At 49.6% G+C, this 230,686-nt stretch carries 227 protein-coding genes, 5 tRNA genes and 7 pseudogenes (1 of these 239 cut by a window edge); 92 read left to right on the top strand and 147 right to left on the bottom strand.

All coding sequences use genetic code 11. The features are described 5' to 3' along the window. From LK436_RS01855 to LK436_RS01810, 10 genes are all read left to right on the top strand, one after another. Positions 1–1,258: the 3' portion of a type IA DNA topoisomerase gene (locus LK436_RS01855; protein WP_044930428.1), read on the top strand. It extends 842 nt beyond the left edge of the window; the window shows 1,258 of its 2,100 coding nt (coding positions 843–2,100); its start codon lies off the left edge, out of view; its stop codon occupies positions 1,256–1,258. After that, positions 1,255–1,536 (top strand): hypothetical protein, encoded by a 282-nt coding sequence (locus tag LK436_RS01850; protein WP_008394583.1) that lies wholly within the window; start codon positions 1,255–1,257, stop codon positions 1,534–1,536. Before LK436_RS01855 ends, LK436_RS01850 begins: the two co-directional genes overlap by 4 nt. Before the next feature lie 2 nt (positions 1,537–1,538). Continuing rightward, positions 1,539–4,832, top strand: coding sequence for an LPD16 domain-containing protein (locus LK436_RS01845; protein ID WP_008394581.1), 3,294 nt, complete (start codon positions 1,539–1,541; stop codon positions 4,830–4,832). Between the two features lies 1 nt (position 4,833). Then, positions 4,834–5,049, top strand: coding sequence for a transposon-transfer assisting family protein (locus LK436_RS01840; RefSeq protein WP_008394580.1), 216 nt, complete (start codon positions 4,834–4,836; stop codon positions 5,047–5,049). Between the two features lie 849 nt (positions 5,050–5,898). Then, positions 5,899–6,255: a TnpV protein gene (locus LK436_RS01835; RefSeq protein ID WP_083794702.1), complete on the top strand. Its 357-nt coding sequence runs from the start codon at positions 5,899–5,901 to the stop codon at positions 6,253–6,255. Positions 6,256–6,965: 710 nt separating this feature from the next. Beyond that, positions 6,966–14,048 carry an SNF2-related protein gene (locus LK436_RS01830; protein ID WP_416207816.1) on the top strand — a complete coding sequence of 2,361 codons (7,083 nt, stop codon included), beginning with the start codon at positions 6,966–6,968 and terminating at the stop codon, positions 14,046–14,048. A 1-nt stretch (position 14,049) separates the two neighbouring features. Continuing rightward, positions 14,050–14,856 (top strand): DUF3849 domain-containing protein, encoded by an 807-nt coding sequence (locus LK436_RS01825; protein ID WP_044930269.1) that lies wholly within the window; start codon positions 14,050–14,052, stop codon positions 14,854–14,856. Further along, a complete protein-coding gene (locus LK436_RS01820) occupies positions 14,853–15,197 on the top strand; it encodes a plasmid mobilization protein (protein ID WP_008394577.1) in 345 nt (114 codons plus the stop codon). Before LK436_RS01825 ends, LK436_RS01820 begins: the two co-directional genes overlap by 4 nt. Positions 15,198–15,349: 152 nt before the next feature. Further along, a complete protein-coding gene (locus LK436_RS01815; protein ID WP_008394575.1) occupies positions 15,350–15,655 on the top strand; it encodes a hypothetical protein in 306 nt (101 codons plus the stop codon). Then, positions 15,652–15,963 carry a CD1845 family protein gene (locus tag LK436_RS01810; protein ID WP_008394574.1) on the top strand — a complete coding sequence of 104 codons (312 nt, stop codon included), beginning with the start codon at positions 15,652–15,654 and terminating at the stop codon, positions 15,961–15,963. The genes LK436_RS01815 and LK436_RS01810 overlap by 4 nt, the downstream gene beginning before the upstream one ends. 35 nt (positions 15,964–15,998) lie before the next feature. On the opposite strand, the gene LK436_RS01805 is transcribed toward LK436_RS01810, so the two are convergent. Beyond that, positions 15,999–16,238: a helix-turn-helix domain-containing protein gene (locus LK436_RS01805; protein WP_008394573.1), complete on the bottom strand. Its 240-nt coding sequence runs from the start codon at positions 16,236–16,238 to the stop codon at positions 15,999–16,001. Positions 16,239–16,358: 120 nt separating this feature from the next. Between LK436_RS01805 and LK436_RS01800 the strand changes: the two genes are divergently transcribed. From LK436_RS01800 to LK436_RS01780, 5 genes are all read left to right on the top strand, one after another. Continuing rightward, positions 16,359–16,796, top strand: a complete 438-nt coding sequence (locus LK436_RS01800; protein WP_008394572.1) for a hypothetical protein — start codon at positions 16,359–16,361, stop codon at positions 16,794–16,796. Positions 16,797–16,920: 124 nt separating this feature from the next. After that, positions 16,921–17,514 carry a type IV toxin-antitoxin system AbiEi family antitoxin domain-containing protein gene (locus tag LK436_RS01795; RefSeq protein ID WP_044930268.1) on the top strand — a complete coding sequence of 198 codons (594 nt, stop codon included), beginning with the start codon at positions 16,921–16,923 and terminating at the stop codon, positions 17,512–17,514. Continuing rightward, positions 17,511–18,350, top strand: coding sequence for a nucleotidyl transferase AbiEii/AbiGii toxin family protein (locus LK436_RS01790; protein WP_008394570.1), 840 nt, complete (start codon positions 17,511–17,513; stop codon positions 18,348–18,350). The genes LK436_RS01795 and LK436_RS01790 overlap by 4 nt, the downstream gene beginning before the upstream one ends. Positions 18,351–18,361: 11 nt before the next feature. After that, a complete protein-coding gene (locus LK436_RS01785; protein WP_008394569.1) occupies positions 18,362–18,670 on the top strand; it encodes a hypothetical protein in 309 nt (102 codons plus the stop codon). A 56-nt stretch (positions 18,671–18,726) separates the two neighbouring features. After that, on the top strand, positions 18,727–20,142 hold the full coding sequence (locus LK436_RS01780) for a relaxase/mobilization nuclease domain-containing protein (RefSeq protein ID WP_044930267.1): 1,416 nt from the start codon (positions 18,727–18,729) through the stop codon (positions 20,140–20,142). A 190-nt stretch (positions 20,143–20,332) separates the two neighbouring features. On the opposite strand, the gene LK436_RS01775 is transcribed toward LK436_RS01780, so the two are convergent. Then, on the bottom strand, positions 20,333–20,779 hold the full coding sequence (locus LK436_RS01775) for a MerR family transcriptional regulator (protein ID WP_008394566.1): 447 nt from the start codon (positions 20,777–20,779) through the stop codon (positions 20,333–20,335). Positions 20,780–20,914: 135 nt separating this feature from the next. On the opposite strand from LK436_RS01775, the gene LK436_RS01770 reads away from it, so the two are divergent. The 14 genes from LK436_RS01770 to LK436_RS01705 all read left to right on the top strand — a co-directional run bounded on the left by LK436_RS01770 (position 20,915) and on the right by LK436_RS01705 (position 31,692). Further along, a complete protein-coding gene (locus LK436_RS01770; RefSeq protein WP_008394564.1) occupies positions 20,915–21,781 on the top strand; it encodes an aldo/keto reductase in 867 nt (288 codons plus the stop codon). A gap of 21 nt (positions 21,782–21,802) precedes the next feature. After that, positions 21,803–22,531: a dihydrofolate reductase family protein gene (locus LK436_RS01765; RefSeq protein ID WP_044930266.1), complete on the top strand. Its 729-nt coding sequence runs from the start codon at positions 21,803–21,805 to the stop codon at positions 22,529–22,531. Between the two features lie 23 nt (positions 22,532–22,554). Further along, positions 22,555–22,965 carry a cupin domain-containing protein gene (locus LK436_RS01760; RefSeq protein ID WP_044930265.1) on the top strand — a complete coding sequence of 137 codons (411 nt, stop codon included), beginning with the start codon at positions 22,555–22,557 and terminating at the stop codon, positions 22,963–22,965. A 22-nt stretch (positions 22,966–22,987) separates the two neighbouring features. Next, positions 22,988–23,329: a carboxymuconolactone decarboxylase family protein gene (locus LK436_RS01755; protein ID WP_008394560.1), complete on the top strand. Its 342-nt coding sequence runs from the start codon at positions 22,988–22,990 to the stop codon at positions 23,327–23,329. Positions 23,330–23,333: 4 nt separating this feature from the next. Then, entirely contained in the window at positions 23,334–24,167 is an 834-nt protein-coding gene (locus LK436_RS01750) for an SDR family oxidoreductase (protein WP_044930427.1), read from the top strand. A gap of 68 nt (positions 24,168–24,235) precedes the next feature. Continuing rightward, the gene (locus tag LK436_RS01745; protein WP_008394558.1) at positions 24,236–25,135 is read left to right on the top strand and encodes a LysR family transcriptional regulator; all 900 of its coding nucleotides are present in this window, start codon (positions 24,236–24,238) and stop codon (positions 25,133–25,135) included. Between the two features lie 164 nt (positions 25,136–25,299). Beyond that, positions 25,300–26,289: an aldo/keto reductase gene (locus LK436_RS01740; RefSeq protein ID WP_008394555.1), complete on the top strand. Its 990-nt coding sequence runs from the start codon at positions 25,300–25,302 to the stop codon at positions 26,287–26,289. Between the two features lie 20 nt (positions 26,290–26,309). Continuing rightward, positions 26,310–26,825, top strand: a complete 516-nt coding sequence (locus tag LK436_RS01735; protein WP_008394553.1) for a flavodoxin — start codon at positions 26,310–26,312, stop codon at positions 26,823–26,825. 29 nt (positions 26,826–26,854) lie between these two features. Continuing rightward, on the top strand, positions 26,855–27,706 hold the full coding sequence (locus LK436_RS01730; RefSeq protein WP_008394552.1) for an aldo/keto reductase: 852 nt from the start codon (positions 26,855–26,857) through the stop codon (positions 27,704–27,706). Positions 27,707–27,710: 4 nt separating this feature from the next. Further along, entirely contained in the window at positions 27,711–28,742 is a 1,032-nt protein-coding gene (locus LK436_RS01725) for an alpha/beta hydrolase (RefSeq protein ID WP_008394551.1), read from the top strand. Between the two features lie 6 nt (positions 28,743–28,748). Then, positions 28,749–29,918, top strand: a complete 1,170-nt coding sequence (locus tag LK436_RS01720) for an iron-containing alcohol dehydrogenase (protein ID WP_008394550.1) — start codon at positions 28,749–28,751, stop codon at positions 29,916–29,918. A gap of 12 nt (positions 29,919–29,930) precedes the next feature. Then, a complete protein-coding gene (locus tag LK436_RS01715) occupies positions 29,931–30,650 on the top strand; it encodes a flavodoxin (protein ID WP_008394549.1) in 720 nt (239 codons plus the stop codon). A gap of 19 nt (positions 30,651–30,669) precedes the next feature. Next, on the top strand, positions 30,670–31,209 hold the full coding sequence (locus tag LK436_RS01710) for a flavodoxin family protein (protein WP_008394548.1): 540 nt from the start codon (positions 30,670–30,672) through the stop codon (positions 31,207–31,209). 126 nt (positions 31,210–31,335) lie between these two features. Further along, positions 31,336–31,692, top strand: coding sequence for a winged helix-turn-helix domain-containing protein (locus LK436_RS01705; protein WP_008394547.1), 357 nt, complete (start codon positions 31,336–31,338; stop codon positions 31,690–31,692). 152 nt (positions 31,693–31,844) lie between these two features. On the opposite strand, the gene LK436_RS01700 is transcribed toward LK436_RS01705, so the two are convergent. Further along, on the bottom strand, positions 31,845–32,216 hold the full coding sequence (locus tag LK436_RS01700) for a helix-turn-helix domain-containing protein (protein ID WP_008394546.1): 372 nt from the start codon (positions 32,214–32,216) through the stop codon (positions 31,845–31,847). A 484-nt stretch (positions 32,217–32,700) separates the two neighbouring features. Here LK436_RS01700 and LK436_RS01695 point away from each other — a divergent pair, with 484 nt between their 5' ends. The 6 genes from LK436_RS01695 to LK436_RS01670 all read left to right on the top strand — a co-directional run bounded on the left by LK436_RS01695 (position 32,701) and on the right by LK436_RS01670 (position 36,682). After that, the gene (locus tag LK436_RS01695; RefSeq protein WP_008394545.1) at positions 32,701–33,171 is read left to right on the top strand and encodes a hypothetical protein; all 471 of its coding nucleotides are present in this window, start codon (positions 32,701–32,703) and stop codon (positions 33,169–33,171) included. A gap of 491 nt (positions 33,172–33,662) precedes the next feature. Then, positions 33,663–34,055, top strand: a complete 393-nt coding sequence (locus tag LK436_RS01690) for a type II toxin-antitoxin system PemK/MazF family toxin (protein ID WP_008394544.1) — start codon at positions 33,663–33,665, stop codon at positions 34,053–34,055. Positions 34,056–34,073: 18 nt separating this feature from the next. Beyond that, positions 34,074–34,304: a helix-turn-helix domain-containing protein gene (locus LK436_RS01685; protein ID WP_008394543.1), complete on the top strand. Its 231-nt coding sequence runs from the start codon at positions 34,074–34,076 to the stop codon at positions 34,302–34,304. A 108-nt stretch (positions 34,305–34,412) separates the two neighbouring features. Beyond that, positions 34,413–34,646 carry a helix-turn-helix domain-containing protein gene (locus tag LK436_RS01680; RefSeq protein ID WP_008394542.1) on the top strand — a complete coding sequence of 78 codons (234 nt, stop codon included), beginning with the start codon at positions 34,413–34,415 and terminating at the stop codon, positions 34,644–34,646. Continuing rightward, on the top strand, positions 34,639–35,292 hold the full coding sequence (locus tag LK436_RS01675; RefSeq protein ID WP_008394541.1) for a helix-turn-helix domain-containing protein: 654 nt from the start codon (positions 34,639–34,641) through the stop codon (positions 35,290–35,292). Before LK436_RS01680 ends, LK436_RS01675 begins: the two co-directional genes overlap by 8 nt. Further along, complete coding sequence (locus LK436_RS01670) at positions 35,276–36,682, top strand: site-specific integrase (protein WP_044930263.1); 1,407 nt, start codon at positions 35,276–35,278, stop codon at positions 36,680–36,682. The genes LK436_RS01675 and LK436_RS01670 overlap by 17 nt, the downstream gene beginning before the upstream one ends. Positions 36,683–37,161: 479 nt before the next feature. Here the strand turns inward: LK436_RS01670 and LK436_RS01665 are convergent, their stop codons facing one another. The 10 genes from LK436_RS01665 to LK436_RS01620 all read right to left on the bottom strand — a co-directional run bounded on the left by LK436_RS01665 (position 37,162) and on the right by LK436_RS01620 (position 47,696). Beyond that, the gene (locus tag LK436_RS01665; RefSeq protein ID WP_008394539.1) at positions 37,162–38,562 is read right to left on the bottom strand and encodes a site-specific integrase; all 1,401 of its coding nucleotides are present in this window, start codon (positions 38,560–38,562) and stop codon (positions 37,162–37,164) included. A gap of 19 nt (positions 38,563–38,581) precedes the next feature. Continuing rightward, a complete protein-coding gene (locus tag LK436_RS01660; RefSeq protein WP_008394538.1) occupies positions 38,582–38,788 on the bottom strand; it encodes a helix-turn-helix domain-containing protein in 207 nt (68 codons plus the stop codon). A 741-nt stretch (positions 38,789–39,529) separates the two neighbouring features. Then, the gene (locus LK436_RS01655; protein WP_044930262.1) at positions 39,530–39,955 is read right to left on the bottom strand and encodes an RNA polymerase sigma factor; all 426 of its coding nucleotides are present in this window, start codon (positions 39,953–39,955) and stop codon (positions 39,530–39,532) included. A gap of 514 nt (positions 39,956–40,469) precedes the next feature. Next, the gene (locus LK436_RS01650; RefSeq protein WP_008394533.1) at positions 40,470–40,958 is read right to left on the bottom strand and encodes a winged helix-turn-helix domain-containing protein; all 489 of its coding nucleotides are present in this window, start codon (positions 40,956–40,958) and stop codon (positions 40,470–40,472) included. Positions 40,959–40,990: 32 nt separating this feature from the next. After that, the gene (locus LK436_RS01645) at positions 40,991–41,353 is read right to left on the bottom strand and encodes a metal-dependent transcriptional regulator (RefSeq protein ID WP_008394532.1); all 363 of its coding nucleotides are present in this window, start codon (positions 41,351–41,353) and stop codon (positions 40,991–40,993) included. A gap of 11 nt (positions 41,354–41,364) precedes the next feature. Further along, positions 41,365–43,101 (bottom strand): ABC transporter ATP-binding protein, encoded by a 1,737-nt coding sequence (locus LK436_RS01640; protein ID WP_008394531.1) that lies wholly within the window; start codon positions 43,099–43,101, stop codon positions 41,365–41,367. Between the two features lie 14 nt (positions 43,102–43,115). Then, the gene (locus tag LK436_RS01635) at positions 43,116–44,861 is read right to left on the bottom strand and encodes an ABC transporter ATP-binding protein (RefSeq protein WP_008394530.1); all 1,746 of its coding nucleotides are present in this window, start codon (positions 44,859–44,861) and stop codon (positions 43,116–43,118) included. Then, complete coding sequence (locus tag LK436_RS01630) at positions 44,858–46,372, bottom strand: ABC transporter ATP-binding protein (RefSeq protein ID WP_044930261.1); 1,515 nt, start codon at positions 46,370–46,372, stop codon at positions 44,858–44,860. Before LK436_RS01630 ends, LK436_RS01635 begins: the two co-directional genes overlap by 4 nt. Before the next feature lie 5 nt (positions 46,373–46,377). Further along, positions 46,378–47,115: an energy-coupling factor transporter transmembrane component T gene (locus LK436_RS01625; protein WP_008394528.1), complete on the bottom strand. Its 738-nt coding sequence runs from the start codon at positions 47,113–47,115 to the stop codon at positions 46,378–46,380. Next, the gene (locus tag LK436_RS01620; protein WP_044930260.1) at positions 47,115–47,696 is read right to left on the bottom strand and encodes an MptD family putative ECF transporter S component; all 582 of its coding nucleotides are present in this window, start codon (positions 47,694–47,696) and stop codon (positions 47,115–47,117) included. Before LK436_RS01620 ends, LK436_RS01625 begins: the two co-directional genes overlap by 1 nt. Positions 47,697–47,891: 195 nt before the next feature. On the opposite strand from LK436_RS01620, the gene LK436_RS01615 reads away from it, so the two are divergent. Further along, positions 47,892–48,884, top strand: coding sequence for a helix-turn-helix transcriptional regulator (locus tag LK436_RS01615; protein WP_008394525.1), 993 nt, complete (start codon positions 47,892–47,894; stop codon positions 48,882–48,884). A gap of 231 nt (positions 48,885–49,115) precedes the next feature. On the opposite strand, the gene LK436_RS18415 is transcribed toward LK436_RS01615, so the two are convergent. From LK436_RS18415 to LK436_RS01420, 39 genes and pseudogenes are all read right to left on the bottom strand, one after another. After that, positions 49,116–49,625 carry a winged helix-turn-helix domain-containing protein gene (locus tag LK436_RS18415; protein ID WP_008394524.1) on the bottom strand — a complete coding sequence of 170 codons (510 nt, stop codon included), beginning with the start codon at positions 49,623–49,625 and terminating at the stop codon, positions 49,116–49,118. Positions 49,626–49,687: 62 nt separating this feature from the next. Beyond that, positions 49,688–50,110 (bottom strand): hypothetical protein, encoded by a 423-nt coding sequence (locus LK436_RS01605; protein WP_008394523.1) that lies wholly within the window; start codon positions 50,108–50,110, stop codon positions 49,688–49,690. Then, on the bottom strand, positions 50,107–50,811 hold the full coding sequence (locus LK436_RS01600; RefSeq protein WP_008394522.1) for an ABC transporter ATP-binding protein: 705 nt from the start codon (positions 50,809–50,811) through the stop codon (positions 50,107–50,109). The genes LK436_RS01605 and LK436_RS01600 overlap by 4 nt, the downstream gene beginning before the upstream one ends. A 40-nt stretch (positions 50,812–50,851) precedes the next feature. Next, entirely contained in the window at positions 50,852–52,129 is a 1,278-nt protein-coding gene (locus LK436_RS01595; RefSeq protein ID WP_147594739.1) for an ABC transporter permease, read from the bottom strand. Positions 52,130–52,145: 16 nt separating this feature from the next. Then, positions 52,146–53,420, bottom strand: coding sequence for an ABC transporter permease (locus tag LK436_RS01590; protein ID WP_008394518.1), 1,275 nt, complete (start codon positions 53,418–53,420; stop codon positions 52,146–52,148). 15 nt (positions 53,421–53,435) lie between these two features. Next, positions 53,436–54,773 carry an ABC transporter permease gene (locus LK436_RS01585; RefSeq protein WP_008394517.1) on the bottom strand — a complete coding sequence of 446 codons (1,338 nt, stop codon included), beginning with the start codon at positions 54,771–54,773 and terminating at the stop codon, positions 53,436–53,438. 284 nt (positions 54,774–55,057) lie between these two features. Then, positions 55,058–55,597 carry a DUF3795 domain-containing protein gene (locus LK436_RS01580; RefSeq protein ID WP_044930258.1) on the bottom strand — a complete coding sequence of 180 codons (540 nt, stop codon included), beginning with the start codon at positions 55,595–55,597 and terminating at the stop codon, positions 55,058–55,060. 212 nt (positions 55,598–55,809) lie between these two features. Continuing rightward, positions 55,810–57,186 (bottom strand): sensor histidine kinase, encoded by a 1,377-nt coding sequence (locus tag LK436_RS01575; protein ID WP_207635798.1) that lies wholly within the window; start codon positions 57,184–57,186, stop codon positions 55,810–55,812. Beyond that, on the bottom strand, positions 57,170–57,844 hold the full coding sequence (locus LK436_RS01570; RefSeq protein WP_008394513.1) for a response regulator transcription factor: 675 nt from the start codon (positions 57,842–57,844) through the stop codon (positions 57,170–57,172). The genes LK436_RS01575 and LK436_RS01570 overlap by 17 nt, the downstream gene beginning before the upstream one ends. 89 nt (positions 57,845–57,933) lie before the next feature. Continuing rightward, positions 57,934–59,325, bottom strand: a complete 1,392-nt coding sequence (locus tag LK436_RS01565; RefSeq protein WP_008394512.1) for a relaxase/mobilization nuclease domain-containing protein — start codon at positions 59,323–59,325, stop codon at positions 57,934–57,936. 98 nt (positions 59,326–59,423) lie between these two features. Beyond that, entirely contained in the window at positions 59,424–60,068 is a 645-nt protein-coding gene (locus tag LK436_RS01560) for an ABC-2 transporter permease (protein ID WP_008394510.1), read from the bottom strand. Continuing rightward, the gene (locus LK436_RS01555; RefSeq protein ID WP_044930257.1) at positions 60,065–60,925 is read right to left on the bottom strand and encodes an ABC transporter ATP-binding protein; all 861 of its coding nucleotides are present in this window, start codon (positions 60,923–60,925) and stop codon (positions 60,065–60,067) included. Before LK436_RS01555 ends, LK436_RS01560 begins: the two co-directional genes overlap by 4 nt. Before the next feature lies 1 nt (position 60,926). Beyond that, the gene (locus LK436_RS01550; protein WP_008394508.1) at positions 60,927–61,301 is read right to left on the bottom strand and encodes a GntR family transcriptional regulator; all 375 of its coding nucleotides are present in this window, start codon (positions 61,299–61,301) and stop codon (positions 60,927–60,929) included. 101 nt (positions 61,302–61,402) lie between these two features. Next, positions 61,403–61,588: pseudogene (locus tag LK436_RS01545) on the bottom strand (relaxase); the annotation flags it as partial. Positions 61,589–61,681: 93 nt separating this feature from the next. After that, on the bottom strand, positions 61,682–62,083 hold the full coding sequence (locus tag LK436_RS01540) for a hypothetical protein (protein WP_008394506.1): 402 nt from the start codon (positions 62,081–62,083) through the stop codon (positions 61,682–61,684). Between the two features lie 91 nt (positions 62,084–62,174). After that, on the bottom strand, positions 62,175–62,519 hold the full coding sequence (locus LK436_RS01535; protein ID WP_008394505.1) for a plasmid mobilization protein: 345 nt from the start codon (positions 62,517–62,519) through the stop codon (positions 62,175–62,177). Next, positions 62,516–63,220 carry a hypothetical protein gene (locus LK436_RS01530; RefSeq protein WP_049931620.1) on the bottom strand — a complete coding sequence of 235 codons (705 nt, stop codon included), beginning with the start codon at positions 63,218–63,220 and terminating at the stop codon, positions 62,516–62,518. The genes LK436_RS01535 and LK436_RS01530 overlap by 4 nt, the downstream gene beginning before the upstream one ends. A 3-nt stretch (positions 63,221–63,223) precedes the next feature. After that, positions 63,224–64,150: a DUF4316 domain-containing protein gene (locus tag LK436_RS01525; protein WP_008394503.1), complete on the bottom strand. Its 927-nt coding sequence runs from the start codon at positions 64,148–64,150 to the stop codon at positions 63,224–63,226. A 12-nt stretch (positions 64,151–64,162) separates the two neighbouring features. Next, positions 64,163–64,795, bottom strand: coding sequence for a hypothetical protein (locus LK436_RS01520; RefSeq protein ID WP_044930419.1), 633 nt, complete (start codon positions 64,793–64,795; stop codon positions 64,163–64,165). A 136-nt stretch (positions 64,796–64,931) separates the two neighbouring features. Beyond that, on the bottom strand, positions 64,932–65,225 hold the full coding sequence (locus LK436_RS01515) for a hypothetical protein (RefSeq protein WP_008394501.1): 294 nt from the start codon (positions 65,223–65,225) through the stop codon (positions 64,932–64,934). 46 nt (positions 65,226–65,271) lie between these two features. Beyond that, complete coding sequence (locus tag LK436_RS01510; protein ID WP_008394500.1) at positions 65,272–66,111, bottom strand: hypothetical protein; 840 nt, start codon at positions 66,109–66,111, stop codon at positions 65,272–65,274. Between the two features lie 158 nt (positions 66,112–66,269). After that, complete coding sequence (locus LK436_RS01505) at positions 66,270–66,644, bottom strand: cysteine-rich VLP protein (RefSeq protein ID WP_008394499.1); 375 nt, start codon at positions 66,642–66,644, stop codon at positions 66,270–66,272. Next, positions 66,641–67,333: pseudogene (locus LK436_RS01500) on the bottom strand (DNA topoisomerase); the annotation flags it as partial. The pseudogene LK436_RS01500 and the gene LK436_RS01505, both read right to left, overlap by 4 nt. Before the next feature lie 41 nt (positions 67,334–67,374). Further along, complete coding sequence (locus LK436_RS01495) at positions 67,375–67,572, bottom strand: hypothetical protein (RefSeq protein ID WP_003864557.1); 198 nt, start codon at positions 67,570–67,572, stop codon at positions 67,375–67,377. A gap of 248 nt (positions 67,573–67,820) precedes the next feature. After that, the gene (locus LK436_RS01490) at positions 67,821–69,197 is read right to left on the bottom strand and encodes a virulence-associated E family protein (protein WP_044930255.1); all 1,377 of its coding nucleotides are present in this window, start codon (positions 69,195–69,197) and stop codon (positions 67,821–67,823) included. After that, positions 69,109–69,747: a CHC2 zinc finger domain-containing protein gene (locus LK436_RS01485; protein WP_003864559.1), complete on the bottom strand. Its 639-nt coding sequence runs from the start codon at positions 69,745–69,747 to the stop codon at positions 69,109–69,111. The genes LK436_RS01490 and LK436_RS01485 overlap by 89 nt, the downstream gene beginning before the upstream one ends. 197 nt (positions 69,748–69,944) lie before the next feature. After that, positions 69,945–70,415: a hypothetical protein gene (locus LK436_RS01480; RefSeq protein WP_008394496.1), complete on the bottom strand. Its 471-nt coding sequence runs from the start codon at positions 70,413–70,415 to the stop codon at positions 69,945–69,947. 273 nt (positions 70,416–70,688) lie between these two features. Beyond that, a complete protein-coding gene (locus LK436_RS01475; RefSeq protein ID WP_008394495.1) occupies positions 70,689–71,198 on the bottom strand; it encodes a DUF5104 domain-containing protein in 510 nt (169 codons plus the stop codon). 167 nt (positions 71,199–71,365) lie between these two features. Beyond that, complete coding sequence (locus LK436_RS01470; RefSeq protein ID WP_008394494.1) at positions 71,366–72,901, bottom strand: hypothetical protein; 1,536 nt, start codon at positions 72,899–72,901, stop codon at positions 71,366–71,368. An 84-nt stretch (positions 72,902–72,985) separates the two neighbouring features. Continuing rightward, on the bottom strand, positions 72,986–73,735 hold the full coding sequence (locus LK436_RS01465) for a hypothetical protein (RefSeq protein ID WP_005930799.1): 750 nt from the start codon (positions 73,733–73,735) through the stop codon (positions 72,986–72,988). A 287-nt stretch (positions 73,736–74,022) separates the two neighbouring features. Next, a complete protein-coding gene (locus LK436_RS01460; RefSeq protein ID WP_044930254.1) occupies positions 74,023–74,592 on the bottom strand; it encodes a DUF6560 family protein in 570 nt (189 codons plus the stop codon). Between the two features lie 264 nt (positions 74,593–74,856). Next, complete coding sequence (locus LK436_RS01455; RefSeq protein WP_005930793.1) at positions 74,857–75,147, bottom strand: hypothetical protein; 291 nt, start codon at positions 75,145–75,147, stop codon at positions 74,857–74,859. After that, a complete protein-coding gene (locus tag LK436_RS01450) occupies positions 75,125–75,373 on the bottom strand; it encodes a hypothetical protein (protein ID WP_005930789.1) in 249 nt (82 codons plus the stop codon). Before LK436_RS01450 ends, LK436_RS01455 begins: the two co-directional genes overlap by 23 nt. Before the next feature lie 109 nt (positions 75,374–75,482). Then, positions 75,483–75,866: a TnpV protein gene (locus LK436_RS01445; protein ID WP_005930786.1), complete on the bottom strand. Its 384-nt coding sequence runs from the start codon at positions 75,864–75,866 to the stop codon at positions 75,483–75,485. Then, positions 75,863–77,785 carry a recombinase family protein gene (locus LK436_RS01440; protein WP_005930780.1) on the bottom strand — a complete coding sequence of 641 codons (1,923 nt, stop codon included), beginning with the start codon at positions 77,783–77,785 and terminating at the stop codon, positions 75,863–75,865. Before LK436_RS01440 ends, LK436_RS01445 begins: the two co-directional genes overlap by 4 nt. Continuing rightward, positions 77,782–79,260: a DNA topoisomerase gene (locus LK436_RS01435; RefSeq protein ID WP_008394491.1), complete on the bottom strand. Its 1,479-nt coding sequence runs from the start codon at positions 79,258–79,260 to the stop codon at positions 77,782–77,784. Before LK436_RS01435 ends, LK436_RS01440 begins: the two co-directional genes overlap by 4 nt. Beyond that, complete coding sequence (locus LK436_RS01430; protein WP_008394490.1) at positions 79,257–79,400, bottom strand: DUF3789 domain-containing protein; 144 nt, start codon at positions 79,398–79,400, stop codon at positions 79,257–79,259. The genes LK436_RS01435 and LK436_RS01430 overlap by 4 nt, the downstream gene beginning before the upstream one ends. 144 nt (positions 79,401–79,544) lie before the next feature. After that, positions 79,545–79,979, bottom strand: coding sequence for a GNAT family N-acetyltransferase (locus LK436_RS01425; RefSeq protein ID WP_049931611.1), 435 nt, complete (start codon positions 79,977–79,979; stop codon positions 79,545–79,547). 67 nt (positions 79,980–80,046) lie between these two features. Beyond that, positions 80,047–80,574: an SLOG family protein gene (locus tag LK436_RS01420; RefSeq protein ID WP_008394488.1), complete on the bottom strand. Its 528-nt coding sequence runs from the start codon at positions 80,572–80,574 to the stop codon at positions 80,047–80,049. Between the two features lie 153 nt (positions 80,575–80,727). On the opposite strand from LK436_RS01420, the gene LK436_RS01415 reads away from it, so the two are divergent. Next, positions 80,728–81,042 (top strand): helix-turn-helix domain-containing protein, encoded by a 315-nt coding sequence (locus LK436_RS01415; RefSeq protein ID WP_044930415.1) that lies wholly within the window; start codon positions 80,728–80,730, stop codon positions 81,040–81,042. Between the two features lie 182 nt (positions 81,043–81,224). On the opposite strand, the gene LK436_RS01410 is transcribed toward LK436_RS01415, so the two are convergent. From LK436_RS01410 to LK436_RS01335, 16 genes and pseudogenes are all read right to left on the bottom strand, one after another. After that, positions 81,225–81,638 (bottom strand): dUTP diphosphatase, encoded by a 414-nt coding sequence (locus tag LK436_RS01410; RefSeq protein WP_008394486.1) that lies wholly within the window; start codon positions 81,636–81,638, stop codon positions 81,225–81,227. Continuing rightward, positions 81,635–82,402 (bottom strand): FAD-dependent thymidylate synthase, encoded by a 768-nt coding sequence (locus LK436_RS01405; protein WP_044930251.1) that lies wholly within the window; start codon positions 82,400–82,402, stop codon positions 81,635–81,637. The genes LK436_RS01410 and LK436_RS01405 overlap by 4 nt, the downstream gene beginning before the upstream one ends. Then, complete coding sequence (locus LK436_RS01400; RefSeq protein ID WP_008394483.1) at positions 82,389–82,715, bottom strand: hypothetical protein; 327 nt, start codon at positions 82,713–82,715, stop codon at positions 82,389–82,391. The genes LK436_RS01405 and LK436_RS01400 overlap by 14 nt, the downstream gene beginning before the upstream one ends. Positions 82,716–82,728: 13 nt before the next feature. Continuing rightward, positions 82,729–83,211 (bottom strand): hypothetical protein, encoded by a 483-nt coding sequence (locus LK436_RS01395; protein ID WP_044930250.1) that lies wholly within the window; start codon positions 83,209–83,211, stop codon positions 82,729–82,731. Positions 83,212–83,280: 69 nt separating this feature from the next. Further along, positions 83,281–88,257, bottom strand: coding sequence for a class B sortase (gene srtB / locus LK436_RS01390; protein ID WP_008394479.1), 4,977 nt, complete (start codon positions 88,255–88,257; stop codon positions 83,281–83,283). Positions 88,258–88,293: 36 nt separating this feature from the next. After that, positions 88,294–89,466 (bottom strand): DUF4366 domain-containing protein, encoded by a 1,173-nt coding sequence (locus LK436_RS01385; RefSeq protein WP_008394477.1) that lies wholly within the window; start codon positions 89,464–89,466, stop codon positions 88,294–88,296. Next, positions 89,456–89,713, bottom strand: a complete 258-nt coding sequence (locus LK436_RS01380) for a DUF4315 family protein (RefSeq protein WP_008394475.1) — start codon at positions 89,711–89,713, stop codon at positions 89,456–89,458. Before LK436_RS01380 ends, LK436_RS01385 begins: the two co-directional genes overlap by 11 nt. 17 nt (positions 89,714–89,730) lie before the next feature. Beyond that, positions 89,731–92,247 carry a M23 family metallopeptidase gene (locus LK436_RS01375; protein WP_008394473.1) on the bottom strand — a complete coding sequence of 839 codons (2,517 nt, stop codon included), beginning with the start codon at positions 92,245–92,247 and terminating at the stop codon, positions 89,731–89,733. A 33-nt stretch (positions 92,248–92,280) separates the two neighbouring features. Continuing rightward, positions 92,281–94,758: a VirB4-like conjugal transfer ATPase, CD1110 family gene (locus LK436_RS01370; RefSeq protein WP_008394472.1), complete on the bottom strand. Its 2,478-nt coding sequence runs from the start codon at positions 94,756–94,758 to the stop codon at positions 92,281–92,283. Then, positions 94,661–95,092: a PrgI family protein gene (locus LK436_RS01365; RefSeq protein ID WP_044930412.1), complete on the bottom strand. Its 432-nt coding sequence runs from the start codon at positions 95,090–95,092 to the stop codon at positions 94,661–94,663. The genes LK436_RS01370 and LK436_RS01365 overlap by 98 nt, the downstream gene beginning before the upstream one ends. Before the next feature lie 102 nt (positions 95,093–95,194). Continuing rightward, positions 95,195–95,938 carry a hypothetical protein gene (locus LK436_RS01360; RefSeq protein ID WP_227910147.1) on the bottom strand — a complete coding sequence of 248 codons (744 nt, stop codon included), beginning with the start codon at positions 95,936–95,938 and terminating at the stop codon, positions 95,195–95,197. Between the two features lie 2 nt (positions 95,939–95,940). Further along, positions 95,941–96,504 (bottom strand): MT-A70 family methyltransferase, encoded by a 564-nt coding sequence (locus LK436_RS01355; protein WP_008394469.1) that lies wholly within the window; start codon positions 96,502–96,504, stop codon positions 95,941–95,943. Further along, a complete protein-coding gene (locus tag LK436_RS01350; protein WP_008394467.1) occupies positions 96,504–96,953 on the bottom strand; it encodes a SpoVG family protein in 450 nt (149 codons plus the stop codon). The genes LK436_RS01355 and LK436_RS01350 overlap by 1 nt, the downstream gene beginning before the upstream one ends. Before the next feature lie 31 nt (positions 96,954–96,984). Continuing rightward, positions 96,985–97,848 (bottom strand): VirB6/TrbL-like conjugal transfer protein, CD1112 family, encoded by an 864-nt coding sequence (locus tag LK436_RS01345; RefSeq protein ID WP_008394466.1) that lies wholly within the window; start codon positions 97,846–97,848, stop codon positions 96,985–96,987. 6 nt (positions 97,849–97,854) lie between these two features. Continuing rightward, positions 97,855–97,944, bottom strand: a pseudogene (locus LK436_RS18485) (Maff2 family mobile element protein); the annotation flags it as partial. A 90-nt stretch (positions 97,945–98,034) separates the two neighbouring features. Further along, positions 98,035–99,558 carry a recombinase family protein gene (locus tag LK436_RS01335; RefSeq protein ID WP_083794699.1) on the bottom strand — a complete coding sequence of 508 codons (1,524 nt, stop codon included), beginning with the start codon at positions 99,556–99,558 and terminating at the stop codon, positions 98,035–98,037. Positions 99,559–100,157: 599 nt separating this feature from the next. Here LK436_RS01335 and LK436_RS01330 point away from each other — a divergent pair. Continuing rightward, positions 100,158–100,874 (top strand): leucine-rich repeat protein, encoded by a 717-nt coding sequence (locus LK436_RS01330; protein ID WP_008394460.1) that lies wholly within the window; start codon positions 100,158–100,160, stop codon positions 100,872–100,874. A gap of 242 nt (positions 100,875–101,116) precedes the next feature. On the opposite strand, the gene mobQ is transcribed toward LK436_RS01330, so the two are convergent. From mobQ to LK436_RS01295, 7 genes are all read right to left on the bottom strand, one after another. Continuing rightward, a complete protein-coding gene (gene mobQ / locus LK436_RS01325; protein ID WP_008394457.1) occupies positions 101,117–102,811 on the bottom strand; it encodes a MobQ family relaxase in 1,695 nt (564 codons plus the stop codon). A gap of 353 nt (positions 102,812–103,164) precedes the next feature. Beyond that, positions 103,165–103,371: a DUF3847 domain-containing protein gene (locus LK436_RS01320; RefSeq protein ID WP_008394456.1), complete on the bottom strand. Its 207-nt coding sequence runs from the start codon at positions 103,369–103,371 to the stop codon at positions 103,165–103,167. A gap of 14 nt (positions 103,372–103,385) precedes the next feature. Beyond that, the gene (locus LK436_RS01315; RefSeq protein WP_008394454.1) at positions 103,386–103,601 is read right to left on the bottom strand and encodes a DUF6471 domain-containing protein; all 216 of its coding nucleotides are present in this window, start codon (positions 103,599–103,601) and stop codon (positions 103,386–103,388) included. Between the two features lie 526 nt (positions 103,602–104,127). Then, positions 104,128–105,429, bottom strand: coding sequence for a DNA primase family protein (locus tag LK436_RS01310; RefSeq protein ID WP_044930247.1), 1,302 nt, complete (start codon positions 105,427–105,429; stop codon positions 104,128–104,130). Next, the gene (locus tag LK436_RS01305; RefSeq protein ID WP_008394451.1) at positions 105,401–106,030 is read right to left on the bottom strand and encodes a CHC2 zinc finger domain-containing protein; all 630 of its coding nucleotides are present in this window, start codon (positions 106,028–106,030) and stop codon (positions 105,401–105,403) included. Before LK436_RS01305 ends, LK436_RS01310 begins: the two co-directional genes overlap by 29 nt. 69 nt (positions 106,031–106,099) lie before the next feature. Continuing rightward, on the bottom strand, positions 106,100–108,142 hold the full coding sequence (locus tag LK436_RS01300; protein WP_008394450.1) for a recombinase family protein: 2,043 nt from the start codon (positions 108,140–108,142) through the stop codon (positions 106,100–106,102). Further along, entirely contained in the window at positions 108,139–108,348 is a 210-nt protein-coding gene (locus tag LK436_RS01295; protein WP_044930409.1) for a transposon-encoded TnpW family protein, read from the bottom strand. The genes LK436_RS01300 and LK436_RS01295 overlap by 4 nt, the downstream gene beginning before the upstream one ends. A gap of 248 nt (positions 108,349–108,596) precedes the next feature. Here LK436_RS01295 and LK436_RS01290 point away from each other — a divergent pair, with 248 nt between their 5' ends. Genes LK436_RS01290 through LK436_RS01280 form a run of 3 tightly spaced genes read left to right on the top strand, consistent with a single transcriptional unit; the run spans position 108,597 to position 111,527 of the window. After that, positions 108,597–109,529: a hypothetical protein gene (locus LK436_RS01290; protein WP_044930407.1), complete on the top strand. Its 933-nt coding sequence runs from the start codon at positions 108,597–108,599 to the stop codon at positions 109,527–109,529. A gap of 56 nt (positions 109,530–109,585) precedes the next feature. Next, positions 109,586–110,506 carry a hypothetical protein gene (locus tag LK436_RS01285; protein WP_008394444.1) on the top strand — a complete coding sequence of 307 codons (921 nt, stop codon included), beginning with the start codon at positions 109,586–109,588 and terminating at the stop codon, positions 110,504–110,506. Next, positions 110,499–111,527, top strand: a complete 1,029-nt coding sequence (locus tag LK436_RS01280; protein ID WP_008394443.1) for a virulence RhuM family protein — start codon at positions 110,499–110,501, stop codon at positions 111,525–111,527. Before LK436_RS01285 ends, LK436_RS01280 begins: the two co-directional genes overlap by 8 nt. Before the next feature lie 225 nt (positions 111,528–111,752). Here LK436_RS01280 and LK436_RS01275 read toward each other — a convergent pair whose 3' ends face one another. The 31 genes and pseudogenes from LK436_RS01275 to LK436_RS01125 form a co-directional block, all read right to left on the bottom strand. Then, entirely contained in the window at positions 111,753–112,124 is a 372-nt protein-coding gene (locus LK436_RS01275) for a TnpV protein (protein ID WP_008394440.1), read from the bottom strand. Positions 112,125–112,476: 352 nt separating this feature from the next. Further along, on the bottom strand, positions 112,477–112,665 hold the full coding sequence (locus LK436_RS01270) for a transposon-encoded TnpW family protein (protein ID WP_002569233.1): 189 nt from the start codon (positions 112,663–112,665) through the stop codon (positions 112,477–112,479). After that, positions 112,662–113,516 (bottom strand): ATP-binding protein, encoded by an 855-nt coding sequence (locus LK436_RS01265; protein WP_008394429.1) that lies wholly within the window; start codon positions 113,514–113,516, stop codon positions 112,662–112,664. The genes LK436_RS01270 and LK436_RS01265 overlap by 4 nt, the downstream gene beginning before the upstream one ends. Then, on the bottom strand, positions 113,513–114,262 hold the full coding sequence (locus LK436_RS01260; protein WP_008394427.1) for a phage replisome organizer N-terminal domain-containing protein: 750 nt from the start codon (positions 114,260–114,262) through the stop codon (positions 113,513–113,515). The genes LK436_RS01265 and LK436_RS01260 overlap by 4 nt, the downstream gene beginning before the upstream one ends. After that, the gene (locus tag LK436_RS01255; RefSeq protein ID WP_039891482.1) at positions 114,252–114,464 is read right to left on the bottom strand and encodes a hypothetical protein; all 213 of its coding nucleotides are present in this window, start codon (positions 114,462–114,464) and stop codon (positions 114,252–114,254) included. Before LK436_RS01255 ends, LK436_RS01260 begins: the two co-directional genes overlap by 11 nt. Positions 114,465–114,649: 185 nt before the next feature. Continuing rightward, the gene (locus LK436_RS01250; RefSeq protein WP_154251100.1) at positions 114,650–116,272 is read right to left on the bottom strand and encodes a relaxase/mobilization nuclease domain-containing protein; all 1,623 of its coding nucleotides are present in this window, start codon (positions 116,270–116,272) and stop codon (positions 114,650–114,652) included. Beyond that, entirely contained in the window at positions 116,244–116,642 is a 399-nt protein-coding gene (locus LK436_RS01245; protein ID WP_002569238.1) for a plasmid mobilization protein, read from the bottom strand. The genes LK436_RS01250 and LK436_RS01245 overlap by 29 nt, the downstream gene beginning before the upstream one ends. Before the next feature lie 567 nt (positions 116,643–117,209). Then, the gene (locus tag LK436_RS01240) at positions 117,210–117,755 is read right to left on the bottom strand and encodes a hypothetical protein (protein ID WP_006857810.1); all 546 of its coding nucleotides are present in this window, start codon (positions 117,753–117,755) and stop codon (positions 117,210–117,212) included. Further along, positions 117,752–118,399, bottom strand: coding sequence for a YfkD family protein (locus tag LK436_RS01235; protein ID WP_006857809.1), 648 nt, complete (start codon positions 118,397–118,399; stop codon positions 117,752–117,754). Before LK436_RS01235 ends, LK436_RS01240 begins: the two co-directional genes overlap by 4 nt. 200 nt (positions 118,400–118,599) lie before the next feature. Then, positions 118,600–118,728: pseudogene (locus LK436_RS01230) on the bottom strand (Maff2 family mobile element protein); the annotation flags it as partial. A gap of 244 nt (positions 118,729–118,972) precedes the next feature. Next, complete coding sequence (locus LK436_RS01225) at positions 118,973–120,826, bottom strand: VirD4-like conjugal transfer protein, CD1115 family (RefSeq protein ID WP_008394647.1); 1,854 nt, start codon at positions 120,824–120,826, stop codon at positions 118,973–118,975. Further along, the gene (locus tag LK436_RS01220; protein WP_008394649.1) at positions 120,823–121,293 is read right to left on the bottom strand and encodes a PcfB family protein; all 471 of its coding nucleotides are present in this window, start codon (positions 121,291–121,293) and stop codon (positions 120,823–120,825) included. The genes LK436_RS01225 and LK436_RS01220 overlap by 4 nt, the downstream gene beginning before the upstream one ends. A 38-nt stretch (positions 121,294–121,331) precedes the next feature. Next, positions 121,332–122,138, bottom strand: a complete 807-nt coding sequence (locus LK436_RS01215; protein ID WP_008394650.1) for a hypothetical protein — start codon at positions 122,136–122,138, stop codon at positions 121,332–121,334. Positions 122,139–122,152: 14 nt separating this feature from the next. Beyond that, positions 122,153–122,578 carry a DUF3846 domain-containing protein gene (locus tag LK436_RS01210; protein ID WP_008394651.1) on the bottom strand — a complete coding sequence of 142 codons (426 nt, stop codon included), beginning with the start codon at positions 122,576–122,578 and terminating at the stop codon, positions 122,153–122,155. Beyond that, a complete protein-coding gene (locus LK436_RS01205) occupies positions 122,575–123,381 on the bottom strand; it encodes a hypothetical protein (protein WP_044930432.1) in 807 nt (268 codons plus the stop codon). Before LK436_RS01205 ends, LK436_RS01210 begins: the two co-directional genes overlap by 4 nt. 13 nt (positions 123,382–123,394) lie before the next feature. After that, positions 123,395–125,464 carry an LPD1 domain-containing protein gene (locus LK436_RS01200; RefSeq protein WP_008394657.1) on the bottom strand — a complete coding sequence of 690 codons (2,070 nt, stop codon included), beginning with the start codon at positions 125,462–125,464 and terminating at the stop codon, positions 123,395–123,397. A 245-nt stretch (positions 125,465–125,709) separates the two neighbouring features. Next, a complete protein-coding gene (locus LK436_RS01195) occupies positions 125,710–126,486 on the bottom strand; it encodes a DUF6674 family protein (RefSeq protein ID WP_008394660.1) in 777 nt (258 codons plus the stop codon). Next, complete coding sequence (locus LK436_RS01190) at positions 126,449–126,769, bottom strand: helix-turn-helix domain-containing protein (RefSeq protein ID WP_008394662.1); 321 nt, start codon at positions 126,767–126,769, stop codon at positions 126,449–126,451. The genes LK436_RS01195 and LK436_RS01190 overlap by 38 nt, the downstream gene beginning before the upstream one ends. Further along, positions 126,766–127,761, bottom strand: coding sequence for a toprim domain-containing protein (locus LK436_RS01185; protein WP_044930273.1), 996 nt, complete (start codon positions 127,759–127,761; stop codon positions 126,766–126,768). The genes LK436_RS01190 and LK436_RS01185 overlap by 4 nt, the downstream gene beginning before the upstream one ends. Positions 127,762–127,837: 76 nt before the next feature. After that, positions 127,838–128,740 (bottom strand): DUF6017 domain-containing protein, encoded by a 903-nt coding sequence (locus LK436_RS01180; RefSeq protein WP_008394665.1) that lies wholly within the window; start codon positions 128,738–128,740, stop codon positions 127,838–127,840. A 41-nt stretch (positions 128,741–128,781) separates the two neighbouring features. Further along, the gene (locus LK436_RS01175) at positions 128,782–129,300 is read right to left on the bottom strand and encodes a DUF5720 family protein (RefSeq protein WP_044930275.1); all 519 of its coding nucleotides are present in this window, start codon (positions 129,298–129,300) and stop codon (positions 128,782–128,784) included. Positions 129,301–129,380: 80 nt separating this feature from the next. Further along, positions 129,381–129,566 carry a helix-turn-helix domain-containing protein gene (locus tag LK436_RS01170; protein WP_044930277.1) on the bottom strand — a complete coding sequence of 62 codons (186 nt, stop codon included), beginning with the start codon at positions 129,564–129,566 and terminating at the stop codon, positions 129,381–129,383. A 492-nt stretch (positions 129,567–130,058) separates the two neighbouring features. Then, positions 130,059–131,453, bottom strand: coding sequence for a tyrosine-type recombinase/integrase (locus LK436_RS01165; protein WP_008394670.1), 1,395 nt, complete (start codon positions 131,451–131,453; stop codon positions 130,059–130,061). Next, positions 131,428–131,682, bottom strand: coding sequence for a helix-turn-helix domain-containing protein (locus tag LK436_RS01160; protein ID WP_015544617.1), 255 nt, complete (start codon positions 131,680–131,682; stop codon positions 131,428–131,430). The genes LK436_RS01165 and LK436_RS01160 overlap by 26 nt, the downstream gene beginning before the upstream one ends. Positions 131,683–131,852: 170 nt before the next feature. Beyond that, the gene (locus LK436_RS01155) at positions 131,853–132,638 is read right to left on the bottom strand and encodes a DUF6551 family protein (protein ID WP_008394672.1); all 786 of its coding nucleotides are present in this window, start codon (positions 132,636–132,638) and stop codon (positions 131,853–131,855) included. Continuing rightward, on the bottom strand, positions 132,635–133,645 hold the full coding sequence (locus LK436_RS01150) for a hypothetical protein (RefSeq protein WP_008394674.1): 1,011 nt from the start codon (positions 133,643–133,645) through the stop codon (positions 132,635–132,637). The genes LK436_RS01155 and LK436_RS01150 overlap by 4 nt, the downstream gene beginning before the upstream one ends. 4 nt (positions 133,646–133,649) lie before the next feature. Continuing rightward, complete coding sequence (locus LK436_RS01145; protein ID WP_008394675.1) at positions 133,650–133,850, bottom strand: hypothetical protein; 201 nt, start codon at positions 133,848–133,850, stop codon at positions 133,650–133,652. After that, positions 133,847–134,224 carry a type II toxin-antitoxin system PemK/MazF family toxin gene (locus tag LK436_RS01140; protein WP_008394676.1) on the bottom strand — a complete coding sequence of 126 codons (378 nt, stop codon included), beginning with the start codon at positions 134,222–134,224 and terminating at the stop codon, positions 133,847–133,849. The genes LK436_RS01145 and LK436_RS01140 overlap by 4 nt, the downstream gene beginning before the upstream one ends. Positions 134,225–134,703: 479 nt before the next feature. Then, the gene (locus LK436_RS01135) at positions 134,704–134,997 is read right to left on the bottom strand and encodes a helix-turn-helix domain-containing protein (RefSeq protein ID WP_008394679.1); all 294 of its coding nucleotides are present in this window, start codon (positions 134,995–134,997) and stop codon (positions 134,704–134,706) included. A gap of 624 nt (positions 134,998–135,621) precedes the next feature. Beyond that, on the bottom strand, positions 135,622–135,816 hold the full coding sequence (locus LK436_RS01130; protein WP_008394682.1) for a hypothetical protein: 195 nt from the start codon (positions 135,814–135,816) through the stop codon (positions 135,622–135,624). Between the two features lie 42 nt (positions 135,817–135,858). Continuing rightward, positions 135,859–136,473: a LexA family protein gene (locus tag LK436_RS01125; RefSeq protein ID WP_044930281.1), complete on the bottom strand. Its 615-nt coding sequence runs from the start codon at positions 136,471–136,473 to the stop codon at positions 135,859–135,861. A gap of 203 nt (positions 136,474–136,676) precedes the next feature. Between LK436_RS01125 and LK436_RS01120 the strand changes: the two are divergent. The 10 genes and pseudogenes from LK436_RS01120 to LK436_RS01075 form a co-directional block, all read left to right on the top strand. Then, positions 136,677–137,096: pseudogene (locus tag LK436_RS01120) on the top strand (ornithine carbamoyltransferase); the annotation flags it as partial. 218 nt (positions 137,097–137,314) lie between these two features. Then, positions 137,315–137,980 (top strand): L-serine ammonia-lyase, iron-sulfur-dependent subunit beta, encoded by a 666-nt coding sequence (gene sdaAB, locus LK436_RS01115; RefSeq protein ID WP_008394686.1) that lies wholly within the window; start codon positions 137,315–137,317, stop codon positions 137,978–137,980. Further along, the gene (gene sdaAA / locus LK436_RS01110) at positions 137,980–138,852 is read left to right on the top strand and encodes an L-serine ammonia-lyase, iron-sulfur-dependent, subunit alpha (protein ID WP_008394688.1); all 873 of its coding nucleotides are present in this window, start codon (positions 137,980–137,982) and stop codon (positions 138,850–138,852) included. Before sdaAB ends, sdaAA begins: the two co-directional genes overlap by 1 nt. 92 nt (positions 138,853–138,944) lie before the next feature. Beyond that, entirely contained in the window at positions 138,945–140,045 is a 1,101-nt protein-coding gene (locus LK436_RS01105) for an ABC transporter substrate-binding protein (protein ID WP_008394689.1), read from the top strand. A gap of 71 nt (positions 140,046–140,116) precedes the next feature. Then, entirely contained in the window at positions 140,117–140,962 is an 846-nt protein-coding gene (locus tag LK436_RS01100) for an ABC transporter permease (protein ID WP_008394690.1), read from the top strand. Continuing rightward, on the top strand, positions 140,962–141,768 hold the full coding sequence (locus tag LK436_RS01095) for an ABC transporter permease (RefSeq protein ID WP_008394693.1): 807 nt from the start codon (positions 140,962–140,964) through the stop codon (positions 141,766–141,768). The genes LK436_RS01100 and LK436_RS01095 overlap by 1 nt, the downstream gene beginning before the upstream one ends. A 5-nt stretch (positions 141,769–141,773) precedes the next feature. Then, complete coding sequence (locus LK436_RS01090) at positions 141,774–142,778, top strand: ABC transporter ATP-binding protein (RefSeq protein WP_008394695.1); 1,005 nt, start codon at positions 141,774–141,776, stop codon at positions 142,776–142,778. A 24-nt stretch (positions 142,779–142,802) separates the two neighbouring features. Beyond that, the gene (locus tag LK436_RS01085; RefSeq protein ID WP_008394697.1) at positions 142,803–143,798 is read left to right on the top strand and encodes a PHP domain-containing protein; all 996 of its coding nucleotides are present in this window, start codon (positions 142,803–142,805) and stop codon (positions 143,796–143,798) included. A gap of 64 nt (positions 143,799–143,862) precedes the next feature. Beyond that, positions 143,863–144,405, top strand: coding sequence for a TetR/AcrR family transcriptional regulator C-terminal domain-containing protein (locus tag LK436_RS01080; RefSeq protein WP_008394698.1), 543 nt, complete (start codon positions 143,863–143,865; stop codon positions 144,403–144,405). Positions 144,406–144,520: 115 nt separating this feature from the next. Continuing rightward, positions 144,521–146,149 carry an IS1182 family transposase gene (locus tag LK436_RS01075; RefSeq protein WP_008394701.1) on the top strand — a complete coding sequence of 543 codons (1,629 nt, stop codon included), beginning with the start codon at positions 144,521–144,523 and terminating at the stop codon, positions 146,147–146,149. A gap of 175 nt (positions 146,150–146,324) precedes the next feature. Here LK436_RS01075 and LK436_RS18410 read toward each other — a convergent pair. The 21 genes and pseudogenes from LK436_RS18410 to LK436_RS00965 form a co-directional block, all read right to left on the bottom strand. Next, positions 146,325–147,202, bottom strand: a pseudogene (locus tag LK436_RS18410) (helix-turn-helix transcriptional regulator). 190 nt (positions 147,203–147,392) lie between these two features. Next, complete coding sequence (locus LK436_RS01060) at positions 147,393–148,256, bottom strand: CbrC family protein (RefSeq protein ID WP_008394708.1); 864 nt, start codon at positions 148,254–148,256, stop codon at positions 147,393–147,395. Positions 148,257–148,272: 16 nt separating this feature from the next. Further along, positions 148,273–152,703, bottom strand: a complete 4,431-nt coding sequence (locus LK436_RS01055; protein ID WP_044930284.1) for a suppressor of fused domain protein — start codon at positions 152,701–152,703, stop codon at positions 148,273–148,275. 41 nt (positions 152,704–152,744) lie between these two features. Continuing rightward, the gene (locus LK436_RS01050; protein ID WP_005928002.1) at positions 152,745–153,314 is read right to left on the bottom strand and encodes a hypothetical protein; all 570 of its coding nucleotides are present in this window, start codon (positions 153,312–153,314) and stop codon (positions 152,745–152,747) included. Positions 153,315–153,328: 14 nt separating this feature from the next. After that, positions 153,329–154,288 (bottom strand): NTF2 fold immunity protein, encoded by a 960-nt coding sequence (locus LK436_RS01045; protein ID WP_008394713.1) that lies wholly within the window; start codon positions 154,286–154,288, stop codon positions 153,329–153,331. A gap of 57 nt (positions 154,289–154,345) precedes the next feature. Next, complete coding sequence (locus LK436_RS01040; RefSeq protein ID WP_006354168.1) at positions 154,346–154,594, bottom strand: hypothetical protein; 249 nt, start codon at positions 154,592–154,594, stop codon at positions 154,346–154,348. Positions 154,595–154,696: 102 nt separating this feature from the next. After that, complete coding sequence (locus tag LK436_RS01035) at positions 154,697–155,434, bottom strand: SMI1/KNR4 family protein (protein WP_008394714.1); 738 nt, start codon at positions 155,432–155,434, stop codon at positions 154,697–154,699. Between the two features lie 5 nt (positions 155,435–155,439). Continuing rightward, positions 155,440–156,444 (bottom strand): hypothetical protein, encoded by a 1,005-nt coding sequence (locus tag LK436_RS01030; RefSeq protein ID WP_008394715.1) that lies wholly within the window; start codon positions 156,442–156,444, stop codon positions 155,440–155,442. Between the two features lie 11 nt (positions 156,445–156,455). Next, positions 156,456–158,888 carry a DUF6892 domain-containing protein gene (locus LK436_RS01025; RefSeq protein ID WP_008394716.1) on the bottom strand — a complete coding sequence of 811 codons (2,433 nt, stop codon included), beginning with the start codon at positions 158,886–158,888 and terminating at the stop codon, positions 156,456–156,458. Positions 158,889–158,910: 22 nt separating this feature from the next. Beyond that, the gene (locus LK436_RS01020; protein WP_008394717.1) at positions 158,911–159,366 is read right to left on the bottom strand and encodes a hypothetical protein; all 456 of its coding nucleotides are present in this window, start codon (positions 159,364–159,366) and stop codon (positions 158,911–158,913) included. A 24-nt stretch (positions 159,367–159,390) separates the two neighbouring features. Further along, positions 159,391–160,146 carry a hypothetical protein gene (locus tag LK436_RS01015; RefSeq protein WP_015544605.1) on the bottom strand — a complete coding sequence of 252 codons (756 nt, stop codon included), beginning with the start codon at positions 160,144–160,146 and terminating at the stop codon, positions 159,391–159,393. 21 nt (positions 160,147–160,167) lie between these two features. After that, positions 160,168–160,824, bottom strand: coding sequence for a suppressor of fused domain protein (locus LK436_RS01010; RefSeq protein ID WP_008394719.1), 657 nt, complete (start codon positions 160,822–160,824; stop codon positions 160,168–160,170). A gap of 84 nt (positions 160,825–160,908) precedes the next feature. Beyond that, positions 160,909–161,742, bottom strand: coding sequence for a hypothetical protein (locus LK436_RS01005; RefSeq protein WP_008394720.1), 834 nt, complete (start codon positions 161,740–161,742; stop codon positions 160,909–160,911). Between the two features lie 17 nt (positions 161,743–161,759). Beyond that, a complete protein-coding gene (locus LK436_RS01000) occupies positions 161,760–162,161 on the bottom strand; it encodes a hypothetical protein (protein WP_008394721.1) in 402 nt (133 codons plus the stop codon). 13 nt (positions 162,162–162,174) lie between these two features. Then, complete coding sequence (locus tag LK436_RS00995; RefSeq protein WP_044930290.1) at positions 162,175–163,266, bottom strand: ankyrin repeat domain-containing protein; 1,092 nt, start codon at positions 163,264–163,266, stop codon at positions 162,175–162,177. An 18-nt stretch (positions 163,267–163,284) separates the two neighbouring features. After that, on the bottom strand, positions 163,285–164,667 hold the full coding sequence (locus LK436_RS00990; protein WP_008394723.1) for a DUF6138 family protein: 1,383 nt from the start codon (positions 164,665–164,667) through the stop codon (positions 163,285–163,287). Continuing rightward, complete coding sequence (locus LK436_RS00985) at positions 164,664–166,133, bottom strand: DUF6138 family protein (protein ID WP_166460492.1); 1,470 nt, start codon at positions 166,131–166,133, stop codon at positions 164,664–164,666. Before LK436_RS00985 ends, LK436_RS00990 begins: the two co-directional genes overlap by 4 nt. A 189-nt stretch (positions 166,134–166,322) precedes the next feature. Continuing rightward, positions 166,323–166,940, bottom strand: coding sequence for a TetR/AcrR family transcriptional regulator (locus tag LK436_RS00980; RefSeq protein WP_020225646.1), 618 nt, complete (start codon positions 166,938–166,940; stop codon positions 166,323–166,325). 254 nt (positions 166,941–167,194) lie between these two features. Further along, positions 167,195–168,515: pseudogene (locus LK436_RS00975) on the bottom strand (relaxase/mobilization nuclease domain-containing protein). A gap of 31 nt (positions 168,516–168,546) precedes the next feature. After that, positions 168,547–168,984, bottom strand: coding sequence for a hypothetical protein (locus LK436_RS00970; protein ID WP_008394730.1), 438 nt, complete (start codon positions 168,982–168,984; stop codon positions 168,547–168,549). A 394-nt stretch (positions 168,985–169,378) separates the two neighbouring features. Further along, the gene (locus LK436_RS00965) at positions 169,379–169,690 is read right to left on the bottom strand and encodes a CD1845 family protein (RefSeq protein ID WP_008394732.1); all 312 of its coding nucleotides are present in this window, start codon (positions 169,688–169,690) and stop codon (positions 169,379–169,381) included. Here LK436_RS00965 and LK436_RS00960 point away from each other — a divergent pair. After that, positions 169,586–170,299, top strand: coding sequence for an MFS transporter (locus LK436_RS00960; protein WP_373132916.1), 714 nt, complete (start codon positions 169,586–169,588; stop codon positions 170,297–170,299). The two genes, LK436_RS00965 and LK436_RS00960, sit on opposite strands and share 105 nt — an antisense overlap. A gap of 325 nt (positions 170,300–170,624) precedes the next feature. Here LK436_RS00960 and LK436_RS00955 read toward each other — a convergent pair whose 3' ends face one another. Then, positions 170,625–172,358: an ABC transporter ATP-binding protein gene (locus tag LK436_RS00955; RefSeq protein WP_015572852.1), complete on the bottom strand. Its 1,734-nt coding sequence runs from the start codon at positions 172,356–172,358 to the stop codon at positions 170,625–170,627. A 202-nt stretch (positions 172,359–172,560) separates the two neighbouring features. Between LK436_RS00955 and LK436_RS00950 the strand changes: the two genes are divergently transcribed. Continuing rightward, positions 172,561–173,940 carry a transposase gene (locus LK436_RS00950; RefSeq protein ID WP_008394736.1) on the top strand — a complete coding sequence of 460 codons (1,380 nt, stop codon included), beginning with the start codon at positions 172,561–172,563 and terminating at the stop codon, positions 173,938–173,940. 1,170 nt (positions 173,941–175,110) lie between these two features. Next, on the top strand, positions 175,111–176,154 hold the full coding sequence (locus LK436_RS00945; RefSeq protein ID WP_015572853.1) for a 3'-5' exonuclease: 1,044 nt from the start codon (positions 175,111–175,113) through the stop codon (positions 176,152–176,154). 289 nt (positions 176,155–176,443) lie between these two features. On the opposite strand, the gene LK436_RS00940 is transcribed toward LK436_RS00945, so the two are convergent. Both LK436_RS00940 and LK436_RS00935 read right to left on the bottom strand, forming a co-directional pair. After that, on the bottom strand, positions 176,444–178,153 hold the full coding sequence (locus LK436_RS00940; protein WP_008397696.1) for a D-alanyl-D-alanine carboxypeptidase family protein: 1,710 nt from the start codon (positions 178,151–178,153) through the stop codon (positions 176,444–176,446). Between the two features lie 140 nt (positions 178,154–178,293). After that, positions 178,294–179,022, bottom strand: coding sequence for a TIGR01906 family membrane protein (locus tag LK436_RS00935; protein WP_021966034.1), 729 nt, complete (start codon positions 179,020–179,022; stop codon positions 178,294–178,296). 477 nt (positions 179,023–179,499) lie between these two features. On the opposite strand from LK436_RS00935, the gene LK436_RS00930 reads away from it, so the two are divergent. Together LK436_RS00930 and LK436_RS00925 are read left to right on the top strand one after the other, a co-directional pair. After that, entirely contained in the window at positions 179,500–180,180 is a 681-nt protein-coding gene (locus LK436_RS00930) for an HAD family hydrolase (RefSeq protein ID WP_008397702.1), read from the top strand. 183 nt (positions 180,181–180,363) lie between these two features. Further along, on the top strand, positions 180,364–180,666 hold the full coding sequence (locus LK436_RS00925) for a hypothetical protein (protein ID WP_015544308.1): 303 nt from the start codon (positions 180,364–180,366) through the stop codon (positions 180,664–180,666). Between the two features lie 180 nt (positions 180,667–180,846). Here the strand turns inward: LK436_RS00925 and LK436_RS00920 are convergent, their stop codons facing one another. After that, positions 180,847–181,767 (bottom strand): SH3 domain-containing protein, encoded by a 921-nt coding sequence (locus tag LK436_RS00920; protein ID WP_008397706.1) that lies wholly within the window; start codon positions 181,765–181,767, stop codon positions 180,847–180,849. A gap of 366 nt (positions 181,768–182,133) precedes the next feature. Here LK436_RS00920 and trmB point away from each other — a divergent pair, with 366 nt between their 5' ends. From trmB to LK436_RS00900, 4 genes are all read left to right on the top strand, one after another. Further along, complete coding sequence (gene trmB / locus LK436_RS00915) at positions 182,134–182,775, top strand: tRNA (guanosine(46)-N7)-methyltransferase TrmB (protein ID WP_021966028.1); 642 nt, start codon at positions 182,134–182,136, stop codon at positions 182,773–182,775. A gap of 96 nt (positions 182,776–182,871) precedes the next feature. Then, positions 182,872–183,033, top strand: a complete 162-nt coding sequence (locus LK436_RS00910) for a hypothetical protein (protein WP_021966027.1) — start codon at positions 182,872–182,874, stop codon at positions 183,031–183,033. A 254-nt stretch (positions 183,034–183,287) separates the two neighbouring features. Beyond that, positions 183,288–183,360: transfer RNA gene (locus LK436_RS00905), tRNA-Lys, on the top strand. A 39-nt stretch (positions 183,361–183,399) separates the two neighbouring features. Continuing rightward, a tRNA-Lys gene (locus tag LK436_RS00900) sits at positions 183,400–183,472 on the top strand. Between the two features lie 170 nt (positions 183,473–183,642). Here LK436_RS00900 and LK436_RS00895 read toward each other — a convergent pair. The 7 genes from LK436_RS00895 to LK436_RS00865 all read right to left on the bottom strand — a co-directional run bounded on the left by LK436_RS00895 (position 183,643) and on the right by LK436_RS00865 (position 188,782). Next, positions 183,643–184,701, bottom strand: a complete 1,059-nt coding sequence (locus LK436_RS00895) for a type IV pilus twitching motility protein PilT (RefSeq protein ID WP_008397713.1) — start codon at positions 184,699–184,701, stop codon at positions 183,643–183,645. Between the two features lie 27 nt (positions 184,702–184,728). Further along, positions 184,729–185,196, bottom strand: a complete 468-nt coding sequence (locus LK436_RS00890; protein ID WP_008397715.1) for a Uro-adherence factor A — start codon at positions 185,194–185,196, stop codon at positions 184,729–184,731. Next, positions 185,193–185,696, bottom strand: a complete 504-nt coding sequence (locus LK436_RS00885) for a hypothetical protein (protein WP_008397716.1) — start codon at positions 185,694–185,696, stop codon at positions 185,193–185,195. Before LK436_RS00885 ends, LK436_RS00890 begins: the two co-directional genes overlap by 4 nt. 11 nt (positions 185,697–185,707) lie before the next feature. Then, positions 185,708–186,313: a DUF4860 domain-containing protein gene (locus LK436_RS00880; protein ID WP_008397717.1), complete on the bottom strand. Its 606-nt coding sequence runs from the start codon at positions 186,311–186,313 to the stop codon at positions 185,708–185,710. Next, complete coding sequence (locus tag LK436_RS00875) at positions 186,307–186,660, bottom strand: hypothetical protein (RefSeq protein ID WP_008397725.1); 354 nt, start codon at positions 186,658–186,660, stop codon at positions 186,307–186,309. The genes LK436_RS00880 and LK436_RS00875 overlap by 7 nt, the downstream gene beginning before the upstream one ends. A gap of 133 nt (positions 186,661–186,793) precedes the next feature. Continuing rightward, positions 186,794–187,840 (bottom strand): type II secretion system F family protein, encoded by a 1,047-nt coding sequence (locus LK436_RS00870; protein WP_044931291.1) that lies wholly within the window; start codon positions 187,838–187,840, stop codon positions 186,794–186,796. 33 nt (positions 187,841–187,873) lie between these two features. Next, the gene (locus LK436_RS00865) at positions 187,874–188,782 is read right to left on the bottom strand and encodes a transglutaminase-like domain-containing protein (protein ID WP_008397727.1); all 909 of its coding nucleotides are present in this window, start codon (positions 188,780–188,782) and stop codon (positions 187,874–187,876) included. A gap of 388 nt (positions 188,783–189,170) precedes the next feature. Here LK436_RS00865 and LK436_RS00860 point away from each other — a divergent pair, with 388 nt between their 5' ends. Next, on the top strand, positions 189,171–190,568 hold the full coding sequence (locus LK436_RS00860) for an MATE family efflux transporter (RefSeq protein WP_008397729.1): 1,398 nt from the start codon (positions 189,171–189,173) through the stop codon (positions 190,566–190,568). 1 nt (position 190,569) lies between these two features. On the opposite strand, the gene LK436_RS00855 is transcribed toward LK436_RS00860, so the two are convergent. Together LK436_RS00855 and LK436_RS00850 are read right to left on the bottom strand one after the other, a co-directional pair. Beyond that, complete coding sequence (locus LK436_RS00855; RefSeq protein WP_044931292.1) at positions 190,570–192,963, bottom strand: sensor histidine kinase; 2,394 nt, start codon at positions 192,961–192,963, stop codon at positions 190,570–190,572. Between the two features lie 6 nt (positions 192,964–192,969). Then, entirely contained in the window at positions 192,970–193,665 is a 696-nt protein-coding gene (locus LK436_RS00850; RefSeq protein WP_044931293.1) for a response regulator transcription factor, read from the bottom strand. 579 nt (positions 193,666–194,244) lie between these two features. On the opposite strand from LK436_RS00850, the gene LK436_RS00845 reads away from it, so the two are divergent. From LK436_RS00845 to LK436_RS00785, 13 genes are all read left to right on the top strand, one after another. Beyond that, a complete protein-coding gene (locus tag LK436_RS00845) occupies positions 194,245–195,210 on the top strand; it encodes a beta-ketoacyl-ACP synthase III (protein ID WP_008397733.1) in 966 nt (321 codons plus the stop codon). Positions 195,211–195,380: 170 nt separating this feature from the next. Continuing rightward, positions 195,381–195,614, top strand: coding sequence for an acyl carrier protein (gene acpP, locus LK436_RS00840; protein WP_008397736.1), 234 nt, complete (start codon positions 195,381–195,383; stop codon positions 195,612–195,614). Continuing rightward, a complete protein-coding gene (gene fabK, locus LK436_RS00835) occupies positions 195,614–196,537 on the top strand; it encodes an enoyl-[acyl-carrier-protein] reductase FabK (RefSeq protein WP_008397737.1) in 924 nt (307 codons plus the stop codon). Before acpP ends, fabK begins: the two co-directional genes overlap by 1 nt. Positions 196,538–196,703: 166 nt before the next feature. Continuing rightward, positions 196,704–197,621, top strand: a complete 918-nt coding sequence (gene fabD, locus LK436_RS00830; RefSeq protein ID WP_008397738.1) for an ACP S-malonyltransferase — start codon at positions 196,704–196,706, stop codon at positions 197,619–197,621. Between the two features lie 95 nt (positions 197,622–197,716). Further along, complete coding sequence (gene fabG, locus LK436_RS00825) at positions 197,717–198,460, top strand: 3-oxoacyl-[acyl-carrier-protein] reductase (protein ID WP_008397739.1); 744 nt, start codon at positions 197,717–197,719, stop codon at positions 198,458–198,460. Between the two features lie 51 nt (positions 198,461–198,511). Next, a complete protein-coding gene (fabF, locus tag LK436_RS00820) occupies positions 198,512–199,750 on the top strand; it encodes a beta-ketoacyl-ACP synthase II (protein WP_008397740.1) in 1,239 nt (412 codons plus the stop codon). An 18-nt stretch (positions 199,751–199,768) separates the two neighbouring features. Then, positions 199,769–200,284 (top strand): acetyl-CoA carboxylase biotin carboxyl carrier protein, encoded by a 516-nt coding sequence (gene accB, locus LK436_RS00815; protein ID WP_008397741.1) that lies wholly within the window; start codon positions 199,769–199,771, stop codon positions 200,282–200,284. Between the two features lie 59 nt (positions 200,285–200,343). After that, positions 200,344–200,766 carry a 3-hydroxyacyl-ACP dehydratase FabZ gene (gene fabZ, locus LK436_RS00810; protein WP_008397742.1) on the top strand — a complete coding sequence of 141 codons (423 nt, stop codon included), beginning with the start codon at positions 200,344–200,346 and terminating at the stop codon, positions 200,764–200,766. Between the two features lie 9 nt (positions 200,767–200,775). Further along, a complete protein-coding gene (locus LK436_RS00805) occupies positions 200,776–202,128 on the top strand; it encodes an acetyl-CoA carboxylase biotin carboxylase subunit (protein ID WP_044931296.1) in 1,353 nt (450 codons plus the stop codon). A 92-nt stretch (positions 202,129–202,220) separates the two neighbouring features. After that, positions 202,221–204,104, top strand: a complete 1,884-nt coding sequence (locus tag LK436_RS00800) for an acetyl-CoA carboxylase carboxyl transferase subunit (RefSeq protein ID WP_008397748.1) — start codon at positions 202,221–202,223, stop codon at positions 204,102–204,104. A gap of 31 nt (positions 204,105–204,135) precedes the next feature. After that, on the top strand, positions 204,136–205,236 hold the full coding sequence (locus LK436_RS00795; RefSeq protein ID WP_008397749.1) for an NAD(P)H-dependent flavin oxidoreductase: 1,101 nt from the start codon (positions 204,136–204,138) through the stop codon (positions 205,234–205,236). Positions 205,237–205,314: 78 nt separating this feature from the next. Beyond that, a complete protein-coding gene (locus LK436_RS00790; RefSeq protein ID WP_021966256.1) occupies positions 205,315–205,944 on the top strand; it encodes a hypothetical protein in 630 nt (209 codons plus the stop codon). A gap of 204 nt (positions 205,945–206,148) precedes the next feature. After that, complete coding sequence (locus LK436_RS00785) at positions 206,149–207,240, top strand: TIGR00300 family protein (RefSeq protein WP_021966255.1); 1,092 nt, start codon at positions 206,149–206,151, stop codon at positions 207,238–207,240. A gap of 29 nt (positions 207,241–207,269) precedes the next feature. Here LK436_RS00785 and LK436_RS00780 read toward each other — a convergent pair whose 3' ends face one another. After that, entirely contained in the window at positions 207,270–207,626 is a 357-nt protein-coding gene (locus LK436_RS00780) for an arsenate reductase family protein (protein ID WP_008397754.1), read from the bottom strand. Between the two features lie 540 nt (positions 207,627–208,166). On the opposite strand from LK436_RS00780, the gene LK436_RS00775 reads away from it, so the two are divergent. The 3 genes from LK436_RS00775 to LK436_RS00765 all read left to right on the top strand — a co-directional run bounded on the left by LK436_RS00775 (position 208,167) and on the right by LK436_RS00765 (position 210,119). Beyond that, a complete protein-coding gene (locus LK436_RS00775) occupies positions 208,167–208,694 on the top strand; it encodes a spore maturation protein (protein WP_015572875.1) in 528 nt (175 codons plus the stop codon). 190 nt (positions 208,695–208,884) lie between these two features. Beyond that, positions 208,885–209,325, top strand: coding sequence for a MarR family winged helix-turn-helix transcriptional regulator (locus LK436_RS00770; protein WP_021966254.1), 441 nt, complete (start codon positions 208,885–208,887; stop codon positions 209,323–209,325). Between the two features lie 146 nt (positions 209,326–209,471). Then, a complete protein-coding gene (locus tag LK436_RS00765; RefSeq protein WP_008397760.1) occupies positions 209,472–210,119 on the top strand; it encodes a GerMN domain-containing protein in 648 nt (215 codons plus the stop codon). Positions 210,120–210,400: 281 nt separating this feature from the next. Here the strand turns inward: LK436_RS00765 and LK436_RS18345 are convergent, their stop codons facing one another. The 3 genes from LK436_RS18345 to LK436_RS00755 all read right to left on the bottom strand — a co-directional run bounded on the left by LK436_RS18345 (position 210,401) and on the right by LK436_RS00755 (position 212,953). Then, positions 210,401–210,526 carry a hypothetical protein gene (locus LK436_RS18345; protein ID WP_008397761.1) on the bottom strand — a complete coding sequence of 42 codons (126 nt, stop codon included), beginning with the start codon at positions 210,524–210,526 and terminating at the stop codon, positions 210,401–210,403. Then, the gene (locus tag LK436_RS00760; RefSeq protein WP_008397762.1) at positions 210,520–211,260 is read right to left on the bottom strand and encodes a hypothetical protein; all 741 of its coding nucleotides are present in this window, start codon (positions 211,258–211,260) and stop codon (positions 210,520–210,522) included. Before LK436_RS00760 ends, LK436_RS18345 begins: the two co-directional genes overlap by 7 nt. Positions 211,261–212,098: 838 nt before the next feature. After that, positions 212,099–212,953 carry a MerR family transcriptional regulator gene (locus tag LK436_RS00755; protein WP_008397763.1) on the bottom strand — a complete coding sequence of 285 codons (855 nt, stop codon included), beginning with the start codon at positions 212,951–212,953 and terminating at the stop codon, positions 212,099–212,101. A gap of 159 nt (positions 212,954–213,112) precedes the next feature. On the opposite strand from LK436_RS00755, the gene LK436_RS00750 reads away from it, so the two are divergent. Then, positions 213,113–213,802 carry a YitT family protein gene (locus LK436_RS00750; RefSeq protein ID WP_008397764.1) on the top strand — a complete coding sequence of 230 codons (690 nt, stop codon included), beginning with the start codon at positions 213,113–213,115 and terminating at the stop codon, positions 213,800–213,802. A gap of 235 nt (positions 213,803–214,037) precedes the next feature. On the opposite strand, the gene LK436_RS00745 is transcribed toward LK436_RS00750, so the two are convergent. Next, on the bottom strand, positions 214,038–215,915 hold the full coding sequence (locus LK436_RS00745) for a DUF885 domain-containing protein (RefSeq protein ID WP_044931299.1): 1,878 nt from the start codon (positions 215,913–215,915) through the stop codon (positions 214,038–214,040). Between the two features lie 251 nt (positions 215,916–216,166). After that, entirely contained in the window at positions 216,167–216,997 is an 831-nt protein-coding gene (locus LK436_RS00740; RefSeq protein WP_008397769.1) for a PepSY domain-containing protein, read from the bottom strand. Positions 216,998–217,398: 401 nt separating this feature from the next. Here LK436_RS00740 and LK436_RS00735 point away from each other — a divergent pair, with 401 nt between their 5' ends. From LK436_RS00735 to LK436_RS00670, 14 genes are all read left to right on the top strand, one after another. Further along, positions 217,399–218,055 carry a GntR family transcriptional regulator gene (locus tag LK436_RS00735; protein ID WP_008397773.1) on the top strand — a complete coding sequence of 219 codons (657 nt, stop codon included), beginning with the start codon at positions 217,399–217,401 and terminating at the stop codon, positions 218,053–218,055. Positions 218,056–218,404: 349 nt separating this feature from the next. Beyond that, positions 218,405–219,193 carry a carbon-nitrogen family hydrolase gene (locus LK436_RS00730; protein ID WP_008397774.1) on the top strand — a complete coding sequence of 263 codons (789 nt, stop codon included), beginning with the start codon at positions 218,405–218,407 and terminating at the stop codon, positions 219,191–219,193. 61 nt (positions 219,194–219,254) lie between these two features. Beyond that, positions 219,255–219,947, top strand: coding sequence for a DUF2848 family protein (locus LK436_RS00725; RefSeq protein WP_227910145.1), 693 nt, complete (start codon positions 219,255–219,257; stop codon positions 219,945–219,947). Then, complete coding sequence (dctP, locus tag LK436_RS00720; RefSeq protein ID WP_008397776.1) at positions 219,947–220,999, top strand: TRAP transporter substrate-binding protein DctP; 1,053 nt, start codon at positions 219,947–219,949, stop codon at positions 220,997–220,999. Before LK436_RS00725 ends, dctP begins: the two co-directional genes overlap by 1 nt. Continuing rightward, the gene (locus tag LK436_RS00715) at positions 220,992–221,465 is read left to right on the top strand and encodes a TRAP transporter small permease (protein ID WP_015544644.1); all 474 of its coding nucleotides are present in this window, start codon (positions 220,992–220,994) and stop codon (positions 221,463–221,465) included. The genes dctP and LK436_RS00715 overlap by 8 nt, the downstream gene beginning before the upstream one ends. Beyond that, positions 221,462–222,730, top strand: a complete 1,269-nt coding sequence (locus LK436_RS00710; RefSeq protein ID WP_008397778.1) for a TRAP transporter large permease — start codon at positions 221,462–221,464, stop codon at positions 222,728–222,730. The genes LK436_RS00715 and LK436_RS00710 overlap by 4 nt, the downstream gene beginning before the upstream one ends. A gap of 508 nt (positions 222,731–223,238) precedes the next feature. Continuing rightward, positions 223,239–225,224 (top strand): methionine--tRNA ligase, encoded by a 1,986-nt coding sequence (gene metG / locus LK436_RS00705; RefSeq protein ID WP_008397782.1) that lies wholly within the window; start codon positions 223,239–223,241, stop codon positions 225,222–225,224. Between the two features lie 435 nt (positions 225,225–225,659). Further along, positions 225,660–225,887: a hypothetical protein gene (locus LK436_RS00700; protein WP_015544645.1), complete on the top strand. Its 228-nt coding sequence runs from the start codon at positions 225,660–225,662 to the stop codon at positions 225,885–225,887. Next, positions 225,884–226,753: an EcsC family protein gene (locus LK436_RS00695; protein WP_008397786.1), complete on the top strand. Its 870-nt coding sequence runs from the start codon at positions 225,884–225,886 to the stop codon at positions 226,751–226,753. Before LK436_RS00700 ends, LK436_RS00695 begins: the two co-directional genes overlap by 4 nt. 117 nt (positions 226,754–226,870) lie before the next feature. Next, positions 226,871–227,653 carry a TatD family hydrolase gene (locus LK436_RS00690; protein WP_008397787.1) on the top strand — a complete coding sequence of 261 codons (783 nt, stop codon included), beginning with the start codon at positions 226,871–226,873 and terminating at the stop codon, positions 227,651–227,653. A gap of 157 nt (positions 227,654–227,810) precedes the next feature. After that, a complete protein-coding gene (gene rsmA / locus LK436_RS00685) occupies positions 227,811–228,743 on the top strand; it encodes a 16S rRNA (adenine(1518)-N(6)/adenine(1519)-N(6))-dimethyltransferase RsmA (protein ID WP_008397789.1) in 933 nt (310 codons plus the stop codon). 232 nt (positions 228,744–228,975) lie between these two features. Continuing rightward, positions 228,976–229,048, top strand: a tRNA-Phe gene (locus LK436_RS00680). Between the two features lie 13 nt (positions 229,049–229,061). After that, positions 229,062–229,132 (top strand) — tRNA-Gly (locus LK436_RS00675). Between the two features lie 256 nt (positions 229,133–229,388). Beyond that, positions 229,389–229,460, top strand: a tRNA-Gly gene (locus tag LK436_RS00670). A gap of 255 nt (positions 229,461–229,715) precedes the next feature. On the opposite strand, the gene LK436_RS00665 is transcribed toward LK436_RS00670, so the two are convergent. Continuing rightward, positions 229,716–230,282 carry a GrpB family protein gene (locus tag LK436_RS00665; protein WP_044931393.1) on the bottom strand — a complete coding sequence of 189 codons (567 nt, stop codon included), beginning with the start codon at positions 230,280–230,282 and terminating at the stop codon, positions 229,716–229,718. Positions 230,283–230,686: the final 404 nt, after the last annotated feature.

The following is a 230,686-nucleotide window of genomic DNA, read 5'->3' as shown; positions in this document are numbered from 1 at the left end:
CGCCCAGCAAACCCTGGACTACCTGCAAAACCTCTATGAAAAGAAGCTCTGCACCTATCCCCGAACAGACAGCCGCTATCTGACGAGCGATATGGCTGAAAGCCTGCCGGTGCTGGTCAATCTGGTTGCCAAGGCTATGCCGTTTCGGAAAGGGATCGCCATTTCCTGCGATGCGGCCCAGGTCATCAACGACAAAAAAGTGACCGACCACCATGCGGTAATCCCCACCCGCAACATCCAGGGCGCGGACCTGTCCGGTCTGCCGGTGGGTGAACGGATGATCCTGGAGTTGGTGTCCCAGCGCCTGCTGTGCGCGGTGGCGGAACCGCATACTTACTCAGAAACTGCTGTCACCGTGGAGTGTGCCGGTGCGGAGTTTACCGCCAAGGGAAAAACCGTGCAGCGCCCCGGCTGGCGGGTGCTGGACGCTGCCTACCGTGCTACGCTGAAAAATACGGAGCCGGACCAGGAAACCGAGGACAAGACCCTGCCGGAACTGTCTGAAGGTCAGACTTTGCCCCTTTCCGGTTCTGCCGTCAAGGAGGGCAAAACCAGCCCGCCCAAACATTTTACCGAGGATACCTTGCTCTCTGCGATGGAGACCGCTGGGAAAGACGATATGCCGGAGGACGCCGAGCGCAAGGGCCTGGGAACCCCGGCCACCCGCGCCGGTATTCTGGAAAAGCTGGTGTCCACCGGCTTTTTGGAGCGCAAAAAGAGCAAGAAAACCGTGCAGCTTATGCCGTCCAAGGATGCAGTGTCCCTTATCACCGTCCTGCCGGAGCAGCTGCAATCGCCCCTGCTGACCGCTGAGTGGGAGTTCCGGCTGGGCGAGATCGAACGCGGCGAGCTGTCCCCGGAGGATTTTATGGCCGGAATCAGCGCCATGCTCCGGGAGTTGGTGGGAGCTTATCAGGTCATCAAGGGAACTGAGTACCTGTTCACGCCGCCCCGCGAAGTGGTGGGCAAATGCCCCCGCTGCGGCGGTGATGTGGCGGAACTGCAAAAGGGCTTTTTCTGCCAGAATGAGGGCTGTAAATTCGCCATCTGGAAAAACAACAAGTGGTGGGAATTGAAGCGCAAACAGCCCACCAAGACCATCGTGACGGCGCTGCTCAAGGAAGGCCGCGCTCATGTGACCGGCCTGTACTCCGAGAAAACCGGCAAGACCTACGACGCCACCGTGGTGCTGGAGGACGATGGGCGGTACGCCAACTTCAAGCTGGAATTTGACCGGCAGAAAGGCGGTGCCAAATGAAGCTGACCCCAATCGAACAGGAAACCATTCTCCTCTACAACCAGGCCGAAGCCACCGCCGATGTGGAGACCTGCGACCCCAAGCTGCTGGAAAAACTGAATCGGCTGGCAGAGAAATACCCGGAACAGATTCAGAAAACAGGAGAACGCCGCTTTCTGGTTCCCAAACGCTGCGTGTCGGTCCGGGAGCCGTACAGCGCGGAGCGCCGCAAGGCTGCCAGCGAACGGGCCAAGGCTGCCGGGTATAAGCCGCCTGTCAGAAAAGCAGGCAGTGAGTAAATATGGTCAATCTTTTTGAAACGGTCAAGCAATCCGTTCCGATCAAAGAGGCCGCGCAAATGTATGGGATTGAAGTCAAAAGGGGTGGCATGGCCTGCTGTCCCTTTCACGATGACAAACATCCCAGCATGAAGCTGAATGAGGACTACTTCTATTGCTTTGGCTGCGGAGCCACCGGCGATGTGATTGAACTGACCGCCCGGCTCTACAACCTGTTCCCAAAAGAAGCAGCCGAGAAGCTGGCCCAGGATTTTGGCCTCATCTATGACAGCCAGGCCCCTCCCCGAAGATACTATGTCCGGCAGAAATCCGAGGCGCAGAAATTTAAGGAGAGCCGAGACCATGCCTTTCGGGTTCTGGCGGACTACTTCCATCTGCTCAGAAAGTGGGAAGCCAATTACACACCCAAAACACCGGAGGAAACCATGCACCCCCGTTTTTTGGAGGCGGTGCAGCAAAAGGATTATGTGGGCTATCTGCTGGACTTTTTTCTGGAGGAAAGCCCGGAGGAACAAAAGCTGTGGATCGCTGAACATCAATCAGAGATTGCCAATTTGGAAAGGAGAGTGAAAATCATGGCTGATAAGCCCACCAACCGGGAACGGTTGCAGGAAATCACAGCGGGCATCGAGCAGGGTATCAAGGAACTGTTTGAGAGCGAAAAATATATGCGCTACCTGTCCGTCATGTCCAAGTTTCACCGTTATTCGGTGAACAACACCATGCTTATCTATATGCAGCGCCCGGACGCCACCCTGGTGGCAGGGTTCAACAAGTGGAAAAACCAGTTTGAGCGCCATGTGAAAAAGGGCGAGCATGGCATTACCATTATCGCGCCCACCCCCTATAAGAAGAAAATCGAGGAAATGAAACGCGACCCGGACACCAAGGCCCCCATCCTGGACGCAGACGGCAAGGCGGTCATGGAAGAAAAGGAAATCGAGATCCCCATGTTCCGCCCGGTCAAGGTGTTTGATGTGAGCCAGACGGACGGCAAGCCCCTGCCGGAGCTGGCTTCTTCCCTGTCCGGTACGGTGCCGCACTATGAGGCGTTTCTGGAGGCGGTGCGGCGCTCTGCCCCGGTTCCTATCGAGTTTGAGCCGATGGCTGACAACATGGACGGATATTTTTCCTCCGACCAGCAGCGCATCGCCATCCGTCCGGGGATGAGCGAGGTACAGACCGTTTCTGCCGCCGTTCACGAGGTTGCACACAGCAAGCTCCACGACCCGAAGAATTACGAAGCAGAGCCGACCTGGAAGATTGTCATGGTAAGTGAGGGCGGCATCAAGCACGATTATCGCCTGGATTTTGCCACTGAAGCGGAAGCAGAACAGGCTGCCGCCGAGGATGGCTGGCGCTATGTGGACGAGAATCGGTTCGAGTGGCGGCTGGAGGTGGAGGAAGATCTGACGGCAGTAAAGCAGGCTGTCAAGAACCGCAATACCGAGGAAGTGGAGGCCGAGAGCATTTCCTATGCGGTCTGCCAGTATTTTGGTATCCAGACCGGCGCAAACAGTTTTGGGTATATCGCCACCTGGAGCAAGGACAAGGACCTGAAAGAATTAAAAGCCAGTTTGGAGACCATCAACAAGACCTCCTGCGAGCTGATTAACGACATGGAACGCCATTATAAGGAAATCTGCAAGGAGCGCGGCATTGACCTGACCGCACCGAAAAAAGAAACTGTTCCGGTGGTTCTGCCGCCAGTAAGAGAACAGGCAGAGTCCTTTGCACAGGAGTATGTCTTGTATGCACAGGCGGTTCATCCTGAAACCCTTTCGGAAACGGAGGTTCAGGCGCGGATTGCCCAATACACGGATAAAATCCTGCGCCATGACATTGCGGATATGGTCCTCTTTTTGGAAGAACAGAAACAGACAAAATGGGAACAGGATGAAGAAGTGGAGATGAATTTGGACAGTGGCGCTGCCCTGGATGCCGAGAACAGCGATTTTTGGGACCCGGAACACCTTTCCGCGCAGCTTGCCTCTCTCTATCGCACAGAATATCAGGAGGTTTCCGACAATGCGGAACATTCCCCGCAGGAACCGGCGGAACCCTCCGAGGCCCTGTTTCTTCTGAACGACGCCACCTATCTCCATATTCAGCCATGCGATACCGGCTGGGACTACACCCTCTATGACAAAGAAACCATGAAAGAACTGGACGGCGGCCAGCTGGATGAACCGGAGCTGTCCCGTTCTGCGGCTGTCCGGCAGATTTGCGAAGGGCTGGAACTGGAAAACCCGTCGATTCAGGAGGCACCGCTGTCCATGATCGAGACCTTACAGGACGCCGCCTGTCAGCAAATGCAGGAACAGGTCAGCCAGCAGGCCGAAGATTTTGCGGCTCCTTCCACTCAACTGCCCGACGCACAGGAACAGGCGCTGGATGAGTACCCCATGCCGGACCCGGCACTGACCCAGGACGTTCTGGAGAAATGCGGCTACCTGGACAACGACCTTCTGCCCCTCTCCAAAGAACGGGCGTATGAGCTGATGGAGCGTGACCTAACTGTTTACATTGTCCAGGAGGGCAAAAACCCGGAAATGGCCTTTGATACCGCCGACTTGGACGCCCATGACGGCCTCTTTGCCGTGTCCCGCGAGGAATGGGAGGAAAGTTCAGAGTTTGGGGAGATTGTCAAGGACCGTATGAACCATCAGGAGGAACGGGAGCAGGCGTTTCTCTCCCATGAGGGCGACTGTTTTGCCATTTATCAGGTGAAGCACACCGATGAACTGCGGGATATTCGATATGAGGGTCTGGAATGGCTCAAGTCCATCGGGCAGACGGTGCAGCGTGAAAACTATGAATTGGTTTACACCGCCCCATTACAGCCCTGTGATCTGAAAGGCGATACCACCGAACAGCTCTTTTACCGTTTCAACAATGAACATCCTGCCGATTATCGGCATCCGTCCATGAGCGTCAGCGACATCGTTGCCATCAAGCGGGACGGCAAGGTATCCTGTCATTACTGCGACAGCTTCGGCTTTGAGCAGGTTCCCGGATTTCTGCCGGACAATCCGCTGAAGAACGCGGAAATGGCGGTGGAGGATGATTACGGCATGATCGACGGAATCATCAACAACGGCCCCAAGGAGCCGACGGTGGCCCAGCTGGAACAGCAGGCCCGCAGCGGCCAGCCGATCTCCCTCATGGATTTGGCTGCCGCCGCCCACCGGGAGGAACGGGAAAAGAAAAAGTCCGTCATGGAGCAGCTGAAAAGCCAACCCAGGACGGAACACAAAAAGGCAGCGCCCAAAAAGAGCGCGGAAAGGGAGATTTAATATGGGAAACTTCACTTTTGAGGAAATGAACCTGATGTGCATTTACAACACCGGCAGCCGCACCGGGCTGATGGAAGCCCTAACCGAGATGCGCGGCGAACTTTCGCCGGAGGAAACGGAGCTGCGGGAACTGACGGACAGCGCCCTTATGAAGCTCCGAACCATGAGCGACGATGCGTTTGCCCAGCTGGAACTGTACCCGGATTTTGACGAATAAGCACTTCATAAACACCCAACGGGGCGGCCTTTTGCGCCGCCCCGTTTCCATTCAACACGAAGGGAGGACAAAACACCATGCCGAGTAATGCAGAATTTTACCGCCAGATGGCCGAAAAGGTAACGACCCAGCTCACCAGCAGCTGGCAGGAGTGGGCGGGCTTTCTCACCACCGCCGCCCGGTTATACAAATACCCGTTCCATGAACAGCTGATGATCTATGCTCAACGCCCGGACGCCACCGCCTGTGCGGAGTATGACCTATGGAACAAAAAAATGGGCCGGTATGTACGCCGTGGTTCCAAGGGCATCGCTTTGGTGGACGATTCCGGCGACAAACTTCATCTGCGCTATGTGTTCGATATTTCTGATACCGGAACCCGCGAACATTCCCGCACCCCCTGGCTATGGAAGATGGAGGAACCGTATCAGGAGCCTGTGTCTGCCATGCTGGAACGCACCTATGAGGTCAGCGGCGAGGACCTTGCCCAGCAGCTGGAGGCGGTGGCTCACAAGCTGGCAGGCGAATACTGGACCGAGCATCGTCAGGACTTTCTCTATATCGTTGACGATTCCTTTTTAGAAGAATATGATGAATTTAACATCGAAGCACAGTTTAAGGCAGCCGCCACCGTCAGCATCACCTATGCACTGATGTCCCGCTGCGGATTGGAGCCGGAACGCTATTTTTCCCACGAGGATTTTATGGCGATTTTTGACTTCAACACTCCTGCCACCATTGGGGCGCTGGGAACTGCGGTCAGCCAGATTAACCAGCAGGTGCTGCGGCAGATTGGCGTCACCATCCGAAACTATGAGCATGAGGCTATTCAAGAAAGGAGCAATCAACATGAAGAATCCTATGACCTACATCCAGAACGGAGATTATCAGATTCCCAACCTGAAACTGAGCGAACAGCCGGAGAAGCCCCTGGGCAAGTACGGCAGGATGCGGAAAGCGTATCTGAAGGAACACCGGCCCATCCTCTACAACCAGCTTCTGATGAGCGAGAAGCTGTACCCGCACCTCATCGAGATCGACGAGACCACACAGAGCCGTCTGGAACAGCTGATGCCCCAGCTGGCAGCGGCAGCGGGCGCGACGGAGCAGCTGAAAGCCAGCGACCCGATGAAGTGGGTGGGCCTGATGAACACCTGCAAGGCTCAGGCCGAGGAAATCCTGATGGCGGAACTTATCAACAGCTGAGTTTCTTCCTTTCCGAAAACGAACAAATCCGAATCATCGACGAAGCAGAGAATGTGAAAACATCCTCTGCTTTTTCTTTTGCCCAGGCTGACATCGACCATGTGCTGCGGCTGGGCGGTAATACGGACCGCCAGCGGGAACGCATTGTGGCGGCCTTTGAGAAGCAGAAGTCCACTGCCGAGATCGCAAGCACCCTGAAAAATCTGTATCACGGCGGCAACGGGATCGGCAGCGTCACCGCATGGTATGCCGAGGACGGTATCCGTCTTTCGCGTGGCAAGTCTGCCCGTTACGACAAGTCCGCCCAGACTATTTCCTGGGAGAGCGCCGCCGAGCGTATCGGTCAGCTTTTACAGGACGGTCAGTTTGTCTCCAATGTAGAACTGACCGAAGCGGCAGGCTATGAGCGCTCCCTCCTTGCAGAAAAGTTTTGGAACCTGTACCACGATTTCAGCGACGAAGCCAGAGATTCCGGGTATCTTGCCTGTCTGTCCGGTATTCAGAGAACCGGGTTCCCGGAAGAAACCGCATGGCTTGCCGAGCAGTTGAACCGCCCGGAGTTTCGCCAGACCCTTTCAGAAGAATACGCCGCCTTCTGGACGGCCTACCAGCAGGATCGGGATTTGCTGCGGTTCCACTACCACAAGCCCAGAGAGATTTGGGAAAGCCTGCAAGACCTGTCCCTTCCCCGCAGGACTTTTTCTTCTGAAATGCAGGATGTTCCATCGGTCAAGCAGTTCATCACCGAGGACGAGATCGACGCAGCCATGACCAGAGGAAGCAGTTTTGAGGGCGGTAAAGGCCGGATTTTCACCTTTTTCCAGGAACCCCATACAGACAAAGAAAAGGTGAATTTTCTCAAACATGAGTATGGTATTGGCGGCCACTCCCACGCCCTATCCGGCGCTGGGGGCAGCTGGGAAGATCACGACGGAAAAGGTCTGCGTTATAAAAAGGCTGGCTGCCCGGATGTGCATTTCACATGGGAGAAAGCTGCAAAGCGGATTACCGATCTAATCCAAAAGGGACGCTATCTCACCGAACAGGAACAGGCGCAGTATGACAAAATTCAGGCAGAAAAGGCCCTGGCCGAAGAAAATGCGATACAAGCTCAGCAGCCGGACCCGGTGATATGGGAATACAACGGGGTCAAGGAGCGTCACCCGGATGACCTGATTCTATATCAGATGGGCGATTTCTTCGAGATTTACGGCGAGGACGCCAAGGAAGCCGCTGCGGAACTGGACCTCAACCTCACGACCCGCGCCATCCCCGGCGGTGGCCGCGTGGAAATGTGCGGCTTTCCGGCAAACCGGCTGGAACAGGCTGTGGAACAGCTGCGGGATCAGCATGATGTGACTATTTCCGCTGTCCCGGAGGGTGGTCAGGAGCGTCAGGAATATTCCATGACCTCTGTTGACCATGAAGCCGAACAGGACATCAATGCCCATGAAGCGGAGTTTGGTGCCGACGGAACCAGGGTGTTCCAGACTGCGGAGCTGGCACCGGCCAAACCGACCCTCCGCGAATTGCATGAGCAGTACAAGCCCATTGTTCTTGACGCTGTTATGGAGGATGTGCCATACCGTAACGCCTGCGGTCACAGCGACCATGAAAATGCCGTGATCGAGGGTAACGCCGCCATCCGCCGTGCGGTTCTGGGCGCTGGCAACATGGAGCTGCTCCGGCTATATTCGGATATGCCGGAGTTTAGGCAACGCCTGCATCGGGAAGTCATCAACGAGAGTTACCCACGGCTCCATGAAATGCTGCGCCCTCTCTCGCAGGATGACATTGACGATGCCATCTGTGCATGGAACGGCAATCTTCAGAGCAAGCACGCCGTTGTCCGTTATATGGAGCAGCACGGACGGGAGAAAGACACCGCCGCATGGCTTGCCCATGAGTATAGCGGCAACGACAGCAAAAACCTGTTTGTCATCCGTGCCGGCAGTCCTGAAGGAATCGAACTGCCCTGGTCCAAGGTACAGCGCCGGATTGCCCAGCTTATCAAGGAGGATCGGTTCTACACCGAAGCGGAGCAGGACCGATTTGACAACATTGACCCCATCGCCATTCGAGAGGCCCTGGCTGAGCGCGGCATTGTGAACGGCCAGCTGGTGGACCCGGAAAAGCTGGACAGCTCCCCGTTCATTCAGCGGGTCATGGCGGAGGCGTCGGAGATCGCCGCTGACGAGACCGAGGCTGAGCGCACCCTTTCTGGTGAGGAATTGCAGCAGAAGCTGGACTTCCTGAACAGTGTGAAGGACCAGACCTCGCTGCCCGCCTATTTGAGCCTGAACGATGAACAGCGCCGGATCGTGGATGCCATCGCTGCGGCAGGATATATGTACGACACCTATTCCCCGGAACGGCAGGAAATTCGGTTCTCCGATCCTGATGGGACGGACTATCCCGTTGAGTTTCAGACCTGGGAGCAGGCATACGAGTGGATTGACAGCGTTCAATTCCGAGATGACCCCGAACTGCGGGATAAGGTGCAGGCCATCCTCCATCCTGGTCCCGTGACCCAGACCGATCTGGAGTACGCCCGGCAGAACCTCATTCCCGGAGAAACCACCTTTGCGCTGGACGGGCGCACCTTCCAGGTGAGCAAGCTGGAGCTGGACATCGGGCGGGTGGAACTGCAAGATGTAACTTTTGCAAACGCCACGGGCTTTCCCATCTTCCGGGTGGAGCCGATTTCGGTCATTCGCCAGCATCTGGAGCAAGAGCCGGAACCTGCACGGCCCAGCTTTACTACCGAGCCGGTGGCCGTCTATCCGGGCGACAAGAATCATCTGCCCTATGATGTAGCCATCCAGACCCTGCGTACCAATGAGCCGGAGCCAGAACCGTCCCGGCAGCCCGCGCCGGAGAACTTCCGCATTACGGATGACAACCTGGGTGCAGGCGGCCCGAAGGAAAAATTCTGGCGCAACATCAAGGCCATCGCCACGCTGAAACAGATCGAGCAGGAGAACCGCCACGCCACCCCGGAGGAACAGCACCTTCTCTCGCAGTATGTGGGCTGGGGCGGTCTAGCCGATGCCTTTGACCCGGAGAAGCCTGCATGGGCTGCGGAGTATGCCCAGCTGAAGGAACTGCTGACCCCGGAGGAATACGCCGCCGCCAGAGGTTCCACCCTCAACGCCCACTACACCAGCCCCACAGTGATCCGGGCCATCTATGAGGCCGTGGGCCGCATGGGATTTGAGACCGGGAACATCCTGGAGCCGTCTTGTGGCGTGGGCAACTTCTTCGGGATGCTGCCGGAGGAAATGCGAAACAGCCGTCTGTACGGCGTGGAGCTGGACACGGTTTCCGGGCGGATCGCCCAGCAGCTCTACCCCAAGGCCAACATCACTGTGGCCGGATTTGAGACCACTGACAGGCGGGACTTCTATGACCTTGCTGTCGGCAATGTTCCATTCGGTCAGTATCAGGTCAACGACAAAGCCTACAACAAGCTGGGCTTCAACATCCACAACTACTTTTTCGCCAAGGCGTTGGACCAAGTGCGTCCCGGCGGCGTGGTGGCCTTTGTTACCAGCCGCTATACGATGGATGCCAAGGATTCCGCCGTGCGCCGGTATCTTGCCCAGCGCGCCGAGCTGTTGGGGGCCATCCGTCTGCCCAATGACGCTTTCAAAAAGAACGCCGGTACGGAGGTCGTTTCGGACATCATTTTCCTGCAAAAGAGAGATCGGCCTCTGGATATTTCGCCGGAATGGACACAGACCGGCCAGACCGAGGACGGCTTTGCTATCAATCGCTACTTCCTGGACCATCCGGAGATGGTGCTGGGCCGCCCCACCGCTGAAAGCACCCAATACGGGAAACAGGACTACACGGTGATTCCTATTGAGGGGCTGGAACTGGCCGAGCAGCTGCACGATGCCGTGAAATACATTTGCGGCACTTATCAGGAGGCCGAGCTGCCGGAACTGGGCGAGGGAGAAGCCATCGACACCTCCATCCCCGCTGACCCCAATGTGAAAAACTACTCCTATACCGTGGTGGACGGCGCTGTGTACTTCCGGGAGAACAGCCGCATGGTGCGCCCGGAATTGAACGCCACCGCTGAAGCCCGTGTGAAAGGGCTGGTGGGACTGCGGGACTGTGTGCAGGAACTCATTGACCTTGAAATGGACGCTGCCACACCGGACAGCGCCATCCGGGAGAAACAGGCCGAGTTAAACCGGCTTTATGACAATTTCTCCGCCAAGTATGGGCTTATCAATGACCGGGCGAACCGGCTGGCCTTTTCCGACGATTCTTCCTACTATTTGCTCTGCGCACTGGAAGTCATTGACGAGGACGGCAGGCTGGAGCGCAAGGCGGATATGTTCACCAAGCGTACCATCCAGCCCCATGAGGCTGTGACCTCTGTGGATACTGCCAGCGAAGCCCTGGCCGTCTCCATTTCCGAAAAAGCCTGCGTGGATATGGCGTATATGGCGGAGCTGGCTGGTAAATCCCCGGAGGAACTGGCCGCTGAGCTGCAAGGCGTGATTTTCCGGGTGCCGGGACAGCTGGAACCGGACGGCACATCCCGTTATGTGACCGCCGATGAATACCTGTCTGGCAATGTGCGGCGCAAGCTACGGCAGGCACAGCGGGCAGCCCAGCAGGACCCCTCCTTTGCGGTCAATGTGGAAGCCCTCACCGCTGCCCAGCCCAAGGACCTAGATGCGTCGGAAATCGAGGTGCGTTTGGGCGCGACCTGGATTGACAAAGAGTACATCCAGCAGTTTATGTACGAAACCTTTGATACCCCGTTTTATATGCAGCGGAATATCCAGGTCAACTACACCCCGTTTACGGCGGAGTGGCAGATCACCGGCAAAAACAGCGTATCGGAAAACAATGTGGCGGCCTATACCACTTATGGAACCAGACGCGCCAACGCCTACAAGATTCTGGAGGAGTCCCTAAACCTGCGGGATGTCCGTATCTACGACACCATAGAGGACCCGGACGGCAAGGAGCGCCGGGTGCTGAATGCCAAAGAGACCACCCTGGCCGCCCAAAAGCAGCAGGCCATCCGGGACGCTTTCCGCGATTGGATTTGGAAAGACCCGGAGCGCCGTCAGGCTCTGGTGCATCAGTACAACGAGGAAATGAACAGCACAAGACCCCGCGAATACGACGGGTCACACATCACCTTTGGCGGTATGAACCCAGCTATCACCCTGCGGGACCACCAGCTGGGAGCTATCGCCCACATCCTCTACGGCGGGAATACGCTGTTGGCCCATGAGGTAGGCGCGGGCAAGACCTTTGAAATGGTAGCCGCCGCGATGGAAGCCAAACGCCTGGGGCTGTGCCAGAAATCTCTGTTTGCAGTTCCCAACCACCTGACCGAGCAGTGGGCATCGGAGTTTCTGAGGCTCTATCCCTCTGCCAATATTCTTGTCACCACCAAAAAAGACTTTGAGACCCACAACCGCAAGAAGTTCTGCGCTCGGATCGCCACCGGCGACTATGATGCCATCATCATGGGACACAGCCAGTTCGAGAAAATCCCCATCAGCCGGGAGCGTCAGGAACGGCTCCTCTATGAGCAGATCGACGAGATCACCGAGGGTATTGCCGAGGTGGAGGCCAGCGGCGGCGAGCATTTTACCGTTAAGCAGCTGGAGCGCACCCGAAAATCTCTGGAAGCCAGATTGGAAAAATTGCAGGCGGAGAGCCGTAAGGACGATGTGGTGACATTCGAGCAGCTGGGTGTGGACCGGCTGTTTGTGGACGAAGCACATTCGTACAAGAACTTGTTTTTATACACCAAGATGCGGAATGTGGCGGGCTTATCCACCTCGGACGCGCAGAAATCTTCCGATATGTTCGCCAAGTGCCGCTATATGGATGAACTGACCGGCAGCCGGGGCGTGGTCTTTGCCACCGGGACCCCGGTCAGCAACTCCATGACCGAGCTTTACACCATGCAGCGGTATCTCCAGTATGACCGCCTGCAAGAATTGAACATGACCCACTTCGACTGCTGGGCCAGCCGCTTCGGGGAGACCGTGACCGCTTTGGAACTGGCCCCGGAGGGAACCGGCTACCGGGCGCGCACCCGATTCTCCAAGTTTTTCAACCTGCCGGAGCTGATGAACCTGTTCAAAGAGGTGGCGGACATCAAGACCGCCGACCAGCTGAACCTGCCCACGCCGGAGGTGGAATACCACAACATCGTGGCCCAGCCTACCGAACACCAGAAAGAAATGGTGAAAGTTCTGTCCGAGCGCGCTTCCCAGGTCCACGACGGTTCTGTGGACCCAAGAGTGGACAATATGCTCAAAATCACCGGCGATGGCCGCAAGCTGGGGCTGGACCAGCGCATTATCAACCAGCTTCTGCCGGACGAACCGGGAACCAAGGTCAATCAGTGCGTGGACAATATCATGCAGATCTGGCGGGATGGGGACGCGGATAAGTTGACCCAGCTGGTGTTCTGCGATATTTCCACGCCCCAGGCGGCTCCACCCCAAAAGGCGGCGAAGCAGCTGGATAATCCTACCCTGCACGCGCTGGAAGATGCTATCCCGCTGGACAAGCCGGAGCCTGCCTTTACCATCTATGAGGACATCCGGCAAAAACTCATCGCCCAGGGGATGCCTGCCAACCAGATTGCCTTTATCCACGAAGCCAACACGGAGGTGCGGAAAAAAGAACTGTTTGCCAAGGTACGGACCGGGCAGGTGCGTGTTCTGCTGGGCAGCACCTCTAAAATGGGCGCTGGCACCAATGTGCAGGACCGCCTTGTGGCCCTCCATGACCTGGATTGTCCGTGGCGTCCGGGAGACCTTGCCCAGCGCAAGGGCCGCATCGAGCGCCAGGGCAACAAAAACCCTCTGGTCCATGTGTACCGCTATGTCACCGAGGGAACTTTTGATGCCTATTTATGGCAGACGGTGGAGAACAAGCAGAAATTCATCAGCCAGATCATGACCAGCAAAAGCCCGGTGCGCTCCTGTGATGATGTGGACGAAACGGCGCTGTCCTTTGCTGAGATCAAGGCCCTGTGCGCCGGAGACCCCCGTATCAAGGAGCGCATGGATTTGGATGTGGAGGTTGCCCGTCTGAAGCTGATGAAGGCCGACCACCAGAGCAAGCAGTACCGTCTGGAGGACCAGCTGCTGAAATACTTCCCCCAGGAAATCGAAAACAACAAGGGCTATATCAAAGGTTTCGAGAAAGATTTGGAGACACTTGCCGCCCATCCACACCCGGAGGATGGCTTTGCCGGGATGGAGGTGCGGGGCGATGTGCTGACGGATAAGGAAAACGCCGGAGCCGCCCTGCTGGACGCCTGCAAGGAGGTCAAGGATTCTGAGCCGGTGCGAATCGGCAGCTATCGGGGCTTTGCCATGTCGGTGGAATTTCAAGCGTGGAAACAGGAATATACGCTCCTGCTGAAAGGGGAAATGACCCACCGGGCGACCCTGGGCACAGACCCGCGCGGCAATCTCACCCGCATCGACAACGCCCTGGCACAAATGCCCCAGCGTCTGGAGGCCGTCCAAAATCAGCTGAACAACCTTTACCAGCAACAGGCCGCCGCCAAGGAGGAATTGAGCAAGCCATTCCTGTATGAAGATGATTTGCAGATTAAAACGGCCCGTCTGGTGGAACTGGATACCTTGCTGAACATCGGGGACAAAGGACATACCGCCCCGGAGACCGTGATGGCCAAGAGTGCGCGGCCCTCGGTGCTGGACAGCCTGAAACGCCCGGTGCCACCCCGCAGCCCTGAAAAGAAACCGAAGCAACATGAGGAGGTGCGATAACATGAACCCCAACGATCTGAATACGGCCCTCCATGAGAAGATGGCCGCTGAACAGGACCAATACCGGGACTGGCTGAAAAGCCAGCCTCCGGCAGAGGTTCTGGACCACGCCTATGAGTACACCGTCCGGGAGGACATTGTGATGGCGATGGAGGAACTGGAACTGAGCGACGCCCAGGCCCAGGCGCTTTTGGATTCCCCCACGCCGCTGGCGGATGTGTACCGCTATTTTGAAAAACTGGAAACCGGCTACATGGATGTGATCCGGGACAGCATTGAGAACCGTGCCGATGATGTGTGCAGGGCGCAGGAAGAATTACGAACTGCCCCTCTCTATCCCCATTCTGCCGCCTATGCGTCCGAGCATGGAGAGATGGCACAGTATAACCGTTCTTATCAGGCAAACAGCGCCTGCAAAGAAGCCATTGAACAGGCTATCAGCGCTCACTATGCAGAGAACCGGCTGGATACGGAGGCGGCGGTCAAAGATGTGCTGGAAAAGTTCGGGACGGAACGGGTACAGTTTATTCTTGCCAACACCATCCAGCACAAGAACCATGACGGGCGTATCTCTCAGGACAATAAAGCCTGGGCGAAAACCATTCCCATGCCGGAGGACAGCGGCGCTTCCCGCCACTGTGCCTATCTGGTTGTGGATGGGGTCAATCCCGGTCTGACCGATCTGTTTACCAGGCAGGCCAGAAAAACCATGCAGGAACAGCAGAAAAGCTCTGTCCTGCAAAAGCTCAGGCAGGAATCGCCTGCCCGCAAGCCTGCCGTCCCGAAGAAACGGGAGCCGGAGCGATGAGCAGCCCCAGGCGCAAGCGGGATGTACCGGTCCTGTTTTGGGTTTCCGCTGCGGAGATGGATGCGATCCAGAAGAAAATGGCGCAGTTTGGGACAAAAAACCTGAGCGCCTATCTGCGGAAAATGGCTGTGGACGGCTATGTGGTGCAGCTGGATTTGCCGGAACTGAAAGAACTGGTGTCTCTCATGCGCTATTCCAGCAATAACCTAAACCAGCTGACCCGCAAGGTGCATGAAACCGGACGGGTTTACGATGCCGACCTGGAGGATATATCCCAGCGGCAGGAACAGCTATGGGAGGGGGTTAAGGAGATACTGGCCCAGCTCTCTAAACTGTCATAACCAGAACATTTACCCCATCTGCGGAGGGAGGAACGGCGTTTCTTCGCCGCGCCTTCCTCCGCTTTTTCTTTTTGCCCGTATCCTTGTCTTTTGGCTGCACCGGCAGGATAATATGAGTAGAAAATAGATTGCTGCAAAGGAGTTGAGGATAGATGAAAACCTTTGAAAAAGTGCTGGAGATCTTTCGGGATTATCTGGACTGTGATCTAGAGGAAGAAGTTCTCCCTTGCAGGAATGGGTATCTCCGCGTAACCTGGAATGGAGATTCCCGTTATTGTGTGGACGGACTTCTCAGCAGGACGCCGGATGAACTGTTTGAGGTGCTGCTTTCCGATTACAGCAGCTACGAGGTGATGAAGCGGACCAAAGGATGCCGGGAAGTAACGGAAGAAGATGAAAGGCAGGCAGAAATTCTCTGCCAGAGTTTTCGGGAACAATGGGAGGAGGAAGAATCATGAAGGCAATCGGGTTTATGCTGAAATTGCTGTTGAAGATTTTGGTGGCTCCGGTAATTCTGGCACTGACTTTATTTGTTTGGCTCTGTGCGGGGCTGGTGTATCTCTCCGGCTTGGTGCTGGGGCTTATCAGCACCTTCTTCGCCTTTTGTGGAGTGTTTATGTTGATTGTTGGTCCTCGTCAAAATGGGATCATCGCTCTGATATTAGCTTTTCTGATTTCTCCCTTTGGCTTGCCGATGGCTGCCATCTGGCTGCTGGGCAAGGTGCAGGACTTGAAATTTGCCATTCAAGATAGGGTGTATGGATAATATAAAAAACCTCCGACAAATTTCGTCGGAGGTTTTTATGGTTCCAGATTATCTTCCTGAAAAAGCGGCGATGCAAAAAAGGTATCTATCCCAATCCCCATTCCTTGGCACATCTCGTGAATGATTCGGAGTTTAACAGAATCATACGAGCAGTTGATGACATTTCCGATAGTAGATTTGGGAACGCCGCTTTTCATATACAGCTGATACTGTGTCATATTTCTTTCATCCAGTAATTCTAAAAGGCGTTTGCTTACCGCCTCGTTTAGCTTCATCTCATTCACCGCCCCTGTGACTATACTATATTTAGTATATGGGCAGTTTTGCTAAAATTAGTCCCTGTATCTGTACTAATCAAGTTGTTTGCAGTATGATGGTAATAGGGGTGCCATCGTATGAATGTAACATTTTGTGGCCATTCACAAATTACAAAAACAGATGATATTGCGGATTGGCTTCGCACAGTAACACAAAACCTGATTGAGCAAGGAGCAACAACTTTTTTTCTTGGAGGCTACGGGGAGTTTGACGGTTTGGCAGCATCCATTGTGCGGGAGCAAAAGAAAAAGTACCCACAAATTGAGCTGGTTCTTGTCCTGGCCTATCTCAACACCGGGAAAGACACTTCCGGTTACGACAGCACAGTGTACCCGCCGCTGGAAAATGTGCCGCGCCGTTTTGCGATTTCTCATAGGAACCGCTGGATGGTAGAATCCGCTGATGTAGTGGTGGCCTATGTCCTTCATGATTGGGGCGGTGCTGCCGCAACACTGCGGTGTGCCAAACAGAAAAAGAAACAGATTATTTTATATTGTGACGAAATAGGCAGCTGAGGTTGCCTATTCATATTTCCTAAACTGTTGAATGTTAAGCTGTCAGTAAAATTATGCCGAATTTTCATCACTTTACTTTTGGACTAATATCACTTATAATATTAGTGTGAAAGGAAGTGGTACGGTGGGACAATTTGAACAGCTGGATCAGTTGCTGGAAATACAGGATGGAATGCTGCGAACAGCTCAAGTAGTATCTGCTGGTATTTCCAAGCCTGTTTTTTATGATTATGTGCGTTCACGGAAATTGGATCGAGTTGCACATGGAATTTATCTTTCCAGGGATGCTTGGGTAGATGCCATGTATTTACTTCATATACGAGTTGAACAGGCAGTGTTTTCCCATGATACGGCCTTGTTTTTTCATGATTTGACAGATCGTGAACCAATGGAATATACCGTTACCGTTAAAACAGGCTACAATCCTACGAAACTAAAAGCTGAAGGTGTGCAGGTGTTTACCATTAAAGCAGAATTGCATGAGGTGGGTCTGACAACGGCTCAAACACCTTTTGGACATACGGTTCCTGTCTATGATATGGAGCGCACCATCTGCGATCTGCTCCGCAGCCGGAACAGCATGGAGATGCAGACTTTTCAAGGTGCGTTAAAGATGTATGCCAGAAGAAAAGATAAAGACCTGCGGACTTTGATGCGGTATGCCGGTATGTTCCGGGTAGAAAAACTGTTGCGGCAGTATTTGGAGGTGCTTTTATGATAAAAACAGCAAGGCAGCTAAAAGATTTGATTCGCAATCTCTCAAAGAAAAAATCAGCGGATGCCCAGCTCTTGATGCGAAACTATATGATGGAGCGTTTTCTGGAACGCATCTCCCTTTCTGAATATCGTGACAAATTTATTCTGAAAGGTGGTATGCTGGTAGCGGCTATGGTTGGTCTGGATGCCCGTTCCACGATGGACTTGGACGCTACTGTAAAAGGAGCCAACGTCAATGTGGAGGACATAGAGAATCTGATTTCCGCTATTGTGAGTGTCCCGCTTGACGATGGCGTAAAATTCCAGCTGAAAAGCATTTCAGAGATTATGGATGAGGCGGAATATCCGGGTATTCGCGTGAATATGACCACAACATTTGACGGTGTGGTAACACCTTTGAAGATCGACATTTCCACAGGAGATGCCATTACCCCCAGGGAGGTCCGATACTCTTTCAAGCTGATGCTGGAAGATCGCTCCATTGATATTTGGGCGTACAATCTGGAAACGGTTCTGGCCGAAAAGCTGGAAACGATCATTACCAGAACCACCACCAACACCCGCATGAGAGACTTCTATGACATTTATATTCTGGAACAGCTGCATGGGAACACATTGGACCCACAGATTCTCCATGATGCGCTGCGGGCCACTGCCCACAAACGCGGGACAGAACAACATCTTGCAGAAGCTGCCGAAGTTTTTGAAGAAGTGGAAAATAGTCCGGTGATGCAGAAACTTTGGGAATCGTACCGTAAAAAATTTTCCTATGCGGCAGATTTGGAGTGGAACATCATCATGGGGGCGGTCCGCAGTTTATATGCGCTCAGTGAATAGAAATCGAGCCTATGAAGAAGCATGGACATTATTGTAAAGTCTGCGGAGAATATAAGGCTAACGAAAAATTTTCCGGCAAAGGTCATGCGGCGCATATCTGTAAATCCTGTGCTTCTTTGCCACCGGAGAAGCAAGCGGAGCAAATGACGGTAAACCGCTTACGGAATCTCCCTTGGCGGTTATCAAAGGAGCAGATTTCCTGGCTGAAAAACCGAATGAAAGATAAGCGCCCGGAAGTTCGTGCGCTGGCAAAAGAACAATACGAGATGAGGTTTCCTCCGAAGCGGTTAGAGGACATCGAGGACGATTTTATAGAATAGCAAAAGCGGTCTGCACCATGCAGGCCGTTTCTTTTTTAGAAAGGAGGTTCTTCCCTATGGCAACCACACGCATCATGCCACTGCATACTGGCAAGGGCCGCACCGAGAGCCAAGCGGTCAGCGACATTATCGACTATGTGGCAAATCCGCAAAAGACCGACAACGGAAAATGGATTACCGGCTATGGCTGTGACAGCCGGACCGCCGATGCCGAGTTCCTGTTGGCAAAGCGGCAGTACCTAGCCGCTACCGGGCGGGTGCGCGGTGCGGACGATGTGATCGCCTACCATGTGCGCCAGTCCTTCAAGCCCGGTGAGATCACGCCGGAGGAAGCCAACCGCCTGGGCATGGAATTTGCCAAACGGTTTACCAAGGGCAACCACGCCTTTGTAGTCTGTACCCACACAGACAAATCGCACATCCATAATCACATCATCTGGTCGGCGGTCAATACAGATTGTGACCGGAAGTTCCGCAACTTTTGGGGCAGCACGAAAGCCGTCCGGCGCTTGAGCGACACCCTCTGCATTGAGAACGGGCTGTCCATTGTGGAGGACCCCAAGCCCCACGGAAAAAGCTACAACAAGTGGCTGGGCGAACAGGCCAAGCCCTCCCATCGGGAGCAGCTGCGGGTGATGATTGACCGGGCGCTGGAGCAAAAACCCGCAGACTTTGACGCGCTGCTAAAGCTGCTTTCGGAAATGGGCTGTGAGGTATCCCGGCGCGGGAAGGCCATCCGGCTCAAAGCGCCCGGCTGGAAGAATGTAGTCCGCATGGATGACAAGCTGGGGGCCGGGTACAGTGAAGCGGAAATTCGTGCGGTGCTGGCCGGAGAAAAACAGCATACGCCCCGTAAAAAATCCGCCGTGCAGCCGGAGCCTCCCAAGGTCAATCTGCTGGTTGACATTCAGGCAAAATTACAGGCTGGGAAAGGCGCTGGGTACACACGCTGGGCCAAGGTTTTTAACCTGAAGCAAATGGCGCAGACCGTAAACTTTCTCACCGAACATCAGCTGCTGGACTATGGGGAGCTGGCAGAAAAAGCGGCGGCAGCCACCGCCCACCACAACGAGTTGTCGGCACAGATCAAGGCGGCGGAGAAGCGCATGGCGGAGATCGCCGTCCTGCGGACCCATATCGTCAACTATGCCAAGACCCGCGAGATTTATGTCGCCTACCGAAAGGCCGGTTATTCCCGGAAATTCCGGGATGAGCATGAGGAAGAAATCCTGCTTCATCAGGCGGCAAAAAACGCCTTTGACGAGATGGGTGTGATGAAGCTGCCCAAGGTCAAGGACCTGCAAGCCGAGTATGCCAAACTGCTGGAGGAAAAGAAGAAAACCTACGCCGAGTACCGGCGCTCCCGCGAGGAAATGCGGGAACTTTTGACCGCCAAGGCCAATGTAGACCGGTTGCTGAAAATGGACGAGGAGCAGAAAAAAGAACAGGAAAAAGACCATGACCAGCGGTGAGCCGGTCATGGTCCAAAGCGTCCAACGGACGCGCAGCCGCAGAATGAAATTCTGCGTTCAAGGGGGCTTGGGGGCGCTACCCTCAACAAGCAAAGCGGAGGGGGAAATCACGGCAGGATTTTTCACTCTGCGGGCCGAGTGTATTAACACCGGCATTGCTTGCCACTTTCTTGTACTTGTAAAAATTCCGCTAAGACCTACTCATATTTTCTTTCACACAGAGAAATTCTTCTGGAATATCCTGTAGGCCCATATTTTGATGTACCGCACAGGTTCCGGCTTTTTTCGCAGTTTCATAATACCAGTGCTTATAATCCAAAACAGAAAGAGTTTCCTGCATCTGTGCGATTTGTGCGAGAACAAGTTCTCTTTGCCTGTCGATTAAATTCAAACGCTGTTCTATGGTGGAATCTCCCTCCATGCACCAGTCAATAAACTTTTTAATATCTTTGATCACCATGCCGGATTTTTTGAGACATTCAATAATGGAAAGCCACTCCAAATCAGAATCCTTGAACATTCGGATACCGCCGCCGGAACGCTCCACAAATGGCAAAAGCCCTTCTTTGTCGTAATACCGCAGCGTGGATGGTGACAGGTTCATTTTTTTTGCCATTTCTCCAATCGTATATAACATTTTCTACCTCCGAAACTCGCTTCTTTTTGTCAGAAAAGGTATTGACTTAAAGTTCACTTTAAGTGCTATGATTTAATAGAAGTATAGAAATTGTAGCACGCAAACAGAAAGAATGCAAGAAGGAAGGAATATCACATGGTAAAAGAAGAAATGTATGTGCTGTCCAACGGTCTGTCTATTCCCAAGCTGGGGTTTGGCACATGGTTTATAGAGGATGCCAATGCTGCACAGGCGGTCCGGGATGCGGTAGGTGCAGGGTATCGCCATATTGATACTGCACAAGCGTATGGAAATGAGCGCGGTGTCGGAGAAGGGGTTAACACCTGCGGCCTGTCGCGTCAGGAAATTTTTGTGACCACCAAGCTGGCGGCGGAGATCAAAACCTATGAGGAGGCAGTTGAAGCGATTGATGCTTCTCTGGAGAAGATGGGACTGGATTATATCGACCTGATGCTGATTCACAGCCCTCAGCCCTGGACACAGTTTCGGGAAGATGTCCGCAGCTTTGACGAGGGCAACCGGCAGGCATGGAAAGCGATGGAGGACGCCTATCATGCGGGAAAATTAAAAGCTATTGGCGTATCTAATTTTGAAAAAGAGGATCTGGAAAACCTCCTTTCCACCTGCACGGTAAAGCCGATGGTCAATCAACTTCTGGTTCATATCAGCAACACCCCGGCAGAGCTGATCGCCTACAATCAGGCAAATGAAATTTTGGTCGAAGCCTACTCCCCCATCGGACACGGCGAAGTGCTGAAGAATCCCAAAATTCAGGCAATGGCAGAAAAATATGGTGTGTCTGCCGCAAGGCTCTGTATCCGTTATACTCTTCAACTTGGGCTACTTCCCCTGCCAAAGACAGAAAAGAAAGATCACATGGCAGATAATGCAGATGTGGATTTTGTGATCTCTGAAGAAGATATGCAGATATTGACGAACATAGAGCAGATCAAAGACTACGGAGAGTTTGGTGTATTCCCTGTTTATGGCGGTAAACTGTAACAGAGAAAGGAGCAAAACAAGATGAACAGACCTTATATTTTCTGTCACATGATGACCTCTCTGGATGGGAAAATCATGGGCAATTATATGGATACCCCGGAGGGGGAAGCGGCAGGAGAAGTATTTTACAACATTGCCTTCGGAAAAAATCCGTACTATAAACATCAGGGGTGGCTTTCAGGCCGTGTTACCACAGATGATAATTTTACATTTTATGAAAAGCCGGAGATTAGAGAAAACGAAACGGATGTACCGGATGGAGATTTTGTGGCAGAACCGGGTGCGGGAATGTACTATGTTTCTGTTGATCCGTCTGGAAAGCTGGGTTGGAAAAGCAGTGTTCTGACCTATCAGGATACCACCGCCCATGTACTGGAGGTCCTAACAGAAAAGGCCAGCACCGCTTATCGGGCATTTCTGCGCAGGCTTGGCATCTCTTACATCATTGCAGGAGCAGAGGATTTGGACTATGAGATTGCAATGAGAAAGCTGAAAGAGCTGTTCGGCATCGAAACGCTGATGCTGGGTGGCGGAGGTGTCCTGAACTGGTCCTTTATGCAGGCGGGAATGTGTGACGAGGTGAGCATTGTGATGACTGCGGCGGCAGACGGCTCTTCCGAAACGCCTGCACTGTTTGAAACGCGGGGAGGTCTGGCATCGGATTCCCCGGTACGGTTCCAGCTGGAACATCTGGAAATAAAAGAAGGCAGCAGTGTATGGCTGCGTTACAAAGTAAAAATGGAAAAATAAGAACAGCAGGAGGTTTTGATAAAATGGACGAAAAAAATATCAGCGTTTTTCCCACGGGAGAGAAAAACGAAGCGTTTGGTAAATATTTTATAGGGCAGAGTTATCTGAATATGCTGACTACGGAAGGCGTGGCAATCGGAAATGTGACCTTTGAGCCGGGCTGCCGGAACAACTGGCATATCCACCATGCAAAAAGCGGCGGCGGGCAGATCCTTCTTTGCACCGCAGGCCGGGGATATTATCAGGAATGGGGGCAGCCTGCAAGAGAGCTGCATCCCGGAGATGTGGTGGTCATTCCTGCCGAAGTCAAGCATTGGCATGGTGCAGCCTCGGACTCCTGGTTTGCACATCTGGCAGTGGAGGTTCCGGGAACTGAGTGCAAAAATGAATGGTGTGAACCAGTTTCCGACGTAGAGTATGAAACGTTGAAATAAATCAAAAAGGAGACGGACGAATATGGCAGTAAAACAAATCGCAGGCAGGGATGCGCTTGGAGAATTTGCCCCCAAATTTGCGGAACTCAACGATGATGTGCTGTTCGGAGAAGTGTGGAGCCGGGAACAGCAGCTTTCCTTGCGGGATCGCAGTATTGTTACAGTAGTATCCCTGATGGCACAAGGGTTGGTGGACAGTTCTTTTCGATACCATCTGGAAACGGCAAAGAAAAACGGTGTTACCAAAGAGGAAATGGCGGAAATTTTAACCCATGCGGCTTTCTATGCCGGTTGGCCCAAAGCATGGGCGGCATTTCGTATGGCAAAGGAAGTTTACGCAAATGAGGAAAAGTTGGGAAGGTGAGACTATGAAAAAAGAAGTAATGCTTTTAACTGGAGCCGGTCAAATTGGCATGGCGATTGCCAGGCGGATCGGATATGGAATGAAAATCATCGCTGGCGATAAAAAGATAGAAAATGCTGAAAATATTGCGAATACTATGAATCAGGCTGGCTACGATGTAGAAGCAATGGAAATGGATTTGTCTAACAGAGAATCTATCCTGAATATGATTGGAAAAGCACAACAGTATGGCGAGATCAAGATGATGGTCAATGCGGCGGGAGTATCCCCAAGCCAAGCCCCGATTGAAGCGATTTTGAGGGTGGATTTGTATGGAACAGCCGTGTTGCTAGAAGAAGTAGGAAAGGTAATCGCACCGGGCGGTGCGGGCGTAACAATCTCCAGCCAGTCAGGAAAACGGATGCCTCAGTTGACTGTTGAGCAGGATCGACTATTGGCCTGTACGCCCACGGAGGAGCTTTTAGCGTTAGATATACTTCAACCGGAGAAAATCAAAGACACGCTCCATGCCTATCAAATGGCAAAACGGTGTAACGAAAAGCGTGTGATGGCAGAGGCAGTAAAATGGGGAGAACGAGGTGCAAGACTAAATTCCATTTCTCCCGGTATTATCGTGACACCTCTTGCACTGGATGAATTGAATGGTCCGCGCGGTGATTTTTATAAAAATATGTTTGCAAAATGTCCGGCAGGCCGTCCCGGAACAGCGGATGAAGTTGCCAATGTAGCGGAACTTTTGATGAGTAATAAGGGAGCCTTTATCACTGGGGCAGACTTTATGTGTGACGGAGGCGCTACTGCAAGCTATTATTACGGACCATTACAACCGACGGTCTGAATGGTTTTCCCTTTTGACTGGTTTTTATGATAAAATAAGAGCAAAGAAGGAAAGGCGGTGAGGACTTTGTGTATAACCATCAATTAGATACATTTATTCAAGTAGCTGATGCCGGAAGCTTTTCAAAAGCAGCCGAGATACTGTTCATATCTCCAACAGCAGTTATGAAGCAGATCAATCTGCTGGAGGAACGCTTAGAGGTGCGTTTGTTTGACCGCACGCCACGCGGGTTGATTCTTACGAACGCCGGAAAATCCTATTACCAGGACGCAAAATATATGATCCAGTATGCCAAAGATGCTCAGGTGCGCGCCCAAAATGCCATGCAGAGTAATCGGAACATGATTCGGCTGGGGAGCTCTTTGATGACACCCTGCCGGTTTTTGATGGAAATGTGGCCTCAGATCCACAAGGTATCGCCTGGATTGAAATTTGAGATTGTCAACTTTGAAAATACGCCCGAGAATGCCAGAGAGATTTTGAAAAACCTGGGACAAAATATAGATGTAGTAGCTGGGATTTTTGATGAAACCATGTTGAATCTGCGAAATTGTGCCGCATTGGAACTGATGCGCGTTCCTATCTGCTGTGCGCTATCTATCTACCATCCGCTGGCCCATAAAAAGAGATTGATCATTGAAGATCTGTACGGACAAAAGCTGATGCTGATGAAGCGGAACTGGAGTAAATATACCGACCAGCTGCGGGATGATCTGTGGGAGCATCATCCAAAAGTTCAAATTGAAGATTTTTCTTTTTACAATTTGGAGGCATTTAATCGTTGTGAGCATGAAAATGCGCTTCTGATGGCTGTTCCTCAATGGGAGAATGTCCATCCGCTTCTAAAAGTTATACCAGTAGATTGGAAACATGAAATTCCTTTTGGGCTGCTCCATTCTCCAACTCCCTCAAAAGAGGTGACTGAATTTCTAAACGCAGTAGCAACCGTCTGCCGTTTGGAATCTTAAGTAAATATTTTTTTGGAAACACCTGCAAAATTTTTGCAGGTGTTTTTAGCTATAACCTTAGACTTGATACTGATAAACGAATCGGAACTTCTGATTGTTCCCCAATCAATTTATAATAAAAGTATAAAAACATATCCAGAAATTAAAAAAAGGAGCGTTTATAAATGGAAAAAAGAAGATTAGGCAACAGTGAACTTTATGTGAATCCTGTTGGTTTGGGCTGCATGGGATTTAGCCATGCTTCTGGTGATCCTACTGATCCCGACACCGCCGTAAATACTTTGCGGCAGGCTTATGAAATGGGCTATGACTTCTTCGATACCGCAGAAGCCTATACCGGCGTATTTCCAGACGGCAGTATCTCTTACAATGAGGAACTGGTGGGCAAGGCACTTCACGGTGTACGGGACAAAGTAATCATCGCCACCAAGATGGGCGTTGGGCATAACGACGACCGCTCATTGCGGTTGGACAGCAGCCCGGAAACCATCCGCAAAAGCGTGGAGGGCAGCTTAAGAAAATTGGGGACGGATTATATTGACCTTTATTACCAGCATCGGATTGATCCTAAAGTGGAACCGGAAGTGGTAGCCGAAACGATGGCTCAGCTGATAAAGGAAGGCAAGATTCGATACTGGGGTATCTCGGAAACGACTGATGAATATCTGCGCCGTGCCCATGCAGTCTGTCCGGTGACCGCTATTGAAAACCGCTATTCCATGATGGCACGCTGGCATGAGAGTATCTTCCCTGCCTGCGAAGAATTGAATGTGGCTTATGTGGCCTTTTCTCCGATGGCAAATGGATTCCTGACTGGGAAATATACTCCTTCCACCAAGTTTGAAGGCAGCCAGGATTACCGTGCCAGTATGCCGCAGTACACAGAAGCGGGGTATGAGAAAGCTAAGGTATTGCTGTCATTACTGACCACTATGGCAGAAGAAAAACACGCCACTATGGGGCAGCTTTCTTTGGCATGGATGATCTGCAAAAAGCCTTATATCATTCCGATTCCCGGTTCACGAAAGCCGGAACGGCTGCGTGAGAATTTTGAAGCAGGCAATATCCAGCTGACGCAGGAGGAAGTCACTGTGATTGATACGAAATTGGAAACTATGGATTTTGAAGTCTTTGGTGGGCATAGCGCCAAATAAATCATTAAGGAGAGATAAAATTGGAACATATTTTAACAGTTTATTATTCCCGCAAAGGAGAGAATTACTTTGGTGGAAGTATCCGTAGTATTGCCAAGGGGAACACCGCCTATGCAGCAGAATTTATTCAGAACGCAGTTGGCGGAGACCTGTTTGAAATTGACACAGTGAAGTCTTATTCCGCCAACTATAACGCCTGCACAGAGGAAGCACAATCCGAATTACAGGCCAATGCACGACCGGAACTGAAAGCATATTTGGATAACCTGGATGGCTACGATACTATTTTTGTGGGTTATCCCAACTGGTGGGGAACCTGTCCTATGGCTGTATTTACCTTTTTAGAACATTATGACTTGACTGGCAAACGGATCATTCCTTTCTGCACCAATGAAGGAAGCGGTATGGGTAATAGTGAACGCGACCTGAAACGTACTTGTGCCGGTGCAATAGTGGAAAAAGGGTTGGCAATTACAGGAAGTGAGGCAGCAGGTTCAGAAAGAAAAGTTGCGGCTTGGGCAAAAAAGATGATTTGAGTAGTACAAAAAATTAGGAGGAAGATCAGATGAAGAAAATTACACTGAATGACGGACATCAAATCCCTGCTGTGGGATTTGGAGTATTTATGGTTGAGAACGGAGGACCGACTTATGAAGCAGTCCTTACGGCCTTGAAAGCAGGTTATCGTCATATCGACACGGCAGCCGCCTATTTCAATGAGGAAGATGTGGGAAAAGCTGTTCGGGACAGTGGCATCCCTCGTGACGAGATTTTTGTTACCAGTAAACTTTGGCTGCAAGATCACGGCTATGAGGGCGCAAAACGGGGCATTGCTCGTTCTCTGAGAAAGTTGGGCCTGGACTACATCGATCTGTACCTGATCCACCAGCCTTATGGTGATGTACCGGGGGCGTGGAAAGCATTAGAAGAAGCTAAGGTGGAAGGAACGCTGCGTTCCATCGGCGTAAGTAATATGACGCCGAATATCTGGAATCAATTCGTTCCGCAATTTGACACGAAACCCGCAGTCAATCAGGTGGAGTTCCATCCCTTCTTTCAGCAGAAGGAGCTGCGTGAACTGGTAGCTAAGGACGGAACAGTGTTGGAAGCATGGTCTCCTTTGGGCCACGGCAATTCTGAACTGCTCACTAACCCTGTGATTGGTGCTCTGGCAGAAAAGTATCACAGAAACGCAGGTCAGATTATTCTCCGCTTTGAGGTACAGGAGGGTGTTATCGTGCTGCCGAAATCTGTCACCCCTGAGCGCATTGCCGGTAATCTGGACCTTTTTGATTTTGAATTGACCGCAGATGAGATGGAGACGCTGCGTGCATTGGACACTGGCAAGGGTTCTCACAACCCGGATGCGGATGGCGTATCAGACAGGCTTCTGGCAGCTTTCCGGATTGAGGATTGAGGGAATGTTTACCGACCGAGGGATACTGAGGATTGGGATAAAAGCCATTTTGATTGCCGGTATCCTTGTATTACTGATGGTTTTATTCGGATGTGGAGAGCAGGAAATGAAACAGGTTGATAACGAGACAATCCTGTCTGCTATCAGTAGTGATGAGGAAAAGGTTACTTTTGATGTGACTACTCCGATTGCTGATGTCATTTCTGCTCCGGCATTTGGAGATTATGGAAACTTACTTTTCCCTGTTGACAATGGATATACCAGCGGAGACACATTGGGAGAGCTTCAGCTCACCTGGTACAACTACATAAACCCACAAACAACGGTGGAAATCATCAATACCTTATACGACCGGGCTTGTGCAGGGGAAACCATTTTTTACGATATTTATTCAGAGGAAGAAAAAGCGGCTGATCCTGACAAGGAGAACACAGGCTTGTTCTTTTTCAAGGGAGAGCCTGGAGAAAAATTTGCTGTTTGTAACGCAGGCGGCGGCTTTGCCTATGTGGGAGCCATGCAGGACAGCTTTCCCCATGCACTGGAATTATCGAAAAAGGGGTACAATGCTTTTGCGTTGATTTATCGGCCTGGCGCCCAGACTGCCTGTGAAGATTTAGCAAGGGCGATTACTTTCATTTTTGACCATGCAGAGGAACTGGAAGTGGACACTGGTTGCTATTCTCTTTGGGGCGGCTCTGCGGGGGCACGGATGGCAGCCTGGTTGGGGTCCTATGGTCCTGCTGCATTTGGCGGCGACAAACTGCCCCGCCCCGGAACAGTTATTATGCAATACACCAGCCATAGTGAATATGCAGAGAACGATCCGCCTACCTATGCTTGTGTAGGAGAACAGGATTGGATTGCAAACTGGCACACAATGCAGAGACGTTTGGATGCCATGAACGCTCTGGGAATTGATACAGAGTTCCATCATTACCCCGGACTACCTCATGGGTTTGGTATTGGGACAGGAACAGTTGCAGAGGGGTGGCTTGACGAGGCGGTTGCCTTTTGGGAAAAGCAAATGGAGGAATAAACACAGATGAACAACTTTATTTTTGAAAATTCTACGAAGGCTATCTTAGGACAGGGATGCGTGAAAGAATATCTGAGCTGTTTTGCCAGCAAGTACGGTCCCAATGTGATGCTGGCCTATGGAGGTGGCTCCATTAAGCATAACGGTGTGTACGATGAAATCACTGCTATTCTGATAAATGCTGGAAAAAATGTAGTGGAGTTCGGCGGTATCATGCCAAATCCTACTTATGCTAAAGTGCTGGAGGGAGCTGAATTAGCTAGGAAAAATCACATTGATCTTATCCTGGGTGTAGGCGGCGGAAGTGTGATGGACTGCTGCAAGGCAATCTCTTTGGCAGCTGTTTACAATGGAGATGTATGGAAGGATTATTGGGCATCTCTGGGTGTGATTGATTTTGAACCTCTGCCCTTGGGCGTAGTGGTTACTGCATCCGGCACCGGCAGTGAGATGAACGGCGGCGCGGTCATTACCAACGAGGCACTGAAAATTAAGTCAGGGCGTGATTATCCCAAGTGTAATCCCAAATTTGCCTTGATGGACCCCGTCTATACTTTCTCGGTTCCCAAGTTTCAGATGGTATCCGGTGGTTTCGACACGTTGAGTCACATTATGGAGATTTATTTCAGCGAGCCGAATGAAGAAAATGTGTCTGATGATGTGGCAGAGGCTCTGATGCGTGGTGTGATCCGCGATCTTCGGGCTGCGGTCAAAAACCCAAAAGACTATACTGCGCGAAGCAATTTGATGTGGGAAGCTACAATGGCTGAGAACCGTATCATCAAGTTGGGAAAAAGAACGGATTTCCAATGTCACATGATGGAACATCAGTTAGGCGCTTATACCGATTGTAACCACGGTGCAGGGCTGGCAGTTCTACATCCGGGTTATTACCGGCATATCTGTGAGGCGGGAAAAGAAAAATTTGCCCGTTTTGCTATTCGCGTTTGGGGTATTGACCCCATTGGCAAAACAGAAAGTGAACTGGCACTTGCCGGTGTGGATGCGCTGGCAGCGTTTATTCGAGAACTGGGGCTACCTACTACTTTGAGGGAGTTGGGATTGGAAAATCAAGATACACTAAAAGAGATTGCTGATTCCTGTGCCATTGTGTCCGGCAGCTATAAGAAAATGACGCCGGAAGAAATCCTGGAAATTTTTAATGAATGTTTTTGAGGAGGAAAATAGATGAAAAAGATCAGCTCGTTTATATTAACCGTGGTATTGCTGTTGAGCCTTGTGGCCTGCGGCACAAAACCATCAGCCAGCAATACGCCTGTGTCAGAGAACGGTTCTTCTCAGCAGGAGAAACCTGTATCTTCAGAAAACTCGGATGCCACAGAAGCTGAAAATATAAATCGTTCGTTAGTGGTTTATTTTTCTTTGCCGGAAACGGATGAGCCTGACAATATGACGGATGAGGAAGAAAACAGTACGGTTGTAATCGACGGTGAGGTGTTAGGCAACACACAGTATATGGCATATATCATTCAAGAGCAGACCGGGGCAGATATTTTCCGCATTGAAGCAGAAGAGCCTTATCCTCTGGACCACGATACACTGGTGGATCAGGCTGCGGAAGAACAGGATCAACAAGTCCGTCCTGCGATTGCGTCACAAGTGGACAATATGGAAAACTATGATGTGATCTATTTGGGCTATCCGAACTGGTGGGGTGATATGCCTATGATCCTCTATACCTTCTTAGAGGAATACGATTTATCTGGCAAGACTATCATCCCCTTTAATACTCACGGCGGCAGCGGTTTTTCCAATACGATTGACACAATCCGTGAACTGGAACCGGACGCTGCTGTATTGGAGGGCCTGACCATTTCTCGAAACCAAATTCAGGATGCTGAGCAGGAAATTGTGGCTTGGGTGCAGGAAGTACAAGATCAGATATAACGACAAGGAGAAAAGCAATATGAGTAAAAATGTTTTGATTTTATCAGGTAGCCCACGAAAGAGCGGGAATTCCGACTTGCTTTGCGACGAATTTATGCGCGGTGCGCAGGATGCTGGAAACATGGTAGAGAAAATATTTATTCGCAGCAAAAAGATTGCCCCCTGCAATGCCTGTTATTATTGCAAGAAAAGTAGTGGAAAGTGTGCCGTTTATGACGACATGGGCGAGATTTTGGACAAAATGCAGGCCGCAGATGTAATTGTTATGGCAAGTCCAGTCTATTTCTATTCTATTGATGCCCAAATGAAGGCACTTATTGACCGTTCTGTGGCTCGGTGGACAGACATCCCGGACAAAGAGTTCTACTACATTATGACCGCTGCTGAAGATAGCGATACTGTTATGGACTGTACGCTGGAGTGCTTTCGTGGTTTTGCAGCTTGCCTAAATGGAGCAAAAGAGATGGGATATATTGAAGCGAAAGGTATCTATGAGGCTGGAGCAGTAAAAGACACTCGATATATGAGAGATGCTTATATGATGGGAAAGAACATATAAGTGGCAATCAAAGTCTATTTTCCTAAATGATAAAACCAATGTGCAGTGAGGTGAGGTAATATAAGAAAAATTGAAATCATTGCCCGTATTACGGAGGAGTCGGGAAACACAGTAGAAAATTCTTTGATGGTCTGGCAGGATCATGGGCAATGGCATGAATATCCTCTCACTTCTTCCATATTGTCCTATCCAGGTTTAGAAATCAGATTGAATCAACGACGGGTGCTTCGAGATGGGAAAGATGTTTCTTTATCAAAGTATGAGTATGGCGTCTTAGTATTTTTAGCACAACATCCCGGCTGGCTGTGCAGTAAAGAGCAAATCTTTCAAAGTGTGTGGCATGAGGATAGTGAGAGCTGCCTGACAGCAATCACCAATACTATAAGTAGAATCCGTCAGAAAATTGAGCCAGATAAGGACCATCCTATTTACATACAAACCGTCTCCAGCTTAGGATATATTTTTGCTGCCAAACCGTTATAAAAAACAGTCATGGTGTTTCGCCATGACTGTTTTTGTTGAGAAAAGTCGAAAAATTAGTGTGCAATTAAAGCGTTTTTACAGAGAAATACGATTGTGTTCTGTTACGATGAACAAGAAAAGCTGGCAAAACAGAAATTTCCGGTTTACCAGCTTTACTCAGAATCTTCAGATGTAGGTTGTTCCGTGTGATGACGTTCCAGGAATTGATCTGACATAAATTCCGCTGTACGGAGTAAAATCTGGCGCTCTTCCTCCGTACAAGACAGGTATTTCCCGATGAAACGCTCAAGTTCAATGTCCTGCTCTGACATATCTGGATGAAATAACAGGTTGGCAGATATGCCAAGGCTCTTAACAAGGGCATCGAGGCATTCATAAGACGGGTTTACAAGTCCATACTCAATGTTTTGGATATGCCGAAGCCCCATCCCGGATCGATCTGCCAGTTCCTGTTGGGTCAAACCACATCGCTTTCTCGCATCACGCACACACTGACCTAAATACAAAAAGTCGCTATCCTGCATTATCAATCACCTCAAGTATATTCTATCGTGCGTATTTTTGCTGTTGAATCCCTTGATAATGCGTATCTATATGCGATTATAGGCCGTTAAAAGCTGAATAAAAAACCTTGTTATGTGCCATATAAAAAAACGGCATCTATAACAAGGCTGATCTTTATGCTCCGTCATAGCTGCTGTAGAGGAGGCAGTTATGATAGGAGCTTTTTTGATTTGGATTAAGTTTGGCAGTTCCGGTGGCTTGTCAAAAAAAGCCGCTGGCATCAACAAATTATTTGTGGCGCATGGAACGCATTATCAACCGTTCTAAATAGTGCGTATCATACATATTGCCTATGTGCCTGTAACTGCACCAGTTGGTCTTGGGGACCCACTGGTGTTTTTGTTTGCCATTTTTTAAGAAAGTCCCCTGCGTTATGCCATTGCCGATCTCCGCCGCCTTTCGATTCACTCGTCAACCGCCTGTGAATCGAAACGGAGGTAAGCTATGGGATTTCATTATGGAATCGAAAAACGAAAATTTGATAAAGAATGGGAGCAGCTGGAGCAGGAGTACCGCACCGCTGGTATGAACGAAGAACAGATTGCCGCCATGAAGGAATATGATTGGGCTTGGTTTTGCAGCCAAAGGATTTTTGGGAACCGGACCCAGGCACTGCCAACTGAACAGTATGAGGATGATAGCGAACAATCCAGCCTGTTCCAAAAATTTGATTCTCTTTCCTCTCGCTGGGATACTGGAGATATTGACCATACACGATATGGCTGGTTGTCGGCTGTGGAGGATGAAAAGTTATTCCAGCGGCTTTGTAAATTGCCGCCGGAAGATTTGGAATTGCTGACCTTGCTGCTTGTGGATGGATACCGGCAGACGGATGTGGCGCATCTTTGGAGTTGTTCCCGAAGTGCCATTACTCAAAAGCTCAAAAAAATAAAAAAATATTTGAAAAACGCTTAACAAATGGCCTTTCTCAACGCCTACGCATTGAAGGGACCTATCTTCTTTTGGTCCTTCTTTGCAGCTTGACAACTGAATAGATGGCATTTCCGGTACATAACCCATGTACGAGCGAATCAGGTGCGCCGCGAAGATGGACAGCCCCAGGAGGTGATGAACAGGACTGTTCCGAGCGATCTACGTCAGTCTGATACCCGAAAGCGGCATTTCGGAGCGCGGTGACTGCATGGGGGCTTAAAGATACTTCCTCACGGCCTCCTAAAGACTTGGGGGGAACCCTGCGGCGCACGAGTAAAACGACGCTGCGGAGTTATGACAGCCGCGCCAGCGGAGACCGGGAATGTCCCCTCTCATTCGGGGCGCGTGGCAAATAGAATGAGAACACATATTTTTCGAAAGGCAGCTGTATGAAATCTTTGTTCAGCTATGGCAGTGCAATTCTCTCATACAGCTGCTTTTACATAGGTCCGGTTTGAAAGGAGGCCGAAACCATGAGGAGATATTTGCGAGGTGAGATGTACTATGCAAATCTTGATCCTGTTTTCGGATCGGAGCAATCCGGTTTTCGTCCTGTCCTGATTATTCAAAATGATATTGGAAATCGGTATAGTCCTACGGTTATTGTAGCGCCGATTACAACAGGCACAAAAACGAAGCTGCCTACCCATTGTTATCTGTATGAAGGCGGAGAAAAAACGGCGTCATCGATTGTGCTTTTAGAGCAGCTGCGGACATTGGACAAGCGCCGATTAAAGAGGTACATCGGAAAACTGAAAAAATCCTCTATGAATGAGGTCGATAGAGCTTTGGCGATCAGTGTAGGGCTGTCAAAGCTCTTATGTTATAAAAAAGATCATTCGGAGCAAAACGATGCTCTGAAATAACCAAAGGGAGGTTGTTTTATGTTTGAAGAAAAAATCGCTGAGATGAACCGTCAAACAGAGGCGATGCAGGTTCAATGCACCTCTGAGAAACGAACTTATACGGTTGATGAAATCCAGGACATTCTTGGAATCAGTCAGCCAACAGCTTATGCGCTGATCAAGAAGAATCTTTTTCACAGTATCCGCATTGGACGAAACATCCGGGTATCGAAGGCCAGCTTTGACGCTTGGCTGGACAATCAAATCTAATTTGTCAAGGATACCGCGAGGGTAATCGACAACATGGATTATACGGTTTTTATCCCTTACAATATAGACATAACAGCTGTTATCCTATTTTGAAAGGAGACCATATCCATGAGTAATTTGACGATTGCCTTGAAGCCGGAGCAGGTGGGCGTTCCCGATCAGAAACGCACCTATACTGTCCCGGAGATTCAGGATATTTTAGACATCAGCCGTCCTACAGCTTATGCGCTGATTAAGAAAAACTATTTTCGCAGTATTCGGGTCGGCGGCCAGATTCGGATTTCTAAAAAGAGTTTTGATGAATGGCTGGACCACGGGAATGGGGGTGATGCGTATGAGTAACCTCACCCCTTCCCCCAAAAGCAAGACCAGTATTTCCGTCAGAGAAATGCGCCAAATCTTAGGGTTAAAGAAAGTAGAAGCCTATTGGCTGGTTCACCAGAACCGATTTCGGACCATTACGGCTGCTGGCAGAATGAGGATTATGCTGGACAGCTTTGAAGAATGGTATGCCGGACAGTTTCACTATAAAAAAGTAAACGGTGAAGCTCCCGGCTCCAAGTGGGAGAAAACCACGATGTCTATTCGGGAAACCGCCTCCCTTTTAGGGATGCAGGACGCCACACTGTATGACCTGTTGAAAAAGAAGCCATTCCAGGTAATTCATGTGGATAATAAGTCCCGGATTGACCGCGCAAGTTTTTGGGCGTGGTATGAATCTCAGGCTTTTTACCGCACAGTAGCAGACCAGCAAGCCGACAGCCAGAAATTCGGAGAAACCCTTACAATGCCAGAAGTAGCGCGCATATTGGGGATTCACCGGAACAATGTTTACTATTTAGTTCAGAAAGGATGCTTTGAGACAATTCAGACGCCCCGCACCAAACTGATTCGCAAAGACAGTTTTGATCGCTGGTATGAGGGTCAGAACAAATACCGGATTGTTTCAGCTGTTGATGGAGGTGATAAAGATGGCATCCATTGTTAAGAGAAAAAGCAAGTATTCTGTGGTTTATAACTGCATAGACGAAAACGGTGTGAAGCGCCAGCGGTGGGAAACATTTGCATCTCAAGCTGAAGCGAAAAAGAGAAAGGCTCAAATTGAGTATCAGCAAAGCACCGGAACCTTTATCGCACCGACAGCCAAGACGATCCGGGAACTTTTGGAGGAATATATCAACATTTATGGGGTAAATACCTGGGCGTTATCCACTTATGAGAGCAGACGCGCTTTGATTGATAACTACATCAATCCGATTATTGGCGATATGCAACTGGAACAGGCTACGCCGCGAGTGATGGACCAATATTACCGGAATCTGTTGACCGTAAAATCAAAGCCCCGTCCTTACCAATCATCCCGGAATGAATATCTTTCTCCGAGAACCGTGAAAGAAATACATAAAATCCTGCGGAACGCTTTTAACCAGGCTGTGAAGTGGGAAATGATCTCCAGGAATCCTGTGCTGAATGCTACACTTCCGAAGTGTGAAGCAAAGCCGAGAGAAATCTGGACTGCGGACACTTTATTCCATGCGTTGGAACTGTGTGACGATGATAATTTATCATTGGCGTTGAATCTGGCATTTTCCTGTTCACTCCGTATGGGAGAAATGCTCGCACTTACCTGGGACTGCATTGACATTTCAGCCGAGAGTATTTCTCAGGATTGCGCCAGCATCTTCGTCAACAAAGAATTACAGCGAGTACAAAAACAATCGCTGGAAATGCTGGATGGGAAAGGCGTGATAAAAGTTTTTCCGTCCATCCTGGTGTCCAAACATACGGCTCTTGTTCTGAAAGAGCCAAAAACCAAGACCAGTATTCGGAAAGTATTTCTTCCCAAAACCGTTGCGGAAATGCTGCTGAAACGACAAGCAGAGCAGAATGAATTGAAGGAGCTTTTTGGGGATGAATACACGGACTATGGTTTGATATTCTGTTCCCCAATGGGAACGCCCATTGAAGGACAGGTAATCAACCGGGCGCTGAACAAGCTGATTGAGGACAATGGATTGCCCAAGGTAGTTTTCCACAGCCTCCGCCACAGCAGTATTACCTATAAGCTGAAACTAAACGGCGGTGACATGAAATCCGTGCAGGGCGATTCAGGACACGCCCAGTTAAAGATGGTGGCAGATGTTTACTCTCACATTATCGACGAGGACAGGCGGATCAATGCCAAGCGCTTTGAAGATGCCTTTTATTCAGGGCATAAAACGGAGGATGAATTGGACGGGCTTCATGTTCGCTCCATTGAGCAGGCAGCAACCGAGAACAGCGAATCACAGAAAGACCCGGATCAGGAACTTCTCTTACGGCTTCTCAAAAATCCAGAGATGGCAACGCTCCTGAAAACGCTGGCAAAATCATTATAACAAACACAAAAGCAAGGTTTGGTTCACTTAGCCACCTTGCTTTTTCCTTGTCTTAGCTTTATAATATTTTACAGTGTAACAATCAACTTTTCCCGGTGGTTTAGCTAATCGCTTGCCAATCAGAGGGCAAAAAAAGAGGTTATTTCAGCTATAAAACCCTTTGGAATCGCTGTGAATAAAACAGGCGAAAAGCCTACGAATACTTGGGTTTCCTTGTGTTTGGTTACGAAGCAATTAGCAGACTGGGGCGAACTCCTAAGCGTGGGGTCGGAGGTTCAAATCCTCTCTGGGACGCCAAAAACTCCGCCGAAAGTCTTGATTTATCAAGGTTTTCGGCGTTTCTTGTTTATCCGAACCTTTGTCTCTAAAACCATCATACCGCATATAAGGTGATTTGTTTGTTTATGAGTTACAATGAATATTTTGCTAATTGGACTCGAACAAAAATCTCGTCCTTGCTAACAAAAATGGGCTTTTTGCTAATTCGCTTTCAACCCCTGATTTTGCTGCCCAATCAGTGCCGCCAGTGTTTGTGCCAGCTCCGGAGATTTTTGAAGCTGTTCAATCAGTGCGGAGAGGTCTAAGGTTGGTGCCGCTGGCTGTTCCTGCGGAGGCTGCACATTTTTCAGATCCCTGTTGATCGCATAGAAAGCGTTCTCAAACTTCTGAGCGTTCACCTTGCGATCTTCGTCCAGGATATGTGCATATACCTTCGTAATCATATCAATCTCTGCATGGCCTGTATCGCCCTGTGTGGCCTTCAGGTCCCCGTGGTTGAGCTTCAGCTTGTAAGTAGTGCTGGAATGTCTGAGAGAGTGAAATACCACGTTAGGCAGCCCAGCCTTCTCTTTCAGGATTGAAAACTCTTTCTCGATGATCCGATTTTCACACGGCCTGCCGTTAGGCAGAGCAACTACCAAATCAAAGTCCTGGTATTCATCACCGAGAAATGATTTCAATTCCTCCTGCGCTTTTCTCCACTCACGAAGGATATAGGCCAGGGTTTTAGGAAGCCAGACCTTGCGTATACTGGAATCCGTTTTCGGCTTTTTCAGGATCAGCCGAGTGCTGGTATTAGGCATGAGCGGGGTGAAAATGTAATAAATATCTTTTTCACCAAGCATTTCAATCGCCTGTTTTGAGGCCCGTGTCAACTCTGCGTCAATGTAGATATAGGCATTGTCAGCCATGATGTGTTCGTCCTCAATGAAAACATTCTTCCACCGCAGACCAAGGATTTCTCCCATACGCAGAGAGCAGGCAAACGCGAGATTCATAGCGATATACAGCTTATTATCAGTGCATTGGTCCAATGCAATCCGAATCGTATCTGCGTTCCAAATATCCCGCTTCTTGTACTCCGTCTTAGGAAGCACGGTGTTTTCAAAAGGATTTTTACCGACCAATTCCCAGCGAACAGCTTGTTTAAAAGCGCATCGAAGCAATTTAATAATTTTTTCAATCGTTTGGTTCGTGACAAACTCCGTTCGCGCTTTGCGGTTCTTCCTGGAAACAGAAGGCGTCTTTTGAAGGGTCTGAATGTACTTATCCACGACACGGGGATTGATTGCCTGCACTTCCAAATCGCCGATAATCGGATTGATATAGTTGGCAATCAGGGCCGTCTGGCTGTCATACATGGAAACGCCCCATTTCTTTGCCCCATAAGTGGAAACAAAATCATAGAGAAAATCAGATAACTTCTGATTGTTCGGAGGAAGAAACGTACCGTTGTTTTGCTGGTTTTCAATCTCCGCTTTCCGTTTCAGGGCTTCTTTATGGGTATGCCATGTTTCCCATTTCTGCTTGGTATTTCCGTTTTCGTCAGTATAATTATAAACAACAGAATATGCTTTTTTACGTTTGATGATGGATGCCATATACGATCTTCCTTTCCGGTTAGAGGACTAAAGCATCTAACCATTCGTCAAATGATTTTTTGGAAATTCGTATGGCATTACCAACTCGAACGGTCTTGAAATGCCCCTCTTTTACAAGGTTATAAGCAGAAGTACGGCCGATATTCAGCATAGCGGCCACATCTTCAACTGTGTAGGTCCTTGACTTTGGGGTATCTCTTTGCGTACATTTTGCAGCCTGATCCATTTGTCCTCCTTTCCGCAGCCGACAAAATGTATTATGACTTCCACCATTATTATAACGCTCTGGTTCCCACTTGTCCGCTGCTAATCAAAAAAATTTGCGATTTATCCATGATAAATTTTTCAGTCAAAATCACATGAATAAGGCCGGACACACGAAAAGAGCGGCCCGGCCTCATGGTATCTGATTTCGATTTTATAAGAATCCATGCCGCTGCTCGAAAATCAAAACAACGGCATGGATGTTTTCTTAGTAGCTTGCCGTATTTGCCACGCCCCCCGGCAGGCCCTTTTCCGGGCCGGGGATGCCACAGGCTGCGGCCAGCTTTACCGCATCATAGCCCTGCTTGTGCCGTCGCTTCGCCAGAGCTAACGAACACAGAAGGGACTCCCCCCAAGTCTTTGACGGGTCGTGAGAAAGTATCATTATACCCTGTATCAGTCATCGCGTCTGGCCTGCCACAGCCAGATCAATAGATAGCGTAGATCGCTCGGACGGCTGGGCTTCATCACCTCCTTAAAGCCGCCTGTCATCGCGCCGCTCCATTTGCCGCTCGGAATACAGGGAAAGTACCTATGGCACCGTATATGCAGTTTTCAAGGTCCAGATGAAGGGCTGGGAGCTTGTCTGCATATACAGGTGGGTGTGGCACCGTTGAAGGTTCTCACTCACCGAAATGGCATTGTCCCAAAAAATTGTCCTTCTATAAGTCGTGACATTTTCAGGGGTACATTTATAGGGGGTTTAGAAATTTTCTTCTAAAATTTTTTCCAGACGCCGAAGTCCGCGCCGAATACTTTCATGGACAGCATGGAGAGAAACACCTTCCATCTTGGCAATATCCATCAGGGTAATGCCGAGAATATAGTGAGCGTACACACGCTGGCGTTGTTTCTCTGGCAATGAAGAAATCGCCTGGTACAGCCGTTCTTCCTCCAGGTGCCTTTCTACGATCTCCTGCAGCGTTGGGGTAAAAAGAACAGCTTCGCGTTCAATATCATCCCCATAATCAAGAGAAAAGAATGCCTTATGCCGGTATGTACGGCGGCGATATGCCACTTCTTTCCGCTGATATTCTACCAGCACATCCACAACCTCATCGGGCAGGCTGATAAACAGATCCGTTTTATATATTTCCGGGTAAAATTCCCGCAGATTGATTTCTTTCATGGTAATCCTCCAATTTCGATTTTTGAGTGGGTTAATGGGCAAATCGAAATCAGAGGGGCGGTGATCTACACCGTACAGGTCCGGCGGCAGGCTTGTCCTGCGCTTTATCTGTAAAAAAGAGCGCCCACCGTACAGCGGTAAGCTGCGCCTGTCGTATTCCGTCACTATCTGACGGAGCAGAATGGAAAATGCAAAATCCTGTCGAATGGAAAAACCCCGCAATCCATCGCAGGATTACGGGGTTTGAATCTCTTTTATATGACCGGCTATGTCGAGGCCGGTATTCTGACCTCGGCAGCATTTTCCATGCCCTCCTTTAGTGAAGGAGAGCAGAGTTACCTATTATGTCCACCTCCCTCATTTTGGGGCATTATATAGGGATAAATGCTATAATTCTTCCAGAAGTGTCATGGTTTTACTGAATTTAATCAACAATATATGACAAAATCAGGCATTATCCACACAGCAGAAAAAGCGAAAATTTAAGGATGCGGCAGGGAATACCGCACCCTTTCTATATTTCAAATTTGTAGCCTACACCATAGACGCTTTTTACATAATCCGGCAAGTCGGGGGCAACCCGGAGTTTCTTTCGCAGGTTGCTTATGTGGTTGTTGATTGCTTTCCGGGAATAGTAGGAATAATCCTCATGCCATACCAGATCCAGGAGCATTTCATAAGTGAACACCCGCTTTGGGTTCAGTATGAGCAAAGCGAAGATTTCAAATTCCTTGACCGTCAGCGGAATTACCTGGCTCCGCACGGTAACAAGGCGCTGCTCCAAGCAGAAATACAAATCACCTTCCCGGATTTCCGTCAATGACTGATCTGCCTGCGGAGGGATAAAATACTGGCCTCGAAGAAGTGTTAAGTATGGGACATCAGCCGGAATATTGCCAGCCTCATAGTCACGAACAAACTGAGCCAGCTCCTTCTTTTGGTTGGGAGAAAGCAGGGTAAACAGTTTTTCGCCTATCTGTCTGCCAGAATTTCTTAAATCCAATACGGCTAATTTCCCATGTCATCACCACCTCCTTAGTCCTCTAAAGCATCTTTCAGTTTTTGAAAGGATTCCTGGCTAATAACGTGTTCAATCCGGCAGGCATCGGCCTCCGCAGTTTTTGGGTCAACGCCTGCGGCGATAAGCTGCTCGGTAAAGAAGCAATGGCGCTCATAGATTTTTTCGGCAACCTCGCGGCCCACATCGGTCAGATGGAGAAAGTGATCTTCGTCCATTGTGAGAAAGCCGCCGTCCCGCAAGGTAGCCACCGCATGGCACACGCTGGGCTTTGACACCTCCATGTGCCGGGCCACATCTACGGAGCGTACCATACCGAGTTTCTTTTGGAGAACAAGGATGGTTTCCAGGTAGTCCTCCCCGGACGCATGAAGTTTCATCTGAACCTCCTTTACTGAGCCAGTTTCCAGCCTATGGCCTCCTGTCTGGCCAATACAAAGTCGGCATATAGGCCCTTCTGCCGGATCAGCTCTGCATGAGTGCCGCGCTGGACGATATGGGCATTGTCTAACACAAGGATTTGGTCGGCGTTCCGAACGGTTTTCAGCCGGTGGGCAATCATAATGATGGTCTTGTCATGGGTCAACGCCTCAATAGCCCGCTGCAATTCATCCTCATTCTCCGGGTCAACGCTGCTTGTTGCCTCGTCCAAAATGATGACGGGCGCATTTTTCAGCATGGCGCGGGCGATGGAAATACGCTGTTTCTCACCGCCGGACAAAGTGCCGCCGCCCTCGCCAATCACAGTATCATAACCCTCCGGCAGAGCGGAAATAAAGTCATGGCAGCAAGCCTTTTTCGCCGCCTCAACCACCTGCTCATGGGTGGCGTCCGGGCAGCCAAACTTGATATTGTTCTCAATCGTATCTGCAAAGAGGTACACGCTCTGAAACACCATCGAGATATTCTTCATCAGGCTGTCCAGTTTGAAATCCCGCACATCCGTACCGCCTATGGTAATCTTCCCGGCGTTCACATCCCAAAAGCGGGCAATCAGGTTGCACATCGTTGTCTTACCCGCCCCGGAAGGGCCGACAATGGCCGTAGTCGTTTTTTCGGGAATGGTAAAGCTAACCTGATCCAATATCTTGCGGTCTGCGTAGGAAAAATCCACCTTGTCAAACACGATCTCGCTGGACTTCGGCGTAATGTCAGTGCCTTTCTCGTCCATTATCGGCGTGTCATCAATGGAGTTTGCCGTATCCATCGAGGCCACCAGCATTTGAAGCAGAGAAGCCATGTTCCCGGCGTTTTCCAAATCGTTGAACACCATGAAAGAAGCGATTACCAAAATCAGGCCGTAGGCCAGCGGCAGAGAGCCATCCAGCCAGAACCAGACCGAGGCCAGCAACAGCAGGACGCTGAACACCCGGACAACCACTTGCTTGATAGCGTCATAGGGAACGCTGGCTTTTGTCAGTTTCAGGTTATCCCGGCAGCTTGCCTGTATAGCGTTTCCAATGGATTGTGTGCTGTCCCGTTCAAGGCCAAATGCTTTGACAATCCCCATGCCCTGAATGTACTCCAACACGGACTCCACAAGGGACTCCTGCGTGTGCTGGCGTACCGAGCTTAGGGCCGCAGACTTGCGGAGGGCCAGTTCTGCCGCCGCAAGATAAAGCAGGACACCGACAGCAGCCACAAGCCCAATCCGCCAGTCGAATATCAGCAGGACAATGACAAGAGCCACCGAGTTGAAAAAACCGCCCAGCACTGACACCAGGACACGGGCTGCTGAGTTCTCTACATCACCTAAAGTTGTTGTGACAATGGCGGTAATATTCCCGATACTATTCTTGTTGAAGTAGCCCATCGGGATGTAGCGCAACCGATCTCCGATGTGGATACGCTTTTCCGCCACCATGCAATAGCCGGTTTCCGTCTGCTCCATCGTGGAAAAATAGGTCGTGATGATACGCCCGATGAGGGATACCGCCATAATTCCCAACGAGATCCAGACAATACTTCCGTCCCGGTTGTCAGATACCAGCGCACCAATCACTACAAAGAGGGCGGCAAACTGCATGGCTGAAAACAGCCCGGACAGAAATGCAAACAACAGGGATTTTTTCAAAAGCCCCTTTTTGCTTCCTGCAAAAGCAAAGATTTTTTTCAATGTTCCATACATCTGACAACACCCCCTTACATCTGGTCTTTCGCGCCGATATGCGCCTGCCACATATCCCGGTAGAGGGGGCAGGTTTCCAGCAGTTTCTCATGCGTACCCTGTGCGTGGACGGTTCCATCCTTCACAACAACGATGTTGTCCGCGCCAACAATGGTAGACAGTCGGTGTGCAATCACAATCAGGGTCTTGCCGACAGTTAAAGCGGAAATGGCTTTCTGTACCAGCGCCTCGTTCTCGGGGTCAATGTAGGCTGTTGCCTCGTCTAAAATGACAACCGGCGCATTTTTCAGCATGGCGCGGGCGATGGCAATACGCTGGCGCTCCCCGCCGGAAAGGTGGGAACCGGCGCTGCCGACAATCGTATCATAGCCATTGTCCAGCTTGCGGATAAAGGTATCGCAACCGCTTTGTTTGGCGGCCTGTTCTACCTCCGCGTTTGTGGCGCTGGGCTTTCCCATACGGATGTTTTCCCTGATACTGCGGTTAAAAAGATAGTTGTCCTGGGACACATAGGAAATCTGGTCTGAAATTTCGGACAGCGGAATATCTTTCAATTCATAACCTCCGAGGGTAATGCTGCCGGATGTAACATCCCAATACCCGGCAATCAGTTTTGCCACCGTGGATTTACCGGAGCCGGACGGCCCCACAAGGGCGGTCATGGTTCCGGGGCGAATGGCAAGGTTCACATCATGCAAAACCTCTGTTGTCCCGTCATAGGAAAAAGACACAGACCTAAGAGAAATGCCGGTGTCTGCCAGCTTGACCGGTGTATCCTTATGGTTCAGTTCTTCAGCGTTCAAAAGCTGGCTGATTTCTTCCACATTTGTCCCCAATACGGCCAAATCGTCCGTAAAGGTAAAGGCCGCGATAATCGGCCCAATCAGTCCCAGCGAGAAAATTACGATAGACAGGAAAGTGGAAAGTTCCAGGCTACCGGAGAGCCAAAACGCGAAGCCGCAAGGCAGCACACAGATCAGCACCGAGGGCAAAATGGCGTTGTAGGCGCTCATGGTTTTCTGGTTTTCCCGCATCCAGTCCACATAGTAGTTGGCGTTATAATTGACCGCGTCAGAATATTTTTTGTAGGAACCGGCGGACTGGCTGAACGCCTTTACCACCTCAACCCCGCCGATGTACTCTACAATGGCATTTGCCATCTGCTTTCCCGCTTTAACTGCGCCCTCCCATTTGTCGGGATAATTCTTCATACCGGCAGACATGACAGCAAGGCCCACTACCAGCGTAACAAGGGACAGGAGCGCCATGCGCCAGTCCGCGACGAATAGATATACAACAATCACCAAAGGCACCAGCACATTTGCAGTCATTTCCGGGATCAGGTGCGCGAAGGTCGATTCCATGCCTTCTACCCGGTCAACAATCGTCGTTTTATACTGGCCGGACGGAGTATCTAAAATCGTCCCCATCGGGACACGGGCCAGTTTAGTGGTGATATTCTCCCGTAAATCGCGCAGTGTGTAATAGGTCGCTGTGTGGGAAATCGTTGTAGAAAGGCAGGAAAACAGCACCTTTCCAAAGTAACCACACAATGCAATAATGCCAGCGGTCACATATCGGGAAAAGTTCTGCTCCCCAGACAACATCATCGTGACAATATGCGCCACACAGAAATAGGGCACCATCTGGCAGGCCACGCCTAATACCGCAAGGATAATGCTGCCGATGAATTTCCCGTGATAGGGTTTGCCCCATCCCCATAAGACACCTATGGGTGATTCTTTCTTTTCCTCCTTCATTCTGTGGACACCTCCTTCTCCATATCATTCAGGAAAAACTTTAGCAGCCGGTTTCGGCCATCGTTGTTCTCTATGGAATAACTTTCCTGAATTTGCCCGTTTTCTAAGTGAAGGACATAATTACAGCACCGTAAAATAAATTCTGGGTCATGGGTCACTACAAGCGCAGTTCTCCCGGTATCTGCCACTTGATTGACAACACTGGCAACCTGCCTCATGTGAAAAAGGTCAAGGCCGCTTGTTGGCTCATCGAATAAAATCAGAGGGCGTTCCGAAGCAATCGCAGAGGCAACTGCCACACGCTGCTTTTGGCCGCCGGACAGCCCCATCGGGTGGCAGTCCTCATAAGGCAGCAAGTCCATCTCCTTTAAGATTTCTCTTGCCCTTTGCTTATCCTCGGTTCCCATACTGAGCAGAATTTCATCCAGAACACTTTCGGTAAAAAGCTGATGGTTTGCATCCTGCATAACCATATAGCAGAGTTTCAATCGTTCTTTCCTGGAATAAATCTTGCTCCGATCCTGCACTGTCCCCTTGAAGTGCTTTTCCAATCCGCAGAGGCACCGGGCAAAGGTGGATTTTCCCGCACCGTTATGTCCGATAATAGCTGTGGCGCTGCCGGATGGGAAAGTAGTTTCCGTTATATGCAAGGTTTCCGGCTCATGCTTATAGGCAAAGGACACATTTTTTATCGTCCAAACCGCCTCATTTATTCGCTGCGGCGGCCCTTCAACTCCTGAAAGCCCTGCAAGTTCAAGAGGCCGAAGCCCCATTTCCTCTCGCTGTTTTGCTGACAGGCGGCAAAACTCCTCCGCTGTATAATCTCCTTCAATTTCTCCGTCTTTCAGATACAGAACGCGGTCAAAGAGGCCAGACAGATAGTATAGCCGGTGTTCAGAGATGATGATGGTCTTTCCTTGCGATTTCAAAGCAAAGAGAAGCTGCCGAAAATCAGCGATAGCGTATGTGTCAAGGTTGGATGATGGTTCATCCAGCACATAAACATCCGGGTCAATCGCTGCTGCCGATCCGCAGGCAATTTTTTGCTTTTCACCGCCGGACAAAGAAAAAATACTTCTATCAAGCAACGGCTCCAACTTTAGCTGTGCAGCTACACGCTTTACCCGGTCACGCACAATATCTTCCGGCATCCCGTGGTTTTCCGGGCCGAAAGCCAGTTCGCTGGTCGTATCCACATTGAAAAATTGAGAACGCGGATTTTGAAATACAGAACCGACTTTTAGAGAAATATCAAACAGTGACAGGTCGCGAGTATCCTTTCCATCCAGATAGACGGAGCCGGTATAAGTCCCCTCATGGTAATGAGGAATAAGGCCGTTGAACAGACGGGTCATCGTTGTTTTCCCGCAGCCGGAAGTTCCGCAAAGCAGGACAAAAGAACCGTCCTCAATGGTGCAAGAAATATGTTTTAAAGCGCCTTCGGCCTGCTTTTCACTGTCAGGCAAACCGCTCGCTGGATAGGAAAATGACACATCTTGACATTCAATCACTTCCTTCACCCCCTTGCGGCAAGCACATAGATTTGCGCTGCAAATGCTCCCAGACAGATCAGCAGAAAAATAACATCCTGCACATGAAAGCCCAGCTTACAGATATTCGTACGCTTTACCGGGCCACCCAATCCCCGCGTAAGGGCTGCCTGGGACAGTTCCTCTCCGATTTTTACGGAGCAGATCATCATAGGAACAATCCGATATTCTAAAATCGCGCTGGCTTTTCCACCACCAAAGCGGACGCCACGCATCCGCATGGCGTCCCCAATGGCGCTCCATTCTTCTGCAACCGTGGGAAAGAAGCGAAACATCACAGACATGGGAATGGTGATCTGCTGCGGCAGGTGGAGCCGTTCCATCGCCGCAACAAATTCACTGACCGTAGTTGTCGTTACCACGAAATATCCCATGACCACGCTGGGTGTGAACCGCAGCAAGATACCAACGACGGCTACCGCGATGTAGTTTGCTACGCCGGTCAGTCGGGACAGGCCGAACATTTCCAAGCACAGACTTCCCCCGAAAATCAGGATATAGAGAACAGCGCCTTTCCATTTTCTGGCCGCTGCCAAAAGCAGCAGAGGGATCGCCGCCAGCACGATGATGTAATACTGCATGATACCTTCATACGAACCGCCTAAAATAAAGACAGCTATGGTAATCAGTACCGCCAGTTTTGTCCGGGGGTCTAATAAAATTCCGCTATTGTTTTTTTGACTTGCAAGAAGTTCGCGGCTCATTACACAATTCCCGCCCGCTCAAAATGCTTTTTGAAAATCTTTCGTCCAATCAGGCCGCCGACAAGACCGCTGACGAAAGCAGCAATAAGCAGTACCGGCAAAATCCAGTCGGGCATATAAGCCATGAGTGTGTCGGCATATTCCTGGCCGTAACCGGGGAGCAGGTTCTGGTAGTAAGCGTCACGCGTCACAACGATGGGAATAAACGCCCCGATGACCCACATGGAAAAAACGCCGTGGATCAGCACTTCACGCTTGGCGTTCTTGTAGTCACAGGCTTTCATCATAAAATCGGAAATCAGCCCGAAGATCAGCCCGGTAGGGATGCACCACCAGCCCATGCCGGTCAGCAGCATAATGATGCCGAGCAGCACTCCGCAGATGGTAAGCATACCGAATTTCTTGATTTTGGAGAAGAACAACATCATCGGAATACCGCCCACAAGCGGCACGATTACGCTGATAAGCGGAATGAAAATCGGGATAAAGCCGATAGACGCCGCCGCGAAAATGACGATAAAATAAATCGCCGTGAAAATACCGATGTTGATGAGATCCTTTCCTTGCAATTTGTTGTTCATTGCGAAACCTCCTAACATGATTGCTTTCTCGGTTAGACCTCGCTAACCAACTCTAATGGTAGCACATATTCGATTATGCTTCTATGCACATATCGGTATTTTAGGCCCGTATAGCAAGGAGTTTTTCCGTTTGGCCGGAATACCCATTGACCGGGAATTTTTGCGCCGGTATAATAATATCAACGATTTTGCGTGATGAAAGGGGCGAAGCAGTTGCGTGATATGATATACAGCATTTTGGAAAACAGCAATTCCGTTTCAGGTGTGACTTTGAAAAACAGTCCAAATAGCAGCGAACTACTATTAGATCAGGCAAATGGTAAAGGGCGCATGACATTCCATACGCTCTTTCCGGGCCTGACATTAGCTTTTATTTTTGTAAATGCTCCTGTGTGGCCGGAGTCAGAAGCCAACTCAGAGTTAAGGCCATTATTGATAAACTATTGTATTTCCGGCAGAAGTGAACTGCTTCTCGATGATGGCTCATACATTTACCTAAAGGAAAACGACTTTTGTATCAGTGGGCAGACAGCGCAGAAAGAGTACATCTTTCCCACACGGCAATATCAGGGCATAAAAATATACTTTGACCTTTCGCTCCTATTACAGTCCTGCGGCGAATTGATGAAATCTTTTTCGATTGATCTCATGCGCTTGGAAGAAAACTATTGCGCGAACCATAAAACATATATCAACGAAGCGGACAGCGAACTGGAAAATATATTTCAAAAACTCTGGCGGCTTTCGGAAAGACCGTCTGCCTTCCATTTGCAAATCTATACGCTTGAACTTATCCACCGGCTTCTCAACATGGAAATCCGGCCTCCGAAAACCTGCGGCTTCTACACGGAAACGCAAGTGGAGCTTGCAAAAAGGACAGCAAAAATTCTGTCAGATGACCTTCGCCAGCACATCCCTGTAAGGCAGATTGCAGAACGCTTTTCGGTCAGTGAAACCAGCCTGAAAAATTATTTTAGAGGCGTATATGGTCAAAATATATCTACTTGGCTGCGAGAAATCCGCATGAATGAAGCCGCCAGACTTCTCTCTGCCACAAAGCGTCCGATTGCCGAAATATCAGAGCAGGTTGGCTACTCCAATCAGGGGAAATTTGCAGCCGTATTCAAAAGACAGTTTGGACTATCGCCGCTGGAATACAGGCGTTCAAAGAATTTGGAAAACAGGTAGCTACTTTGGGAAAGCAGTGCGAAAATACGGGGTACGAGAAATTGGCAAGCAATGCAAACATATACATGTTTTGCGATTTTGGCCGGATTGCACCGGCCAAAATGCTTGTTGAGGGATAGCCCCCAAGCCCCCAAGATCGCCACCTTCGGTGACGGCCACGCGTCCTGTGGACGCTAAAAAATCTTCAAAAAGAAAGCTGCAGAGTTGTTAATTGCTCTGCAGCTTCCTTTTTCATATATCGAATTTATAGCCTACACCGTACACGCTTTTTACATAGTCCGGCAGATCCGGAGCAATTCTGATTTTCTTTCGCAGGTTGCTTATATGGTTGTTAATTGCTTTCCGAGAATAGTAGGTGTAGTCCTCATGCCATACTAAATCCAGAAGCATTTCATAGGTGAATACCCGTTTTGGATTTTGTATAAGTAAGGCAAAAATTTCAAACTCCTTAACTGTCAGCGGAATTATCTGGCCTCGGACAGTAACAAGGCGCTGCTCCAAGCAGAAATATAAATCGCCTTCTTGAATTTCCGTCATTGGCTGATCCGATTGCTTGGAAATGGAATACTGACCATAAAAGGCAGGATAGCATGGCGAGAGGACACTATCAGATTCAGAATTTTTGCTTTCTGAAATAAAATGCTCCAGATCTTTTTGCTGTGTTCTTGTGAGAAGGGCAAAAAGTTTCCTGCCTATTTTTTCACCGGACTCTGATAAATCGAATACTGCAAAATTTCCCACACTATCACCCCCTCAATGTCGATAAAAAAGAATCTGTGCTATTCTACTTTACAGTCGATTTATTATTCTCCCTTTTCCCGAAATCCCCAAGCCTCAAAATCTGTATCGTCCTCCTCCGGCTCCACTTCCTCGGCATAATCGGAACCGGTGGCCTCTACCGGGGGATTGAGCATATAGGGAGTAACCTGTACCGGCACTTCGCTCTGAATCGCCAGCACCCTACGGGCAGCCTTGCCGCAAAACACCATGGCACCGGCAAGGGCGAAATACTGCACACAGCTTGTAAGATAAAGATTCACAATAGCCAGTTCATTTCCCTGCACAGGGACGCCCTGCTCAAGCTGCCGGGAGATATTTTGATGGCAGGCCACCAGAGAGACAAAGGCTGTAATCAGCAGCACCGCCGCAAGAGCATAAAAAACTGCGGAAAGGATCGTTCCCTTTTTCGAGGGTTTCGTGATTGGATTGCTGTCTATCTCCATCATTTTGCCCTCCTTTCACTGCGGGGAGCGTTGTTTCTGCGGGATTGGGGCTGGGCGGCTCCGTCCTGAACGCGCTCCAGCACCTGCAGCTCACCCTTTTTCAGCCGGAACACCACATCGGCCTGCTTCGCCAGCTCATTGGAGTGGGTAACGACCACCACGCACTTGTTCATCTTGTGGGCGCTCTCTTTGAGAATATCCGTGATGTCCTGGGCGGTGTCCTCGTCCAGATTGCCGGTAGGCTCATCGGCCAGGATCACCGGGGCCTCGCTTGCCAGGGCACGGGCGATAGCCACCCGCTGCTGCTGGCCGCCGGAGAGTTTCAGCACATTGCGCTTCGATTCCTCTTTCGTAAGCCCCAGCCGCTCCAAAATGGGCAGCGGCGGCAGCTTGGAAGTCAGCGACACATTCTCCGTAGGAGTCAAGTAGTCAATGAGGTTATACGCCTGGAAGATAAACGCCACATGGTTTTTCCGATGGTCGGAAAGCCCCGTCTTGGCAATGTCCTGCCCATCGAAGTAGATTTGACCGCTGCCGGGGCTGTCCAGGCCGCCGATCAAGGAGAGCAGGGTGGTTTTGCCACAGCCGGAAGGCCCCAGGATGGCGTAGAGTTTACCCTGTTCCATTTCGGCATTGACGCCTTTTAAGACTTTCTTTTTATTATCGTAGGAATATCCCACTTGTTTGATTTCCATGATACTCATAGTGATTACCTCATTTCGTTATTTTAGGGGGTGGATGGTCTTATTCCATCTGCGACAAAATCTGCTTGGGCTTTAACCGCATGGTCGAGATACTGGACACCAGCACCGCCGCCACCAGCAGAACGCCGCCCACGATAGCCACCAGTATGAAATGCTCCGGCGTGACGATGACATTCTCCGCCGCTTTGCCGAACAGCGTACCCAGGGCGCCGGCAACCTGCTTGCTCGATAGGTACGCCAGTGGGAAGGCCACCACTGCAATCAGCAGGGTTTCCAGCACATATTGGAGAATGACCGCAGGCTTGGCAATACCTACCGCCAGCAAAATCCCGGTTTCTCTTTTGCGGCTGCGGATGGACATGGAGAGAATGAGAATTATCAAAACCATGCTCACAGCAGTAATGACAATAATCAGCGTCGTAACCAAAGCGGTTGTGTCAGAGAGAGAACTTGAAATGTTCTGATACACTTCATCGTTGGCTATAACAATAAAGTTGTTCCAGTTGATAGAAGAAATGCTCTGTACTTCGTTTATCACGCTCTCTAACTGTGCTGCGTCAGTTACATAGAAATCTACCTCTTGAATTTTGTTGCCATCACCATAATTTACACACATTGCCTCCATCGCAGCTTTGCTACAAAAGGCATAGTTGGAAAAATCCCACATGGTAGACGCATCATACATTGTGGCCTCATCGTTCTTGTCAGCCACTACTTCAAAAATCCCCACAATTTCCATATCCACTTCGGGATCATCGGTATAAGGGTCATTGATTCCAACAACTTTGCTGCCGACTTCCAGTCCATTCTGTTCGGCACGTTCCCGGCTGATGATAAGGCCATTGGTCATATCCTCTGTGATATGGGACCCTTCAACCAATTCAAATCGTCCTGATACGAATAAATCGTTATACTCCGTATTGATAGAGCCATAGGTATAAAAACTGTTGGTGTAGCCCGTTGTAACCACGCTGTCGCCCGTTTCCTTGAAGTAATAAGGCATGGAAACAATCGAGGCATCATATCCGGCAATCCCGTCTACTGAGGCAATCTCCTGAAGCATTTCATCTGAAATAAATTCCTGAGTGCTATATGAGCCGCCATTGCCGCTTGTCCAACCTCCGGTAGATAGGTTTCGTTCCACGGTAAAACTGGTTCCCGTCACACCCCGCAGTTCCTCAGCCTGTTCCTCCTGGGCGTCGGCAATCGCCAGCCCGGAAAGCACCAGGGTGGTAATAGCCAGGAGCAGGAAGAACACCAACAGCGTCTTTTTCCATTTCCGTGCGCTGTATAAAATTGCTCGTATCCCTAAATTCATATTGCCTGTGCCTCCTTTACTCCATCTGCGACAAAATCTGCTTGGGCTTCAACCGCATGGTTGAGATACTGGACACCAGCACTGCCGCAACCAGCAGGATACTGCCCACGATAGCCACCAGCAGGAAATGCTCTGGCGTGACGATGACATTCTCGGCTGCCTTGCCGAACAGCGTCCCCAGGGTGCCAGCCACCTGTTTGCTGGAGAGGTAGGCCAGCGGGAAGGCCACCACTGCGATCAGCAGGGTTTCCAACACATACTGGAGAATCACCGCAGGCTTGGCAATCCCCACCGCCAGCAAAATCCCGGTTTCCCGTTTCCGGCTGCGGATGGACATGGAGAGGATCAGGATAATCAGCACCATGCTCACAGCAGTAATGATGACAATCATCGTAGTAATTAAAGTGTTGGTATCCGATAAAGCAGAGGAAATATTCTGATATACTTCATCGTTGGCTGTGATAATAAAGTTGTCCCAGTTAATTGAAGAAATATTTTTCACTTCTTCTATGATATTGTTCAGCTCAGCGGCATCCGAAACATAGAAATCCGCTTCGCGTGTTTTATTGCCATCTTCATAATTCACAGCCATTGCCTTCATAGCGTCAATACTACAAAAGGCATAGTCAGTATAATCCCACATCGTGGAATCGTCATACATAGTGGCTTCATCATCCTTATCCACCACAATGTCAAAAAGCCCGACTACTTCCATCTCAATTTCCGGATCGTCCGAATAAGAATCAATAATACCGGAAACCTTATCGCCTATCTTTACCCCATTTAGTTCAGCACGTTCTTTATTGAGGATGATACCATTTGGCATATCATCTGTGATATGAGAACCTTCCACCAATTCAAAACGCCCGGATACAAACAAATCATTATACTCTGTATTCATAGAGCCAAAAACATAAAAAATGAGGGCTGGCGTGTCTGTGACAAGTGTTTTTCCATTACTATATAAAGTAGGCATGGAAACAATCGAAGCATCATATCCGGCAATCCCGTCTACTGACGCAATTTCCTGAAGCATTTCCTCAGATACAAATTCCTGCGTACTATAAGAACCATGAGCGCCACTTGTCCAACCACCAGTGGATAAATTTCTCTCCACCGTAAAGCTGGCCCCGGTAGTTCCACGCAGTTCCTCAGCCTGTTCCTCCTGGGCATCGGCAATCGCCAGCCCGGATAACACCAAAGTGGTAATAGTCAGAAGCAAGAAGAATACCAGCAAGGTCTTTTTCCACTTCCGTGCGCTATATAAAATCGCTCGTATTCCTAAATTCATATCGCCTGCACCTCCTTAACTCATTTGCGACAAGATACTCTTGGGCTTCATCTTCATAATGGGATAGGCTGCCAGTGCGGTAGAGGCCACACACAGCACCATACCGAAAGCCCACACCAATGCGTAATCCTCAGCGGAAACAGCCACCTCGATCTCGGCAAGGCCCAAATCCTCGGTAGGTTCTTGGGCAGCTTCGCTTTCCCCGGTCAAGTCCACCGTTTCATAGGTTTCGCTTGTCACCTGGGAGAGCAGGCTGCTCCCAATCTGATGGGAAATGGCTGTGCTGGTGCCGAAGGAGATCACCAGGGCGATGGCCGCCACAAGGATCACTTCCAGCAGATATTGCATCAGCACCGAGCCTTTGGAAATGCCCATTGCCAGATAGACGCCGGTTTCATGGATTCGCCCACGGAGCCGCAGCGTCAGGAACAGGGCCAGCACCAGGAAACAGATCACCGATACCACTGCAATGGCGATAAAGACGATGTTCTGCAAGCCCTCCAAGGATTCCTTGGCGTTCTGATAGTCGTTGTCGTAGCGGGTCAGGGTGCAGCTCTCCCAATCCACGCCATCCAATTCCTGCACATCGGTCATAATGCGCTCCAGCTCGTCCGGGTCGTTTACATAGAAATCCCCGTACTGGACATTGGTGGTGCCCTCCGTGCCGTAGAGCAGGAAAGAGGCGGTGGAGAGGTCGGTGAAAACGATGTTATCGTAAAGGTCATAGGACGGGGCCATGCCGATGGAATCCTGTTCCTCGGTGTTGGTGAAGATCCCGGCCACCGTCACGGGAATGGTCTTATCTTTGTTCTCCACATTCCCCAGCAGCATGGTGTCGCCCACAGACAGGCCGTTGCGCTGGGCGAACTTCTCATGGATCAACACCTGGCTGCCGGTTTCGGTGGTGATGGGGTTGCCCTCCACCATCTCAAAGCCGCCATCGGTGAAATAGCTGTCCTCCTGAGAATTGGAGTTTGCCACCACCCGTCCGGCGTTCTCATAGCCCTCCGGCACCTGGGCAGCGCCCTCGGTGTTGATCTCCAGAAGGTTCCCGTCTGCGTCAAAATAAGTAGCGTAGGTATAGGAGCGCAGGGTGTACCTGCCGCTCAAACCATCCACATCAAGAATCTGGCTCACCGTATCCTCCGGGATGCCGTTTTCCAGCGTCTTGGCGTTGATGGTGAAATAGCCCAGCAGGGCTTTTTTAATATTGGCGTTGGCCGTTTCTGTGGCCGATTGAATGGAGAGGCAGGTCAGCATTAACGTAGCCATAACCAGCAGAAACGCCAGCAGTGTGAAGGTCTTGCCCTTTTTGCGGATGGAATACAGGCAGGCCCGTTTGCACAGGTTCATCTCACGGCCACCTCATTTCCTTTGCGTAAAACCAGTGGGTTCACTTGTGTACCTCCTAACGTATTTTTTCGCCGGGTCTGTTTCCCGCCCCGGTGGTGTCCCCGTCTGCTGGGAACACCCTTATGGTACACTACGAAGGTGGAGTTGAGGTGGAGTTGAGATATTTTTTAGGTGGAGTTGGCGATAGGGTGCAAAAAAGCCGAGGGACTTTCGTAAGGAAAACCTCTCGGCTGTATAGAATAAATTTATTCGATTATCTATCCCGACAACTTAGGATTTACAAACTACTTTTTAACAAGTTTTAACTCTATATTTCTTCTATCAGCAATTTTTTGAAGTATATCAACTATATATGAACATTGTTCTTTGATGGACAAAACAGACAACTCATCATTATGTTGTATTTGTTTCATAGCTTCTTGTAATTCTGAAAGCTCTAACAAATTGACTGCTACACAGAAGAAATTCTTCCTACGACCGTCATTATAGTTAGCAAGTAAATGAGAAAGAATCTGTATTTTTTCTCGTTGTTGAAAATTATACTGCTCAACACCAATGTCCTGTATCAGTTTCAAGTCTGCTTTCTGGCGTTTATGAGTTATAAAAGAATCATATTTATCAATATACCGATATTTTTCACATGGATAACTTTCACATTCGTAGCAGTATTCAATCTTACCATGTTCAAGGCTACACTTAGCAATTCCGCACGATTGATTACCGTTCCCGCAACCGCCACAATGCTTTCCCAAAAACATGGGGCATAACCCACAATTCAATCCGCAAAGGGAAAATAATTGATTTTTTCGCTCAAACCCTTTCATATTATCCTTTCCTTATAAGTCCCAATTTGTCTCTTGGATTATACCAAATTAAAGCTCCCAATTCTACCAGAGAGGTCTAAAATCTCTAAGAGCAGGCTATAAAATTTCTCGCTCTATATCAAATATGTTAATACCAAACCAATGCTGTTTTTCGAACAGTCTGAGGCTAAGATTTCCCTGCCGCCAGATAGCGCACAAACAGAGGACTGCTCCTACATTGCTGCCTTCGGGAAGATAGTCGTAAATCGTACTCCATCCTCCGTATTCACCATGCTGTGCTGTATTCCATGGTGATCCAAGATGGTTTTGGTGATATACAGCCCCAGGCCACTGCCGCCGCTGTTCCGGTTCCGGGATTTGTCCACCCGGTAAAATGGCGTGAAGATACGCTCCAAATCTTCCTCGGCAATGTGGACGCCGGTATTCTCCACGGAAAACACCTCGTCCTTTTGGGTGACAGTAATCACCGCGCCCACCGGCGAATAAGCCACGGCGTTCCCGATCACATTGGTGAACACCTTCTCCATGAGCCGCCGGTCCCCCTGGTAGTGGTATTCCGGCTGGATGTCCATGCGAAGCTCGATTTGCTTGTCCTCCATCCGGCCACGGAACTGCTGGCAGACCTTTCGCAGCATTTGGCTGATGTCCAGGTCGGTGCGCTCCAGGTGGAAATCGCTGCCGCCCATCCGGGCCGCCGACAGGATCTCCTTGACCAGCGCCTCCATGTCATTGGTGGTTTTCATGCATCGGCGCAGGTAAGTATCGCGGTCTTTATATTCGCCTACCTGATAGATCATGCCCTCCAGTTGCCCCTTGATGATGGCGATGGGGGTTTTCAGCTCATGGGAGACAGCGGTGAAAAATTCCACGCGCTGCTTTTCCTGTTCCCGTTCCCGCTCAATATCTTTCTTTAACTGCCAGTTTGCCGCCTTCAAGCTGTCCATCGTATCGCTCAAACGCTGGGCCATTTCATTCAGGCTGGCGGCCAGCACACCGATCTCGTCTTTTCGGTTGACTTCACACTTCCAGGTCATGTCCAGGGTGGTCATCCGCTTTGCCACATTGCTGATACTGACCAGCGGCTTGGAGTAATACCGGGAACAAACCACCGCCCCAATGACGGAGATCAATAGAATCACAACGGCAATAAAGGGGATGAGCTTCAGCAGGATGTCATAGGACTGCGCCACCGCGACCAGGGCGGCATTGGCAAATACATGGTAGGTTTGGCCGCCCTGCTGGAATGTAGCGGAACAGCTCATAGAGGGAGCAGAAGTGTCCAGGTTCTCCATGTCGGCAAAATTCACGGAGAACAGATTATTCCCATAATTATCGTTGACTTCCACCGAGGCGTTGTTCGTCATGGAAAATTCCATCAGACTGTCCGAACTGGCCTCCCAGCCATTCCGCTCCAGAACCTCCACCAAGTCATAAAAATCGGAAGTGACTTGTCCTTCCAGCTCCGTATGGTAATTTCTCGGCAGGAAAATCATCACCATGCCGTAAATGATAATGCAGCAGACCACCAGCAGCGCCAGCATACTGAGAAAGGTTTTGGCCCGGATGCTTTGACTAATCTTCCTTCTCAATTTTATATCCCGCCCCTCTCATGGTTTCTATGTAGTCCACACCCAGCTTCTTGCGGATATTCTTGATGTGGGTGTTTACGATTTTTTCGTCGCCAATATAGTCGTAGCCCCAAACCGTATCCAGCAGTCTTTCCCTGGACACCACCCGGCCCTGGTTCTCCAGAAGGAGCTTCAAAATCTCAAATTCCCTGGTGGTCAGGGAAACGCTTCCTGTTCCAACAAGGACGGTAAGGCTGTCCGTATCCACCGTGATTTCCTTATAGCGGATCACGGTATTGGGTGCAGCGCCGCCCTGTTCGGCCCGACGCAGCACCGCTTCGATGTGCTTCATCACAACCGGCATGGAAAAGGGCTTGGTGATGTAATCATCAGCCAGAGCGTCAAAGCCCTTCATCTGGCTGTCCTCATCATCCAATGCGGTGAGCATGATGATGGGAACACGGCTCTCTTTCCGCAGGATTTCGCACACAGCAAAGCCGTCAATTTTCGGGAGCATTAAATCCAGAAGCACCAGGTCAGGCTTGTTCGCCCGGAACTGTTCGATCCCTTCCAGGCCATCAGCAGCCAGAACCACCGTGTAGCCGGCGTCCTCCAGGAACGCCTTGATAATGTTCTGAATGGATTCTTCATCCTCTATAATCAAAATCATTTTTGACATTGCTTGCACCTCCAAAAATAGTGTAGCATACAAAGGTGGAGTTTCGGTGGAGTTGGAAAAAGAATTTGCTTTTTTATTATACCATGCCTTTATGAATGTTCTTTTTCCTGTGCCCTTTCTGCAGACGGTCCCAGCAGATAGTCAATATTAGCTTTCACATTCTGCAGCTCCCGCATTTCTTCCCGCACCTGCTTATATTCCGCATAGGCTTTCCGCTTGGCTTCCAACACTTGGGCATATTCTTCCCGCAGAGCTTTTATGGTAGGCAACTTCTCCACACCCAGGCTGTCAAAGTATTTCTTTGCCGCCTGGTGGATCAGGATGTCAGCCTCATGCTCGGCCCGGAACTTTTTGCTGTAACCGGCTTTTCGGTATTCAATATAGACAGCTCTCGTCTTAGAGTAGTTGACGATCTGTTTCTGCAATTCTCCATTTTGAGATAAACGGCTTTCCATGTCCTTGATCTGCGTGGAAAGCTCATTAAACCGGGAAGTCGTGGCCTGGGCCTTTGCTTGGAGGTCCTCATAGCTCATATCCCCATGCTCTTTCAGGTAAGCCACAGCTTTCGCAAGCTGCTTCACATTGAACACTTTGGCCCAGCGCTCGTAACCGGCGCCTTTACCGGAACGCATTGCGGCATCAATATCAATCAGCATCCTCACCGAAGAATGGGACCGTTTGGGCTGAACAGAGGAAATATAGGTTCCGGCGATCCTTTCCCGTATGGCCTGTTCCGTGTAGCCGCCTTTCAGAGTATTGCAGCGAGTAGGTTTCTTTTGCCCGGAGACACGAAAATTGACAGATTTCCCGCGCCGGGTGACTTCCACGCCGGACGCTTCCAAAATTTTCAGGAAATCCTCAAAAGTGGAGGGGGACTGCTCCAGGGCGGCGTCAATAGCCTGCCGGATCTGGTTCTGAAAGGATAGTGGTTTGTTTCTATCGCCCAGCCATTTCCCATAATGGCCGCGGCTGGGCTTGGGATCTTCCACAATGGAAAGGCCATGCTCCAAACACAGCTTATCGCTGATCCGGCGCAAGGCCCAGGAGGAACCCCAGAAGTTGCGGAATTTCTTGGTACATTCCAGGTTTACCGCGCTCACGATGATGTGATTATGGACATGGTGCTTATCTATGTGCGTGCAGACGATAAAAGCGTTGTTTCCCTTCGTCAGCCTCATGGCAAGCTCCTGGCCGATCTGATTGGCTTCCTCCGGCGTCACTTCACCCGGCTTAAACGCCTGCCGGAAATGGTAGGCAATCACGTCATCCGCGCCCCGGACTCTGCCGGTCTGGTGGATATACTGCCGCTTGGCTAAAGTAAATTCCGCATCCGCTGTGCGGGTATCGCACTCAAAACCGTAAATCAGCTTCCCATAGTCGGTTTTCTCTGGATTTTCTACATAATCAATGATGTCCTCGATTGCGGTAGAGAAGGATCGGCCCTCTCCGATATGCAAAGGCATCAGCCTTGTGGTCGCCATTGTTCACCTCCTTTTGAAATTTTTATATAGCCGGTTGAAAATGCCGGATGTGGGGTCAACAGACCGCCGCATCCGGCATTTTCTACTTACTCTGTATCTCAAAATAGGTCTTTCTTTGAAAAAATCTTCTTCGATACAAGCATCGAGAAAATCCAAAGAGCACCACCAATTACCCAAAGCACAATATACATTGCGCCAGGAACTGCAGAAAACGGCTGAGTAATTGTTACCGGTACTGCAATAGAATTAGCCAAACTCATAAGTACAGGACCAGCAATAACCAACAGCATCGCTAACAGCTTTGTTTTTTCATACCCAAATCGATATTGAATAGGAAGAAATATACCCATGCAAATAACTTGAATCCAAAATACAATGACGGCAGAACGTCCAAAATCGATAGCAGCCAGTTCAGGAATAAATTGCATTTCAATCCAAAAGATCACGCAACAATAAAGATAAATCAAAAAGTAGAGCAGATATTTTTCCTCTACCAATTTCCCTCTATTGTAAGGAGTAGCGCAAAGCAGAGCTGTTGCTTTTGGATACTTATTTTCCTTTTCAGAAACAGCAAGATTAAACGCAACAGAGGAGATAAAGACAGCTCCGGGAAGCGCAAATACTTCAAGCATTTCTGGCTGTCGCCAGACCAAAAGCACAGGCAGACCCACCCCAATGAGAATAACAGCAACCACATAATTCTTTGCTATGATACAATCCTTTTTCAATAATTGTAAAATCATATAGATTTACCCTCCTTTATGTGGGCAAGCATAATATCTTCAACGGTTACTCGTTCAAATACAGCATCCGGGAACATACTTCTTGTTTGTTCTACCTGATTTGTAACACCTGTAAAGCCATATTTCGCTTGCTCAACTTTCAAGAACAGCTTTTTAGTCTCGGCGGGTAATATACCTTTTCCTTTCACGAGACGATGACTTTCTAACAGCATATCTTTATCTTCTTCAAACAGAATTTTTCCGTGGTCAATCATTACAAGTATATCAGCAGCTTTATCCAAATCAGAAGTATTGTGTGTTGAATAAAATACAGCTTTTCCGCCCTGAGCCATGTATTCTTTCAGTATTTCGATAAACTGTTTTCGTACAAGTGGATCAAGGCCACTTGTAGGTTCGTCCATGATTAGTAACTCTGCATGATGCGACAAAGCTAACGCCAGCGAAAATTTCATCTTCATTCCCCGTGAAAGAGAAGAAATTGTTTGATCCGGCTTTAGAGAAAAAGTATTTAAGTAATGTGTATAGGCTCCATTGTCCCACTGTGAATAGGAAGATGCAATAAGATTTTTCATCTGAGTCAATGTCAATTCGTCATAAAAAAAACCTTCATCAAATACTACGCCAATAGAATCTTTGAAAGTCTTTTCTGCTTTTTTCGTGTCTTTGCCCTTAAATTTTATGCTTCCAGCCTCGCACGAAATCAAATTCAGAATTGAGCGTATAGTGGTAGTTTTTCCAGCGCCATTTGCTCCGATAAACCCAGTAATACAATCTTCATAAACAGCAAAAGACACTTCATTTAACATAAAATTAGGATAAGTCTTTTTAAGACCGTCTACTATTAAAAGTGGTTGCATATTAACCCTCCTCATACAAAATGTCCATCATCATGTTTAATTCTTCTTTAGTAATTTTGAGCAACTTTGCGGTTTGAATCATATCCTGCATTTTTTGTTCCACGAGACGGCGCTTAGAATCTCGCAATAGCTCCAGATTGCTTGTTGATACAAAAGTTCCTATACCAACTTGGCTTGTGACAAATCCCTCTTGTTCCAGTTCTTCATAAACCCGTCGTATTGTAAGTACACTAACAGACAGATCATTGGCAAAGGCTCTGATAGATGGTAACGGATCACCTTCTACCAGTTCCTCTTTCAAAATAGCATCCTTAATTTGATCTTTGATTTGTTGATAAAGGGGGCTGTCAGAAGTATTTGAGATTACAATTTTCACAAGTTCCTCACCTCCTGTTGGTGTGCTGCTTTATAATACACAGTATACACTATAATCACAATGAAGTCAACAACTTATCTTCATCTGGATTTTTCCTGGTTAATATACTGCCACTTAGCTAAAGTAAATTCCGCATCCGCTGTGCGGGTATCGCACTCAAAACCATAAATCAGCTTCCCATAGTCGGTTTTCTCTGGATTTTCTACATAATCAATGATGTCCTCGATTGCGGTGGAGAAGGAGCGTCCCTCACCGATATGCAAGGGCATCAGCCTTGTGGTCGCCATTGCCCACCTCCTTTGAAAAATGTACGCCGTCAAAACATTTCAATGTAATAAAAAAAGCGGCCCGCCGGTTGTTCGGCGGGCCAAATCCTTACCTTATGCAATTTTATACCGTGCCCGCAGGTGAAGGGCAAAGACCAGTATGGCTCCCAGCACCCACACTACATAGGTCCATACCATATCTTTGCCGGAAAATTCATAGGCCATGGTAGCAAAAATAAATCCCCAGACAACGGACAGCCCGCCGCCGATCAGCCAGAAGCCGGGGCGGGTACAGTGCAGCAGGAGAAGCCCCAAAAGGACAGCAATGCCAATCACAACCGCCAGGGCAGGATGAACGCCTAAAAGCCCGTGGGAAAGAAAGCCCGCCAGGATTGCCAGCGCAATGCTGTCAAAAACAATGATGTTTCCAAAAAACAGCCCGATCACCGTCACAATCAGTCCGATCACAATGCCGATCAACAATTCTATGCCAACGGCCAGTAAAGCAGCGCCCATACGATGGCCTCCCTTCTAAAAAACAGGTTTTCTTCTTCTATGAAAATTCTACCGCTCCGGGCCACAGGAAAGCAACCGTTTTTTTGAATGTTCATGGAATGTTTGTAAATTCTGTCAGCAGCTTTTTTGCAATTTCCCACAGCCCATCCATGCGGGATTGCAGATCTGCAATATCAGCCCCATAGATACTTCCGGTTTCATGGGCTTTCCGGGCGTACTGGTTCAGATTGTTGGAGCAGATACGCAGCAGCCGGGTCAGCTCCCGAACCTCGGACAGATCCAGATTGATTACATACCCGTCAATCGCCATTTTACGGATAAAGGCCGAAGTATTTGTAATGCCGGTCTGCGCCATGCGTTCCCTGATCTTATCCATTTCCTGTTCTGAAATCAAAATGTGAATCTGGGCGCTGCGTTTTTCTTTTGGGGCCTTCATCGCTGGGGCTGTTCCTTTGTCTTTTTGTTAGGAGCCGGGCGCGGAGCATTTGCGGCGGCCTCTTTCAGAAAGTGGGTAACAGAACGCTTTTCTGCCGCAATCATTTGATCCAGGTGATTTTCAAACACGCCGGGTATAAAGTTATGCCGGTATTCCTGTTCACTTGCCAGAATCCCGCGCAGCAGGCCCGGAACAGCCGGCTCCAGCCGGAATTTCTCGGCTTTGCCAAATTGGGCGTGAAGGGACAGCTTATGCTTATGGTAATACGCATAGCGAAATTCCATTGGCTCGCTCTGGCCTTCAAACTGGACGGTCACGGACGCAGCGGGAAGGGCGATCCGTTCAATATGCTCCGCCATAGCCCTGTAATCCTGCGTATAGAGATTTCCCTTGATTGCAGCGCCTTCCATGCCGGTGATCTCCACCGTGTACGCAAGGATCGTATCACGGGTATCTTTGTAAAACTGCCAGGTGTAAAACGCATCGGAATCCCGGATAAAAACATCCCGCTCCCGGAAGCACCATGTCCCGGAGGGGCGGGACATCCAGAACAGCGGGGTACGCTCCGGGTGCTTTGTTTGGGCGATACGCTCCATGCTGCCAACATCATATTCAAAATCAGATTGATAATGCTTTGTGTTCCGCTCCATAACAGAGCGGAGGCATTGTTCCACGTCCACATTTTCAAATTTCAGTTTCAAGCCTTAAAGCCCCCTTTCCGGCGGGGAAGGCTGAAAACCACGGGCCTCATGCGCCGTGCGGTCCGCCCGCAGTTTTTCCATGATCGAAGGCTTCTCATTGGGCAGTGTTTCCGGGGCCAGCTCCCTTATTTCCTCATGGGTCTGCCCATCGGTAAGGTCGGCCCGGACCGGCGGGTCGTTATTCACAATGCCGTCAATCATGTTGTAGTTGCCCTTTTCGCCCTCCAGGTCCAGCTCCGCGCTGCGAAGATAGTTTTCCGGCGCCTGGAAGGGCTGGCCCGCAAACAGGATTTCCCGGCGCGGGGTGAATTGCCGCAGAACACCTTCCTGCAGGCGGGCAAATTCCATATACTGATCCATCGTCAGCCCCCGGTCCAGCATTTCCTCCTGTGAGTGCGACCAGCCTTCCCCATAGAGGAAATAATACATTTCCGGCATATCGCTCACAAAACATAAAGAGCCGTCCCGGTTGTCATAGCTTCCCGGCTGGCCTGGGGTAAAGGAATAGCGTTCCTCCCGGCCAAGATATACCTTATTGTCAGCGGCAAGCATGGCGACCATATTGGCATAGTTGCTGTGTACCGCAGAGCGGATCTCCACAACCGGGTCCGCCTCCGGCGCCATCTGCCGGCCGGAGATCTCATTATGCTTTTCTGCAACCTCATTTCTCGGCGCACGGTCCACCGGGCCGACAGCTTCTATATCCGGCTGTGAGGCGGGGACTCTTACAGCGTTTGGCTCCGGCTCCTTCTCTTTGACAAAGTAACGGACATTGGCCGTTGCCTTACGGTTCAATTCCAGGGCATAAGCCTTGGCCGCCTCCAGGGATTCAAATTCCAGGGGGCGGCCATCTTCTTTGCACCATGCTTCCGCATGGCCGAACATGGAAGCGGCACTTCTTACCGCCCAAACTCCATATACCTGTTCCATTTCACATCCTCCTTATCGTTCCGGCTCCTTTGCCGCCTTTTTAGGGGCAGCCGTTTCCGGGGCTTTATTATTTTTAAGCTGCTGCCGGATAGAGTGAGGCCGCCCGGCCTCCCGGTCAGCCGAAGTGATATTGACATATTCCCCTATAATACAAAGCGCCTTATGATAGCTGTCACAGGAAAATACCCGGCCCGCCATTTCTTTCGCCTGTTCTGGCATCCCATGGGCTTTGAGAGTGCGGGAAGCAATGCCTACCAGGTTGAAAATGTTCCCGTCCTGGCCGATCAGCGGGCAATCCGGTTTCCCTGGCGTTTCCTGCGCCGGTTCATGGCCCAGGCGGTTGTCGATATAATCGGATAACCAGGTGCCGCCAAAAGTATCATGGGTTTGCAGACGCCACATGGCAAGTTTCCCTATATCCAGCTTGACATCATCAAAAGGGAACAGCAGGCAGGTAAGCCCCTCATTTTGGAATACGCTCACATGGGTAAAAGTGGTTCCTTCCAAAAGAATCCCTTTCTGCGCCAATAGGTCATTGATCCCCTGGACCCATTCGCCAGGATCACCGCCGCAGCCCTGCAAAACAAGCCCTTCTTTATCCTCCATACGGCGAAGGTCCTCCACCGTGATATTCTGAATTTCCATAGATTCCTCCTGGTTTGAGATCCTCTCGTTATGAGCCGGGGAAAGGACTTCGGAAAGCGCCTGTTCCCACTGCCTGCCAAATCCCCGGACTACGGTATCGGGAAGCGCACCGTTGCGCTGAAACATTTCTAAAGTGTCAAACGCCCGGTTGAACAGGGAAATGTTTTGGGCGTCTACATTGGGGGGGGGCAAAATGAATAATCCCTGCGGGATAGTTTTTTCCAGTGCCCACCCAGCCGCGCACAAAATCATCAAAGCCGTTTTTGATTCCGGCCTGAGCCAGATCATCGGTATGGCTGCCGGGCAACCCTCTTGTTTTCCCGTACTGCTGGCCCAAAACCAGAATACCGGTCTTGGGATTATACATAAAGCGCCGGTTTGAAATATCCTGCATATCAAAAGCCTGGACCGCCACATCCAGCTTCATCATTGCGGGGACTACCGGCACGACTTCAAGTTTTTCCTTCTCCGTATCATCACCTCCCGTCAGATTCTTTCAGTTGGCTCATTACAATCGCAGGACGGACCCAAAGCCGCTGAAATTTTCTCCACTCGCTGTCTACAATGCCTTTTTCATCCCGGTAGAGCATGGCATAAGGGATAAATCCGGCTTTCCAGGCGTCCCGCAGACGTTTTTCCGCTGCCTCCATGGTATCGCCCCGGTAGCCGATCAGGACATAACAGCAGGCTTTATGTGATTTTCTCTCGAATCCTCCGGCCTGCAAAAGCCGCCCGGCCTCCACAAGCGGCTCATAATCATCCGGGGTGTCATAGGCAAAATACATGCGCTGCGTCCTGGATTCCCGCAGAAGGTCCACATGCCAGGGCCGAAGAAGGCGGGCCTCCAGCCCGCCCGTAAAGGCCGGAAGCTCTTTCTGCCTGCCCAGCATTTCAAATACCGCTTCAATATGCTGCCGGGAACAGGCAAGCAGGTTATCGTCCAGCACTATATTCCCTTCGGTGATCGGCAGTTCCCTAAGCCTTCCGCCTTCCCGCCTGGGGACGGAACAGAACCAGCAGCGGTTGGGGCAGCCCCTTGAAGTGATAACATAACCTTTTTTCAGATACATCCCCGGCATGAAATCACCGCCAGGCATATTGAAAGCGGGGCCGCCCATGTGGACAGGGACACCCAGCTTCATCCACTGTTCAGCAAGCTGGCACGCCTTCTCCATGTCATAGGTAAAGGCCACAGAAACATGTACTTCTTCAATATCCGGCAAGCCGCCCTTTGGCGGCGGTCCGGTAAATGCCAGAGGATCATCCGGCGTTGCTTTTGTACGGCGTGGAAATACACGCGCAATCTTCAAATACACATCCCTCCTAAAAGTTGATTTCCGGCCAGTTACATTTACCTTTTGTCCGCAACTTAACCTTCCTATTGAGGGGCAGAGTATAAATCTCTTGCCGCCTGTAAAAGCGTGGCCGGAAAGCCTTATAAATCAAGGCGTAAATAGGCTAAGTTGCAGACATATCATCCCTTGTGCTGGCGAATCCGGCGCTTGCGCTTTTTATCCGCGTCCCGTCTGGCCCAGATCCGGCAGGCGTCAGAACAATACGCCTGGCTGGTGGTGGGAAGATACAGCTTCCCGCATACCGGGCATTTTTTCTGGCGCTGGGAAGTATCGTTTCCCGTCAGAACTGCTTCCAGCGCCGGTTCAACCGGCAGCACAGACCGCTCAAAATACCGGCAAAGGCAGCCGGTCCACCATTTATGAAGCATATAGCAGGGGCAGTCCAGGGGAAGGCAGAGCTTTTCCCGCTCGTCATAGTTGGCGCATAAGCCTGTTACCAGCCTTCGGATCGCTGCACGCTCGGAGCGGGTCAGCTCCCGCGGCGGGCCGGTCATTTCTTCCGTCCCCGCTGCTGCGGAAATTCCAGCTTGAAATTCACATACTTTTCGCCCGTATCATCCAGCACCACCACAGCGTCATAGGTTTTGCCGGTTTTCTCACTGAAAAGCCCGGACATGGAAACGCGGCCCTCCTTTAAGAGCGCCGCGGCAACTGTTTTTGTGATGGTTTTCTTTTTACTGGAAAAGAACCGGTTTTCTTTCCAAAGAGCAAAGGCGCAGGCTTCATTTTCACAGAAGAAGCCTTTCTTCCCCTCATAGACAGCGCCGCCGCACCGGGGGCAGGTGCCGACAGCTTCCCGATTGGCTGCATTTTTGCTTCCGAACAAAGAGGAATAGGCCGGATCAGGGGCGGTGTTCTGCCGGATCAGGTCACGGATCAAACCGGCAATTCCTTCCATGAAAGCGTCAGCCGTCATTTCTCCGCGTTCCACCTGTTTCAGCATGGACTCCCATTCTGCCGTGAGCGCCGGGGATTTTATCACATCGGGCAGGACGGCAATCAGGTTGACGCCCTTATCCGTAGGCAAAAGCTGTTTCTTTTTCCGCTGGACAAATCCCGTGGACACCAGCTTTTCCAGTGTGGCGGCACGGGTGGCCGAAGTGCCCAGCCCTTTCCGCTCGGCGTCCTCCGGCATATCCTCCGCACCGGCTGTCTCCATAGCCGCAAGCAAAGAATCTTCTGAAAGCTTTTGTCAAGGGGGTGCGTGGATATTTTTCATATTACTTACGCAGATTCTCTCTCTGCTTCTGCCTGAATAATGCGTTTCAACCTGTCCTCCGCAGTCAAACCGCTACTATGGTCAAAAAACACTTTGACTTTATAATTTGTTTTGCCTTGCTTAATCACAAAAACTCCATCCGGTTTGTTTTTCTCCGAATGGTTATTTTGGGTGGGTAGTGTACTGTTCACAATATTTGTCATACGATATTCCTCCTTAAATGAAAAAAGCCCGACAAGGAAAGGTCTGACAACGAAGTTCCGACAACGGACATCAGAAAACCTTTTTTCTTTATCGGGCGATACTATCTTTTTACTATTTCCTTTTTCTTTATAATATTGGTTGTCATGGTTGTCAGAGAGGGAAAAGTGCCGCAATATCAAGGCTTTCGGGATTTTTACCCGACAACCAGACCGACAACCGGCTCGACAACCGAAGCGACAACTGGCTTTTATTTTTGCTTCAACCATTCTTCCGGAAGCCCTAACTGTTCCATTTCCTCTGTCGGGATTTCTTGAAAACCATCCATGCTGTTGTCAGGCTCGTTGTCGTTCCTGATACGCTCCCAGCCTTTTTGTCTGCGGTAAGGCTCTGGAAAATACCTCGGATTGCTGAACGCCCTCCAGCCTGTGACAGCGTTATTCATAATGTCATTGATCTCTCGCAGTTCCCATTGTTTCGGTTCGTCATAATCATGCCCCAGTGCTTCTTTGTAAAGCTGTTTGGAGCAGACTATGCTGCCGGAATAGCGTTCCAGATAATCTAAAATCTGTCCTGCCTTTGTGTCCTCCGGCATAAAGTCCTTTTGGTGGGCTTTCAGATAAGCGTTCATAGCCGGACTGAATCTCAGACGGAAATTGCCGCTTCTGTAAATCTCCATAGCTTCTGCCCACATCTGATTGATATACTCTCTGGAAGCCTGTTCATCCGCCAAAATATGAACCTCAGCCCTTTCAGGATAGACCATAACCGGAACGAAGCGGCGGTTGCCTGTTCGGTCAAGGGGAAGAAAGTCAAGGGTATTAGAAGAACCTCCAAACACACATTGTCGTTTTCTGTCTGCCGGATGTGTTTCATAGGGTATCTTATAGGTTTCCTTTTGTCGGCTCAGAAAGGACTTGATTTCTTCAATGCTCTTAGCGTTGGCAGTTGCAATCATTTCCGACATTTCAATAATCCAATGCCCCTGCATTTTGCGGTACACATTTTCATCATCCAGCTTTTTCAAATCATCAGAGAACCAGTCATCATTGACCGCAAGCAAACGGAAGAAAGAGGACTTTCCGGCTCCCTGACCGCCTACAAGACAGAGCATTACCTCAAATTTACACCCCGGCTTAAAGGCTCGTGAGATAGCACCCAACAGAAACAACTTCAATGCTTCATAGGTGTAATCATCTGTATCAGAACCGAGAAAGCGGTGCAGACAGAAGCGTATGCGTTCCGTTCCGTCCCATTGCAAGGCATTGAGAAAATCACAGACAGGGTGGTAACGGTTTTCATTGGCAATAACCGCAACTGCGTCTATGATTTTCTTCTCTACGGTCAATCCATAGTTTTCTTCAAAATATAGGAGCAGATATTTCACATCCACATCCGTCAATGTCGGGCTGTCACGATACCAACCGAGGGGCTTCACAATGTCGATTCTTTCGGTCAGAAGATTTTTTCGGATAGCCCCTTTCAAAAGCGGGTCATATTGCAGAACACGCTTATAATTTGCGGCAGTATTATAAACCTTACCTTTCTCGCTCTGCTCTAAGCTGTTTCGGATTTCTTCTACTGTGCATGGTTCTGTCTGCTGACAGTTCTGCAATTCGCTGTTCAAGTTTTAACACCTCCTTTCTCTGTTCTGCCACAAGTGCTTTTCGTTCCTCCAATGAACCATACAGAAGAATATCAAGCAGATATTCGATATAGTTCTTCTTATGCAGTGCTTCTGCAAACAGGGGATTCCATTCCTCATCCGGCTGTTTAGGAGCGTATTTCTTTTCCCATTCTCTAAGAAGATGAAAATAATCCGTCAGCACCTTGTAGCAATGATTTTCTCCTTTTTGATACTTCTGTTCCGGTGTCGGCTCACGAATACGAGGGCGGACACTGGGCTTTTGTCGGCTGTCATAGTTAAGACCAAAATCTTCAGCAAGTTTGACAGCAGCTTCCCTCAGCCCGATACCGAATAGCTTCGCTGTGAGATCAACAGCGTCTCCGGTTGCTCCGCAGCCAAAACAGTAATAGCGTTCATCCAGCTTCATACTGGGGGACTTATCTGAGTGAAACGGACAGCACGCCATACCTGTGCGACCCACTTTCAAGCCATAGGCTTCTGCGGCTTGTCGGGCAGTAACATTTTCTTTTACAACTTCAAATACATTCATGTGACTCCTTTCCTGAAACGAAAAAAGCACCTGTCATTTTCAAAACGAAAACAGCAAGTGCCTTAGAGTTCCATATTTAATTTTAGGTGCAAAAAAGCAGGAGACCTTTTCAGATTTCCTGCTTAGCAAAGCTGTGAAGATTTAATTGTGGTTGGGTTGCCAGTTATACAAACTGGAAATTTTCTTTTTAGAATGAATTATTTAATTTCTACAATAGCACCATATTTCGTATGCGGAAGATATTGTACCTTTAAATAAGTATTTTTATCAATATACCTTGAAAATACTGTGATTTCGATTTCATCATCTTTAACTTTATCATATAGAAAAACACTTCTTCTTTCAGAAGATATATCTGCACCACCATGAGATTGTTCAGTTACATATCCTTCTGCATAACTATACTGTTTGTTTATGATGTAAGGCATATCTAAAACAAAATCTTTCAAATATAAGATTAAAAGAATAGCTACTATAACAAGAATGGTATTAGCCAATCGAAGAAATATTATATCATTTTTTCCAGTATATTCTTTTTTTATCGCTTCTTTATCAAAAAATATCGAATAGATAAGTTTTCTTTTTTTAATTAGATAGATAATGCAAGCAATTAACGCTATAACAAATAATGAAACTCTTATAAACAATCTAAATATAGCAAAATCCATAATATCATCCCCTTAAACTTCAAGTTTGTTGCTTACATTATACTTCATCAACCTAAAGAATGGAAGATTTTTTCTTGCCTCCCAAAGCAAAAGCACCTGTCATTTTCAAAACGAAGACAGCAAGTGTCTTAGAGTTCCACATTCTATTTTGAGTGCAAAAAAGCAGGAGAACTTTTCAGATTTCCTGCTTAGTAAAGCTGTGAAGATTTAATTGTAGTCAGTTTTTCTTATACCATCCGAAATTTATACTTTAATGTTCTCTCATAACAAAAATCAATTTTGTCCTCCAACAAAAATACCGTTTGGGGGATTATCCCATATAAAATTATCCTCAGCCACTTCGCTCTCCAATGCAATTTCAATTTTATATATCCCCACATTTTGGGCATTTTCATCATCCTGACTATACATATAAAAATTCATACAATACCTTTCCTTCTCTGTCAATATGAGATACATACCATCCAATTCCGTTTTCCTTTTACCATAGTTGCTTTCACTTGATGATGCACAATCGCCCTCAAACCTTTGGATACTGCCCTCAATATAATCGAAAAAAGCAGAGATTTCAGTGTCTAAATTCTCAATGTTCTTTTTGCTTTCTTCGGAAAATAGAGATTTTAGTTTCTCTGAATCCTGTTGCTTACATGCCTCGATAATTTGTTGACACATCTTATCCGTTTCATTTTGTTCAGAGCTAAACCAGTCATTGAAATATTTGTTAGAGCAGCCTGTTAAACCGAGTATAATAATCACACTGGAAAGCAACAATACTTTTTTCATATAATTACATCCTTTACTGAATAATTGCAAAATCACTTATTGGATTAAGGTCATTACAAAAAATTTCTTACTATCATTATACTTCATCAACCTAAAGAATGGAAGATATTTTCTTACTCCCTAAAGCAAAAGCACCTGTCATTTTCAAAGTGAAAACAGCAAGTGCTTTAGAGTTCCATATCCTGTTTTTTGCTTTTTGCCTGATCCGTCCGGCTGACTTCACGCTCTGCTATTTCTTTCTTTTTGCGGCTCAACTGCTCTATAATGGAACTTTTAGCTTTCTTCTTGATTTGCTCCGTTCCGGCTTTTTTGACCTCCGGTTTCATCAGCGTGGTTTGGATTTTCTGAATGGTTGATTTCATAGCGTTTGTGATTCTGGCAATCACGCCATCCAATCGTTTCACTGCATACTCAACTTCTTTCTTTGAAGCCTTACGCTCAGGGGAGAGAACCCACGCTTTAGACTGCTCCACCAGCTTAATATCCTCCTTGTGCGTTTCCAGTTTTACAGTATCAGCAACGACCTCAACCGCCTTGTCATAGGCAATATCGGCAACCTCGTCCACCAGAGCTTCCACATCTTCAATCTTCATCGTGAGTTCTTCCAACTTTTGCTCCTGTGCTGCCAGTTGCTCCTTTTGCTTGAAAAGAATATAGTCCTGTTTTTCCAGATAAGCACGACCACCATATTCGGGTTCTTCTTCCAGTTGTAAGCCATGCTTTTTCGCCACATCGAACAGCAACACTCGGCAGGCTGAATCGAAAGTCATCTTGCGGTTATTTTTTCTTCCGACAGGCTTCTCCGGTTCCGGCAGTTCAAATCCCAGTGCTTCCAAAGCCTTTTCCTGTTGTGGGGCAATCTCCCCATATTGATTTTCACAGTCGAACACATGACGCTCGTGAATATGAGGGGTGCTTTCATCCAAGTGCAGCGCCCAATTCAGGATATGGACATGAGAGCCGAAACGCTCATTTACGATTTCCATAAATTCTGTGACAATCTCAATGAGCAGTTCCGGTGGAACATGATTATCAAGTGTTCCAATCTGATAGACCGTTTCCTCTGGACAGGTCTTTTTGCTTTTGAGCAAATCACCGGTTTCCTTATTCCTTTCAGGGTGTCGGTTCTTCACATTTCTTTCGTTCTGTCCGGTTACAAAATCACGATACCGCTGACGATAAAAAAGCTGTTCCACATCTTCAAAAGTGGCAGACAGCTCATTTTCCTTATCGGGATTTTTGAAATTGCGGAAGCCATTGTAACAGTCCCAATAGAGATTTTGTTTGGCTCGTTCTTCGTCAATGTGTTCGCTGTTGGCAATGTCAAAACTGCGGTCATTGTGCTTCGGATTATAAACGCCATTCTTTCCAGCTCGTCCATTGTGCCTTGTTAATTTCACATGAGTTCCTCCTTTTCTTTTTGATTTCCCCGACAGGGGAGAAGGGCAGCGAAGCTGATTCCTTGCGGCTTTCTGCGTCAAGTAATACCCAGTACTAAGTGGCGAAACGCCACTTAACTGGGCAAGGCTGCCGCCCTTGACCTGCACAGGGGTATTGCATTCCCTGTACCCATGCACAAAGGGTTGCACCCTCTGTACTCCCGCCCGAACAAACTGACTTCGCCCCGTCTCAAGCTCTGTCAGTTCCTTCGGTTTTGCAAAACAGTCCACCGGACTATTTTGCAAAAAGAAAAACCGACGCATGATCGCTTTACGCTCAATACATCGGTTTCTTCATCTGACCTTAACGGTCATATTCAGTTGTGGCAGATTAGCCAATTTGAAAAATTATTCTGGCACATCTACTGAGTAGCTCAGACAATCGCCTCTTTTATTGCTTTCCAAATCGTTATAATACCACATATACATCGTTCTACCATATTCTTCATATTCTATAATTCCATCTGGCTTTTGACCCTCTACTTCTAATGAGTAAATTTCTTTATCATGTGCATAGCCAAAAACGAATCTGGTATCTGGATAATTTGGATTTAAGTCTTGTTGAATATCACTTATTGTTAAAGATAAATGGATAAATTTTTTGAAGTCTCCCCCATAAGTGGTATCTGGTGTAGTGGCAGATGGTGTGGCATTTACAAACGCATATTGTGTACTTTCATTTTCTATCTGTTTTTTGCAGCGTGCAATCACAAAACCTTGAACGGGATCGTTATCACTTCCTGCTCGATAGAAAATCGTATCATACTGTTTGCCATTCCATATATGCAATATTTCATCAACATGATTAAGAAAATCTTCTGGAGCTGATAAATCTTCATGTTCTGCTTTTAAGGGGGAATTCAAAATAGCTTCTTCGATAGAATTATAATATGTAAGTTTAGAATCGTCTTTTCCATTATCTGTCAACTTAAACTCGATATACTCATTTCCTTTGTTTTCTTCTTCCGGAACATAAGTATAACGACCATTTTCAATATGGTCATCATAATCAACAAACAGTCCAATACATATCAGCGCTGCAAAAATCAAAAAAACTATTCCTATAACGATTAGCAATATTTTCAAAAATTTTTTCATACAAAAGTCCACCTTCTTGCTTCATTTCAGTAAATTATATCATACCGATATGAACAATTCAATTTACACTCTATCAAGTAGTTTTTTTACTTACCTGTAACGCACATTTCTGCAAAATCCATAGTCCCCGATACTTTCCTCACGGGTGATATACAGTCGGAATTCTGTCAGCTCATGAAATAAGAAAAACCGACGCATGATCGCTTTACGCTCAATACATCGGTTTCTTCACCTGACCTTAACGGTCATATTCAGTTGTCTAACATCGTACTGTTATAAAATCTATGTCATTTACGATTTTTCTTATGCTGATTTGCCCAGTAAGATTTTACAGGGATTCTTCTTCTCTCTATATCCTCCATAAATTCTTCTTTGTCAATATTACTATCAATGGTAAATAATTTTTCTCCATTTACATATACACGCATAGAACCTTTCTTTCTCTCGCAATAGGTAATGTCTTCAAAGTGAAAAGTTCTCTTTCTGCCAAAAGTTGAACGCCATGTGATTTCATCTCCGTTCACTTCCAGTTTCCACATTACCATATTGACTATTCCGCTTATGCCTACTAAAAAAAATATTCCAAATATACAAATGACAAACATATCTTCTTTTTCCCTAAGACTCATAGCCGTACAACAAGCAAAAAATATTGTACCTACGATAAATGCCACGACAAGGAATTTCTCTGTTTTTATTGTATAATGCGTTCTAATTATTCCCTTTTTCTGTTCTTCCTCTCGTTCTTTAGCTCTCTTTTGTTGAAGATTTACAAGATATTTCAAAAGAAGAAGTACAACTAAATAGGGACCTATTTGTGTAATTATATTAAAACACATTCGTAAAAAATTATTCATTTTTGCCCTCCATAGTTCCAGCTATATAAAAATGATTGTTTGAAATCGAGTATTAAAAACCTCAATTTTTCATATCTCATTATACTTCATCAACTTAAAGAATGGAAGAAAAAATTTTGTGTACAGAGTTCCTGTTCAAGCCTTGTAACGCACATTTCCGCAAAATCCATAGTCCCCGATACTTTCCTCACAGGCGATAGGCAACGGTCAAAACATCAGGTCTGCACCTGACATTTTAACCGCATATCAGCCCTGATTATCACATTATCCCTGCTGGCTGTTCAGCCCATGCTTTTTCGCATATTCGCTGGCTTTCTGTCTGCGTTCCTCACTGTAAGGCGGCAGGAAACGGATAGACAGACGGGACTTTGCCAGCTCATAAGAAACACCGCCTTGAACATTGGATTTTTCCAGTCGGCAAAGGTCAGGGTACTTCTTAGCAAAAGCAGCCAACCTCTTTTTCAATCCGGCGTTGTGGGTGTAGATATTTGCCTTGTCCTCGCCCTCATTAAAGAGAACGATTGTTTCTTTCTCAATCTTCGTCAGTCTCGTCATAGCAGCCCTCCCTATGGTTTTTCAACACACGCAGCTTGCAGTAAAAGCAGCGATACCACCTTTCAACACCCTCAGCACTCAGCTTGACGGAAAGCATATAAAACAGCTTCTTCGCCACTGGATCGGGTGCAAGGGCAGCTACCATACGCAAACGCTCGACAGTTGCTTTCAGGTTCGGACAGCCAAAGGCATAAAGGGCTTCCATTTCATTCCGGTTCATCTTCATTGTGTTTTCCTCCTTAAAGTTTGATAAATGAAAAGCGACAGACACTTCATAAGGAAATACCTGTCGCTTCGTTTACGATACAAATTTGTTGGTTTTGGACTTGATAAAATCAGCAGTAAATCATTTCCTGTCTGATGATTTCTTCGGCTCGGTTACGGATAGAGTTCATGGACTGTACCCACAACATCTGATTGTCTGCTTTCATGGTTTCGGTCACGCCCTCGGCTTGTTTCATCTGCTCAATGATAAGGCTGCACCTTTCCGTTGCCTGTTCGTCCAGGTCAGCAAGGTAAGTATGCAGTTCGCCGGATAAACAGAGGGCAGAGAACCTTGTAGGGCGGTACTGCTCCAAATATGTCCTGTGCAGTCTGCCCCACATACCGATAGGGCGGTGTTCCTCCGGTAGCTTCAAGTCCGGCACATAGTAATCGCCCACAAGAACATAGTCCAGACCGTTGCTTTTGTCATGGATTCGTGATTTCAATTCTGTCATGCTATTTTTTCTCCTTTCACTTTTTGCCGATTTGATTTGCTTGTGACGTTCTGTTCAACACACACATTGCTATCAGAACTTTTTTCTTCTGCTATACGCTCATGCTCCGCAAATTCTTTTGATTTCTCACGAATCTTTTTCATATACTTACGATTGGATTCTCGTTTTCTGCGAAGTCGTTCCGCCTCTTTTTCAGCAGCAATCCTTTCTTCCTCTGTTGGTTCATGCTGCTCCACAGGTACTTGAAATTGCCCGACATAGTTAAGATATATCTCCACCTCTGTGGTGCGGTCTGCACCTTTTCCTTGTGGCTCGTGAACCAGAATTTTGTCGATAAATTCATTTATCATGGCAGGAGTAAGTTCTGTAATATTCTCATACTTTTTAACCAGCTTTAGAAAACGCTCCACATTATTTTGACCGCCTATAATCCGTTGCATATCAGCGGTGTCAGTCTCAATAATCTTGTTCAGCTCGTTCTGCTCATTTTCATAATCAGTAAGCATACTCTGAAAAAGTCTGTCCGGCAATCTTCCAATCACATTATCTTCATAGATTTTCCTGATAAGCATATCCAGTTCGTGAACTCGCTTCTGATTTCTTTCAATGCGGTTTTTTACAGTTTCAGAAACAGCAATATCTTTCATCGCCGATTCTTCTTGCAGAGAATAAACAAACTCCCGCTCATTCAAAGAAACATAATGGCAAGTCTCCTGTATGGTTTTCAGAATGATGCTTTTAAGTGCTTTTGTTGAAATATGGTGGCAAGTACAATGTCGGTCATACTTCTGATAAGCAAGATTATATGTGGAACATTCATAACAATCTGCCGGATTGGAATAACTTGTCCTTTTTTCGCCTTTGGCAGTATAGTATATTCTTTCTCGCCCTTTCCGCTGCCTGTGATTATACATCGGCGCACCACAATCAGCACAGTAAATCTTTCCGGTCAGAACATTAGGCTCGCCCATAGGATCTGCTTTTCTTACATTCTGTCTTAACTTTTGAGCAAGCAGCCATGTTTCTTCATCGACAATAGGCTCTTGTGTATCATCAAAAACCACCCAATCTTCCTTATCTGCCCTTTTCGTCTTTTTGTCCTTATAGGAATTTTTGAATGTCCTGAAGTTGACAGTCTTTCCGATATACTCTGGTCGGGCAATCAGAGTAGTAACCTGATTTCCTCGCCACATATACGGATTTTCTTTGTCATAGTTGCTTGCATGATTTCCAAGTCCCTTTTTGCCAAGATAATAAGATGGTCTTTCAATTTTTTCTTCTGAAAGTTCTCTTGCTATCTGATAAGGTCCTTTTCCCTCAATAGTCATGCGATAAATTCTGCGGACTACTTCAGCAGCTTCTTCATCAATAATCCAATGGTCGGGGTTTTCGGGGTCTTTCAAATAGCCGTATGGTGGGATATTACTTGTATGAGCGTTGCCGGAAGAACCTCTGGATTTCAGTACAGCTTTAATTTTCTTACTTGTGTCCCTGACAAACCACTCATTCATGATATTCAGAAAAGGGGCAAACTCACTGGTTTCTTGACGGTCACTGTCAATACCATTATTGATTGCTATAAATCGAACTTCCTTTTCTCTAAACAGAATGTCAGTGAAAAAACCTACTTGCAAATGGTCTCTGCCGATTCTGGACATATCTTTGCAGATACAGGCAGTGATTTCTCCGTTTTTAACACCTTCAACAAGTCTGTTCCATGAAGGTCTGTCAAAGGTCGCTCCACTCCAACCATCATCGGTAAAATGAACAAGATTCGTAAAACCATGTTTCATAGCATAATCTTCAAGCATTTGCTTTTGATGAACTATACTGTTACTCTCTCCAGCATTATCATCATCACGAGACAGTCTTTCATACAAAGCAGTAATGCCATTGCTTTTATCTTTTTTTCTTCTCATGCTGAACTCCTTTCTTCAATTCCTATCCACTCCTTACGCTCACAAAATATCACATCGGTGTAGTGCTTGGGCGGGCTGGTTTTGCCTTCCCGGATCGTGGCGGCAGCTTTTTCAAATCTCTGTCCTTTTTTCAGCTCCGGCAGACAAGACGTATTTTCGTCACCGTCCTCCGGCTGTTTTTGTTTCAGGCTGGCACGGAAAGCCTGTTCAATGCCTTTCCATCCCTCATGCAGAATCGTTTTCCCTTTGGCGGTAAATGTATGGCCCTCGGACTCTAAAACTGCCAGCACCGCCTCAAAGCGGTGGGGCTGGGCGGTAGCACAGAGAAGGCGGCAGGCAAGAAGCATCAGGACATCCCGCTCACCGGCAGGCAAAGCAGACAGGTCGGTGCGGGCTATCTCCACTGTGGGGAGAATGGCATGGTGGTCCGTTACCTTGCTGTCATCAATGATTCCTTCCAGCTCCGGCGCCGTGGTGCTGTCCTTGCCAAAAGGCATATTCTGCCACAGCCACAGGGCCAGAGAGCCGACTGTGGCCTGCATATCCGCTGTGATATACTGGCTATCTGTTCTCGGATAGGTCGCCAACTTTTTCTCATACAGGCTTTGTAAATAATCAAGGGTCTGTTGGGCAGTGAAGCCATACAAGCGGTTGCACGCCCGTTGCAACGTAGTTAAATCGTAAAGGCGGGGCGGCTGGACAGTCTTTTTCTGCCGCTCCACTTTGCAGACAACGGCAGGCTTTCCATCACAAACTGTCTGTATTGCCTCCGCAGCCGCTTTGTCCTCCAGCTTCTCCCCGGCAGCGGTAAACCCTCCGCAGGTGAGTTCCGGCACATAGAAAGGTTTGCTTTGGAAAGAGCGGATCGCATCTTCCCGCTGGACGATCAGCGCCAGTGTCGGCGTCATTACACGGCCCACATTCAAGGTATCGCCATACAGGACAGAGAAAAGGCGGGTGGCGTTAATTCCCACAAGCCAGTCCGCCCCTGCCCGGCAGAGCGCCGCCTGATAAAGCAGATCATAGTCGGCGCCGGGCCGCAGGTGTTCAAATCCATCACGGATAGCCGCGTCCTCCATAGAGCTGATCCAGAGCCGGAGAATAGGTTTGCTGCACCCGGCCTGCTGATAGACCAGCCGGAAGATCAGTTCACCTTCCCGGCCAGCATCGGTAGCGCACACCACAGCGTCCACACGTTTATCCTCCATCAAACGGCGCAGGACGCCAAGCTGCTTTTTCTTATCCTTTGCCACATCATATTTCCAATGGGTGGGAAGGATAGGCAGATCCGCATACCGCCATTTGGCATACTGCTCCCCATAGACTTCCGGTTGGGCCAGCTCCACCAGATGGCCCACGCACCAGGACACCAGCCAACCGCCGCCCTCCAGATACCCATCTTTTTTCTCCTTTGCTCCCAGCACTGCGGCCAAAGATTGGGCCACGCTGGGCTTTTCGGCTATCACTAACTTCATTCGTCCGAACCTCCCTTTTTATCAAAGAATTTTGTAAATTGCTCGTCTGCCTGCCTTCCGGCCTGCAGCAGACACATCAAAGTTACGCCTGCGATTGTGCCAAGCGTGAAAGACAGAAAATGTGATACTGCGCCCCACATGTGCCACACCTCCTTTGGATTTTGAATATGAAAAAAGCGCAAAGGGATAAGAATACCTTTGCGCCAGGGTTATATAGCAAAACGCCGCAGAAAGGATCTGCGGCGTAAGCTCACGGTATTCAGTTTTATTTGACAACTTTGGATTTAACGCTCATATTTCATAGGGGTGTATCTCATACCATCAGATACTTGTTCAATGTCCAAGTCCACAAAGCCCAACTTATGATAGACAGGAACCGCATACGGAGAAGAATTAACTGTAATGACTTTACTTTGACTATTTTCACGAAGATATTCCCAAAGTTTTCTACCAATACCTTGTCTATGATACTGGGCTTTAACGAAGAAACAACAAATATGTTTTCGGTTATCGTTTGTAGCAATAACGCCTTTTAACTCTTTATTATCGTACGCTCCCCAAAATTCTAAAGTTTTAAGTATTTCTTTATTATCTATAAAATCTTTGAATGACTGAATACCTTCCTCTGAATAATCAGGAGCTTCAAATTGTAGAAATGTTGACCAAATTAGGTCAATGGCGTTGGTAATTTGAATTTCATCTATTTTTTTTATTTCCATAAATAACATCTCCCCAAATTACGGATTTGTCCACTTATGTTTCTTATTTTACCACACTGACAAATCCTTATCTACCCGAAGTATTCCTGAAATATCCAAGATTTATCATTCTTTCAGGAAGATAAGGTCCCACAGGGATCTCCCGCATTTCTTTCCGCTGGGCGTGAACCATGCGGATCGTGGACACTGTGCCGCCTTTTTCCCGCCCATCATAGACAGCGATCACCCGGTCTGCCTGGCCTACCATATAGCGGTTGCGCTTCATATAGACATTGGAAGCCCATTCTTCGCTGATAACCTCGACCTTCGCACATGCCTCCAGCATGGCCCTGGTCCGCTCGTCCTCCATCAGCCGCTTATAGCGGTTGCGGTAAGGAATCGCCGCCTCCAGGCGCAGCGCCGGATTATCTTTGGCCTTTTCCAGAACAATCCCGGCAAATAGCTGATCTGCACCGTCAGCAAAACCGGAAATAAAGTAAGTATAGCCGTCCGCAATGGCTTTTTCGATTTCGCGCCGCAGACCTTGCTCTGCCTGCTCCATATATTCAGCGGGGATTTCCCGGTGTCCGGTTACTCCGCATACTTTTTCTTTCATGTTGCAGCCTCCCTTTCAGATGATAGTTGAAAACTACCATACCTCTTATTTTAATAGGTTATATTTAGCGTGTCAACTCAAATACCCCTTTTCATTTAGCGAATAGAGCCAGCCTGTAAGGTACAATCTATTATAGAATGGGAGGTGACTATGGTGTACGAAGATTTTGTCCCGGAAAGGCTGGCAAAATTGAGGATGCAGAAGGGTGTTTCCGCACGGGATATGTCGCTGTCGCTTGGACAGGCCAACAACTATATCAACAACGTGGAGAACAAGAAAACGCTTCCTTCTATGCAATCCTTCTTTTATATCTGTGAATACCTGGGCGTAACACCACAGGAATTTTTCGATGAAGGCAATCCGAATCCCGCCGCTTTAAAGGAATTTATCACAGAGGCAAAGAAGCTGGATTTCAAAACAATGTCTTACATCCTCGGCATTATGAAAGAACTGAATAACAAAAAGTAGAAGTGGTCAGTCACATATAAGGGAGGCTGGCCACTTTCTATTCTTTGTAAGGAATAAAACAGTTTAAAATCGTATTTTGCTCCCGGATATAACCAATATTATATAGGATTGGTTACATCTGTATAGTACCTGGCCTTATTTTTAAGTTATCCACACAGAAAATATTTATACAAAGACAAAAGTTATTTCCCCGTGCTGCCGAAAGCACCCTTGCCGCGTTCGCCGCCCAGGTCATTTACAAAGTCCGCGATCACCACGGGCATGATGATAAGCTGCCCGATCCTGGAATCTTTCGGAAGCGTCCGGGCCTCATTTCCCACATTGCTGACAATGGCATGGATTTCGCCCCGGTAGCCGGAATCCACAGGGGGCAGTTCACAGACCACCCCTTTTGCCGCAAGGCTGCTCCTTGGGAACACATAGGCAGCATAGCCGTCCGGCACCTCCAGGCCAAAGCCCAGCGGGATTTTAGCGATCCCGCCAGGCTCCAGGGTACAGTCAAATGGCATATAGACATCCGCCCCGGCGTCATTGGCGTGGGAGCGGAGGGGACGGTGGTTCTCCGGCAGCCCGAAATCAATGATCCTGATTTTCACTGGCGGCCTCCTTCCAGTGCGGCAGGATAGTCCTGACGCAGCAGGTCAAGAGGCAGCGCCCCTTTTTCACACGGGCAGCCGCAGGACATATCTTTTTCCAGACATCCCTCCCGCTGGCAGAAGGGGCCGGCAAGTTCCGGGCTAAATAGTTCCGGGTCCAGCGCATACAGGTCCGCCCATATTTTCAGCAGGACAAAGCGTGTTTCATCCGTATTGCGGCGGCAAGTCCGCTGGCCGATCATGTGCTTCCACTGGTAAGGCGTGGCGCTGATTATCAGCACATTGCGGAGGCTCTGCGGGGCAAGGTACCCCGCGGCGTCCCTGGAAATCCCACAGGCTCCTATATCCGCGTAATGCTCCATGGCAGCCCGGCATTTTTTTAGGTAAAAACCATGCACCCACTGGCTGGCCGTAAGGATTTCATAAGGCACCACAAAATCGGCCTGTCCCGCGTAATTGCTGTATTGCAGGGACGCGCTGATAAATTTGACTTCATTTTGGTGCCGGGTGATCTGCGCCAGAAAGCGCCTGCTGGCGCCCACAACCGCCACCGTGATAACCGAAAACTTCTGTACGGCGGGATGAGGCAGAGAGGCAATCCGTTTGACCGTCTCGGAAGTATAGCCTTTCTCATAAAGAGCCAGAAGGTCATCCATAGAATGGATCTTATGGCCCCGCTGGGTGAGCCTGGCCGCAAACACCATGTTTTTCTCCGCTTCCTGTACCGCAGTGCAGTTCAAAATTTTAGTTTCAATCTGGTTGATATTCCAATTCCTCCTTTATCACAGCTTTTAATAAAAACAGATAGTTAAGGCTGTCAGTGATCTTTTCCTCCCAGACAGCCAGCTCAAAAGTTTTCCGGTCCGTAAAGCACATATCATAAATGGAGATGATGTGCTTTGCCATCATCCCGGCCAACGCACGCTGCGGGGTGCTGTCCTGGATCGCAGCCGCCGCTTTGAAGGCGCTGAGCCGGTCCGGGTTGTCGCCGGTATATTCTTTGGCCTTCTGAATCAGAAGCCCTTCACACTGCCGTACCTGTTCCCGAAAAACAGCCTGAAATTCTTTTTGTGTCATAACTCACCCCACTTTACGCCGTAGGAAGATAAATCCAATCGTGCATCAGGCACACGCTGGGTTCGTTCTCCCGCGGGATCAGCCGGAAGGCACACTCGGAATACACCGTGCGCTTATCCTCAAATTCCATGTTGTAGGCTTTATAAAAGCGGTATTCCAGGTTGGAGATCACGCACCGGAGCATTTGAAGGGCTTCCCGCTGGGAGGTGACAATACAATCCCGGTCAATGCTGCGTTTCAGGGCCAGCAGGGATTTATAAAGCTGCACTTCCGTCCGGTAAGGGCGGGCATACCGATGATCCAGCCAGCCGCAGAAAGCTACCGGGCCGCTCTCGACCACATGCGCCTCCGGGTGGTGGAAGCCATAGCTGTCCAGGTTGGCGGTATTCAGAAGATAGAGCATTTCTTTCAGCTCCGCGCTGGGCATATCGTAAAACCGCAGCATGGAGCGGTAGAGATGGACATATCCGGGAATAGGAACAATGTTATTTACCATTGCAAATCCTCCATATATAGAGATAGGCGCGGGAGCATCCGGCATCCCGCGCCATCTTATGAAAAATTGTTATTCAGTTACATCTACCAGCCTGCCCATGACGATAAAGCGGTCAGCGCCGCCATTGGTACAGGTGGAAAGGGTCAGCACCTTGTCGCTGGAAGTGACGGAGACGCCCGTTTCGATCACAGAACGCTCCTGCATTGCGGAAAGCCAGGTCGTATAAGCGCCGCTGTCTTTCCATTCCAGCGCCCAGGGAGAAGTTTCGCTGCCGGATTCCTCCGGGCTTGCCACAAATGCGGAAAACACCTCGACCACATAACCGCCTTCCGGCGTTACCAGGTACATTTCCGGATGTTCGTCATAATAAGCCTGCGCTTTGTATTCCACCAGCGTGGAGAACATAGAGCCGTCCCGCATGTTGTGCCCATAGATGATCGTGTTGTTGTCGGAAAAATCCTCCGCGTTTTCATAGTCGATGAACAGACAGCCCACCTTGTTTGCCGTACCGTCATACAGGTGTTTCAGGTAGTAGCTGTTATCCTCGCCCTGGGCCACCGGGTACTGAATGACCGTGCCGGGAAGCTCCAGCCATGCCTTGACATCCGGCCCCTGGGCCAGCAGGCTTTCAAAGTCCACCGTGGGCAGAGAAATGGAGGAAGCGCCGGTTTCCTCCGGCGCCTCCGCGTTCCCATTTTCCCCATCCGTTTCAGCCGGGGTGACATATTCCGAAAGCCCGGCATAGGTATCGGCGCTTTCCTTGTACTGGCCGATTTCCCGCGCCAGCATAAAGCCGCTGCCTACCGCCATGGCAATGCAGATCAGAAGCACACCCGTTGCCGCTCTGCGGCGCCCGGTACTGGACTTCTGGCCTTTTTTCTTGTAAGCGCACAGGAAAAGGGCAACACCGCTTCCGATCACCGCCGCGCCCAGCACGCCGATCCAGATATACAGGTTATAATCATCGCCTGTCTGCGGGACCGGCTTGGAAGGATTGGAAGGCGTTGTCGGGTTATTCGGGGTATCTGGCGTATCAGGCGTTTCCGGGGTTTCTTCCTCCGGCTTTTCATTGAAGAAGCTCACTTCGGCGGTTTCATCGGCCTTGATCTCCACCGTAGCGCCATCCGGGATGATATAGTCCTCACTGGCCTTATTCTTAACCTCGGTCACAGTGTATTTGCCCACGCGCAGCCCTTCGATCAGGATGATACCATCCTCCGGGCTTGTGAAAGTCTCGCAGTAGGTGCCATCCTCACTTTTCACCTCAAAGGCAAAGCCGTCCTTGCGACCATCGCTGGAATCTTTTGTGATTTTCAGGTTGCCGCGGTAAGCCTCATTCACAAAGCCGCGGCCAGCCTCACCATTTTCCACAACGACAACCTGCCCGTCCGTGGTGATCTCAAAGTAATAAGCATTGGGGTCCAGCTTGTGGCCTTCCGGGGCAGTTTTCTCTTTGACAAAATAGCCCTTTGCCAAGAGGCCGCTCAATTCATGGAAACCTTCATCGGTTTCCGTCAGCTCCCCGATCAGGGCGTCGCCTTCATCAAATGCCTTATCGCCGTTGGTGTCCTCATAAAGCTCAAAGACAGCGCCGGGCAGCCGGTGGAGGAATGGATTGTCCGCAGTGTCCTCGCCGGTATCATCAGCGGCGCTTTCTTCCGTCTCGCCAGCCTCACTTTCAGAAGTGTTTTCCTCGTCCTCCTGGATAGACTTCAATTCGTCCACAGCCTCGGTCTTGATGACCTGCACCGTACCGTGGATCAGGGTATTGTCGATCTCGATTTCAATGGTCTGCCCATCGGTGCCGATATAGACATGGTGCTGTTCCGGGCTGATGGAGTACAGGGCCGAAGGGCTGGAAATTTCCTTGATGATCCAATGGCCGAAAGGCACATCCTCAAAGGAGAAGGCGCCGTTTTCCACGGAAGTTGTCACAAGGAGGGCATTTTCCTCGGTAAATTCCTCCGTGCCGGGAGCAAACAGGCCGATCAGCGCGCCCTCCAGGGTAAGGTCCTCACCGCCTTCGGGATCCTCGCCGTATTTCACACCGTCAATGCGCCCGCGGATCATTTCATTGGAAATGGCCTCGCCGTCATTGACCGCAATCGTTACCAGGGCGGTTTCCTGCCCGGCATACGCAAAGACTACCGGGTACTGTTGATTGGAAAGCACAAATGCCTCATTGGTGGTGCGCTCCTGGACATAGAAGCTGCCAAAAGGCAGGTCGGAGGCAAAGGCAGCCGAATACTGGCCGGGCGCGTCCTCTACCGGCGCAACCGCCACGACTTCCAGAAGCCCGCCCGCGGGAATCACGCTGCCATCCAGGGCAGTCAGGTCCTCCGAAGCGTACAGGCCAAAGGAAATATCCTTGTATTCCTCGCCAAGCCCAATGCCAAAGGTTTCGTCCGTTTCCAGGGATTTCAGAAGGTCGATCTCTACCTTCTGGCGTTCATCATAAAGCCCGATGGCCGCCTGGGTGATCTCTACATCCTGACCGGCATAGGTAAGCTCGGTATAAATCGGTGTGGGGTCCAGCACCATGCCTTCCGGCGCCTGGCGTTCCTCCAGACGGTAGCGGCCCAGGTATTGCGGTTCGCTGACCGCCGTTCCATCCTCCCCGGTGGTAAGGGTAGCGACTACCGTATCTTTTGCCACCCGCAGGGTACCGTCCCCGGTATAAATATCTTCGTCGGCAATCACATCATAGACTGCGCCGGGAAGTCCCCGGACCTCGTACACCGGCTGATAGAGGCCATCGTTTTCCTGGACAGAAGCAAATACCTCGCCGGTCTTTGTAATGGTGAGCTGGCCTTTCTGCGGCATATTGTACTGTGTAACGGTTACAGTCGCCTCGCTGCCGTCAATGGTAAAAGGCACAGGCTCATTGGATAACACATAGCCGTATGGCGCAGCCACCTCATGCAGTTCGTAATTCCCCACAGGCAGAGGTTCCGGCAGCATCAGCCAGCCTTCGTCCGAAACATAGAAAGTATCAAGAGTCTCCGGGTTCGGGTAGTAGACATCCTGGGTGATAAATTCCCCGGTGGAAAGGTCTTTGATCTTGAAGCCGGTTCCGGTCATGGGAATGATATTCCCTGTCTCCGCATCGCATTTTTCCACCTTCAGGCGGGCCGTAATGGTACGGTTATTCAGGATATAGCTGTATGTTTCCCCATTGGAAGAAATAAAGACCGTAAAGTCCGGTACAAACCCTTTCCCTTCCTCACCGGCAACCTGGTGTACGGTATAGTGTCCGTAAGGAAGCTGTTTAGAAGCGGCAAACCCATCGCTGTCCGTTGTGAGCAGATCGCGCTCACTTTCCTTTGCGTTGTCATAGCTGCCTGCGGCCTTTAAGTAAATCTCAAATACTGCGCCTTCCTCCGGGCGTTCCACTACACCCTCATTGGGTTCTCCGGTGTTTTCATCCTCCGGCACATCCGGGTCCATCTCATCGGTATGCTTCACAAGCTGGATATTCCCGTAGATCACCGTTTCTGTGACCTGGCTTTCCGCTGTATTCAGCTCAATCTCATACAGGGAAGGGGAAGCGCCGACTTCGTAGACAGTTTCGTTGAGCAGGTACCCGGTGCTGGGTGAGATTTCCCGGATCGTCCAGGCGTCCCCGCATACATAGTAACGGGTCATAAAGCTGCCGTCCGCATCCGTAGTGTAGGTATCTACCAGTTCACCATTGTTATAGATCCCGTAAGTCGCTCCGGCAAGGGTCGCATCCCCCTGGGCCGTTCCCGTATCTGCATCGCTCTTTACCACATGGACACGGAATTTCTTCAAAATGTTGCTGAAATGGACGGTGGAAGTCTGGCCGCTTTCAATGGTGACATATTGCGAGGCAGGCGTTACATAGCGGTCAACCGGGATTTCTGTCACAAGATAAGTGCCGGGAAGGAGCTTCTTTTCAATCTGCCCGTTTTCCCCGGTTGTCACGTTCTCATTGATTTCATTTCCAAGAAGATCCGTACCGGAAATGTTGAAGGAAATCCCGGACACAATGCCGTCCTCGCTGGTTTTGACAAGTTTTGCGGTGCCATAGGTTTCTGTCTTGATCTTTACAAAAAATGATACCGGGTCACTGGCTCCGGTCATCATGGTCTGGTAGCCGGGCCTGCCCCAGATCAGCATATCATTGGCAACCGGAATATCTTTCCGAAATTCAAACGTCACAGGGTCCATAATCATATCCTTGCTTGTGAAGGTATACTGATTGCCGTTCCTTGTGACAGACACGCCGCTGCCGGAAAGCAGATCCAGGTCGATCCCCAGGTTATTCGTATCGGCAACGGTCAGGGTATAAACTCTTTGTTCCGAATCCCATTTCAGTTCCAGTTCCGGCGCCCCGTCTTTACTGGAAGAAGTAAAAGAGGGGACCGTAGAATGGGAAGCCACCTGCTCTAAGATCCAGTTGTACGCTTTTTCCGCAGGGCGCCCGGCGATCACGCTGTAATACTGGTCCGCTGACGCATGGCCGTTTCCGTGGCGGCTGTATGGGTCGCTGCGGAGCTGCTGCTGGTATTCCCAGAGGATAATCTGGGTCGCCATCTTATAATCATCCTCATTGATACCGGAAACCGGAAGGCTTGCGCCCGGCTTCCAGCCATAGATCGCAGTCAGGGTAATGCCCCGTCTGGCCTCAGAAGGAAGCAGGTTTAAGTATTGGCTGTTCGTCCCGCTCTCTGATGTATAGGTATTATCAGAGGTATTGTAGGGAATCCCGCTCTCCACACAATAAACCTGATGGCTGCTTCCATCGGAAACGGTCAGCATATAGTGGCGGTAAGCACTGCCGCCGGAGCTGGTGCGTACATCCATGGTCCCATCGGAATTGTAGACCAGGTAGGTGTAGGGCGCGGGCGAGTAGTAATGCTGCCCGTCAGAACCCACATACTGATCGCCCAGCCAGGAGCTTGCCGTCTGCCCCGGCTCCATGGCAAAGGCAGACATAGGCAGCAGCCCCAGGAGGCACAGCGCGCTGAGAAGAAAGGCCAGCAGCCGTTTCAGACCGCGGCGGCACGTTTTTGTTTTCTCCATGAAAAATCCTCACTTTCTTAAAAATAAAGGACAGCCTTATTTGCTGTCCTTGTCGTCAAAATCATCTTCGGTAAGGTAATCCGGTTCCCCGTATGCCTCGTTGGTTTCATCATCCTCACCGTAACCGTCATCCTCGAACTCGTCCTCGTCCATAGCCGCCTGCTGTTTCGGGCGCACGATCTTGAAGTAGTAGCCCAGCCCGCCAGCGGCCGCAAGAGCGATCACCAGGAAGATAATCATGCCGGTATTGCCGCCGGATTTCTCCGGCTCTGCTTCCGGCTGTTCGGTTTCTTCCGGCGCCGGTTCTTCCATCACTTTGCCCAGGCAGCCGTTCAGGTCATTTTTGCAGACCGGGCAATCGGTATTCACCGCGCCCGCCTCGCATTTTTCCGTACAGTTGCAGGTGACAACCTCAATGGCGCTTTCGCCGCCATTATCCTGCTGGGCCAGGGAGAGCAGATCTTCCTCCGTAACGCCATTCAGGAAGTAGACGTTTTCCGAATCCCGCTTCCCGTCAATGATAAGGTAAAACACATTTCCGTCTGCGGTGGTGATGGTATAAAACTGCTTATCATCTTCCTGCCCGGTGGCTGAGTCCAGGACCGTGCCGGTGCCTTCCGGGGTAAATGCCCCTTCCGGCACAGCCGACTCCGTTTCGTCCTCCGCGGCAGGGCTTTCAGAAGAAGCCTCTGTTTCTGCCTGGGAGGTCGAAGGGGTCTGGGCGGCCTGGCTGCTTTCCGAATTGCTTGCACTGTTGGACGCATTGTTTGCCGAAGGAGAAGGCGCGGGGGTCGTGGAAGGCGCAGCCTGGGTCTCCCCACCGGAAGATAGGGGCGCGGCAGAGGAAGCCGCCTGGGTCTGCGCCGGTTCCTCATAATAAGGGTTATCCAGCTTTACCTCTTTTGAGCGATTGCCGGAATAGTCCACCGCGTAAACCGTCACTTCCTTGCCGTCCCCGGCATAATCCTTCAAGGCCACGGTACCCTTGCCGTTGACAAGGCTGTTGATACGGGTATCGTCCACATACACCGCCTCCACGCCGGACATATCATCGCTGGCCTCCACCGCCAGCTTATCGTCCTTTAAGGCCGCGGTAAGGGTGGGCGGCGTGGTATCGCTGCCCGTGGAAGCGTAAGCGGTGACAGGCAGGGCAACGGCGCTCATGCAAAGCACAAGCGCCGCCAGAACATTCCTCACTTTATTCTTCATGGCCGGCCTCCTGTTCTCCCGCAGGAGGGGCGGCCTCCGGGACCGTAAGGGTCCCAGCCCTGTGCGCCTTCAAAAATTCCGCCAGCTCCTTCGGGGTCATGTGGAAATCACGGCCAATATCGCCGTAATCCTCGTTCTCCAGCCGGGTCTTTTCCTCTTTGAAAAGCTCCAGCTTTTTTTGCAGGTCTGCGATTTTCTTTTCCGTTTTTTCTATATCCCTTGCGAGTTTGTCAATTTTGGGATTCAATTTATTACCTCCGATCTTTAATTGGTTGAGATACGCCCAAATGCGTAAAAATGTTCGGTCCAGTAGGATGTATTGATATTGGCATACTGCACCGGGTCCCCGGCATGGATCATCTGCCCGTTGCCAATATAGATCCCTACATGGGTTACAGGCGTGCCCGCCGAATAGGTGCCGGTGAAGAAAATCAGGTCTCCCGGCTGGGCGTTCTCTCTGGAAACAGGGGTGCTCATGTTGAAAAGCCCCTGGGCTGTGGAGCGTCCCACACTGGCAACACCGCTCTGATTGAGGACATAGGAAACAAAGCCGCTGCAATCAAAGCTGTTTGGTCCCGAAGCGCCGAACACATAAGGCTTTCCGAGATGTTTCTGCGCCTCCGTAATCAGCGCCGCATAATCGCCATCGCCCATAGGAGCGCCGGGATATGCGGGGATTTCCGGTCCGCCCGCGCTTCCAGGGATCAGGCTGGTTCCGGTATGGTCGCCGGTATCGGTAAAATACAGGGGATTAAGGTACTGCCCATCCACCAGCACTTCCAGGTGAAGGTGCGGCCCGGTGGAATCACCGGTGCTGCCCACTTTGGCAATGACATCCCCCTGTTTGACTTCCTGCCCGGCAGACACCAGAAGTTCCGAGCAGTGGGCGTATTTTGTGGTAAGGGTCCGCCCGTCCTCCATGGCGCCCTCCAGCACCGCAATCAGCCCGTAGCTGCCTGCTTCCCCGGCCTGCGTTACCACACCGTCATGCCCGGCCAAAATCTCCGTGCCCTGGGGCATCCCAATATCCACCGCCTTATGATAGTTCTTTTCTCCGCTGATGGGGTGGACGCGGTAGCCATAGTAGCTTGTGACATAAGGGAGCCAGTTGGTATCGCCAAACACGTTAGAGACATACTGGCGGTTGCCCTTCGTCATCATCAGGATATTAAAAAGCTGGGCCTGTTCCGTGTCCATACGGGCGGCGATCACGTCCGTAAAGGATTTGGCCGTCAGGTTGATATTGAGAATCCGCCACTCGTAGGCCACTTCTACCTCATAAGTCTCGCCGGTACTGGGGTCCGTCCGGGTTTCCGTGCGGGTGCGGGTCTCCACTTCCTCCACAAATGCGAGGGAATACTGCTCGGCAAAGATCTCCTGCAGCACGGCCTCAATATCCTCATACTGGAAGGCTTGATAGGACGCGGTGAGGAATCCCATCAGCTCAAAGGGGTTGTGCCCGATATTGCCCACATGGTAGCGGTATTCATCGTAGCCGGGGTGGTCCGCTTCGGCATTGTCAATCTGCATCTGCAGGTCGGTTTCCCATTCCGTATAAACCAGCTCGGCATTGTTGATGTCCTGATCTTCCGCGGTATAGCTGGACGCCGCAATCGCGCCGATCCCGCCCGTCCCCATACTGGAACAGGAAGAAAAGAGCGAAAAAATCAGAACGACGATCAGGAACAACAGCGCCGCCATCAGGCAGAGGGCCGGGTGGCGGCTGGCAAAACGCCCAACCGCGCCTCCGGCTTTTTTCGTGACAGCGGCCGTTTTCCCGGCAGCCTGCCCGGTGCGCCGGGCGGTCCTGGCGGCCTTGGCGTACTCCCTTTTTAAGCGGTGCTTCTGCCACATGCGGGAAAACACATTGCTCTGCAGCTTGGGGGTGTCGTGAAGGGCCTGCTGGTAAGCCGCCCTTGCGCGGGTTTTCACCGTCTTTTTCTGCAGCCGGGCCACTTTACGGTAAGGGGCGGTTTTCCGGCGGTGGTTCAGGGCGCGAAGCCCTCCCTCCGCCACCAGCTCTGTGCGGTGGGCCGCTTCAATACCCACGTTTTCATGCTCATTCTCATAGATCTTCTTGTGGGCATATCCGATGGCCGCGTTTGCGCCTTTTTTTACCGGGCGCAGAGGCTTGGCGCCTTTTATGTGTTCCTGTTGGGAAATCACCTCTTTTTCAAATTTTAAGTGCCGTTTGGCATTGCCGGTGGCAGCGTCCACCTCCACCTCCAGCCGCAGTTTCCGCCTGGCCGGAAGATTGCCTTCGGCCTGTTCCAGCTTCCGGGCGGTCCGTTCCGCCTTCTGCCGGGCTTTCACCAGCTTTTTGCCGGGGGCATCCGGCGGCAGTTCGTCCTCGGCAAATTGCAGTTTCGAGGTGCGGGGCTGCTCGGCGGCCGCTTCACTGGCGCTGCTGGACTCGGAAAACTTCTGCTGATAGCGGGTATGCCGGCTGCCAGGCTTTTCCCGTGGTTCCTCCTGCGGAGCGTCCTCATGGGACTGTGGCCGCGAATCCTCCAAAGGGGAAGCCTCCCCATTTTCCACCGGTTCCGCCTGCGGGGTGTCTCCGTCCTTCGGCCTTTGCTGCCGGGTGTGGCGGGCTTTGGCCGACAAATCCTCCAAAGAGTCAGGAGAATCCCTTGCCTGCCGCAAATCAAAATCCTGCTCCCGGCCGCTGATACGGGTTTCCTCGCCGGAAGCGGCGCCCCGTTCCACCAGCCCGTCACGGGTCATCTTGTGGAATTTCTTTTCTTTTGCCCTAAATTCTTCATCCCTTGGCAACTGCATCACCTCCCATACGCCAGGCGGTGAAGAAGGTTATCACGTCCCGGCCTCCGCGACTTCCTCCGGGCGGGTCGTCATGATCTGGTACAGGCTGGTGTCCTTCGGGAAGTGATCGACAAAGGGGATAATCACATTCCCGAAAAACAAAAGGCCCTCGCCGGGGCCGCTGTGGGTCACATAGGAAAGCTGCGTCGGGCTGATCCCAAGCTGTTTCGCCAAAATCTGCCTGTCGCCCTGGGCCTGGTTCAGCATGTAGATGAAATCCGAGTTTTCAAAGATGTTCTCGATCTCACGGGAGGCCAGCAAATCCTTCACGTTCTGCGTCAGGCCGCTTGGAATCCCGCCCCATTTTCTGAAACGCTTCCAGATCTCAACGGAAAAAGCACCGGTCTGGCCTTTGAGAAGGAGATGAAATTCATCAATATAGAACCAAGTCGTTTTATGCTTCTCCCGGTTGGCCGTAACGCGGTTCCACACGGCATCCTGCATGATAAGCAGCCCGATCTCTTTTAAGGCTTTGCCCAGGGATTTAAGCTGGAAACACAGGACGCGGTGGCTGTCCATGTCGATATTGCTCCTGTGGTTGAACACATTTAAGCTGCCGTTGACATAGATTTCAAGGGCAGTGGCGATATTCTGGGCCTCCGGCTCGCTCTGTTTGCGAAGCAGCTCATACAGGTCCCCCAGGATTGGCATATTCTCCGGGCGGGGGTCCTGCAGGTAATCCCGGTACACCAGGCGGGTGCAGCGGTCAATGATGGTTTTCTCGATAGGGGTAAGCCCATCCTTTCCGCCGATAATCAGATCACACAAAGAGAGAACAAAATCGCTCTTTAATGTAATGGGGTTCTCGTCATCGCTGTAATCCAGGTTGATGTCCAGCGGATTGATATAATTAGAGGAAGTAGGCGAAAGGTCAATGACCTGCCCCTGTTTTCCAAAGCGTTTTACCAGCGGGCCATATTCATTTTCCGGGTCCGCGATAATGATGGAATCATCCGTCAGCAGGAACACGTTGACAATCTCGCGCTTGGCGCTGAATGATTTGCCGCTGCCGGGCGTGCCAAGAAACAGTCCATTGGGGTTTTTCAGCAGCTTGCGCTTCGCCATAATCAGGTTTGAGGAAATGGCGTTGAGGCCGTAATACAATGCCTGCCCATCCTGGAACAACTCACAGGTGGTAAAGGGCACGAAAATAGCGGTGCTGCTGGTGGTAAGTCCCCGCTGGATTTCGATCTGGTTCTGTCCCAGCGCCAGGGAGGACATAAGGCCCTGTTCCTGCTGGTAGTCCAGGCGTTTCAGCGCGCAGTTATACTTTTGGGCAATGCCGGAGGCAGCCATAATGTCACTGAACAGCTTTTGCCTTTTCGGGGCGATGTTCTGCACCAGCACCGTTACCAAAAACATACGCTCATTCCGGGACTGCAGGTCTTGAAGCAGGTTTTGGGCTTCCTCCCCGTAGGTGGCAAGGTCCGTGGGAATGATGTCCATATCATATCCGGCCCGCACCGCCTTTTTCTGTTCCTCGATCTTCATTTTCTGCAGGTCGCTCATTTTCCGCTTGATATTGCGGATCGCCGTGGCCTGGTCGATAGACTGGATATGAAGGTTGACCGTCACTGCGTCGTCCAGGTCCAGAAATTCGGCCAGCATCCGGTCCGTCAGCTCCGGCGCTAAGATCTGCAAAAAGGACATGGCGCCGGAATACTCCCCAATGCGGAAGGTCTTGCCATCCTTGGAGAAGGTAAAACTGGTGGGCGCGATAAAATCCTTTGTGGAAAGGCCGGTTTTGGCAAGGTCGCTCCAGGCAAACTTAAATTTCTCCTGGCCGCTTGGATGGAGCTGGCTGTGCAGAAGCTCCAGCCGTTCCAGCCCGCTTAACGGGACCGCCTGGACGCCCAGGGTCTTAAAGTTGTTCAGCACATCCGTTTCCACGCGTTCCAGCCGCATTTTGGCGGTACGTAGGTCGTCCGCCTCAATGCCAAAAGTGATATACTTGCGTTTGGCAAGGCCGTTGTTGCCTTTTTCGAGCTGGTTTTTAAGCATCTCCGCGTACTCACGCCGGATGTCGTCATACTCGTCCCCCTGGGGCGGGATCGCAATGCTTTTGGAAAAGTCCTGCATATTGGCCCGCTGGTTGATAAAGGTGAGCTGGACGCTGATCGTGGAATCAAAGTAATTGAGAAAATCACAGTAATTCTCGAAAATCTGCGCCTTATCGTCCGCCTGGGCAAGCTGGTAGTTAATATCGAAAAACTGAATGGTCTTGGTGTACAGCTTATCATTGACGCGGCAGATCCCGTCCTTATAGATCTCCCGGTAGGGGATCGTCTGCTGGGCTGTCTGCGGTGCGTCCCGCTTTACTCCACTGAAAAAGCCGCCCTTGCCAGGCGGCTTTGCATGAGGCCCAGATTTTTTACCGGCCTTTTTTACTGCGGACCGGTTTTTTTGCGCCTGCTGGATGTTTGCCTGCAGGCGCTTTTCCTGCGCTTCCTGCTGTTTGGTTTTTGGCAATACTTATTTCCTCCTTCTTTGACATGATTTTATAAAAGTTCCGGGTCTTGTATGGGCGCGTCTCCGGCCACAGGCGGTGACGGATCATATTTTTCAGAATCTTCTCCGCGGGCTGGCCGTCACGCTCATACATTGCCATAAAGAAAAAGGGCATCATAAGCCCGATCATCAAAAGCACCGAAGCGGTATTCCCAATCGCCGTGCGGGTGAGAAAATACACCGGCAGGCCAACCGCCCCGGCAATGCTGAAAAAAACAAGCTGCCTTTTCGTCAGATTAAAGGCAACTTTAGTCTTAACCTTCGTCAAATCTTTTGGAACTGGCACATAGGGCAAAAAATCACCTTCTTTCTTTTCCGTATCATAAATTCCCCGTATGACGCAGGCCATCCGGGGAAACACAATGCTTTTCCATCAGATCATCAAAAAATGTCGGCATTACCGAACCTGGGGATCTCGGCTTTCTTTTGCATGGGAACCCTGTGTACTTACCCGCTGGGCGGCTTTTTGCAGCCGGTCATGCACCGACTCCCGCGCCGTTGCTTCCCCTTTCTGGGCAAGGTATTCCGGGCTGCTCTGAATATCTCCGATATATTCCTCCAGAAGATCATCCATATCAATCAGGTCAGATACCGGCTTCGGCCATCTGTCGGCAAGATATTTCAAAGGATTTTCCAGCGACAGCAGCGCTTCCACCTCGCTTTTTTCAAAGGTCATACCCTGTGTTATATAAGCGTAGACATCCTGCACAGCCGCAATCTCCGGGACCTTTTCAATCAGTATCTCTTTATCCATGGAGAGCCAGTCATCCCGAAGGCTTACCCAATTTTGTCCCAGGCGTTTTATCAGGCCAAGCATCCGGTCCGGGGACGTTTTCTCATTGAGCTGTTCAAACCTCTGGAAAGCGTCGATTTTATCCAGCAATTCGCAAATCGGGAAACTGTGTTCGTGTGTGTTTTCTTCCCAGCACCAGTGAGCCACATCCAACGGATCTTGAAAAGACAGCAGAGCCTCTACCTCCGCAGGCGTAAATTCATGCTCAACTTTCAGATAGTAGTGCAGGGCCGCCAAATCCTGCAATTCATAGATACTGCCGATATTCGTGCTGTCCAGCATATCCGCGTGTATTGACAGACAATCGTCCAGTCTGTCCATCAACAGTTTTTTTGCATCCTGTTCCAAACTCAAATTTCCTCCTTTCCCGCCGGGAGGGTGATGGTGCAATCGACTTCGTTGCCCCATACATCCCAGCCCGACGTTTTCTGGCGGGCAAAAAGCTCTACCCTGGGCTGGTCGCCCATCAGCTTGACGATCTTATCCCGCACAATATCCGGTTTTTTGCTGTGCTGCTCGATATGGGAAATGACAAACTGATGGATTCCGGCGCTCTGCCGTTTCGGATGGCCGCGGGTAGCCAGAAGGCACACTTCCGCATTAGAGCGCGTCCAGAACCCCATACCGTAAAACCAGGTGTCCGCTTTGCGGTTTTGTTTCAGCCACAGGAAAGCCAGTGTTTTATACTGGAATCCCCAGGCGTCTATGACACGGAACGCTTCTTTAAGCTGGGGAAATGTACCCCAAAGAAAAAGCGCGCTGTCCTTGGCCGCAAGGTCCGCAACCGGAAGCGCGCAGATTTCTTCAATACTCATTGTGGGATAGTGGTTTTCCGCAACCCCGTGGCCCCGCTTCATATCGTAACGCCAGGGAGGGTCCGCATAGATGATCCCGTATTTTTTAGTCTCCGGCATCAGCGGGAGGGACCGTCTTTGGCGGCGGCTGCCTTTACCGGCTGGCTTTTCACTTTACCGGCGTTCTCTTTCAGCGCCCCGGTCAGCGAAGGCTTTTCCGCGGCGCCTTTCGTAGCCTCCAAAGTCGCCTGCAGGTTTTCAATAGCCGCGCCGTATCCTTCAATCAGCGCCTCATTAAGCTGGCGGCGAAAATCTGCCGTCACCGGCCAGCAGACATCCCTCCAGTTCCCTTTGTTGTCCTGGGTGGAGGGCATATTGACATACAGCCCCTTTTCGCCGGAACAGATCCGAAAGCCGTCGATCTTAAAACAGCCCCCGATGGTGACGTTGGCGTAGGCCAGCAGGTTTCCCATAGGAGCGATAGGCCGGACACGCACATCCAGCTTGAAAGGCAGGTCCCCGCTTGTTTCCGGGACAGTGGGATTTGCAGCAGTATTGTTATTACTCATAAAATGTCTCCTTTACTTTTTAAAACATACGTCAGTGTGCATTGAAAATAGATTTGGATAGCGAACCTGTCTTAAACAGGGCAAAGGCCAGCAGCACCGTATAGCCTGCTGTGCCCCAGATTGCGGCGTGTACGCTGCTGGAAGATGGGATGGATTGGACCAGCACCGCGTAAATCGCAACGCAGATCAGGATAAGGAATCCCTGAAAGCCAAGGGCGAACAGGGAGCGCAGGTAATTGGTCCCCATCGCGCCCCATTCGCGGTTGGCAAGTGTGGAAAAAGGAATCGGCGCAATGCTCACGGTCAAATAAATTTCTATCATTCTTCCGTAAACGATCACAAAAATCACGATAGACAAAATCCACATGCACAGGTTGATGATATTGGTTTCCAGCCATAGGCCGATCAGTTCCCAAATCCCCATAGCTTGAAGCTGTGTTTCCAGGTCGGCCATGGACGCGGCCACATCCAGATTTCCGTTGATGATCCCCGCGCTGTTCGCCACAACCGTCTGCGCCACATCGAATACGGCCATCACAATCGTAAAACAGTTGGTGAGCAGATAGGTGGCAACGAAGGTCTTGAACACCCACTTAAAGATGTTGAAGGTGTCAAATTCGTGCATGTTGTTTTTCTCAAGAATCATCTGGATCAGCTCATACACCAGCACGAAAGTTAAGATCATACCGGCAATGGGCAGCACTACCGTTTCCGATAGCGTCTGGATCATACTGAAAACACCGCCATTCCAGCCCTGGGGCGTCTGGCCTACCTGCGCGGCCACATCGGTTACTTGGTTGTTGACCGATTCAAAGATTCCTGTAAATTGTCCTGTGATGGCGTCGATTAAGCCCTGTTTTATCCAGTCTGTTATCCAGCCAAATAACCAGTCCATGGACGATTAGAACAAGCCCGACAGAAGCGGAATCAGTGTCATCCCTACCACTGCGATACCGCCGCCAGCCATGAGCTGTTTCATACCCTGGCTTTTTACTGATGTGCGATAAAGAAGTAATAGAAGTGTAAAAAATTTTGCCGTTCCTATCCGGCACTTGCGCATTGTGTCGGATAGGTCGGGCGGTTATTCGGGCAAGTCCACCTTGCCAACAAAAGAATAATAAATCTCAATGTCCTGTCTGCGGGTCTTGTTCTCGTCATAGCTGCACTCATGCACAACGATTTTCTCTACAAACTCACGCAAGAGGGTGTGGGTCAGTTCTTCAAAGTTCATGTGCTTGCGGACAATGTTCATAAACTTTTCTGCGTTTACGGTGGCTTCCTGCGCTTTAGAAAGCTCTGCCTGTATTCTGGCAACACGCTCTTTCAATTCCTGCTGTTCGGCTTCATAGTCTGCCGAAAGCTCTGTGAAACGCTCGTCAGAAATGCGTCCGCTTACGCTGTCCTCATACAGCCGCTTGAAAATGGCGGAAAGCTCACCGATACGCTTTTCAGCGGCTTCCAGTTCCTTTTTCTTAGCGGCGTTCCTGCGCTTGCCCCCGTCCTCGTTCTGCTCAATTAAGAGCTTCATAAACCGGGCTTCATGCTTTGCCGCATAGCTTGTCACTTTCCGCAGATTGGAGAGTACACCAGCGGTCAAGAGGTCGGTGCGGATAAAGTGCGTCGTACAGTCATGGGTGCGTTTCTTGTAGTTGCCGCAGATATAACAGTCCTGCTTGCGCTTGTCCGTCTGGTATCGCTGCTGGTACATGACGCTGCCGCAGTCCGCACAGAACAGTATGCCGGAGAACAAGCCCACTTCATCATAGCGGTTGGGGCGTTTGCGCTGCTTGCGAAGTTCCTGCACCCGTTCCCATGTCTGGGTGTCTATGATAGGCTCGTGGTGGTTCTCGAAAATCACTTGCTTCTCCGGGGGATTTTCTACGCTGTGCTTGACTTTGTAAGAGGGCTTTTCTGTCTTGAAATTTACCAGACAGCCTGTGTATTCCCGGTTTTCAAGGATATGCACAACGGTATTGGTCGCCCACTTGCACTCATAGCCGGGGTGGTAGCGGCGGGTGCTGCCCGTCCTACGGTATTCCAGCGTCCCCGGCGTGGGGATTTGCTGCTCTGTGAGCATACGGGCTATCTTAGTCGGACCGTTCCCGGCAAGGCAGAGGTTGTATATCTGCTTGACTACGGGTGCAGCTTCCTCGTCAATAATGAAATTTTCGTCCTCGTCCATGAGGTAGCCATACACAGGCTTGCTTGTGATGGGCTTGCCACTCATGCCTTTTGAGCGTTTTACTGCTTTGATTTTCTTGCTCGTATCTCTCACCAGCCATTCGTTAAAGATATTCCGCAGCGGGGCAAAGTCATTGTCGCCTTGTGCGCTGTCCACTCCGTCATTGATAGCGATAAAGCGGACACCTTTCTGTGGGAAAATCATTTCCGTGTACATTCCCACTTGCAGGTAGTTTCGCCCTAACCTCGACATATCCTTTACGATAACTGTCCCGACTTTTCCGGCTTCAATGTCCGCAAGCATGGCTTGAAAACCGGGTCTTTGAAAGTTCGCACCAGAATAACCGTCGTCCGTGTACCAGCGCAGATTGGAAAAGCCGTTCTGCTTTGCATAGGTTTCAAGAATACGCTTCTGAGACGAGATTTGTCAAGGGTATTTTTCCCATATTGTAAAGATAAATAAATTTGCTGATGATTCTGTGAAAAACTAAACAAGCCGACTGTATTATACCAGTCGGCTTGCAGGTTACTCAATATTAAAATATTAGTTGATATTGATTTTTGCCCATCCAAATGCTATAATGTTTTTGAATATAGCAGACAGGCTCTCACATAGAGTGGCAAACTCTGCGAAAAATATTGACATATTTTTTGAAATCGGCGTATTGATGTGGACTCTCCACCCCGTACATTTACCAGTGCTACAGAGATTTGCCTGCACTTATGACGGATGCGTATCTGAGAGCGGATATGGAAGTTGCAAATCTAATGCATGTTGTGCGTAATCTGCATTAACAAACGCAACGAATCGGAAGAAGCGTCGTGGGTAATTTGGAGCCTATACTGGGAATATTTAATGAATGATCCCGATAAAACTATTTTCAGCTGGCGTTATTATTTATCCGGTTACTTTGGAACGGAGGTGCAAGAATTTCGGAAGATGTAATTGGATCGAACGTTTTCTGGCTCTATTTGCGGTGTTTCCTGATTTTTTAAAACTTATCCCAAAAAGGAGAAAATATCATGAGCAAAATGAATAAGAAGCTTCCAGCGCTGTTTCTGGCACTTGTTCTGGTGCTGGGTATGACGGCCTGCGGCGGCAAGGCCACGGATGGCACGACCGGCAGTACGGACAACACTGTGACCGCAGAAGAGGAAGATCACAAGACGCAGAACACCAAGGTTGACCCTAATTCCCCAATCACCGAAGAAATGCTTCGCAACCATGCAGTCGCTCCGGCAGAAGACTTCACCTATGATGTAGAGGATGATGGTATCAAAATCAGAAGCTATACGGGCAGCGATACCGTTGTTGTCATCCCTGAAGAGATTGAGGGCAAGCCGGTTACGGGTTTCTATGATTACGTTTTTGCCAACAATAACCCTGTGCGTGCGGTATTGATCCCGGAAAGCGTAAAAGAATTAGAAGAAGTATTTACGAACAATGAATCAGTGGAACTTGTAATCTGTGAGGGTGTAACCGTATTCAGAGGACTGACTTTTGGGAATTGCTCTAACCTGCGTCAAGTCATTCTCGGCGAGAATGTGCAGGAATTAGTAGGTATTGGTACATTTACCAACTGCTGCCGGTTAATGGAACTCCACTTTACAGATGCACTAACCAGTATTGATGACGAAGAAAATTTTGACGGTTGCGACAACCTCACCATCTACGGTCCGGCAGACAGCTATATTGAATCCTTTGCCAAGGAGTATGGAATTCCGTTCGTAGTGGAGTAACACATTTAATCTTCAAAAATTCCTCTTATCATGTATCTAAAGAAAAAACATCTGCCCAGCGGCAGAAAAGAAAAAAACCGCTGCTGGGCAGACCCATTTTCACGCTTAATTTATATTCACTGGTGGCGGTTTTGAGAAATCAAGGCCGCTGCTTTCTTTCTGTCATTCCCAGCAGTTAAAGGCATGGCGGCCCACGGGAGGACGCCGCCATGCTGTTTTACAATACTGAACAGGAACGGGATTCACCGTTCCTGTTCGTAGTGTTTGGGTTTCCTTTGCCGTTGCGTCTTTGTCTGTTGTTTCTGTCGCAGGCGCTCCCGGACGGAGTGTGCTTCCGCTTCCTCATGGAGCAGATTTGCAACATCTCGCTTGCTGTCAAACATCATCAGCGAATCGTATTTCTCGCCGTAGGCGTCCTGCACACGAGTAACCGCAGAGCGTTCTTTTTCCCCACGGATGGAAAGCCGTGCCTCCATCAGCTCACCGGCGTCAAATTCTGAAGCCTGTTCCTTCAATCCGCTGTATTCCTTCAGTGCGGCATCCAGTTCAGCAGAATACTTTGCCTCCTGCGCTTCCAGTTTTTTCAGCGCACTTTCCATTGCGGCAATATCCTTCTTTACAGAAGAAATACCGGTATCATCGGCGCAGTCCAGAGAACGGAGCAGCATTTCTTTCTCGGTATTCAGTTCCTCCAATTCTTCAGTCAGCTCTGCGATACGGCGGGAAAGGTCATGCAGCTTGGGTATCTGATAAAACGGCGTTTCTTTTTTCTCCGCAAGCAGATTTTTACATTCCTTGCTTTTCGCCTTGATCTGCTGCACCAAGCCCGTATATCGCTCTAACTCTGGCTTGATTGCCTTGACACGCCTACCGATGTTGTGCTTGCCAATGCCGATATGACGAAGCTGATAACTGAAAATCAGCATACTGCCTCGCAACTTTTCCATTGCCTCCGCTATGGCAGGAACGCTGTTCTTCACTGTCTGCATCAGCTTTTTGACCGTCGCTTTCAATTCCCGGAGCAACGCATTGTCAGCCTTGATCTGGCGGTTGATTTCACAGCGGTCAGAGATGATACCCTTCTTCTCCAATGCACGGGCAACCACTCCCTCGTGAATGGTAGGCTGCTCGGTCAAACCTCGGTCTGCATGGCTGCGGTGGTCAATGCGTTCCTCGTGCCCGGCGCGTTCCAGACAGCGGTTGGACACATCTGCCCATACCGCCCGCCATGCCGCAAGCTGCTCCTCACTGTTCCAGCGCTCGGAGATAGGATTCTGTCTGCCGTAGCGGGTGCTTTTGGGGTGCTTATCTGCACGGGCAAGCCCCTGCGCATCGGCCTCGGAAGGAACCATATACACCTTCTTTTTGCCGACCTTGTAGGGATATTGTTTCTCCCATCGCTCGTTCTGTGCCGCCTTAAACTCAGCGGCAGTAAAACCTCGTTCCTCACCGTTTCTCATGCAGAGATATTCCTTCTCGGTCTTGTACTGCCAGTGTCCCTGCTCATCCAACGGGCGCACCGTCAAGAGAATGTGGGCATGAGGGTTGCGACCGTCGGTGTCGTGGATGGCTGCGTCGGCGCACATTCCATCGGCCACAAACTGCTCCCGGATAAATTCTTGCAGCAACTCAATCTGCTCCTCACGGTTCAGCTCTATGGGCAAGGCAACGACAAATTCCCGTGCCAAACGGCTGTCTTTGGCTGTCTCCACTTCCTCCACGGCGTTCCAGAGCTTTTCACGATCTTGCCATTCCTGCGGGGCATATTCCGGCAGAAACACTTCCTGCCAGACAAGTCCCTGTTTTTTTGTGTAGTCATGCTGTATCCCGTCGTAATCGTTATACAAGCGGGAGCAGCTCAGATAAGCGGAGGCGGCCACAGCGGAGCGTCCCGCACCCCGGCTGACCACCTTCGCTTCCAGATGGTAAATTGCCATTGTTCGTTCACCTCGTTTTCTTTTTTCTGTTTCTCTTTTGTAAAAGAGAAAATGGACGGGCTGAACGCCTGTCCATTTCTGCGGCAAAGCTGCCGGTGGCAGGTTTGCGCAGGCGGTTGGAAAATAGCGTCGGTTGAAGCGACGGTATTTGCCCAATCGCGCAGACGATGACAGCAGCACTCGCAGGAGCTGTGGCATTGTCTGGAGGCTTCCGCAGAAGCCGCATCTGCCTCGCAGAGCGCACGGCTTGCCAACGGCAAGTACCACTGCCCCTTCGGGGTGGTGAGTAAGTGCGCCCTTCGGGAGAAAAAAGAGGAAGGCCCCCGTTTTTCCGGAGACCTCCCATCTGAAATTTAGATTTGTTTTCCCAGCTTCCGTGAAAGATACCCCTCCAGCACAGACGGTTCCATCGTGCGCACCTCTGGCAGCACCTTTTCCAGAATCGCACCCTCCTGAATGAGCCTGCGTGTTCTGGCTTTGCGCTCCTTGACACGATCCCGTGCCTGCGCTTCCTCCAATCGGTGCTGCGCCTGCAACAGCTTCTTTTCTGCATCTGTCATGTGAAAAATCCTCCTCACTTCCGCCTCTGCCAGACGATCTCGAAACCCAGCGCATCGGCAAGCTGGACGGCTTCGACATAGCGCAGGGATTCCCGCTGGAGCTTATTAGACAGGTTGGATACACTGTCAGACCAGCCGTGTTCGTCCCGCAGCAGATCAACCACCTCCTGCATGGTCATGCCCTGACGGACGATGTACGACTTGATCTCATTTCTCAGATTGGATTTCATCAACTTTTTACCTCCATATTTTCGTGATATTGGTTTTTGAGTAAGTGAACTGTGTGCGCTTTGCGGTGAAAAATCTGCCGTTCCGCAAATCAACTCAGATTTCCGTCCGTGATGCCCTGTTCATAACAACACCCTATCGGCTTCATCGTTCTGTGTGAGAGCATACGAAGCGGCAGAATATGCCGCCGTCAGGTGCAGCGGCTTCACGCTTCGGTAAATCACCGGATGGTGCAGTGCGTTCGGCTTGCGGCGAAAATCTTCACGGATTTCACAAGGATTGTTTTTTGGACTGCAAAATTGAGCCACCGGTGTACGGCTTGGTACGGCAAGCCCGCCTTCTGTACGCTTCTGTACGCTTCTGTACGCCGGTTTTGTGTACCAACCGTCGGTTCAGCGGCAGATTTTACACGCTGCCGTGAAATACTCCACGGTGCGCACAAGCAAAAGCGGTTTTTTAGGATGGAATCAAAAACAGCCGTACAGAGTGTACGGCGTGTACGGCAATTTTGAGGTCCGCTCTTCATTTTCAATACGGCAGCGGATTGACCACCTCAATGCCCATAAACCCGCGCACCCGCTTGCCGCCGACATGGACATTGTTGGTGGCCTCTACATTGTAAAGCCGCTCGTTTTGTGCAAGCTCAGAGCTGACCCGGTTGGCCGACATGGGCTTCTGCGCATTGTCATCGCACCATCTCGTGTAGGCTTCATAGATCGCCTTGGAGCTGGCTTCGCTGTCTGCCCGAAAGCGGATATAGCCCTCAGATTGCAGAAACTCGATCACATTGTTGCTGCTGCGCTTGACCGTCTCCATATTCTCTCTTGCCTTGCCGGAAATGCTGAACTGATAGTTGTTCCCGATCAGCCGGCGCAGCCCCTCCAGACACCAGAGGAAGATGCCCTCCTTTTCCCGCAGCAGCTTATCCACCAGAAACGGATCGTCTGCTCTGCCTGCGGGCCGGTCTTTGGTGGTCAGCACGATCTGGCGGCGAAAGAAACCGTCGGACTTGTCGTGCAGGGCGGTCAGCGCACCGTTGCCGAAGCAGAGAAAGCGGACATAGAGTTGACTTTGATAGCTCTGAACACCCTTGCGCTCCATATCCATCTTGCACTCGGAGGTCACGATGGATTTGATATAGTTGGTCTTGGGCAGAGCGCTCATATCCATATCGTCATCTACCATCAGGAGCTTGTTTTCCAAATCCGCACGGCTGAACCGGTTGCTCTCCACCTTCTGGATGCTGGTGGTATTCATGCTGTCGCCCAGCAGCGAGCGCATGACCAGCCCGATGCGGCTTTTGCCTTCGCCGCCCTTACCGATGAGCATGAGCATTTTCTGCCCCTTGGTGGTCGGCAGCAGGCAGTAACCCAAAAACTCCTGCAAGGTGGGAATATCCTCCGGTTGCAGCAGCTCGGAAAGGAATTGCAGCCACTTTTTCGGGGCGGGTGCGTTTGGATTATAAGCGACGGTCAGCCGGTTGTTGCAGTAGCTCTTGTCGGCGGTAAAGCTGCCGTCCATGAAATACGTTCCGTTGGCAACATGGATGCGGTCCGTCTCAATGGGCAGCGGCGGCGAATACGCTTGCAGCTTGATGCTGGCCAGCAGATTTGTCACGACTTTGGACAGGCCGGAGGTCAGCACGCCGGAGATTTCCTCCAGAATAAGATTGCCGATCTGTCCCTCGTCCTCAATCAGCCCGTCTACCGTGAACAGCCGCCCGCGCACACATTTCATGGGGTGCTTCTCCAGAAACTGTTGGCAGAACAGCACCTCATTGATGTGTCTGCCGTCGTACCAGTCAGGCCACGCCTGCGGTGTCATATCCATCTTCCAATTCCTCCTTGTGAATTTTCTCTAATCTCCGTCGTAGCCTGTCCAGCTTTCCGTCCGCCATCTGCTGATGAATCACTTCGGCACGTTCGTGGGAATCCCCGACGCACAGAATATCCAGATAGTATTCCGTTTCGTCGAGCTTGTGACAGGCTTCCATGAACCGTGCGTGAACAGGCACGTCAGGAGATTGCGGCGCATACCGCACCTTCCAATCCCGCAGCACACGGGCGTAATCCGACAGAACAGAAAAGCACAGCCGCTCGTTTTCCATGAGCTGCTGTGCTTCTGTTCGGATGCGTTTTGCGTGGAGCGCCGCTGCGCTGGGCGGCTTGTCCGGGCTGAGATGAAAATCTGCCATCAGCTTCCGCGCCGCATCATAGGGCGAAAGCTGAAACAGCTTGCCTACAAAGTCGATTACGTCTCCGTGCTCCCCACAGGCGAAGCAATAATAGTGATCGTCCGCCACATACAGGCTGGGGTTCCGGTCGTTGTGAAAGGGGCAGAGGGCTTTGCCGTATCGGTTCACATCGATCCCATACAGTTCTGCCGCCTCCCGCAGATTGACATTTTCTTTTACGATTTCAAAAATACGCATGATACCTCCATTTCTGCGCAAAAACGGCGGCCTGCCCGATCTGGGGCAAGCCGCCGTCTGCGTCTTTTCTTATGCTGTTTTCGTTTCTTTCTCGTTCTTAGCTTCTCGCAAGGCTTTCTTTCGTGCGCTCTGCCGCTTGATCTGTGCTGCATACCGACAATCGTCACTGCAATATTTCACATTTGACCTCGTTGTGATAAACTCCTTGCCGCAGCTTTCGCAGATACACGCCCGGCTGCGGCTCTCCGCCGCCTCCTGCCGGTAAAATTTTGTACGGCAGTTGGGGCCGCAAAACAGGGTATTTGTCCGCTTGGATGCAAATTCCTGCCCGCAGCACTTGCAGGTCAGCGTGAAGGGCTGACCGACAGCGTGTTCTCCAGCCTTGATTTTCTGATACCGCTCCCGGCTTTTGATGCGGTGCCGCTTGAGCTGTTCCTGCCGCTTGATTTCTTCCACGGTCAGCTCCGGTGCGGGTAACTCGAACTGCCCGATAAAGCGAAGGTGAATTTCTACCTCCTGCACCCGGTCGCCGTCGATGCGCTCTGGGGCGTGGACGATGATTTTCTCAATAAATTCGTTGATCATGGGCGTGGTCAGCTCGGAAAAATCGGTGTACTTCCTTGCCAGCTCCAGAAACTGCTCCACACGGGCGGTGTCCTCTGTGAAAGCGGACAGCCTTTCTTCCGCCTCTGTGACAGAGGCTTGCAGCGCTTTCTGCTCGGCTTCGTAATCTGCCAGCAGACTGTCAAAGCGCTCATCGGTAATGCGCCCGACAGCAAAGGATTCATAGAGCTTTTTGATGATGGTGTCCAGCTCGGCAATGCGTTTCTTGTCCTTGCTCAGCTTCCGCTTGGCATCCTTGGCCGCTTCCGTCTGCCGGAGCTGGGAGGCAGAGCGCACCTTTTCCATAAACACCTCCTGATTGGAAATCGCAAAGGTGCTGACCGTGCGGATGGTGTCCAGAATCAGTGTGCGCAGGGCCTTGGTGGAGATGTAGTGACCAAAACAGGCACTTGTCCGTTTCTGATGCGCCAGCGTATAGGAGGAACAATCGAAGAAGTCGGAGGGATAGGGATTATTCTCCGTGCCGCCTTTGGAGCGATGGTTATACATCTTTTCTCCGCAATCGGCGCAGTACAAAAGACCAGTCAGCGGATTCGCTTCACCCAGCGTGTCGATGCGCTTGGGCGTCTTGCGGAGCTTTTGTGCAAGCTCCCATGTTTCCCTGTCCACAATAGCCTCGTGGGTATCCTCAAAGATCAGCCAGTCCTCCCTGGGATTCATCACGGCGTTTTTGTCCTTGTAGGACTGCTTGTGGGAGCGGAAATTCACCGTATGCCCCATATACTCCGGCTTGGTGAGAATCTGCCCCACGACATAGCCACTCCAGTTATAGGGGTTGGAAAATTCCTCCTTGCTTTTCCAGATGCCCTTGCCCTGCTTGCCGAAGTACACGGCGGGCGTCTCCACCTTATCCTCAAAGAGAATACGGGCAATATCGTAGGGTCCTTTGCCCTCGATGGTCAATCGGAAAATGCGGCGCACCACGGCGGCAGCTTCCTCGTCGATCAGCCAATGGTATTTGTTCTCCGGGTCTTTCTTGTAACCGTAAATGGCACAGTTGGTGGTGGGCTTGCCGGATTCTCCCTTGACGCGGATGGCGGTTTTCTGCTTGCGGCTCAGGTCGCGCAGATACCACTCGTTCATGATGTTGAGGAAGGGGGCAAACTCGTTGCTGTTCTGGTCATCGCTGTCCACGCTGTTGGCGATGGCCACAAAGTGGACGCCGTGCTGTCGGAAGAATACCTCCGTGTAAAATCCGGTTTGCAGATAGTCACGCCCCGCCCGGCTCATATCCTTGACGATCACATGGGCGACTTTGCCTGCCTCAATATCTGCGATGAGCTGCTTCCATGCCGGGCGCTCGAAATTACCGCCGCTCCAGCCGTCGTCCGTATAGTGTCGGCAGTTGGTGTAGCCTTTCTGCTGGGCATAGCTTTCGAGGTATTTTTTCTGATTCACGATGGAATTGCTATCCCCGGCGTTGTCATCGTCGCGGGACAGCCGCTCATAGAGAGCGGTAATTTTGCTTTCAGTCTGTTTCACGCTCATGATGCGCTCCTTTCAGACTGTCGGCTCATTTGTGGTGTCTCCATTATACCATAGGTTCCGTCGTTTGTAACCATATCATTGCGTACAATCCGCAAAATTTTATCCTCCATGGTCTCGCCGCCACTTTCGTTGAACACGACTCTGACCTTGTAGGTGGTGCCGCCGATCCGGCGGATGATAAACTGTTCTCGTTTGTTCTGCTCCATAGGCATCCTCCTTGCGTGATTGGTTGGTTTTTGATATAATGTGTTTGGTTCCGTTGGCTGTAAGCCAACCGTGTCTTTCGGTTGCTTTTCCATGCTCCATATCCTCCTTTTCTTCGCTGATGGCTCGGAAAGTAACCTGTGTAACTTGTGCTAAGATTACTTTCTCTACTAATAGGAGAAATACGGGGTGTAAACCGGAACTGTTTTTGAAAAAAAGAAAAATATTTTTTCGGGGAGGTGAAGCTGTCGTGGAGCCATGGGAGGATGAACTGCTGTGGGATGATGATTTTTCCGAGGAGGAAAAAGATGCCGAGGAGCAAATAGAGAAAACCGGCCTTGAAATGGATGCGGACGGCTTTGCCGATTGGGAGGATTCCTCTGACGGTGCGCCGGAGGACGAGACACTGGAGGAAGCGCTTGCAGAGGAACTCACGCTGGAGCTGGAAAGCGAGCTGGAGCAGGACGAGCATCCCAGAGACTATCATGCCGAGCTGGAGGACGAGGAAGAGGAAGCCGCACCCACCAGCGAAAAACGGCTCAAGCGGGAAATTCGTGCAGAGGCTCTGCGGCGGCTGGAGGAAGCAGCCCGGACGGAATCCGATTTTCTGACTGTGGTAGACGAGTGGAACAAGCTGGACAGAAATCGGGAACGCCGAGAGCGTGACCACGAAAACCTGCGCGGGGATGTTCCGTTGGAGTTTCAGGCTGTGCCTGATCCGAAGATTGCTCCCCTCTGGATGAATCTGCCGAGGTTCCGTCAGCTCTGTCAGGGAAATTTTCTTGACATCATCTTCTCCTGTCCCTACGAGCTGCATGAGCTGACAGCAAACAGTTTTCTCTCCAAGCTCTTTTTCACCCTCAGTGATGAGCAGAAGGAGGTGCTGTACTACCTGTTTGTCAAGCAATACAGCACCGCACGGCTTGCTACCCTCCGCGGGCAGTCCGACCGGAATATCCGAAAGCTGCGGATGACCATTCAGAAAAAGCTGCAAAAGCGGATGTATGAGCATCTGAGCGAAAAGCTGGAAAACGATCATGGCCTTACCCTGCGGGAGCGCGAGTTCGTAGAGGAATATGAAGCGCTGCTGCAAACCATGGGCAAAGATGCCGTGATCCGCCGGGAGAACAAAACAAAGCCGAGAAAAAAGAAAGCCGTCCTTGACGATACCAAGGACGGTTGATACAATGGTAATATGGTTAATATATAGATAGATTACGATTTGAGAGGAACAGCGTCATGAACAATCTGTTTGCACAGTCCCGTTCCCATTGGGTGCGGTATGACCGCTATGAGATCAAGACCGGCAAGGACGGAAAACGCTATATCACACCGGAAAAGACGGCGAAGCCCGACATCTATAACCCGCTGAAGGAGTCCTCCGAGATGGTGCTGGAGGCACTGAATGTGGGGATGCTGATGATGAACCGCAGTCCGGAGGACGAGGTGGAAAAGGCAATTCTGACTTTTGTGACCCACTACGGTCTGTTGGGGCTGATGACGGCACTGCCCACCACGCCGTCATTTATGGACTATGAGGCAGTCTATCTGCCGAAGAATCACTTCATCAAGGAAGAAAGCATGGCAACAGAGGATTACCTTGCCCTGTTCTATCCCTTTGACAAACTGGATGTGGTGAAAAAGGGCGTGGAATCCAGTTGGAATGTTTCCGGGGATAATATGATGATTGCCCTGACCATGACCTTCATGGAGGAACCCATGGCAAAGAATATGAGCTTCCAGCGGGAGTATGCTGAGCCGTATGATTGGGTAGCGCAGCAGTTCAAGGATTGGGCGTTCACGCTGACCACCTCTATTCTGTACTACAATGACTACGACAATATTGACGAGGATACAAGAAATCTTTACCGCAAGGCTATGGCTGCCTTCGGCGGCATTGCGCCCAGTTATCATATTGAGCTGCTGGAGAAGCCGACGATCTATTGGGACTTTCATTCGCTGCTGCTGGGTATCCAGATGATGTTCAGCTTCATGCTGGTGGACGATGCAAAACCGCTGCGGCTGTGCAAGCACTGCCAGAAGGTGTTCCTCGGCAGCCGGGCCAATTCCGCATTTTGCAGCGCCCGGTGCAAGAATCAGTATAATGTCTATAAGAGCAGGGGGAAAAATAAGGGACAGGACGGTGAGGAAAATGGATGAGAATATGGCACTTACTCCATATGAAACAAGAGAAATTTTGTTTTATAAAACCGACAACGGCGATGTCAAGGTTGAAATCCTGCTATATCAGGAAAATTTATGGCTGACGCAGGCAAAGATGGCGGAGCTGTTTGAGGTGCAGAAAGCTGCCATCTCAAAGCACCTGAAGAATATCTTTACCTCTGGTGAATTGATGGAGGATTCAGTTGTTTCCGTTTTGGAAACAACTGCGGCTGACGGAAAAAACTATCCCACGCGGTACTATAATCTGGACGCGATCATTGCAGTCGGCTATCGGGTGAACTCCAAAAAAGCCACCATGTTCCGCATCTGGGCAAACAGAATTCTGAAGGAGTACATTATCAAGGGCTATGTCATGGACGATGAGCGCCTGAAAGAGCCGCAGAACTTCTTCGGGAAGGATTATTTTGAAGAACAGCTGGAACGCATCCGCGACATTCGCTCCAGTGAACGGCGCTTTTATCAGAAAATCACGGACATATACTCCCAATGCAGCGCAGACTATGATGTGGACAGTCCTGTTACAAAAGAGTTTTTCGCCACCGTACAAAACAAACTGCATTACGCCATTACAAAGCACACCGCAGCGGAGATCATCTATGACCGGGCAGACAGCACGAAACCGAATATGGGGCTTACAACATGGAAAAATGCACCGAGCGGCAGAATCCGAAAATCCGATGTTGTGATAGCGAAAAACTATCTGGATGAAACTGAGATGGGAAGCCTGAACGAAATCGTCACGATGTATCTGGATTATGCCGAGCGACAGGCGCGCCGTGGAAACATCATGTATATGCGGGATTGGGTCGCACGGCTGGATGCGTTTTTGCAGTTTAACGAGGAAGAAGTGCTGCATCATAAAGGAAAAGTGACAGCAGCCATTGCAAAAGCCTTTGCCGAGAGCGAGTTTGAGAAATACCGTGTCATTCAGGATCGACAGTATCAGAGCGATTTTGACCGACTTGTAGCCAGCACTGAGGAGAAGGATTACGATTGAGGGCGAAAATGTTGCGATTGAGGTTGCGATTGACCAGTTGAACGCAAGTCAAGGTACGATTGCAAAGGATTCTGTTACTGCCGCAGGGGATCTCATTACAAAACTGAAAAATGCGGATTTGATTGAGCCTGTCAGCGGCTTTGGAAAGGGCAAATACAAGTTTATAGCACCAAAAGAATAAAGATAATGCCCGTTATCGGCCATGCAGCCAATAACGGGCATTTGTCATTCATATACAAGCTCGGTCAAAACAATTTCCTCCGCGCGGCTGCGGATGTTGTTCATGCGGCGCACCCATTCCATTTGGTCGGCGGCTTTGAGCGCTTCGGTCACATCTTCCTGCCTTGCCATATCGGAAACGATGATTGCCATACGCTCGTTACAGGCTTGGTCGATCTCGGCAAGGTGCCGATGCAGCGTTCCGCTTGTGAGCAGGCTTGCATAGAGAACCGGACGATGTTCTTTCAGATAGCTACGGCGCATACGCCCGTACTTGCCAATCTGGTATTCTGGTTCGTCCGGCAGCGCAAGGTTCGGGATAAGATAATCACCCTCCTGACGGTAAGTGCCGCCCATTTCCTCAAATAGAGATTTCATAAGAATCAGCTCCTTTTTGTGTTGATTTGCAGCGGTTATAAGGATTATTCTACTCCTTTCCTACAACTGCTGTTCCATTCACCACAAATGAGCCGCAGTCATATGTATTAGGTGGGAGAAACCACCCTTTACATAGTAACTCTTGGTTGGAAATGGAATTGCTCTCGCCTTGCAGCTCGTCCTCATGGGAAAGTCTTGGGTAAAGGGCGGTAATTGGTTGTTGGTTGGTCTGTCTTAACATAAAATCCTCCGTTTCCGACAGCCAGCCCCACTATTCCGTACCTTGATTGTACCACATGGGGCGGCGGTCTGTATAGCGGCAAAAGCGTCAAATCTGCTTCTTTATGGTCGGTCAAATCGCCGTTTTTTGTGTAGCAGCTTCCGCTTCCAGCACTTTCATCATCTTGTCGGCTGCGGTATCGGTTGCGCCCTGCTTGAAGAAGCCGGAAACGGTAAGGACGGAGTTGCCCATGCGGATTTCCGTCACACAGTCCGGGCGGCGGTCTGTTTTGGTGGTGCTTGTCTGTTTCGTTTCTGTCATAGGCTCTCCTTTCGCTGCTTCATCAGTTGCTTTAAGCGTTCCAGCTTTTCCTGTGCGGTTTCCTTTCGGAAGTTGCTGCACGTGAAGCGGACGGGGGCGCACATGGAAGTCAGCCTGTCATAGATACGGGCGTGGGGCGTGTCCTGCGGGTGCTGCAATTCCTCCAGCGTGAGGTTGGTCGTGGCGATCAGCGGCTTGTCGCTTCGGTAACGGCTGTCAATCACGCTGTAAACCTGTTCCAGCCCGTATTCTGTTCCTCGCTCCATACCAAAATCATCAAGTATCAGCAGGGGGTAGCTGCAAAGGCGGGAAATATATTCGTTCCTGCCATCAAAGCTGGCAGCAAGGTCATTGAGTATGGTTGCAAAGTTTGTCATACAGACGGCAACCTCTTTCTCCATAAGGGCGTTGGCGATACAGGCGGCAAGGTAGCTTTTTCCTGTCCCCACGCCGCCCCAAAACAGGTAGCCGATATTTTCAGCCTGCATGGTTTCCCAGCTCTCCACATAAAAGCGGGCGGTTTCGGTCTGTGGGTTTCTGCCGTTGTCATGCTCAAATGTCCAGTTCCGCATAGCAGGGTCGGTAAAGCCCCGGCGTTTCAAGTCCTCCACTTTTTCAAGGTGCTTCTGTCGGCTTTCGGCGGCTTGCTGCTTTTCACGGGCTGCTCGCTGGCAGTCGCAGTCTGTTGGGTGGCGGTCACGCTCGAAACAGGTCTTTCCCTCTGCAAAGTAGGCTTCTTTGGGCGTATGGCACTTGCCGCAGTATAAAAGCCCGTCCTCGCCTGTGTAGTCCTCCGCTTCGGCGGTAGTGGCTGTAATGTCCGTAATCATAGCTTCAATCTCGTTTTTCATAAGCTCTCGCCCTCCTTGCATGAATAATCGGGTATGCCCTGTTTCGGGGCAGCCTTGCCTTTGGCAGCGTCTTCCTGCGCCCACTTGTAAATGGTGGCTGCATGGCTGTGGTACTGCTTCCCAGTGGAAGCGATATGGCAGGAAAGCCGGTCAATATAATACTCCCACTTGTCGGGCAGCTCTGTTTTCAGCCCGGAAAGCTCTGTATCGGTCAGTATCACATTGTTGTATCTGCCATAAGCGGCGGGGGCGGGGTGTCCCGTTTCTCCCTCTCTCTCTTTTTCTATCTCTATCTCTTTCTCTAACTCTATCTCTTTCTCTGGTGGACGAATGTCGGACAAATGTCCGCCTTTTGTCCGGGGCGGTAAAAGTGCCTTGTTTTCCAGCCTTGCAGCCCGTTTTCGCTCGGCTTCGGTAGAGGACTGTCCTATCATCAACTCAATGTCGGTCATATAGAAAGCCCCGCTGTCAAGCTGCTCCACAAGCCCCAACTGCCGGAAAATCTCCAAAGCCCTCTCAACCGTTCCTATCTGGTGGCGGGTCAGTGTCGCTATCATCTGCGCTGTGTAGGGGATATGCTCGTCAAGCTGCAATTTCCCGCCGTTTTTCAGCGATTTTAAGTACAGCTTCAAGAGGATATTGGAGTATAAAATCCCGTCTTTCATATCTTCCAGCAGCACAATGGAGTCGCTGTCAAAAAAGTTCTCTTTCAGCTTGAGGTAGTAATATTTGCGGTTATCTGCCATTGTCCCTGTCCTCCTTTTTCCGGCGTTTGGAGTAGTAGTGGGGGCAGAGTATGATAATCGCCCGGAAGCTCTGCTTGCAGCTATGGGTACAGCCCCGGCAGAGGTCATTGTATGTGATACGGTCGCAGGTGGAATTCCCGACTTTCACTTGCCGCAGGAAAAAAGACCATTCCAGCCGCCGTTTCTTGCTCATTCTTGGCATGGGTGCGCTCCTTTCTGCCGTTTCCGCTGGTGTGACGGTATCGGCGGTAATTCTGTATCATCTCGGTATCATTTTCGGGGTTTTTCTGCCCTATAAGCCCGTCAAAAAATCCTTTGGTATTTGCGGATAGGGTACGGGGCAGCCCCCTTGTTCTGTATAGGTTCGGGTACATTTTGGGGCGGTTTTTATCGTTCCTGTTCCTGCCTTTTCACAGGCTTGCGCTCCCGGTGTAAAATCTGGTCGATATTGCCCTTGACAGTCTGTAAGCGGCGGTATTCCTCCCGTTTTGCCCGGTAATCGTTGTAGCCGCTGTTTTTCTCTTGGATAAGGGTTTCAATCTCTGCTTGCAGGGCTTTATAGCTCGGCAGCTTGGAAATGCCGTTCTCCCTGAAATAGCGGGCGGCTGCGTCTGCTATGATAAAGTCGCTTTCGTACTTCTGACGGTAGGCTGCTTTTGCTTTGGCGTTTTTCTGCTGTTTCAGCCCGTCCCGGACAGGGCGGGTCTTGGAATAGGCAAGCACCTGTCGTTGCAGCTCCTTTTTCCCGTTCAGCGTCTTTTCCACCTGCTTCAGCTCTGCAAGGCTTTCCTGCATGGCGGCATAGGCGGCAGAACAGGCTTCGTCCAGTTCCTCCGGGGAAGAAAAGCCGTACTGCTGATAGGCGGTAACGGTAGCCGCCATCTGCTTTAGGTTGTGCTTTGCCGCCCAACGGTCATAGCCCACGCCTTTGCCCTCGGCTCGTTTGGCTTCCCGGTCAACCATGCGCTGCAAGGTGTTGTCTGCCGGGGTGGTTTTTGCGGTTTTTTCCCCTTGTGACGGCTTTTTAGCTGCGGCAGGGTATTCGGGTATGGCTTTGGTCTGTTCGGCGGCTCTGTTGGCGTTCTGCGTAAGCAGGGCAAGGACAGCAGCCTTGTCAAAATCGTCCCCCAGCTTCCGGGCTGTGATAGGCTTCGTCCTGTCCGGCGTGAGGTAGGAAAGCCGCCCCCGGCTCTCCTTGACGGTCACACCCTCCCGCAGCAAAAGGGAAGAAAACTCGTCAAAGCTGGCAGCTTGGGAAAGTGCCTGCCGTATCGTCCGGCGCAGCTTCGCCTTGTCCGTTTCAAACTTGGTGGGCTTGGTCGGCTGTCCGGCGGCTTCTCTGGCGGCGTTCTCTTTATCAAGGGCAAGCTGCCCTTTCTTTGCCGCCCAGTATTCCCGTTCGGTTATCCGTTCCTTGCTGCCGTTCAAGAGGTCGATTTGGTAAAGCCCCTCCCGGTGGCACATCTCCATGACTTCACTCTTGAAATATTCCATAGCGGCATTGGTACAGCGGTGCTTGCAGCCCTCCCTTGTGTCGGCTGGTCTGTCCATGTAGGGCAGAAGCGGGACTTCGTAAATCCGCAGGGAGTTGATGACGATATGCACATGGATATTCCCGCTGTGGTTATGCCCGTCCGGGTGGGTGCAGATTAGGGCTTGGTGTCCGGGGAAATGTGCCTTGCAGAACTGTTCCCCCAGTTCCTGCGCCCGGTCTGTGGTCAAGCCGTTGTCTGTCCCGTCCCGTGGGTCAAAGCTGATGATATAGTGGTGGCTTTTCACATCTTCCCGTTTTTGGTTTTTCTCATAGCGGAGATTAGCCCGCATACAGGCAACAGCGAAATCCTCGCCCCCGCAGTTAAGGGAAGAAATGCGGTAATCCTCCCTCGGTATCAGCCGCCCGTTTTCATCAAGGGTGGGCTTCATGGTAAACTCGTCATGCTCAAATGTGAGGTAGGCTTCCGCTGCGCCATAGTCCGCATTTTTAGAGCTGATATGTTTGAATGTTGCCAACAGCGTCACCCACTTTCTGCAAGACTTCAAACTTTAGGGCAGCAAGGTCGGAAACCGCCGCCCGTACCTCCCCGGCAAGCTGCGGGTAGGGGCTGTGCCACTCGTTCAGCGTCCGGGCTATCTGGTTTAAGTTGCCGCCGATCCTGCCGTATTCGGCGGTCAGCTTCCCAACAGCGGCAAGCAGCTCATCATTGACGGGAGAAACGGTTATGATGGGGCGTATGGCTGCCCCGGTTATGGCTTGCCGGATAAACTCGGCTTGGCTCATGTTGTAGGCAGAAAGCCTTTCTGCAAACTCGGCGTATTCTTCCTCGGTCATGCGTGTTTTGACTACCCGGCTGCGGTGCGGTGTGTTGTATCGTTTTCGCATGGTAAAACCTCCTTTCGACTGCCGCATGGCTGCGGCGGGATAAGCGGCGTAAGCCGCATGGCAGGGTTTGGGGAAGGCACTCCCCAACAAGATTCCCGCAGGGGCAAAATGAGCGATAAGCGAATTTTGGTACTGCGGTAGAATCTTGCTCTAAGAAACTGCCGGACTGCCGCTCACTTCCTACTGCCACTTTTTCGGGAAATCGCAACCAGTTTTTTCATAAAAGGCTGCGGGCTGGCGTTCTCCCTCTCTTTCTGGCAAAGACTTTTCCGGCGGCTTGGTCTTTCCCAACAATAAGGCGTTTCAGAAGCTGTGTTTTGCCCGCTGCTTGATAGAAAACGGGAATTTCCCCCTGCTCACTTATCAGTACCGATACTTTCTCGATTTGCCAAAAATGGGCGCAAAAAAAGCAGCAAATCTTTTTCAGACTTACTGCTTCATGTGCCGCTATGGGGCAGCGGTTATTCAGTTGTAAAATAAAAGAGGGCGGTAGCACTTTGGGCTATCGTCCTCTTGGCTACACATTTGCAAAGACAGGCGGGGCTGTCAACGGTGGGCGAAGCCCATTTACTTGCCGTTGACTGGCTCGGCTGGATTTGCTACTTTCGATCTGATGTTTTCTTGTGAAGAATACACTGTATTGACTTTACCTTGATTTTCCTCCTGTGTTACTGTAATATTAAAGTCGTGAATTTCAGAATTTGTACTAGAGATTTCCAAATTCAAAGAAATAGAAATTACGTTTTTATCAAGTTGTAATCCATCTTCTTTGCAATATGTCGCTGAATAACCACTTGCAAGAACTACCTGACCTACCCCATTTTCATCAAGCACAAATAATGTAGCTGATGAACCAGTTTCTTTATTTCGGGCTATCGCAACCAGTTGTATTGGGGCATTTTCAGCGGAACCAAAAACATATTCTAATAATTCAAATGAAGGATAGTCTTGTGGAAAATTTTCAATAAATTTCTCGCCCCGGCTTTCAATAGAACCGGCACTTTCAAGCTCTGGCAGTACTTCTTTTGTGTTGTCATCAGGTGGAGAATTATTAGAACAAGCACTCAACAAAAGTACAAAAGCTAATAGTAATATAAACAATTTGTTTTTCATTGTGCTTTATATACTCCTGTTGGCGTGTATACCGTCATTCCCTTTGGAACTTTTATGGCTGAGTAGCTAGAAGTTGTTACTTTATAATGGACAGAATTTTTTTGTGGTGCATAAGATTCTGTTAATGTTTTATATTCATAAAAAACATTTTCAGGATAGCCGTCCATATAAACCTTGTATTTTAAACGACCAGCTGTTCTAACAGCAGGAATATAAACATTTAACACTTCAAATTTCCCCGGTGCAATACTATATGAGACACCCGCTGATGTTCCTTTTGTCCAACTACGTGAACCGGTAACTTCAACTCCTACTTCCGCCTGCATTTTTGCAAAAACAACATTTGCTTCTGTTGTGCCATTGGCATAACCCGCAATAGATGCGGTGGTTGTTCCGCTTTGTTCATATTGATATGTAATTTGCATAGGACTTGAGCCTTGAGTATTATCGCCTGAAACAGAACCTAATAATTTATGAGTATAATCAATATTCGTATAATTAGGCTCATAACCTACACATTCTCGTATATATACTCCTCTACGTTCTGGTATTCCTGAATCGTTAGCTGCAAAAACAGTAGTGTTCATTGTTGTTACAATAGCTAAAGAAAAAACTATCCCTAATATTGTTTTGATTTTTCTCATTATGGACTTCCTCCTTTGCTTAAAAAGTTATATTTTGTTGTGTGTTTCATCAAACCATTGGCATCATCTCCTTTTGTTTTATAGTACCATATTTTAGCTATTATATCAATTATCAAATTCAATTTTGCTTTTTTTTGGTTAATTTTTCTGAATAGTGAAGGCTGTCTATCAAATTCTTGTGTGTTACTTTACCGCACATGAGCATTAGCTCCGGGATTGTCGTTGCCATATCCTTCCAAAAGGTTGATGACGCCCCACGCGCCCAGACCGGCGCCCAGCGCGACAACCAAAATCTGCAGGGTATCAATAGCAGAAGTGAAAAAACTCATATTAGGGTAATTACCTCCTTATCAAATGAAAAATAATGTTGTGGCCGTTTTTGGCCTGAAACGCAAAAAAACCGCCCGCTGCTTGAAGAAAAACAAACAGAGGGCGGCGAGCGCAGGCGTACATCCTGCGGATTATGAGTAAATTCAGGAGAATCACGGCTCCTTACCAATAGGCACCTCCTTAAAATGGGCATAAAAAAACAAGGCCCGCCGAAAAGAATGGGAAATTTGCAGATCGGCGGGCCTATTCGGTATCGTCTGCGGATTCTTCCGCCAGCTCGGACGGGCTGATCTCATAGTTGAGGAACAAATCGTCCGGCTTCACCCGCAAGCGGGTAGACAGGTATTTTTCTATATCAAACGTATTTTTCGGGTTAAAATCCGAAAGGTACTTATAATTGGGGTGTTTTGTAATATCGTACTTTCTGGACAGGAAGGGCCGGACGCCACGCACCTGCAGCAGACACTTCCCGCCATCCATCACAGCCAGCTCGTCCATAGACATCAGATCCTTGCCCAGCTTTTGGAAGTTCTGGCCGTGGGATTCCTGCGTACCTTTCGTGACGCTGGTATTATACATATCAATGGTTTCTTTCCCCAGCAGGGCACTCCAGCTTTTTAGGGTGGTTTCTTCCTTTCCTCCCAGGAATAAGCTGGAATCACAGTTGCCGATAATGGTGTCCATGTTATCCTTATACAGTGCTTTCAACTGGCTCTGCGCCTGCAGCACCAGGCAGGCCGAAATCTCTCTGGACCGGATCGTTGCCATGAGTTTTTCGAGGTTCGGAATCTGCCCAATGTTAGCCGCCTCGTCGATCAGACAGCGCACATGCACCGGCAGCCGGCCTCCATACTTATCATCCGCTCTTTCACAAAGCAGGTTGAAAAGCTGCGTATAGGCCATGCTCACCAGGAAGTTGAATGTGGCGTCCGTATCGGAAATGATAAAGAACAGGGCTGTTTTCCGGTCCCCGACCAAATCCAGCTCCAGCTCGTCATACATGGTGATCTCCCGGACTTCCGCAATATCAAAAGGCGCAAGCCTGGCTCCGCAGCTAATCAAAATCGACTTCGCTGTCTTGCCAGCCGCCAGTTTATATTTTTTATATTGCCGGAGGGCGAAGTGGTCCGGGTCTTTCTGCTCCAAAGCGTCAAAGAGAAGGTCAACCGCGTTTTTGAACGATTCATCATCCTCCCGAACCTCCATGGCATTTATCATTTCTACCAAAGTGGAAAAATTCTGCTCATTCTTGGGAGCCTCATAATAAATGTAGCCGATCAGCGCCGTGTAAAGCAACGTTTCGGCTTTCACCCAAAAATCGTCCCCGGATTTTCCTTCCCCTTTGGTATTGGCGATCAGCACTGTTACCAGCTTTAATATATCCTTCTCCGAATGTAGATACGCGAAGGGATTATAGTGCATACTTTTCTTAAAGTTAATAGTATTGAATACCTTGATCTGATAAGGCTCATAAATGATCTTGCCTTTCTTATTGCGTAGGGGCTTTCCGTCCTTGCCCAGCTTGGGAGCGCCGCGGGAGAGCAGCTTTCCGCACTCCACCAGGACAGTGCCCTTCGGATCTGTCACTACATAGGAAGAATGGAGCTGCATCAGGTTTGGTTTTATGAAAAAACGGGTCTTGCCGGAACCAGAGCCGCCAACCACCAGCACATTTTTATTCCGGGCAAAAGCCGGATTTTTGGGTCTGCCGGACATCATAAGCCCTTCCGTCTGGGTCAGGATGATGTTGTTTTCCGGCTTGGGGTCCATAAAGGGGGCAATATCCGCCTTTGTGCCCCAGCGGGCGCTCCCGTATTCCACATCCTTCCGGTACTTTTTGGCATTTTTCCCTTTCACATAGACCACCAGACGAACCAGCGCAGCGCCGATCAGCCCAACCAGCCAGTCAACCGCCGCGCCGGGCATAGAAGTCTGAAAGGCCAGGGTAAAGCCATCCGCCAGTCCCAGCAGCTTTGTAGAAGCGTCAACACCGGGAGCCAGCCGTACCGCCTCGCCAACCTTGGCAAAGAACCAAAGGAATATAAGATAAGGCAGGTTGGGCAGCACATACTTTTTCACAAAGTCCGCTGGCTTCATCGTTCCGGCCCTCCATGCTCCTTGTTTTTTACAGGGTCGCGGGCCAGCTTTCTCGCAATCTCTTTGAATTTCGATAGCTGGGAGAGAAGGGACGGCCTGTTTTCGCGTTTTACCGTCTTTTGCGTATATTTCTTGAAAGCGGCTTCAATCGCGTCAGCCTGGCTTGCCTTAAAATACACGGTCCACTTAGGCGGGGAAACGCTGATGTCTTTCTCCACATGGTAGCGGACTTTATATTTCTTTGCGTACCGCTCAAAAGAGCGAATCCGGTCCTCAACCTCGATCTTATGGGCGTCCGGCGTCTGCGCCGTAAGGCGGCGCATACTGTTCCGTCCGACTTTTGGGGTAGTGCGCTCTTTTTCAATCTTCCGCAGGGCGGCGGCAACAGCAGCCCGCATCACACGGCCCGTCAGTTTTGCGGCCTGGACCGTTACGGATATGGATTTCCGTTCAAGTTCTTCCTGCAATCACATCCTCCTTTCGCATGATATATAATAAGTAGAAATCACCGGGCCTCCGTTTGGAGGGTTTGCTGCCGGGGAGCCTTTTCAAAGTCTTTGGCCGCCTGCGTTACCTGCACACGAGCATGGTCGAGAAACATTTTCAGCATGGATCGGGGGGAATCCCTTTCCACCAGCTCACCGGTCATGCCGCTGCACTCGTCAGGCAGGTAATCCTCAATGCCTTTTAAGGCTTCTTCGTTACTGCCGATAAAGCCCCAGCAGCTATCCTCCAGCTCGCCGTCTTTATACAGTTCAAAACCATACGCCTCGCCGCGAAGGTAGGAATCGTAATATTCCACCTCGCCGCGCATACGGTCCTCCGCTTTCTTCCGGATAGCGGCAGTGAAGGTCTTGCCGCCAAACTCCCGGAGGGCATCTTCCTTGGAGGCGTAGATCCATCCGACCTGCCCGCTGTCCCAGGGGCAGGAAAAGCCAGTGGTATTCATGGTAATGCCGCTGTGGTCGTAAAGATACAGCGGCAGCATAAGGAATTTCTGTGAGATCACCTTCATCAGCCGTTCATCCACCTGACGCTCATAGGCCGGAGAACCAAAAGGGGCTTTGATCTTGTAATTCATCAGGTCCAGCGCCCGCTCATAACGATGGGCGCCCCGTTCATCGTCACCCACTGTTTTCAGGTAAAGGTCCCGGAGAAAGTCATCTTTATCTATGTAATTGTGATGGTCGCCCAGGTGATAACGCCGGTGGAAACAGACCATTTTCCCGAAATTATCATCCTCACGGGGATTGAACGGATTATCGTCCGGCTGGATCACCAGCACATACGGGCCGCGTGTCGCTGTCAGCATCTTTGGCCTCCTTCCTAAAGCTCCGGCCCGGATTTATGGGGCGGCTTTTGTGTCCTCTCTTTATCTTCCGGCGAGGGGACCGGCTGCTTGACGGCAAGGATCTTACCGCCGATCCGCACGAACGATTCCGGCGCCAGAAATTGTTCCTTATATTTTTCCATCAGGTCAGGGGAAAGATCTGAAAAACTTTCTTCTCCAAGCCCGGTGATAAGAAAATTACCGGCAATGATGTCGTAAATCTCTCCGATGTCATCCCGAAGCGCACGGTTCAAAGGCAGCCCTATAAGTTTTCCTTCCTCATTGCAGATCAGGGCCACAGGGTCCTCATACGGATAAACCGCCTGGATAGGACCGTCCACCGCAGCCTGCAAAGACCCAAGCCCCGACTCAATATCTGTTTCATGGGGGATTTCCCCAGGCTGCACCATTAAAACTTTCATCTATGAATATCCTCCTTTTTCTTATCCGGCGCTTTTAAAGGCGCTGCTTTTTCCTGTCTCTTTGCGTCTGAGAGCTTTTCCAGCACCGAAGCCCGTCCTGCCTTGCCCGAATCACGCCCCGGCGCAGTTACAGTCTTTTCCGGTTCCTGTCCTTCCTCGGTATATCCGGGCAAAAGGGCGCCATGTACGGTAAAATGGTCTTTGTATTGCTCTGGAACCGGAGGGGAAATTTCCGTGAACAAATGAGAATAGGCTTTCTTCCGGCCTTCCAGATACTTCATGGCAGCATTTTTATCGGTATAGCGTTTCTGACTCTGCCCGGCAATTTTTTCTCCATACCCCTTCTTAGGGGAATTTACAGAGACATCCCAGGTGACATACCAGGCAACCGGTATGCTCTGTTTCGTTTCCCGGTCATATTTCGTATCTTCCCAAACACTGCAGGTCATCTTGTAAACGCGGTTGCTGATTTCCTCATCATTCCGCCAGTTATTTTTCGATTGCCACTGATTAGAAGTATGAGAAACCTCCGGGGTCCGAAGATATTCCAACGCCCGGTTGATGGCCTGTGTCGCCGCCGCCTGCTGCTCCCATTGCTTAGCCGCGGCTAAAACGATCTCATAGGCTTTCTGTTCCCCGTCAATGCTTCCCTGGCGCATGGCTTCCAAACTTTCCGTGCCCATGGCGATCAAAGCAGAAATATCAATATTTTCGCAGGAAACACTATGTTCCACTTTTAATTCATATCCAGGCTTTAAGTCATCCCCATAACGATAAACACGGTAATCCTTGTTTTCTTCCAAATTCTCACCTCCATCAAAGTTCCGGCTCATGGGGTTTCATCTGCTTTGGCTCTGCCGGCGTTTTGCCCTGTCCCTTAGCAGCGGCAAGCTGCCCCAGGAGGGAAGGCTTCTCCCCGCCAAAGAGGGAAAGCTGTTCTGCATCCGTGATAACCGGCATGGAAGCCATGCGGGAAGGCGCAGGCGCCGCCGGCCGGATTTCCTCTAATGTCTGCGGGTGATCGGAATGGGTGAGAAAATGCTGCCGCTTCAGATCCGAGAAAACTTCATCAAAAACCGCATTGATAGCTTTTCGTTCCTCACCCTCCGGGAAGGCTTTCAAAATTTCTATTTTCCCATCCTTGCCGGTGACAAAAGCAGCGGCGCTGTCTGCGTGGCCTGCCAGGTAATCCGAAATTTCAGGAGACAGCTTATCTTTGATATAGCAGGCGAAAGCCCTGGCTGTCATCTCTGTATTGCTTTCCCAATAGCCGCCGTCTTTTTCACACTCTTTGCCCATACGGACCGAGTTTTTATAAAAATCCGTTTCCACACGGCCAATCTGCGGGGGTTCCTGATCCTGCATCCCGGACAGCATACGCTCAAAAATTTCCAGCCGGTCACGTTCGCTTTTTGGAATAACGCGTCCGGTCACAGATTTTTTAAAAGCGCTTAGCTGTTCCACAGAACCGGGAACGCCTGAAAGAAATTCTTCCCGAAGGACTGCGTAAGTCTCCATGTGAATCTCGTCATTCGCTGCCCGCTTGAGCGGGGCAAGGACCGCCGAATCCAGCCAACCCGCCGCATTTTTCCGGATACGCTCTGCCTGCGCCTCTGTCCGGGCCGCGGCCTGCTCCGGCGTTTCCGGCTTATATTTCATGGTTTCAATCAGCTTCTTAAATGGCTCATACAGGCGGGATTGTTCGGAAAGGAAGCCTTTTGCCCCCATTTTCACGCCCAGGTAATCATCCAGGCCATGCCACCACTCATGCGCCAGGGAACCAGCCCCGTGCATCTTGGTAAGGTTAATGACCTTCCGCAGCGGTTCGTAGTGGGCGGCGGCGTTGCCGCTGCCGCGGGCGCCAAAGGCAATCGAGAGTGTTCCCTGGTAGGAAATATCTTTTTCGCTGATCTTAAGGACAGCCGCCAGGTCTTTGAGGGCGTCAAACCCCATGTTCAGGGAAGCACGCCGGTCATTCTGCGTCATCCAGTTCCCAAATTCACCGCCACGGAAAGCAAAGGCGTCAAGATAATCCTGCCCGATCACATCACGATTTCCTCGGTAATCCGGGCCAGTGCGCCGGACGCGAGAAAGCTGCTGCGGGACAAACCGCTGTTTTCCGCTGGCTCCGCGCTGCCGGGCAAGATCCTGTACCCATTTCAGGGCTTCCTCACGGGTGGCAAAATTCGTTTTCAGGATCGCATAGCCTTTTGTGACATAGTAGGTATCAGGAAGCCAGTCATTATTCTTCGAGTAGGTCCTTTTGCCGTCATTGAACCGGATCTCATAGCCGCGGGGAATCTTTTGTTCAGCGGGAACGCCAAACTGCTTCTTTACGGCCCCCTGGACGATTCTTCTTTCAAAGTCCCGTTCCCCACGGAAATACAGGGCATTTACCAGCTTATCGGTAATGACCGGATTATCCCGACCCTTTTGGGTGGCCCGGATATAACCGCCGCCAATCCCACGGGAAATACGCTCGCAGTAACCGCCGTCAATAATAAGGGCGTCGAATACATCCATGGCATCCTGCACTGTCTGAACCTTTTCAACGGCTTCCTGTACCTGCCGGACGGTTGCGATATATTCTTTCTGCCGCGCCAGGCGCTTCTGAGGCGTATCATCTGAACGCAGATACCGCGGGGAGGCGTTCAGGCTGTCACGCACCACTTTCCGAAAGTACAGAATATCCACCGGGACACCGGATTGAATCAAGGCGTTATAATCCGGCTTTTTCCAGACATTATCTTTTTTCACATACTTTTCGGCCTCGCGTTCATTCATCCCCAGCAGGTCATCCACATACAGCCCGCGGGCGGCCCAAAGGTCCTTTTTAGCGCCGCCGATCTTTTCACCAAAATCTTCATGCACAATTTCCTTCGCCAACTAAAACCACCACCTCCTTATCACGGTTTTGGTATATGCTTTTGCCTCAAAGACATAAGAAAAGGCGCAAGGTCTGCCTAAAAGGTAAGCCAGCGCCCGGTTCCATTCCTCTACGGGAAAGGCACGGTTATCTACTTCAAGAAGCGCCTGCAAAGATAACAGCGGGCACCAGTCCCGCAGGTCTGGAAGGGACACCCCTAACCGTCTTGCGATTGTATCTAATAGATCTGTTTTTGTACGCATCATCATAATTCCACCCGGTCCGCCGCCTTAACCGGCGCCTCCTTTTTTGCCGCAGGCTGTACCTTTTCACTATTTTCCTGCATGGCCTTCAAAACGGATGGCCTGCGCTCTGAGGATTCCTGTAAACGGTCCAGGCTGCCGATAGCTTTTTCAATATTCCGCTTTGCGGCGGTCATGCAAGCCCGGTTGACTTTGTACGGTGCGGCAATCACTTTAGACAGTCTGCCGGGGGCTTTAGGCTCCTGCACCGGTTCTTTCCCTATCAGGGTCCGGCCCATATTCTTCAAATGCCTGCCCGCCTGGTGATACTCCGCAGCAAAATTCTGGATTTTGGAGACAGCGTTATCGTCAATACGGATGCTGGCGTCTGCCGCCTTTTTGATCCCCTCCAGCAGCGGCTTGATGTGAAAAAAGCGGGAAAGGCCATCCAGGGCAGCCGTACCATGTTTCTTAAAGGCAGCAAGGGCTTCTTTACACCCTCCAATTATGAGCTTCTTTAGTTCTGACAATTTCCGGCTCATATTAGAAATGTTCTGTTCCAACGCTTTACAGCTTCTTTTCAGAACAGCTTTCAGGGAGCGGTTCTGCACCTGCAAAAGCTCCTGGCGCATGGTTCTCAATTCCTCTACGGCCTCGGCCAGCCGGTTTTCCAGCTCGCCTACATGGGCAACCATTTCAGCAAAATCCCTGCCGCTTGGGGAAGGATTCTCTTTCAGAACGGCCAGCAGTTCTTTTACATATTCATTTTCTGCAAGAAGCTGTTTGTTCCTTCGTTTCACTCGTCCGGCGTCCTCCTTTCTCCGGGCAGCTTTCCCCGGCAATCTTACTTACGATTTCTGGCCCGGATTCATAAATCTGCATCAGCCTCCGGGCCATGCCGCAGGGATGGGCAGCGCCCGTTGTCCAAAGGCGCACCGTGGAAGGGGTGACATTCATCAGCAGGGCGAAGGCTTTTTCATTGGTTTCCAGCTTTTTCATCAAAGCCTTAACCATGGACGGGCTGTATTCCGGGCAGCGGGCAGCCCCGGCGATTACCTGAATCGCAGACTTTTCGTTATTCATCGTGTTTTCCTCCAAATTGAAACAGCCGCCTGTTTCTGGCGGCTTGCGTGTTTTTCTTCACGGATCGTTTGAAGCGTGCGCTGTAATTTCTCATTGTAGTCTTTCACGCCGCGGGGAGGGTTGACAGACACCCGGATTTTAGAAAAACGCTGGTCTGATTTCAGCAGCGACTTGATTTTCCGGGCGTTGACCCGACCGGCAAGGTCATTGTCCAGATAGAGGGCAACACGGGTGATCTCCGGGTGGCGTTCCAGAAAAGCGACCAGGGCCACATGGGAGGTCCCGCCCAGGGAAAGGCGGTAGCCATTCCATTGCCATCCCTCCAGCTTTTGGAGCGTTGCGTGGGAAAGGGCGTCAATCGGAGCTTCAAAAACCGCCAGGTGGCGGCTGCCTGGCTGATCCGGCGGGTAGCAGAAGCTAAACCGCTTATCACTGCCGCTGATGTCTTTTTTCAAGTCACCCGCTATGCCGCGGACACAGGCAAACCGGCCCGTGCCGGTATCATCCCGGCCAACAAAAACACAAACCGCCTCGTTGTTATAGCGGGACTCATAGAAAAGGCCCAACTGCATACACCGCCTGATGATGTCCGAATGGACTCCCCGGCGTTGAAGGTAAGAAACAGCAAAGGTGGCGCAGCGTTTTTCTCTGGGGAGATGGAAGGGCTTTTTCTCCACTGGTTTCCGCTGTTCCCGTCTGCTGGGAGCTGTATAATGGGAAACGACAGGGGTTCCACTGCCTATCAGATGTTCCACAGCATCCACAAAGCTGTACCCTCGGATTTCCATGAGGTAATCCACGGCGTTGATCTTTCGTCCGCGGCTGTTCCAATACCAGTAATTCTTGCTTGCCACATAAACCAGGCTGTCATGCTCATTATGGCGGTAATTGGCGCCTTCCTGTTTCAGCACGCCGCTTTCGTGGGAAAGCAGATAATCTAACAGATCCGTTTCCCTTGCCTGGGTGATCTGTTCCTGGGTCAAGCTCGGCATAATTTCGGCGTTTCATGGTTTTTCATGGCGCTCGGCCTCCTTTCTGCGATATTTTCTGTCACCAAAGCCGCCCCCTCTATCCGTACAGATCGTGATTGACTTCGGCCCGGTAATAGCTGTCCATGGTAGCCGGGGCGTTATAGAGAGCCGCCAGCAGATAGGACTTGATATTCCGAACCTTGGTCGTGTTATTATCCAGGCAGTCGAACACATACTCCACATGAGAGAAGTTCACTTTCAGGAAGCGGCTTTTTACCACCTCGCGGGGGTAGTCATCTCCGGCAATGCGGATATATGGCCGCTGGGAGAGGACGGTTTGCAGCATCAGTTCAACCAGTTCGTCCACACGCTCATACCCGTACCGATGGACAAGAGCCTCAAATTCAATATTTTCTTTGATGATCTCCCGGTAGGTATCTATCCGATCAATCCTATCCCGATCCATCTCCGCGTTATCACCTGGCGTCCTTCCAGAAGCCGGATAGATTGATTGATGGGTATTTGATATATCCGTAATTGATTTTTCAGTATTTTGTTGTTTAGTATTTAATTGCGTTGGAATATCCGTATTCGGTTTCTCTGTATTCGGATTTACCGTATTCGGATTTTCCAAACACGGTTTTCCCAAATGCGGCGAGGGCGCCGTGTTCGGATTTTCCAAACGCGGTGACAATGGGCTTGGCTGCTGGGGCTGCTCATAGATCGTATATTCGATTTTGGCAAGTTTCCCGCTCGAATTACGCAGTTGGCGGCGAGTAATGTACCCATGCTTTTCCAATTCCAAAACCGCTGTCCGAATAGCGTCAAGGCTTTCCTTGTTGATACTTGCCAGTCCCCGCAGAGTAAAATCCCAGGAATCAGGCAGAGAGAGCATCTGAGACAAAAGGCCCTTAGCTTTCAAGCTGATGGTCTTATCATTCAGGTGATAATTTGACATCACCGTAAAGCCTTTCGTGCGCTCAACGCGAAAAACAGCCATTGTTTAGCCTCCTTTCTGCTAAGATTGAAACAGGGTAACAGCTACAAGGCCCTGTCCTTATGGTCGTAATTCAAATAGCCATTGTGTACTTTGGCATGATTCTTGATCTTGATAAAACCGCGTTCCTGATTCTCCATTGCTTTCCGATACCCCTCGTCTGTGAGGAACAGGCGCATCTTATCGCCTTTATCTCCGACAGGGGATTCAAAAGAAAGCACATCAAAGACAACCATGTGGCGTACCTCTGGGTCAAACCGCTCCAGGGCCATGATGTCATGCCCCTTTAACTTTTCAGCCCCGGATTGCTGCCGGGCCAGTGCGATCCGCTCGCCTATAGTACGAGGGTAAGGCAAGTGGTAGTTCTTCTGGATGTCCTTCACCAGATCCATGCACTGTTCATCTGACAGAACCCGCAGCTTTGCCATAAGGCCCCGCACCATATCACGCTGCTCCGGGTTACGGGTGAAACGAGCTGTCATATACAGTTCATCCAGCACTTTGGCCTGGCAGTCACCGTCAATCTGAAACAACTGCCTTTTTTCTTCTTCATTTAGTTCCATAAGAACCTCCTTTTTGCTATAATAGTCTATATGAAAAACGCCACAGGCAACGATTAGCCCATGGCGTTGAGAGTTTCGGTTCAATCTGATAAGTCTAAGTCATCTAACCATTTATCAAAAGACCTCTTTGAAATCCTAATTGCATTTCCAATGTGGACAATTTTGAAATGTCCTTCTTTAACCAGGTTATATGCGGAGGAACGTCCAATATTAAGAATTTTGGCAATATCCTCAACTGTGTAAGTCCTATTTTCTACATCTGACATAGATACCTCCAGTTCGATTCTTGCTAATAGCTTGCTAATTGAACAGTCTGAAATTAGCAAAAAAGCCTTTGAACACGCTATCATTCGGTGACAGGTGAAACGGCCTAAAAAGCCCGTAATTTCAAGGTTTTTTTACTATCGGAAGTCATTTTATGCGATGCCGTGTGAGGTGGTATGCCATACTCCTAAGCGGTAGGTCGGGTGTTCGAATCACCTCGCGGACGCCAGAAAGCTCGCCGAAAGCCTTGATTTTACAGGGTTTTCGGCTTTTTTTGTTTTTCTCGGTAGGTTCACCTGTGTTGATTTGCTAATTTTTCTTGCTAATAAATTTCTATAAATCTTTGTCTGCTAATAAAAAGTGAGCAGTTTACGGAGCGATCAGCGTCCGCAGGATTTGCTAATAAAGCCCTCTTGATAACCCTTTTGGGGACGCTGATTTTTTCTGATTTGCTAATACGGCATTTTGACCTCTCTATGCATTTGCTAATAAATTTACTGCTTATTAGCAAGCTGGATAGACTGAAGAACTTTCATTAGCAATTCTGGATTGCTGGTCAGAGCTGCCGCAAGGGCGTCTGTATCCATATTTGCAGAAACAGCAGCCTGTTCTGTAATGGATTTTTGAGATGTTTCTCCGTGATAGAACTTTGCCTCCATCTCGGCTGCAAGGGAACGTCGATCCTCATCCAAAATGTGGGCGTAGCGTTTTGTAACCATATCCGGTGTATTCCATCCGCCATCTCCCTGGACCGCTTTCAGATCTCCTTTGGAGAGCCTCAATTTTACACCTGCACTGGTATGCCGGATGCTGTGAAACACAATCTCTTCTGGATTGATTTCCGGGTCCTTCATGGCCTCCAGAACTTCTTTGAAGCGTTTGTTGAGGTGTTCTGTCATAATGGGCCGTCCATTGGCCTGGCAAATAATAAGGCCATAATCCATATATCCATCAGAGCCAAGTTCATGTTTCAGCTTATCCTGCATCTGACGTAAAGTTTTCAATTTCAATGCAACAGTATCTGGAATATAGACATTACGGATACTTCCCTCAGTTTTGGGCTGTTTCAGAACAATGACTGTCCGCGTACCAGGATAAAGATTCGGAAAACGGTAAAGGATATCCATTTTCGTGAGTTTGTCCAACAGTTTTTTATCAACCCGGTCAATAACCCGATCAATGTAGAGCATTCGATTCTCAGAATCATAACGTTCCCACTGTGTACCGCCCACCTCACCACCACGCAAACTGCAGGCAAATGCAAGCTGAATGGCACAGTGGATGAGAAAGTAGTCATAAATATCCGGGCGATCAGTAAATTCCAGAACACGGTGAAGCTGGTCTGGTGTCAGCGCAGGACGCTTCTTTTCTTTATGCTCCGGAAGCGTTGCATTGAGAAAGGGATTTTTGGCAATGTATTCCCATTTAACAGCCTGGTTAAATGCACAACGCAAAACCTTGTGAATATCGTGAATGGTAGACGCCGTAATCCGCTCCCTTTTTGGCTTTCCCATATTAGTGACAGGTTCGGCAGTATAAAGAAGGAAGTGGTAATAATCGTCCACCGTTTTTGTCCGGATACTGCGCAATTTCTTGTCTCCCAAATAAGGGTGTACATAATTTTCCAGAAGCCCTACATTTCCGTCGTAGGTGGAAGCTACCCATTTTTTCTCTCCATACTTTTCTACGAATTCATAGAGAAATTCACTGACGGTAAGGTCATTACGGTCAATGTGAATATTTTGCGCAACTTCATATTCTAGTTGAGCTTTTCTGGCCTTAGCCGCATTGTAGCTCAAACCCGATTCCCAAACCTGATGTCTGTCTTTACCTTCCCCCTCATAATAAACGATAGAATATGTTTTACCTCTTTTGACGATTGATGCCATTTTCAATACCTCCATTATCTCCATTATCTTCAAAATGATCGAGCCAGTAATCGAAGGAATATTTTGACACCCGCAGAGCTCGTCCAATGCGGATAATCTTAAATTTCCCGGAATTGCAAAGTTCGTAGGCCTTTCTTCGGCTGATGCCCAGGATTGCCTGAACTTCTGCAACCGAATACGTTCTCTTTCCAATAGGTTCTGTTATTGTATTTTCTATCTGCCCGAGCATAAAAACCTCCTTCCACCGCATCGGACTGATAGACTGCATCACATCGTCATACAATGCTCTTTTATTATAAGAGAGCTTATTCAGTTTATCAATCTTGCGGATTAACGCTCACTATGTTAAAACCGGATGTTATTGCTTGCTGGAGCAGACATCCGGTTTGATATTCCATATTAAAATTTCAGAGGAAGCATATAACGGCGACTGCTACCGTTATACATCCGGTAGACCTGGTACATATACTTTTTGTACCCAGCCATATTTATACCAAGAGAACGGCCTTCCCGGTAAATGGTAAGCGGATCGTACCGGCGCAGCTGCTCTACCAGGCGCTTAGGGCTATATTCATCGTGATAGAGATCCACGAAGAACACCACGCCCAGCAGAATCTCAAAACGAAGAGAATCCGGAGCGCCGTCCCATGCATTGACAATGTGCTGCATTCCTTCCTTATAGATTTTTTCGCCTACCTTTTTGTAGACGGAGTAGGCAGTGCCAACGCAACCGATCCGGTACTTGCCTCTGTCCTGGTTGTAGTCCAGCCGCAAGCCCACATCCTCCGTAGCTTTCAGGAAAGCCACCGCATCCGGGTCATTGCCGTAAATCAGCGCACGCAGTTTCGCACCGGCGGTGAGCTGAGCGGAAGTACCAGTCTGCTGGGCAAATAAAATAGCCTCATCCAGTTCGGAGAGGCCATAGAACACTTTGCAGCGGATGGGCAAGTCTTGACCACCGTTGCGGAGCTTCCTGGCGGCAATGGTATGCTGACCGTCAAAAACATAGTAGTGTCCGTCGCGGAAGCTGACCTTCGGGTCGTTGGCGATATGCTCGTCAAATTCTGCCGCAATCTTGCGGACACGGTTTGGATTCAGTTCCCGCTGGTAAGCGTTACGAGGGACTTCCAGATTCTTGCTGTAGATCATCATCTCGTCAAAGGGGCAGTTAATAAGGTTCTTCATGTTGGTTCCTCCTGTTCGATTTTGTGAATAAATTGAATAGCTTTTTTGAATATTTTCAGTACCTTGCGGCGGTACGATTTCTTACTTAAAAGACCCGGATAACTTTCAAAGCAGCGGAGACAGCGACGAATCATGGTGGATATCGCATCCTCCAGTTCATAGAACATGGTGCTTTCATCTGCCAGTTCTTCCGCAGTTTCCATGCCAGAAGAAATCGCAAGGATTTTTTGGATTTCTGTCATGGGGCGGGTAGGAAGCTCAGATTCTTTCGGCTCTGACTCTGGCTGAGCCTCATCATCAGTGATTGATGAAGGCTCAATCTCTGTCGGTATTTGCTTTTGAACTGGGGAGGGTGCTTTATCTGGTAGCTGCTTTGACTGACGTAGCTGTTCAACTAAAGCTGGACGATCATCGAGATTGGCTTTGGCAATAGCTGCTACAGCAGTATCCGTGGGTCTAATTGAGCCTGAAAGCAGTTCCTGTTTGATACCGGGTTCTATTTCCTCAGCAGCATCGACTCCCTTAGCATAACGCTCAGCACGACGGACATAGCTTTCGCTGGTGTTAATTTCTCGTGCGATGCATTCACTGGTTCGTTCGGATTTTTGCTTCGGGTCAAAATGACCCGAAGCACTTTTGTCTGCTAAAGCGTATTGATTTCCTCGGAAGCAATTAGCCAGCTTCTCCGCTTCATACCGCTGCCCAATCAAATATTTCTTCCGCTGTGGTGTCAAATTTCGACGACCAAGCTGGTTACAGCAAATCCAAGCAATGGCGGCATAGCGGTCAGGAAACTCCTTTTCAAAGACTGTGTATTTGATTTCCGGATGTGCTTGAATAATACGAAAGCGATTATGACCATCTACGATGCAGCCGTTCCAGACAATCAACGGATTCAGCACAACGCCGTCCTGGAGAATATTTTCTTCCAGCAGCTGATATTCTTCCTCAGTCAGAGGTGGAATTTTAGACTCGAACTCTGGGTCAATCCGCAGTAGTTCATCCATCTCATCACCCCCGTTCCGATACCGGCGTTACATAGTAGTCATAGCCCATGCGAATCTGGCAGTAGGTGCAGATTTCCTTTACTGTCTGCCGGTAATTTGCTCGCCGGATACGATAACTCCCTGTGATCTCGAAGTTTTCCCGGCAGGTGGGGCAAAGACAGATCAGGGAATTCCTGTCATTTCCTTGCCGGGTCAGGCGCGTCATACGCTGTCCTGGGAAAGCCCCAGGCTGGCACATACCGCTTTATCAATCACTTCCATCTGAGCTTTGGTCAACCGCCCAGCATAGCTGCGTATGCGGTGCTTATCGATCACCCGTAACTGTTCCAACATGAACAAGGAGTCTCCGTCATACTTCATTCCGGGAATCTTGCTCAGAACAACGTGTGTCGGCAGATATGGCTTTTTGTCGGCCTGCTTTGTAGCAGGTGTGACGATCAATGTTGGTGAATAGAAGTTTCCTACGTCATTCTGCAGGATCAGCACAGGGCGGATACCGCCGTGCTCACAGCCATAGGCAGGATTTAAGTTTGCAAAGTATATCTCTCCGCGATGATATTGTTTAAAATCTCGATCCATTGTGTGTACTCCTTTCTTGTGGGTATGTTAAAGGAGCCAGAACACGGGAATAACCTTCCCGGTCATGGCTCCCGAAAATTTCTTAAGCGGTTATTTTCTCACATTTGTCCTCGACACCCCTGAGAAGCGGGAAATCATCAGGCGGCAGCTTGCTGGGCTGCTCCATAGGCATCTAACCTCCCCGCCTTCCTTATGGCCGGGCTGCGAATTACAGAAGTATCATTATCCCTGTATGCCGTCCTGGCCCTGCCGGTTGCAATCCGGTATTTTGTAGCAAGTATGGTTCGCTCGCCTCCGGGTGGAAGGTCATGGCGTACTGCCTGTCCGGCTCTGACATACGGTAATGTACCTGATGAATGAGTATTCGGTTTTCAAGGTTCCCAGCCGGTGTTCCCTGGCTGTGATTAAATTGTAGCCGAATCCAAATTGTTTCCAGAGTGACTCGTTGTCACGGTACTGGTCGAGTTTGTCACGGTAGCTTAAAGAGAAGCCTTCAGCTGCCCAATTTGACCCATTATGTTTTCCAGTTCTCGCTGGATACGATCAGTGTCTGAATATTTCACTCGTCCAAGGATCAGATAGTCCAGAGATATGTCAAATGTAATAGCAAGTTCAATCAGCAGGTCGAGTGAGCCACCGCGTCTTCCATTTTCCAGTGCCCTGTAATGATCCAGACTAATGTTCAGCTTGTCGGCCATCTGTTGCTGGGTCTTGCCACATTCCAAGCGCAGTTTTGAGATTCTCATTCCACATTCCATAGGATCGTAATACATAATTTTTCCTTTCCGCCTGTGCGAAAAGCGGCAAAGAATACAAACTCCGCAGCGGTTTCCCATCTCACAGCCTGAAAGTGAGCGCAAAAAGAGAAGGGTACCGATACCGCACTTCCTTAAAACAGGATCAGTGCAATATTTGTATCCTCAGCCCTTAATGCATATCAGGCTTTCGATATTTTTGAAAGCCCTGCCGGAAAGCAAAAGAAGGCCGCCGACAGAGCCGGACTCCAAAATTGGAATCCAATTCTGCCAGCGGCCTCTCATGTAATATCTGGTTAAACCTCTGGAACTGTTAAGGTATGTGACCTGGAGCAGGATTTACGCAGCCTGTTTCATCTCAACCTGTCCGTCGTTATACCTGTGTATTCATTTTTTGTCAGAGACTGGCGAGCCGCCCAGTCTCATTGACTTCGCCTTTGGGGGCGTAGATGTCAATTCGGTCATGCCGACGCCCCATTACTTTTCTGACCATTACTGCATGGCATTTTGAGCATTCCACCTTGATCGTACCGCTGGAATTTTTATACCCAACGGAGATTCCACCGCAATTTGGACAATGCCATGAGAATGGTCGCCAAATTTCCTTTTCCTGCATAAGTCCATCCTCCCTCCATGGCCTTGTCACTTTGTTGAAATCAAAAATTTCTCTGCCAGCTCTCTGCCGGTATAAACAGGGATTGGCTTCGTCTTAGCATATGCCAGTATCTGCACTGCCTGATGGCAATGCTCGCACTCCATCCAGCCATCCGTTTCCTCCAGATAGAGATTATGGTTCAGCTTCCCGCAGATTGGGCAACGTACATCGTAGGTTTCCATTGTCAGAACACATCCTTTCCTGATTTATCGTAAAGGCCAGTGTTACAGGGCCTTGATGACGTGTTTTGCCACGCCCTGTACAATGAGCTGCTTCACTCGAATTTCTTTGTCTGGATACTTTGTTTGATTCGCATATCGAAGAATCACATCTCCGTTTTCCTCATCAATTCCGCCAAAGGTTTTCAGAGTGTTCTCATTGTCCTCATCCAGCGCGACGACAATATCGCCGACCGCCGCTGTATCTTGTATTCTGATAACGATCAGATCTTCATCCTCGATGCCCGCATCTACCATGGAGTCGCCTTTAGCGCGGAGAATATAGAATTTACCCTCTCCAAAAATGGATTTGGGAAGGCTTACATATTCCTCTACGCTTTCCTCCTCACGCTCCGGGTCTCCACAGCGGATACTGCCAACCACCGGTGCGGAAAAATATCCGGAGGTACATTTGCCGACCTGCTTTGTCACAATGGTTTTGCCATCATAGGAAAGCATACCGCGCTCATTCATGGCGACAAGGTAGCGATAGGAAGTCGCCTTTGACACGCCAACGCCTTGTGCAATCTCATTTACAGACGGAGAGGCGTGGTGTTCACGGTAATACTGGTCAACAAAGGTACAGATTGCATTCATCACTTCCGGGTTCTTGCTTCTCATGGTCATTCCTCACATTCTAAATGAAACGGCTCGTTTCAGATATTTATATTATAGCGAACACCTGTTCTTCTTGCAAGGGATATTTTGCCAGAAAAAACGAGATGTCGCCGTTTAGCGACATCTCGTGCGAAATATCATTGTTTATTCGCTCACGGGTCTAATACCCCGCTGCTTGCAGCGTTCTAAAAGAGAAACTAGGAGCGGATGAGCTTGTCGCACAGTGTCAGGAGTATGCAAAGGAATCAGGTGCAACGATCACGCTGACATCCGATGTAAAAGAGGGAACAAAAGATGCCGACGTTATCTACACAGATGTATGGGTATCCATGGGAGAGCCGGACGAAGTATGGGAGAAGAGGATTAAAGAGCTCTCTCCATATAAAGTGACAAAAGAAGTGATGGCAAACGCAAAAGACAGCGCGATCTTCCTGCACTGTCTTCCCGCATTCCACGATCTGAAGACAAAGATCGGAAAAGAAATGGGTGAGCGTTTTAATATAGAAGATATGGAAGTGACGGACGAAGTGTTCGAGTCCGAACAGTCTAAAGTGTTTGACGAGGCAGAGAACCGTATGCATACGATCAAGGCTGTGATGATGGCTACGCTGGGAATTGAAGAATAAGAACAGATACCGCAGGTAAACATATTTTTGAAGCGGCGTCTTCGGACAAGTGCCGGACAGAGTTAGAAGTATTAATTCTGTCCGGCATTTTTACGTGCTTTTTACATGGATGTAATACAACCGGGAAAAGATATCTGTTAGAATTACACTTGAATATGTCTGTCGGACGAATATGACGCCATGTTGCGGCTAAAATTATTAGAATGGAGAAATAGAAGATGAACATATTTGATATTCTCGGCCCTGTTATGGTTGGCCCGTCCAGTTCCCATACGGCGGGAGCGGTCAGAATAGGGTATGTTACAAGGACAATGCTGGGAGAAGAGCCTGTGAATGCCATGATCAGCTTGAGCGGTTCATTTGCAGCGACAGGGAGCGGACACGGAACAGACCGGGCGCTTATCGCAGGGCTTCTTGGTATGAAGCCGGATGATATGCGCATACCGGACAGCTTTGAACTGGCAGAACAGGAGGGGCTGTCTTTTTCCTTTGCAAATATACGGCTCCCAGGGGCACATCCGAATACGGCTGTACTGGAAGTGGAAGGGAAAACAGGACTGTCAATAAAAATACAGGCATCCTCGCTTGGCGGAGGCCGGATTATGATCGATAAACTGGATGATACGGAAGTACACTGTACAGGTTCCTGTCCGACTTTGATTATACACAATCAGGACAGTCCGGGTATGGTATCGGAAGTAACAGGTATTTTGTCGCGGAAGAATGTTAATATTGCGACTCTGCAGCTTTATCGGGATAAGAGGGGCGGACTTGCAGTAATGGTGATAGAGACAGATCAGACGGTTCCTCGGGAAACAGTCTCCATGCTGGAGAAGTTGGAAGGTATTGAGCGTATTATGTATATCCGTGGGGAGGAAGTGTAATGTCGTATTCATCTTTAAATGAGATCACACAGAGGTGTAACAGCGAAGGTATTCCGTTTTGGAAGGCGGTACAGTATTCAGATATGGAGGAACGGGAAGTAACAGAGCAGGCGTCCTTTCAGATGATGCAGAAGATGTGGAATGCTATGAAAGCAGCGGGAGATTCTTACGATAAGGATCAGAAATCGCGCAGCGGTCTTGTAGGGGGCATGGGCGGTCAGATGAGGAGTTATATGGAAAAAGGCGATACGCTGAGCGGGGATTTTATGTCCGAAGTGATTGCACAGGCATTGGAGATGGGCGAGTCGAATGCCTGTATGCACCGGATTGTCGCAGCGCCGACTGCCGGAGCCTGCGGTGTGCTTCCGGCAGTGCTCCTTCCGATATACAGCCGAAAAACAGCATCGGATACTGAGATCACGGAGGCAATGTATACAGCCGCAGGGATAGGGCAGGTTATTGCGTCCCGGGCTTTTATTGCAGGTGCGGCAGGCGGTTGTCAGGCTGAAATCGGCTCGGCATCGGCAATGGCTGCGGGGGCGCTGGTATCCCTCAGGGGAGGAACGGCAGAGCAGATCGCACATGCGGCTGCTATGGCGCTCAAAAATCTTCTCGGGCTTGTCTGTGATCCGGTGGCGGGACTGGTTGAAGTGCCCTGCGTTAAGCGGAATGTGATAGGTGCGGTTAATGCCGTTTCAAGCGCAGATATGGCTCTTGCCGGAATTGTAAGTATAATCCCGCCGGATCAGGTCATCGATGCGATGAAAGAAGTAGGGGAGAGTATGCATATTTCTTTAAAAGAGACAGGGGAAGGCGGAGTGGCCAATACTCCGGAGGCAAGAAAAATAAAATTTAACCTGAACTTACAATGACTTAACGTTCCGTTGGTGATTATTTTACATCATTTTGCTATAATGTATCTCGGTAATTCAAAAAAAAAGAAGTTGAAAAAGGGAGAACAGGAATGAAAAGAAGAATAATAAGTGCGTTGCTGCTTGTCTGTATTACTGCGGCAATCGCTTCAGGATGCGGTTCTGATGAACCGGTTGAAACAGTTGATCTGAACAGTATGACTCTGGAAGAGATTGAAGCACAGGCAAAAGAAGAGGGAGAACTTGCATCTGCGGCGATGCCTGATACATGGGCCAACTGGGGTGAAACATGGCAGGAGTACACAGATACGTACGGGATTGAGCATGTGGATACTGATATGTCTTCTGCGGAAGAAATTTCGCTGTTTGAGACAGAGGGGACAGATGCTACGAAGGATATTGGTGATGTAGGACAGGCATTCGGACCGGTAGCGGAAGAGCAGGGAGTTACACTTCCGTATAAGACAAGCTACTGGGATTCGATTCCGGACTGGGCGAAAGACGATGACGGAGACTGGATCATAGGATATTACGGCACAATGTCTGTTATTGTTAACAACAAGATCGTAAAAGACACACCTACATCTTTTGAAGATATCTTAAACGGTGATTATATAGTTGCAGTCGGAGACGTGCAGGCTGCCACTCAGGCTCAGTATGCAGTCCTTGCTGCAGCAATTGCTTACGGCGGAGATGAAAGCAACATTCAGCCGGGACTTGATTACTTCAGACAGATTGCTGAGCAGGGAAGACTTGACCTCGGCGAGTTTACTCAGGCACGTATCGAGAAAGGAGAAGTCGGAGTAGCTTTCTTATGGGATTTCAACGCTCTTGGTTACAGAGAGCAGTTTGTAGAGAATAATCCGGATGCAGACTTTACAGTTTTTATCCCGTCTGAGGCATCTATCCAGACCGGATATGCTACAATTATCAACAAATATTCAAAGCATCCGTGTGCTGCGGCTCTTGCGAGAGAATACATTTTAAGTGATGAGGGACAGATCAATCTTGCAAAAGGTTATGCAACACCGATACGTGAGGATGTGGAGCTTCCGGACGATGTGGCTTCAAAACTCCTGGACGACAGCCAGTATGCAAACGCGAGAATGGTAGAAGATCAGGATGCATGGGACGAGACCGCGCAGACGATCGGAACATTGTGGCAGGAAGAGGTTGTAGCTTACGCACAATAAAATGTATTGACGGATGACCGGACTGCTGCATAAAGTGCAGCGGTCCGTTTTATGTAAAAGGTGAGGTTAATATGAAAACACAAAAGAAAACATACATATTTGCGCTGGTGCCGTTTTTGCTGCTATGTCTTCTGTTTGAGATCATACCGGTCATTTTTACGGTCATCAGAAGTTTCTTCCCGGAGGGAGGAGACATGGGATTTACACTTGATAACTATATTAATATATTTACCGGAAAACTGTATCAGCAGGCCATAGTCAACAGTCTGCTCATCTCGATTCTTTCTTCGGTTATCGGGCTGCTCGTGGCATTTATCGGTGCAAAAGCAGTCCATGAGGAAAAAGGTAAACTGAAGCAGGTATTCATGAGTATTCTGAATATGGTATCAAATTTTTCGGGCGTACCGCTGGCGTTTGCATATATCATTATGTTTGGAAACATCGGTGTCATGACGATGATCGGCGCGAATTACGGAATTGAATTTCTGGCGGAGTTCCCCCTGTATTCTGTATGGGGACTTCTGCTGATATATGTATATTTCCAAATCCCCCTGTCCACACTCCTGCTGATCCCGGCATTTGATTCGATCAGAAAAGAGTGGAAAGAAGCGGTTGCCCTTCTGGGCGGCAGCCGGATGACATTCTGGAGGAAAGTCGGCATCCCAGTACTGATGCCGAGTATACTGGGAACATTTTCTGTATTGTTTGCCAACGCACTGGCAGCTTATGCGTCTGCCTATGCACTGCTGATGAACAATGTATCACTGCTTCCGATCCGTCTGTCGGAACAGTTCGTCGGCGATATCATACAGAGACCGGAGTTCGGAAGTGCGATTGCAGTCATCATGATGGTCTTCATGGTGATCGCCATTGGCGTACAGAATAAGATGACTCCAAAGAAAGGGGGGAGACGCTGATGAATACAGAAAAAAAGAAACGCAATGCAGGATCAAAGATTGCGATTATTGTAATTATAGTGTATCTGCTTCTCCCACTGGTAATGACGCTGATTTACTCCCTTTTTCAGGAGTGGATCGACGTGATGCCGACAGGTTTTACTCTGGGAGCTTATACAGAGCTGTTTACTGATCCTCTGTTCTGGAAAGCAGTCGGGCGTACGGTTATTATTTCTATTGTTCCGATCGTGCTGTGTACAGTGTTTGTACTGCTGGCGATGTATGTGGTAGTTGTCTACCATCCGGAATGGGATAAAATGATTCAGATTCTGTGTACGATTCCGTATGCAATCCAGGGCGTCATCCTTCCAATCTGCGTTCTGTCGCTTTACAGCAGTGCGCCGGAACCTTTCGGAGACAGAATGTTCATGCTTGTTGCGACTTATATGGTTGTAATCCTTCCCTATGTATATCAGGGAATCAGAAATAATCTGAATGGTGTCGGGGCGCCAAGGCTTATCGAGGCGGCGCAGATGCTGGGAGCGAGCAAGTTTTACGCATTCTTCCGCGTCGTTATTCCGAATATTATGAGCGGTGTCACAATTTCAGTCATGCTGGCGATGGCAATTGTATTTGGTGATTTCGTTATCATTAATACACTGGCGGGCGGACAGTTTATGACAGCACAGATGTATTTATATGATGTAATGAAAAAATCCGGGCAGAGGACCTGCGCCGTGATCGTTATACTTTTCCTCGTAACTCTGATCATTTCGGCTTGTGCATTTTTCCTGCAGTCGAAGGGCAAAGACAGAAAGGACAGATAAAGAAAATGGCTTATATTGAATTTAAAAATATCGATAAATTTTATGGTGATAATCATGTGTTAAAGGGAATCAATCTGGAAATCCATAAAGGTGATTTTGTTACACTTCTGGGCCCTTCCGGATGTGGAAAGAGTACGCTGCTCCGCTGTCTCGCAGGACTTGAGCAGATCTCAGGGGGACAGATACTGCTGGACGGTGAGGATATTACAAACAAAGATCCAAAGGACCGTAATATCGGAATGGTGTTCCAGCAGTACAGCCTTTTCCCGAATATGACGGTAGAAGAGAATCTTTCTTTCGGATTAAAACTTCAGAAACTTCCGTCAGATGAGATTGGAAGACGTGTAAGAGATGCCATTGATATGGTAGAGTTAAAAGGAAAAGAAAAAGAGTACCCGGGAAATCTTTCCGGAGGACAGCAACAGAGGGTCGCTCTTGCGAGAGGAATTGTGATGCAGCCGAAAGTGCTGCTTCTGGATGAACCTCTGAGTGCTATTGATGCGAAACTGAGAAAATCTCTTCAGACGAGCATTCGGAGAATACACAAAGATCTTGGTCTGACGTCTGTGTTCGTAACCCATGATCAGGATGAGGCAATGGTAATGTCTGATGTGATACACCTGTTCCATGACGGCGTTATTGAACAGTCGGGCAGTCCTGTAGAAGTTTATACAAAACCGGAGACGACTTTTGCGGCAGGATTCATCGGAAATTATAATATTCTGGATGCGAATGCCATGGAAGCAATTACAGGAAAGAAATGGAACAGCGGACAGTTTGCAATCCGTCCTGAGACTTTCCTGCTGTCCAAGGATACGATCACGACGGAAGATTACCGTATGAACGGAACGATCATTGACTATGTGCCAAGAGGAAATGTGCTCCGCTACCATATTGATATCAATGGCGTGGAAGTGTATGCAGACGTGCTGTTCCGGAGTATGTCTATGTTTAATGTGGGTGAGAAGATCAATGTAGGAGTGGCCGATCATAACTGTGTGCGGCTTTAAGACCGGGCGGCAAGGAGGAAAAAAGTGGATAAAATTACAATACGCGGATTTTCGGAAAAAGGAAACTGGTACAAGGGGAATCTTCACAGCCATACGGTGAATTCTGATGGAATGCTTACCCCTGAACAGTCTGTAAAGCTTTTTAAAGAGCATGGATACAACTTTCTGTGCTTTTCCGAACATGATAAGTATACGGATTACAGAGCGGAATTTGACTGTGATGACTTCATTATCCTGCCGGGGCTTGAGGCGTCCGCAATCCTTTATTATGATGAGGTTTCCGGGAGAAGAAAAAAAGTACATCACATTCATGGCATTCTCGGCACAGAGGAGATGCAGAGAAATGCGGTCCTTCCATTGTATCAGCACAATGAGATCCATCCGGTGCATAAATATTACGGACAATGGGACGGGGCTGCGGCTGCCCAGAAACTGGCGGATGAAATGATACAGCACGGTATGGTAGCTACATACAATCATCCGATATGGTCGAGAGTGAGAGAAGAGGAATTTATAAATACAGAAGGAATCTGGGCACTTGAGATTTATAACTATAATACAGTTAATGAAAGTAATACCGGATATGATGAAACATATTTCGATGTGATGTTAAGAGAAGGAAAGAAAATTTTTGCTTTTGCATCGGACGACAATCATAATGAAGGAAATTTCGATGACGCATGCGGAGGCTACATCGTGGTCAAAGCAGAGAGGCTGACGCATGAAGATATTGTACAGAATATGCTGGCAGGAAATTATTATTCATCATCGGGACCGGAGATCCGTGACTGGGGAATCAGAGACAATGTGGCCTACGTTGACTGCAGTCCGGTCTACAGGATTGACTTTGTTGCTGGAAATGATATAAATGACGGTATTTCCAGAGTGTGCGGATCTTATGACGATACGATTGAGCACGGAGAATACGAACTGAAGGGTCATGAGACTTATGTTCGGGTAAAATGTACGGACAAGAACGGAAAAACTGCATGGAGTAACCCGATCTGGCTTGCAAAATGATAAATTTTTTACTTGTTTCTTTGGAAAAGGTATAATAAAATAGCATCACAGAAGAGGTGTTTATATGAGAGAAGACATGAAAGCAGTGATTGCAGATACCTTTTCCCAGATGCTGGATAAGGAAGACATAGATAAAATTACGGTGACAAAGCTGATCGCGGAATGCCATATCTCAAGGCAGACATTTTATTATCACTTTAAAGATATTATGGATGTGCTGGAGTGGACGTTCCGACGTGCCACGCAGGAGCTGGTGCAGAAGAGCCTGAATGAAGAAGACCGTTTGGGAGCACTGACCACTTATGTCGCGTTTGTGCGGCAGAACAGGAAAAAATTCGAGCGGTTGCTCTATTCCCGCCGCTGGGTTCAGATCGAGGGGATGCTTGTCGAGGCGGTAACCGTATATCTGGCGCAGATAGCGCGCAGTAAGGTTCCGGAGCTTGACCTGAGCGTGGATGATCTGGAAGTGATGCTGAGGTTTTATGCCTGCGGAATGGTGGGAGTCCTGCTGCAGTATATGGAAAAACCAAACCTGAATGAGGAAAAGCTGGTCATACAGATGGAAAAGATCATCACGGGAAAGATGTTTCCGGGAAAACATGATTGAGAATATTGTAAATGAAGAGGGGCTGTCGCACTAAATAATTAGTGCGGCAGCACTTTTTTGCAGAGAATAAGAGCCAGGTCTGTGCAAGGCCTGGCTCTTGGTGTAAAATTTATTTATGCGAATAAATAAAATCCTACAGAAAGATTATACCTTATCTTCTCTGTACTATCAAATCAAACTTCCGCTGGATGTGGAAATTTTGATTCCGGCAGATGATCCGGTCCGTCTTCTGAGTGCATTTGTGGAGGGAATGGAACTCAGCGATCTTTATCAGACTTATGGAAAGATAAAGAAAAATCAGGCGACACCGAGACAGCTGTTTAAGATCATGGTCTACGCCAGCATGAATCGGATCTATTCCAGCCGGGATATCGAAACTGCATGCCGCAGGGATATCAACTTCATGTACCTTTTGGAAGGGAAACCAGCACCTGACCATGCAACCTTTGCACGTTTTATTTCTCTGCATTTCGCACAATGCTCGAAAAAGACATTGGCCGAGGTGTCGAAACTCTTATATTCCCTTGGGGAGATTTCCGGGAAAAGTATCTTTATTGACGGAACGAAAATAGAATCCGTTGCGAATAAATATACTTTTGTCTGGAAAAAAGCCATTACGAAAAATCAGGCAAAACTATTCGATAAGATTCTTGTCTTTGTGGAAGAGTGTGAAAATCTTTACGGTTTCAGGATCGCTTATAACGGGAAAGTCTCTCTTCACACATTAAAAAGGCTGCGAAAAAAGCTGTGCAGGATCAGGCAGGAGGAAGGGATTGTCTTTGTTCATGGAACCGGACGACGAAAAACACACCTTCAGAAATCGCTGGAAACTCTGGAAACTTACATAGCAAAACTGAAGGAGTACAATAAAAAGCTTTATGTCTGTGGAGACCGTAACAGTTATTCTAAAACAGACCCGGATGCGACTTTTATGCGAATGAAAGAAGATGCCATGCTCAATGGGCAGCTGAAACCGGCTTATAATCTTCAGCATGGAGTGGATTCAGAATACATCACATGGCTGGATATCAGTCCACGGCCTACGGATACGAGGACCTTGATCCCATTCCTGAAAGATATGGAGTTGTATCTTCCGTTTAAATATCAGGAGATTGTGGCAGATGCAGGATATGAAAGCGAAGAGAATTACCTGTTTCTCGAAGAAAACGGTCAGCTGGCCTATATCAAACCCCAGAACTATGAAATTTCCAAACCCCGAAAATACCGTCAGGATATCGGGCGGATGGAAAACATGAAATATGATGAGAAAGCGGACTGTTATTACTGTAAAAATGGACAGGTGTTGACGATGCAGTACGAAAAGAGAGAAAAGACGGCCAGTGGATACCGGAGAACCGTTACCGTATATCGAAGTAACGGATGCAGCGGATGCCCTTTCAAAACAGACTGCATCAAGGGGAACAACTGCAAAACACCAATGGAAGACCGCCAGAAAGTACTGTACGTTTCGAAAAAAATGAAAGAAAAACGTCAGGAGACATTGGAGCGGATTACCAGTGATTATGGTACACAGCTCCGAATGAACCGAAGTATCCAGGCCGAGGGAAGTTTTGCAAACATCAAAGAGGATATGGAATTCAGACGATATTTATATCGAGGGAATGCAAATGTAACCGCCCAGAGTATCCTGCTGGCGATCGGGTATAACATAAACAAACTTCATCATAAGATTCAGGCAGGAAGGACAGGGCGTCATTTATTTCCACTCAAACAAACCGCCTGATTTTGACAGCTCAAAAGTAAATCCTGAAAATGAACCTTTTTTCAGAAAAGGTTTATTAAAGTTCGCCTTTTTATAGAAACGGAATAAAAGAAGTGAATATTTCGGCTTAAAAATAGCAAAAAGATGCTGCCGCATCTATGATTTTCTAATCATTGATGCGACAGCCCCCAATTCCTCAAATAAACACCCTTGCTGCATTTCTCATCTGGTTTACACACTCTTGGGGGGAAAGAATCTTGATCTTCCCCATAAACTTAAATACCCATCCATAGAATGTGCCGCTTGGGTTTACTTTGATTGTTGCTATAAAACGATCCTTATCATAGGGTCTAACAGGGACATTCTCTCCGTAATGGTCAATGATAACACGCATAAGCTCGTTATCACACTGCAGCTCAACATCCAGTGTGCCCTCCGAGGCAAACATATCAATCATTGTGTTTGTGTATGCAGCCACATCAAAATTTTCAAGCTGAGCAAACTCTGTTGATAAGACCTCAACGCCTGCCAGACGATCTACACGGAAGTGGGCAACTCTGTTATGCTTATGTGAGTAGCCGATCAAGTAATAATGGTCATTTTTCCACTCCAGTGCATAAGGGTTCAGAAGATAGCAGAATGAATACTGTCGATTATGTAGTAGACTTTTTCATTTCCTGGTTTCACGCGGCTGGATAAGCTGGCAAGCCCCTTGAGCTGTTCTGCCTGATGGATACTCGTCAAACATCCCAGCTTCTGTACCAGAGCCTCCGATTTCTTTGCAGAAATGATTTTGGAAGAAGCCACCGCATCCGCCAGCATTTTTAATTCCGGGTATTCAAAAAGCCTGTTTCCCATGAAATACTGATTTTGTGTGCTTTTAACTATCACAATATCAAACCCGGCTGTAATCAAAGCGTTCAAATCAGCATAGACCGTTTGGCGCACTGCCTGAATGCCTCGCTCTTTCAAGTAAGCAGTAATGTCTGTAACAGTAGCAGTATGGTTTTCATCTGTATGCTGATAAAGATAGCGAAGCATTTCAACAACTCTGATATTGCCTTGGCTTTGCATAGTTCCCACCTCCTTTGCTGGTATGATAAAAAGTCAGCGTCCTCCCGAGGCATATTTCCCCATGTTGATGTCCAGCATCCCTCTGGGCGGCTGGATCAGAGCATCCTCATATTGGCACTTCCACTGAATCTCCCGGTACATTTGGCCATCCGCCACGCCGTCTATACAACTGCGTGTTCATAAAAACATCTCAATCGAAATCCATCCAGACCAGGTGCTTTCCGCAGTGAAGACACTGGAACAGATAGCACTGAAGATGCCCTCCGTTAACGGATTCCTGAATCATTTCTTTCTGCTCATCGTCCCACATAGGGTCATCCAAAACTTCTTCAAGCACATCCAGCGCCCGCAGTTCGCTGGCTCCCACATTACCCAAATAGGCGCAATAGTCACCACAATGGACGCGCCAGTATTCCTGCTGCCAGCCGGAATAGCCAGGAGTGCGGTGGAGAAGTTCATCCAGTTTCTCTGGATCGTCTACACCATCATCCAGAGAGCAAACGTCCTGAAAGCTGCCGTTGTACTTCCGGGCCGCCTCGCCACTGGCAATGCACTCTGGGCACAAATACTCAATATCTTCCACGGTATAGAAAGGGTCGGTATAGTAAATATGAATATTCTTGCCACAGCAATCACAAACCACACTCTCCTCAGACTGCTCAAAAGCCCCGGTATCCAAAGGGTCTGGATGATACCGGAAAGAAGGGAGACCAAGTTTGTCCCGCTTTTCCTTGTCTTTTTGTTTCTCCGCTTTGGTTTTAGGCTTGCGGAGGGCAAAGGAGTCTCCCCAGTCATCGGCATATTCTTTCATAATCGCCAGACGCCGGAAAATTTTTGGATTCGACCGATCTCCAATTTTAGAAAGCAATTCATAGGCACTTTTTTTGAAGTCCAATAGGTCATAAACATACACCAATACTTCTTTAGCCTGTGTATCTTCGCTCTGCTCTAATTCTTCTTTGAACGCATAAAGCGCACGAACACTATCCGCTTTCCCTTTTGTCTCTCGAAACTGTTTTTGGAGTTCAATATATTGCTTTAGGTATTCGTTCATAGACACATCCTCCTGCTCAATCCCACCAGAAGTACCAAACAGTGGACTGCCGCAGTACATTGGCCAAAGCACCAACGGTGGCTTCCTCCGGACCCTGGTCAATCACATCAGGGCAGAAGCCGTACAGCTCCACCGCCACATCTACAGCCTCTTTCTCGGAGACAGGAACCGGAAGCAAGAACTCCAGCTCATCATGAGTCATAACTGCGGGTACAGCGCCATACTGTTCAAACCAGTATTTTGCAACTGCCATTAACTCCGGCGTGTTAGGACATTCATTCCAGCCACCAAAGGGCAGATAGGCAAAAATCTCCCAAGGGTTCTTCACGGGGATTTTAGCCAGAATGAGAGGATAGGTCATATTATTATCGGAATTCCAGTAGCTTGAAAAACGACGGTTATCATATCCGCCCTCCATCTCGCCAAGGATCTCCTCATCCCAGTCCATATCGTCATCCTCGGCTTCTTCCTTGCGCTGCCCAATCATTTCCTCAAGAACTGCTTTACTGTTCTTGATGGGGGCGGAGAGCATTTTCTTCCGGTATTCGGCAACTTTGTCCGGGTCGAAAGCATAGTCGTCCTCGCCATCACTGTCCGGGTCGGAATTCATAATCAGGCATTCCCACAGGATTTCGTCATCCGCCTTAATCAGAACCGGCACAAAGCCCTCTTTGACACTTTCCCGTTTGGCATAGTTGTATGCCGACATGATGGGGTCATCATCCGTCATTGAGGGGAAATAGGTACATTCACAGTCCAGATATTCCATCATGGCTTCCGCAAGGTCTGAAGGCTCCAGAGTGGCCTCATCGAAACTCTGCCCCTGCCAGTTGGCGAACCGCTTTTCCATGACTTTTGCCATAGCCTGATAATAGTTTTCATCAAATGGGATGAACAGATAGGCTTCATCCTGGAACTTATCGGAATAATATTGCTCTGAACCGAAATACTCCAAAGCATAGTTATCAATGTCGCTGGGGAAGTACGGGCTGTCCGCCTCGCCATAGTAATATCCAGCAAAGGCTGCGCCCTCCTTGTTGAACAGCGCCCCAAAGAGCTGTCCTTTCAGCTGGTCCCGGATAAAGCCACGCAGATCGGCGCGGCTCAGATCTGCCATAAACGGCTGCACCTGCTCCCAGTACCGCTCCATAAATTCCGCGCTCATCAGATCATGCTCCATGCACCAGCGCAGATAGATTGCCATGTGGTTGTATGCATTGATCTCATCCACCGGCAGGCCCTTTTCCTGAATGGATTCCAGGTGCCAGGCGGCATCGTCCATATCGCCGGTGAACTCCTCCTCTGCAAGCGTTCCTCTGGTGATGGCATTCTGGCGGGTGGGATTGACCACAAAACTGATGCCTGCCATCTTTTCAAGCAGGGCGTCCGCATCATGCTCCATCTTATACTCCATCTCATTATGATAGAGCGGGATCACCTGATAGAAGTTGACCTCCTCGCCGCTCGGCAAAGTGCAGACTTCGCCGCCTTCCTCCACGCCCTGGGGACCGGTCAGAATAGCGGCTTTGAGCTTCGTGTCCTCTGCAAACGGCGACTGCTTGTCCATTGTGTGGCCAAAGCCCAGCCAGGTATCGTTGGAAATGGGCAGGCGGGCCAACACTTTCAAGAGACCAATAGGCCAGTACCACCGCTCATCCTTCAGGGATTCCTCATCCAGTTTCCAATCCGACGGCAGAGCGATGGCCAGCTCTGCTCGCTCCAGCTTGTATTCCGCCAATTCCTCCGGCACATTCATCCGGTGAGCACCCATACCCATCGTCACCAGTGTGTAATAGTCCCGCTCCTCAGAGGGAGGAACAACGCAGATGTCCACATGGATGTCAGTGGAAACCAGTTCATGGAACACATTCCCAAACTCACCAAAGGTGTTTTTGATGTGCTGCTCTATCGCAGACATCTCATCCTCCGAATAAACCTCTGGCTCACTGTTTTTTCTTGAGGACCAGAAGGCATCCGCCTTCGTACCGTCCGGGTTCAGGAAAATCTGAAAATACTGATCGTCTCCCGGCTGTTGATAGACAAGACCAATGCGGCGCAGCTGGTCCACAAACACACCTGTTAGAATGCCCTCTGGTTCTCCTTCAGGTGTGTGGGTCAGCCATTCGCCGCTGTCCAGCCGTTCCTTTAGCTGCCACAGCCAGTCGGTTCCCATCTTGGAGAGTCCAGCTTCGTTCATATGGAAGGAAAGCTCCACAAGATGTTCCTTCACCGGGTATTGGAATTCACAGCAGGGGGAATTTTTCTGATAGCCATACCGTTCTGGGCAGAACAACTCGTAAAATTCGGCAAGTCCTGCTTCGTCCACCCGAATGCAGGCTATGGCGCATTGTTTATCATCCGCATCTTCGTCCAGTCCCCGCTGGAGCGTTTGATCAGCATCGGGATTGATCCAATGATATTCCATCTGCTCCAGGGTGGCTCCGGCTTTGATCTCTTTTTTTAAGGTCAGGAACTCATAATCTCCCGGTTCCAGTTTTAATCCTTGCTTGACGGCATCCAGCGCACCGGATTTATCGCCAAAATGCGCCCGCAGCTTGCCCAGATGGAGCCAGATCCAGGGGTAGTCCGGCTCCTCCAGAGCGCCCCGCTCCGCATATTCCAGTGCTTCTTCCAGCCTGCCGCAATACATCAACGCCACAGAATACCGGTAGTACCAGGTAGCGCAGCCCGTGGCGTTTTTCTCCGAATCCTTCATCCATTCCGCAGCGCGGTAGTAGTGGACATAGTCATCCAGATTATTGCAGGCAAAGGCATACCAGAGGGCAATCTGCAAATCCTGGTGAGCCTGTTTTTCGCTGAATCGTCCTTCTTCTACGCCGCTTTTGATAAAATCCTCCAGCCAGCCGAGCATTTTCTCAAAGTAACCGGTGGTTCCTTCATCAAAGGATTCCAGTGTTTCAATATCCTCCGCCGAGAGCAGGGAGCCAGTTTCCTCATGAATATCAGGCTCCGGTTCTTTCTCGTCCAGTAGCGGCACACCACCCACATCCCGCCGGAATGCGTGGAAGTGAGCATAGGGCAAGTCGCTTCCCTCAAAGAATGCCTGTGCTGCTGTTAGTACAGCGGGCAGATCCCAGGCGATAAAATCCAGATACCCACAATACAGACCAGTGGCCCCACCCAGGAAGGTCACGGCTTCCTCTCCTGCATCCCGTAGGATGGTATCCCGCAGGTTATCCCGGAAATCCAGAATAGCTTTCACTCGTTCCTCACCGGTAAAACCGGACAGCGGGTACAGGAGGAATCCAGCGGCAATGCCATCCTTGTGGTACTCATCCACCATATCACTGCGGGCAGTCAGGTAGTCGTTGATGAGCACCGGCAGGCGGCAGCTTCCAGTATAGACATCCAGCCGCCAGTCAGCCTCCGGGTCCTCCACCGGTTCCAGTTCATAGGCAAGATAACTGTTTTCCAAGTAGTCGCTGCCATCCCGCCAGAGAGAAAGCCCCATGCTTTGCAGCAACTCCGGCAGTTCGGAAAGCAGCTTGGCCGGTTCGTCTTTCGGTTGAGCATAAACATCAAACCCAGCAACAAAGGCGATAGCGGAAACTTCTCCGATGGTTTGATCCACCAGCATAGAGAGTGCCCACCAGACCTTGTCTGTGTCCTCTTTCAAGATCGGGGTCAGCTTTTCACAGTAAAGGACCAGACTTACCTGATGATCCTCTGTTTCCTCTGCCCACATCTGCACATCCTCAGCCCGAACTTCAATCTCTCCAGCTCGCAGCTCGAACCCCTCACAGGGCTGGCGGCCTACCCAGATATTCCAATGCTCAAGCACCGATTCTGGGGCCTGCTTCTGGAAGTACACCAACGGGAACAGGCGGGAGCGAAGCCCCTCTGGACTGAGGATCAATTCATGCTTTTCGCCATTGAAGCCCAGCTCGAAGGAAGTATCACGCAGGGCCGTCTTGAGTGCATTCCCGCATTTTTCAACCAGTTCTTCGCCGCGCTGGTGTGTTTCGTCCGTATCTATGATTTGACGCAGTTCTGCCTCAATCTGAGAAAAGGCTGCCCATGCTTCCTGCGTCCTTTCACGGAAGTTCTTTTCAAAGCGGGGCAGGGACAAACGACGGCGGCAATCGTTTATGTACTCCTGAGTATCTTTGTCTCCGGGGCGGGCTTTCAGGGCCTTTTCAAAGTAACGCAGGGCGGGGCCTTCCTCATCCAGACAGTAATAGGCCAAAGCGATTCGATAATTCCAGCAGTGATCTTCGGCAAAATACTCCTCATGGGGAGCCAGAAGTTCCAGCGCCTTTTCAAAAGGCTCCCGTTCTCCTATATGTGCAACGGCAATATATGCCTTGGCCAATTCGCTGTCCAGTTCCGGGGTGCGCTCCTCGGCAGGAATCGCTTCCAGGGTGTCGATTACCTTCTGCGCTTCATCCTGTTCAAACCATTGCTGGCATTGTTTCAATAAATCCATATCATGATCTCCTTTTCCATCTTCGGTAGGGATAGGTTTCACTAATAAGCAGAGCTTGTAATTTCAAAGCTAAAATTCATATCTGCATTTATGGTGGCTTCTTCATTTGTGGCTGGTTGTATCACAAACTCAAATGTAGGTTCATAGTCCCCGTCCTGCAAGGTTTCTCCACCCAAAATCTCGATATGATACCAGCCATTTGCAAGCTCAATCATCGGCTTCTTATGCACTCTATAGTAAGAAATCAGATCTTTCACCTTTTCAGGCGTAAACTGTTCCAATATTGGCCATGTAAAAAGCATCAGCATATTATGATCTACTTTGAGGGAATAGCCACTTTTTCTAAGCTGCAATCGGTTTCTTTCTTTGCACAGCTCCGGTCTATCACCAGAGAGATTGAACAATATGGTATAGGGATAGTTTTCAATACCGGTCATTGGGATTACAATTCCTTCGGCAAATATCCTGTCGCCGCTTTCGTTTGTGGTAAACTCCATCGCTAAATCATCTGAAAGATGATTTGCCTGCTTCCAGTCCTCCAGCAACAAAATGTCACCAAGGAGAAAATAATTAACAAGATCGTTTAATACTTCCGTAAACCTATATATCATCCATTATGCCTCCCTTACAATCCCACGCGCTGCCAGCCGTTCAGCCGCTCCTGCACTGCGTCAATCATCCAACCCTCGCCCACGCGCTTCATGAGAAAGCGGCGGTCAAAGCCGGTATTTTTCTCTCTGGTGTAGATGTAGAGCTTGTTTTTAGTGATCTGCTCCGCGTCAAGGAATTCTTCCCCGTTGTAGGTGCCCTGGGCGCTGTATGAGAGGGCCAGAGGCAGATAGCCCGGACGGGGCTTTTCGCTCACATACTTCTCCCAGATCGCCAGCAGGCGGGGCACAGCCTCGGCATCTTCAAACCCAACCTGATCCATATACTGCTCCCATTCTGTCATTTCGGCAAAGAAAGCGGACAACACATTGCGGCATTCCGACGCTGCCTGCTCATCCAGCTGGACGGGCTTTTTGGCCTTTTCCCGCTGGAGCTGGGAGAAGTGTTCCATCTGCTCCTTGGTAAATTGCACATGGGCCACCGGATGGATGTAGTTGTTGCCGGCGACAGCCAGTAGTCCATCATAAGTAACAGCAGTGTGGTCGATCCAGATGTGGGAGAGTTTGGGGATGGAGGCTGCTCGAAGCAGACCGGCATCCTCCAGCCTGGTGTGGTCAAGGGCCAGTAGATCCAGCTTACAGCTTTGCAGGGCGGACAAGCCGCTTCCGTCGATCCCGGCATTCCCGGTCAGCAGCAGATAGCGCAGCTTGGGCATGGCGGAAAAAAAGGGGAAACAGGCGTCGGTGAGGGCGCCGTTCTCCACGCCGAAGTTGACCATACTTTTATGCCCGGCAAAGGGGGCAAGCAGTTCATCCGTCACCGGATACCCTTTCACATGGAAGCCCACCAGGGTGTAACCGGCCAACCGCTCCATGATCTCTGCGGTCAGCTTCGGGACTTCAAATTGTTTCTCTCTATCTAAGGCCAGGACACCATTTTCCCAATCCGCTGTCCGCGCCCGTTTTGGCCATTCCATAGCTTTCCTCCTTACTCCTGTGCTCAATCTGGTAACATTTCATGGGGAAATCTCTTTTCAAATATCCCAGTCTATGAAATCTTCACGATTCAATACAAAGTGCTGATACAGGCACTTCAAATTTTCCTGTTCATCCCGTGAGAGCTTCGCCCCGTTTTCATACTGTAAAGTGTCGGCATACAGGATAAAGCCATCCACTTTTCCTGATGAAGCCCGAAACTCACCGTTTCCAATAATAGCAACATCGCCACATACAAATGTAACCGAAGAAGAAGTGGTATGGATTTTCATAATTGCTTTGATCATGACTTCCTCCAAAAATCACATCATTGTGTACTTTGCTCATTTGGATTGTCTTTAGCGGGCTCCAATGCCGATGAATCGCACCTGCACAACGCAGCTTCGACCTTACAGATTGCGGATATATGCTTGATCTTCCAGAAACTTTTCCAACGAAATCTGCTGCTTTTCGTACATCAATCCCCAGCGGTCAAGAGAGTTTTCCAGCGGGGCGGTTCCGGTATCAAGACCGGAATAGATCAAGAGCGGCAGTTCTTTCAGCCTGTCTTTTGTCTGCTGAAAGCTGCTGTCGCCAAAATGCTGTTTTAGAAACACCAGAGCCTTTTTGGTGTCGGAAATCCCGGTTACAATCAGGCGGATGTAGTGATAGGGATATGCTGTTTCATATTCCTGCGTTTTGGGTACATCCAAAACGCTTTCGAGAAAATCTTCCAAACAATCAAAGGCAGGCTGAAAGTCCCAAGTTCCGGCGCCATGTTCTGCCCAGAACACGGCTGTATCGTTCCGTCGCAGGTCCAGGCAGTATGGATCACCAGCATCAGACGCAATCACCACAAGATGCTCGTCCCAATCTTTAATTACCTTTTGTTCCACAGGATTATAGGCGTATCCCTCCTGGCCCTTCACAAGGGTATCCAGTCCCCACAGTTCCAGGGCCTCATAGGTATCATTGCTCCACACGGTTCGCAGTCCACAGCAGCGCTCCAACAGCATCCAATAGTCTGCCGGAAGTTCCCAGCGTCTGCGGATCTGGCTCTTATACTGCTTGGACATGGCTTGCTCCATCGCAGGTATATCAATTTGTCTTAATAGCTCGTCCAATAATTGCTCCAATCGGCTTTTCATCAATATCACCTCTCATTTTCGGGTGATACTATTCTCCACCCGGATGTCTGCACCCGGATAACAGGACGGAAAAAGTCATAGTCATTGTGAATCTCATTATCCTCCCGAACCTCCGGTTTACAGTGAGGGGAACAGGGTAAATATCCAAGCAAAGGACCCATGCCACCGCAGACATTGCAGCCGCCGTCGCCGCCGCAGGTGGTCAATGTTTTCCCGTCTACCAACTCCCGCTTATAGGGGTCGTAGGCGATAGACAGGCCAAAGAAGTTGGGCTGCTCCATGTCGTATGGCTTACCCTGATCTTCCCCGTTTTCAAAGTGGTGCAGTTTCATCTTGTGGTCCAGTCCATCCCCCCAGGGAAACAGGGTGCGGCATCCGCCCCCGCACAGATAGGCCCACTCATCCGGCGTGGGAAGGCTGGCTGCCAGCTCCCACAACAGGGACCGCTGAAATTCCGGGTAGGTCATTGGATGGCACAGCCACGCTCGCCAGCTATCACCATTGCGTTCAAAGCGGACAGTTTCGTGTATTTCAAAGCTCTGGCTGTTCTGGCCCGCCCACTTCTGCAAGTTCTCCAGCCAGTCGGGGTGGGCGGTGATGCGTGGATCGTTCATGGGTACGCTTTCCCAGCCAATTTCCTCCAGTTTTCTGCCCACGAACATGGGGGCGATGGTCACCTGGCGTACTGGGGTCATGCCCTGCCTGAGAAATTCCTCCGCAGAGCCCTCATATTCGATTTCCGCAAAAATATCCGCCAGTTCCTCTTGGTTGGCCTTGTCCATTCCTTGGACAAAACTCTCCCAGCCAAGAATCACGGTATCGCCCGGGACAAAGACAAACTCCCGGCCACCTTTTTCAAATAGGCCGGTGGTGCAGCTTTGTCCCCAGCGGGAAAAGGCGTATAGTTCCTTGAATGTCAAATGATAACGAGTCGCCAGCGTCTGCATCAGCCAGAGCTTATCGGACAGTTTCAAGGTATCAAATTGTGGGCGAAATAGTTTTTCGTTCATAGCAGCGCACCTCACAGCAAGTCTACCTTGATACCGCACCGTTCCAGAACGGGCAGCACCTGTTCCGGCTTGGAGGACATGAGGGTAATATGTTTGAGATTGGGGAACTGGCGCAGTTCCGCCTCAGTAATGGTATTAAGATCAAAGGCTCCATCCTCGCCATCCCAGAACGGACAGAGCTGGGTATAAATCTCGCTGCCGCCATCCATCTCGATTTCTGTGACCTCCGGGGCCAGCCGCTCCGGGACAGGGTATTGTTCCAGCCACTTCCGAATCTCTGGGATGGGTTCATACCCTTCCGCGTCAATGTCGATCTTGCGTCGGCTATACTCTCTGGCAAACTCATGGGCATCCAGTTTAGGAGCCAGTAAGCCTTTCTCGTACATCAGGACTTCCATGACCGCCAGCTTGAAGTTGAAGCTGGTAAAGGTGAGCACTGGTTCAGTCGGCTTGGATAACTTGTATTTCTGCGCTTTCGCCGCCTTTTGCTCTGGCTCTTTCCAGCTGATCTGCACCATGGCGGAGAGGGCCTCCAGCTTTGCTTTCTGCGCGGACTGCTCCCCTGGAACAGGACCCGGCAAGCGGGTATAAACGGTAAAGCCGCCTAATTTGAGGGTATGGGCAAATCCGGCGAAATCCTTCCAACTGGCCTCCCGGTAGTCCTTGGACCCGATCCAAACCGTTCCGTCAAATGTCTGCCGAACCGCATACTCTCCCTGTGCCGCTACCCGGACACCAAGGGTTTTGATGGTCTGCTCATCTTCATCTAACCAGCCCTGGAGTCCAAGCTCGTCCCACAAAGCAAGTGCCTGGGTATAGGGACTCTCTCGGCCAGTCATGGGGCTTTTCCGTGTTCCATTTTGCAGGACAATGCGGGCAGGCCCCAACTTTTCCGCCAGCTGCGACAGGGTAAACGGCGGCGTAAATACCGACCCCAGGATGGTCAGGCTGTCTTTTTTGAGAATGATTTTTCGCTCTGTGGCCTTGGGCGGTAGGAAGATGGGCAGATTCGGGTACATTTCTTTGTACTCCTGCCATTCCAGCTTTTTGGGCTTGTTTACCGTCCGCAGAAAGCCCCAGAAGTCGATGGGATAACGAAATACCGGCCCAACCCTATCCCGCCGGGTGACGATGACCACCGTGCCATCGGTGAGTATTCCAATGTGCTGCATTTTCTCCCCGCCGAACATTCCTGGACGGATACGCAGCACTTCACGGGTGTTCCTATTGATGAGCTGGGCAAAGTCATCGGAGAGGATCTCGCCGTTTCCCTGCACCAGCAGCCAGTCCCCGGTAAACCAGCGCAGTTTCAGCCCCTCGCCCATTCCGGGCAGGGGGGCGATGCGGCATCGCCCGGTGTCCATGTCCAGTTCCAGCAGGCATTCTTCCATCCGCCCCTTGCCACTGACTGCGTGGATCATGGTAATGCGGCCTGTGCCGGGAACGGGAACGGCCTCGGAGAGATGGTCGTATCCATCCAGAGAGAAGGTGTGTTTTGTTACCTTGCCGTTTTCCCAGCGGTAAATCTGCCCCTTGTACCACTCGTTGGAAAAGTAGACCCGGCCCAGACCGTCTGTCGTAATGCCGCAATGGTATTTGGTGCTCCATCCATCTTCCGGCAGAGTCCAGTTTTTCACATCCTGACAGGTGCCCCGGTCTGTCAGTTCAATCCGTGTAGCGTTGGTGGGATCACCCACCCAGAGGGAATGGTCAGCCCAGCACAGGGTCTGGGGTGGACCGTCATATCCAATGGGGGACGGTTCGGCCCAGTTAAGCGTGGCTGGATTCTTGCTCAATAATGCTCGGCCAATAGTCCCGCTGCCAGCGGCCCTGGACGCGGCATAGAGTCCATTTTCTGCGGAATAAGTGAGGCACCCAAGGTGCGGCAAGCTGTGGGCGCGGGTCACCTGGGGCGGACGCTGGCGCAGATCGGCCACACAGCCGTTTTTCCATTCTTCTGCATCCTGGTTTTTCCATTCGCCCGCCGCAAAATCACCCGCCAGGGAGTTGAAGAAATAATCGTACTCATCCTGAAGTATGTATTCCTCGCAGGGCATTAGCTTTCCAGGGTCCTGCTCCTTGGCATGGTCGCCCCATTTTCGTCCTTGCTGTTTCATCAGGTGACAATATTGCCCCTGCCTTTTGCAGTAGCGTTCCCATTCGCTGCGTTCTTCCTCTGGGATCAAGGCAAACAGATACTCGTCCTCATCGTCCAGGTTATACAGTGCCCAGCCGAAGGCAGACAGCTCCTGCCCCAACGCCGCCGCCCCTTTTTCATGGGATAGTTTCATATATTGAACGCCAACGGCATCAAAGCGTTCATCCAGCAGCGCCGGGACCTGTGCGCCCCATTTCCCTCGAAGTTCCGCCAGAGTGTCCTGTACGGCTCCGTCAAATTTCAAAATGTCCAATGCGTCTGCGATTTGTTCTGCAAAGTTCAACACCAACTGCCCCCCCTTATTCCGTTTATTCTTCTATTTCTTCCGCTTCCGACAAGCCATATACATCCGTTGGCGTATCCCCTGAAAACTCAACCATAAGTCCAAATGGCTCCCCCACAGGAAGGGTACAAATCTCAAAGTGCAGGCCCCATTCTGTCTCATCATAAAACAGAAATTGCGGCTGCTCGGCGGGAATCTCCGTTTCAGGGAATGGAGCGCGCTGCAATCCAAACTTCTCAGGGCTTTTACCAATCTGCGCCTGAATCTCATGCTCCGCTTTTGAAAGATACTCCCGCCAGTTTTGAAGCACAGAACGGATAAAATTCAGGTTTGCCGACTGAAGTTCAGATGTGTTCAAAATAATGGAAAACAGGATCTCTGTGTCTGCGATTCTTCCAGTCCAGCAGTGGATGGTCCCTGGTCCTTTCTGAAAGGTCAGTGCTCCCAATCCCAAATCGGAATGTTCAAAAAACTGTTCCATATCATTCTTGCCCCAACCCCCAGGTTACAGCGACAGCCATGTGGTCAAAGCACTAATTTCCTCCCGCAGCAATCCGGATTTCCCAGCGGCGGCAAAGGCTTTTTGGATACTGCCATAGCGCCGCCCGGAGCGGTCTACCAGCTGGAGCGCGGCTGCCTCCAGACCGGGAATTGCCAGCACAGCATCTGCCAGCGCCTGGGCGGAGAGTTTATCCCCGATCAGAGAGGCGGCAAAGTAGCGCAAATGGCTGTGAGAGAGGGCGGACAAATCGCTGAGTTTATGCAGTTCATAGAGTTTCAGGGCATAAAGGGAAGGAAGCCCATCCAGAGCCGGTAGTTTCTGCACAGCTGGTAGTGACTGGAGATAGAGTTTCTGAAGCCGGGTCGCCGGAGTCAGGAAAGGGGTGAGATCTTCCGTTTTCCGCATTTCCTCCAAATGGAGATTGGTAATGCTGGAGAGAAGCGGGGTGATGTCGCCATTCTTTTCCCCACGCAGGTGGAGAACACGCAGGCCGGGGAGAGAAACATTGTCCCAGGAAACAGGGGCCGACAGCCATAGGGACAGTGTATGAAGCTGCTTTAGCTCGGAGAGAACTTCTACACCCTCACATTTTTCCATTAGGGTCAGTTCCTCCAGATTGGGATAATCTCGCAGGAAGGACAGATTCACCTTCCGCTCTCCCGTCACAGACAGACACCGTACCGCATCTGGTTTTAGTCCATTCAGATCAATCTTTTCTCCGCCGCGCCAGAAAACTGCGGTGCAGTATGCCTGTTCCATTTTGCTTCTCTCCTTATTCTGCTAATGTGATTCAAAATTAGTATCCGGTCTTTGGAAATATACAACATGGTCTACATCTTCCATGTATTCCAGCATTTCATCTGTACTATGCTGAATCTTGTATTCCAGTTCATTCTCTGTCAGAGGAATCACCTGATAAAAACCGACCCAACTTCCATCTGAGAGCTTACAGACGGCAGCACCCTCCGGCGCATCCTGTACGCCTAAAAGAACACACCCTGCCAGCAATGTATTGTCTGCGTATGGTGTTCCGTTTTGAATAGAATGCCCATAGCCCAGCCAAGTGCTTTCTATGATTGGAAACCTCGCTAAATAGCGAAGCAACTCTACTGGCCAATTTTCTTGGCTTTCCTTACTTTCAGGGTTCCACTCAGGCGGAAGGCACATCATCAGTTCTATCCGAGAGGGAAGGCCATCCTCTTGGTATTCACTTGGGATCTTCATCGAAAACGCACCCATGCCTGTGGTTACCAAAGTATAATAGTTATGTTCCTCATGGGGCGGAATGATGGAGACATCAACATGAATATCTTCGCTGAAAAACTCATGAACCACTGTTGTGGCTTTTCCAAAATATTTTTCGATATGGTTGTCCAATCGTTCGAGTTCATCGGGACTATATAATGCTGGATTCTCCAAATACTTTCCAGTAATCATTGATCACACACCTTACTTCTTTTCTCGGCTTACATCATCAACACCAGTAATCATCAAATTCTTACCAAAACAGTCCTATTGTACTCATGCCAGTTCCGCATCCAGAATCTGCAACTGTTTTCCTTTATCATTCACATAGTAAAGTGCAATGTAGTCAATGCCGTCCCGTTTGACCTGCTCCCAGGGCATCCGCTCACCGTTAACCAGTTCCACGGTATCAGCCTCGTCTACCTCGAAGCTCTCTTTTTCATCCTCATAGTCGATATTGTAGCCCAGTTCCAGCACCAACTTGGAGGCAGGGATCTCATACCGCTGGAGGGGGCGATGCGCCAGCTGGGCTGGATTGTGTTCATCGCAGAACATATTATCATAACCATGCTGCCCACCGTCGAAGATGACGAACTCCTCGCCGCTCTCTGGGTCGCGGGCTGCCACCAGTCCGGGGGTCTCGCCTCTATCTATGATATAGGATTGGGACTCTCCCTTCACTGTGAGCAATTCTCCGTAATACCACACTTCCAGCAGTTCATTTCCGGCAGAGGAGCAGAGGGTCACGGTGGGCAGGCGCTTTTGTTTTCGTTCTTTGACATGGCCCTCCAGCCAGGTAGGGATTTGGGGAAAGGAATCCCGTTTCTTCTTTTTTCGTGGTGATGCCTGTGTATCGTTCCACGGCTCCATATCCAGAATGATGATCCATCCGCTATAATCGCTGTACTTCATTGTGGTGTGCGCCCGGATATAATCCTCCCCCCAGAGGGCCACATCCGCCTTACTATACCAGGTAGTCTGCGTTACACCATCCTCATTGGTAACATCGCAGCAGAGGTAATCTTCTGCTTTCCCGTTTCTCAACGCTATCATACGAAGAATTTCGGTATCTTCCGGGGTGACTTCACGAAAGTTCATTTTTAATGCCATAGGGGAGCCTCCCTGTATTAAAAGGTGTCGTAGCCAACCTTCGGACTTGGCACGAACTGCTCGTCAAAGGACACATTGAGATAGAGTTCCCCAGCCGGAGAGTCCCCAGTATCGTAGCAGAGGGAAAATGTCCCGTAGCAGCCGGACTTGTCTATCGTGATGTCGGTCAGGGGCAGATCGGGGATGTCCTCATCATCAGGGAATTCTTTCTGTAAGATCTCGTGGGCCTGCCGGTCCAGCTCATCCAGTTCCTGAGCTAATCGCTCCCAGAAGGGCATTGCCAGAATCTCTGCCTCGGTATAATCATTGCAGTTGATATGCAGTTCCTTATCTGCCCGGTGAGCCGTAAAGTAGACCCCGCAACTCATTACCTCCCAGTTATCCGCATTCCATAAAGATAAGAGTTGATCTTTTGTCATTTGTGTTCTCTCCTTATTCCTCAAACTCGCCCTCAATCATTCCATTAAGATATTTTCCGGGATCAGCAATAAATTCCTCCCATTTGGCTAACGGATGAAACTCCTTATGCTCAATGTCCAGATACCAGAGTTTCTTATCTCTGGGACTCCACAGCAGCAAATAGTCGCTGTAATTGTCCATTTTCGCCATAAGGGAGAGCAACTTTTTCCGTTTCCAGGTCATCTCCTGTAAATCCATGTAGGGGTACAGTTCCGCCCATTTCACCAGTTCCCGCTCTGGAAATTCCAGACGCAAGGGGCCGGTCTTTAAGTATTCCACCAGCTTGGCAGGCAGCTTGTAAGGCATGAGTTGACGCGCCTTTTCCTGTTCGTTATGCCATTCCTCCGGCTCCAGAGCTTTTAAGTAGGCGGCCATTTCCTGATTTTTGTTCTGTACTGCCACGGTGTAGGGCCGGTCACCGTATTTATCCGGGATGGTGATGTCTGCACCCTGTTCCACAAGCCAGCGCACCATAGAAAAATCGTTGTGCCGTGCAGCTTCAGTGACAGGAGTCGAAGCGTAGGGAAACACCATATCTGGCTTGTGATAGTTGATGTCCGCCCCGTTTTGAATCAGATACTCCACCAGCAGCTGATTTCCATGGCTCGCCATACTGCGCAGGGCTTCACCGCCGTATTGTTTCAAATCCATGCCCATCCTTTTCAAAATGGGGAGTACATTAGGCTCATCCCGATCCACCAAGTGGAGAAACAGCCTGCATATATCCCTTTGCGTTGCGGGGATTCTGACTCCCACATCTACCAAAAAGGAAAACAGGGTCAGGTCTTGACTGCGCAGGGAACCACAAAGCAATTCTTCCGGGTTATGGGTCAAATCTGCTCCGCATTCGATCAGGAGCTGTACCATGTCCATCCGATTTTCCAGTACAGCCAATTCCAGCGGAGAGGCTTCGTCATCCCGCGGCCAATCTCCAATCATTACATGATAGCATTGTGGCTCATTGGGAGAATGCCCTGCGTGAAGCAGGGAACGAATCGCCTCTATGTCACCACTTTTGATGGCAGCCATCATGGGAGGTACATTTGAATAGCTTACTTCACTCATCCGAGTCCTCCTTATAGTCTATTGAAAAATTTCCTGATACCTTTCTCTCAGTTCCTTCGGAGCCGTCTTAATGACCTTGCTGCCGCCGTTTTCAGAGGCTTGCCCCCAGATGGCCCAGAGCAGGCTCTGCCAAGCGATGGCCCGGAATTTCGGGTCTTCGTTTTCTTCCGGCAGGAGATAAGCGGAAAAGCGGCGCTTGACTGCCAGCAGTGCATCCAGGCTTTCCCTATTGGCTATCAGGCTGCGGAATTCTCTGGCAGGCTCCAGCCACTGCATAGATAATGCGCCCCGCACCAATACCCCCAGCGTCCATGGTTGGAACCCAAACTTTCGGATCAAGGCATGAAGGAATTTCCCTTGCAGGGAGGAGTGCTCGTCATCGCAGAGATCCAGATACTCCGTCACCAGCGGTGCCCACGGTTCTCCCTCCAGCCCCAGGGCAAACACGGCGAAGGTGCCGGGCATCGCACAGGCTTCATCTGAGAGGTTTTGGTACCACTCAAATTCCCGCATAGCCAGACGAGCGTATCGCGCCATAGCCGGATGCAGATTGGGGTGTTGCACAGCACAGGCAAAGAGCTGATTGACGCCCTTTTTGGGCAGACCGGGAATGGGCAGATAGAGTTTTTCCTTCCCACGGAACTCCACCGAGTAACTGCGGGGAAATCCCTCCTGCTCCAACACCGCACACAGGTAATCCAGAATTTCAGCATAGCACTCCTCCGTGGAGTCCCTGGCGGTGATGCGGATGGTAGCAAACACATCATTGGCCGATGCGGTGAAATGCTCCGTCTTACGCCGCTGGATGTCCTTTGGCAATTTGCCGCTGCCGCCCGTTTTCAGCTGCTTCACCATGTCCGGGCGAATCTGGGAAACCAGGCCGAGAATGTGCTCGGTGGTGAGGGAGTTGTAGCTGGCTCCATATACCGTATAACAGACCGCCACATAGCAGGCAAAGCGCAGCAGGCCGTCATCCACATCCTCCGGCCTCAGTTCGGGCCACACGGTGCAGGGCGGGTAAGCGGAAAAGTAATCCTCTTTCTCTCCAACCTCAAAATACCGCTCCTGCACCTGATGTTCGATGTATTGTCCCAGTGTGTGGTCAATCTCTTTCCAGCCCGCCAGCCGCCGCAGGGCATCGCAGAAGGCGACCGCATCCGCATAGGGAAATCCCTTCAAAGGCAGTTTGGACAGGTACCGCTCCAGCAGCTGGCTGGGAAGAAAGGGTGTTCCGTTTTGATTCCGAACAACCACCGGGTAGCCGGAATGGTTTTCTTTTGCGGTTCCATCCAACACATCCTGAATGCACTGATCGGCTTGTTCCAGCACTTCGGGGTCTGTGTCCGGTTTATGGATCAGATAATAACGGCCATGCACGCCGTCTCGTTTCGGTAAACTCATAGCAGGCCACCTCTTTCTTCCAGGCTCTCCGTGATTGGAATAAAAATCTGCCGGCAACGCTCTTTCAGTTCCTCCGAAGCTGCTTCCACCACTTTTTGACCACCCTTGGCGCTGCCCTTTCCCCAGATCACATAGCAGACCGTCTCCCATGCGTATTGCAGCACTTCCTCCGGGCTGGCTTCTGTTTCCTCGGCGGGTTCCTCGTCATCATCGTCATCCTCGTCGGAGGAAAAACCGCTTGGAACGATCTCGGACAGGTGGGTTTTTGCCTCCAGCAGAGCGTCCAGGCTTTCTGCGTTTGCCATCCACGCGGCATAGTCCTTGGAATACTTCATGTTCTGCATGGACAGCACCCCACGGACAAATACAGGGACGGTATCGGCGGTAAATCCGAACTGTTTCACATACTCCCGGAGGAATTTTTCCTGTAAGTGGGAGTGCTCATCATCGCAGAGATCGAGATAATCCCATACCAGCTGCCGCCACTCTTGCCCCAGCATTCCCAGGGCGAACACGGCAAAACTTCCGGGGAGCGCGCACTGCTCATCGCTGAGATTGGTGTACTGCTCATATTGCCGCATGGCAAGCCGGGCGTACTGTTCCATCAGGGGGTGGAGGCCGGGGTACTCCACGGCACAGGCAAAGAGCTGGTTTACTCCCTTTTTGGGCAGTCCTGTGATGGGAAGATAACTCTTTTCCGGCCCTTTGAACTCCACCGCATAGCTGCGGGGAAAATCCTCCTGCTCCAGAATCTCACACAGGTAGTTCAGCACTTCACGGCAGCATTCCTCCGTGTTGTCCCTGGCAGTAATACGGATCACAGCAAAGGCATCGTTGGCCGATGCAGTGAAGTGCTCTGTTTTCCTCTTTTGCAGAGAGAGCGGCAGCTTGCCGGTCCCGTGTTCCCGGAGCTTTTTCACCATATCCGGACGGACTTTCTCCACCAATCCAAAGAGGTAATTGGCGTCCAGATACTCAAAGTCCAAACCATACACTTTATAGCTCACCGCCACATAGCAGGCAAAACGCAGCAGCGGCTCCGGGACCTCCTCTGCACGGATACCTGGTTTCAGGGAATACTCCCGATCCCAGAAGTGATCATCTTCATTGCCTGTCACAACAAAATACTTCTCTTGTAGCTCCCGTTTCAGCATATCAAGTAAATAGTAGTCAATTTCACCCCAGCGGCTCTGGCGGCGCAGGTTTTCGCTGAAAGCAATGGCCTTTTCCGCGTCAAGGGTCTCGGCCTGCTGCGCTTCGGTCCATTTTCTCACCAGAGCGTGCACCTCAAAGGGTGCGCCTTCGCTGCTGACCACTACCGGCGGCCAGAGGGAATCAAGCCGCGTGATTCTCCCGTCAATGGCATCCTGGATACACTGGTCAAAGAGCGGTTGCAGTTCCTCCTGCACCTCGGGCTTCATCCAGTAACAGCGCCCGTCCGCACTATTTCGTTTTGGTAAACTCATATCAGGCCACCTCTTTCCGAACAATAAAAAATGCCCTGCGACACCCTGTCATTTGGACAGGCTGACGCAGGGCGCGAAAAGGCCGCACAGAACCAAGACCTGTATCCCAAGGCTCTGTGTCTGACGATATTCTGCTGTCTTTCCCGTCCGTTTGGACATGGGTACTCATCTCTATCCATTTGCTTTCACCTACCGCACATGCTCTTTTACCCGCTCCATCTCGTCCACCAGAGCCCTGACCTGGAAGTCCACCATATCCTCCGCCACCTCTGGGAATAGAAATGGCATGGTGTCTGGAATGGCTTTGTGTACCATCATCATGCTGAGGGCCAGATTGCCAAACAGCCGGGGATCAATACTGTCCACAGGGAGGCCAAAGATGGAAAGCAGCTTTCCATAAAAAATAATCTGATCCCGCCGGAACGCCTGGAAATTCTCCTCGGAAAGGCAGTGGCGTACTTGCTGCTCCTCCTCAATGGACAAAACGGCAACTCCGCTTTTAGCTCCATAACAGCAGTTTTTCAGAAAGGTTTCCACTCCCGCCCGCCAACTGAGTCCGGGGTCCTCCATTAGGGATCTGGCATAATCCAGCAGCTTGGGCTGTTGGTATCGCAGGGCGTAGAGCACCAGTTCTTCCTTGGATGAGAAAAAACTGTAGAAGAAGGTCTTGGAGATCTCTACTTTTCTGCACAAAACATCAATACTGCTGTGAATCAATCCCCGATCCGCGATACACTGAATCATGGTGGTCATTAGGGCATTCCGCACTTGCACTCTATCTTCTTCAGAATAGGCTTTTCGTGCCATATCTTCCCATCCCCCTATAAAGAACAAAATCATAAAACGGTATTTATATAATAACTGCACAGAAAAAAATATACAACTATATTTTGAAAATTTTTTATGAACTAAATAGCGGTGAACTAAATAGCGGCAAGCAATGCTTGTGGCTATCCATTTCGCCACAAACGCTTGTTGAGGGCGCTGCCCCCAAGCCCCTTTGAACACAGGATTTTATCCTGTGGCCACGCGTTCTGCGAACGCTTTTGACCGCGATCAGCTCACCGCTGGTCGTGGTCTTTTTCTTTCTCCTGTTTCTGCTCCTCGTCCATTTTCAGCAGCCGATCCACATTCGCTTTGGCCGTCAAAAGTTCCCTCATTTCTTCGCGGGAACGCCGGTATTCAGCATAGATTTTTTTCTTTTCCTCCAGGAGCTTGGCATACTCAGTTTGCAATTCTCTGACCTTGGGCAGCTTCTTAACCCCCATATCGTCGAAAGCATTTTTTGCTGCCTGGTGGAGCAGGATTTCTGCTTCATGTTCCTGGCAGAATTTCTTAGAGTAACCAGCCTGTCGATAAGCTACATAGATCTCGCGGGTCTTAGCATAATTGATGATGTGGGTCCGCAAGACAGCAATCTCCGCCATGCGTTTTTCTGCCGCTTTGATCTGTGCCGACAGTTCGTTATGGTGGGCTGTAGCCGCTGCCGCTTTTTCCTCCAGCACCTTTTCCAGCACGGAGTTTTTCTTGGATGTCCACCAGCAGATTAACCTTGGGAGGCTCCGCTTGTACGGTGGATTTTTTACGGGGTGTGTGCTGCTTTTTCCCTGCCAGTACCGCACGAATTTCTGCCTCACTATATCCGGTTCCCAGTCCTTCATCCATCCGGGCAATATTTTTCCATCCGGGAGCCTTGAGGCGAATTGCTTTTCCGCGCCGGGTTACTTCGCAGCCCATCTCGGAAAGCATTTTCAGTAACTCATCAAAGTCTGTAGGCTTTTGCTCCAGTGCCTGGTCGATCATCATTCTCAGCTGCTCCCGATGGGATGGCTTCGCCTTATCGCCCAACCATTTATTGTAGCTTTTGCCATGGGGATTGGGATTCTCGATAATGGACAATCCATTTTCGATGCAGATGGTGTCGCTCAAACGCCGAACAGCCTTTGTGCTGCCCCAGAAGTTTCGGAATTTTCGGTCACAGTCCAGATTGACAGAACTCCAAATAATGTGATTATGCACATGGGCTTTGTCAATGTGAGTGCAAACAATAAAGGCGTGATTACCTTTGGTAAACCGTTTGGCAAATTCCACGCCCAGCCGGTTGGCTTCTTCCGGCGTGATTTCGCCAGGACGGGAGGACTGACGGACATGGTAAGCAATCACATCGTCTTTTCCACGCACCCTTCCGGTGGTGGCAATATACTGACGCTTGGCCATAACAAATTCTGTGTCTGCGATCCGGCTATCACACTCATATCCGGTAACGAGCCTGCCGTTGTCGGTCTTTTGGGGATTAGCCACATAGTCGATAATATCACTGATCGCAGTGCTTTCTGTGCGGCCCTTGCCGATGTGCAGCGGCATAATTCGTGTTGTTGCCATGAAGTTCCCTCCCTTCAAAAAATGGGCAGTCTCAGCTGCCCATCTCGTCACAGTATGAAATAATTTGTTTCTTTTTTTGTTTGGCGCACCGTAGTGTTGTGGCAGCTCCACCCCAATCATGGAGAACATAAGCAACGACTACATCAGCAGACTCTACCATCCAGCGGTTTCTATGAGAAATCGCAAACCGGTGCGGGACAGTTTCCAGTGGCGGATAAATGGTGCTGTCGTAACCTGAAGTGCCCCTCCCGGTGTTAAGATATGCCAGAACAAGAATCAACTCAATATGTGGATACCGTTTTTTCTGCACTCTCAGAACGGATGCCGCCAAGCTATCAAAGGCTCCATAACCACCCAGGTAAAAGGTAGTCGCTCCTTGCTCAATTAGTTTTTCCGTAACATCGTATAGCCATTTCTCTATTTTCTCACTTTGCAAGATCTGTGCATGGCCACAAAAGGTCACAGTCATAAAAACACCCCTGATCCTATCTTAGCGCAAATAGCACTATTAGTACAGTCACAGGGACTAATTTTCACGCGCCTGCCCATATAATAATTTTAGTACAGGGACAGGGACGGTGAGTGAAATTGAAGCTAAATCAGGCGGTCAGTAGACGCCTTTCAGAATTGCTGGAGGAGCGGAAAATGACGCAGTATTAGCTGTATATGAAAAGCGGCGTTCCCAAGTCCACCATAGGCAATATCATTAACTGTTCTTATGATTCCGTAAAGTTGCGTATCATCCATGAGATGTGCCAGGGATTGGGAATTGGAATAGGCACCTTTTTTGCATCACCACTTTTTCAAGAAGATAATCTCGAACCATAAGACCTCCGACGAAAAATCCGCCGGAGGTCTTTGTATTACCTGTAAACCAAATCACGAATTGTAAATTTCAAATCCTGAGCCTTACCCAATAACCAGATGGCTGCCATTGGCAGACCGTATGGGCTGATAAGGAATGCCATCACCAACAGAATGATGCCGTTTTGTAGAGAGTAAGTAATCATTACTGCCACGCCCAACAGAGCAACCACCGTACTGAGCAGCCCCAGTACTAAGCCGCATACATAAACAATTCCTACACACATCCAAATGGCAACCGTGAGCACCACCACTACTGGTGCGGCAACGATCTTCAAAATCAGTTTGAGCAAGCCAATCACTATATTCATATCGTCTCCTCCTTTAAGCTGCTTTCTATGGGCTCCTCTGTGCTGATGCCCCTCTATGTGCAGAGTGTCATGGGATATTCAGCCGTTATTTCCGGTCTTATCACCTTGCCGGGATCCCTTGCCACCACCCTTGTAAGCCCCTTTGCCGGGAGAATTTACGATAAAATGGGAATCAAAAGGCTGTTTGTCATTGGTTCAGCTATCATGCTGTTCAGCAATATAGGAATGTACTTTTTAACGATGAGTACGCCTCTTTGGACAGCTGCTGTGCTGAACGTGATACGCAATGTTTCCATCGGAAGTCTGATGATGCCGCTGCTGACGTGGGGAACGAGCAGCATTCAGATCAAAAAGGTAGCCGACGCCTCCTCACTGCTCACCTCGTTTCGGACGATTGCAGGTTCCATCGGATCTGCCGTTTTTGTGGGAATTATGACTGCGGTAAGTGAAGGTTCCGCTGCTGCTTATGGAGAGGGAGCACTGATGCATGGTATGAACATTGCCTTTTTGTGTATGGCAGCGGGTTCTGTGATTCTGCTTCTGATCTCTGTCTTTGGCGTCAGAAAGGAAAACATATGTAACAGGGAAGGGACTGAGACAAACGGCTGAGACGAACAGCTGACACAAACGGACTGAGACAAACGACTGAGATAAAGCAGAATTTGCCGCAGAAGGGTCCGCTGAAGGGGCCTCTGCAGGCAGGAACTGCCCCGCAATACAAAAGCCTTTGGGCGGATGGTTTTAACGAAATCTGAAGAAAAAATGCGCCTTGTATCAGAGGGTTATCTCTGATACAAGGCGCATTTTTGCAGAATTTTTTATTGCAGAGTTTTTTATTTCTTCTCTGCGCCAGTCCCTTTCGTTTAAGAGGAATCTCCGTCTCCTCGAGGGGGGAAAGGGCAATGCATAGGGGATGTCAGAAGCGGGAAAGGCTTTACAGTCCTTCAAACTGCATGCTGTAGTAATGAGAGTAAATGCCATCCTGCTCCAGCAGCTCTCTGTGATTTCCCCGCTCCGCAATACCGCTTTCATTGATCACAATGATCTCGTCTGCGTTCCGGATGGTGGAAAGACGGTGGGCGATGGTGATGGTTGTCCTGTTCTTAGACAGCTCCTCCAGGCTTTTCTGAATATGGCGTTCACTCTCATTGTCCAGAGCGCTGGTGGCCTCGTCAAGAATCAGAATCGGGGGATTCTTCAGGAAAACCCGGGCAATGGATATACGCTGTTTCTGACCGCCGGAAAGGCGTGTTCCCCGTTCTCCCACAAAGGTATCATAGCCGTCAGGCAGGGACTCGATGAACTGGTGAATATTGGCCTTTTTGGCAGCTTCAATGATTTCCTCCTCGGAGGCTCCGGGCTTCCCGTAGGCGATATTTTCACGGACTGTCCCGCAGAAGAGATATACATCCTGCTGTACGATGCCTATCTGGCCTCTGAGGCTCTCCAGAGTGAGGCTTCGGATATCCTTTCCATCGATGAAAACGGCGCCCTCTGTGACGTCATAGAAGCGCGGCAGGAGAGAACAGATGGTGGTTTTCCCGCCGCCGGACGGTCCAACCAGCGCAACAGAGCGTCCGGCCGGGATGTGAAAGGAAATATCAGAAAGCACCGGTTCCTCTTCCAGATAGGAGAAACTGACGTGTCTGTACTCCACATCGCCCTTTACATCTGTCAGGGGGACAGCGCCCGGCAGGTTTTTGATCTCAGGCTCTGTGTCCATGACAGCGAGAAAGCGGCAAAAGCCTGAGAGACCCTTCTGCATCATTTCTGTCAGCTCCACCAGGATCTGTATGGGACTGATAAAAATTCCGATATAGAGGGCATACATGGCCAGATCTGCTGCATCCATCGCTCCGTGAGCGATCAGATATCCGCCGTAGACCAGGGTAACCAGATACATCATGCCCTGGAAAAACAGGTTCCACCCCATGAAGCTGCCCATACAGCGGTAATTGGCATCCTTGGAAAGGAGAAAGCTGTGATTGCTTTTTTTAAATTTCTCTCTTTCTACCTTTTCATTGGCGAAGGACTGGACAACGCGGATGCCGGCCAGGGTATCCTGAAGGCTTGCATTTACATCGCCGATCCGGCGGCGGTTATCCATAAAGGTTACCTGCATTCTGCTGTTTTGTCCCAGAGAGAACAGGAACATGCAGATAACGAGAAAAACGAGAGGAAGAGCCAGCCGCCAGTTAATGAGGAAGAGAAAGATAAAGGAGCCAATAATTTTGATCAGGGAAATAAACAGGTTTTCCGGTCCGTGGTGGGCGAATTCTGCAATATCAAATAGATCGGAAACCAGCTTGCTCATCATCTGGCCGGAGTTGTTGCTGTCGTAGTAGGAAAAAGACAGCCGCTCATAGTGATCAAAGAGCTGCTGGCGCATATCCCGCTCCATCTGGGCGCCCATCATGTGTCCCTGATAGCTGACGTAATATTTGCACAGGCTCTGGATCACATACATGGCGAAGAGCCCCAGGCCGATGGGGAGAAGAGCTCTCAGGATGACAGAGCTGTCCTCGGTAAACAGAGTTCTGGTAAGCGTGCGGAGAATCTGGGGATAGAGCAGATCCACAGTGCTGATCACTGCCGCACAGAGGAGATCCAGAAAAAATACGGCCTGGTAAGGCCGGTAGTAATGAATAAATCGTTTCAGTGTATTCATGGCAGTCTCCCTTGCAGATAGGTTTTGATTGACAGCCGGCATATTGTGATACGGCTGATATTAGTAACTAAAACTTCCCACACCATATTGGTGCGTTGATCCTTGAAAATTCAATATTTCAGCCAATAAAAAAAGCATAAATCTGTTCCGTTTGGTATAATGGAATTGACTAGAAACCATCTTTACAAAGGAGATTTATGCCATGTCCAGTATACCACAAAACTATTTCGTTGAGAACGACTTAATTGACTGTGTTCAGAGATTTTTTTCCAAACATCATGTTGGCAGGCTCCTTGCCAGATGTAATGGAATGAAGGAAAAAGGTGTTTCATCTGTTTCCCTGCTTCGTTATAAACTCAGCAACATTTTTGTCGGAAGAAGTATGTATATGCAGCAGCGGACTGGCTCTTTTAAGGAGGCGTTTTCCAAGAACACTTTCTACCGTTTCCTTAATTCTTCAAAAACAAACTGGCTTCGTTTTACTTCTCTTCTTGCAGCTGATATTGTCAATCATGACATTCGTGATCTGACAGATCCGGAAAGAAAAAATGTCTTTATCATTGATGACAGCCTTTTCAACCGTACCAGCTGTAAGAAAACGGAACTGGGATCAAAAGTTTTTGACCACACGGATATGCATTTCAAAAAGGGCTTCAGGATGCTTACTTTAAGCTGGAGTGATGGAAACACACTGATCCCTGTAAACAGCTGCCTGTTAGCGTCTGCAAAGAATACAAATATCATCGGCCCGGTAAAGGACTTTGACAACAGAACCCTTGCAGGAAAAAGACGTGCGCTAGCCCAAACAAAAGCACCAGAGGCAATGATGACTTTACTGAATACAGCCCTCAGTGCAGGGCTGAAAGCGGATTATGTCCTGTTTGATTCCTGGTTTTCCAATCCAGCACAGGTCACAGCCATCCATGCAAAAGGCATGGATGTGATTGCCATGATTAAGAAAAGTAGCCGGATCAAATATTCGTACGGTGGTGAACAGCTGAATATCAAAGAAATCTATTCCCGGAACAAAAAGCGCCGTGGCAGATCAAAGTATCTGCTTTCTGTTGATGTTATGGTAGGAAAGGCGAATCCAATTCCGGCGAAAATCGTATGCGTAAGGAACAAGGCAAACCGCAAGGACTGGCTTGCTTTTATCTGTACAGCTACAACACTTTCCGAGGAAGAGATTATCCGTATTTATGGAAAGCGCTGGCAGATCGAGGTCTTTTTCAAAACCTGCAAATCCATGCTGAATCTGGTTGGAGAATGCCACAGTTTATCTTATGATGCACTGACAGCCCATGTGGCGATCGTGTTTACCCGATATATGTTACTTGCAATGGAGCAGCGCCAAAATGAAGATCAGAGAACGCTTGGTGAACTGTTCTTCTTCCTTGTTGATGAAATGGCAGACATTACTTTCAACAGGTCACTTTGCATCCTGATGGAAGCCTTGATGGCAAGTCTTCAGGGAATCTTTAAACTAAGCGATGAGCAACTGAATGCTTTTACCGCTGATTTTGAAGCAAGATTGCCGGAATATCTGAGAAAAGCACTCCATTTGGAAGCTGCAGCGGCATAAATCGCTATTTTGTTAGCTGAAATATTGAATTTTCAAGGAACGAATCCCATTTTAGGTATGGGAAGTTTTAGTTAGTAATTATAGTGTAAACCGTGGGGAGGAGCAAGGAAAAATAAGTAAAGAAAAGGCTGAAAAGCAGCAGGAGAGATAGGCCTGAAAAAGAGAATGAAAAGGAGAATATATCAAAGAAAAGCTTCAAATAAACCTTCAGAAAGTTTCAAACAAACCTTCAGAATATGCCAAGGAACCTGTGTATTATGATTACGGATTGTATGGTATTGACGTCTGACAAAATAAAAAATCAGATTTCTGTGATGGGGAACAGTACCCGAAATATCTATTGATAAAGTATATAAATATGCATATTTAATTTAAATAAGAAGAAAAAGAGAAAGAATAAAAATAGAAAATGCAGCATAAATATACAGATAAAAATTCATTCAAACTATATAATACAGTTCGGTCGGTTTCCCCTGGAAGCCCACAGGAAGCACTGAGGAGCCATTTCTAAAAATAATAGCAGAGAGGGAGAGACTGCAGACAGCTGAAGAAAGAAAAGTCCACGGTACCGAAAAACAGGATTGGTGAAAGAATTGTTTCACGTGAAACATGGGGATTATACGAAATAATGATATATTGATAAGATATAGATAAGATATAAATAAGATATAAATATAAAAAACTTACGGTGAAAAGTAGAGATGGATAATATGAAGCCAAAAATGGGAATGCACTGTGTTAAATAATCTTTAAATTACTGAAAGTTCAGACAGGTATTATACCAAAACGGAATCTGGCCGTACTGCAGAAAAAAGAGTTTCCTGACAATTCTGAGACAGAGAAACAGTGAGTAAAATTGCAAATATGCTAAATAAGATAAACGGAAACATGAAAGAATAATTAATTACTAAAATGAATAATTATTCAGTACTAAAATCAGAAGACCGTTTTTTCAAACGGCATCTTTCAGCATCTGCTCGAGACAGGGGAAAGGGACCGGAAAAATTTTTCATCGACTTATTTCATAGAATGTGGTAAAGTTAATAACAGGTAAAGAGCAGCCCAAAGCGTTCTTGCAGGGCTGCTCTTTGTTTACGCAGGCGGATTGGCAGGGCCGCAGCCTGGAGGACGTGTGTTTTAAAGAGTCAGATTTATTTGGGAATGATAGCTATGGGACATTATATTGTGCTTGATCTGGAATGGAACCAGAGCTCAGGCGGCAGGGAGGCATCCATTGATCGACTGCCCTTTGAGATTATTGAAATCGGAGCGGTGAAGCTGGACGAAAATCTCAGAATTGTATCAGAGTTCAGCCGCCTGGTGCGCCCGCAGGTGTACCGGACACTTCACTATAAAATTTCAGAGGTAACGCATCTCACGGCGGAACAGCTGGAACGGGAGGGCCAGAAATTTGAGACAGCGGTAAAGGAATTTTTTGACTGGTGTGGAAATGACTGCCGTTTCTGTACCTGGGGATCCATGGATCTGACAGAGCTTCAGAGGAATATGGTTTATCATGGCATGGAGCTTCCCTTTCAGAAACCTCTCTATTACTTTGATCTTCAGAAGATTTACAGTCTGATTCAGGGAAATACGAAGAGAGAATCGCTGGATACGGCGGTTCTGGAGATGGGAATTGAGGAGGAGCGCCCGTTTCACCGCGCTCTGGATGATGCCTGGTACACAGGCCTTGTGATGGGAAAAATGAACTTCTACAGTATGATGGAGTACATTTCCGTGGACTACTACCAGACTCCTGAAACAGAGGAGGAGGAGATCTATCTGGAATTTCCCGATTACTCGAAATTCGTGTCAAGAACCTGGGAAACCAAGGAGGAGCTGCTCGCACAAAAGCGGGTGACAGATGTGGTCTGCTATAAGTGTCACCGCATGCTGCGAAAGAAAATCCGCTGGTTTAGCGTGAACCAGCGGTATTATTTCTGTCTGGCTGTCTGCCCCGAGCACGGGTTTGTGAAGGGAAAAATCAGGATTAAGAAGTCAGAGGACGGCTCTGTGTTTGCTGTAAAGACAGTGAAGTTTGCAGATGAGGCAGGGGTGGATACGATTATCAGGCGCCGCGAGGAAGCGAAAAAAAAGCGCGCTGAGCGGGCAAAGGCGCGCAAGGAGGCCAAAAAGAAGGAAAAATCAGAGGCTGCAGCAAACCGGCTGAAAAGAAAAGGAAAGAATTCTGGAGCGGCAGGGCAGCAGGGATGAAACAGGCAGGCAGCTGGTGCTCTGAATCGCAGGTTTGGAAAAACTGAGGCGAAGCGGACAGGAAGAGAGAAAGAGAAGCTGAAAGGCTGTATAAATAGAAAGCTGTATTAATAAAAGCATCCTCCGGGGGAAGACCTGAAAAACAGGCTTTCCGCCAGAGGATGCTTTTTTTATTCAATGTTCGAGCCATAATATCCGAGCCGTCAGAAGAACTGAATCAAATACTCTGTGGATACACAGTGGGTATTGGGGCAGATGCTTCTTCGATGAGACTTTGCTCTGTCATGACTTACCGCTTCCACCTGCGCCTTTTTTTCAAGGTGAATTCACTGTCCCTGGTTCTCTTTTTCTTCGGCTGGGATAAAAGAGAGCTTTTAGAACTTCCCTTTCTGCGGGGAGAACGTTCATCCGGCTCCAGCGGGATGGAGAGGCGGCGGTTTTTCATCATTTCGTTAAACTCCTCCTCAGATACGCCTGTTTCTTTCAGGCGCTCCATACGCTTTCTGCGGCGCTCCATGCGCTCTGCCTCCTCGCGGCGGCGGCTTTTTCCGATCCAGACAGCCAGGGCCGTTCCGAGAAGGGCGATTACAGCTGCTGCAGCGGTAAAAATGAGAATCGGTGTGACAGAAAAGCCATCCGATAAAGCGCCGCCGGTGGGGTTCTCATCCGGAGTGTTCTGGGACTGCTCGCCGGAGGATAAGGTATTCTGGTCCGGTTCGGAGGCGGAATCTGACGTGCTTTGACTGTCAGCGGCTTCTTCCATGTTTCTGTCTTTTTCAGAGCTGTTTTCTGCCGCTGCTTCATCCTCATAGCTGACCTGAGCGATAGTAGTGGGAACCGCGCTCAACAGCTCCTCCGGAATGGCGGGAGATTCTGACCGCTCTGCGCCCAGGGTAAGCCAGGCAGTTCCGACCTGGTGCTCTCCCAGAGAGTAACAGACGGCTGCAATCGCATTGTCCGGAGCATTTTCCGGCAGGTCGAACGATACGGAGGAGGTGGTTTCCTCAAACTCCGCATTGTTTGGGAGAATAATCCGGCTGTCCGGGTCCACAGTCAGGGACGGGGCAGACGATGTAGGCAGCCCTGCGATGGTCAGGTTGCTGTTTAACGAGGAATAGGTGGTATCATTATTCTCAAGGGAGACGGAGCGGAAGTTGCCAAAGCCGAAATCCAGCATGCGGCTGGTGTCGGAATAGGTGGTTCCGCGGCTGTGGAGGACAACGGTGATCAGCGTCGTGTCGTCCTGCCTGGCTCCTGTCACCAGGGTGTTCAGGGCGATGGAGGTATAGCCTGTCTTTCCGCCGATTACATCGGGACGGTATTCGGGGAAATTTTTCTTGATAAGCTTATTTCCCGGGGAAACGCCGAGTCCCTCGGGATTTCTGGCATTTGGAGGGAGTTCGTAATAGGTGGTGGAAATAATCTCCTCAAATATCTCGTTTTCGAAGGCGTATCTGGTAATCAGAGCCATGTCGTAGGCGCTGACATAGTGATTTTCGTCGTTCAGGCCGCTGGGATTGGCAAAGTGGGAATCCACGCAGCCAAGCTCCTTTGCTTTCTCATTCATCATCTCGGCAAAGGCCTCTGTGGTTCCCGCGACATGTTCAGCTAGGGCGTTTGCCGCTTCGTTTGCCGACTTTAAGAGGAGGGCATAAAGACAGTCCCGTACGGTGGCCTGATCTCCGGTGTCGTAGCCGGCTGACGAGCTGTCAGCCTCCACATTGTAGATAGCATTTTTTGAGAAGGTGACCATCTCATCCAGATCACAGTTTTCAAGGACAATGATGGAGGTGAGCACCTTGGTAATGCTGGCGGGGGAGTAAGTGTCATGGATATTTTTTCCATAAAGGACGGTTCCTGAGTCCGCATCCATGACAATCCCGGCATCCGCCTCTATGGATACATCAGAAGGCCATTCCTGGGAGGCATAGGCGGGATGGGCCGAAACGGCAGCCGTCAAAAAAAAGCACAAAATCGTGCGTATAAATTTCTGTTTCATCTATATTCAATCCTTTGCGTGGTTTTATTCTCTATACAGGGAGCTGCCGGGCCGACCCAGTCTCCTGCTCCGGCCGCAGCAAAAACATTTCTTGTAACATAAATGTAAAAAATGTAATGCTTATTTAACAGTATATCGGATTATCCTCTGTTAGTAAAGGCCGGAGTGAGCGGTTTTCTCTTCTTCGTGAAGAGGATGAAAGCCAGACAGACAGCAAAGAGAAACAGAACCATCAGGCCAAAGGTAACTCCTATCCTGGCGGCAGTGTCCATAAAGAACGGCTCAGGCACAATGTTAATCAAAAGATCCGTGGCCGGATCGAGAATCCACAGGTCATTGTCAAAGAAGATTTTGTGGAAAATCACAAAGTATTTCGTGAAGTCTGTGGATATAACAGCTGCCAGAACGGCTGTCAGCATGAAAAAGATTCCCGTTCCCGCGCAGAGAGCCCGCGGCAGGACGAAGCGCAGGCTGGCCTTCGATAGAATCAGAAAGATTATGCAGAGAGCGGCAGCGGCAAGGCAGGCAGCCCGCAGATAGAGAGCACCGATAAAGAGCTCTCTCACATCTTCCATATGGGCAATCTCCCTCTCGTTAAAAAATTCCCTTTCCTGCCCGTCCACCACTGTGTCAATGTGCAGATCATCCCTGTTTCCTCTCAGATATGCCATCATCTCCTCTGTGACGTAGAGGAGATCGTCCATCTGCATGTGAACGGTTTCGGGAACCTGGTAGGTTTCATATTCTGTTTCAAAATAGCCTGGCGTCCAGTAAACGACCGCTTCCACCGATGTGATGAGAAAGGCAATCATCAGGCAGAAGGCGCAGACAATGCCGGCCAGCCAGGCAAGGGGCCCTGTGTGTTTCATAATCATGAATCTCCTGTCTGCTGACTTGCGTCAGCTTTATGTTCCAATACAGTTCGGAAAGTGACTAAGCCTCAGCCCGGGACCAGTCTGCCCTGTAAAATGGAAGGCTGAGCTGTTTCAAGTATACCACTAAAGCCGGCGGACGCAAGCGGGACAAGGGAAAATTCATAAAAGTGTTAGAATTTCCAGGGAGGCGCTGTGGAACAGGAGGCATGCGGCGGGATGAGACAGAGCGATACAGAGAAATACAGAGTAATATAGAGCAATACAGAGAGATACACAGAGAACAGCCTGGCCGGCTGCGGATACATCTGTCAAAGACACAAAAAAGTACAAGTCTGAAAAATAGAGTTGAACTGAGCCCGGGGCTTCCCTATACTGTAGGTATGTGCCCGTCAGCGCCTGAGGGGCGGAAAAAAGAATCTGAAGCGGGATAAATACAGAGGATATGTTAGGGAAAGGAGCTTCATAAAAATTATGATAAAAGCAGTGATTTTCGATATGGACGGAGTGATTATTGACAGTGAGGGCGAGTACCTGAAATACATGTATGCGTTTGCCAGAGAAAAGAGGCCGGACATCAGGATCGAGGAGCTTTACGGGACGGTCGGCACGACGAAAAAGGACTGCTGGGACGTGATGGAGAAGGCTCTGAAAACAGGCGAAACCTGGGAGGAGCTGAGGGAGCAGTATCACAGCAGGGGAATCTGGAAAAGGGCATTTGAGGAGGTAGATTACCGCGCCATTTTCAGACCTGAAATTCTGCCGGTGATGGATCAGCTGAGGGAGATGGGACTCAAGCTGGCGGTGGCTTCCTCCACTAATCTGGAACAGGTGGATCATATTCTTACATTGAATCATGTAAAGGAGAGGCTGGAGATTATGGTAAGCGGCGGCATGTTTAAGAGAAGCAAACCGGATCCGGAGATTTATCTCTATACAGCAGAAAAGCTGGGAGCAGAGCCTGGAGAGTGCCTTGTCATAGAAGATTCCACTGTCGGTATCACAGCCGCCAGCCGGGCGGGGATGAAGGTGGCGGCCCTGATCGATAACAGATTTGCCTTTGACAGAAGCCTGGCTTCCTGTGAGATACGTACCCTGACGGAAATACCGGCTCTTGTAAGAACGCTTTTGGGGAATAAAAACACAGAAAAATAAAAAAGTGCTGTAAAAGCATAAAAAATAAAGAACAGAATTATTAAAACTTCATGAATTTTTTGAGAGGCTCTTGATTTTTTAAAAAAAATCACTATACTATGGATATGTCATGAGGAGGCAAACAAAAAACCTCTGTGACAGAATATTTTATAACTTTGTTGTAAAATGAGGAGGAAAAAAATTATGAAGAAAACAGTTTTATTTGCAGCAGCAGCTTTAACAGCATTTGCTTTAACAGCATGCGGAAGCACAGAGACAACTACAGAGACAACAGCAGCAGTTGAGACAACAGCAGCAGCTGAGGAGACAACAGCAGCAGTTGAGGAAGAGACAACAGAGGCAGCTGAGGAGGAGACAACAGAGGCAGCCGAGGAGGAGACAACAGAGGCAGCTGAGGAAGAGACAACAGAGGCAGCTGCAGACGAGGAGACAGAGGCAGCAGCTGATGAGGCTGAGGAGACAACAGAGGCTGAGACAGAGGCTTAATTGTCTGAGCTCTAAATTTCAAAATGCGTTATAGTTTTCTGGGACTCGGGGATTGCCCGGAGGAACAGAAAATTATACATATAAGTAAAATTCACTCTTTCATGAAAAGGGCCGTCGGATTTCCGGCGGCCCTTTTTATGGCAGGTAGCTAAGCAGAGAGCGGCTGCCTGGCCGCAGTCTCTATTCAGCAATCAATTCCAGATATTCTTTTGATACATATCCCTCCTGGCCTTCAAAGGTAATTTTCACCCAGGTATCATCGTAATCCTCTATGTATTCTACCTCCGTCCCCGGGGCCAGCTGACCCAGCTTTGAGGCGCTGGTTGACGGCTCAGAGCGGACATTCAGCGTGTCGCTTGTTCTGTATCGTTTGGCAGGAGCGGCCTCAGTAGTATTCTCCTCAGTAGTCGCCTCTTCAGTGGGAGCGATGGTTTCCAGCTCAATGGGAGCTGTAGTCTCTGCACCGTTCTCATCTCCCGGGTGAACCAGGCGGATAATAAAGATCAGGATGATAATGATCGCAATCGGAATAAAAATCTTCAAAAGGCTTCCCGGATCGATAACCGGTCCGGAGGAACGGGGTCTTCTGCGCCTTGCGGAGGAGGAACCTCCCGCTCTGGAAACAGCCCCCCTGGAACGGGAGGCACTGCCTCTGGAAGGCCGGGAAAGCTGCTCTCTGGATGAGGCGTCCTCCCGGGAAATATCTTCCCTCTGGCGGGGGAGGGGTTTCTTTTTCTTCCCTGTAAAGTCATTTGCGAAGGTGTAGATCTCCTGGGACAGCAGGTGGTAGGCCTGCCCTGCATTATATGCCAGATTATCCTCCTCATGAACCGCCTTGTTTCCTATCATGCGGATTTTGTGATAATGCTCGCAGGTGGTCTTATTGATAATGCCGTTCTCATAGAGGGCGTCGATCATGTCCACAAGAGTGGCCTCTGACACATCAAAGCGCTCACAAAGGCATTTCACCATAAATTCCAGAGTCTGTCTGGCTCTGATCATACATTCATTGTACCGTTTCTGGCCTAACAGCCGTTCTGTATCCTGGAAGCCGTTCTGTATCCTCTCCCAGCTGCCGGTATTTATATTGTCCGTATTCATAAGGCATCTCCTTTACCATTTAATACAATTAATACAAATCACACACTGCTATTATAATATACCTCGACATTTTCTGCATCATTATTTTGAAAAAAATAAAATTTGTAAGGAAATAGTTCATATATTGTCAGAATATAGGGAGTTTTCGGGAAATTCGTGAGAAGAAGAGGGGGAAGGAGGAGCGGAAGGGGGAGCTGAATCAGATACGGGAACAGGGAGAAGAATTAAGAGCGCAGACAGGATAACTTTCTTGCATGTGAGGAAGAGAAATGGTAAGATAGAGGGCGGAAAACAGAGAAGAAAGCAGAATTTCCTGCCAAAAATCGGCAGGAAACAGGAATAAATCGGGAGACAGGAGGAATGAGAATGAGATTACGCCACATACCGGGCGCTGAGGAGGCGATTGCACAGAGCCCCTATGTGATCCAGGAACCAAAGGAGAAAAAGGGCAGATGGAGAGAAGTGTTCGGAAATGACCATCCGATCCACATCGAGGTAGGAATGGGGAAGGGCCGGTTTATCATGGAACTGGCAGAGAGAAACCCAGACATCAACTATATAGGAATAGAGAGATACTCCACTGTACTCTTAAAGGCACTTCAGAAGCGGGAGAAGCTGCCGCTCTCCAATATCTGCTTTATGTGTGTGGATGCAAAGGAGCTGGGGGAGATGTTTGAGCCGGGAGAGGTGAAGAAAATTTACCTGAATTTTTCCGATCCGTGGCCCAAAGACCGCCACGCAAAGCGCAGGCTCACATCGCCGCAGTTTATGGCAGTTTATGATCAGGTGCTCTCAGAGGATGGAGATGTAGAGTTTAAGACAGACAACCGGGGACTGTTTGAGTACTCTCTTGAATCTATCCCGGAGTCAGGCTGGAAGGTGAGGGAATATACCTTTGATCTTCACAACAGCCCCATGGCCGAGGGAAATGTGATGACAGAGTATGAGGAAAAGTTCTCCTCCAGAGGTCAGGCCATCTGCAAGCTGTCAGCTGTCCGCGGCAAATAGAGGGAAGGATGCAGAAAAATCCGAGGCGGAGGCAGAGTCGGCTCTGTGCGCTTATATCTTGACTGTGCATAAAATAAGGCGAGGAGAGAGGAAGGGATGAGGCCTGTGAGCCTGAAGAAAAAGATTATCCGTTCACTGTCCATCGCCACCTGCGACAAGGCAGAGCTCAATAAGGCAGTACTCCACTACAAGCGCTGTTTTGAGGAAGCAGGAAAGGCTCTTGGGAAGGGCTGTGCAAAGAAGTGCCGCCGCAGATAGCAAAAGAGAGCAGGGAAAAATACGAAAGAAAAATCTGCCTTTCCCTTTGTTTTATTTTGCCAGGGAGAAAAAATGCAACAGTTCAGCCATATATCTTCTTGCCCGCTTAAAGCGGGCGGGGAAGCGCATGGCTGAACTGTAACAAAAAAATAAATAAAAAATAAAAAAAGTATTGACTTTTTCATAATGGAGAGGTATACTAATTTGCGTGTTACAGGACAGGCTTCAGAAACCTGCCGGAAACAACAGAATATGCGCCTTTAGCTCAGCTGGTAGAGCAGTAGACTCTTAATCTATTTGTCCAGGGTTCGAGTCCCTGAAGGCGCACTGGGAATTTCCCTGATATAACATAAAACAACAGAATACGCGCCTTTAGCTCAGCTGGTAGAGCAGTAGACTCTTAATCTATTTGTCCAGGGTTCGAGTCCCTGAAGGCGCACTGAAAGCACTGATTTTGGCGACTGAGAGCGCTGGGATCGGTGTTTTTTTCTTTTGTCGAATCTTTACTGCCTGCAAAGAGGAGAGAGGCGCCCGGGAGGCTGTGCACCCGGCGCTGGGAAAGCGGACCCTTTCAGGGGTTCAGGGCGCCGGGTGCGGCCTGCCATGGGTCTAGCCCAGGCGCATCTTCATCTGTTCAGGATTTAAGCTGTAATTTATGCAGGTTTCCTTTGTGATAAGTCCCTGCTGAAGATATCTCAGAAGACTGCTGTCCAGGCTTACCATGCCCTCCGCCATGCTGGTGGCGATGACATTCTGGATCTGGTGGATCTTTGACTCCCGGATCATGCTGCGGATAGCCTCATTGACGAACATAATCTCGAAGGCCGGAATCAGGGAACCGTCTGCAGCGGGAACCAGCTGCTGTGACACAACGGCTTTTAAAACCATAGCCAGCTGAACGCGCACCTGCTGCTGTCCGTCAGCCGGGAAAACGTCGATAATGCGGTCGATGGTGTTGGCGGCTCCGATGGTGTGGAGGGTGGAGATCAGCAGATGGCCTGTCTCTGCCGCAGTCATGGCTGTCTGGATGGTTTCGTAGTCCCGCATCTCGCCTAAGAGAATAACATCCGGCGCCTGGCGCAGGGAGGCCCTCAGGCCGTCCACATAGGAGGCGGTGTCGTGGCCGATCTCCCGCTGGGTAACCACAGAGTGCTGATGATGGTGAAGGTACTCGATGGGATCCTCCAGGGTGATGACATGGGCGTTTCTCGTCTGGTTGATACGGTCGATGATGCAGGCCAGAGTCGTGGATTTTCCGCTGCCCGCTGCGCCTGTCACCAGCACCATGCCCTTTTTCATGGAGGCGATGTTTAAGACGGTCTCCGGTATATGGATGTCTGCGGGATTTGGAAGATCGAAGCGGACAATCCGGATGACTGCTGCCAGAGAGCCCCTCTGTTTCATCACGCTTGCGCGGAACCGGGAAAGTCCCACAATGGAGAAGGAGAAATCATCGTCTCCCAGCGTCATAACCCTGGACATGTCCCGGCTGCCGCTGAGGGTGTAGATTTCCCGGATGTAATTGTCCATCTCTGCAGGGAAGATTTTTTCCTCCCCTATATTTTCGATTCGGCCGTTAATTTTGAGAGCCAGAGGCATTCCTGGGATCATAAAGATGTCGGATGCCTGTCTTTCCACGGCGTCTTTAAAAAATTCTTTGATATTCATAAAATTCTCCTGTATAAGTGATCCTGACTAATCTGCCTGGGTCCCATCAGCTTTCTCGTCCGACTGTCCCGTCCAGACAGGAAGGCGGGTGTCGATGGCGTAATCTTCACTGTTGTAGACGCGGGAGGAGATAAGCCGTCCTTCTGAAACGCTGTAACGGGCAAGGAGCGACTGGCCCTGGGACATGGGGATGGTGAGAGTCAGTATGCCCTCCTCGCCGGATGCCTCCACAGAGGCGTCCTCGGGCAGACTCTCCCGTCTGGCCGCCGCTTCCTGAATGGAAAGTCCCTGGATGTCCGAGAGCCATCTCTGGACCTGGGCGTCTGCGCTGTAGAAGGCCTGAACAGACTGGGCTCTTCTCTCTGCAAAAGAGAGGGAGGAGCGGGCATCACTGAGGCTCAGCAGGGAAAAGACGGACAGACACAGGATAATCAGGATCAGAACAATGGAGGCCGTGCCGATATTGATCCGGCTTACTTGTCTTGTCTCTCTCATGACTGTCCTCCTTTCCCGGATTCCTGCAAAATCTCTCCGGACATCATGTGGCTTCCCTCCAAGGTGTATATGGTTTCCTGGTGAGGAGACATGACTGCGGCGTTTATCGTTACATTTAAAAGACTGCCGTCCAGTCTGCTGTCCACAAAAAGAGCAGCGTGGACTCCTGGCAGGTTTGCAGAATCCTCAGACGGTGTTTTATCAGATATCAGGGCAGGATCTGAGAGGCTCCCGTCTTCAGGGAGAGGATTCCAGCTGTCATCAAAACAAACGATCCAGGAGCCTTCCCTCCCCAGCAGAAAAGTCTGCTCCATCTCATTTTCAGCGGCCATGACCGCCTGGTTCAGGTCCTCTGCCCGACGGCTCATGGAGTCAGCCTTTACAAAGGCCAGAACGAAAATACAGGCAGCTACGGCGAAGAAGCCGCAGACCCAGAGCATTTCCATCAGGAAGGCGTAGGAAGGCCGCCTGTTTCGAGTGGTATATTTTTTCTGAAGCATAATTGTCCTCCTTAGTATCCGGCATTTCCGGCGCTTTCAGCCGGATGAAGGCTGGTGCTGCCTGTAAAAGTCCCGCCGGAGCTTCTCAGAAGGAGAGAGACCCTGCGGTCTTCCTCCTGAGTCTCTGAGCCTTCTGAGGCAGCGGGACTGCCGGAAGAGGTTTCGCTTTCCGGGGAGGACTGACAGATGGTCAGCAGTTTTTTTCCGCCCTGATCTTCTAAAAGGAAGGTAAGCTTTGGACAGCTGCTGATCTCAAGTCCGTCGGCTGTGGTCAGCCCGCTGTCTTTGGGGGTGAAAAGCTCTCTCAGTGTTCCGTCCAGGGTGTAGATCCACGTTTCATAGAGACTTCCGTTGATCTGCGAGGTGAGGACAAGCACAGAGGTATCTCCCTCATCCCGGACTTCCACCGCGCCGGTTTCGTCGGCCTGCCTTACCTTGTTTACCACATAGCTGAGGGCTGTATCCCGATAGAAGGACTCATTGTCCCTGGCTCTGATATTTTCATAGACACGGCTTCCGATCAAAACAGTGAAAATGGAGCAGAGCAGAAAGACAAAGAGGAGGAGCATGGAGAAAAGCAGCTCTGTTCTGCCGGAATTCTGCGTTCGTTTTACCATGTTTCATCTCCTTTCTCCTCCTCTGCGACGGGAAGAACGGTGATGTCGGGTATTACGTTGCTGGCCCAGCCGTCGTAGAATACATGATAGCGGTCTCTGTCAATGACGATTCCATAGTGCTCTTCCAGATATTCCACGCTTGGCGGATAGCGCCCCTCAATGGCATAGCACTGGACGCTTGCCCGTCTTATGGCGTCCCTCAGGGACATCAGGCTCTCCTCCTCGCTTCTCCTCTGCATGGCGTTCATACAGAAGAGAGAGAAGAAGAGAATGGCAAAAAAGATGAGGAAGGACAGAAGGTATCCTGCAAATCCCCTCTTTTTTTTCTGAACTTGTACGTGCAGCATATCAATTCTCCTGTCTCAGATTCCCAGACTGCGTTCAAAGGGCAGTGCTTTCCAGGCGAAAGCCTCTGAATGCACAGGCTGGTTCTGCAATATTTAAAAGGCGTTTTTGCCGGATATCCCGGCAGATATTCTGCTATCCGATGGAGGAGAGAATTCCTGCCAGCGGAAGCATGACAGACAGAAGGACAAGCCCCACTGCAACTGCCAGCACCGAGACGATGGCAGGCTCAAGCCTTGCAATCAGACTGTCAAGGGCATCAGAGGAGCGCTCATCATAGTCCTCCTCCAGCTCACGCATAACGGTTTCCAGCTGTCCGGCCCTGCTTCCGATGCGGATCATCTGCAGATCAAAGCCGGAAAACAGACCGGAGGGTTCGATAGAGTCGTAGAAGGCCTTTCCTGATTCCAGCTCCTTTTCGCAGGCTCTGACTCCGGGAAGCACAGAATCGTTGTCCACCAGTGCGGCAGCCATACGGCAGCCCTCGGCCATGTTCATTCCGCAGTGAAGCGTCATTGCCATGACAGAGCAGAAGCGGCGCAGGGCAGAGAGCTTCGCAATGGAGGAATGGTTTTTAATGGAGCGCAGAAGGCGGTGCGACAGGCTGCTTTCCTGGCCGGGCCGGCTGGTAAGCCGGACGACGGCGAAGGCAGCTATGAGCACTGCTGCAAAGACGAGAGCCGCGCCGCTTAAGATACCTCCGAACTGGATAGCCGCCTGGGCGGCGTCCGGTATGGAGGTTCCCAGCTGTTCATAGACACCGGAAAAGATCGGCATCACCCTGGTGAACAGGATAAACAGGATCACAAGGAGCATCACGATCATGATGGCGGGGTAGGTGACGGCACGGCGCAGATTTTCGCCGAGCCGGTATTCCCTCTCATAGAACCGGGACAGATGCTCCATGGTTTCATCCAGAGTACCTGTGCGCTCCCCCAGCACAGTCATCTGGGTTACATAAGCCGGAAAGCAGCCGGCCTCGCTGACGGCCTCGCTGAAGGGAAAACCCATGCGCAGCTTATCGGACATGGCGGTGAGAATTTCCTTCTCGCGGGGCGATGATGCGTCCTCGGCCATGACGGAGAGCCCCTCATAGAGAGGCACTGCCGATTTTAAGAGAATAGAAATTTGCATACAGAAGCCGGACAGGGAAAGTCCGGTAAATGGTACGGATTGTTTCATAGTATGATTCCTCTTCTGGGATCAGTCTCCCTTTTAGTAAGTGAATTTTGCCTGATAGTTTGCCGGATTCGTAATGTAGCTGGTGATGGCTGCGTTGCCTTTTCCGCTGGACGCAAAGGTCGGATCCATGTACCGCCAGTTTACGCCGTCGAAGTAGATAATATTGTCAACCCAGCCCTGTCCGGTTACATACACGCTTACCCATGCATGGTAGGCGCCGCCGGTGTATCCGATCACAAGTTTGGTCGGAATGTCCTGGGAGCGGAGCATGGAGGTCATGACTGCCGCATAGTCGAAGCAGATGCCGGTTTTTGACGCCAGCGTAGAATCCGGTACGGGCAGGTATCCGCTCTGTACAGTTGCAGCCTTCTGGTAGTCGTAGGAAATATTGTCCACCGCATAATTATATATGGCCTGTACCTTTGAGAGCGGATCAGAGATTCCGGCTGTGATGGAGGCCGCTGTGGAGACTACCGCGGAGTCTGCGCGAAAGTTGCAGAACTGGTTGGGATAGAGGAAGGGGGACAGCTCGTCAGCCAGATTCACATTGATGGTCTGACTCATGACCTGGGCGTAGGAGGTTCCCTGAACCTGCTGGAATACCTTGACAGTGTAAGTTCCGCTTCCCTCTGTCAGCGGGAATACCTCATAATTTCCGCTGGCATTCAGATCATAGGTGTAGTCTGTGCCCTTTGTAATTCTTACTTTAATGCGTGATGTGCCGCCGGTATATTTTACCATGACATAGCCCTGAGACGCGTTGGAGGCGTCGATGACAGCGTTTCCGTTTGAGTAGGTGACGGAGCCGGAGGCTTCCGGTGTCCTCACCTGGGCAAATACCGGCGTGCAGATTAATGCGGCAGCAGAAAGACCCAGAATCACTGCATTTCTGGTCTTTTTCAGGCCTTTCTGAAGACTGCGGCGCAAAGTTTTTCGAAACATAGATAATCACCTCTCAGTGCATTGATAATATAAAGAAACAAGCTTCCCTTTTTTCATTATATATGGAAGCGGGAGCATTGTCCATGCTGCAGACAGAAAAACAGACATAAAAATATGAAGAGAAAGGCAGCAGAGGCTGTGAGAAAGCAGGCGGTTGCCATATGTTTGAAAGAGGGATGCCGTATTTGTGAATTTATCTGTATGAATTGAAAAAGACAGTGGTTTTGGGTATACTATAACTGCCGAAAATGGCTTTCATGCAGTCAAAATTGTATGGGATCATTAAAGACAGGTCAGGAAGTTGATAAAGGCGGTTTTCAGCCAGCATACTCAGACCGGGTCCCGCTTCATACATGGATTCTGATATCAACACAGGAGAATTTCACAAATGTCACAGGCAGTTAAAGCAAAAAAGAAAACCTGCAGTATGCTCACCGATCATCCGGGAAAGGCCCTTTTACTCTTTGCCTTCCCCATGATTCTGGGCAATCTGTTCCAGCAGTTTTACAATATTATGGACTCCGTTGTGGTGGGGCAGTTTGTCAGTGAAAATGCCCTGGCCTCCGTGGGAGCCTCCTACGCCATAACCAATGTGTTCATCGCCGTGGCCATCGGCGGAGGGACGGGAAGCTCTGTAATCATCTCACAGTTTCTGGGAGCGGGCCAGATTACAAAAATGAAAACAGCCGTCTCCACAACCCTGCTTAATTTTCTCGTTATCAGCGTTTTTCTGGGAGTGTTCGGACTGGCATATAGCGACAGGATTCTGGCGCTGATGAATGTGCCGGGCAATATCTTTGAGGATGCGGCCCTGTATCTGAGCATTTATTTTCTGGGTCTGCCGTTTCTCTTTATGTACAACGTCCAGGCGTCGGTGTTTAACTCTCTCGGAGATTCCAGGACGCCCCTTTGGCTCCTCATCTTCTCCTCGCTGTTAAATATCGTGCTGGATCTGCTGTTTGTCATTCAGTTTGGCATGGCAGTCCGGGGCGTGGCTGTTGCCACTCTGATTGCTCAGGGACTCTCGGCTGTGCTGTCCTTCTGCCTTCTGATGAGAAAGCTCAGAGGCTATGAACACAGGAGAGAGGAATTCCGGTTTTATGACAGGGGAATGATGCTCTCCATGGTAAAGGTGGCGATCCCCTCCATCCTGCAGCAGTCTATTGTGCAGATGGGAATCCTTCTGGTGCAGTCGGTGGTGAACACCTTCGGCTCCTCTGCCATTGCCGGGTACTCGGCAGGAACCAGAATCGAGTCTATCTCCATCGTGCCCATGCTGGCGATTGGAAATGCCATGTCCACCTTTACAGCCCAGAATATAGGGGCCGGGAATGAAAAGCGCGTCAGAGAGGGATACAGAACCTGCTATTTCGCCCTTGCAGCCTTTGCAGCAGCTCTCTGTGTCCTGACCCAGAGCTTCGGAAGCCTGTTTATCTCTGCGTTTCTGGACGCTGAGGTCAGCGAGGAGGCTTTCAGCGTGGCTATGTCCTACGCGGACTTTATCTCGTTTTTCTATATTCTGATCGGGCTGAAGGCCACAACAGACGGCCTTTTAAGGGGAGCAGGGGATGTGACTGTATTTACCGTCTCCAATCTGGCCAACCTGACCATCCGCGTGTTTGTGGCCAGCTTCTTTGCTCCCCGCTATGGGCTTGAGTTCGTGTGGTACGCCGTTCCGCTGGGCTGGGCCACAAACTATGCCATATCCTTTGGGTGGTATCTGACAGGCCACTGGAAACGGATCCGGCTGATTGAGGGAGGGGAAAAAAGACCTTACAGGGCCTAAGCTAAGGAGTCTGACCTTCGCTTTCAGCCCTGCCTTCGTCATCCTCTGTCTTTGCTTCCGCTGTTTTGGGCAGGACTTTAGGCGGAACTTCTGCCACAGGAAATGCCACTCTTGCCTTAAAGAGATCGCCGTCGATATAGATTTCAAAGCTTCCGCCCTGAAGCTGTGTCAGACTTCTGGCGATAGAGAGTCCCAGGCCGCTCCCCTCCGTAGTCCTTGCCACATCGCCGCGGACAAACCGCTCAGTCAGCTCCTCGGCCTTGATATTCAGAGGGCTGGCAGATATGTTTTTAATGGTAAATACAGCCATGGAGTTCTCCACTGACACATCCGCATAGATCCGGCTTCCCTCCAGAGCATACTTAAAGGCGTTGTTATAGAGGTTTTCCAGAACCCGCCAGAGTCGGCGGCCGTCCGCCTCGATAAAGACACTTCGCTCCGGAGCGGAGGTAATGAGATCCAGCCGTCGGCTTATAAACTTCTCCTCAAATTCTCCGTTCGTCTGATAGATCAGCTCAATGAAATCCAGTCTGCTGATGTCGAGCTTTAAATTTCCCGAGCTGGCCTTGGAGGCCTCCACCAAATCCTCTGTGAGATTTTTCAGGCGGTGGGATTTCTGTTCCAGCACTTCCAGATAGCGCTGAATCTTCTCATCCTGGATGTTTTCCCGCTTGATTAAATCTACATAGTTGATAATGGAGGTTAGGGGTGTCTTGATATCATGGGACACATTTGTAATCAGATCCGCCTTGAGCCGCTCACTTTTTACTTTTTCGGAGAGAGCCGCTTCAAGTCCCTGGCTGACATTGTTCAGGTTTTCCGCTGTCTCCCGTATCTTGCCTGAAAACTGGGAGATATCTACCTGATAGGTGGTTTCTCCTCCAGCCAGATGGCGGATGGCAAGATCCAGCCTGTCCCTGTCGGCAGCCCGCCTGAACATCAGATAGAAGATCCACAGGTTTACACAGAGCCATAAAAGCAGGAGCATGCCGATTATGATCTTTAAGGTCAGAGTCAGGATATGCCACTTCAGGTACAGGTAGGAGGCGGTCACCAGAAGCACCGTGTTGGCGATCTGGTAGGCGATAAAGGCAGCTGATAGCTGGCCGGCAAAGGTCTGGCCTGTAAAGAAGACGGAAAGTCTGTCGCCGAGCTTTCGAATCAGGCTGTTTTTCCAGAGTATTCCAGCCTTGCAGCGTCTGAGCAGGCTGAACAGCCCGATGAGGCATACCAGATAGACAATGGCTGTGTAGATCACCTTTTCTCCCACATCCCAGGATTCCTCAGGAAGGGTCAGATGTGCGATTCTCACCAGAGTGTATCTCCCTGCCAGAAGTGAGGCTCCCGCCAGAAGGATGAGAAGGATCAGACCTGTTTCCGTGCTGGTCTGGTCAAAGGGGGAAAGGGTAATGCGGCTGTCTCCATACTCCTGTTTTCCGGACACTGAAAGCAGGTACAGGAGGGAGGCGGCTGCCGTCAGGCCTCCAACCACCATCAGAGCAAAACCCAGAAAGTAGTAATTCTGCATTCTGACATAATGGTTATAATTGTCTGCATAGGGATCTGACACTGGATAGGAGGTGTCAAGGGCAGCCAGCAGATAGTAGGTTTTTGTGTCATAGGGATTGCCTGCCGACAGGGCCGACACAGTGTCCAGATCGATAAAACGGAAGTTTGTGTCATAAAACACAGAGTTGCCCTGAAGACAGGCGTAGCGTCCATAAGTCTTGGCCTGCTCTAACGTCAGTGTACTGTCGTTTGAGAAGGATGTGATACGCTTTGGCTCTGACTCGCTGTCTATGTACTCGATCCTGAAATGCAGGTTGCTGGGACTTTCTATGAGCCGTTTGTAAGTACTGTAGTAACGGTTCAGGGTGTTTATGATTTCAAGGGAAATCTCCTCCAGAGAGCAGTGGCGCATCCCATCTTTCAGAGAGGTGTAATATATATCTGGTTCGCTGGCAGACCAGGCGACATATCCCATGGCGGGCTTCCTGTTTTCGTCCACAGAAACGGGTATGCACTCAAAATCTCCGTTGAGAGAGTACCCCAGAGACTGAAGATACTTGATAATGTCGTTCAGCGAATAGGAGCGGGTGTCATTGGGGCCGAAGGTCATCTCGAGCATCGTTTTTGAGATGTCAATGGAACCTCCTGTGGCAAAAATCTCATTATATTCCATGTATTGGAAAATATCGGCCAGATCGTCATTGAAATACTGGGTAAATTCGTCCGTGTCCTCGTAGACGCTGCTGTGAATCCGGGTGATGCCCACTCCCAGATTGTCGTTCAGGTACATCGTTCCAACGCCTGCAAACATCAGCGCAAGAAAGAGAAGATGGATGACACAGACAATCGTCTTATGGTTTTTTAAATTTAATCTGCGGTTCATCATATCCACCTACTGCTTTTCAATCTTATATCCTACGCCCCAGACAACCTTAAGATAGCGGGGCTCTCGGGGATTAATCTCGATTTTTTCACGGATGTGACGGATGTGCACAGCCACGGTATTGTCTGCTCCGATGGCCTCCTCGTTCCAGATTTCCTCGTAGATCTGATCAATCGAGAATACCTTTCCTGCATTTTTTACGAGAAGGAGGAGAATGTTATACTCGATAGGCGTCAGCTTGATCAGCTCGCCGTCCACCAGAACCTCCTTGTTCTCATCATTGATCTGAAGGCCGCCGCACTTATATACGCGGCTGTCGGACTGGGTATGCATATTTCCCAGCTGTGTGTAGCGGCGAAGCTGGGATTTGACGCGGGCTACCAGCTCGAGGGGGTTGAAGGGCTTGGTAATGTAGTCATCCGCCCCGATATTCAGTCCCAGGATCTTGTCAGAATCCTCTGACTTGGCGGACAGAATGATAATCGGTATACTGCTGGTTTCCCTCACTTTGAGCGTGGTTCTGATTCCGTCAAGGCCGGGCATCATCACGTCCACAATCATGAGGTTCACCTCATGTGTTTTGAGAAGCTCCAGAGCCTCCAGACCGTCATAGGCCTTGATCACCTCAAAGCCCTCTCCGGTCAGATAAATATCTATAGCCTCGACAATCTGTCTGTCGTCATCGCATACCAGGATTTTCTGCATTATGTAAACCTCCTTTTGAATGATAGTACTATGGTTCTTATGATTTCTTATTATACATTTTCCTGCCTCAAAAAGGTACTGGTTTTTTTCGTTCTGATAAAAATGACAGAGGGCTGCCGTTTCCATATTTATATGGGGGAAGGTTCAGCCTGCTCAGCCTGCGCCTGCCTGAGCAGGTTATCCCCGGAACTTTTGCATTTCAGAGAGGTACTTTGCCGTATAAATCAGACAGAAAGCCTGCAGGTCTTAGAAAAGACGGGACAGAAAATCAGAAGGAGGGCAGAAAGGTCTGGGAAATGCAGTCTGAAAAGCCTGTTTTTCAGGGGCGGATTATGCGGAAAGTTCTTCTTGACAAACAAACGGCCATAGAATACACTAGCAATAGTTTGAATATCAAACAATCTGTCGGGAAGGCCCGGACATGTCTGAAAACGGAGGCCTCGTTTGGCTTTCAGGCAGGGGGGTGTCTGCCCAGGCGGACAGGTGTATGTTATTGTAAAATAAAAAATCAATATGACAGCCAGACAGGCGCCTGGCGGCGGAGGCTGTCATAAGCAGACAGAAAAGCGGGAATCAGACATGACTACAAGAATCATCGGAATCGGCTCATATGTGCCGGATACAGTTGTTACAAATAAGGATCTCATGGAATTTTTGGATACGGATGACGCGTGGATCCGTGAGAGAACGGGAATCTGTGAGAGGAGAGTGTCAAAGGAGATGGGAACCTGCGCTCTGGCGGTGGAGGCGGCTAAGAGAGCAGTTTCTGATGCGGGGATTGACCCGAAGGAGATCGACCTGATTGTGCTTGCCACCTCATCCGGAGACCGTGCATTCCCGGCGGCGGCCATGGATGTACAGGCAGCCATCGGAGCGGTAAACGCTGTAGGCTTTGACATTACGGCAGCCTGCTCAGGATTTATCTTCGGCCTGCACATTGCCCACAGCTTTTTTATGTCCGGAATCTATAAGACCGCTCTGATCGTAGGTGCGGAAGCCTTGAGCAAGGTGGTGGACTGGACAGACCGGGGAACCTGCATCCTTTTTGGCGACGGAGCAGGGGCAGCGGTTGTGAGGGCCTCAGAGGACGGCGGAATCATAAAAACACTGATGGGAAGCGACGGAACGAAGGGATGGACGCTGGAGTGCCAGGCCAGAAATCTCGGAAACTGCCTGAACGGAGTCAAGCCGGAGCTGGGCTTTATGAAAATGGACGGGAAGGAAGTTTTCAAATTCGCAGTCCGCAAGGTGCCTGAGATTGTGGAGGATATTCTGAAAGAGGCGGAAATGACGCCGGAGGAAATCAAATACTTCGTTCTTCACCAGGCCAACTACAGGATTCTGGAGGCAGCCTCCAGACGGCTTAAAATACCCATGGAAAAGATTCCTGTAAATATTGACCGCTACGGAAACACATCCGCGGCTTCTATTCCGATTCTTCTCGACGAGATGAAGCAGGAAGGGAAGCTTAAGCGGGGAGATAAACTGGTACTTGCCGGCTTCGGCTCCGGCATGACCTGGGGGGCCACCCTTTTAGAGTGGTAAAGCAGGAAGAAGCACTGCTGCGGATAGGGCGCGTCCGCGTCATTTTTCCCTTGCAAGTTCCTGAAAATCAAATATAATAAAAGAAATGAATGCTGTGGGGGAGGAACCCTGTAACGGCTTTCAGAAATTAAATTCAAAAACTAAAACTTAAAGGTAAAGGAGAATGAATTATGTTAGAAAAAATGAAAGAGATCATCGCAGAGCAGTTAAGCGTGGATGCAGATTCCATCACAGAGGCTTCCTCCTTCAAGGATGATCTGGGAGCAGATTCTCTGGATTTATTCGAGCTGGTTATGGCACTTGAGGATGAGTATTCTGTAGAGATCCCGGCTGAGGACTTACAGAACCTCTTAACAGTAGGCGATGTAATGAACTATTTAAAAGAAAAAGGTGTTGAAGCATAATGAAGACCAGAGTCACTGAACTTTTAGGGATTGAATGTCCGATCATCCAGGGCGGTATGGCCTGGGTGGCCGAGCATCATCTGGCTGCAGCTGTTTCTGAGGCCGGCGGTCTGGGTCTCATCGGCGGGGCGAATGCTCCGGGAGAAGTAGTCCGCGATGAAATCAGAAAGGCCAGAGAGCTGACAAAGAAGCCGTTCGGCGTAAACGTCATGCTCATGAGTCCTCATGCTGACGACGTGGCAAAGGTAGTCGTTGAGGAGGGCGTGAAGGTAGTCACAACAGGAGCCGGAAACCCTGGAAAATATATGGAGATGTGGAAGAACGCCGGAATTAAGGTAATCCCGGTAGTGGCCTCCGTCGCTTTGGCAAGGATGATGGAGAAAGGCGGAGCTGACGCCGTTATCGCAGAGGGCACAGAGTCCGGCGGACATATCGGTGAAGCTACGACCATGACGCTCGTTCCGCAGGTAGTGGATGCGGTATCCATACCTGTTATCGCAGCAGGCGGAATCGGGGACGGCCGCGGAATTGCAGCCGCCTTTATGCTGGGAGCTGAGGCAGTCCAGATGGGAACACGCTTTGTAGTGGCGAAGGAGTCCATTGTACATCCCAATTACAAGGAAAAGATTATCAAGGCGAAGGACATAGATTCCACAGTAACAGGCAGGACCCACGGCCATCCGGTCAGATGTCTGAGAAACCAGATGACCAGAGAGTATATCAAGATGGAGCAGGAGGGCAAGTCCTTCGAAGAGCTTGAGTATCTGACGCTGGGAACCCTCAGAAAGGCCGTTATGGATGGAGACACATCAAACGGAACTGTTATGGCAGGCCAGATTGCAGGTATGGTCAAAAAAGAACAGACCTGCAAGGAAATGATGGACGAGATGATGGCAGAGGCAGGTAAGCTTCTGCACTGGTAATCCATAAAAAGGCGGCGCAAAAACGCCGCAGAAGACAGACCTGGCAGAAAAGCAGGTGCGGCATAGCTTCGCCATCCGGCTCTGTCAGATAATAGGAAACAGCGGCCCGTGTGCACAGGAAGACGGCAGGCGGGCCGTTTCCATAGGAAGAAAAAGGAGTAGCGCTATGAGCAAGATTGCATTTATTTTTCCAGGCCAGGGTGCGCAGGTGTGCGGCATGGGGCAGGATTTCTATGAGCAGACAGAGACAGGAAAGCAGGTATTCGACACTGCAACTGAAATTCTGGGCTTTTCCATGCCTGAGCTCTGCTTTGAGAAAAACGACAGGCTGGACATAACAGAGTACACACAGCCGGCCATGGTGACAGCGAGCCTTGCTATGATGAAGGTTCTCATGGAGCGTACAGGGATAAAGCCTGATGCGGCCGCAGGACTGAGTCTGGGAGAGTATCCGGCAATGGCTGCTGCTGGCGTGATGTCTGTGGAGGATGCGATTCGCACCGTAAGACAGAGGGGAATCCTGATGCAGGAGGCGGTTCCGGCGGGAATCGGAGCCATGGCCGCTGTCCTTGCGATGGATGCAGAGGAAATTGAACGGGTGATCGAGCCAATTGAAGGGGTGCAGATTGCCAACTATAACTGCCCGGGACAGATCGTTATCTCCGGAAAGAAGGAGGCGGTCGACGAGGCGGCAGAGAAGCTTAAGGAAGCGGGAGCAAAGAGGGTGATCCCGTTAAATGTCAGCGGCCCGTTCCACTCCAGAATGCTCACAGAGGCAGGAGAGAAGCTGGGAAAAGTGCTTGACACAGTTGAAATTCACGAGCCTGTGATTCCGTATGCGGCCAATGTGACGGCTGAGTATGTGACAAAGGCAGAGGATGTAAAACCGCTTCTGGTGAAGCAGGTATCCTCCTCCGTGCGGTGGGAGCAGACCATGAGAATGATGCTTCAGGACGGCGTGGATACATTTATTGAGATCGGGCCTGGCAAGACACTGGCCGGATTTATGAAGAAGATAGATAGAAACGTTCGCGTGATCAATATAGAGAAACTGGAAGATATTGAGAAAGTAAGGGAGCTGTAGAGGCTTCCTGGAAAGAAAGCCGGCCAGAGAGGGGCGGCCGGCTCTCTGTACTCTCAGGCAAACCGGAAGCGATTCCGAGGAAAGGTTGTAAAAATATGTTATTGGAAGGCAAAATTGCACTGGTAACCGGAGCGAGCCGCGGAATTGGCCGTCAGATCGCCCTGACACTGGCCAAAGAGGGCGCTGTTGTTATCGTAAACTACAACGGATCTGCGGCGAAGGCGGAGGAAGTGGTGAAAGAGATCACAGAGGCAGGCGGTACCGCTGAGGCTGTTCAGTGCAGCGTCTCCGACTACGCAAAGACTGAAGAAATGATGAAGGATCTCATCGCCAGATATAAGAGAATTGATATTCTGGTGAATAATGCCGGCATCACAAAGGATAATCTGCTCATGAAGATGAGTGAGGAGGAGTACGATGCTGTTTTAGACACCAATTTAAAGGGAACCTTTAACTGCATCAAGCATGTCTCCAGACAGATGCTGAAGCAGAAGGGAGGCCGCATCATTAATATCTCCTCCGTATCAGGCGTGATGGGAAATGCGGGACAGGCCAATTACTGTGCATCCAAGGCAGGAGTGATTGGGCTTACAAAGTCCGTGGCCAGAGAGCTTGGAAGCCGCGGTATCACGGTAAATGCGATCGCGCCGGGATTCATTGACACAGAGATGACAGCCGTTCTTCCTGAGGATGTGAAGAAGTCCATGGGAGAGCAGATTCCGATGAAGAAGTTTGGAAAAACGGAGGATGTAGCAAATCTTGCCGCCTTCCTGGCTTCCGATCTGGCGGGCTACATTACAGGACAGATTATAGGCGTGGACGGCGGAATGGCCATGTAGGCCTTAACGTGCGGACAGCTGAAGAATTTCAAAGAGTTCAGGAGGGAATATATGGCAAATAGAGTAGTAATTACCGGCATGGGTGCAATTACCCCAGTCGGAAATGATGTGGAGACATTCTGGAATTCCCTGAAGGAAAAAAAGACAGGATTCGGGGAGATTACATATTTTGATACAGCAGATTTCAAGGTGAAGCTGGCTGCCCAGGTAAAGGATTTTGACCCAAAGAATTACATGGATGCAAAGACTGCGAGAAGAATGGAGCCGTTTTCCCAGTTCGCAGTGGCAGCAGCCTCTCAGGCCCTTGCACAGTCAGGTCTCGATATGGAAAAGGAGGATCCCTTCCGCGTAGGTGTCAGCATCGGTTCCGGAATCGGAAGCCTTCAGTCTGTGGAGAGAGAGTACAAAAAGCTCCTTGAGAAAGGGCCTAACCGCGTAAACCCTCTTCTCGTGCCCATGATGATCTGCAATATGGCTGCAGGAAACGTGTCCATCCAGTACGGACTTAAGGGAAAGTGCATCAACGTGGTGACTGCCTGTGCTACAGGAACCCACTCCATCGGTGAGGCCTTCCGCTCCATCCAGTGCGGCGAGGCAGAGGTAATGCTGGCAGGCGGAACCGAATCAAGCATCACCCCAATCGGCGTCGCAGGCTTTACGGCTCTTACAGCCCTCTCTACCAACCCGGATCCGGCCACCTGCTCCCGTCCTTTTGACAAGGACAGAGACGGCTTTGTTATGGGCGAGGGCGCAGGCGTTGTCGTGCTGGAGTCCTTAGAGCATGCATTAAACAGAGGGGCTACTATTCTGGCTGAGATCGTCGGATACGGCGCAACCAGCGATGCATACCATATTACCTCCCCGGCAGAGGACGGAAGCGGAGCCGCAAAGGCTATGGAGTACGCTATCAGGGATGCGGGGATCACACCGGAGCAGATCGACTATGTAAATGCTCACGGAACCAGCACCCACCACAACGATCTCTTCGAGACAAAGGCTATCAAGCTGGCTCTGGGAGATCACGCTTACAAGGTAAAGATCAATTCCACCAAATCCATGGTCGGCCATTTGCTGGGAGCGGCAGGCGGAGTGGAGTTCATCACCTGTGTGAAGTCTGTCATGGAGGATTATGTGCACGCCACAGCAGGGCTTGCTGAGTCAGAGCCTGAGTGCGATCTGGATTACACGAAGGGCGAGGGAGTCCACACAACTGTAAATTATGCCATTTCCAATTCCCTGGGCTTCGGCGGACACAACGCAAGCCTTGTGGTAAAGAAGTATGAGGCTTAATGCCGGAGGAGGACAGACATGGATATTAAGGATATTGTGACACTGATTGAGGCTGTCTCCAAAAATAATCTTACCAGCCTTGTGATCGAGGAGAACGGGACAAAACTGTCCCTAAAGAGAGAGAAGGAGAGGGAGATTGTGACGGCTGTTCCGCCTGTGGCAGCTCCGGCTGTCTCCGCTATGGGACTTGCCCCGGGCCTTGCAGGAGCGGGAGTGACAGGGCTCCCCGTGACCCCGGAGGCTTCTCTGGCCGGTTCAGTTTCCGCACAGGCGGCTGAGACAAAGGAGGATATCCCGTCCGGCAATGTGGTAAAGTCTCCGCTTGTAGGAACTTTCTATTCAGCTCCTGCGCCGGACGCCGACAGCTTTGTGAAGGTAGGCGATACGGTGAAAAAGGGCCAGGTGCTTGGAATCATCGAGGCCATGAAGCTGATGAATGAGATCGAGAGTGAGTATGACGGCGTGGTGGAGGCCATCCTTGTAAACAACGAGGAGGTTGTGGAGTACGGCCAGCCGTTATTCAGAATTAAATAGCAGGACGCTGCAGATTTTATAGCGGCGTAAGGCAAATAAAAAAGACAGGGGTACCGAATATGTTAGGAATCAAGGAGATTCAGGAAATTATTCCCCACAGGCATCCATTTCTCCTTATCGATTGTATCGAGGAGATAAGGCCGGGCGAGGGAGCCACGGGCTATAAGTCAGTGACTTACAATGAGCCGTTTTTTGCAGGCCATTTTCCGCAGGAGCCGGTTATGCCGGGAGTCCTGATTGTGGAGGCTCTGGCTCAGGTGGGCGCAGTGGCGATTCTGAGCGAGGAGGAGAACAGAGGCAAAGTTGCCTACTTTGGAGGAATCAACAGCGCCAAGTTCAGAAAAAAGGTAGTTCCGGGGGACAGACTGAAGCTGGAATGCCAGATTATCAAGAGAAAGGGGCCGGTTGGAATTGGAAGTGCGACAGCATCTGTGGACGGCAAAGTGGCAGTTTCCGCCGAGCTCACGTTTATGATTGGATAGGTGACGCTTTTGTTTAACAAGATTTTGATTGCAAACCGCGGCGAGATCGCGGTCAGGATTATCCGCGCCTGCCGGGAGATGGGGATCAAGACGGTGGCTGTCTACTCCGAGGCAGACAGGGACAGCCTCCACACACTGCTCGCCGACGAGGCTGTCTGTATCGGGCCGGCCCCGTCCAGCGAGAGCTATCTGGATATGGAGCGCATTATCTCCGCCACAGTGGCCATGAGGGCGGACGCCATTCATCCGGGCTTCGGGTTCCTTTCTGAGAACGCCCGCTTCGCAGATCTGTGCGAGAAATGCAATATCCGCTTTATCGGACCCTCCGCTGACATCATTCACCGGATGGGAAACAAATCAGAAGCCAGAAAGACCATGATCGAGGCCGGAGTTCCCGTTGTTCCTGGAAGCAAGGAACCGGTATATTCACCGGAGGAGGCCTTAAAGATGGCGAAGGCTATCGGTTTTCCCGTTATGATCAAGGCATCTTCAGGCGGCGGAGGAAAGGGAATGAGAGTTTCCAGAAGCGCGGAGGATTTTGAGGCCAATTTTAACCAGGCGCAGATGGAATCAGTCAAGGGCTTTTCCGATGACACCATGTATATTGAAAAATATATTGAGCAGCCAAGACATATTGAGTTTCAGATCCTTGCGGACGAGTATGGAAATGTAGTACATCTGGGAGAGCGCGACTGCTCCATCCAGAGACGCCATCAGAAGGTCCTCGAGGAGGCTCCGTCGGAGGCTATCTCCCCTGAGCTTCGCAAAGCCATGGGAGAGACAGCGGTGAAGGCGGCGAAGGCAGTGGGCTATGTAAATGCGGGAACCATCGAGTTTCTGTTAGACAAACACAAGCAGTTCTACTTTATGGAGATGAATACGCGTATTCAGGTAGAGCATCCGGTGACAGAGGCTGTCACAGATCTGGATCTGATTAAAGAGCAGATTAAGATCGCAGCTGGAGAACCCCTTGGCTTTACCCAGGACGATGTGGTCATCCGGGGCCATGCTATTGAGTGCAGGATCAATGCGGAGAACCCGGAAAAGAACTTTATGCCGTGCCCGGGAACCATCACGGAGGTGCATCTGCCGGGAGGCCGGGGAGTCAGGATAGACACCCATATTTACGCCGGTTATCAGGTCCCGCCGAACTATGATTCCATGCTGTTAAAGCTCATTGTCTATGACAGAGACAGACAGTCCGCGATTGCCAAGATGAGGAGTGCTCTGGGAGAGCTTGTTATCGAGGGAATTGACACAAACATTGATTTCCAGTATGAAATCTTAAACAATGAGGCCTATCAGGAAGGACAGATCGACACGGATTTCATTCCGAAGGAGTTTCCGTCCTACTGCAAATAGAGTGATGTCTTAGACCTCTGGCATCAGTCTGGGCGGACAGGTCAGGTATCGGCAGTCTGAGAGGGAATATCCGGGGAAAGGGAGAGTGTTATATGCTGAAAAATATGTTTAAAAAGACATATACCTTGATAGATACGAAATACAAAAAGGCTCCTGAGGAGAAGGAGGAGGCTGTCTACGAGGGGCAGCCGAATATTCCCCAGGGACTCTGGCGCAAATGCAACAAGTGCGGCCGGCCTATCTACACGGAGGATGTGAAGAACAATTTCTACATCTGCCCCAAGTGTGACGGCTACTTCCGCGTCCATGCCTACAGAAGAATCGAGATGACGTTAGACAGCGGTTCCTTCGAGGAGTGGGACAGGGAGATGGAGTTTGTAAACCCCTTAAATTTCCCGGGATATGAGAAGAAGGTCCAGGCTGTCAGGGAAAAGACGAACCTGAACGAGGCGGTCGTCACAGGACGGGGGACCATCCACGGCCAGAAAACAGTGATCGCCGTCTGCGATTCCCGCTTTATTATGAGCAGCATGAGCCACAATGTGGGAGAGAAGATTGCCAGGGCTGTGGAGAGGGCTACGGCTCTCCGGCTTCCGGTGATTATTTTCGCCTGCTCAGGCGGCGCCAGGATGCAGGAGGGGCTTGTGTCCCTGATGCAGATGGAAAAGACTTCTGCGGCATTAAAACGCCACAGTGACGCCGGCCTTCTCTACATCAGCGTGCTCACAGAGCCGACGACAGGCGGTGTGACAGCCAGCTTTGCCATGCTGGGCGACATCAATATAGCTGAACCGAAGGCGCTTATCGGATTTGCGGGACAGCGGGTAATTGAACAGACAATCAGGCAGAAGCTGCCGGAGGGCTTCCAGAGGGCGGAATTCCAGCTGGAGCACGGCTTTGTGGATCTGATCGTGGAGCGTCCTGAGATGAAGGATACCCTTTCCTCCATCCTCCGGATCCATGCCAACAGAAATGAGTGGAATTATAAGGGAGAGGGCCGGAGAAAGCAGGAGTCAGGAAAAGCTCAGGAAGGCGGCGGCGCAGTGAAGATCCAGGGCTTGGCAGAGGGAGAGAAGGAAACCAGAGGCCTGTCGGAGGAGGAGATTTTAGCTGCCCTTGAGAAATCCTTTGACAGAAAGAGCGCAGTGATTAAGCGCACGCCGGAAAAGGAGCTGCAGGAGATTGCAAACCGCCAGTTAAGCGCATGGGATACGGTGCTTATATCGAGAAGCGAGGACAGGCTGATTGCCAGTGATTACATCGAAGAGCTGTTTGACGGTTTCATTGAGCTTCACGGAGACCGCTATTTCGGAGACGACGGCGCGATTATCGGCGGAATTGCCACCTGGCACGGAATGCCGGTGACGGTAATTGCCCAGGAGAAGGGGAAGAGCACAAAGGAGAACTTGAAGAGGAATTTCGGAATGCCGAATCCCGAGGGCTACAGGAAGGCCCTGCGCCTGATGAAGCAGGCTGAGAAGTTCGGCCGCCCGATTATCTGCTTTGTGGATACCCCGGGAGCTTTTCCGGGAATCGAGGCCGAGGAGAGGGGCCAGGGCGAGGCGATCGCCAGAAACCTGTTTGAGGCTTCCAATCTGACTGTGCCGGTACTTGCCATCGTCATAGGCGAGGGGGGAAGCGGCGGAGCCCTTGCCATGGCTGTGGGAAATGAGGTCTGGATGATGGAGAATGCTGTTTACTCAGTACTCTCACCTGAGGGCTTTGCGGCAATTCTCTGGAAGGATGGAAAGAAGGCCAGCGAAGCAGCCAAGGTCATGAAGATGACGGCAAAGGATCTTTATGAGCTGGGACTGATTGAGTGCATTATCCCTGAGCCTGAGCCTGCTACCAAGGCCAACAAAGAAGAAATCTGCCGTGAGCTGGACTGGAAGCTGGAGGAATTTTTCCTGCGTTTCAGGGATATGACGCGGGCGGAAGCAGTCAGCCAGAGATATGACAGGTTCCGCGCGTTTTAGAGAACCAGAAATAAATATTAGGAGAACGAGGATGGATAGATTTAAACCGCTGAAAATAGGGAATCTGACGGCTAAGCTCCCTGTTATTCAGGGGGGCATGGGGGTTGGAATCAGCCTTTCATCCCTGGCAGGAGCTGTGGCGAAGGAGGGGGGAATCGGCCTTATCTCAACCGCACAGATCGGCTTTCGGGAGCCGGATTTTTACCGCAATGCCCAGGAGGCAAATCTGAGGGCCATGGAGAGCGAATTTAAAAAGGCCAGATCTATTGCCCCTGAAGGCATCATCGGCTTTAATATCATGGTTGCCACCAAGAATTATGTTGAGTACGTGAAGGCTGCCGTGAAAATCGGCGCGGATCTCATTGTTTCGGGGGCCGGTCTTCCTGTGGATCTGCCTGAATATGTGAAGGGAAGCGCCACTAAAATTGCACCGATCGTGTCCACGGTCAAGGCTGCCAAGGTTATCTGCAAGATGTGGGACAGAAACTATAAGACGGCTCCGGATCTGGTAGTGGTTGAGGGACCTCTGGCAGGCGGTCATCTGGGCTTTTCCAGGGAGCAGCTGGCAGAGCTTGAGGCGGACACGGAGGAGGTATCGAAAACCTACCATAAAGCGGAGTACGAGGAAGAGGTGAAGGGCATTATCGCCCTGGTAAAGCAGTACGCTGACAAGTATGGGAAGGAGATCCCGGTAGTGGCTGCCGGAGGTGTGTACACTCACGAGGATGTGCGCCACTGCATCGAGGATCTGGGAGCCGACGGCGTCCAGGTGGGAACCAGGTTTGTGACTACAGAGGAGTGCGACGCGCCTCTTGTCTACAAGCAGGCATATATAGGCGCAAAGGAAGAGGATATTGTGATCACCAAAAGCCCGGTGGGAATGCCGGGAAGGGCTATCATGAATCCGTTTCTCAGAAAGATGATGACCGAGGGGGAGAAGGTCACCAGGTGCTTCCGCTGCCTGGAACACTGCGATCCGGCCACTACCCCGTACTGCATTACCCAGGCGCTGATCAATGCGGCCCAGGGAGATGAGGAGCATGCTCTCCTGTTCTGCGGAAGCAATGCATACCGGGCTGAGCGAATCGAGAAAGTCCCAGACGTGATGAGGGAGCTCTGCTTCGGAGAGTAAGGATCGAGAAGACGGAATGGAAAAAGGGCATAAATCCCGCTCTTCTGGCATACAGTTTGCCAGAAGGGTGGGATTTTTTTGCTGAATTACGTCTGGGCTGTGATGATGGCTGTGGGAATTTTGTGGGGAGCACTTCACGGAAGGCTCCCGGAGGTCACAAATGGTGCGCTGGAGGCAGCGGGGGAGGCGGTAACCCTGGGAATTACCATGCTCGGCGTCATGTCCTTCTGGACAGGAATTCTGGAAATCGGCCAGAAGGCAGGTCTGATCGAGGCCCTGGCAGGGAAAATGTATCCGGTTCTGCGCTTTCTGTTCCCGAAGATTCCAAAGGGCCATCCTGCTCTGGAATCTATCTCCGCCAATATGATTGCCAACATGCTGGGCCTGGGATGGGCGGCGACACCGGCCGGCCTGAAGGCCATGGGGGAACTTGAACAGCTGGAGGAGGAGAGGAGGGAGAGGCGACTGGAAAAAGACTGCCATCCCGTTTTAAGGGGAACGGCCAGCAATGAGATGTGTACCTTCCTGATTATCAATATCTCCTCCCTTCAGCTCATCCCCATCAATATGATTGCCTACCGGGCACAGTACGGCTCTGCAAATCCGGCTGCTGTCACGGGCCCTGCACTTCTGGCTACGGGGGTGAGCACACTTGCAGCTGTGCTGTTCTGCACAGTCATGAACCGGAGAGGGAAAAAAGAGAGGTAAAGTGTGCCGGAAATTTCTTCTTCGGGGTACCGAAACAGCGGAAAATAAGCTATAATAGACAGATATGAGGGGCTTTAAAAGCCGAGGAAAAAGGTGTCTGAAAGAGGACAAAACCAGAAAGGCACCAGTCAGACAGGCTTCAGAAGCATGAAAGACGGTATGGTAAAGCGGCATGAAAGAACGAATAAGAGAGGGGATTTTACTATGGCATTTGAACTGAAAAAGTACACGGCACCCGATTTTACCGAGGAGAAGTTTGTGAAGGCTCCGGACGCTCTGATGGCACCGGCGCCGAAGGACAAGGTGGCACCGGAGAATTATCATGCTACTACGATTTTTCCGGAGTATTTCAAGGTTGGAGGCCAGTGGCTTCTGGCAAAGGAGAGCCGGATGGACTGTGTGGCTGTCTATGAGAACGGGGAGATCTCTGTGAGGGAGTTCAGGACCCTGAAGAAGGGGGACCTTGTCATCGTCGGGAGAACGGAGGATGCCCAGGAGGGAATCTTTGTGTGGACCCATGGCTTTGATGAGCCTTCTGCAGGAAGCGGGGAGGCATTTGCCTTCCGCCAGGGACGTTCCAGGGAGACGGCATTCTCCAAGGATTACGACCAGATTTATGAGCTCTTAAAGCATGAGCGGGAAAACGGATATGTGGTCTGGGTGATGGGGCCTGCCTGTGCCTTTGACTCCGATTCCAGGGAGGCTTTCTCCAAGCTGGTTATGAACGGATATGTGGACGCTCTGCTTGCGGGAAATGCCCTGGCAACCCATGATCTGGAGGGGGCCTATTTAAAGACTGCTCTGGGACAGGATATATATACCCAGGAGAGCTTTGCAGGGGGCCATTACAATCACATTGATACAATCAACAGGGTGCGCTTCCACGGCTCGATCCCGGAGTTTATCGAGAAGGAGCACATTGACAACGGGATTATCTACAGCTGTGTGAAAAAGGGAGTGCCTTTTGTGCTGACAGGTTCCATCCGCGATGACGGGCCTCTCCCGGAGGTCTATGCAGACGTGTACGAGGGACAGTCGGCCATGAGAGAGTGCGTAAAAAAGGCCACTACTGTGATCTGTATGGCTACCACCCTGCACTCCATCGCCACGGGAAATATGACCCCGTCCTTCCGCGTGCTGGCCGACGGAACCGTGCGTCAGGTATATTTTTACAGCGTGGATGTTTCCGAGTTCGCCGTCAACAAGCTGGGCGATCGGGGCAGCCTTTCCGCAAAGAGTATTGTAACGAATGTGCAGGATTTTGTGGTGAATGTGAGCAAGGGCCTTGGTCTGTAGGCCCTTGCTTCTGCGCTTTTTCTTTCAGGCTATTTAAGCCTGGCCTCCCACTCAGCCTCTTTAAAGCCGACGAGCACAAAGTCTTCGGATATAATCAGAGGGCGTTTTACGAGCATTCCATCGGTGGCGAGCAGCTCATACTGCTCATCCTCACTCATGGAAGGGAGCTTGTCCTTTAACGCCATGGACTTGTAGAGAAGGCCGCTGGTATTGAAGAACTTTTTGAGGGGGAGGCCGCTTATCTTATGCCATTTTCTGAGCTCCTCTGCTGTCGGGTTGTTTTCCTTGATATGGCGATCCTCATAGGAAACGCCGGCGTCATCCAGCCATTTCTTAGCTTTCTGACAGGTAGTGCATTTCGGATATTCAATAAAAAGTACGCTCATGGATTTTCCTCCTGAAATTAATTTTTCTGAATGCTTTTGTTATACCATATCCTTCGGATATGGCAGCCTCCGGCGGAATTCAGCGCCCGGCTTTCAGCAGTGAATGCTGAAACCGGAATGCGCAGATATAATGCCCGCCCTGCGGTCATTATATCACAGGCACAGCCTGTGATCGTCATTCGCCGCTCGTCTCGTGTGAGCAAGCTCCCACAGGCTCGCTTGCGCTCATTATATCATAGAATATCAAGAAACGTATGGAAAATTATTGCCGGGTCTGAGACAGGCGGCAGACAGTCTGAAAAAAGGCCTCCCTGGACTGTGGCGCTTCATAAATCAGGATCAGAACGGTTTAGATTTTAGAAAGACAGTTTATAAAAATTTCCTGATTTTGCAAGGAGTAATTCACAGTCAGGACACAAACTCCCCGTATAATACTTAACATGAAAAGGAAATCACCCTTTTCATAAATCATGAAACTAGGAATTTACCGGTACCTTCTGGCATAGAATGACAGAAAGGGCAATAGAGCGGGGATTAGCCATGAAGGCAGTTCTTTACCTGTCAGACTTTCTGGTACCGGTGATTCTGTTTTACATAATCGGCTTTGGACTCATTTCCAGGCGCCCTGTGTTTGACGACTTCACGAGAGGGGCAAAGGAGGGGATGAGGACGGTTGCCGGAATACTGCCCACCCTGATCGGCCTTATGACAGCTGTGGGTGTCCTGAGAGCATCTGGATTCCTGGAGTTTCTTTCAGAAATATTGAAAGCTCCAGCAGGATTTCTCCGAATTCCTGGAGAAATAGTCCCCGTAATCCTGGTACGCCTCGTGTCCAGTTCAGCGGCCACCGGGTTTCTTCTCGATATTTTCAGGACATACGGACCGGATTCTCTGTTGGGAATGACAGTTTCTATTATGGAGAGCTGTACAGAGACCGTGTTCTATACCATGAGTGTGTATTTTATGGCAGTGAAGGTGACAAAGACAAGATGGACCCTGGCCGGAGCTCTGATTTCCACGGCTGCGGGAATTGCAGCCAGCGTGGTCATAGCGGGAGCTATTGTCTGAGAAAAAAGAAGGAAAGCCAGGGCGAAGGAGGCGGGCCGGGAGGCTCAGGACAGCCTTTGCCAGCAAAGGCTGCGAGGACTTCAGGTACAAAAGTTGTAAGAATTTTGTTGACTGCTAACAGTTGCCGGGATGGATTGTTTATTGTATAATCAGTGGGGAAATTTTGTTTTGGTCAGATGAGGGGAACACTGTGGACAATTACGATACATTCAATGAGGTACTGGTAAGGCTGTTCCGCGATATTATGGATATTGAGCAGAAGGCCATTATAACGCCGGAATTCCGGGATATCACAAGCAATGACATGCACGTAATTGAAGCGATAGGAATCGGGGTACCTAAAAACATGTCCGCGATTGCCAGGGAACTTTCGGTCACAGTGGGGACACTCACGATTGCCATGAACAGCCTTGTGAAGAAAGGCTACGTGGAGCGCACCAGAGGAAAAGAGGACAGGAGGGTGGTCTATATCTCCCTGTCGGATAAAGGGCGCAGAGCCTTTGAGCACCATGCAGAATTTCACAGAAGGATGATTGACAGTATAAAAGAAGAGCTGTCCGGCGAGGAGCTCCAGATCCTTTACCGGGCTCTCACGAAGCTGAACAAATGGTTCAGAGAGTTTACTGTCTGAAGAACAGAGAACTGAAAAAAAGACCCGCATGACAGCCGATCTGAAGAGAAATGGAAGCTGCCTGCGGATTGGAAAAACTTTGCCGTGCCTTGGGGGTTTGGCCGGGGTGCTGACAAAGAATAATCAGATGAGGAGGAAATGCAATTATGAAAAAAATGATGCTTGGTTTTATGGGAGTCGTGATGTCTGTTTCTCTGGCAGCCTGCTCCCCGACAGATGTATCCAGCCAGACAGATGCCCAGGCAGGAGGACAGACGGTGGAGGCTTCCATCGAGCAGACAGAGAGAGAGGTTGTAGAGAAGCTCCCTGACGCAGATGCAGCACCCATGGCTCAGGTCAGCATATTCACCATCAAGGAGGATGGGACAGGTCTTGAGCAGAAGATGGATGCCATCGATTCCGATGAAGAGGAGACAGTGGACGCCCAGCTTCTGGCTGACAAGATGGCAGAGTACGGAATTCTCGAAGAGGGGACAAAGGTGTTAAACTTCTCCCAGGACGGAGATGTGATTACAGTGGATCTCAGCGGTATGCCAAACCAGGAGGATGTGCTGGAGCAGACAGCCGTAGCAAACACGTTCATCCAAAACTATGAGGCTCAGACGCTGAATCTGTCCGTAAACGGCGAGAGTGTCGGCCCAGGCAGCTTTGAGTTCAACCGCTCCTACAAAAATATGAGCGGAGAGAATGCCCAGGCAGCAGCAGCTTCCAGTGAGGACACAGGTGCAGATGAGACTGAGGCAAATGGAGGACCGGCATCTGAGGCTTCGGAGGAAACAGCAGCTGCTGAATAAGAAGCGGGCTTAAGTTCCAGCCAGGAAACAGAATAACAGACTAGAAAGGGGCTGTCGGAAATAGATAGCCCCTTCTATTCTGTTGTGGCAGGGTGGCTTATGTCCTAAGTTGGACTACCGCCTATTTATCTCTGTCCAATCATTTGCAAATGTAGTAAACAGCTAAACCTGCCAAAACGGAGAGTAATTATCTTTTACAATTATTTTCTTTGTTATTTAGCTCTTTTTCACGATAGTATACAATACATATGGTAACTATTAAAAATCCTAATAAAAAGCTATCATTTACATTTCTTTGTAACAAATATTTCCAAATAATATATATACCACCATATATCATTAAAACCGAAAATAACTTTATTATAATTCTTTTCAAATTCAAAGTCCTTTCTTCCAATATTTACCATGGAAACTTTCCTTCATATATTACTGTTGTAGTATCACAATATGCAGTACGATCAGAATCATAATAAAAATCTGTTACAACTTTTACCTGAGTAACCATCCCATCATCTTCTCTATAATAATGAACTGTTCTTTCATAATATAAAATGGGAATCTCTTCTGATACAATCAGCCCTACAAGCCCCGATACTATAGCAGAAGCAGCTGTTCCCATTCCTGCTGTCACTACATTAAGCAATAACGCAGTAACTGCACCAGCTGTAAAAACTTCAAAATGGGTAGAACCCGTATTAGTGTCAACATACTCCCATGCACCTCTTGTCATGATACCACTAATATACGCTTCCTCTGCCGTTGGAGCCAACTCAACAATATCTCTTGTAATTCCACTAGGACTTACTTTTTTTACTTCATAACGTCCCTCTCCTAAATTCGTTATGTAGGTTACAAATGATTCTTCTAATTCATATTCTCCGTTAACCTCTTTATATATTTTGGTTGATACTTGCGAGAAATCGTCACTGATAGATTCTACTGCTTTGTATGTTTCTCCATCACTCTCATATAAATAAACTATATTATCTAAATCATCATTCAATAAGATAGCCCCTTTTCCATTGGAAATAGGAACAGCTGCATATGTATTAATAACCATTGACTGAAAAGAAAAGACTATTACTAACATTAACGCAACAATACGTTTTACATTAAAGAGCCTATAATTTTTCAAACTCATAAATCTCCTCCTTTAAAAGTCTATGAACAAACACAAAAATTATCATTCCAAATGTTCAAAATCATTTTCCCAAATCTCCCCATTGGACTCCCTCTTTCTTTTTTATACAGATTATACAATTATATATTATACTTTGTAAATCTTTTTTATATTATTTTTTGATTTTATTTTAATATATTTTTTATATATGTTTATATATACATTTTTTTCTTTTAAAATCAAAATTGTATTGACTATTTTCGAGAAATGTTCTGAATTATCCTATACATGTTAGAATCAATCAGAGGCGTACATTATAAAATAGACTTCACACAAATTATAGATTTATTTTTGTTTTAAACGATAATTTAAGAAACATTCTATTTTCAACACAATAAAAAAGATGGATGGAACTTTATCTTTATACTAACTGAGGGATAATTTTTTATCGTGTTTTATTCTAAATATTAATAAATTAATGTAGATAAAGTAATCTCCGTTTTTTATGTTTCTACATAATACGCATCCTTAAATTTATACTATTTTTGTGTCTTTATTATATTTCTGAGTTGATTTTACAGGCTTTGCCTGTAAAATATTAAGGCGACGGACTGCTTTTGTGTCCGTCCTATTCCTGCCTCAATTTTGCTTTAAAAATTGAGGTGGCGGGTTAACGGCGATAGGGGGTGGCTTCCCTTGGGGGATGGGAGAGGGTGCAGAACTCTGATGATTAATGCGGGGATTTTCCCACATTTCCATGCTGCTTCTTTTTAATAATAAATGTAATGTTTTTCTTGGCCTCTTTGGTTCTCTTCTCCGGAACTAGTTCCGATTGTTCCCCTGTTGTCTTACGGGAAAGTTATGGGAGAGTCCTGCAGGGCTTTACCAGAAACTGTATCAGGGTGACATAATCTTCGCTGTCCGAGGTGGTCAGGCTGTCCAGGATACAGTATTCATAGGCGCTGGATATGGGGGTGAGCCCCATGCGCGAAAGCTCTGGAAGCAGGAAACGGTAGGCCCCTGCGCTGTCTGTATACCTGCCTGTAAAATAGTAGTGGGCGTACAGGCCCGGAGGCTTGGCAATGCAGAAGGCTCCCGAGTAATTTTTCTCAAGGGGAAGAAACATATGGGAGGCTCTCAGACAGTGGCCTGCCCGGATTTCTTCAAGGGGGATAATGGCGCCCTGCTGATAAAAATAGGGATAATGCTCTTTCTTCGCCTTTGTCATCAGCTGTTTGATGGCAATGTTCTGAGCCATTAAATCCTCCTCATCCGTCCCCTTCCTTTTCTTGGGAAAACGCACCGCCTCTCCTGCCAGAAATTCTGTCTTGTCGTGATGGACCAGGGTGACAGAGCCTGACTTGGAAGAGAAATCGCGCAGCGTTTTGACCTTCCAGGCAAGCTGCTTTTCAATGGTCTGGAGACGGCGGATTTTCTGGCGGATGCTTATGAGCTGCTCCTGCATCAATGACAGGGCGTAGTCCCTGGTGCGCTGTTCCATAAATTCACGGATTTCCTCTAAGGAAAGTCCTATCTCTTTGAGCATTGCAATATTGTCCAGAAGATCCAGCTGATCTGCTGTGTAATAGCGGTAGCCGTTTTCTGGATTCACATAATCGGGTTTCAAGATTCCTTTCTTATCGTAAAATAAAATAGCCTGCCTGGAAAGGCCTGACAGCTTTGCCAGCTCTCCTGCAGTAAAGCGGTGCTGCATACAATTTTCCTCCTGAAATCTGCCGGTCTATGCCTTTGCACAGGTGGACAGTTACCATTAAAGCAAAAATTATTTTGCCTATTGACATTATACTTACTATATATTTTATACTAATTATAGTCAAGAAAACAAAGAAACTTAGATAAAGGAGTTGTTATTATGAAAATGCTGCAAAGAGCAGAGGCCAAAAAGGCGGTTGTCCGGTACGGAGGTCTGCTGCTCGGAACGGCAATCCTCTCTTTTGGCCTTTACAATATTCACAGCCAGGCGAGCATTACCGAGGGAGGGGTTCTGGGCCTGCAGCTTTTGATTCAGCACTGGTTTGGAATTTCACCGAGCATTATCGGTCCGGTTATGGATTTCATGTGCTACCTGATCGGATGGAAGATTCTGGGAGGGAACTTTTTAAAGAATGCAATTGTGGCTTCAGTCAGCTATGCCTTTTTCTACTCACTCCATGAGAAGATGGGATACATGCTCCCCGATCTCAGCCCTCATCCGGTATTTGCGGCCGTACTTGGCGGTCTGTTTGTCGGAGTCGGTGTAGGACTTGTGGTGCGTTCAGGAGGAGCTTCCGGAGGCGATGACGCTCTGGCCCTTATACTGAACAGGGTTACAAAGGCGAAGCTGGAACAGTGCTACTTCATCACAGATTTTGTGGTTCTAATGCTTTCCCTCACCTATATTCCCCTTGGAAAAATCGCATGCTCCCTTTTGACCGTGAGTATCTCGTCCTATGTCATAGGAAAGATTTATAAGAAGGAAGACGGCGGTCAGGATCAGGAAGACAGCCCGGGGTTTTTAAAAAGTCTGGGGGCAGAGAGCTCTGAAGCGCTGCAGAAGGATTGACGGGGTTTGCGGGCGGACAGAGAAGCAGAGGTTTTAGCGGAAATAAGACAGAGACAAAAGAACAGAGATAAAAGACAAAAATAAAAGACAGGGACAAAAGTTAAGAAAAAACCAAGAGAAAAGGAAGGCCGGCAGCCTTCCGGCTGAACATGGAGATTCAGACCGGAGGCTGCCGGCTCTTTTACCATAAAGGAAGCGCTCAGAATGCCCTGTATGATAAATAAGTGGCAGATTCTCAGGTGCCGAAGGTCAGAAGCCAGGTTTTAAAGTATGGTTTGATTACCCGAAACGGCGCGCCTCCCATGTCGAGGATAAACTTGTGAAACTGTACGGGATCGTATTTGCTGCCCAGCGTCTCCTCAGCCGTTTCCCGCATCTGGGTAATTTCCATATATCCGGTGTAATACTGCAGATAGTTGGCCGGGTTGTCCGCAACAGCATAATAGATTTCCTGGACAACAGCCGGATCGGTGATGCCGTACAGGTCCTCCAGGAACTTGCCGGTTCGCTCCTTCGTCCAGCCCTCATAATTGATATTGATGTCTAAGAGAGCGTAGAGGCCGAGAGTCGCTGCCTGGTTGTGGGCCAGGAGATCGCCAAGGCCAGGGGCCAGTCCGTTGTCGAAGGAATAGGAGTAAATTTCCGCATAGGTTCCCCACCCTTCAGAGTAACCGCCGCAGGACAGAAGGTGAAGCAGAGGCTCCCTGATATTCTGGTTGGCGTATACGGTCTGGTACAGGTGGCCTGGATAGCCTTCATGGGCCAGCGTGGTGTACAGAGAGTCAGCAGATGTCTGATCTGAGCCTCCGTTAATATAGATGACATTGTGCTCCCAGTAATCCAGGGGCGCCGTCAGATAAAAAGCAGGGCTTAAGGAGGATTCAAGGGCCTTGGGAACCTGTTTGACAGTGTAGTCTGCGCCGGACAGAGGAGGAAAATCTTTTTCAGACTGCTTTCTCAGGTCGTCAAGAATTGCAGTCGGCTCTGTCTGGGAGAAGGAATAGTTTGCGGAAGTCACGGAGAGCTCAGGGTAATTTTCAAGAAGCAGGGTAATCTCTGCCAGATCACTGCTCATATGTATCTGAACCTGCTCCTTAAGCTCAGGCACTGTGTACTCTGTTCCCGTGGAAGAGGCTACCAGGTACTCGTAGTAGCGTTTCCCGTCCGGGTAGCCGCACAGGCCGTTTTCGTTGGAACCGCGTCCTTTGAGGGATTCAAGCTCCTGGGAGAGCATCTGATAGGCCGGGATAAAATGCTCCTTCATGACAGTCAGGTGGCGTTCTCTGTACTCTGCCTTTTCCTCCGCTGACAGGCCCTCGATATCGTCCAGCTTGCTGTCAAAGGTTTCGCACAGGAAGCTGTTTTCCGGACGGATCATATAATCCTTACAGGACCGGATAATCTGATCGAGAACCAGGTCACAGGGGGCCAGACCGGCGTCTGCCCGCGCGTGTTCAAATTCCGCAATCTCTTTGTAATAGGAGTCAATCTGTGAGAGGAGCGTCAGATAATTCTCCACATCCTTCCTGTCATAAAAGGCATACTCCGCAAACAGAATGGGAAGCTGGGCCTGGGTTCCGATGGTGGTGGAGAGAGGGCGGCTATAAAGCTCCAGCCCGTCAGCCATTTTCTCCGTCTCCAGGTAATCGTCGAGAACGCGGTAGGTGAAAAGCTGGTCTGCAGTGAGAAGGGCCGGGTCAAATTCATGCAGTCTGTCAGACAGCTCACGGATGTCAGCAGACACCTGTTTCAGCTCTTCCAGGGAGCATTTTCCCAGCTCGGGATTTTCTTCCGAGATGCCCAGCGCCTCCGGGTCTCTTAAAAGATAGTGAAGCGTAATGCCGGAGCCCTCAAGCTCTTCCCTGAAAATCTCATCAGTAAAAGTATCAAAGGCCGCCTGAACCGAGGTCTGATCGGCGGACGGCACAGAACTGTCCCCGGAAATTCCGTTTTCAGAGGAAGCTAAGTCACTGCCCTGGGTATGTGCTGTCTCGGCAGATTCAGTCTGAACGGCTGCTCCGTTTTCCTGGCCAGGCGGACGGGAACAGGCGGTGAGCAGAAAGGACAGAATAAAAACAAGCAGAAAACAGCAGTATCGTCGTTTGGCTTTCATGTTCATACCTCCATTATTGTTACATTATAATTTATATTATTGCCAATTACAACTGATGAATACACAGGGAACACACAGGGATTGCGGGAAAGATGATTCCTGGAGAACAGGACAGGACAAAGACAGGAGGGAAACAGGGAAGTTTACGAGACAGATGTGCAGCAGGCGCAAAAGCCGGCGGACTGTGCATCACACACTCCGCCGGCCCGGGTTCAGGCTAACTGGGTTTATTTTAACATGGAATCTGGGGATTAATCATAGATACTTTCCCTGTCCCAATCCGTTACTTTTCCTGTGCTGGCATCGATCTCGAACTCATACTCGGTTGTGCCGTGGATGAATTCTCCCTCATAGCAGAGACGGCCGTCGTCCATATCCTGCTTGATTTTGCGGAAGGTTACGTCGGAGACATTTAAGCCCGCAAAAGAAGCGGCGATCTCCCTGGCGCGGTCTTCTGTGATGGCAGAGCTGTTCTGAGAGACGGATGCCTGCGCAGGCTTCTGCCAGTATTCAGCCTCAAAGTCATAGCTGAGGATACTGCCGTTTTCTGTATCGATCTCATAGTCGAACTCTCTGGAATCGTTTGTGTAAAATTCCAGCTCATAGACCTGGCGTCCGTCGTCGTAGTCGATTTCCGCTTTGACAAAGGTTGCCTGATCGGCCGCGATTCCGGCGTGCTCCAGAGCCTTTTTCTTGGCATCCTCAACACTCACCTGTCCCGGGTTTGTCTGAGCGGCAAGGGAACCGTTCAGGTAGCGGTTTTCGTTCTGGGCGGCTTTTGCATCGTAATATTCAGAGTCATAGTCAAAGCTTAAGACAGTTCCTGAGGAAACCTCGATGTCGTAATCAAATTCTCTGTAATCCTTTGTGTAGAATTCTACTTCATAGACCTGCCGTCCCTGTTCACTGTCTAATTTGGACTGAATAAAGGCCACCTGATCCTGAGAAACTCCGGCATGGGAAAGGGCAATCTCTCTGGCCTGAGTCTCATCTACCTGTGCTGCCAGGGCTGAGAGGGTGGATGGAACGAGAACACTTCCTAAAACGAGAGCGGATGCTGCGATTGCTGTATATTTTTTCATATAAGACCTCCTGATATTTGATAATGTGTTTTATTAAAAGCTAGGGCCGGCGGCCAGCCATTTGTCACAGCTGACTGCCTTTATTCTGATATTCTGTCTGCTTCCTTTGCTGTTTATGGCTTTATCATACAGGGGAAAAATTAAAGGAACATTAAAAGGGGAAGAAAATATTTCGGAGGTGCTGCAGGTTCCGGAAAAGAGCCGGCCGTATCGAAAATTGAATATAAAACAGGGAAAAAGCTTTGAAAAACAGGAGAAACAAATAACGCTTGACAAGTTCTGGAACTGTGTGTTACGTTACGAAAACAGGTACAGTTTCCGTTTTATTCCGGTTAGTTCTGTCTGCAGCGTAATTTGTCTGCGCCGGAAACTGTAATTCAGGGGAGAGGAGCGGCAGCTTTATGGTACAGAAACAGTTGTCATATAAATATCAGGTATATAATGAGCTTAAAAAGGGGATTCTTACAGGACAGTATCCGCCTGGAAGTGTTATGAATGAGAGAAAGCTTTCAGAGGAAATGGGAATCAGCCGTACACCTATCCGGGAGGGCCTGCAGATGCTGGCCAGGGATGGATGGCTTCAGATGGAAACCTATAAGGGAGCGGTTGTCCGGGAGTTTGATCCCCATTATATGTGGGAATTAATCAGAATACGGTATGCATTGGAGCTGTCGGCCGTTGAGGATGCAGTGCGAAATATGACGGACGAAGGACTGAGGAGGCTTCGTCAGATTCAGGAAAACCAGAGAGAAGATCTTCTCAATTATAATGTAGATGAATTTATCAGGCATGACAGAGAGTTCCATTCCTGTATCTATGAGATGAGCCTTAACAGAGAGCTGATGAAGCTGGCCAGCAATTACTACGATGTGTTTCGCTTTCTGGGAACACAGGCAGTGATGGGAACAGAGGAGCGCCGTCTGACAACTATAGAAGAGCATCAGGCAATTCTGGATGCAGCGGAAAAACATGATCCGCAGGCCGCTGTCCAGGCTATGAAAATGCATATGGAACAGACTGAAAAAAATATCCGGCGGCATATTAAAATTGCCCCGTAACAGGCAGAAGAAGATAGTGCACTGGCTGAGGAACCGCAGATGGTTTGCTCAGCCTTCTTGATGTTACAGAGAATCTGATTCAATCTGAACATAAGAATTGGGAATATTCAATAAATTTTTTTGATGCTTTTTGTAGAATCTGTAAATTGACAGGAAAGGACAAGATTACTATAATACCAAATATGGTATACCAAATACCATATACCATATATCAACCCGCTGCCGCGAGGCGAAGGGATGAACAGAGAGAACAAACGGAGCATAAACCTTCAGGTTCCGGAGTTCTCTGTAAAGCTAAATAAAAATCCAGTGCTCTTAAGAGAGCCGAAAGAAATAAAGGAGAGCCAATATGAGAGTTGCAATGATTCAGATGGACATGGAGCTTGGACGGCCGGACGAAAATTTTGAAAAAGCGGTCAGGCTGACAGAGGAGGCCTGTGCGGCCAGGCCGGACGTAATTACGCTGCCGGAAACGTGGAATGTGGGCTTCTTTCCCAGAAAAAATCTGGAAGAGCTGTCAGACAGGGACTGCAGCCGTGTCAGGGAGAATTTTTCTATGCTGGCCCGTCAGCACGCAGTCAATATTATCGCCGGGACTGTGGCCAACAGAAAACCGGACGGAGGGATTTATAATACAGCCTGCGTGTTTGACAGAAAGGGAGAGCTGACGGCCCAGTACGATAAGGTGCACCTGTTCAGTCCATCCGGGGAGCATGAATTTTTTCGCTGCGGGGATCGCCCCTGCAATTTTGAGCTGGATGGAATTCCCTGCAGCCTGGCGGTCTGCTACGACATCCGGTTCCCGGAGCTAATCCGGTCTGAGATGCTGGCCGGTTCAAAGGTTCAGTTTGTGGTGGCTCAGTGGCCGGAAGCCAGACGGCTTCACTGGGATACCCTTAACCGTGCCAGGGCCATTGAAAGCCAGAGTTATGTGTGCTGCACGAATTCTGTGGGAACGGCCGGGGAAGTAAGGTGCGCAGGCCATTCAGCAGTCTACGGCCCCATGGGCGAATGCCTTATTCTGGGAGGGGAAAAGGAACAGATCCTGGTAGCCGATCTGGAGCTTTCGGAGGTGGACAGAGTTCGTTCCTCCATCAATGTCTATCACGACAGAAGGCCGGAGGCATACCGGCTTTAAAGAGAAGGCGGATCCATCCGCCGGTGTAAAAGATATAAACAGCAGAGAGGGGAAAATCAAAATGAGCCAGATGAGATTTACTGTATTGGGCAGGACGGGAGAAACCGTTCTGGATTTAGAGTATGAGAGAGTGTTTGCCATCGGTTATGCAGGAAGAGATATGGAAAAGACCATGGAGCATATCAGGGAGCTGGAGAGAGAGCTGGGAGTACCGGCCCCGAAAAAAATTCCCACCATTTTTCAGTGCGGCAATTACGTTCTTACTCAGGAGCGGGAGTTGACTTTTGTGGGGGACAAGACTTGCGGCGAGGTAGAGTATGTGATTGTACTTTGCCATGGAAAAATATACATCGGAGTTGGAAGCGACCACACAGACCGTGAACTGGAGGCTGTAAACGTCCCAAAAGCAAAGCAGATCTGCGCAAAACCTATCTGCGCCAGTCTGTGGGACTATGAGGAGATAAAGGATCACTGGGATGAAATCCGACTGCGTTCCTGGCAGACTGTAGGGGGAGAGGAGATCTTATATCAGGAAGGAACGCTCAGAGATATTCTCCCGGTAGAAACTATTTTAAAGGAGCTGAATGAGAGGGTGGGAGCTGTAGATAACTGTGTGATTTTTTCAGGAACAGTTCCGGTGAAAAATGGTTTTCGCTTTGGCAGCAATTTCAGATACGAGATGGAGGATGAGATTCTGGGGAGAAAGCTGTCTGCAGATTACAATGCAGAGGCCATCAGTGAGGAGGAGAGATAATGAGAAAAGGAAGGGTAGCAGCTTTTTTTCTGGCGGCGGCAGCGGCAGTGCTGCTCTCAGGATGCAGCAGTGCAGATGGCTCCGGGGAGAGAATTAAGCTGAAGATCGCCACAGTAGGAAATGAGTCACATCAGTCAACCATAGCGGCATCCGTGTTTAAGGAGAAGCTGGAGGAGATTGCAGGGGACAGATTTGAAATTACCGTATACCCAAATGCACAGCTTGGCGGAGAGAGGGAGATGGCAGAGGGAGTCAAGATTGGCTCCATAGAGATGGCAGTTGTCACCACTGACGGTGCCCTTCCCAGCTTTGTGCCGGAAACTCAGGTCCTTGCAATTCCCTATCTTTTTGCAGACAAGGAGGAGGCCTACTATGTGCTGGACGGGTATCTTCAGGAGGCACTGAGGCCGGAATTTGAGGAGCAGGGCTTTAAACACCTTGCCTTCTGTGAGCTTGGATTTCGCCATTTCACCAACAATGTAAGGGAGGTGACGAAGGCGGAGGACATGAAGGGCCTGTCCATCCGGGTGCAGGAGTCGCCCATCTGGTTTGCCCTTGCAGATTATCTGGATTTTATCGCAACTCCGATTTCCTTTAATGAGCTCTATACGGCCCTGCAGCAGGGGACGGTGGACGGACAGGAAAACCCGATCGCCTCGATTTCTTCTTCTGCCTTTGACGAGGTTCAGAAATACATGTGCCTGGACGGTCACACCTATGCACCGGAGAGCATGATTATGAATATGGATTTCTACAACCGCCTGACAGAGGAGGAGAGGACCTGGATCGATGAGGCGTCAGCCTATGCCAGAGATACCCAGAGACAGATGGTGACAGATATGGAGGAGGAGATGCTGAAATCCATCGAGTCGAAGGGGGTAAAGGTTTGCCGCGAACCGGATCTGGAATCCTTCAGAAATGTCACGGAGACCCTTTACCAGGATCCGGCTGTGACGGCCCTGGTTTCGCCGGAGCTTACGGAAGGCGTGAGGGCGGCTGTGGCAGAGTATGAGGCAGAGCATGAAGAAATGGGGGGAAGTGAAAATGATTGATAAATTGATAGACGGACTTGCCAGAGGGATTATGGGAGTGAGTGCACTGCTGGTATTTGTGATTACATTTCTGCAGGTTCTGTGCCGTTTTGTGCTGAAATCGCCTCTGCCCTGGAGCACAGATATCCTTCGTCTGGCTTTTACCTATCTGGTATTCTGGGGAGCAGCCTGGTGCGTGAGGGAGAAAGAGCATTTGAACGTGGATGTAGTTCTCACCGCCCTGCCTGCAGGTGTGCGCCGGTGGACAGAGATAGTGATAAATTTAATTTTGTGCGGATTTTTCATCTTCCTTATCTATTTCGGGATCCAGTTCTGCATCTTTGGATGGACGCAGACCACATCCTATCTGCCGCTTCCCATGTCAGTCTACTATGCAAGCATCCCCAGCGCGGGAGCGGCAATGCTCTACTACATGGTTAAAATTCTCATAAGACAGATCCGAGATAACGGGGAGGGCCGGGCATGATTTATATTTTATTACTGTTTGTACTGTTTTTGGTTGGAATTCCCATCTGCTTTTCGCTGGGACTTGTATCAATAGTTGGAATGGTTCAGGGAGCGACTCCGATGATCGTGGTGATTCAGAGGCTGTTTACGGGAGCTGACAGCACTGCACTTATCGCTATCCCCCTGTTTATTCTGGCAGGAGGCCTGATGGTGCAGGGCGGAATCTCAAATAGGATTGTCAGCTTTGCAGACGCGCTGATCGGACATTTTCCAAGCGGTCTTGCCCTGGTGAGCATTCTGGCGTGTATGTTCTTTGCTGCGATAACTGGTTCAGCTATTGCTGCTACGGCCGCTATCGGAGGAATCATGATTCCGATTATGAGAGAGAAAAACTATGAGGATACCTTTTCGGCGCCGCTGATTGCCTGCGGAGGTTCTATCGGCCCTATTATCCCGCCAAGTATTCCCCTTCTGCTTTATGGTACCATGGCGAATGTAAGCGTGGGAAAGCTGTTTATAGGCGGATTTATTCCAGGAATTATCATGGGTGTAGGACTGATGATTTACAGCTACATCGTGGGCAAAAAACGTCATTATGTGGGAAGAGAGAAGAAGGCCAGCCGTGAGGAGATTCTGAGAACGGGAAAAGATGCACTTCTCGCCCTGATTATGCCGATTATCATTATCGGAGGGATTCTGTCCGGTATTTTTACGGCCACAGAGTCCGGGGCAATCGCCTGCGCCTATGCGATTGTGATTGGAGGCCTTGTTTACAGGGAGCTGAAGCTGAAAAACATGTTTGCTCTGCTTGTGGACTGCGCAAAATCTACGGGACAGGTTCTGGTGGTTGTGGCCTGTGCAAGCCTGTTTACATGGGTGATTACGGTGGCTCAGGTTCCACAGACAGTAAGCGCTCTGTTATCAGATTCCATCCACAGCCGTGTACTTCTGCTGCTGATTATCAACATTATTCTTCTGATTGCAGGAACCTTTATTGACACGACAAGCGCGCTTGTTATCTTTACACCGCTGTTCCTTCCTCTGGTGCAGGCTATGGGAATTGACCTGATCCATTTTGGACTTGTAATGGCTGTGAATCTGACAATCGGTATGTGTACGCCGCCTCTGGGCGTCTGCCTCTTTGTCTCAGGTTCCATCGCGAAGGTCAGTCTGAAGGAACAGATGCGGGATCTGCTTCCCATGCTGGGAGTACTTCTGATTGTACTTCTGATCATTACATACATTCCTCAGACCGTTACCTTCCTGCCGGAACTTTTGGGTTAACCGGCGCACAGTTTTCGGATTTGCAGGACTGACACTTTTCCAATCTCTCCTTGACAAACACAGCCCAACCCGCTAGACTTAACCTATACTTACTAAATCAGAATATAATCGAAGAGTCAAAGGCAGCGAAGGGAAGAGTAGGCGAGGGACAGGGCCCACAGAGAGTCCGTGTGGTGGGAGAGGATGGCCCCAAAACCGCTGAAGATGGCCCCGGAGCCTTGCTGGCGAACCGGCCTGTACCTGACTGTGCAGACATATTTTAGCTGCACAGCTTTTCAGAGCACAGGCCGGAAAGGCAGCGACGGGAGATGCCCGTTACAGCGTCAGACTGTAGGGAAGGGAGAAAGTGCCGTTCCCCGCAGCCCCAGAGGCAGACCGCTGTGAGGCGGACTGTGAATTAAAGTGGTATCACGGGAGAGAACTCGTCTTTAATTTCATTCAGGGCATGATCCATGCGCGGGTGAGGTTAAAGGCGTTTTTATTTTCATAATCCAAGGAGGAAAAGAACATGTGTCAGAATTGTAAGAAGCCGTACTATATTACGACGGCTATTGCCTACACATCTGGTAAGCCGCATATTGGAAATACCTATGAGATTGTGCTGGCAGACAGTATTGCAAGATATAAGAGGGAGCAGGGCTATGACGTGCGGTTCCAGACAGGAACAGACGAGCACGGACAGAAGATTGAGTTAAAGGCAGCGGAGGCCGGCGTTACCCCGAAGGAATTTGTAGATCAGGTGGCGGGAGAGATCAAGACCATCTGGGATCTGATGAATACTTCCTACGACAAGTTCATCCGCACCACAGATGCTGACCATGAGGAGCAGGTACAGAAAATTTTCAAAAAGCTCTACGATCAGGGAGATATCTACAAGGGATATTATGAGGGAATGTACTGCACGCCCTGCGAGTCCTTCTTTACAGAGTCTCAGCTGGTTGACGGCAAGTGCCCGGACTGCGGCCGCCCGGTGCAGCCTGCCAAGGAGGAGGCTTATTTCTTCCGTATGAGCAAGTACGCCCAGAGACTGATTGACTATATTAATGAGCATCCGGAATTTATCCAGCCTGTCTCCAGGAAGAATGAGATGATGAATAACTTCCTGCTGCCGGGCCTTCAGGATCTGTGTGTGTCCAGAACCTCCTTTACCTGGGGAATTCCTGTCTCCTTTGATCCAAAGCATGTGACCTATGTGTGGCTGGATGCCCTGACAAACTATATCACAGGTCTTGGCTATAACTGCGGAGGGGAGAACGGAGAACTGTTTGATAAATACTGGCCGGCAGACCTTCACCTGATCGGGAAGGATATTATCCGGTTCCATACCATATACTGGCCGATTTTCCTGATGGCCCTGGATCTGCCCCTTCCAAAGCAGGTATTCGGCCATCCGTGGCTTCTGCAGGGAGACGGCAAGATGAGCAAGTCCAAAGGAAATGTGCTCTATGCAGACACCCTGGTAGATTTCTTCGGAGTGGACGCTGTGCGCTATTTCGTACTTCACGAGATGCCCTTTGATAATGACGGTGTCATTACCTGGGAACTGATGGTAGAGCGCATGAATTCCGATCTGGCCAATATCCTGGGCAACCTGGTAAACAGAACTATCTCCATGACCAATAAATATTTCGGCGGCGTGGTGGAGAAAACAGGCGTCACAGAGGATGTGGATGCTGACTTAAAGGCTGTTGTGTTAGAGGCAGTGAAGAAGGCAGACGAGAAGATGGACAGGCTGCGCGTAGCTGATGCTATCACAGAGATCTTCGGTATCTTCAGGAGAAGCAACAAATATATCGATGAGACAACTCCGTGGGCCCTCGCAAAGGATGAGGAGAAGAAGGCCCGTCTGTCCGAGGTTCTCTACAACCTGACAGAGGCCATTACAATCGGAGCATCTCTGCTTGCATCCTTCATGCCGGAAACTTCTGAGAAGATTCTCAGCCAGTTAAATACACAGAAGAGAAGTCTTGAGAGCATGAATGAGTTCGGCCTTTATCCGTCAGGAAATAAGGTGACAGAGAAGCCTGAGATTCTGTTTGCACGTATGGATATAAAGGAAGTGCTTGAAAAGGTAGAGGCCATGAAGAGCGCTGAGGAAGCCCGGAAAGGGGCAGAGAGCGAGGGAAAGGCTGAGGAGGCTGCCCAGGTGATTGACGTGGAGGCCAAGCCTGAGATTACCTATGATGACTTCGCAAAGCTCCAGTTCCAGGTAGGAGAGATCATCTCCTGCGAGGCAGTTCCGAAATCCAAGAAGCTCCTCTGCTCCCAGGTGAGAATCGGAAGCCAGGTACGCCAGATTCTGAGCGGAATCAAGGCATGGTACACTCCGGAGGAGATGGTGGGAAAGAAGGTTATGGTTGTCACCAACTTAAAGCCTGCCAAATTAGCCGGAATGCTCTCTGAGGGAATGATTCTCTGCGCAGAGGATGCAGAGGGCAATGTGGTCCTGATGCAGCCGGAGAAGGATGTGCCGGCAGGCGCTGAGATCGGCTAGAAGCAGGAACCTGCCTGAGCTAGAAAAAGAAAGGCGGGAGCGCAGATAAAACAGAAGGGCGATTGACTCTGCAGACAGAGAACGCCGTGAAAGAATAAGGGGAATGTGCCGCAGGCGGCTGCATTCCCCTTTTCTTCAAAAAGAAGGGATAGTATGGTATAATGACTGCAGAGCAGTCATTATACCTGCGCCGAGCCGCTGGCGCCCGAAGGGAGCCAAAACACTGCTGCGGCGAGTGCGCCTCCCTCGGAGAGATACATATCCGGAGGACATGGTATAATAGCGAGGAAAGCGCATGCCATGCTTGCATGAGCATGCATTTGACGAGCAGCCCATCGAGACGCTGGTCGAGATGGTATAATGACTGTAAAACAGTCATTATACCTGCGCAAACCCAAGAGAAGTGCAAAGGATGATACCGGAAGGAGGGGGCCTATGAAATTATGGCAGAGAGCAGTAATTATGACCGCAGTATCGCTCTGCATGGCAGGAGGGGTACAGTGGATGTACGGAGGACCGGAAACGGGGCCGGCGATTGATGACAGGATAAACGAGCCGAGAGGACCGGCCGCGGAGCCTCCCAGGGAAACGCAAGATCCGACGGCTGCATATGGGCCTGCCCTGGAATCAGAGCAGAAGGAGAATCAGGAGGAGGTTCAATGATTTTCAGAAGGGGGACGCCTGTCCAGAAGGAGTGGGAGGCTTTTATAAAGCGCGAGAAAAAGGCTTTGGAGCGGTATGGCTGTCAGAGAGAATCATTCTGGGAGAAGCGTCTGTCCGGCCTGGTTCCCCAAGGTCTTTCCGCAAAGCTGGAAGCCGCATTTGAAAAAGCCTTCCGGGCAGTATTAGCCGGCGGCACAGGGGTGATCGAAAAAACATATTCCAGGGAGAAACTGGAACTGGAATACAGGGCAAGAGATTACAAAACAGGACTGATGCCTACAAGAAAGCACATCCGGGAAAACTCCAGGATTGCCAGAAGGCAGAGAACGGCTTCCACAGTGGCTGCGGGTGTGGAGGGGGCAGGACTTGGATTGCTGGGAATCGGAATTCCCGACATACCGCTGTTTCTGGCAGCTCTGTTCAGAAACCTTTATAAGCTCTGCCTTCATTATGGCATTGATTATGAGAATCCGGAGGAGAAGGAGCTTCTGCTTGAAATGATTGCCCTTTCTCTTTATCAGGGAGAGGATTTTCAGCAGAGAGATGCTGCTCTGAACAGAAGGCTGTACGAGATGGCGGTCAAGGACTGGAGGATAAGAGAAAAGACAGGAAAAGCCGGAGCGGCCACTGCAGGTGAAGCAAAGAGGAGTGTTTCTTCAGATGCTGTCAGGGAGGCTGCCCGTGCGCTTTCAGGAGAACTTTTGTACTTGAAATTTTTGCAGGGAATTGCTATTGTGGGAGTGATAGGCGGAGCCTGTGACAGTATCTGCATGAGCAGGATCTCCAAGTACGCTTCCCTGAAGTTTGAGAGACGTCATCTGCTTCGTCTGGTTATTTCCGAAGCTGGAGGGCCTGCAGGAAAATAAACTTTCAGCTGGGTTCAGCCATCTGCGCAAGCCTGTGCAGGCCTTAAGGACAGGGAAGGTTACTCTCTGCAGAGACGAAGCCTTCGGAAAGAGAAAAATTGAAAAGAGGAAAGAGTATTGATATTCGACACACATGCACATTATGATGATGAGGCATTTGACGAGGACAGAGACAGGGTCCTTATGGGTCTTAAGGAAGCCGGAGTGGGGACGGTTCTCAATGTGGGCGCCAGTATGGCAAGCTCAGAGAGTACGCTTGCCCTGACGGAGCAGTACCCGTTTGTATATGGATCGGCGGGTGTCCACCCGAGCGAAACGGCAGAGCTTGACGAGGAAAAGTTTCAAAGACTCTGCGAAATTCTTAAGAACCCTAAAATACTGGCGGTGGGAGAGATAGGGCTTGATTATTACTGGGAAGAGCCGGAGCATGAGATCCAGAAGAAATGGTTTTTGCGCCAGCTTGAGCTGGCCAGGCAAATGCAGCTGCCGGTGATCATCCACAGCAGGGATGCCGCAAAGGATACGCTTGATATGATGAAGGAAGCCCGGGGCGGGGAGATCGGCGGCGTCATTCACTGTTTTTCCTATGGAACGGAGATAGCCAGGGAATACCTCAATATGGGATTCTTCCTGGGCATCGGCGGTGTGCTGACTTTTAAAAATGCCAAAAAGCTCAAGGAGGTTGCCGCCTACGCTCCCATAGAGCAGATTGTTCTGGAGACAGACTGCCCCTACATGGCCCCTACTCCTCACCGGGGAACCAGGAATACCTCGGCCAATCTTCCCTATGTGGTAAATGCCCTGGCTGAAATCAAGGGAATCCTGCCGGAGCAGGTAATCGAGATTACAGAACAAAATGCCAGAAGGCTTTACCGGATGGACGTCAAAGCGGTCAGATGAAGCCCTGACGGCAGAGATTCATAGGGAAGCTGACCATAAAAGCGAAGGCGCAGACCGGAGTGCAGAGCAGATACGGGAAAATGGAGCGGCATGGGAGAATACAGCGTAAGCGCAGGAACATTACAGACTAAGAAAGTAAAAACGGATGGAGTGACAGATGGAAAACAGAGAAGCACAGAACTGTAAAGCAGACAGTGAGAAGGCGGAAGGCAGCAGGATAACCCGGCCGGAGGAGAAGCTGGGGAATCCGCAGAAAACCATACAGATCATTCAGAAATATGGCTTTGCCTTTCAAAAAAAATTCGGACAGAATTTCCTGATTGATATGCATGTGCTGGACAAGATTATTGGAGCTGCTGGAGTGACCAGGGAGGACATGGTGCTGGAAATCGGCCCTGGTATCGGAACGATGACCCAGTATCTGGCTGAGAGCGCAAAGCAGGTGGTGGCTGTGGAGATTGACACAAACCTGATTCCGATCCTCTCGGAAACCCTGGCCGGCTATGACAATGTGACAGTAATCAACCAGGATATTTTGAAAGTTGACATAAAAAAACTGGCAGAGGAGTATAACGGGGGAAGGCCTATTAAGGTTGTGGCAAATCTGCCCTACTATATCACAACGCCGATTATTATGGGGTTATTTGAGAGCAGTGTCCCCATTGACAATATCACCGTTATGGTGCAGAAGGAGGTGGCCGACCGGATGCAGGTGGGGCCTGGATCCAAAGATTACGGGGCGCTGTCCCTGGCGGTTCAGTATTATGCAGAACCGTATATTGTGGCAAATGTGCCCCCGAACTGCTTCATTCCAAGGCCCAATGTGGGTTCGGCGGTGATCCGGCTGACCAGACACAAAAAACCGCCTGTAGAGGTGAAGAACCGTGATCTGATGTTTAAGCTGATTCGGGCGTCCTTTAACCAGAGGAGAAAAACGCTGTTAAACGGCCTCAATAATTCTCCGGAGATTCCGATTGGAAAGGAAAAAATCGCCGCGGCCATCGAACAGCTCGGCGTTCCTGCGTCTGTAAGAGGCGAGGCGCTGACGCTGGAGCAGTTTGCAAGGCTTTCCGATCTGCTGGAGGAATAGAAAAAGATACGGGAAATACAGAGTCGGCAAAAAAGCATGTTAGAAGCCCGCGGCTGCGGCAGCGGCTTTTAAGATGCTTTTTTGCATACAATAGGCATGGCATATTATATTTTAACCATACACAGCTGTGTTTTTGGCAGAATAAAAAAAATTATAGAAAAGACTTGACAATTCAAAAAATATCCGGTAAAATAACCCATGTCGTTACGGAACACAAGTAATTCCGCACGATGCCCAGATAGCTCAGTTGGTAGAGCAGAGGACTGAAAATCCTCGTGTCACTGGTTCGATTCCGGTTCTGGGCAGTTAATTAAATATGCGGGTGTAGTTCAATGGTAGAACACCAGCCTTCCAAGCTGGATACGTGGGTTCGATTCCCATCACCCGCTCTTTCATTGAGGCAGAGAGTTTTAAAGATTAGAGCTCTCTGTTTTTTGCTGTTTGGCTGTTTTTGTTTCAGGATATGCGTTTTCGGGCCTGCTTTAGGCGGAGGAAGTTGCGGGAAAAGAAAAAACGTCTCCGGTGTCTTAAAAAAACAGCAAAAAAGTGAAAAAAACACTTGCAATTATTTTTTTGCTGTGCTATAATACACTTCGTCAGCAAAACTGACACGGTTGAAAGGTTTAAATAAATAAAAGTAATTATGCGCGAGTGGCTCAGTGGTGGAGTATCGCCTTGCCAAGGCGAGGGTCGCGGGTTCGAATCCCGTCTCGCGCTCTTTCTTTTTAAATGGCGGAGTACTGTTTTATGCAGTCTCCGCTGTTTTCATATTCTGTATTTTTGCGGACAGTTTCAAAAACCTGTGTCCATGCGCTTATAGCTTCCACCCTCAGTCAGGGAATTGTATACATTGTCTAACGCCGCTCTGAAGTGTTTGCAGCCTAACTGCATGCGTAGCTGTGATGGCCAACACAGGGACAGGATTAAGGCGGCTTACACAGGCTTTTCTGCATTTATGGGGGCTGTTTAGTATCAACTGCCCGATAAACTGTGGTTTTTGGCAATTTCTTTCGCTCTCCAGATACTTGCTTCCGACAACAGCCGGGCTATAATTTCTTGCTTGCCTGCTGTATAGCTCTTTCGATCGTCTGAAAACTGCATTGCCAGTTTCTGCTTGAAATCGTCATACATCATCGCCTTTTTAAGAATTGCATTTAGATAGTCTCGGAAATTGATATAGTTGTCCCAAGCGGTTCCATTCCGTCTGACGATGTGAATATGATGTGTTCGTATATCACCATCTTCTATCACGAAAAATACTTGTCCTGCGACGGCTTCTTCATGAAAAAGAATATTATGCTGTCTAAGCACTTCAACATAAGGCATTATATCTTTCAAGTCATGAACAGCAACAGCAACAGCAATATCAATAATCGGCTTTGCGTGAATCGAAAAAACGGATGTACTTCCAATATGCTGAATATCAAGAGCGGTATCTCCCAAGAGCTGCTTTAATAATTTGATTATACTTTCAGCATTTTCATTCCATTCTTTTTGATGGGGTACTAATTTTACTGTTCCTTTTTTTAATCCTATCATAATAAAGTTTTCCCTCATAAATTTCTGCTTGTCATTTTGTAATTATAAAGAATGTGCCATATCCTCCGGATATGGCAGCCTCCGGCGGAATTTAGCGCCCGGTTTTCAGCAGTGAATGCTGAAAATGGCATGCGCAGGTATAATGCCCGCTCTGCGGACATTGTACTATAACTTTGTGACGTATACAACGGACTTTTATATTTGGGGGGCTTAAGATATGGCGGATAAGAAAGCAAAAGATACGCAGGCCCATTTGCGTGTGGGCGTTTTGAGGACAGAATTGCGGACAGCAGAATGAGGTGTCTCTGCTTTCTTTGTCTCATGCAGTTCTCAGCGATACAGGAGCGGAACAATTAAAAATCCCCTCAGAACTAGGCTGCGTTAAAACAGCCTCATTCTGAGAG

The sequence above is a fragment of the Clostridium sp. M62/1 genome, from assembly GCF_020736365.1.
GTDB classification, from domain to species: domain Bacteria; phylum Bacillota; class Clostridia; order Lachnospirales; family Lachnospiraceae; genus Otoolea; species Otoolea saccharolyticum_A.
Note: the sequence above shows the minus strand (reverse complement) of the source record. Positions and strands in the feature narration are given on the sequence as shown.

Bases quoted from the DNA above. Each gene is read 5' to 3' on its own strand.
- LK436_RS00740 (WP_008397769.1), bottom strand. From the start codon at position 216,997: ATGAAAAAATATACAGCAATCGCAGCATCCGCTCTCGTTTTAGGAAGT.
- LK436_RS01265 (WP_008394429.1), bottom strand. From the start codon at position 113,516: ATGAAAAACGAGATTGAAGCTATGATTACGGACATTACAGCCACTACC.
- fabZ (WP_008397742.1), top strand. From the start codon at position 200,344: ATGTTAGGAATCAAGGAGATTCAGGAAATTATTCCCCACAGGCATCCA.
- LK436_RS01140 (WP_008394676.1), bottom strand. From the start codon at position 134,224: ATGGATCGAGATTTTAAACAATATCATCGCGGAGAGATATACTTTGCA.
- LK436_RS01330 (WP_008394460.1), top strand. From the start codon at position 100,158: ATGAGCAAAATGAATAAGAAGCTTCCAGCGCTGTTTCTGGCACTTGTT.
- LK436_RS01825 (WP_044930269.1), top strand. From the start codon at position 14,050: ATGAACCCCAACGATCTGAATACGGCCCTCCATGAGAAGATGGCCGCT.
- LK436_RS00715 (WP_015544644.1), top strand. From the start codon at position 220,992: ATGATTGATAAATTGATAGACGGACTTGCCAGAGGGATTATGGGAGTG.
- LK436_RS01150 (WP_008394674.1), bottom strand. From the start codon at position 133,645: ATGGATGAACTACTGCGGATTGACCCAGAGTTCGAGTCTAAAATTCCA.
- LK436_RS01850 (WP_008394583.1), top strand. From the start codon at position 1,255: ATGAAGCTGACCCCAATCGAACAGGAAACCATTCTCCTCTACAACCAG.
- LK436_RS18345 (WP_008397761.1), bottom strand. From the start codon at position 210,526: ATGGTAAATATTGGAAGAAAGGACTTTGAATTTGAAAAGAATTATAAT.
- LK436_RS01775 (WP_008394566.1), bottom strand. From the start codon at position 20,779: ATGTTATATACGATTGGAGAAATGGCAAAAAAAATGAACCTGTCACCA.
- LK436_RS01780 (WP_044930267.1), top strand. From the start codon at position 18,727: ATGGCAACCACACGCATCATGCCACTGCATACTGGCAAGGGCCGCACC.
- LK436_RS01460 (WP_044930254.1), bottom strand. From the start codon at position 74,592: ATGAATAATTTTTTACGAATGTGTTTTAATATAATTACACAAATAGGT.
- LK436_RS01515 (WP_008394501.1), bottom strand. From the start codon at position 65,225: ATGATGAAGCTGGATGTGGCGGTCCAGGCTTTTGATATGCAGGATATT.
- LK436_RS01535 (WP_008394505.1), bottom strand. From the start codon at position 62,519: ATGAAGGCCCCAAAAGAAAAACGCAGCGCCCAGATTCACATTTTGATT.
- sdaAB (WP_008394686.1), top strand. From the start codon at position 137,315: ATGAACATATTTGATATTCTCGGCCCTGTTATGGTTGGCCCGTCCAGT.
- trmB (WP_021966028.1), top strand. From the start codon at position 182,134: ATGAGATTACGCCACATACCGGGCGCTGAGGAGGCGATTGCACAGAGC.
- LK436_RS01840 (WP_008394580.1), top strand. From the start codon at position 4,834: ATGGGAAACTTCACTTTTGAGGAAATGAACCTGATGTGCATTTACAAC.
- LK436_RS01730 (WP_008394552.1), top strand. From the start codon at position 26,855: ATGAAGAAAATTACACTGAATGACGGACATCAAATCCCTGCTGTGGGA.
- LK436_RS01680 (WP_008394542.1), top strand. From the start codon at position 34,413: ATGAGTAATTTGACGATTGCCTTGAAGCCGGAGCAGGTGGGCGTTCCC.
- rsmA (WP_008397789.1), top strand. From the start codon at position 227,811: ATGGAAAACAGAGAAGCACAGAACTGTAAAGCAGACAGTGAGAAGGCG.
- LK436_RS01175 (WP_044930275.1), bottom strand. From the start codon at position 129,300: ATGGAACTAAATGAAGAAGAAAAAAGGCAGTTGTTTCAGATTGACGGT.
- LK436_RS01750 (WP_044930427.1), top strand. From the start codon at position 23,334: ATGAAAAAAGAAGTAATGCTTTTAACTGGAGCCGGTCAAATTGGCATG.
- LK436_RS01280 (WP_008394443.1), top strand. From the start codon at position 110,499: ATGGATGAGAATATGGCACTTACTCCATATGAAACAAGAGAAATTTTG.
- LK436_RS00895 (WP_008397713.1), bottom strand. From the start codon at position 184,701: ATGAATATCAAAGAATTTTTTAAAGACGCCGTGGAAAGACAGGCATCC.
- LK436_RS01660 (WP_008394538.1), bottom strand. From the start codon at position 38,788: ATGGATCAGGCTGCAAAATGTACGCAAAGAGATACCCCAAAGTCAAGG.
- LK436_RS01075 (WP_008394701.1), top strand. From the start codon at position 144,521: ATGCGAATAAATAAAATCCTACAGAAAGATTATACCTTATCTTCTCTG.
- LK436_RS01060 (WP_008394708.1), bottom strand. From the start codon at position 148,256: ATGAACGAATACCTAAAGCAATATATTGAACTCCAAAAACAGTTTCGA.
- LK436_RS00945 (WP_015572853.1), top strand. From the start codon at position 175,111: ATGGGACATTATATTGTGCTTGATCTGGAATGGAACCAGAGCTCAGGC.
- LK436_RS00985 (WP_166460492.1), bottom strand. From the start codon at position 166,133: ATGAGTTTACCAAAACGAAATAGTGCGGACGGGCGCTGTTACTGGATG.
- LK436_RS00665 (WP_044931393.1), bottom strand. From the start codon at position 230,282: ATGATAGGATTAAAAAAAGGAACAGTAAAATTAGTACCCCATCAAAAA.
- LK436_RS00855 (WP_044931292.1), bottom strand. From the start codon at position 192,963: ATGATGAACCGCAGATTAAATTTAAAAAACCATAAGACGATTGTCTGT.
- LK436_RS01585 (WP_008394517.1), bottom strand. From the start codon at position 54,773: ATGAACCTGTGCAAACGGGCCTGCCTGTATTCCATCCGCAAAAAGGGC.
- LK436_RS01835 (WP_083794702.1), top strand. From the start codon at position 5,899: ATGAAGAATCCTATGACCTACATCCAGAACGGAGATTATCAGATTCCC.
- LK436_RS01160 (WP_015544617.1), bottom strand. From the start codon at position 131,682: ATGCTCGGGCAGATAGAAAATACAATAACAGAACCTATTGGAAAGAGA.
- LK436_RS00910 (WP_021966027.1), top strand. From the start codon at position 182,872: ATGAGGCCTGTGAGCCTGAAGAAAAAGATTATCCGTTCACTGTCCATC.
- LK436_RS01600 (WP_008394522.1), bottom strand. From the start codon at position 50,811: ATGAGTATCATGGAAATCAAACAAGTGGGATATTCCTACGATAATAAA.
- LK436_RS01485 (WP_003864559.1), bottom strand. From the start codon at position 69,747: ATGAATGTATTTGAAGTTGTAAAAGAAAATGTTACTGCCCGACAAGCC.
- LK436_RS01640 (WP_008394531.1), bottom strand. From the start codon at position 43,101: ATGTATGGAACATTGAAAAAAATCTTTGCTTTTGCAGGAAGCAAAAAG.
- srtB (WP_008394479.1), bottom strand. From the start codon at position 88,257: ATGGAGAAAACAAAAACGTGCCGCCGCGGTCTGAAACGGCTGCTGGCC.
- LK436_RS01705 (WP_008394547.1), top strand. From the start codon at position 31,336: ATGGTCTGGCAGGATCATGGGCAATGGCATGAATATCCTCTCACTTCT.
- LK436_RS01240 (WP_006857810.1), bottom strand. From the start codon at position 117,755: ATGAAAAACAAATTGTTTATATTACTATTAGCTTTTGTACTTTTGTTG.
- LK436_RS01045 (WP_008394713.1), bottom strand. From the start codon at position 154,288: ATGGAATGGCCAAAACGGGCGCGGACAGCGGATTGGGAAAATGGTGTC.
- LK436_RS01765 (WP_044930266.1), top strand. From the start codon at position 21,803: ATGAACAGACCTTATATTTTCTGTCACATGATGACCTCTCTGGATGGG.
- LK436_RS01375 (WP_008394473.1), bottom strand. From the start codon at position 92,247: ATGCAGTTGCCAAGGGATGAAGAATTTAGGGCAAAAGAAAAGAAATTC.
- LK436_RS01595 (WP_147594739.1), bottom strand. From the start codon at position 52,129: ATGAATTTAGGGATACGAGCAATTTTATACAGCGCACGGAAATGGAAA.
- LK436_RS01035 (WP_008394714.1), bottom strand. From the start codon at position 155,434: ATGAAAAGCCGATTGGAGCAATTATTGGACGAGCTATTAAGACAAATT.
- LK436_RS01165 (WP_008394670.1), bottom strand. From the start codon at position 131,453: ATGGCATCAATCGTCAAAAGAGGTAAAACATATTCTATCGTTTATTAT.
- LK436_RS01275 (WP_008394440.1), bottom strand. From the start codon at position 112,124: ATGAAATCTCTATTTGAGGAAATGGGCGGCACTTACCGTCAGGAGGGT.
- LK436_RS00880 (WP_008397717.1), bottom strand. From the start codon at position 186,313: ATGGTAAAACGAACGCAGAATTCCGGCAGAACAGAGCTGCTTTTCTCC.
- LK436_RS01215 (WP_008394650.1), bottom strand. From the start codon at position 122,138: ATGCTGACAGCGACACGCGGCCCGTATGTGCTGGTGATCCAGCCGGAC.
- LK436_RS01520 (WP_044930419.1), bottom strand. From the start codon at position 64,795: ATGGAAATTCAGAATATCACGGTGGAGGACCTTCGCCGTATGGAGGAT.
- LK436_RS00865 (WP_008397727.1), bottom strand. From the start codon at position 188,782: ATGTTTCGAAAAACTTTGCGCCGCAGTCTTCAGAAAGGCCTGAAAAAG.
- LK436_RS01685 (WP_008394543.1), top strand. From the start codon at position 34,074: ATGTTTGAAGAAAAAATCGCTGAGATGAACCGTCAAACAGAGGCGATG.
- LK436_RS01145 (WP_008394675.1), bottom strand. From the start codon at position 133,850: ATGACGCGCCTGACCCGGCAAGGAAATGACAGGAATTCCCTGATCTGT.
- LK436_RS01740 (WP_008394555.1), top strand. From the start codon at position 25,300: ATGGAAAAAAGAAGATTAGGCAACAGTGAACTTTATGTGAATCCTGTT.
- fabF (WP_008397740.1), top strand. From the start codon at position 198,512: ATGGCAAATAGAGTAGTAATTACCGGCATGGGTGCAATTACCCCAGTC.
- LK436_RS01000 (WP_008394721.1), bottom strand. From the start codon at position 162,161: ATGACAAAAGATCAACTCTTATCTTTATGGAATGCGGATAACTGGGAG.
- LK436_RS01830 (WP_416207816.1), top strand. From the start codon at position 6,966: ATGCAGGATGTTCCATCGGTCAAGCAGTTCATCACCGAGGACGAGATC.
- LK436_RS01800 (WP_008394572.1), top strand. From the start codon at position 16,359: ATGAATGTAACATTTTGTGGCCATTCACAAATTACAAAAACAGATGAT.
- fabD (WP_008397738.1), top strand. From the start codon at position 196,704: ATGAGCAAGATTGCATTTATTTTTCCAGGCCAGGGTGCGCAGGTGTGC.
- sdaAA (WP_008394688.1), top strand. From the start codon at position 137,980: ATGTCGTATTCATCTTTAAATGAGATCACACAGAGGTGTAACAGCGAA.
- LK436_RS01155 (WP_008394672.1), bottom strand. From the start codon at position 132,638: ATGAAGAACCTTATTAACTGCCCCTTTGACGAGATGATGATCTACAGC.
- LK436_RS01440 (WP_005930780.1), bottom strand. From the start codon at position 77,785: ATGAGAAGAAAAAAAGATAAAAGCAATGGCATTACTGCTTTGTATGAA.
- LK436_RS01605 (WP_008394523.1), bottom strand. From the start codon at position 50,110: ATGATGGAGATAGACAGCAATCCAATCACGAAACCCTCGAAAAAGGGA.
- LK436_RS01080 (WP_008394698.1), top strand. From the start codon at position 143,863: ATGAGAGAAGACATGAAAGCAGTGATTGCAGATACCTTTTCCCAGATG.
- LK436_RS01430 (WP_008394490.1), bottom strand. From the start codon at position 79,400: ATGTGGGGCGCAGTATCACATTTTCTGTCTTTCACGCTTGGCACAATC.
- LK436_RS01285 (WP_008394444.1), top strand. From the start codon at position 109,586: ATGAACAATCTGTTTGCACAGTCCCGTTCCCATTGGGTGCGGTATGAC.
- LK436_RS01710 (WP_008394548.1), top strand. From the start codon at position 30,670: ATGAGTAAAAATGTTTTGATTTTATCAGGTAGCCCACGAAAGAGCGGG.
- LK436_RS01245 (WP_002569238.1), bottom strand. From the start codon at position 116,642: ATGCGAAAACGATACAACACACCGCACCGCAGCCGGGTAGTCAAAACA.
- LK436_RS01210 (WP_008394651.1), bottom strand. From the start codon at position 122,578: ATGAAAGTTTTAATGGTGCAGCCTGGGGAAATCCCCCATGAAACAGAT.
- LK436_RS00725 (WP_227910145.1), top strand. From the start codon at position 219,255: ATGAGCCAGATGAGATTTACTGTATTGGGCAGGACGGGAGAAACCGTT.
- LK436_RS01525 (WP_008394503.1), bottom strand. From the start codon at position 64,150: ATGGAACAGGTATATGGAGTTTGGGCGGTAAGAAGTGCCGCTTCCATG.
- LK436_RS00845 (WP_008397733.1), top strand. From the start codon at position 194,245: ATGACTACAAGAATCATCGGAATCGGCTCATATGTGCCGGATACAGTT.
- LK436_RS01505 (WP_008394499.1), bottom strand. From the start codon at position 66,644: ATGACCGGCCCGCCGCGGGAGCTGACCCGCTCCGAGCGTGCAGCGATC.
- LK436_RS01820 (WP_008394577.1), top strand. From the start codon at position 14,853: ATGAGCAGCCCCAGGCGCAAGCGGGATGTACCGGTCCTGTTTTGGGTT.
- LK436_RS01260 (WP_008394427.1), bottom strand. From the start codon at position 114,262: ATGGCAGATAACCGCAAATATTACTACCTCAAGCTGAAAGAGAACTTT.
- LK436_RS01355 (WP_008394469.1), bottom strand. From the start codon at position 96,504: ATGCCGGAGACTAAAAAATACGGGATCATCTATGCGGACCCTCCCTGG.
- LK436_RS01030 (WP_008394715.1), bottom strand. From the start codon at position 156,444: ATGAACGAAAAACTATTTCGCCCACAATTTGATACCTTGAAACTGTCC.
- LK436_RS00800 (WP_008397748.1), top strand. From the start codon at position 202,221: ATGCTGAAAAATATGTTTAAAAAGACATATACCTTGATAGATACGAAA.
- LK436_RS00730 (WP_008397774.1), top strand. From the start codon at position 218,405: ATGAGAGTTGCAATGATTCAGATGGACATGGAGCTTGGACGGCCGGAC.
- LK436_RS01005 (WP_008394720.1), bottom strand. From the start codon at position 161,742: ATGGCATTAAAAATGAACTTTCGTGAAGTCACCCCGGAAGATACCGAA.
- LK436_RS01690 (WP_008394544.1), top strand. From the start codon at position 33,663: ATGAGGAGATATTTGCGAGGTGAGATGTACTATGCAAATCTTGATCCT.
- LK436_RS00965 (WP_008394732.1), bottom strand. From the start codon at position 169,690: ATGAATATAGTGATTGGCTTGCTCAAACTGATTTTGAAGATCGTTGCC.
- LK436_RS00745 (WP_044931299.1), bottom strand. From the start codon at position 215,915: ATGAAAGCCAAACGACGATACTGCTGTTTTCTGCTTGTTTTTATTCTG.
- LK436_RS01770 (WP_008394564.1), top strand. From the start codon at position 20,915: ATGGTAAAAGAAGAAATGTATGTGCTGTCCAACGGTCTGTCTATTCCC.
- LK436_RS01395 (WP_044930250.1), bottom strand. From the start codon at position 83,211: ATGGTAAATAACATTGTTCCTATTCCCGGATATGTCCATCTCTACCGC.
- LK436_RS01695 (WP_008394545.1), top strand. From the start codon at position 32,701: ATGGGATTTCATTATGGAATCGAAAAACGAAAATTTGATAAAGAATGG.
- LK436_RS01655 (WP_044930262.1), bottom strand. From the start codon at position 39,955: ATGAAAGAAATCAATCTGCGGGAATTTTACCCGGAAATATATAAAACG.
- LK436_RS01400 (WP_008394483.1), bottom strand. From the start codon at position 82,715: ATGACACAAAAAGAATTTCAGGCTGTTTTTCGGGAACAGGTACGGCAG.
- LK436_RS00950 (WP_008394736.1), top strand. From the start codon at position 172,561: ATGTCCAGTATACCACAAAACTATTTCGTTGAGAACGACTTAATTGAC.
- LK436_RS00970 (WP_008394730.1), bottom strand. From the start codon at position 168,984: ATGACTGTGACCTTTTGTGGCCATGCACAGATCTTGCAAAGTGAGAAA.
- LK436_RS01420 (WP_008394488.1), bottom strand. From the start codon at position 80,574: ATGAAAGAAAAAGTATGCGGAGTAACCGGACACCGGGAAATCCCCGCT.
- LK436_RS01320 (WP_008394456.1), bottom strand. From the start codon at position 103,371: ATGACAGATGCAGAAAAGAAGCTGTTGCAGGCGCAGCACCGATTGGAG.
- LK436_RS01100 (WP_008394690.1), top strand. From the start codon at position 140,117: ATGAAAACACAAAAGAAAACATACATATTTGCGCTGGTGCCGTTTTTG.
- LK436_RS00870 (WP_044931291.1), bottom strand. From the start codon at position 187,840: ATGAAACAATCCGTACCATTTACCGGACTTTCCCTGTCCGGCTTCTGT.
- LK436_RS01130 (WP_008394682.1), bottom strand. From the start codon at position 135,816: ATGGAAACCTACGATGTACGTTGCCCAATCTGCGGGAAGCTGAACCAT.
- LK436_RS01725 (WP_008394551.1), top strand. From the start codon at position 27,711: ATGTTTACCGACCGAGGGATACTGAGGATTGGGATAAAAGCCATTTTG.
- accB (WP_008397741.1), top strand. From the start codon at position 199,769: ATGGATATTAAGGATATTGTGACACTGATTGAGGCTGTCTCCAAAAAT.
- LK436_RS01125 (WP_044930281.1), bottom strand. From the start codon at position 136,473: ATGAGAAGCAAGAACCCGGAAGTGATGAATGCAATCTGTACCTTTGTT.
- LK436_RS01295 (WP_044930409.1), bottom strand. From the start codon at position 108,348: ATGGAGCAGAACAAACGAGAACAGTTTATCATCCGCCGGATCGGCGGC.
- LK436_RS01495 (WP_003864557.1), bottom strand. From the start codon at position 67,572: ATGACAAATATTGTGAACAGTACACTACCCACCCAAAATAACCATTCG.
- LK436_RS00795 (WP_008397749.1), top strand. From the start codon at position 204,136: ATGGATAGATTTAAACCGCTGAAAATAGGGAATCTGACGGCTAAGCTC.
- LK436_RS01020 (WP_008394717.1), bottom strand. From the start codon at position 159,366: ATGGAACAGTTTTTTGAACATTCCGATTTGGGATTGGGAGCACTGACC.
- LK436_RS01845 (WP_008394581.1), top strand. From the start codon at position 1,539: ATGGTCAATCTTTTTGAAACGGTCAAGCAATCCGTTCCGATCAAAGAG.
- LK436_RS00785 (WP_021966255.1), top strand. From the start codon at position 206,149: ATGGCATTTGAACTGAAAAAGTACACGGCACCCGATTTTACCGAGGAG.
- LK436_RS01350 (WP_008394467.1), bottom strand. From the start codon at position 96,953: ATGAGTAATAACAATACTGCTGCAAATCCCACTGTCCCGGAAACAAGC.
- mobQ (WP_008394457.1), bottom strand. From the start codon at position 102,811: ATGGCAATTTACCATCTGGAAGCGAAGGTGGTCAGCCGGGGTGCGGGA.
- LK436_RS00695 (WP_008397786.1), top strand. From the start codon at position 225,884: ATGATTTTCAGAAGGGGGACGCCTGTCCAGAAGGAGTGGGAGGCTTTT.
- LK436_RS00775 (WP_015572875.1), top strand. From the start codon at position 208,167: ATGAAGGCAGTTCTTTACCTGTCAGACTTTCTGGTACCGGTGATTCTG.
- LK436_RS01305 (WP_008394451.1), bottom strand. From the start codon at position 106,030: ATGCGTATTTTTGAAATCGTAAAAGAAAATGTCAATCTGCGGGAGGCG.
- LK436_RS00890 (WP_008397715.1), bottom strand. From the start codon at position 185,196: ATGAGAGAGACAAGACAAGTAAGCCGGATCAATATCGGCACGGCCTCC.
- LK436_RS01040 (WP_006354168.1), bottom strand. From the start codon at position 154,594: ATGATCAAAGCAATTATGAAAATCCATACCACTTCTTCTTCGGTTACA.
- LK436_RS01635 (WP_008394530.1), bottom strand. From the start codon at position 44,861: ATGAAGGAGGAAAAGAAAGAATCACCCATAGGTGTCTTATGGGGATGG.
- LK436_RS01185 (WP_044930273.1), bottom strand. From the start codon at position 127,761: ATGCCGAGCTTGACCCAGGAACAGATCACCCAGGCAAGGGAAACGGAT.
- LK436_RS00980 (WP_020225646.1), bottom strand. From the start codon at position 166,940: ATGGCACGAAAAGCCTATTCTGAAGAAGATAGAGTGCAAGTGCGGAAT.
- LK436_RS01805 (WP_008394573.1), bottom strand. From the start codon at position 16,238: ATGAAGCTAAACGAGGCGGTAAGCAAACGCCTTTTAGAATTACTGGAT.
- LK436_RS01170 (WP_044930277.1), bottom strand. From the start codon at position 129,566: ATGTCAGATGTAGAAAATAGGACTTACACAGTTGAGGATATTGCCAAA.
- LK436_RS01135 (WP_008394679.1), bottom strand. From the start codon at position 134,997: ATGTATTACGATCCTATGGAATGTGGAATGAGAATCTCAAAACTGCGC.
- LK436_RS01095 (WP_008394693.1), top strand. From the start codon at position 140,962: ATGAATACAGAAAAAAAGAAACGCAATGCAGGATCAAAGATTGCGATT.
- metG (WP_008397782.1), top strand. From the start codon at position 223,239: ATGTGTCAGAATTGTAAGAAGCCGTACTATATTACGACGGCTATTGCC.
- LK436_RS01810 (WP_008394574.1), top strand. From the start codon at position 15,652: ATGAAGGCAATCGGGTTTATGCTGAAATTGCTGTTGAAGATTTTGGTG.
- LK436_RS01645 (WP_008394532.1), bottom strand. From the start codon at position 41,353: ATGAAACTTCATGCGTCCGGGGAGGACTACCTGGAAACCATCCTTGTT.
- LK436_RS00735 (WP_008397773.1), top strand. From the start codon at position 217,399: ATGGTACAGAAACAGTTGTCATATAAATATCAGGTATATAATGAGCTT.
- LK436_RS01760 (WP_044930265.1), top strand. From the start codon at position 22,555: ATGGACGAAAAAAATATCAGCGTTTTTCCCACGGGAGAGAAAAACGAA.
- LK436_RS01580 (WP_044930258.1), bottom strand. From the start codon at position 55,597: ATGAAAGGGTTTGAGCGAAAAAATCAATTATTTTCCCTTTGCGGATTG.
- LK436_RS01255 (WP_039891482.1), bottom strand. From the start codon at position 114,464: ATGCCAAGAATGAGCAAGAAACGGCGGCTGGAATGGTCTTTTTTCCTG.
- LK436_RS01450 (WP_005930789.1), bottom strand. From the start codon at position 75,373: ATGAAGATGAACCGGAATGAAATGGAAGCCCTTTATGCCTTTGGCTGT.
- LK436_RS00875 (WP_008397725.1), bottom strand. From the start codon at position 186,660: ATGCTGCACGTACAAGTTCAGAAAAAAAAGAGGGGATTTGCAGGATAC.
- LK436_RS01785 (WP_008394569.1), top strand. From the start codon at position 18,362: ATGAAGAAGCATGGACATTATTGTAAAGTCTGCGGAGAATATAAGGCT.
- LK436_RS00850 (WP_044931293.1), bottom strand. From the start codon at position 193,665: ATGCAGAAAATCCTGGTATGCGATGACGACAGACAGATTGTCGAGGCT.
- LK436_RS01465 (WP_005930799.1), bottom strand. From the start codon at position 73,735: ATGAAAAAATTTTTGAAAATATTGCTAATCGTTATAGGAATAGTTTTT.
- LK436_RS00860 (WP_008397729.1), top strand. From the start codon at position 189,171: ATGTCACAGGCAGTTAAAGCAAAAAAGAAAACCTGCAGTATGCTCACC.
- LK436_RS01445 (WP_005930786.1), bottom strand. From the start codon at position 75,866: ATGACAGAATTGAAATCACGAATCCATGACAAAAGCAACGGTCTGGAC.
- LK436_RS01055 (WP_044930284.1), bottom strand. From the start codon at position 152,703: ATGGATTTATTGAAACAATGCCAGCAATGGTTTGAACAGGATGAAGCG.
- LK436_RS01665 (WP_008394539.1), bottom strand. From the start codon at position 38,562: ATGGCATCCATCATCAAACGTAAAAAAGCATATTCTGTTGTTTATAAT.
- LK436_RS01385 (WP_008394477.1), bottom strand. From the start codon at position 89,466: ATGAAGAATAAAGTGAGGAATGTTCTGGCGGCGCTTGTGCTTTGCATG.
- LK436_RS01300 (WP_008394450.1), bottom strand. From the start codon at position 108,142: ATGAGCGTGAAACAGACTGAAAGCAAAATTACCGCTCTCTATGAGCGG.
- dctP (WP_008397776.1), top strand. From the start codon at position 219,947: ATGAGAAAAGGAAGGGTAGCAGCTTTTTTTCTGGCGGCGGCAGCGGCA.
- LK436_RS00750 (WP_008397764.1), top strand. From the start codon at position 213,113: ATGAAAATGCTGCAAAGAGCAGAGGCCAAAAAGGCGGTTGTCCGGTAC.
- LK436_RS01675 (WP_008394541.1), top strand. From the start codon at position 34,639: ATGAGTAACCTCACCCCTTCCCCCAAAAGCAAGACCAGTATTTCCGTC.
- LK436_RS01565 (WP_008394512.1), bottom strand. From the start codon at position 59,325: ATGGCGACCACAAGGCTGATGCCTTTGCATATCGGAGAGGGCCGATCC.
- LK436_RS01715 (WP_008394549.1), top strand. From the start codon at position 29,931: ATGAAAAAGATCAGCTCGTTTATATTAACCGTGGTATTGCTGTTGAGC.
- LK436_RS01555 (WP_044930257.1), bottom strand. From the start codon at position 60,925: ATGCAACCACTTTTAATAGTAGACGGTCTTAAAAAGACTTATCCTAAT.
- LK436_RS01455 (WP_005930793.1), bottom strand. From the start codon at position 75,147: ATGACGAGACTGACGAAGATTGAGAAAGAAACAATCGTTCTCTTTAAT.
- acpP (WP_008397736.1), top strand. From the start codon at position 195,381: ATGTTAGAAAAAATGAAAGAGATCATCGCAGAGCAGTTAAGCGTGGAT.
- LK436_RS01050 (WP_005928002.1), bottom strand. From the start codon at position 153,314: ATGATATATAGGTTTACGGAAGTATTAAACGATCTTGTTAATTATTTT.
- LK436_RS01470 (WP_008394494.1), bottom strand. From the start codon at position 72,901: ATGCGTCGGTTTTTCTTTTTGCAAAATAGTCCGGTGGACTGTTTTGCA.
- LK436_RS00885 (WP_008397716.1), bottom strand. From the start codon at position 185,696: ATGCTTCAGAAAAAATATACCACTCGAAACAGGCGGCCTTCCTACGCC.
- LK436_RS01090 (WP_008394695.1), top strand. From the start codon at position 141,774: ATGGCTTATATTGAATTTAAAAATATCGATAAATTTTATGGTGATAAT.
- LK436_RS01315 (WP_008394454.1), bottom strand. From the start codon at position 103,601: ATGAAATCCAATCTGAGAAATGAGATCAAGTCGTACATCGTCCGTCAG.
- fabK (WP_008397737.1), top strand. From the start codon at position 195,614: ATGAAGACCAGAGTCACTGAACTTTTAGGGATTGAATGTCCGATCATC.
- LK436_RS01225 (WP_008394647.1), bottom strand. From the start codon at position 120,826: ATGAAGCCAGCGGACTTTGTGAAAAAGTATGTGCTGCCCAACCTGCCT.
- LK436_RS00760 (WP_008397762.1), bottom strand. From the start codon at position 211,260: ATGAGTTTGAAAAATTATAGGCTCTTTAATGTAAAACGTATTGTTGCG.
- LK436_RS00925 (WP_015544308.1), top strand. From the start codon at position 180,364: ATGAAGAAAACAGTTTTATTTGCAGCAGCAGCTTTAACAGCATTTGCT.
- LK436_RS00920 (WP_008397706.1), bottom strand. From the start codon at position 181,767: ATGAATACGGACAATATAAATACCGGCAGCTGGGAGAGGATACAGAAC.
- LK436_RS00755 (WP_008397763.1), bottom strand. From the start codon at position 212,953: ATGCAGCACCGCTTTACTGCAGGAGAGCTGGCAAAGCTGTCAGGCCTT.
- LK436_RS01310 (WP_044930247.1), bottom strand. From the start codon at position 105,429: ATGGATATGACACCGCAGGCGTGGCCTGACTGGTACGACGGCAGACAC.
- LK436_RS00700 (WP_015544645.1), top strand. From the start codon at position 225,660: ATGAAATTATGGCAGAGAGCAGTAATTATGACCGCAGTATCGCTCTGC.
- LK436_RS01540 (WP_008394506.1), bottom strand. From the start codon at position 62,083: ATGGGCGCTGCTTTACTGGCCGTTGGCATAGAATTGTTGATCGGCATT.
- LK436_RS01425 (WP_049931611.1), bottom strand. From the start codon at position 79,979: ATGGAAATAAAAAAAATAGATGAAATTCAAATTACCAACGCCATTGAC.
- LK436_RS00765 (WP_008397760.1), top strand. From the start codon at position 209,472: ATGAAAAAAATGATGCTTGGTTTTATGGGAGTCGTGATGTCTGTTTCT.
- LK436_RS00940 (WP_008397696.1), bottom strand. From the start codon at position 178,153: ATGAAACAGAAATTTATACGCACGATTTTGTGCTTTTTTTTGACGGCT.
- LK436_RS01270 (WP_002569233.1), bottom strand. From the start codon at position 112,665: ATGACAGAAACGAAACAGACAAGCACCACCAAAACAGACCGCCGCCCG.
- LK436_RS01670 (WP_044930263.1), top strand. From the start codon at position 35,276: ATGGCATCCATTGTTAAGAGAAAAAGCAAGTATTCTGTGGTTTATAAC.
- LK436_RS01790 (WP_008394570.1), top strand. From the start codon at position 17,511: ATGATAAAAACAGCAAGGCAGCTAAAAGATTTGATTCGCAATCTCTCA.
- LK436_RS01345 (WP_008394466.1), bottom strand. From the start codon at position 97,848: ATGGACTGGTTATTTGGCTGGATAACAGACTGGATAAAACAGGGCTTA.
- LK436_RS01475 (WP_008394495.1), bottom strand. From the start codon at position 71,198: ATGAAAAAAGTATTGTTGCTTTCCAGTGTGATTATTATACTCGGTTTA.
- LK436_RS00990 (WP_008394723.1), bottom strand. From the start codon at position 164,667: ATGAGTTTACCGAAACGAGACGGCGTGCATGGCCGTTATTATCTGATC.
- LK436_RS00955 (WP_015572852.1), bottom strand. From the start codon at position 172,358: ATGAATACACTGAAACGATTTATTCATTACTACCGGCCTTACCAGGCC.
- LK436_RS00780 (WP_008397754.1), bottom strand. From the start codon at position 207,626: ATGAGCGTACTTTTTATTGAATATCCGAAATGCACTACCTGTCAGAAA.
- LK436_RS01755 (WP_008394560.1), top strand. From the start codon at position 22,988: ATGGCAGTAAAACAAATCGCAGGCAGGGATGCGCTTGGAGAATTTGCC.
- LK436_RS01010 (WP_008394719.1), bottom strand. From the start codon at position 160,824: ATGATTACTGGAAAGTATTTGGAGAATCCAGCATTATATAGTCCCGAT.
- LK436_RS00710 (WP_008397778.1), top strand. From the start codon at position 221,462: ATGATTTATATTTTATTACTGTTTGTACTGTTTTTGGTTGGAATTCCC.
- LK436_RS01190 (WP_008394662.1), bottom strand. From the start codon at position 126,769: ATGAATAACGAAAAGTCTGCGATTCAGGTAATCGCCGGGGCTGCCCGC.
- LK436_RS01180 (WP_008394665.1), bottom strand. From the start codon at position 128,740: ATGGCTGTTTTTCGCGTTGAGCGCACGAAAGGCTTTACGGTGATGTCA.
- LK436_RS01570 (WP_008394513.1), bottom strand. From the start codon at position 57,844: ATGTCAAAAATGATTTTGATTATAGAGGATGAAGAATCCATTCAGAAC.
- LK436_RS01815 (WP_008394575.1), top strand. From the start codon at position 15,350: ATGAAAACCTTTGAAAAAGTGCTGGAGATCTTTCGGGATTATCTGGAC.
- LK436_RS00930 (WP_008397702.1), top strand. From the start codon at position 179,500: ATGATAAAAGCAGTGATTTTCGATATGGACGGAGTGATTATTGACAGT.
- LK436_RS00995 (WP_044930290.1), bottom strand. From the start codon at position 163,266: ATGAGTGAAGTAAGCTATTCAAATGTACCTCCCATGATGGCTGCCATC.
- LK436_RS01560 (WP_008394510.1), bottom strand. From the start codon at position 60,068: ATGATTTTACAATTATTGAAAAAGGATTGTATCATAGCAAAGAATTAT.
- LK436_RS01235 (WP_006857809.1), bottom strand. From the start codon at position 118,399: ATGAGAAAAATCAAAACAATATTAGGGATAGTTTTTTCTTTAGCTATT.
- LK436_RS01620 (WP_044930260.1), bottom strand. From the start codon at position 47,696: ATGAACAACAAATTGCAAGGAAAGGATCTCATCAACATCGGTATTTTC.
- LK436_RS01105 (WP_008394689.1), top strand. From the start codon at position 138,945: ATGAAAAGAAGAATAATAAGTGCGTTGCTGCTTGTCTGTATTACTGCG.
- fabG (WP_008397739.1), top strand. From the start codon at position 197,717: ATGTTATTGGAAGGCAAAATTGCACTGGTAACCGGAGCGAGCCGCGGA.
- LK436_RS01720 (WP_008394550.1), top strand. From the start codon at position 28,749: ATGAACAACTTTATTTTTGAAAATTCTACGAAGGCTATCTTAGGACAG.
- LK436_RS01625 (WP_008394528.1), bottom strand. From the start codon at position 47,115: ATGAGCCGCGAACTTCTTGCAAGTCAAAAAAACAATAGCGGAATTTTA.
- LK436_RS01015 (WP_015544605.1), bottom strand. From the start codon at position 160,146: ATGGAACAGGCATACTGCACCGCAGTTTTCTGGCGCGGCGGAGAAAAG.
- LK436_RS00935 (WP_021966034.1), bottom strand. From the start codon at position 179,022: ATGAAACACACAGGGCCCCTTGCCTGGCTGGCCGGCATTGTCTGCGCC.
- LK436_RS01590 (WP_008394518.1), bottom strand. From the start codon at position 53,420: ATGAATTTAGGAATACGAGCGATTTTATATAGCGCACGGAAGTGGAAA.
- LK436_RS01615 (WP_008394525.1), top strand. From the start codon at position 47,892: ATGAAAGGGGCGAAGCAGTTGCGTGATATGATATACAGCATTTTGGAA.
- LK436_RS01435 (WP_008394491.1), bottom strand. From the start codon at position 79,260: ATGAAGTTAGTGATAGCCGAAAAGCCCAGCGTGGCCCAATCTTTGGCC.
- LK436_RS01480 (WP_008394496.1), bottom strand. From the start codon at position 70,415: ATGGATTTTGCTATATTTAGATTGTTTATAAGAGTTTCATTATTTGTT.
- LK436_RS01700 (WP_008394546.1), bottom strand. From the start codon at position 32,216: ATGCAGGATAGCGACTTTTTGTATTTAGGTCAGTGTGTGCGTGATGCG.